The sequence below is a fragment of the Dyella halodurans genome, assembly GCF_026283925.1.
Classification (GTDB): domain Bacteria; phylum Pseudomonadota; class Gammaproteobacteria; order Xanthomonadales; family Rhodanobacteraceae; genus Dyella; species Dyella halodurans.
Genome location: NZ_JAPDPF010000001.1, coordinates 286945 through 515879, shown reverse-complemented (window position 1 = coordinate 515879; position 228935 = coordinate 286945). Strand labels below are relative to the sequence as shown.

203 protein-coding genes and 3 tRNA genes are annotated in these 228935 nt (G+C 64.0%); 87 read left to right on the top strand and 119 right to left on the bottom strand.

Annotated elements, in window-relative coordinates:
* Nucleotides 1-696 precede the first annotated feature (696 nt).
* Both OUZ49_RS02285 and OUZ49_RS02280 read right to left on the bottom strand, forming a co-directional pair.
* Nucleotides 697-2079 carry an amino acid permease gene (locus tag OUZ49_RS02285; protein ID WP_266148313.1) on the bottom strand — a complete coding sequence of 461 codons (1383 nt, stop codon included), beginning with the start codon at nt 2077-2079 and terminating at the stop codon, nt 697-699.
* Between the two features lie 29 nt (nt 2080-2108).
* The gene (locus OUZ49_RS02280; RefSeq protein WP_266148312.1) at nt 2109-2762 is read right to left on the bottom strand and encodes a rhomboid family intramembrane serine protease; all 654 of its coding nucleotides are present in this window, start codon (nt 2760-2762) and stop codon (nt 2109-2111) included.
* A 206-nt stretch (nt 2763-2968) separates the two neighbouring features.
* On the opposite strand from OUZ49_RS02280, the gene OUZ49_RS02275 reads away from it, so the two are divergent.
* Nucleotides 2969-3610: a Rossmann-fold NAD(P)-binding domain-containing protein gene (locus tag OUZ49_RS02275; protein ID WP_266148311.1), complete on the top strand. Its 642-nt coding sequence runs from the start codon at nt 2969-2971 to the stop codon at nt 3608-3610.
* 78 nt (nt 3611-3688) lie between these two features.
* Here the strand turns inward: OUZ49_RS02275 and OUZ49_RS02270 are convergent, their stop codons facing one another.
* From OUZ49_RS02270 to OUZ49_RS02260, 3 genes are all read right to left on the bottom strand, one after another.
* Complete coding sequence (locus OUZ49_RS02270) at nt 3689-4420, bottom strand: C40 family peptidase (RefSeq protein ID WP_266148310.1); 732 nt, start codon at nt 4418-4420, stop codon at nt 3689-3691.
* 242 nt (nt 4421-4662) lie between these two features.
* On the bottom strand, nt 4663-5382 hold the full coding sequence (locus OUZ49_RS02265; protein ID WP_266148309.1) for a YggS family pyridoxal phosphate-dependent enzyme: 720 nt from the start codon (nt 5380-5382) through the stop codon (nt 4663-4665).
* Between the two features lie 106 nt (nt 5383-5488).
* Nucleotides 5489-6913, bottom strand: coding sequence for a M20 family metallopeptidase (locus OUZ49_RS02260; RefSeq protein ID WP_266148308.1), 1425 nt, complete (start codon nt 6911-6913; stop codon nt 5489-5491).
* Nucleotides 6914-7131: 218 nt separating this feature from the next.
* Between OUZ49_RS02260 and OUZ49_RS02255 the strand changes: the two genes are divergently transcribed.
* The 4 genes from OUZ49_RS02255 (at nt 7132) to OUZ49_RS02240 (ending at nt 9170) form a co-directional block, all read left to right on the top strand.
* Nucleotides 7132-7473: a ComEA family DNA-binding protein gene (locus OUZ49_RS02255; protein WP_266148307.1), complete on the top strand. Its 342-nt coding sequence runs from the start codon at nt 7132-7134 to the stop codon at nt 7471-7473.
* A 106-nt stretch (nt 7474-7579) separates the two neighbouring features.
* On the top strand, nt 7580-8059 hold the full coding sequence (locus OUZ49_RS02250) for an SET domain-containing protein-lysine N-methyltransferase (protein WP_266148306.1): 480 nt from the start codon (nt 7580-7582) through the stop codon (nt 8057-8059).
* A 5-nt stretch (nt 8060-8064) separates the two neighbouring features.
* Nucleotides 8065-8604, top strand: a complete 540-nt coding sequence (locus OUZ49_RS02245) for a GNAT family N-acetyltransferase (protein ID WP_266148305.1) — start codon at nt 8065-8067, stop codon at nt 8602-8604.
* Nucleotides 8601-9170, top strand: coding sequence for a HutD/Ves family protein (locus OUZ49_RS02240; RefSeq protein WP_266148304.1), 570 nt, complete (start codon nt 8601-8603; stop codon nt 9168-9170). The genes OUZ49_RS02245 and OUZ49_RS02240 overlap by 4 nt, the downstream gene beginning before the upstream one ends.
* A gap of 84 nt (nt 9171-9254) precedes the next feature.
* Here OUZ49_RS02240 and OUZ49_RS02235 read toward each other — a convergent pair whose 3' ends face one another.
* Genes OUZ49_RS02235 through OUZ49_RS02215 form a run of 5 tightly spaced genes read right to left on the bottom strand, consistent with a single transcriptional unit; the run spans nt 9255 to nt 13933 of the window.
* On the bottom strand, nt 9255-10901 hold the full coding sequence (locus OUZ49_RS02235; protein ID WP_266148303.1) for a sulfite reductase subunit alpha: 1647 nt from the start codon (nt 10899-10901) through the stop codon (nt 9255-9257).
* Complete coding sequence (locus tag OUZ49_RS02230) at nt 10898-11890, bottom strand: FAD:protein FMN transferase (protein WP_266148302.1); 993 nt, start codon at nt 11888-11890, stop codon at nt 10898-10900. Before OUZ49_RS02230 ends, OUZ49_RS02235 begins: the two co-directional genes overlap by 4 nt.
* 22 nt (nt 11891-11912) lie before the next feature.
* Nucleotides 11913-12725 carry a DUF4198 domain-containing protein gene (locus OUZ49_RS02225; RefSeq protein ID WP_266148301.1) on the bottom strand — a complete coding sequence of 271 codons (813 nt, stop codon included), beginning with the start codon at nt 12723-12725 and terminating at the stop codon, nt 11913-11915.
* A 21-nt stretch (nt 12726-12746) separates the two neighbouring features.
* Nucleotides 12747-13262, bottom strand: a complete 516-nt coding sequence (locus OUZ49_RS02220) for a DUF2271 domain-containing protein (RefSeq protein WP_266148300.1) — start codon at nt 13260-13262, stop codon at nt 12747-12749.
* A gap of 11 nt (nt 13263-13273) precedes the next feature.
* On the bottom strand, nt 13274-13933 hold the full coding sequence (locus OUZ49_RS02215; RefSeq protein WP_266148299.1) for a PepSY-associated TM helix domain-containing protein: 660 nt from the start codon (nt 13931-13933) through the stop codon (nt 13274-13276).
* 225 nt (nt 13934-14158) lie between these two features.
* Here OUZ49_RS02215 and OUZ49_RS02210 point away from each other — a divergent pair, with 225 nt between their 5' ends.
* Together OUZ49_RS02210 and OUZ49_RS02205 are read left to right on the top strand one after the other, a co-directional pair.
* Nucleotides 14159-14848 (top strand): response regulator, encoded by a 690-nt coding sequence (locus OUZ49_RS02210; RefSeq protein WP_266148298.1) that lies wholly within the window; start codon nt 14159-14161, stop codon nt 14846-14848.
* Between the two features lie 41 nt (nt 14849-14889).
* A complete protein-coding gene (locus OUZ49_RS02205; protein ID WP_266148634.1) occupies nt 14890-16302 on the top strand; it encodes a sensor histidine kinase in 1413 nt (470 codons plus the stop codon).
* A gap of 218 nt (nt 16303-16520) precedes the next feature.
* On the opposite strand, the gene OUZ49_RS02200 is transcribed toward OUZ49_RS02205, so the two are convergent.
* Both OUZ49_RS02200 and OUZ49_RS02195 read right to left on the bottom strand, forming a co-directional pair.
* Nucleotides 16521-17930 carry an aspartate aminotransferase family protein gene (locus OUZ49_RS02200; protein WP_266148297.1) on the bottom strand — a complete coding sequence of 470 codons (1410 nt, stop codon included), beginning with the start codon at nt 17928-17930 and terminating at the stop codon, nt 16521-16523.
* Nucleotides 17931-17976: 46 nt separating this feature from the next.
* On the bottom strand, nt 17977-18681 hold the full coding sequence (locus OUZ49_RS02195; protein ID WP_266148296.1) for an MtnX-like HAD-IB family phosphatase: 705 nt from the start codon (nt 18679-18681) through the stop codon (nt 17977-17979).
* Nucleotides 18682-19064: 383 nt separating this feature from the next.
* Between OUZ49_RS02195 and OUZ49_RS02190 the strand changes: the two genes are divergently transcribed.
* From OUZ49_RS02190 to OUZ49_RS02170, 5 genes are read left to right on the top strand one after another with little or no spacing between them, the layout of a single operon-like run.
* Nucleotides 19065-20474 (top strand): TolC family protein, encoded by a 1410-nt coding sequence (locus OUZ49_RS02190; RefSeq protein WP_266148294.1) that lies wholly within the window; start codon nt 19065-19067, stop codon nt 20472-20474.
* A complete protein-coding gene (locus OUZ49_RS02185; protein WP_266148293.1) occupies nt 20474-21607 on the top strand; it encodes an ABC transporter permease in 1134 nt (377 codons plus the stop codon). The genes OUZ49_RS02190 and OUZ49_RS02185 overlap by 1 nt, the downstream gene beginning before the upstream one ends.
* Nucleotides 21608-21610: 3 nt before the next feature.
* Nucleotides 21611-22369 carry an ABC transporter ATP-binding protein gene (locus OUZ49_RS02180; RefSeq protein ID WP_266148292.1) on the top strand — a complete coding sequence of 253 codons (759 nt, stop codon included), beginning with the start codon at nt 21611-21613 and terminating at the stop codon, nt 22367-22369.
* Nucleotides 22366-23301: an efflux RND transporter periplasmic adaptor subunit gene (locus OUZ49_RS02175; RefSeq protein WP_266148291.1), complete on the top strand. Its 936-nt coding sequence runs from the start codon at nt 22366-22368 to the stop codon at nt 23299-23301. The genes OUZ49_RS02180 and OUZ49_RS02175 overlap by 4 nt, the downstream gene beginning before the upstream one ends.
* A gap of 28 nt (nt 23302-23329) precedes the next feature.
* On the top strand, nt 23330-24139 hold the full coding sequence (locus tag OUZ49_RS02170; protein WP_266148290.1) for a MipA/OmpV family protein: 810 nt from the start codon (nt 23330-23332) through the stop codon (nt 24137-24139).
* A 47-nt stretch (nt 24140-24186) separates the two neighbouring features.
* On the opposite strand, the gene OUZ49_RS02165 is transcribed toward OUZ49_RS02170, so the two are convergent.
* From OUZ49_RS02165 to OUZ49_RS02150, 4 genes are all read right to left on the bottom strand, one after another.
* Nucleotides 24187-24507: a non-heme iron oxygenase ferredoxin subunit gene (locus tag OUZ49_RS02165; RefSeq protein ID WP_266148289.1), complete on the bottom strand. Its 321-nt coding sequence runs from the start codon at nt 24505-24507 to the stop codon at nt 24187-24189.
* A complete protein-coding gene (locus tag OUZ49_RS02160; protein ID WP_266148288.1) occupies nt 24504-25052 on the bottom strand; it encodes a GNAT family N-acetyltransferase in 549 nt (182 codons plus the stop codon). The genes OUZ49_RS02165 and OUZ49_RS02160 overlap by 4 nt, the downstream gene beginning before the upstream one ends.
* Nucleotides 25053-25125: 73 nt before the next feature.
* Nucleotides 25126-26133: a beta-propeller fold lactonase family protein gene (locus OUZ49_RS02155; protein ID WP_266148287.1), complete on the bottom strand. Its 1008-nt coding sequence runs from the start codon at nt 26131-26133 to the stop codon at nt 25126-25128.
* 28 nt (nt 26134-26161) lie between these two features.
* Nucleotides 26162-28990, bottom strand: coding sequence for a TonB-dependent receptor (locus OUZ49_RS02150; RefSeq protein WP_266148286.1), 2829 nt, complete (start codon nt 28988-28990; stop codon nt 26162-26164).
* A 199-nt stretch (nt 28991-29189) separates the two neighbouring features.
* Between OUZ49_RS02150 and OUZ49_RS02145 the strand changes: the two genes are divergently transcribed.
* The 3 genes from OUZ49_RS02145 to OUZ49_RS02135 all read left to right on the top strand — a co-directional run bounded on the left by OUZ49_RS02145 (nt 29190) and on the right by OUZ49_RS02135 (nt 33386).
* The gene (locus tag OUZ49_RS02145; RefSeq protein WP_266148285.1) at nt 29190-29867 is read left to right on the top strand and encodes a winged helix-turn-helix domain-containing protein; all 678 of its coding nucleotides are present in this window, start codon (nt 29190-29192) and stop codon (nt 29865-29867) included.
* On the top strand, nt 29770-31236 hold the full coding sequence (locus OUZ49_RS02140; protein WP_266148284.1) for a sensor histidine kinase: 1467 nt from the start codon (nt 29770-29772) through the stop codon (nt 31234-31236). Before OUZ49_RS02145 ends, OUZ49_RS02140 begins: the two co-directional genes overlap by 98 nt.
* A gap of 113 nt (nt 31237-31349) precedes the next feature.
* Complete coding sequence (locus tag OUZ49_RS02135; RefSeq protein ID WP_266148283.1) at nt 31350-33386, top strand: M13 family metallopeptidase; 2037 nt, start codon at nt 31350-31352, stop codon at nt 33384-33386.
* A gap of 62 nt (nt 33387-33448) precedes the next feature.
* Here OUZ49_RS02135 and OUZ49_RS02130 read toward each other — a convergent pair whose 3' ends face one another.
* Nucleotides 33449-34840: a pyridoxal phosphate-dependent decarboxylase family protein gene (locus OUZ49_RS02130; protein WP_266148282.1), complete on the bottom strand. Its 1392-nt coding sequence runs from the start codon at nt 34838-34840 to the stop codon at nt 33449-33451.
* Between the two features lie 165 nt (nt 34841-35005).
* Here OUZ49_RS02130 and OUZ49_RS02125 point away from each other — a divergent pair, with 165 nt between their 5' ends.
* Entirely contained in the window at nt 35006-35326 is a 321-nt protein-coding gene (locus tag OUZ49_RS02125) for a putative hemolysin (protein WP_266148281.1), read from the top strand.
* A 79-nt stretch (nt 35327-35405) separates the two neighbouring features.
* Here OUZ49_RS02125 and OUZ49_RS02120 read toward each other — a convergent pair whose 3' ends face one another.
* The 6 genes from OUZ49_RS02120 to OUZ49_RS02095 all read right to left on the bottom strand — a co-directional run bounded on the left by OUZ49_RS02120 (nt 35406) and on the right by OUZ49_RS02095 (nt 41412).
* Nucleotides 35406-36653 carry a cysteine desulfurase gene (locus OUZ49_RS02120; protein ID WP_266148280.1) on the bottom strand — a complete coding sequence of 416 codons (1248 nt, stop codon included), beginning with the start codon at nt 36651-36653 and terminating at the stop codon, nt 35406-35408.
* Between the two features lie 62 nt (nt 36654-36715).
* Entirely contained in the window at nt 36716-38035 is a 1320-nt protein-coding gene (gene sufD / locus OUZ49_RS02115; protein WP_266148279.1) for a Fe-S cluster assembly protein SufD, read from the bottom strand.
* The gene (gene sufC, locus OUZ49_RS02110; RefSeq protein WP_266148278.1) at nt 38032-38802 is read right to left on the bottom strand and encodes a Fe-S cluster assembly ATPase SufC; all 771 of its coding nucleotides are present in this window, start codon (nt 38800-38802) and stop codon (nt 38032-38034) included. The genes sufD and sufC overlap by 4 nt, the downstream gene beginning before the upstream one ends.
* Nucleotides 38803-38820: 18 nt before the next feature.
* Nucleotides 38821-39459, bottom strand: a complete 639-nt coding sequence (locus OUZ49_RS02105) for a class I SAM-dependent methyltransferase (protein ID WP_266148276.1) — start codon at nt 39457-39459, stop codon at nt 38821-38823.
* The gene (sufB, locus tag OUZ49_RS02100; protein ID WP_266148275.1) at nt 39456-40934 is read right to left on the bottom strand and encodes a Fe-S cluster assembly protein SufB; all 1479 of its coding nucleotides are present in this window, start codon (nt 40932-40934) and stop codon (nt 39456-39458) included. Before sufB ends, OUZ49_RS02105 begins: the two co-directional genes overlap by 4 nt.
* Nucleotides 40935-40977: 43 nt before the next feature.
* Nucleotides 40978-41412: an SUF system Fe-S cluster assembly regulator gene (locus OUZ49_RS02095; RefSeq protein ID WP_266148274.1), complete on the bottom strand. Its 435-nt coding sequence runs from the start codon at nt 41410-41412 to the stop codon at nt 40978-40980.
* Between the two features lie 339 nt (nt 41413-41751).
* Here OUZ49_RS02095 and OUZ49_RS02090 point away from each other — a divergent pair, with 339 nt between their 5' ends.
* From OUZ49_RS02090 to OUZ49_RS02065, 6 genes are all read left to right on the top strand, one after another.
* Nucleotides 41752-42090 carry a P-II family nitrogen regulator gene (locus OUZ49_RS02090; RefSeq protein WP_266148633.1) on the top strand — a complete coding sequence of 113 codons (339 nt, stop codon included), beginning with the start codon at nt 41752-41754 and terminating at the stop codon, nt 42088-42090.
* Nucleotides 42080-43420, top strand: coding sequence for an ammonium transporter (locus OUZ49_RS02085; protein WP_266148273.1), 1341 nt, complete (start codon nt 42080-42082; stop codon nt 43418-43420). The genes OUZ49_RS02090 and OUZ49_RS02085 overlap by 11 nt, the downstream gene beginning before the upstream one ends.
* A gap of 203 nt (nt 43421-43623) precedes the next feature.
* Nucleotides 43624-44637, top strand: a complete 1014-nt coding sequence (locus tag OUZ49_RS02080; protein ID WP_266148272.1) for an aminoglycoside phosphotransferase family protein — start codon at nt 43624-43626, stop codon at nt 44635-44637.
* Nucleotides 44634-45308: an N-acetylmuramate alpha-1-phosphate uridylyltransferase MurU gene (murU, locus tag OUZ49_RS02075; RefSeq protein ID WP_266148271.1), complete on the top strand. Its 675-nt coding sequence runs from the start codon at nt 44634-44636 to the stop codon at nt 45306-45308. Before OUZ49_RS02080 ends, murU begins: the two co-directional genes overlap by 4 nt.
* Nucleotides 45309-45481: 173 nt before the next feature.
* Complete coding sequence (locus tag OUZ49_RS02070) at nt 45482-46597, top strand: sterol desaturase family protein (RefSeq protein WP_266148270.1); 1116 nt, start codon at nt 45482-45484, stop codon at nt 46595-46597.
* 441 nt (nt 46598-47038) lie between these two features.
* On the top strand, nt 47039-48121 hold the full coding sequence (locus tag OUZ49_RS02065; protein ID WP_266148269.1) for a radical SAM protein: 1083 nt from the start codon (nt 47039-47041) through the stop codon (nt 48119-48121).
* A gap of 106 nt (nt 48122-48227) precedes the next feature.
* Here OUZ49_RS02065 and OUZ49_RS02060 read toward each other — a convergent pair whose 3' ends face one another.
* From OUZ49_RS02060 to OUZ49_RS02010, 11 genes are all read right to left on the bottom strand, one after another.
* Nucleotides 48228-51143, bottom strand: coding sequence for a TonB-dependent receptor plug domain-containing protein (locus OUZ49_RS02060; RefSeq protein WP_266148268.1), 2916 nt, complete (start codon nt 51141-51143; stop codon nt 48228-48230).
* A gap of 757 nt (nt 51144-51900) precedes the next feature.
* A complete protein-coding gene (secF, locus tag OUZ49_RS02055; RefSeq protein ID WP_266148267.1) occupies nt 51901-52857 on the bottom strand; it encodes a protein translocase subunit SecF in 957 nt (318 codons plus the stop codon).
* A 16-nt stretch (nt 52858-52873) separates the two neighbouring features.
* Entirely contained in the window at nt 52874-54745 is a 1872-nt protein-coding gene (gene secD, locus OUZ49_RS02050) for a protein translocase subunit SecD (RefSeq protein ID WP_266148266.1), read from the bottom strand.
* Nucleotides 54746-54838: 93 nt separating this feature from the next.
* The gene (gene yajC / locus OUZ49_RS02045) at nt 54839-55180 is read right to left on the bottom strand and encodes a preprotein translocase subunit YajC (protein WP_266148265.1); all 342 of its coding nucleotides are present in this window, start codon (nt 55178-55180) and stop codon (nt 54839-54841) included.
* Between the two features lie 244 nt (nt 55181-55424).
* Nucleotides 55425-56552: a tRNA guanosine(34) transglycosylase Tgt gene (gene tgt / locus OUZ49_RS02040; RefSeq protein WP_266148264.1), complete on the bottom strand. Its 1128-nt coding sequence runs from the start codon at nt 56550-56552 to the stop codon at nt 55425-55427.
* Nucleotides 56553-56879: 327 nt separating this feature from the next.
* Nucleotides 56880-57911, bottom strand: coding sequence for a tRNA preQ1(34) S-adenosylmethionine ribosyltransferase-isomerase QueA (queA, locus tag OUZ49_RS02035; protein WP_266148263.1), 1032 nt, complete (start codon nt 57909-57911; stop codon nt 56880-56882).
* A gap of 126 nt (nt 57912-58037) precedes the next feature.
* Complete coding sequence (locus OUZ49_RS02030; RefSeq protein WP_266148261.1) at nt 58038-59261, bottom strand: DUF3142 domain-containing protein; 1224 nt, start codon at nt 59259-59261, stop codon at nt 58038-58040.
* Nucleotides 59262-59593: 332 nt separating this feature from the next.
* Nucleotides 59594-60196 (bottom strand): response regulator transcription factor, encoded by a 603-nt coding sequence (locus OUZ49_RS02025; RefSeq protein WP_266148260.1) that lies wholly within the window; start codon nt 60194-60196, stop codon nt 59594-59596.
* Between the two features lie 193 nt (nt 60197-60389).
* On the bottom strand, nt 60390-61598 hold the full coding sequence (locus tag OUZ49_RS02020) for a sensor histidine kinase (protein ID WP_266148258.1): 1209 nt from the start codon (nt 61596-61598) through the stop codon (nt 60390-60392).
* A 45-nt stretch (nt 61599-61643) separates the two neighbouring features.
* Complete coding sequence (locus OUZ49_RS02015; protein WP_266148257.1) at nt 61644-62441, bottom strand: ABC transporter permease; 798 nt, start codon at nt 62439-62441, stop codon at nt 61644-61646.
* Nucleotides 62441-63355, bottom strand: a complete 915-nt coding sequence (locus tag OUZ49_RS02010; RefSeq protein WP_266148256.1) for an ABC transporter ATP-binding protein — start codon at nt 63353-63355, stop codon at nt 62441-62443. Before OUZ49_RS02010 ends, OUZ49_RS02015 begins: the two co-directional genes overlap by 1 nt.
* A gap of 284 nt (nt 63356-63639) precedes the next feature.
* Here OUZ49_RS02010 and OUZ49_RS02005 point away from each other — a divergent pair, with 284 nt between their 5' ends.
* From OUZ49_RS02005 to OUZ49_RS01985, 5 genes are all read left to right on the top strand, one after another.
* Nucleotides 63640-65142: an aminotransferase class III-fold pyridoxal phosphate-dependent enzyme gene (locus tag OUZ49_RS02005; protein ID WP_266148255.1), complete on the top strand. Its 1503-nt coding sequence runs from the start codon at nt 63640-63642 to the stop codon at nt 65140-65142.
* A 158-nt stretch (nt 65143-65300) separates the two neighbouring features.
* Nucleotides 65301-65654, top strand: coding sequence for a PsiF family protein (locus tag OUZ49_RS02000; RefSeq protein ID WP_266148254.1), 354 nt, complete (start codon nt 65301-65303; stop codon nt 65652-65654).
* 102 nt (nt 65655-65756) lie between these two features.
* Nucleotides 65757-66398 carry a uracil phosphoribosyltransferase gene (upp, locus tag OUZ49_RS01995; RefSeq protein ID WP_266148253.1) on the top strand — a complete coding sequence of 214 codons (642 nt, stop codon included), beginning with the start codon at nt 65757-65759 and terminating at the stop codon, nt 66396-66398.
* Nucleotides 66399-66646: 248 nt separating this feature from the next.
* The gene (locus tag OUZ49_RS01990; protein ID WP_266148252.1) at nt 66647-68293 is read left to right on the top strand and encodes a methyl-accepting chemotaxis protein; all 1647 of its coding nucleotides are present in this window, start codon (nt 66647-66649) and stop codon (nt 68291-68293) included.
* Nucleotides 68294-68345: 52 nt separating this feature from the next.
* Nucleotides 68346-70112: an EAL domain-containing protein gene (locus OUZ49_RS01985; RefSeq protein ID WP_266148251.1), complete on the top strand. Its 1767-nt coding sequence runs from the start codon at nt 68346-68348 to the stop codon at nt 70110-70112.
* A gap of 60 nt (nt 70113-70172) precedes the next feature.
* On the opposite strand, the gene pip is transcribed toward OUZ49_RS01985, so the two are convergent.
* The 3 genes from pip to OUZ49_RS01970 all read right to left on the bottom strand — a co-directional run bounded on the left by pip (nt 70173) and on the right by OUZ49_RS01970 (nt 73799).
* Entirely contained in the window at nt 70173-71129 is a 957-nt protein-coding gene (gene pip / locus OUZ49_RS01980) for a prolyl aminopeptidase (protein WP_266148250.1), read from the bottom strand.
* Between the two features lie 112 nt (nt 71130-71241).
* Complete coding sequence (locus OUZ49_RS01975) at nt 71242-72273, bottom strand: YncE family protein (protein WP_266148249.1); 1032 nt, start codon at nt 72271-72273, stop codon at nt 71242-71244.
* Between the two features lie 143 nt (nt 72274-72416).
* Nucleotides 72417-73799, bottom strand: coding sequence for an FAD-binding oxidoreductase (locus OUZ49_RS01970; protein WP_266148248.1), 1383 nt, complete (start codon nt 73797-73799; stop codon nt 72417-72419).
* A 123-nt stretch (nt 73800-73922) separates the two neighbouring features.
* Between OUZ49_RS01970 and serA the strand changes: the two genes are divergently transcribed.
* A complete protein-coding gene (gene serA / locus OUZ49_RS01965; protein WP_266148632.1) occupies nt 73923-75155 on the top strand; it encodes a phosphoglycerate dehydrogenase in 1233 nt (410 codons plus the stop codon).
* 66 nt (nt 75156-75221) lie between these two features.
* Here serA and OUZ49_RS01960 read toward each other — a convergent pair.
* From OUZ49_RS01960 to thrS, 9 genes are all read right to left on the bottom strand, one after another.
* A tRNA-Pro gene (locus OUZ49_RS01960) sits at nt 75222-75298 on the bottom strand.
* A gap of 70 nt (nt 75299-75368) precedes the next feature.
* Complete coding sequence (locus OUZ49_RS01955) at nt 75369-75725, bottom strand: MerR family transcriptional regulator (RefSeq protein WP_019467383.1); 357 nt, start codon at nt 75723-75725, stop codon at nt 75369-75371.
* Complete coding sequence (gene ihfA, locus OUZ49_RS01950; protein ID WP_114823863.1) at nt 75706-76005, bottom strand: integration host factor subunit alpha; 300 nt, start codon at nt 76003-76005, stop codon at nt 75706-75708. Before ihfA ends, OUZ49_RS01955 begins: the two co-directional genes overlap by 20 nt.
* Before the next feature lies 1 nt (nt 76006).
* Nucleotides 76007-78418, bottom strand: coding sequence for a phenylalanine--tRNA ligase subunit beta (gene pheT, locus OUZ49_RS01945; protein ID WP_266148245.1), 2412 nt, complete (start codon nt 78416-78418; stop codon nt 76007-76009).
* A 21-nt stretch (nt 78419-78439) separates the two neighbouring features.
* Nucleotides 78440-79435: a phenylalanine--tRNA ligase subunit alpha gene (pheS, locus tag OUZ49_RS01940; protein WP_266148244.1), complete on the bottom strand. Its 996-nt coding sequence runs from the start codon at nt 79433-79435 to the stop codon at nt 78440-78442.
* A gap of 126 nt (nt 79436-79561) precedes the next feature.
* A complete protein-coding gene (rplT, locus tag OUZ49_RS01935) occupies nt 79562-79921 on the bottom strand; it encodes a 50S ribosomal protein L20 (protein ID WP_017463630.1) in 360 nt (119 codons plus the stop codon).
* Between the two features lie 16 nt (nt 79922-79937).
* The gene (rpmI, locus tag OUZ49_RS01930) at nt 79938-80135 is read right to left on the bottom strand and encodes a 50S ribosomal protein L35 (RefSeq protein ID WP_038615747.1); all 198 of its coding nucleotides are present in this window, start codon (nt 80133-80135) and stop codon (nt 79938-79940) included.
* Nucleotides 80136-80468: 333 nt separating this feature from the next.
* On the bottom strand, nt 80469-80996 hold the full coding sequence (gene infC, locus OUZ49_RS01925) for a translation initiation factor IF-3 (RefSeq protein WP_323134909.1): 528 nt from the start codon (nt 80994-80996) through the stop codon (nt 80469-80471).
* 45 nt (nt 80997-81041) lie between these two features.
* A complete protein-coding gene (thrS, locus tag OUZ49_RS01920; protein WP_266148239.1) occupies nt 81042-82943 on the bottom strand; it encodes a threonine--tRNA ligase in 1902 nt (633 codons plus the stop codon).
* A 409-nt stretch (nt 82944-83352) separates the two neighbouring features.
* Here thrS and OUZ49_RS01915 point away from each other — a divergent pair, with 409 nt between their 5' ends.
* Complete coding sequence (locus OUZ49_RS01915; protein WP_266148237.1) at nt 83353-84366, top strand: NAD-dependent epimerase; 1014 nt, start codon at nt 83353-83355, stop codon at nt 84364-84366.
* Between the two features lie 162 nt (nt 84367-84528).
* Here OUZ49_RS01915 and OUZ49_RS01910 read toward each other — a convergent pair whose 3' ends face one another.
* The 4 genes from OUZ49_RS01910 to uvrB all read right to left on the bottom strand — a co-directional run bounded on the left by OUZ49_RS01910 (nt 84529) and on the right by uvrB (nt 88197).
* The gene (locus OUZ49_RS01910) at nt 84529-84978 is read right to left on the bottom strand and encodes a CopD family protein (RefSeq protein WP_266148235.1); all 450 of its coding nucleotides are present in this window, start codon (nt 84976-84978) and stop codon (nt 84529-84531) included.
* Nucleotides 84979-85105: 127 nt separating this feature from the next.
* Nucleotides 85106-85669, bottom strand: coding sequence for an OmpA/MotB family protein (locus OUZ49_RS01905; protein WP_266148234.1), 564 nt, complete (start codon nt 85667-85669; stop codon nt 85106-85108).
* A gap of 351 nt (nt 85670-86020) precedes the next feature.
* Nucleotides 86021-86095, bottom strand: a tRNA-Val gene (locus tag OUZ49_RS01900).
* Nucleotides 86096-86178: 83 nt separating this feature from the next.
* Nucleotides 86179-88197, bottom strand: a complete 2019-nt coding sequence (gene uvrB / locus OUZ49_RS01895; protein ID WP_266148233.1) for an excinuclease ABC subunit UvrB — start codon at nt 88195-88197, stop codon at nt 86179-86181.
* Nucleotides 88198-88357: 160 nt separating this feature from the next.
* Here uvrB and OUZ49_RS01890 point away from each other — a divergent pair, with 160 nt between their 5' ends.
* Entirely contained in the window at nt 88358-88912 is a 555-nt protein-coding gene (locus tag OUZ49_RS01890) for a GspH/FimT family pseudopilin (RefSeq protein ID WP_266148630.1), read from the top strand.
* Between the two features lie 73 nt (nt 88913-88985).
* Here OUZ49_RS01890 and OUZ49_RS01885 read toward each other — a convergent pair.
* Nucleotides 88986-89062, bottom strand: a tRNA-Asn gene (locus tag OUZ49_RS01885).
* A gap of 66 nt (nt 89063-89128) precedes the next feature.
* Entirely contained in the window at nt 89129-90532 is a 1404-nt protein-coding gene (ppnN, locus tag OUZ49_RS01880; RefSeq protein WP_380005143.1) for a nucleotide 5'-monophosphate nucleosidase PpnN, read from the bottom strand.
* 187 nt (nt 90533-90719) lie between these two features.
* Between ppnN and OUZ49_RS01875 the strand changes: the two genes are divergently transcribed.
* Nucleotides 90720-91094, top strand: a complete 375-nt coding sequence (locus tag OUZ49_RS01875; protein WP_266148231.1) for a DUF2784 domain-containing protein — start codon at nt 90720-90722, stop codon at nt 91092-91094.
* Nucleotides 91095-91214: 120 nt separating this feature from the next.
* Here the strand turns inward: OUZ49_RS01875 and OUZ49_RS01870 are convergent, their stop codons facing one another.
* From OUZ49_RS01870 to grxD, 6 genes are all read right to left on the bottom strand, one after another.
* On the bottom strand, nt 91215-94523 hold the full coding sequence (locus OUZ49_RS01870) for a TonB-dependent receptor (protein WP_266148230.1): 3309 nt from the start codon (nt 94521-94523) through the stop codon (nt 91215-91217).
* A gap of 418 nt (nt 94524-94941) precedes the next feature.
* A complete protein-coding gene (locus tag OUZ49_RS01865; protein WP_266148228.1) occupies nt 94942-97365 on the bottom strand; it encodes a TonB-dependent receptor in 2424 nt (807 codons plus the stop codon).
* Nucleotides 97366-97838: 473 nt separating this feature from the next.
* On the bottom strand, nt 97839-99548 hold the full coding sequence (gene olsF, locus OUZ49_RS01860) for a bifunctional ornithine lipid synthase OlsF (protein ID WP_266148227.1): 1710 nt from the start codon (nt 99546-99548) through the stop codon (nt 97839-97841).
* Between the two features lie 100 nt (nt 99549-99648).
* Nucleotides 99649-100248 (bottom strand): YhgN family NAAT transporter, encoded by a 600-nt coding sequence (locus tag OUZ49_RS01855; RefSeq protein ID WP_266148629.1) that lies wholly within the window; start codon nt 100246-100248, stop codon nt 99649-99651.
* A gap of 36 nt (nt 100249-100284) precedes the next feature.
* On the bottom strand, nt 100285-101055 hold the full coding sequence (locus OUZ49_RS01850) for an SDR family NAD(P)-dependent oxidoreductase (RefSeq protein ID WP_266148226.1): 771 nt from the start codon (nt 101053-101055) through the stop codon (nt 100285-100287).
* Entirely contained in the window at nt 101055-101378 is a 324-nt protein-coding gene (grxD, locus tag OUZ49_RS01845) for a Grx4 family monothiol glutaredoxin (protein WP_266148225.1), read from the bottom strand. The genes OUZ49_RS01850 and grxD overlap by 1 nt, the downstream gene beginning before the upstream one ends.
* A gap of 116 nt (nt 101379-101494) precedes the next feature.
* Here grxD and sodB point away from each other — a divergent pair, with 116 nt between their 5' ends.
* Nucleotides 101495-102073 carry a superoxide dismutase [Fe] gene (sodB, locus tag OUZ49_RS01840; protein WP_266148224.1) on the top strand — a complete coding sequence of 193 codons (579 nt, stop codon included), beginning with the start codon at nt 101495-101497 and terminating at the stop codon, nt 102071-102073.
* Nucleotides 102074-102144: 71 nt separating this feature from the next.
* Here the strand turns inward: sodB and OUZ49_RS01835 are convergent, their stop codons facing one another.
* Complete coding sequence (locus OUZ49_RS01835; RefSeq protein WP_266148223.1) at nt 102145-103299, bottom strand: 5-(carboxyamino)imidazole ribonucleotide synthase; 1155 nt, start codon at nt 103297-103299, stop codon at nt 102145-102147.
* Nucleotides 103296-103799: a 5-(carboxyamino)imidazole ribonucleotide mutase gene (purE, locus tag OUZ49_RS01830; protein WP_266148222.1), complete on the bottom strand. Its 504-nt coding sequence runs from the start codon at nt 103797-103799 to the stop codon at nt 103296-103298. The genes OUZ49_RS01835 and purE overlap by 4 nt, the downstream gene beginning before the upstream one ends.
* Before the next feature lie 63 nt (nt 103800-103862).
* Here purE and OUZ49_RS01825 point away from each other — a divergent pair, with 63 nt between their 5' ends.
* The 4 genes from OUZ49_RS01825 (at nt 103863) to OUZ49_RS01810 (ending at nt 107930) form a co-directional block, all read left to right on the top strand.
* Nucleotides 103863-104135, top strand: a complete 273-nt coding sequence (locus OUZ49_RS01825; protein WP_266148221.1) for a Trm112 family protein — start codon at nt 103863-103865, stop codon at nt 104133-104135.
* A 163-nt stretch (nt 104136-104298) separates the two neighbouring features.
* The gene (locus tag OUZ49_RS01820; protein ID WP_266148219.1) at nt 104299-106590 is read left to right on the top strand and encodes a DUF1631 domain-containing protein; all 2292 of its coding nucleotides are present in this window, start codon (nt 104299-104301) and stop codon (nt 106588-106590) included.
* A complete protein-coding gene (nadC, locus tag OUZ49_RS01815) occupies nt 106587-107441 on the top strand; it encodes a carboxylating nicotinate-nucleotide diphosphorylase (protein WP_266148217.1) in 855 nt (284 codons plus the stop codon). Before OUZ49_RS01820 ends, nadC begins: the two co-directional genes overlap by 4 nt.
* A gap of 81 nt (nt 107442-107522) precedes the next feature.
* Nucleotides 107523-107930: a DUF3301 domain-containing protein gene (locus OUZ49_RS01810; protein ID WP_266148216.1), complete on the top strand. Its 408-nt coding sequence runs from the start codon at nt 107523-107525 to the stop codon at nt 107928-107930.
* Nucleotides 107931-107948: 18 nt separating this feature from the next.
* Here OUZ49_RS01810 and OUZ49_RS01805 read toward each other — a convergent pair whose 3' ends face one another.
* The 5 genes from OUZ49_RS01805 to petA form a co-directional block, all read right to left on the bottom strand.
* Complete coding sequence (locus tag OUZ49_RS01805) at nt 107949-108401, bottom strand: ClpXP protease specificity-enhancing factor (protein ID WP_266148214.1); 453 nt, start codon at nt 108399-108401, stop codon at nt 107949-107951.
* 184 nt (nt 108402-108585) lie between these two features.
* Nucleotides 108586-109209: a glutathione S-transferase N-terminal domain-containing protein gene (locus OUZ49_RS01800; protein WP_266148213.1), complete on the bottom strand. Its 624-nt coding sequence runs from the start codon at nt 109207-109209 to the stop codon at nt 108586-108588.
* A 74-nt stretch (nt 109210-109283) separates the two neighbouring features.
* A complete protein-coding gene (locus OUZ49_RS01795) occupies nt 109284-110033 on the bottom strand; it encodes a cytochrome c1 (RefSeq protein ID WP_380004941.1) in 750 nt (249 codons plus the stop codon).
* Nucleotides 110026-111327: a cytochrome b gene (locus OUZ49_RS01790; RefSeq protein ID WP_266148211.1), complete on the bottom strand. Its 1302-nt coding sequence runs from the start codon at nt 111325-111327 to the stop codon at nt 110026-110028. Before OUZ49_RS01790 ends, OUZ49_RS01795 begins: the two co-directional genes overlap by 8 nt.
* Complete coding sequence (petA, locus tag OUZ49_RS01785; protein WP_266148210.1) at nt 111327-111932, bottom strand: ubiquinol-cytochrome c reductase iron-sulfur subunit; 606 nt, start codon at nt 111930-111932, stop codon at nt 111327-111329. Before petA ends, OUZ49_RS01790 begins: the two co-directional genes overlap by 1 nt.
* A 359-nt stretch (nt 111933-112291) precedes the next feature.
* Between petA and OUZ49_RS01780 the strand changes: the two genes are divergently transcribed.
* Entirely contained in the window at nt 112292-113476 is a 1185-nt protein-coding gene (locus tag OUZ49_RS01780) for a S1C family serine protease (protein WP_266148209.1), read from the top strand.
* Nucleotides 113477-113491: 15 nt separating this feature from the next.
* Here OUZ49_RS01780 and OUZ49_RS01775 read toward each other — a convergent pair whose 3' ends face one another.
* Nucleotides 113492-114589 (bottom strand): lytic transglycosylase domain-containing protein, encoded by a 1098-nt coding sequence (locus tag OUZ49_RS01775; RefSeq protein WP_323134895.1) that lies wholly within the window; start codon nt 114587-114589, stop codon nt 113492-113494.
* Nucleotides 114590-114962: 373 nt separating this feature from the next.
* Here OUZ49_RS01775 and miaB point away from each other — a divergent pair, with 373 nt between their 5' ends.
* From miaB to OUZ49_RS01745, 6 genes are all read left to right on the top strand, one after another.
* Complete coding sequence (gene miaB / locus OUZ49_RS01770) at nt 114963-116315, top strand: tRNA (N6-isopentenyl adenosine(37)-C2)-methylthiotransferase MiaB (protein ID WP_266148208.1); 1353 nt, start codon at nt 114963-114965, stop codon at nt 116313-116315.
* Complete coding sequence (locus OUZ49_RS01765; RefSeq protein WP_266148206.1) at nt 116312-116806, top strand: GNAT family N-acetyltransferase; 495 nt, start codon at nt 116312-116314, stop codon at nt 116804-116806. Before miaB ends, OUZ49_RS01765 begins: the two co-directional genes overlap by 4 nt.
* A 12-nt stretch (nt 116807-116818) precedes the next feature.
* A complete protein-coding gene (locus tag OUZ49_RS01760) occupies nt 116819-117805 on the top strand; it encodes a PhoH family protein (protein WP_266148205.1) in 987 nt (328 codons plus the stop codon).
* A complete protein-coding gene (ybeY, locus tag OUZ49_RS01755) occupies nt 117802-118269 on the top strand; it encodes an rRNA maturation RNase YbeY (RefSeq protein ID WP_266148203.1) in 468 nt (155 codons plus the stop codon). Before OUZ49_RS01760 ends, ybeY begins: the two co-directional genes overlap by 4 nt.
* A gap of 230 nt (nt 118270-118499) precedes the next feature.
* Nucleotides 118500-119348 (top strand): CorC family transporter, encoded by an 849-nt coding sequence (locus OUZ49_RS01750; protein ID WP_266148201.1) that lies wholly within the window; start codon nt 118500-118502, stop codon nt 119346-119348.
* Nucleotides 119349-119383: 35 nt separating this feature from the next.
* Nucleotides 119384-120625, top strand: a complete 1242-nt coding sequence (locus OUZ49_RS01745) for a lipoprotein N-acyltransferase Lnb domain-containing protein (RefSeq protein ID WP_266148199.1) — start codon at nt 119384-119386, stop codon at nt 120623-120625.
* A gap of 235 nt (nt 120626-120860) precedes the next feature.
* Here OUZ49_RS01745 and OUZ49_RS01740 read toward each other — a convergent pair whose 3' ends face one another.
* Nucleotides 120861-121676, bottom strand: coding sequence for a polysaccharide deacetylase family protein (locus tag OUZ49_RS01740; protein WP_266148198.1), 816 nt, complete (start codon nt 121674-121676; stop codon nt 120861-120863).
* 618 nt (nt 121677-122294) lie between these two features.
* On the opposite strand from OUZ49_RS01740, the gene corA reads away from it, so the two are divergent.
* Entirely contained in the window at nt 122295-123311 is a 1017-nt protein-coding gene (gene corA, locus OUZ49_RS01735) for a magnesium/cobalt transporter CorA (protein ID WP_266148626.1), read from the top strand.
* A 55-nt stretch (nt 123312-123366) separates the two neighbouring features.
* On the opposite strand, the gene OUZ49_RS01730 is transcribed toward corA, so the two are convergent.
* Entirely contained in the window at nt 123367-125445 is a 2079-nt protein-coding gene (locus tag OUZ49_RS01730; protein WP_266148196.1) for a S9 family peptidase, read from the bottom strand.
* 459 nt (nt 125446-125904) lie between these two features.
* On the opposite strand from OUZ49_RS01730, the gene OUZ49_RS01725 reads away from it, so the two are divergent.
* The 5 genes from OUZ49_RS01725 to OUZ49_RS01705 all read left to right on the top strand — a co-directional run bounded on the left by OUZ49_RS01725 (nt 125905) and on the right by OUZ49_RS01705 (nt 132583).
* A complete protein-coding gene (locus OUZ49_RS01725; protein WP_266148625.1) occupies nt 125905-126285 on the top strand; it encodes a pilin in 381 nt (126 codons plus the stop codon).
* 339 nt (nt 126286-126624) lie between these two features.
* Complete coding sequence (locus OUZ49_RS01720; protein WP_266148195.1) at nt 126625-127065, top strand: pilin; 441 nt, start codon at nt 126625-126627, stop codon at nt 127063-127065.
* A gap of 125 nt (nt 127066-127190) precedes the next feature.
* Nucleotides 127191-129152 carry a tetratricopeptide repeat protein gene (locus OUZ49_RS01715; protein WP_266148194.1) on the top strand — a complete coding sequence of 654 codons (1962 nt, stop codon included), beginning with the start codon at nt 127191-127193 and terminating at the stop codon, nt 129150-129152.
* Nucleotides 129153-129527: 375 nt separating this feature from the next.
* On the top strand, nt 129528-131573 hold the full coding sequence (locus OUZ49_RS01710; RefSeq protein WP_266148193.1) for a hypothetical protein: 2046 nt from the start codon (nt 129528-129530) through the stop codon (nt 131571-131573).
* A 44-nt stretch (nt 131574-131617) separates the two neighbouring features.
* A complete protein-coding gene (locus tag OUZ49_RS01705) occupies nt 131618-132583 on the top strand; it encodes a lysylphosphatidylglycerol synthase domain-containing protein (RefSeq protein WP_266148192.1) in 966 nt (321 codons plus the stop codon).
* Between the two features lie 29 nt (nt 132584-132612).
* On the opposite strand, the gene OUZ49_RS01700 is transcribed toward OUZ49_RS01705, so the two are convergent.
* From OUZ49_RS01700 to OUZ49_RS01675, 6 genes are all read right to left on the bottom strand, one after another.
* Nucleotides 132613-133134: an acyltransferase gene (locus tag OUZ49_RS01700; protein ID WP_266148191.1), complete on the bottom strand. Its 522-nt coding sequence runs from the start codon at nt 133132-133134 to the stop codon at nt 132613-132615.
* Between the two features lie 56 nt (nt 133135-133190).
* Nucleotides 133191-133946: a class I SAM-dependent methyltransferase gene (locus tag OUZ49_RS01695; RefSeq protein WP_266148190.1), complete on the bottom strand. Its 756-nt coding sequence runs from the start codon at nt 133944-133946 to the stop codon at nt 133191-133193.
* Nucleotides 133943-134896, bottom strand: coding sequence for a glycosyltransferase (locus OUZ49_RS01690; RefSeq protein ID WP_266148189.1), 954 nt, complete (start codon nt 134894-134896; stop codon nt 133943-133945). Before OUZ49_RS01690 ends, OUZ49_RS01695 begins: the two co-directional genes overlap by 4 nt.
* A 203-nt stretch (nt 134897-135099) precedes the next feature.
* Nucleotides 135100-135759 carry a class I SAM-dependent methyltransferase gene (locus OUZ49_RS01685; RefSeq protein ID WP_266148188.1) on the bottom strand — a complete coding sequence of 220 codons (660 nt, stop codon included), beginning with the start codon at nt 135757-135759 and terminating at the stop codon, nt 135100-135102.
* 41 nt (nt 135760-135800) lie between these two features.
* Nucleotides 135801-136661: a glycosyltransferase family 2 protein gene (locus OUZ49_RS01680; RefSeq protein ID WP_266148187.1), complete on the bottom strand. Its 861-nt coding sequence runs from the start codon at nt 136659-136661 to the stop codon at nt 135801-135803.
* Nucleotides 136662-136811: 150 nt separating this feature from the next.
* Nucleotides 136812-137984, bottom strand: coding sequence for a DegT/DnrJ/EryC1/StrS family aminotransferase (locus OUZ49_RS01675; RefSeq protein WP_266148186.1), 1173 nt, complete (start codon nt 137982-137984; stop codon nt 136812-136814).
* A gap of 232 nt (nt 137985-138216) precedes the next feature.
* Here OUZ49_RS01675 and pilB point away from each other — a divergent pair, with 232 nt between their 5' ends.
* The 4 genes from pilB to coaE all read left to right on the top strand — a co-directional run bounded on the left by pilB (nt 138217) and on the right by coaE (nt 142895).
* Nucleotides 138217-139938, top strand: coding sequence for a type IV-A pilus assembly ATPase PilB (gene pilB / locus OUZ49_RS01670; RefSeq protein WP_266148185.1), 1722 nt, complete (start codon nt 138217-138219; stop codon nt 139936-139938).
* Between the two features lie 145 nt (nt 139939-140083).
* Nucleotides 140084-141352 carry a type II secretion system F family protein gene (locus tag OUZ49_RS01665; protein ID WP_323134893.1) on the top strand — a complete coding sequence of 423 codons (1269 nt, stop codon included), beginning with the start codon at nt 140084-140086 and terminating at the stop codon, nt 141350-141352.
* 65 nt (nt 141353-141417) lie between these two features.
* Nucleotides 141418-142275, top strand: a complete 858-nt coding sequence (locus OUZ49_RS01660; RefSeq protein WP_266148184.1) for a prepilin peptidase — start codon at nt 141418-141420, stop codon at nt 142273-142275.
* Entirely contained in the window at nt 142272-142895 is a 624-nt protein-coding gene (coaE, locus tag OUZ49_RS01655) for a dephospho-CoA kinase (protein WP_266148183.1), read from the top strand. Before OUZ49_RS01660 ends, coaE begins: the two co-directional genes overlap by 4 nt.
* 7 nt (nt 142896-142902) lie before the next feature.
* Here the strand turns inward: coaE and OUZ49_RS01650 are convergent, their stop codons facing one another.
* The 4 genes from OUZ49_RS01650 to lgt all read right to left on the bottom strand — a co-directional run bounded on the left by OUZ49_RS01650 (nt 142903) and on the right by lgt (nt 146107).
* A complete protein-coding gene (locus OUZ49_RS01650) occupies nt 142903-143847 on the bottom strand; it encodes a Nudix family hydrolase (protein WP_266148182.1) in 945 nt (314 codons plus the stop codon).
* Nucleotides 143848-143877: 30 nt separating this feature from the next.
* Entirely contained in the window at nt 143878-144366 is a 489-nt protein-coding gene (locus tag OUZ49_RS01645; protein WP_266148181.1) for a dihydrofolate reductase, read from the bottom strand.
* Between the two features lie 111 nt (nt 144367-144477).
* The gene (locus OUZ49_RS01640) at nt 144478-145272 is read right to left on the bottom strand and encodes a thymidylate synthase (protein WP_266148180.1); all 795 of its coding nucleotides are present in this window, start codon (nt 145270-145272) and stop codon (nt 144478-144480) included.
* 4 nt (nt 145273-145276) lie between these two features.
* Nucleotides 145277-146107 (bottom strand): prolipoprotein diacylglyceryl transferase, encoded by an 831-nt coding sequence (gene lgt, locus OUZ49_RS01635; protein WP_266148178.1) that lies wholly within the window; start codon nt 146105-146107, stop codon nt 145277-145279.
* A 355-nt stretch (nt 146108-146462) separates the two neighbouring features.
* Between lgt and OUZ49_RS01630 the strand changes: the two genes are divergently transcribed.
* Nucleotides 146463-149348 (top strand): TonB-dependent receptor plug domain-containing protein, encoded by a 2886-nt coding sequence (locus OUZ49_RS01630; RefSeq protein ID WP_266148176.1) that lies wholly within the window; start codon nt 146463-146465, stop codon nt 149346-149348.
* A 163-nt stretch (nt 149349-149511) separates the two neighbouring features.
* Here the strand turns inward: OUZ49_RS01630 and OUZ49_RS01625 are convergent, their stop codons facing one another.
* The 4 genes from OUZ49_RS01625 to OUZ49_RS01610 all read right to left on the bottom strand — a co-directional run bounded on the left by OUZ49_RS01625 (nt 149512) and on the right by OUZ49_RS01610 (nt 152082).
* Entirely contained in the window at nt 149512-150015 is a 504-nt protein-coding gene (locus tag OUZ49_RS01625; protein ID WP_266148174.1) for a TPM domain-containing protein, read from the bottom strand.
* Nucleotide 150016: 1 nt separating this feature from the next.
* Nucleotides 150017-150901: a TPM domain-containing protein gene (locus tag OUZ49_RS01620; RefSeq protein WP_266148173.1), complete on the bottom strand. Its 885-nt coding sequence runs from the start codon at nt 150899-150901 to the stop codon at nt 150017-150019.
* Between the two features lies 1 nt (nt 150902).
* Entirely contained in the window at nt 150903-151523 is a 621-nt protein-coding gene (locus OUZ49_RS01615) for a LemA family protein (protein WP_266148172.1), read from the bottom strand.
* Between the two features lie 184 nt (nt 151524-151707).
* Nucleotides 151708-152082: a diacylglycerol kinase gene (locus OUZ49_RS01610; protein ID WP_266148171.1), complete on the bottom strand. Its 375-nt coding sequence runs from the start codon at nt 152080-152082 to the stop codon at nt 151708-151710.
* A gap of 247 nt (nt 152083-152329) precedes the next feature.
* On the opposite strand from OUZ49_RS01610, the gene OUZ49_RS01605 reads away from it, so the two are divergent.
* The 3 genes from OUZ49_RS01605 (at nt 152330) to OUZ49_RS01595 (ending at nt 155920) form a co-directional block, all read left to right on the top strand.
* Nucleotides 152330-153862 (top strand): peptide MFS transporter, encoded by a 1533-nt coding sequence (locus tag OUZ49_RS01605; RefSeq protein ID WP_266148170.1) that lies wholly within the window; start codon nt 152330-152332, stop codon nt 153860-153862.
* A gap of 115 nt (nt 153863-153977) precedes the next feature.
* The gene (locus tag OUZ49_RS01600) at nt 153978-155255 is read left to right on the top strand and encodes an ATP-binding protein (RefSeq protein ID WP_266148169.1); all 1278 of its coding nucleotides are present in this window, start codon (nt 153978-153980) and stop codon (nt 155253-155255) included.
* Nucleotides 155256-155356: 101 nt separating this feature from the next.
* Nucleotides 155357-155920, top strand: coding sequence for a response regulator transcription factor (locus OUZ49_RS01595; protein ID WP_266148168.1), 564 nt, complete (start codon nt 155357-155359; stop codon nt 155918-155920).
* A gap of 45 nt (nt 155921-155965) precedes the next feature.
* Here the strand turns inward: OUZ49_RS01595 and OUZ49_RS01590 are convergent, their stop codons facing one another.
* The 3 genes from OUZ49_RS01590 to OUZ49_RS01580 form a co-directional block, all read right to left on the bottom strand.
* The gene (locus OUZ49_RS01590) at nt 155966-156961 is read right to left on the bottom strand and encodes an isoaspartyl peptidase/L-asparaginase family protein (RefSeq protein WP_266148167.1); all 996 of its coding nucleotides are present in this window, start codon (nt 156959-156961) and stop codon (nt 155966-155968) included.
* Between the two features lie 119 nt (nt 156962-157080).
* The gene (locus OUZ49_RS01585; protein ID WP_266148166.1) at nt 157081-158391 is read right to left on the bottom strand and encodes a M56 family metallopeptidase; all 1311 of its coding nucleotides are present in this window, start codon (nt 158389-158391) and stop codon (nt 157081-157083) included.
* Nucleotides 158378-158749 (bottom strand): BlaI/MecI/CopY family transcriptional regulator, encoded by a 372-nt coding sequence (locus OUZ49_RS01580; protein ID WP_266148165.1) that lies wholly within the window; start codon nt 158747-158749, stop codon nt 158378-158380. The genes OUZ49_RS01585 and OUZ49_RS01580 overlap by 14 nt, the downstream gene beginning before the upstream one ends.
* Before the next feature lie 211 nt (nt 158750-158960).
* Here OUZ49_RS01580 and OUZ49_RS20900 point away from each other — a divergent pair, with 211 nt between their 5' ends.
* Nucleotides 158961-160319, top strand: coding sequence for a 3-oxoacid CoA-transferase (locus OUZ49_RS20900; RefSeq protein WP_323134892.1), 1359 nt, complete (start codon nt 158961-158963; stop codon nt 160317-160319).
* 50 nt (nt 160320-160369) lie between these two features.
* Here OUZ49_RS20900 and OUZ49_RS01565 read toward each other — a convergent pair whose 3' ends face one another.
* From OUZ49_RS01565 to OUZ49_RS01555, 3 genes are all read right to left on the bottom strand, one after another.
* The gene (locus tag OUZ49_RS01565; RefSeq protein WP_266148164.1) at nt 160370-161350 is read right to left on the bottom strand and encodes a sensor histidine kinase; all 981 of its coding nucleotides are present in this window, start codon (nt 161348-161350) and stop codon (nt 160370-160372) included.
* A 21-nt stretch (nt 161351-161371) separates the two neighbouring features.
* Complete coding sequence (locus tag OUZ49_RS01560; protein WP_266148162.1) at nt 161372-162103, bottom strand: response regulator transcription factor; 732 nt, start codon at nt 162101-162103, stop codon at nt 161372-161374.
* Between the two features lie 111 nt (nt 162104-162214).
* On the bottom strand, nt 162215-162856 hold the full coding sequence (locus OUZ49_RS01555; protein ID WP_266148161.1) for an arylesterase: 642 nt from the start codon (nt 162854-162856) through the stop codon (nt 162215-162217).
* Between OUZ49_RS01555 and OUZ49_RS01550 the strand changes: the two genes are divergently transcribed.
* The 3 genes from OUZ49_RS01550 to OUZ49_RS01540 all read left to right on the top strand — a co-directional run bounded on the left by OUZ49_RS01550 (nt 162855) and on the right by OUZ49_RS01540 (nt 167290).
* Nucleotides 162855-163580 carry an ABC transporter ATP-binding protein gene (locus tag OUZ49_RS01550; RefSeq protein ID WP_266148159.1) on the top strand — a complete coding sequence of 242 codons (726 nt, stop codon included), beginning with the start codon at nt 162855-162857 and terminating at the stop codon, nt 163578-163580. The two genes, OUZ49_RS01555 and OUZ49_RS01550, sit on opposite strands and share 2 nt — an antisense overlap.
* A gap of 31 nt (nt 163581-163611) precedes the next feature.
* Complete coding sequence (locus OUZ49_RS01545; protein ID WP_266148158.1) at nt 163612-166095, top strand: ABC transporter permease; 2484 nt, start codon at nt 163612-163614, stop codon at nt 166093-166095.
* 73 nt (nt 166096-166168) lie between these two features.
* Complete coding sequence (locus tag OUZ49_RS01540; RefSeq protein WP_266148157.1) at nt 166169-167290, top strand: SLC13 family permease; 1122 nt, start codon at nt 166169-166171, stop codon at nt 167288-167290.
* A gap of 8 nt (nt 167291-167298) precedes the next feature.
* On the opposite strand, the gene OUZ49_RS01535 is transcribed toward OUZ49_RS01540, so the two are convergent.
* Nucleotides 167299-168069 carry a DUF4097 family beta strand repeat-containing protein gene (locus OUZ49_RS01535; RefSeq protein ID WP_266148156.1) on the bottom strand — a complete coding sequence of 257 codons (771 nt, stop codon included), beginning with the start codon at nt 168067-168069 and terminating at the stop codon, nt 167299-167301.
* 143 nt (nt 168070-168212) lie between these two features.
* On the opposite strand from OUZ49_RS01535, the gene OUZ49_RS01530 reads away from it, so the two are divergent.
* A complete protein-coding gene (locus OUZ49_RS01530; RefSeq protein WP_266148155.1) occupies nt 168213-168767 on the top strand; it encodes a hypothetical protein in 555 nt (184 codons plus the stop codon).
* A gap of 932 nt (nt 168768-169699) precedes the next feature.
* On the opposite strand, the gene mazG is transcribed toward OUZ49_RS01530, so the two are convergent.
* From mazG to gspN, 5 genes are read right to left on the bottom strand one after another with little or no spacing between them, the layout of a single operon-like run.
* Entirely contained in the window at nt 169700-170512 is an 813-nt protein-coding gene (gene mazG / locus OUZ49_RS01525; RefSeq protein WP_266148153.1) for a nucleoside triphosphate pyrophosphohydrolase, read from the bottom strand.
* Nucleotides 170509-171336 carry a 3'(2'),5'-bisphosphate nucleotidase CysQ gene (gene cysQ, locus OUZ49_RS01520; RefSeq protein ID WP_266148151.1) on the bottom strand — a complete coding sequence of 276 codons (828 nt, stop codon included), beginning with the start codon at nt 171334-171336 and terminating at the stop codon, nt 170509-170511. Before cysQ ends, mazG begins: the two co-directional genes overlap by 4 nt.
* Entirely contained in the window at nt 171333-171890 is a 558-nt protein-coding gene (nudE, locus tag OUZ49_RS01515) for an ADP compounds hydrolase NudE (protein ID WP_266148149.1), read from the bottom strand. Before nudE ends, cysQ begins: the two co-directional genes overlap by 4 nt.
* A 9-nt stretch (nt 171891-171899) precedes the next feature.
* Nucleotides 171900-172688 (bottom strand): inositol monophosphatase family protein, encoded by a 789-nt coding sequence (locus OUZ49_RS01510; protein WP_266148148.1) that lies wholly within the window; start codon nt 172686-172688, stop codon nt 171900-171902.
* Entirely contained in the window at nt 172685-173470 is a 786-nt protein-coding gene (gene gspN, locus OUZ49_RS01505) for a type II secretion system protein N (RefSeq protein ID WP_266148147.1), read from the bottom strand. The genes OUZ49_RS01510 and gspN overlap by 4 nt, the downstream gene beginning before the upstream one ends.
* A 62-nt stretch (nt 173471-173532) precedes the next feature.
* Between gspN and OUZ49_RS01500 the strand changes: the two genes are divergently transcribed.
* Nucleotides 173533-174894: an adenosylmethionine--8-amino-7-oxononanoate transaminase gene (locus tag OUZ49_RS01500; protein WP_266148145.1), complete on the top strand. Its 1362-nt coding sequence runs from the start codon at nt 173533-173535 to the stop codon at nt 174892-174894.
* A 26-nt stretch (nt 174895-174920) separates the two neighbouring features.
* Here the strand turns inward: OUZ49_RS01500 and OUZ49_RS01495 are convergent, their stop codons facing one another.
* A complete protein-coding gene (locus tag OUZ49_RS01495) occupies nt 174921-175289 on the bottom strand; it encodes a hypothetical protein (protein ID WP_266148144.1) in 369 nt (122 codons plus the stop codon).
* Between the two features lie 172 nt (nt 175290-175461).
* On the opposite strand from OUZ49_RS01495, the gene OUZ49_RS01490 reads away from it, so the two are divergent.
* Nucleotides 175462-176196 carry a 16S rRNA (uracil(1498)-N(3))-methyltransferase gene (locus OUZ49_RS01490; protein WP_266148143.1) on the top strand — a complete coding sequence of 245 codons (735 nt, stop codon included), beginning with the start codon at nt 175462-175464 and terminating at the stop codon, nt 176194-176196.
* Nucleotides 176197-176216: 20 nt separating this feature from the next.
* Here OUZ49_RS01490 and OUZ49_RS01485 read toward each other — a convergent pair whose 3' ends face one another.
* The 7 genes from OUZ49_RS01485 to pilG form a co-directional block, all read right to left on the bottom strand.
* On the bottom strand, nt 176217-176693 hold the full coding sequence (locus OUZ49_RS01485; RefSeq protein ID WP_266148139.1) for a chemotaxis protein CheW: 477 nt from the start codon (nt 176691-176693) through the stop codon (nt 176217-176219).
* Entirely contained in the window at nt 176690-178378 is a 1689-nt protein-coding gene (locus tag OUZ49_RS01480) for a chemotaxis protein CheB (RefSeq protein WP_266148138.1), read from the bottom strand. The genes OUZ49_RS01485 and OUZ49_RS01480 overlap by 4 nt, the downstream gene beginning before the upstream one ends.
* The gene (locus tag OUZ49_RS01475) at nt 178371-184484 is read right to left on the bottom strand and encodes an Hpt domain-containing protein (RefSeq protein WP_266148137.1); all 6114 of its coding nucleotides are present in this window, start codon (nt 184482-184484) and stop codon (nt 178371-178373) included. The genes OUZ49_RS01480 and OUZ49_RS01475 overlap by 8 nt, the downstream gene beginning before the upstream one ends.
* 74 nt (nt 184485-184558) lie before the next feature.
* Complete coding sequence (locus OUZ49_RS01470) at nt 184559-186589, bottom strand: methyl-accepting chemotaxis protein (protein ID WP_266148135.1); 2031 nt, start codon at nt 186587-186589, stop codon at nt 184559-184561.
* A gap of 113 nt (nt 186590-186702) precedes the next feature.
* Nucleotides 186703-187245: a chemotaxis protein CheW gene (locus OUZ49_RS01465; protein WP_266148134.1), complete on the bottom strand. Its 543-nt coding sequence runs from the start codon at nt 187243-187245 to the stop codon at nt 186703-186705.
* A 7-nt stretch (nt 187246-187252) separates the two neighbouring features.
* Entirely contained in the window at nt 187253-187624 is a 372-nt protein-coding gene (locus OUZ49_RS01460) for a response regulator (protein WP_266148133.1), read from the bottom strand.
* Between the two features lie 31 nt (nt 187625-187655).
* Entirely contained in the window at nt 187656-188012 is a 357-nt protein-coding gene (gene pilG, locus OUZ49_RS01455; RefSeq protein WP_114238650.1) for a twitching motility response regulator PilG, read from the bottom strand.
* A 552-nt stretch (nt 188013-188564) separates the two neighbouring features.
* On the opposite strand from pilG, the gene gshB reads away from it, so the two are divergent.
* The 6 genes from gshB (at nt 188565) to OUZ49_RS01425 (ending at nt 194365) form a co-directional block, all read left to right on the top strand.
* Nucleotides 188565-189542 carry a glutathione synthase gene (gene gshB, locus OUZ49_RS01450; protein WP_266148132.1) on the top strand — a complete coding sequence of 326 codons (978 nt, stop codon included), beginning with the start codon at nt 188565-188567 and terminating at the stop codon, nt 189540-189542.
* Nucleotides 189539-190405: an energy transducer TonB gene (locus OUZ49_RS01445; RefSeq protein ID WP_266148131.1), complete on the top strand. Its 867-nt coding sequence runs from the start codon at nt 189539-189541 to the stop codon at nt 190403-190405. The genes gshB and OUZ49_RS01445 overlap by 4 nt, the downstream gene beginning before the upstream one ends.
* 102 nt (nt 190406-190507) lie before the next feature.
* Nucleotides 190508-191083 carry a YqgE/AlgH family protein gene (locus tag OUZ49_RS01440; RefSeq protein ID WP_266148130.1) on the top strand — a complete coding sequence of 192 codons (576 nt, stop codon included), beginning with the start codon at nt 190508-190510 and terminating at the stop codon, nt 191081-191083.
* Nucleotides 191080-191517 (top strand): Holliday junction resolvase RuvX, encoded by a 438-nt coding sequence (gene ruvX, locus OUZ49_RS01435; RefSeq protein ID WP_266148129.1) that lies wholly within the window; start codon nt 191080-191082, stop codon nt 191515-191517. The genes OUZ49_RS01440 and ruvX overlap by 4 nt, the downstream gene beginning before the upstream one ends.
* A gap of 27 nt (nt 191518-191544) precedes the next feature.
* The gene (locus tag OUZ49_RS01430) at nt 191545-192471 is read left to right on the top strand and encodes an aspartate carbamoyltransferase catalytic subunit (RefSeq protein WP_266148128.1); all 927 of its coding nucleotides are present in this window, start codon (nt 191545-191547) and stop codon (nt 192469-192471) included.
* A 130-nt stretch (nt 192472-192601) separates the two neighbouring features.
* A complete protein-coding gene (locus tag OUZ49_RS01425) occupies nt 192602-194365 on the top strand; it encodes a hypothetical protein (RefSeq protein ID WP_266148126.1) in 1764 nt (587 codons plus the stop codon).
* A 97-nt stretch (nt 194366-194462) separates the two neighbouring features.
* On the opposite strand, the gene OUZ49_RS01420 is transcribed toward OUZ49_RS01425, so the two are convergent.
* Together OUZ49_RS01420 and OUZ49_RS01415 are read right to left on the bottom strand one after the other, a co-directional pair.
* Complete coding sequence (locus tag OUZ49_RS01420; protein WP_266148125.1) at nt 194463-195206, bottom strand: MHYT domain-containing protein; 744 nt, start codon at nt 195204-195206, stop codon at nt 194463-194465.
* A gap of 19 nt (nt 195207-195225) precedes the next feature.
* A complete protein-coding gene (locus OUZ49_RS01415) occupies nt 195226-195954 on the bottom strand; it encodes a hypothetical protein (RefSeq protein WP_266148124.1) in 729 nt (242 codons plus the stop codon).
* Nucleotides 195955-196401: 447 nt separating this feature from the next.
* On the opposite strand from OUZ49_RS01415, the gene OUZ49_RS01410 reads away from it, so the two are divergent.
* Nucleotides 196402-196767 carry a BON domain-containing protein gene (locus tag OUZ49_RS01410; RefSeq protein WP_266148123.1) on the top strand — a complete coding sequence of 122 codons (366 nt, stop codon included), beginning with the start codon at nt 196402-196404 and terminating at the stop codon, nt 196765-196767.
* Nucleotides 196768-196854: 87 nt separating this feature from the next.
* Here OUZ49_RS01410 and OUZ49_RS01405 read toward each other — a convergent pair whose 3' ends face one another.
* Together OUZ49_RS01405 and OUZ49_RS01400 are read right to left on the bottom strand one after the other, a co-directional pair.
* Nucleotides 196855-198021, bottom strand: a complete 1167-nt coding sequence (locus OUZ49_RS01405; RefSeq protein WP_266148122.1) for a PilT/PilU family type 4a pilus ATPase — start codon at nt 198019-198021, stop codon at nt 196855-196857.
* A 38-nt stretch (nt 198022-198059) separates the two neighbouring features.
* Complete coding sequence (locus OUZ49_RS01400; protein ID WP_266148121.1) at nt 198060-199097, bottom strand: type IV pilus twitching motility protein PilT; 1038 nt, start codon at nt 199095-199097, stop codon at nt 198060-198062.
* A gap of 306 nt (nt 199098-199403) precedes the next feature.
* Between OUZ49_RS01400 and proC the strand changes: the two genes are divergently transcribed.
* From proC to OUZ49_RS01385, 3 genes are all read left to right on the top strand, one after another.
* Nucleotides 199404-200228: a pyrroline-5-carboxylate reductase gene (gene proC / locus OUZ49_RS01395; protein WP_266148120.1), complete on the top strand. Its 825-nt coding sequence runs from the start codon at nt 199404-199406 to the stop codon at nt 200226-200228.
* Nucleotides 200225-200800 (top strand): YggT family protein, encoded by a 576-nt coding sequence (locus tag OUZ49_RS01390; RefSeq protein ID WP_266148119.1) that lies wholly within the window; start codon nt 200225-200227, stop codon nt 200798-200800. Before proC ends, OUZ49_RS01390 begins: the two co-directional genes overlap by 4 nt.
* 72 nt (nt 200801-200872) lie before the next feature.
* Nucleotides 200873-202963, top strand: coding sequence for a M13 family metallopeptidase (locus OUZ49_RS01385; protein ID WP_266148118.1), 2091 nt, complete (start codon nt 200873-200875; stop codon nt 202961-202963).
* A 147-nt stretch (nt 202964-203110) separates the two neighbouring features.
* Here OUZ49_RS01385 and OUZ49_RS01380 read toward each other — a convergent pair whose 3' ends face one another.
* From OUZ49_RS01380 to pdxH, 3 genes are read right to left on the bottom strand one after another with little or no spacing between them, the layout of a single operon-like run.
* The gene (locus tag OUZ49_RS01380; protein ID WP_266148621.1) at nt 203111-203917 is read right to left on the bottom strand and encodes a cobalamin-binding protein; all 807 of its coding nucleotides are present in this window, start codon (nt 203915-203917) and stop codon (nt 203111-203113) included.
* 34 nt (nt 203918-203951) lie between these two features.
* Entirely contained in the window at nt 203952-204389 is a 438-nt protein-coding gene (locus tag OUZ49_RS01375) for a secondary thiamine-phosphate synthase enzyme YjbQ (RefSeq protein ID WP_266148117.1), read from the bottom strand.
* Between the two features lie 31 nt (nt 204390-204420).
* Nucleotides 204421-205008 (bottom strand): pyridoxamine 5'-phosphate oxidase, encoded by a 588-nt coding sequence (gene pdxH / locus OUZ49_RS01370; RefSeq protein WP_266148116.1) that lies wholly within the window; start codon nt 205006-205008, stop codon nt 204421-204423.
* A 40-nt stretch (nt 205009-205048) separates the two neighbouring features.
* Between pdxH and OUZ49_RS01365 the strand changes: the two genes are divergently transcribed.
* Nucleotides 205049-205879, top strand: coding sequence for a kinase (locus OUZ49_RS01365; RefSeq protein ID WP_266148115.1), 831 nt, complete (start codon nt 205049-205051; stop codon nt 205877-205879).
* A 13-nt stretch (nt 205880-205892) separates the two neighbouring features.
* Here the strand turns inward: OUZ49_RS01365 and OUZ49_RS01360 are convergent, their stop codons facing one another.
* Both OUZ49_RS01360 and OUZ49_RS01355 read right to left on the bottom strand, forming a co-directional pair.
* Nucleotides 205893-206066, bottom strand: coding sequence for a heavy metal-binding domain-containing protein (locus OUZ49_RS01360; RefSeq protein ID WP_266148114.1), 174 nt, complete (start codon nt 206064-206066; stop codon nt 205893-205895).
* 109 nt (nt 206067-206175) lie between these two features.
* Complete coding sequence (locus OUZ49_RS01355) at nt 206176-207015, bottom strand: SDR family oxidoreductase (protein WP_266148113.1); 840 nt, start codon at nt 207013-207015, stop codon at nt 206176-206178.
* 58 nt (nt 207016-207073) lie between these two features.
* Between OUZ49_RS01355 and OUZ49_RS01350 the strand changes: the two genes are divergently transcribed.
* The 5 genes from OUZ49_RS01350 (at nt 207074) to OUZ49_RS01330 (ending at nt 213262) form a co-directional block, all read left to right on the top strand.
* A complete protein-coding gene (locus tag OUZ49_RS01350; protein ID WP_266148112.1) occupies nt 207074-207613 on the top strand; it encodes a shikimate kinase in 540 nt (179 codons plus the stop codon).
* On the top strand, nt 207610-208713 hold the full coding sequence (aroB, locus tag OUZ49_RS01345) for a 3-dehydroquinate synthase (RefSeq protein WP_266148111.1): 1104 nt from the start codon (nt 207610-207612) through the stop codon (nt 208711-208713). The genes OUZ49_RS01350 and aroB overlap by 4 nt, the downstream gene beginning before the upstream one ends.
* Nucleotides 208714-208806: 93 nt before the next feature.
* Entirely contained in the window at nt 208807-209067 is a 261-nt protein-coding gene (locus OUZ49_RS01340) for a WGR domain-containing protein (protein WP_266148110.1), read from the top strand.
* Between the two features lies 1 nt (nt 209068).
* A complete protein-coding gene (hemE, locus tag OUZ49_RS01335) occupies nt 209069-210136 on the top strand; it encodes a uroporphyrinogen decarboxylase (protein WP_266148109.1) in 1068 nt (355 codons plus the stop codon).
* Nucleotides 210137-210415: 279 nt separating this feature from the next.
* The gene (locus OUZ49_RS01330; protein WP_266148108.1) at nt 210416-213262 is read left to right on the top strand and encodes a valine--tRNA ligase; all 2847 of its coding nucleotides are present in this window, start codon (nt 210416-210418) and stop codon (nt 213260-213262) included.
* A gap of 212 nt (nt 213263-213474) precedes the next feature.
* Here OUZ49_RS01330 and OUZ49_RS01325 read toward each other — a convergent pair whose 3' ends face one another.
* The 4 genes from OUZ49_RS01325 to pssA form a co-directional block, all read right to left on the bottom strand.
* The gene (locus tag OUZ49_RS01325; protein ID WP_266148107.1) at nt 213475-214524 is read right to left on the bottom strand and encodes a TraB/GumN family protein; all 1050 of its coding nucleotides are present in this window, start codon (nt 214522-214524) and stop codon (nt 213475-213477) included.
* A gap of 424 nt (nt 214525-214948) precedes the next feature.
* A complete protein-coding gene (gene rimI / locus OUZ49_RS01320; RefSeq protein ID WP_266148106.1) occupies nt 214949-215419 on the bottom strand; it encodes a ribosomal protein S18-alanine N-acetyltransferase in 471 nt (156 codons plus the stop codon).
* Nucleotides 215420-215425: 6 nt separating this feature from the next.
* Nucleotides 215426-215902, bottom strand: a complete 477-nt coding sequence (locus OUZ49_RS01315; RefSeq protein WP_266148105.1) for a hypothetical protein — start codon at nt 215900-215902, stop codon at nt 215426-215428.
* 2 nt (nt 215903-215904) lie between these two features.
* Nucleotides 215905-216675 carry a CDP-diacylglycerol--serine O-phosphatidyltransferase gene (gene pssA, locus OUZ49_RS01310; RefSeq protein ID WP_266148104.1) on the bottom strand — a complete coding sequence of 257 codons (771 nt, stop codon included), beginning with the start codon at nt 216673-216675 and terminating at the stop codon, nt 215905-215907.
* Nucleotides 216676-216781: 106 nt separating this feature from the next.
* Between pssA and OUZ49_RS01305 the strand changes: the two genes are divergently transcribed.
* The 3 genes from OUZ49_RS01305 (at nt 216782) to OUZ49_RS01295 (ending at nt 219632) form a co-directional block, all read left to right on the top strand.
* Entirely contained in the window at nt 216782-217207 is a 426-nt protein-coding gene (locus OUZ49_RS01305; RefSeq protein WP_266148103.1) for a DUF4124 domain-containing protein, read from the top strand.
* A 118-nt stretch (nt 217208-217325) separates the two neighbouring features.
* The gene (locus OUZ49_RS01300) at nt 217326-219023 is read left to right on the top strand and encodes a proline--tRNA ligase (protein WP_266148101.1); all 1698 of its coding nucleotides are present in this window, start codon (nt 217326-217328) and stop codon (nt 219021-219023) included.
* A 285-nt stretch (nt 219024-219308) separates the two neighbouring features.
* Nucleotides 219309-219632 carry an H-NS histone family protein gene (locus OUZ49_RS01295; protein WP_266148100.1) on the top strand — a complete coding sequence of 108 codons (324 nt, stop codon included), beginning with the start codon at nt 219309-219311 and terminating at the stop codon, nt 219630-219632.
* Between the two features lie 65 nt (nt 219633-219697).
* On the opposite strand, the gene OUZ49_RS01290 is transcribed toward OUZ49_RS01295, so the two are convergent.
* Nucleotides 219698-220972, bottom strand: coding sequence for a threonine/serine exporter family protein (locus OUZ49_RS01290; RefSeq protein WP_266148099.1), 1275 nt, complete (start codon nt 220970-220972; stop codon nt 219698-219700).
* A 63-nt stretch (nt 220973-221035) separates the two neighbouring features.
* Between OUZ49_RS01290 and OUZ49_RS01285 the strand changes: the two genes are divergently transcribed.
* Nucleotides 221036-221329: a hypothetical protein gene (locus OUZ49_RS01285; protein ID WP_266148098.1), complete on the top strand. Its 294-nt coding sequence runs from the start codon at nt 221036-221038 to the stop codon at nt 221327-221329.
* On the opposite strand, the gene OUZ49_RS01280 is transcribed toward OUZ49_RS01285, so the two are convergent.
* Nucleotides 221323-223182, bottom strand: coding sequence for a hypothetical protein (locus tag OUZ49_RS01280; RefSeq protein WP_266148097.1), 1860 nt, complete (start codon nt 223180-223182; stop codon nt 221323-221325). The genes OUZ49_RS01285 and OUZ49_RS01280 overlap by 7 nt on opposite strands.
* Before the next feature lie 134 nt (nt 223183-223316).
* Entirely contained in the window at nt 223317-224402 is a 1086-nt protein-coding gene (locus tag OUZ49_RS01275; protein ID WP_266148096.1) for a hypothetical protein, read from the bottom strand.
* A 218-nt stretch (nt 224403-224620) separates the two neighbouring features.
* Here OUZ49_RS01275 and fusA point away from each other — a divergent pair, with 218 nt between their 5' ends.
* Together fusA and OUZ49_RS01265 are read left to right on the top strand one after the other, a co-directional pair.
* Nucleotides 224621-226660, top strand: a complete 2040-nt coding sequence (fusA, locus tag OUZ49_RS01270; RefSeq protein ID WP_266148095.1) for an elongation factor G — start codon at nt 224621-224623, stop codon at nt 226658-226660.
* A 137-nt stretch (nt 226661-226797) separates the two neighbouring features.
* Nucleotides 226798-227301: a GreA/GreB family elongation factor gene (locus OUZ49_RS01265; RefSeq protein WP_266148094.1), complete on the top strand. Its 504-nt coding sequence runs from the start codon at nt 226798-226800 to the stop codon at nt 227299-227301.
* A 463-nt stretch (nt 227302-227764) separates the two neighbouring features.
* Here OUZ49_RS01265 and OUZ49_RS01260 read toward each other — a convergent pair whose 3' ends face one another.
* Nucleotides 227765-228232, bottom strand: coding sequence for an SET domain-containing protein (locus OUZ49_RS01260; protein WP_266148092.1), 468 nt, complete (start codon nt 228230-228232; stop codon nt 227765-227767).
* A 204-nt stretch (nt 228233-228436) separates the two neighbouring features.
* Between OUZ49_RS01260 and OUZ49_RS01255 the strand changes: the two genes are divergently transcribed.
* Nucleotides 228437-228919 (top strand): hypothetical protein, encoded by a 483-nt coding sequence (locus OUZ49_RS01255; protein ID WP_266148091.1) that lies wholly within the window; start codon nt 228437-228439, stop codon nt 228917-228919.
* The last annotated feature ends 16 nt before the right edge of the window (nt 228920-228935 follow it).

Below are 228935 nucleotides of genomic sequence, written 5' to 3'. Positions count from 1 at the left end.
GGCAGCCGAGTCACTTTTCTTTGCTGGCCCAAAGAAAAGTAACCCAAAGAAATGGCCTCTAGAGCTGGTAGCACTCCGTTGGATAGAAGCGTTGGAAGGTCGAGGCGAGCAAATGGCGGGCGGCCCACGGCCGCTACACAGCGGCTACACCGCAACGCGCCAACGCGGTGAGGACTTAAGGCAGGCCTGGCAGACGGTCGAAACGCTTGCGGTATCCCGATGTTCAGTGGTCCGCGACACCACCCATGCTTTAAGCCCTCTTCGCCTCGGCGCGTTGCGGTGTAGCCGCTGTGTAGCGGCCATGGGCCGCCACTTATCCGGCTGGCCACGCCCGTCAGGCTCGCATCCAACGTAATGCTATGAGCTCTTCAGGCCATTTTCTTTGGGTTACTTTTCTTTTGGGCCAGCAAAAGAAAAGTGACCCGGACCGCGGCAGCGGTTCGGAACGCCCGCTGCGTAAGCGGCACCCTAGCGGCCACGCTTAGTTGTCGCCGTGTCGCGAGCACCCGCCCCTCATCCCAACCTTCTCCCCGAAGGGGAGAAGGAGCACAAGCCGTCGGCAGGCAGTCGAAACGCCCGCTGCGTAAGCGGCACCCTTGCGGCCACGCTCAATTGTCGCGGTGTCGCGAGCACCCACCCCTCATCCCAACCTTCTCCCCGGTGGGGAGAAGGAGCCGAAGCGCGCGGCTAGCCACCTTAAGCCGCCGCCAACATCGCCTCACGCACGCGCATGCGCTGCTTCACACCAAACAGCGCGTAGGCCACGGTCAACAGCGCAATCCACGCAGCGCCCACATAAAGAGCCACGCGAGTATCGGGACTGTAGCCAAGCATGAACAAGACGAAGCCCAGGAAGGCCACGCAGACCACACTGCTTATCGGCCACGCACGCAAGCGAAACGCGCCCAGCGGAGCCCCCTCGGCGACCTGGCGGCGACGAAAACTGAAATGCGCCAGCATCACCATCGTCCACGTCCACACCGTGTTGAACGACAGGATCGACATCATGATGCCGAACACCTTGGCCGGCAGCAGATAGTTCAGCAGCACGGCGAACAGGAGCACCGCCAACGTCGCCAGGATCGCGCGCAGCGGCACACCCTGCGCACTGACCTTGCCCAGCGCCGCCGGGGCCTGCCCCTTGCCAGCCAGGCTGTAGAGCATGCGACTGCCGCTGAAGGTGGTGCAGTTGAAGCCGGACAGCGCCGCCGTGATGACCACGAAGTTGATCAGCCCCGCCGCCTGCGGAATGCCAAGCTTGGCGAAGGTGGTGACGAACGGGCTGCCCTGCGTGCCGAGGCCCGTCCAGGGATAGATCGCCATGATCACGAACAACGCGCCCACATAGAAGATCAGGATGCGCCACAGCACCGAGTTCACCGCGCGCGGGATCGTGCGTTCAGGCTGCGCGGCTTCGCCCGCTGCAATGCCCACGGTTTCCACACCGCCGAACGAGAACACCACCACGGGCAGCGCCAGCACCATGCCGGTCAGGCCGTGCGGGAACCAGCCGCCGTGCGACCACAGGTTGGACAGGCCCTTTGGCTGGCCGCCATTGCCCCAGCCCAGGAAGATCATCGACAGGCCGCCGGCGATCATCGCCAGCACGGTCAACACCTTGATCAGGGTGAACCAGAATTCCATTTCGCCATAAATCCTGACGGTGAGCAGGTTCAGGCCACCAATGGTGAGCACGCTGCCCAACACCCAGATCCAGCGCGGCCAGTCGGGGAACCATGCGTGCATGTACGTGCCAACCGCGGTGGCCTCGGCCATGCCGACGCCCACCATCAGCAGCCAATAGTTCCAGCCGGTGACATAGCCCGCGAATGAGCCCAGGTATCGCTGCGCATACACGCTGAACGAACCGGCCACCGGGTCGTGCACGGTCATCTCGCCCAGCGCACGCATGATGATGAAGATCATCACCCCGCCGAACAGGTAAGCGAACAGGACCGATGGCCCGGCCAGGGTGATGGCATCGGCCGAGCCGAGGAACAGGCCGGCGCCAATGGCCATGCCAAGCGCCATGAAGGTGATATGGCGCGGCGTAAGCCGGCGCTGGAGGTGCTGCGTCATGAGTGGCCGAACAGATGTAAGGCGAGCGATCAGCGCCAGAGGCGGCGCTGCGGCTTGATCGGCAGCTTGCCGCGCCAGTACTGGATCAGCACCAGGCCACCGAGCATGCCACCCAGGTGGGCGAAGTGCGCCACGCCGGCCTGGGTGCCGGTCACGCCCAGCAGCAGTTCGACCAGCGCGTAGCCGGTAACGAACAGCCACGCAGGCATCGGGATCGGCAGGAACATCAGCATGACCTTCTCGTGCGGATACATCATGCCGAACGCCAGCAGCAGGCCGAAGATGGCACCGGACGCACCCAAGGTGGGATAGAAGCCGCCGGTGAACCACTGCACCACCGCGAGCTGGGCCAGCGCCGCCACGATCAGGCAGACGAAGTAATACAGGAGGAAGTTGCGCGTGCCGAACAGGCGCTCGATCTGCCCGCCAAACATGTACAGCGCGAACATGTTGAACAGCAGATGGGTCCAGCCGCCGTGCATGAAGGCATAGGTCACCACCTGCCAGACTCGGAAACCGACCGACACGATGCTGCCGTCGCCGGCCTGGGCTACCTGGTCCGCACCCCAGGGCCACAGCGCAAAGTGCACCAGCAGGGTCTCGCCCATCACTTGCTGCAACAGGAACACCGCCACGTTGGCGATCAGCAGGTTGCGTGTAACGGGGGGAAGATCGAAGGGCATGCGGGGTGATTCCAGGCTACAAACTACGCAAGCGTACCCGTACAGGCACGACACCGCCACGGAGGCAGCGCTGGTGACCACACGGAAACTTTGCACAGGCGCTGGTCGATCGTCGCAAGATGGTGAGGCCCGGCTTGCCTGGGCAAGCACCCCAGTGACGTTCCACCCACCCACTGCCAAGGCCTGACCAACCATAGAATGGCTGCATGACGGAATCGCCACGCCAAGTTCTGCTTGCGGGTGCCACTGGCCTTACGGGCCGGCTGCTTCTGTCATTGCTGTTGGACGATCCCGGCGTTGCCCATGTGCTTGCGCCGACGCGGCACGCGCTCCCCGCACACCCCAAGCTGGAAAACCAGGTTGGCATGGTCAGCCACCTGATCACCCAGCTGCATGGCCCGATCGATACCGTGTTCTGCTGCCTGGGCACGACGATTCGCCAGGCCGGCTCGCGCGAGGCCTTCCGCATGGTCGACTACGACTGGCCGCTGGCGCTGGGCAGGCACGGCCTTGCGATGGGCGCAGGCCATTATCTGGCGATCAGCGCGCTGGGCGCCGATCCCTCCTCGAAGATTTTCTACAACCGCACCAAGGGTGAACTCGAGCTCGGCCTGCAGAAACAGAACTGGCCCCGCCTGACCATCGTGCGCCCGTCACTGCTGCTGGGAGCGCGTCGCGAGTTTCGGCTGGGTGAAGTCCTCGCCTCCCCGTTCTCGCGGGTACTGCCGGGGCGCTTGCGCGGTATCGAGGCCGCTACCGTGGCCCGCGCGCTATGGCGTCTGGCGAGCACGCCCGGCAACGGTGTGCGCATCGTCGAATCGGACGAACTGCGCGAGCTCGGCCGCTAGGGCCTAGGCAACCCCGTTGTTGCGCGTATAAAAAAAGGCCGCCTGTAAGGCGGCCTTTGACTGGCGGAGATCCACAAATCAGCTGCTGCGGGCCAAGGCGTCCGGGCGCTTGGCGCCGGCGAAACGCTTGGACCAGTACGACTCGTCCAGGCTGTCCACGCGCACGGTCTTGCCGCGCGAGGGCGAATGGATGAACTGGCCATTGGCGATGTAGATGCCGACATGCGAAATACGGCCCTGGCCACGGCTGCCTGCCGTGCGGAAGAACACCAGGTCACCCGGCTTCATGTCGCCGCGATTGACCTTCAGGCCAGCGAGGAACTGCGAGGCCGAGTTGGTCGGCAGTTCCAGGCCCACGGCGTGGGCAAACACATAGCGGACGAAACCGCTGCAATCGAAACCGGTGGAGGGATCGCGGCCGCCGCGCACGTAGCGAATGTCACGCAGCGTCATGGCCAGACTGATCAGGGTCTTGCGGAGGCCAGACGTTTCGCCGGCCAGCGAAGCCACCGCGTTGTTGGCCACGCCGGTGCCCGGCATGCCATCGGCGTCCAGATCGTCGTCTTCGGCGCCCCAGCCAGCCGCGGTGCCCTTGGACACCGGTGCCGCGATGCTCGCCTTGGCGGGAACGACGGACTGAGCCAGTCCAGCTGCCGGCGCAAACACCGCCAGCTGGCCCATGAGATTCGGCGTGATGTTCATTGCGGCCGGCGCACTGGCCTGACCAGCAAGAGGTTCAGCAAACAGCGGTAGGGACGCGAACAGTGCACAAGCCAGCGCAGCAGCAGTCAAAAATTGCTTGGTTGGCATATGGGAAAAATCCCTCTGCAGTTCGTGAGTCAGACCGTCGGCGGGGCCGCCGGCCGTGATGGAGACGTGAACTTAGCAGGGGGAATCTGGTCGTATGTTGGATCGGGGTTAACTGAACTCCGTCGTTGCGAAATTTGTCAGGGTTCAGGCGTAGCCATCAACACATTGATTTAGAACAATAAAGTCACTGTGACTGGTGATTTTTTGATCAATTAGTGAACTATTTATTTGATACAGACCTGTTACTGAGCTGTGACAGGATGCCGCTGACCAAAGATCGCCGAGCCAATGCGGACCTCGGTCGCCCCCTCCGCGATGGCGAGCGGAAAATCCCCACTCATGCCCATGGAAAGTCTAGGTAAATCATGGCCTTGGGCCTTGGCCTGGGCACGTAATTGATGCAATTGACGGAAACAGGCGCGCACCGCAGCCGGGTCGACCGATTGCACCGCCAGGGTCATCAAGCCGCGCACGCGCAGGCTGTCGTAGGCAGCCAGGGCGTCCAGGAAGGCCGGCAGTTGCGCCGGCGGCAGGCCATGCTTGCTCTCTTCCGGCGAGGTTTTCACCTCGATCAACACGTCGAGCGTCCGACCTTCCAGCTGCAGTCGCCGATGCAGGGCCTCAGCCAGTTCCAGTCGGTCCAGCGATTGCACCTCGCTGGCCAGCCGCGCCACGTCTTTGGCCTTGTTGGTCTGCAGATGGCCGATGACCACCCACTCGATCGCACAATCGGCCAACGCCTCGGCCTTGCTGCGGATTTCCTGCACCTTGTTCTCGCCAAAGCGCGTCATCCCCAGCGCCATGGCGGCTCGCACCACGTCGGGACCGAAGGTCTTGCTCACCGGCAAGATGGAAACCTCGGCGGGATCGCGACCGGCGGCGCGGCAGGCCGCATCGACCCGCTCGCGTATAGCCGTCCAGTGGGCGGCAAGATAGGTGTAATCGTTCGGAGCTTCGTTCATCGTTGGCATTCCCCGTGTTTCCCTGCCTGCGCCAACCAGCACGAAACCACCCATGGCCACGAAGGCGCGCCGCCCCGGCTTCCGCCGGAGCGACACTCAGGCGGGCTTAGCCCTTGGCGCCTTGTTCGTAGTGACGCGCAACGACATCGGCGACCACCATCGACACCTTCTTGCCGGTCGGGATGTGCAGGAACTCGTTCGGGCCATGCGCATTGGAGTGGGGGCCAAGCACGCCGGTGATGAGGAACTGCGCCTTGGGGAATTTCTCGCCCAGCATGCCCATGAACGGAATGCTGCCACCCTCGCCCATGTACGCCGCCGGCGTGCCGAAATAATTCTGCGATGCCGTGGCGACGGCCTGCTCCAGCCATGGCGACAGCTGCGGCGCATTCCAGCCGCTGCCGTCCTTCTCCAGCTTGAAGCTGACCTTGGCGCCGTAGGGCGGATCCTTCTCCAGCAGCTCCTTCACAAACTGGCCGGCCTTGGCACCCGACAGCGTCGGCGGCACGCGCAGGCTCAGCTTCACCGAGGTCTTCGGACGCAGCACGTTGCCGGCGCTTTCCAGCGGCGGCATGCCGTCGACGCCGGTCACCGCCAGCTGCGGACGCCAGGTGCGGTTGAGCACCAGCTCGGTCAGGTCCTCGGTCACCGGGTGCATGCCGTCCACGAACGGGAACTTGTCGTATACCGCCGTGCCCAGCACCTCGGCGGAACGCCTGGCCTGCTCGATGCGCTGTGCCGGGATCTCGACGTAGAGCTCCTTGGGCTTGATCGTGCCGGTCTGCGGATCCTCGAGGCGGCTAAGCAGTTCGCGCAGGATGCGGAAGCTGGACGGCACCACGCCGGAGGCATCGCCCGAATGCACGCCCTCCTCCAGCACCTGCACGGTCAGTTCGCCGCCGGTCATGCCGCGCAGCGAGGTGGTCAGCCACAGCTGGTCGTAGTTGCCGCAGCCCGAATCCAGGCACACCACCAGGGACGGATTGCCGATGCGATCAGCAAGGTGATCCACGTAGAACGGCAGGTCATAGCTGCCCGATTCCTCGCAGGCTTCGATCATGATCACGCAGCGCGCGTGCTGCACGCCCTGTTCGCGCAGCGCCAGCAGCGCCGCCAGCGAACCGAAGATCGCATAACCGTCGTCGGCGCCGCCGCGCCCATACAGCTTGTCGCCCTTGAGCACCGGCGTCCACGGACCCAGGCCCTCGGCCCAGCCGGTCATCTCTGGCTGCTTGTCCAGATGGCCGTACAGCACCACGGTGTCCTCACCGGTGCCAGGCACTTCGATATAGATCAGCGGCGTACGGCCGTCCAAACGCACGACTTCCAGGGTGGCGCCGGGCAGGGCGGCCAGCTTGCCGCGGGCCCAGTTCTCCATCAGCTTGACGGCGGCATCCATGTGGCCGTGTTCAACCCACTTGGGATCGAACATCGGCGACTTGTTGGGAATACGGATGTACTCGACCAGCTGCGGCACGATCTCGTCATCCCACAGTCCGCTGACAAAACGGTTGAGGCGAGCGGTATCCATGGGCGACTCCTGCAGCGTGGGGAAAGGCGGAATTGTATCAGCGCGGACGCGAAGCTCGCCGCAGCCCACAGCCTGCCCTGCTTCCCACCGACACACGGGTCGTCCCGGCCCTCACCCGGATCTGACCTGCGGACCGACTGTCACAAGCCCGCCGGCGGATCAGAGTCATGCCGCGGCACATATGGATGCCGCCATCACCTCAAACAGGGAGATCTACCATGTACCAGAAGATTGCAGCCCTGCTCCTCATCCTCGCGTTCGCGCTGCCAGCGCTTGCTGCCACCCCGGTCAACATCAACAAGGCGGACGCGCCCACCATCGCCAAGTCGCTGGACGGCATCGGCCTCTCCAAGGCGGAGAAGATCGTTGCCTGGCGCGATGAGCACGGCCCCTTCAAGAGTGTGGACGAGTTGTCGCAGGTCAAAGGCATCGGCCCGGCGACGCTGGAACGCAACCGTGAGGCGATTCTGCTTGGCGACAGCTCCGGTGCGGCCACGGCAGTCAACAAGCCGGCACCGGCCAAGGCAAAACCGAAGGCCAGCAAGGCCTCTGACGAATAATCAAACCCATCAGCCACTTGCGTACACAAAACAGGCAACCGGCCAGCGCTGGCGACGCTGGCCGGTTGCGCTACACTCGCCCGCCTCGCCATCGGCCTAGGCCACCATGATCGTTCCGCGTTACCGCATCGCGGCTTCTGCCATCGCAGGGGCTGGCAAGGGTTTGTTCCTGGACCAGGACGTCGTAGCCGGGCAGATCGTCACTGCGCCCGATGCCATCGACCGCACGTATTCCTATGCCGAGCTGAGCGGATCGCCCGCCTTGGCCGAGCAGCTCTACGCCAGCGCCCGCTGGTTCGAAGACCGCTATACCGTTTCACCGGATTGGCCGGACGAGTGCTTCATCAACCACAGCTTCACGCCCACCGGGCTGTGGCATCTCGGTTTCGTCTTCGCTCTGCGCGATTTGCCCGCCGGCACCGAAATCACCGTGGACTACCGCCACCTGCTGCCGCCCGGCGAGGAGGAGGTCTTTGTGGACACCGCGACGGGCCGGAAAATCGTCGGCCTGCCGTGGCTCGAAAGCCTGACCCTGAGCACGCACGCCCTGGCCAACCTGCTGAATGGCATCCGTATTGCTAGCTGACACTCATGATCGACATACCCGTCCTTGAAACCGCGCGCCTGCGCCTGACCGCTCTCGGCGAACGCCATTTCGAAAACTACGCCGCCATGCTGGCCGACCCGGGCAGTACGCGCTGGGTGGGCGATGGCCAGCCGCTGGACCGTCCCAATGCCTGGCGCTCGCTGGCCATGCTGATCGGGCATTGGCAGCTGCGCGGCTACGGCATGTGGGCGCTTGAGCTCAAGGACACCGGCGAGTTCGTCGGACGTGCCGGCCTGATGCAGCCGGAGGGCTGGCCCGATCTGGAACTGGGCTGGATGCTGCGGCCCGAGTTCCGTCACCACGGTTATGCCACCGAGGCGGGCAACGCGATTCTCGACTTCGCCTGGCACATGCTCAATGCACAGCGCGTCATCAGCCTGGTGCGCATCGGCAACGACGCCTCGGACCGCGTCGCCGAGCGCCTGGGCGGCGAACATATCGATGACATGGATTTCTTCGGTACGAACAACCACGTGTTCGCCTATTACCCGCCGTATCCCGAGCAACGCCGCGCCTGCGCATGAGCGTGCTTCGCCCTGTCGCCGTCGATGACTTGCGCCGGCAACCCTGGGCCAACGGGGCCGGCGTTACCACCGAAATCGCCTGCGGCCCGCAACAGGAGGCTTGGCAATGGCGTCTCAGCATTGCTGACATTGAGAACCCTGCATCGTTTTCGACATTTGCCGACGCACGACGGCAGTTTGTGCCGCTGGACGCCCCTGTCGAGCTGACCTTTGATGATGGCCGCACGCAATTCCTGAACCGATTCGACCTCGCCAAATTCAACGGCGACGACGCGCCACGCGCGGGATTGCCCGAGGGCGCCACGCGGGCTTTCAACCTGATGCTGCGCGGCGATGTTCAGGGTGAGCTGATCGCCCGCCCGCTGCATGGCGCCATGGTGCTGCTGGCACCCAAGGGCTGGCACTGGTTCGTGCTGCTGCTCGCCGGCCATGCCAAGGTGATCGCCGACCACCGATCGCACGAGCTCGAGCCCAACGATATGCTGTGGATCGACCCGATTCCGGCGCACCCCGTGCGCATCGAGGGCGGCGGCGAAATCGTACTGGCCAGGCTACCGACGGATTGATCCATCGTCCGCGATGTGGGCGATGAGGCAAGGCGCTTCACACGTACGGCCGGCTCCCTGCGCAACACGGCGCCGCGGAAGCATTCAGTACACGTCGCGCCGATAGCGGCCGTCTTCGCGCAAGCACTCCAGCTCGACCGCGCCCAGCACATCGCGCAGCACGGCGTCCACGCCGGGCGCCATGCCGACAAGGCTGCCGCACACGTAGATGGCTGCGCCTTCGCGCACCCATTGCTGCAGGTCGTCGGCCGCGGCGCGTAGCCGATCCTGCACGTAGGTGGGCGTTGCCTCATCGCGTGACCAGGCAAGATCAAGCCGCGCGAGTAGACCATCGCGCAGCCACTGCTCGATCTCGTCACGATGGTAGAAGTCACGCCTCGTCTGCCGCTCGCCGAACAGCAGCCAGTTGCGTGCATGACCCGCGTCGATCCGAGCCTTGAGCAGGGCGCGCAAGCCGGCCAGGCCGGTGCCGTTGCCGACAAGCACCAGCGGGCGCCCGTCATCCGGCGCGTGGAATCCCGGGTTGCTGCGAATGCGTAGCGCGACCTCGGCGCCGATCGCCACATGCTCGGTAAGCCAGCCTGAGCCCAGCCCAGCCTTGCCATCTGCACGCGCCATGCGACGCACCAGCAGATGCAGCGAACCATCCGCGGGCAAGGACGCAATCGAATACTCGCGATGCGGCAGCTCCTGCAAAGCGACTACAACCTCGGCGGGCGTACGGCCGCTCACTTCATCAAGCGATGGCAAATGGCTTCCACCCAGCCACTCCCGCAAACATGCACGACGCCCGCCATGTTCGACCAGCACATCACCATCCAAAAGCGCGGCTGCCAGCCAGCGCGCCACGTCGTCCGGCGCGTGACGTGGCCCCAATTCGACCAGATCACCGGCCTGCCACGTTGCCTCTCCGTCCAGCGGGCGAAACGCGAGATGGAAGCACGGGCCGCCCAGGCTTCCGGGATTGAGCAGGCGTCGCTCGATCAATTGCCAGCGCTGGTAATCAGGACGCTCCCAGTCAGGTGATTCGGTAATCCCGGACAACAACGACAAGTGGTGCTGCCAATGACGCAAGGCAGCGGGCTCGCTGTTGTCCACCTCGACGGCATCAAACAGCGCGTGCGCAGCACTCTGCTGCAACCAGTGCTGAAGCTGCCGTCCAAAACCACAGAATTCGTCGTAGTCGCGATCACCAAGCGCCAGCAACCCATAGTGCAACTGACCGAGTGGTAACGGTGCGCGCATGCAGTGGCTAACAAAGCGTGCGGCGCTATCGGGCGCATCGCCTTCGCCGGTGGTGCTGACGACGAACAGCACGCGCGTGGCCTGCATCAAGGCCTCGCCATCGAGAGCACCCAATTCAATCAGGCTCACCGTCATGCCTGCCACGTGCAGACTCTGCGCCGTCTGTCGGGCTAAGTGCTCGGCCGTCCCGGTCTGGCTGGCGAAGGCCACCAGCACAACGTCTCCCTGCGGCGCGCTGGATGACGGCATCGGCAGCAGCTGGCCGCGCGTCGCCCGACGACGAGACCAGCCCGTCCATGCAGTGAATCCCACCCAGGCCGCCAAAGCCGCGATCGCCAGAATCCAGCGCTCCGCACCAGGATCCCGCCATTTCCATGCGCCGGCATGCCATGCAAGCAGGCCACCGGCAAGCACGAGCAGCAGCGCGACCAGCGCGACGTTGCCCCATGCCTTGCCTTCGATCGACAGCGTCGGCGATCGATTCACGAACGCAGCGCCTCGGCAAACGCAGGCGAAAGGCGTTCTTCCATGCCGTCCTTTCCATGCAGCAGGAACAACACCGCCAGTCCGCGTTCGCGTGCGTAAGGCAGCCCCTGATCCGGACCCAGCACGGTCATCAAGGTACCCAACGGATCGGCTTGTATCGCGTCGCGCGCGATCACGCTCACCGACGCCACGACGTGCGGCACCGGTTGTCCCGTGCGTGGATCGATATGGTGCGAGTACGATCGGCCACCCGCTTCGAACTGCCTGCGATAGTCACCCGAGGTGGCAATGGCGCGACCACTCAGGGTCACGACCTGGCTGAGCTGATCCATGTTCTCGACGGCGCCAACCGCCGCACCCGGACGTTCGACACCGATGCGCCAGGGCGAACCGTCCGGCTTGCTACCGTGGCCCTTCAGTTCGCCGCCGACTTCCACCAGCCAAGCCCCGACGCCGACGCTATCGAGATAGCGTCCGACCAGATCGACGCCGTAACCCTTGGCCACGGAAGAAAGGTCCAGATAAATCCCGCCGGGTTGATACAGGCTACGCGTAGCGGCGTCGAGCTTGAGCTTCCACCAGCCGATGCGCTCCCGCGCCACCGCGACCGCTTCATCCGCAGGCGGCTCATGGCGCGATGCGTCCGGACCGAAGCCCCACAGGTTCACCAGCGGCCCCACGGTCGGGTCATACGCGCCGCCGCTGTCGCGCGCCATCGCCAGCGCGTGCGCAACAACCTCGAAACACTCGGCAGGCATGGCATGCCAGGTACCGGCCGGCGCAGCATTGAAGCAGGACAACGCCGACTGCGGCTTGTACGTACTCATCTGGCCGTCGACCAGGTCGAGCGTTGCCTGGATACCGTCACGCCAAGATCGCAGCGACAGCTCAACCGGCAATACCGCGCGCACCGACCAGGTGGTGCCCATGGTCTCGCCCTGCAATGACTGCACGACGAGGTCCCTCGATGGCGGCGTTCCGGTCAGCATGACGTGATCACGCGTGCGCGCATTACTGCGGCAGCACTTCCAGGGTGGCGGAGTACGACAGCCGGCGTTGCTTGGCCTGCTTGACGCTGGTCTTGTCGTCCTGCGTGCTCGCGTTGACCCAGTACATGCCCGCATGCGGCCACTTCAGGCTGAACTTGCCATCCTTGTCGGTGGTGCTGTCGATATCTTCTTGCGCGTTGCGATAGCGCGTTTCGCCGGCAATCGCGGTGACCTTGAGGCCGGCCACCGGCTTGCCGTCCAGCAACAGCTGGAAGGTGGCGGGCTCGGCCGCCATCAGGTCGGTGAACTGGGTGACTGGCACCAGCTCCAGTCCCTTGCCTTCGGGCTTCAGCGCAAGGCCGCCCGGCTTGCCGTTGCTGACGAAGGTCTCCACGCGATTGATCGACTCGGCGACATCGACGTTCTTGGCCCCGGCAGGAATCTCCTTGGCCAGGTTCGCCGCATCGCCGCGCCAGCGCTTCTTCTCGCCGTTGAGTTCGTAGCTGGCGAACAGTCCGCTGTTGATCGCGGCGATCCGGTAGGTGCCCTTTTCGGTCAGGTGCACATCGAACACGCTGCGATACTGTCCGGTGACGGCGTTTTCCGGTTTGGCCGTCTGGCCGTCCGGCGTGGTGACCGTCACGCGATCAAGGGCCACGGGCATGTGGTCGGGGTAGAACAGGTCATTGGACACGGCCGCATCCACGGTCACCCAGGGATCGGCGCCGGAGACATTGGTTGCCGACGGCACCATCCACATCTTGTGCGCCTGCGCGGCGATCGGCAGGGTCAGGGCCAGGGCCAGGACGCTCCACTTCAACGATTGCTTGTTCATCATGTTCTCCTTGGGGCCTGCTTAAGGGGCCAGATCGAGCTTCACCGCGCCAAGTTCGCTGTTGCCCTGGGCGGCGAGCTGTTGCGGCGCAGTGGCCGGCCACACAAAGGGCACGCGCACGACTTCGCGGCCGCCGACTTCGCGCGCGGCTTCCACCACCAGCTCGTACTTGCCGGCCGGCAGGTCGCCAAGCGGCGCCTTGCCGTCGTGGAAGCCCAGCTTCTGCTGCCCTGCCGGACGCGTGGCACCCGAGACGCCATCCACCGGCAGCTGCAGGTCGCGGCCACCGCGGCGCCACCACTGGCGCAATTCCGGCAGCCATTTGGTGCCGGCGCCCTCCTTCGATGCCTGCTGCGCGTACCACACGGCCAACTGCGCGGCGACGCTATGGTCTTCGCGTTCGATCCATACGGCCGCATACGGCCGGTGATACTCGGCCACGTCGAGTTGCGGAATCTGCACCGTGACATGGAGGTCGGCCGCCACCGTGGGTGCAGCGAGCAGCAGGGCGGGCATGGAGAACAACAATCGACGCATGGGTAGTCCCGTCAATGGATGAAGATCAGGGCCAACAGCAGCGGCAGCACCAGACCGAAGGCCACCAGCGGCCAGGTGGCGCCACGCTGCGCGGCGTGCATTTTCAACAGCAGCAAACCGGTGACCGAAAAGGTCACGCAGGCCAACGCAAACACGTCGATGAACCAGGCCCAGGCCGCGCCGGCATGGCGGCCCTTGTGCAGGTCGTTGAGATAGGCGATGACGCCGCGCGTGCTGCGCTCGTACTCCACCTTGCCGCTGGCGCGATCGATGCTCAACCAGGCGTCGCCGCCCGGGCGCGGCATCGATACATAGATCTCGTCGGACGACCAATCAGCGACGCGACCAGCCACGTCGATGCCCAGTGCGCCATCGATCCAGTCGGCGACGCCGTCGGGCAAGGCAACGCCCTTGCGTTCGTCGTTTCCGGAGACGGCGCGCAGCAAGGGCCCGGGCAGCTCGCCGTGGCGGTGCACGGTCTGGGTTTTCGCTTCGATCTGCCCCGCATGATTGAGCGTGACGCCGGTGACCGCGAACAACAGCATGGCGACCAGGCACAGCGCCGAGCTGATCCAATGCCATTGATGCAGCTGCTTGAGCCAGAAGGCCCGGGTTGAACCGCCACGGCTCGATCCCATCTTGCTGCCGTGCGCGCGTGCCGCTGATTCCATGCCTGCCTTCTTGCCTGTTGGATCGCCCGGACGCATATCGGGCCATACAACGATGGCGCGCCAACTGTCCTAGCATCGGGTCAGGGCGCTAAGCTGCCGTCCTAGGCGGCGCTTGCCCCGACATTGGGCCGGCATGTTGCCACAAATGAGAATCACTCGCAATTGGATCCCCTTCACCGCCATGCCAACCTTTCCCCTGGCCGACCGCCCCCACCGGTACCCTCCATGCGCATCTTGATTGCCGAGGACGATCCCTCCATTGCCGCCGGCGTCAGCGCTTCGCTGCGCCAGGGTGGCCATGCGGTGGATTGCGTCACGGATGGCGCCAAGGCCGATGCGGCCTTGCGCGACACGCCTTACGACCTGCTCATCCTGGATCTCGGACTGCCCAATCTGGACGGCGCCGACGTGCTTCAGCGACTGCGCAAGCGCGGCACCGGCCTGCCGGTACTGGTGATCACCGCGCGCGAAGGCCTGCGCGAACGCGTACGCGTCCTTGATCTCGGTGCCGACGATTACCTGGTGAAGCCGTTCGCGCTGGCCGAGTTCGAAGCGCGTGTGCGCGCCCTGCTGCGACGCTATACCGCACAAGGCGCTCCGGAGCTGACCATCGGCCAGCTCCGGCTGGATCTGCCCGGCCATCGCGCGTGGATCGGTGACGCCCCCTTGGAGCTCACGGCGCGCGAGTTTGGCCTGCTTGAAGCCCTGGCTGCACGTCCGGACCGCGTCACCAGCCGCGCACAACTGGTCGAAGCCTTGTGCAGCTGGGACGAGGAACTGACCGACAACGGGCTGGATATCGCCATCTATCGCCTGCGTCGCAAGCTCGCCGACTCCGGCACCCAGGTGCGCACCATCCGCGGCCTCGGTTATCTGCTGGAAGAAGCGAAGGAAGACAAGGAAAGCAAGGCATGAGCGAGCCGGGTCTCGAACCAGCAAGGCCATGGCTGTATCGCATGGTCGAATCGGAAGACCGTCCGAGCCTGCGCCGTCGCCTGCTGTCCTCCCTGCTCGTTCCGCTGATGCTGTTGCTGGTGATCGAGAGCCTGATCACCTATAGCGGCGCGCTGATCTATTCCAACCACGTGCACGATCGCGACCTCGCCGACGATGCGATGACGCTGGCGCAAATGCTCAGCCAGGAGGACCTCGGCGGACAGATCTCGCCGCAGGCGCGCTTCCTGCTCGAATACGCGCCGGAAGGTCATAACTATTTCAACGTCAGCAGCAAGAAGCACGGCTTGCTGGCCGGCAGCCAGGACCTGCAATCGGCCGCACTTTCCGCGGCCACGCTGGACGGTGAACCGGCGCTCTTCACCACCGCGCTGAAGCGTCGCCAGTTGCGCGCCGCCACGGTGCGTATTCCGAACCTGCGCGATCCGAGCGATCAGCTCACGGTCACCATGGCCGAAACGTTTCATGACCGCCACCAGCGCGCGCGCGAAATCCTGCTGCTGAGCATTCCGGCGCAGGCGCTGCTGATCGCCGGCGTGTTCTTCCTGGTGTTGTATGGCGTACGCGTTGGCCTTCGCCAGCTCGATCCGCTCACCGCGCGCCTGGCGGCACGCGAGCACGATCTGGCGCCGATTGGCGACGCCGACGTGCCGGTGGAAATCCTTCCGCTCACCCGCACCATCGACGGACTGTTCGCGCGCCAGCGGCGCATGCTGGCCCTGCAGGAACGCTTCATTGCCGACGCCGCACATCAGCTGAAGACGCCGTTGGCCGGGCTGCGCGTGCATGTCGAACGCGCCCAGGTGGATCCGAGCAAGGACACCGTCAGCGATGCCTTGCAGCACATCCAGCGCCTGACCCAGCGCGCCAGTCGCACCTCGAGCCAGCTACTTGCGTTGACCCGCGCGCAGTCGCCCGAACTGAGCGAAGACGGCTCCGAATGCCTGCTCGATCTCGCCCAGCTCGTGCCCGAACTGCTGGGCATGCGCGTGCACGAGGCGATCGCGGCAGGCGTGGACCTGGGTTACGAAGGAGAGCCGGGGCCCATCTGGATCGACGGCGACCGCCTCTCGCTGCAGGAAATGCTGGACAACCTGATCGACAACAGCTTGCGCTATGCCGGCCGCAACAGCCTCGTGACCGTCGGCGTGTCGGTCGTTTCCGGCTGCCCCTGCCTCAGCGTGGAAGACAACGGCCCAGGTGTGCCACCGGCCTTCCTGGACCGCCTGGGCGAGCGCTTCTTCCGCGTGCCCGGCATGACCGAGGAAGGCACGGGCCTGGGCCTGGCCATCGTGCAGCGCATTGCCGAACGGCATCACGCGCAGGTGCGATATCTCGCCGGCAGCAGCGGCGGCCTGCGCGTGGAAATCATGTTTCCGACGGCGCGCACGTCCAAGTCCTTGCTCAGCGACTGAATGCAGGAGCGCACCCAGTGCGCGATCGGCGTTGCGGCTACGGCGTTGCGGCTACGCAGGCTCTCTCGCACTGGGTGCGCTCCTACGCGCCCTTTTGTGGGCTACAAAAAAATACGGCGACGCATCAGCGTCGCCGTTGTCACACATCCCCTGCATGGGAATAACACGAGACAAACCACTCAACAGCAGCGGCGGGGCCTGAGCCCCGCCGCTGTGCCTTACATCGCTTTCTTGGCCTTGGTCAGCAGCTGGTCGAGCAGCGCGATGGCCAGGTCGATCTCTTCATGGGTGATGTCCAGCGATGGCGCGAACGTGATCACGTTCTTGTACCAGCCGCCCACGTCGAGCACGAGGCCGATCTTCTTGCCGTTGTGCTGCAGGTCGCCGGCCAGGCCGATGTCGACCATCTTGTCCAGCAGGGCCTTGTTCGGCGTGAAGCCGTCGTCGGTGCAGATCTCGGCGCGCAGCGCCAGACCCAGGCCGTCGACGTCGCCGATTTCCTTGTGGCGCTTCTGCAGGTCCTTCAGCGCGTCGAGGAAGTGGGCGCCCTTCTCGGCCACGGTCTTCTCGTAGTTCAGCTCGTAACCCATCTTGATCACTTCCAGACCCAGCGAGGTGCCCAGCGGGTTGGAGTTGAACGTGCTGTGGGTGGAGCCCGGCGGGAAGATGGTCGGGTTGATCAGCTCTTCGCGCGCCCACAGGCCGGACAGCGGATTCAGGCCATTGGTCAGCGCCTTGCCGAACACGACCACGTCCGGCGTCACGCCGAAGTGCTCGATCGACCACAGCTTGCCGGTACGCCAGAAGCCCATCTGGATTTCATCGACGACCATCAGGATGCCGTACTTGTCCAGCACCTTCTTCAGGTCCTTGAAGAAGTTCTTCGGCGGGATGACGTAGCCGCCGGTGCCCTGGATCGGCTCGACGTAGAAAGCGGCGTATTCGGCCTGGTTGACCTTGGGGTCCCACACGCCGTTGTATTCCGTCTCGAACAGGCGCTCGAACTGGCGCACGCAGGCGTCGGAATACTCTTCCGGCGTCATGCCCTTCGGGCGGCGGAACGGATACGGGAACGGGATGAACATCGCGCGCTCGCCGAAGTGGCCGAAGCGACGACGGTAGCGGTAGCTGGAGGTGATCGACGACGCACCCAGGGTACGGCCGTGATAGCCGCCCTCGAAGGCGAACATCAGGCTCTTGCCGTTGCTGTAGTTGCGCACCAGCTTCAGCGAATCCTCGACCGCCTGCGCGCCACCCACGTTGAAGTGGACGCGGCCCTTCAGGCCGAACTTCTGCTGCGCGTCGACCGCGATGGTCTTGGCCAGCTCGATGCGGGTCTGGTGCAGGTACTGGCTGGCGACCTGCGGCAGCACGTCGATCTGGCGCTTCAGCGTGTCGTTGAGGCGCTTGTTGCCGTAGCCGAAGTTGACCGCGGAGTACCACATCTGCAGGTCGAGGAACGGCACGCCGGCGGTGTCGTACATCCAGCTGCCTTCGCCGTGGCGGAAGATCTTCGGCGGGTCGACGTAATGCACGGTATCGCCAAACGAGCTCCACTGGGCCTCGTCAGCCAGCAGCTGCTCGTCGGGAATCACGACGCCAGCGGCGTTCTTGTCAAAAGCGTTCATCAGAGAAATCCTGAATCGTTCAAAAGGGGTGATCAGGGGGATCTGATCAGAGAGAGGCAACGGCGAGCGCAGGCTCAACCGGTGCATGCTCGGCGAGCAGGCTGCCATCGAGCAGGCGCGGCAACAGCTCCAGCGCGTCCTCGAAACCGGTGATCGGCACGTACGGGATGCCGGCAGCGCGGCAATGCTCGATCAAACGGTGCTTGGCAAACACGAAATCGACGCGGTCGGCGGCGCAGAAGTCCGAGGCGCCGTCACCGATCAGCAAGGTCTTGGTGCCGCTCTTGCTGGCCTGGGCGGCCACGGCGCACTTGCAGGTGCCGCTGCGGCAGCCATCGGCCTGGAACGGCGAGGTCAGCTGCCACTGGCGCGGCGGCGTCGCCGGGGCCAGGTGATTGGCGGCCAGCGGCAGATCGTCCAGGCCATAACGACCGAGGATCTTGTGGATGGCGTAGTCGAGGCCGTCGCTCACCACCCGGATCGGCGTGGACAGCTCGCGGGCCTGCTTCACGAACGCCGGGAACGCGTGATCAATCCACAACGAGGAGAGGTGCTTGTCGAGTGCTTCGCGGGTCATGTCCAGCAGGGCAACCTGTCCGGTCATGCACTCACGCGAGCCGATGCGACCGGCGCGCCAGTCCTGCTCCAGGGTTTCCCAGCCGGGCCGGCCGAAACGGTCAAGCAACGAGTCGATGACGTCCTCGACGGAGATGGTGCCGTCGAAGTCGCAGAGAATGGTCCAACCAGTCACGTAAAGCTCCGCATTGCAGAATGGGGACACGATAGGTACCCACCCCTTTCGGCCTCCTTTCTTTCCGAAAGATTCTGCGCGGAGTGCCAGGTACGGCCGTTCCGGAACGTAGCCAAAACCGGCTGTTCATTTCCACAAAGCCACTCCTAAGCGTCCTCAAGTATGCTTACTCATTTACGATCGAGCCCAGCGCACCACCGATATTCACAGTGAATGGCCCCAGGCAGCTGTTGTTCTCCCTCGACGTGGAACCTCGTGACCGTATCGGGATCAGAAGGAACATCAGTGGTTTAGCTGGCGGTCACAAAACGGACTCCACCACCTGAATTTTCGGGAATTTCGTGCTTCAGCGTCGATATAAACCGCTAACGTCGATCCAAGGAATGGCGACCCGCGGCCGCCGCCTCGTCCTGGCGCCGAGGCTGCTGGCATGGGGCCTGGTGCTGCTGGCCGGCTGCTCGGTGGCACCGCTGCCCCAGCTCAAGCCCCCCGTCCCCGAAACCTGGCGCAATGCGCCGAACGGCGTCGCTCCGCCCACGGCCGACCTGCACGGTTGGTGGCAGGCCCTGGGCGACCCCGAGTTGAATGCGCTGATCGATCGCGCCCTGCAGGGCAATCTCGACGTGGCGCAGGCCGCCGAGCGCATGCGCGCGGCTCGCCTGTTGAATCGCCACGCCCGCGATGGCTACCTGCCCTCCCTGCACGGGCGCACCAACGACGTGATCGACCCCGACACCACGGCCTCGTATTTCGTGGTCGGCTTCGACGCGCTATGGGAACTGCCCTTGTTCGGCGCCTGGCAAAGCACGGGCCGCCTTTCGCAGGGGCAGCTCGACGGCGCCAGCGCCGCGCTGCGCGGCGCCCAGGTTTCGTTGGTGGCCGAAGTCAGCCGGCGCTGGATCGAGCTGCGTTCTGCCCAGCGGCAGGCCCAACTGCTGACGGCCATCCGCGACGCCCAGCAGGAAAAGCTGCGGCTGCTGCAGGTCCGCGAACAACTGAAGCTGGTGCCGCCGCTGGAAGTGGCCCGGGCCCAGGCCGAACTGGCGCGCGCCGAGGCGGCGCTGGCCGACCCGCAGCAGGTGATCAACAGCAGCGCCCAGCAATTGGCGGTGCTGGTGGGTCAGAACGAACCCGATCCGCAATGGCTGCAACCTGGTGCCCAGCCACAACTGGGCGAGTGGCAGCTGACCACGGCACCGGCCGACATGCTGCGAGCACGGCCGGAGATCCAGAGTGCCGAGGCCGAGGTATTGCGCGCCGCCGGCGAGCTGGGTATGAGCCGGGCCGATATCTATCCGCATGTCGGCCTGGGCGCCTCGCTGCAATGGTCGTCCAATATCGCCAGCAATTACCGGGTACATACCGGCGAAGCCATCTTCTCGTATGGCCCGATCATCGATATCCCGCTGTTCGACTGGGGCCAGCGCGTGGCCAATGCCCACGCCAAGGACCACGAGCTGCGTGCCGCCGTGCTGGCCTATCGCCAGGCCGTGTTGCAGGGCGTGGCAGAGGCGGAAACCGCCATGGGTGACCTGGAGCAGCTGCGCAGTCGCGAGACGGCGTCGCAACAAGCCGCCCAGGCCGTACAAACCAGTATGGCCGCGCTACGCAAGCGCGCGGAACTGAACCTGGGCAGCAACCTCGACGTGCAGGACGGTCTTATTGAAGGTCATCGCGCGGAACTCGAGGTCGTCGGTGCCGTGGCGGCGCGCGACCTGGCCTATGTCGCCCTGTACAAGGCGCTTGGAGGTGCCTCCATGCCCACCCCTGCCCTGCCACCGAGTGCCGACTGATGGTGTCACTCGCTCGCAAGACCCTGGTCTACGAATGGCGCCGCTTCCTGCCCGCCATCGTCGCGGTGGGCTTCGCCGGCCTGCTGCAGTTGCTGCAGGCGGCGCTGGTGCTGGGCATCTTCGGCAGCGCCAGCGTGTACATCACCGGCTCGTCGGCGGACTTGTGGGCTGGCTATCCGGGCACGCAAAGCGTCAATCTCGGGCGCTCCATCGACGCTGGCGTGGAAATGCGCCTGCGCATGGACCCGGCCGTGACCGCGGTGGAGCCCTTTCACTGGGTCGACGCGGACTGGCGTGGCCCGAGTGATACCGGCGGCGTGTCGGTCTTCGTCTCCGGCATCAACGCGCGCCCCGATGGCATGCTATTCGCGCATGCCCTGCCGCCCGCCTTGCGTGCGCGACTCAACGAGCCGGATGCGGTGATCGTGGATCGCGCGGACCTGGACAGCCTGGGCGTGCGCGTCGGTGATAGTGCGGTCATCAATGGCCATCGCGTGCGCGTGGTCGGTGTCAGCAACGGGCTGCGCGCACTGGGCGGCGTGAACGTGGTGGCCTCGCTGGCCACGGCGTCGGAGCTGGATACCGATCCGTCCAACGTCAATCGAATGACCTATTTCGTGGCCCAGCTGCGCGATCCCGCCGCCGCTGCGGAGGTCGCCGAGCGGCTGCGCGGCAATCGCGCGTTCGGCAAATACGACGTGTGGACCGCACAGGATTTTGCTCGCCGTTCGCAGCTGTACTGGATGTTCGACACCGGCGCGGGCGCGGGCGTGCTGTTCCTGGCCGGCATCGTGTTCCTGGTCGGCGCGGTGATCACCAGCCAGACCCTGGTCGCCGCCGTGATCGGCTCGATTCGCGAATACGCCACCCTCAATGCCCTCGGCGTCGGCGTGGGCGAGCTGCGCAAGGTCGTGATGGAACAGGCGTTCTGGGTCGGCGCCATCGGGCTGGTCGGTAGTACGGTGCTCGGTGGCATTGCCCTGGTGCTCGCACGCACCCGCAGCGTGCCGGTGGCGCTCGACCCCTGGACGGCACTCGCCTGCCTGGTGGTCGGCATGGGGTTGGCCATCGTGTCGGGCCTGGCGGCCATGCGTAGTCTGCACCGCGCCGACCCGGCGACGTTGTTGAGGTAAGTCATGAATCAGCCGTCGCCTTCACCCGCGCCCTCCATTTCGTTGCAGGCGCGCAATGTCAGCAAGTCATTCACCTCGGGGGCTGTCCGCGCCACCGTGCTGCACGACCTCACCCTGGACATGCGCGCCGGCGAGCTGACTCTCATCTCCGGCCCCTCCGGCTGCGGCAAGAGCACGCTGTTGGCGATACTGAGTGGATTGCAGGGCACGGACAGCGGCCATGTGATAGCGCTCGGCCAGGATCTGAGTGTGCTGGACAAGCGCGCGCTCGAACGCTTTCGCCTGCACCACACCGGCTTCGTGTTCCAGGGCTTCAACCTGTTCCCGGCGCTCAATGCGCTGGAGCAGGTGGAGCTGCCGCTGAGTTATCTCGGCCTCACCCCCGTGGAAGCGCGCCGCCGCGCCAGGGCTTCGCTGGAAGAAGTGGGCCTCGGACCGCGCATGGGCCTGCGCCCATCGGAGCTCTCGGGTGGCGAAAAGCAACGCGTGGCGATTGCGCGCGCGCTGGCCAAGGAGCCGGACCTGCTGTTCGCCGACGAACCCACCAGTGCGCTCGACTCGGCGAACGGCCAGATCATCATCGACATCCTGCATCGCATCGCACGCACGCATGGCACCACCGTGTTGTGCGTCAGCCATGATCCGCGCCTGGTCGGCCATGCGGATCGCGTGCTGGGAATGGAGGATGGCCGTATCCTTAGCGACCGTGTGCCGTCACCCCTATCGACGCCGACGCCAGGCATCGAGGAACCTTCAGCATGAGTTTGCGCCCGTTTTCCCCGTTGCTTGCCTTGGCCCTGGCCACGTCGCTGCTTGCCGCCTGCTCGCACGACAACAATGGCAAGGCCAGCACCCAGGCAAGCGCCCCCGCTTTTGCGGCGGTCGCGCGCGGGCGCGTCGACATCGAAGGTGGCCTGCTCCGGCTCAGCATGCCGCGCGAGGGCGTGGTGGCCGAGATCAAGGTGCACGAGGGTGACCACGTGCATAAGGGCCAGGTGCTGGCCATGCTCGATACCAAGCCAGCCCAGCTGGCGGTGAGCGCCGCCGAGGCCGAGCAGCAGCAGGCGATTGCGCAAGGCAAGTTGCTCGAGACCCGCGTCAAGGCCGCCCAGCAACGCGCCGAACGCCTCGCGGCCGCCGCCGCGGCCGGCGCTGGCGATGGCCAGAGCGCCGATGACGCACGCGAAGCAGCGCAACAACTGCAGGGCGAGCTGGACAGCGCCCGCGCGAACGCGGCGATGGCCGCGCACAAGACCGAAGCCGCTCGCTACGAACTGGCGCAGCGCAGCCTGACCGCCCCGGTCGATGCGCAGATCGTTGAGCGCCTGATCCAGCCCGGCGCCGCCGTGTCGCCGCAAACCGGCCCTGCTTTTGTGCTGCTGCCCGAGGGCGCCCGCATCGTGCGCGCCGAGCTCAATGAATCCTTTGTCGGCACCGTGCATGAGGGCATGCGCGCCCAGGTCGTCGACGACAGCGGCAGCGGCGCGCCCACGTTGACGGCACGTGTACAGCGTGTGGGTACAGTATTCGGACCAAGCGCGCTGGAGGAGGATCCGCTGATCCGGGCAAATACCCGCACGGTGCAGTGCGTGCTCGTATTCGACCAACCACCACCGGCCTCGCTGCGCATTGGGCAACGAGTCATCGTTCAGTTCGAAGGTGACGCCAGCCCCTCGGGCAAGTCCGGCTCCTGACGCTCTGCCAGCTCCCTAGCGTGTTCTTATGACTTTGTACGGACGCAAGCGCCCGACCGCTCCGCTATTCATGTCGCTGCTCGTCGCGCTGGCACTGATGATGGGCACGTCAACCAGTGCCCATGCGGATGACCCGTTGGAAGGCCCCACCATCCTGCTTGGCGGCGGCATCCAGCGCATGCCCGCCTGGCTGGGCGCCGACCACCAGCGCAATCAACCAGTCCCCTTCATCTATGCCGAGCTCCCCTGGCATATCACGCTGTCCACCACCGACGGCCTCACCGTCGACTTCATTCACGACAGCAAATGGCACGGCGGCCTGTACGGCAACTATCAGTGGGGGCGCGATCGTGATGAGCTCGGCCCCCAGCTCGAAGGCATCGTCGACTCGCTGCCAGCCCGACTCAACCTGGGCGGATATCTCGAATATCACTTCACCGTGCAGTTCGATGTGGGCACGAACGTAAGCCATGACACCAATGGTGCCGGCGCGTACTACACCTTGTATGCCGACTACGACCTGCCCGCCATCGGCTACCTGATGCACAGCGTGGAATTGCAATGGCAGGGCATGAATGGCCCGGCCATGCGACGCTTTTTCGGACTCACGCCGCAACAGGCGCAACAGCTTGGCGTGAATCCATGGAGCCCGGGCGCGGGCAGTCAGCAGATTGCATTGGAATACAGCGCGTACATGCCGACCAGCCTGCATACCGGCTTCGCGCTCCTGCTCGATTACACGCGCCTGCTTGACCAGGCCGCCGATAGCCCGCTGGTACGCCACTTCGGCAACGCGAATCAGCTCACGACGACGCTGGCCTTTTCGTACCGCTTCTGAAATCGCCGCGCCCGGCCTGTCCAGGCGAGCTATCGCCTGGGCCGTCTTCAGCGATCGTCGCGCGTCCAGATCTGTCCATCGACCTCGTGCACGGGGAAGCTGGCGATCGGCTCGTAGGCGGGCGGACAGGTGACGGCTCCCGTGCGCAGGTCGAATCGCGCGCCATGGCGCGGGCATTCCACTTCGAATCCGTGCACTTCGCCACCGGCGAGATCACCACCATCGTGGCTGCAGACGTCCTCGACGGCGTAGAGATCGCCGTCGATGTTGTAGACGGCAATGGCAGTATCGCCGTCCCACACCACCTTGAATTCACCGGGCAGCAATTCGCTGCGCGTCCCTACGAAAATCCAGTCGGCGAGATTCATGCCGCCACCTCGCTCAACGACTTGCTCATGCAGACGAAGCGCAAGTCCTCGCGGCGCGGAATGCCGAAGCGTTCCTGGCCGTAGGGAAACGGCTTGAATTCGCCAGTAAGCCGATAGCCACGGCGCTCGTACCAGGCGATCAACTCGGCGCGTTGCTCGATCACCGTCATGTGCATGACGATCGCGCGCCATTCGTCGCGCGCGATCCGTTCCGCCTCGGCCAGCAGTGTGCGGCCAAGGCCCGCCGTCTGCAGTTCGGGACTGACCGCGAACATGCCGAAATAACCGGCATCGCCCTGATGCTCGATATGACAGCAGGCGACCAGCGCGTCCGCTCGGTCCATCAGCAAGACAAGGCTGCCGGGGCGGCCGATCAATTCGGCCACACTCTCCTCATCGGTGCGACGACCATCGAGCAGATGGGTTTCGGTCGTCCAGCCACGTTGGCCGGATTCGCCGCGATAAGCGGATTCGACCAGACCGACCACGGAGCTGACATCAGCCGGGACGGCCACACGGAATGAATTCAGGAAGGACTGGGACATCGGCAAATGATAATGCCTGTTCTCTTTCCCGTCATGGCGGCGCACTCCACGGTGCGCCGCCCGACAAGCTGGCTTAGTGGCCCGCGACCGGAGTCACCACCAGCACGCCAAACCCCTGCACCGGCTTGCCTTTGGCGGCGGCGTCCGCGGCGGCCAGGTAGACGGTGTGGCTCTGCGAATCCAGCGCCAGCGTGCGCGCGCTGGGCTTCGTCGGCAGGTTGCCGACCACGTGATAATGATCCGCCCCATCCTGGGCCACGACGCTCAAGCTGCCCTCCCCGCTCGAGCCGAGCACCAGCTTGCGCTGCGCGTCGAAGACGACCGCATCGGGGTCCTTTCCAATCGGTAGCTTGGCTACCAGATGGCCGCTGTCCGCATCCGTCACGATCATCCAGCCGTTGGCACAAACCGAGAAGAGCCGGCGGTTCGCGGCATCGAAAGCCAGCCCAGTCGGCCCATCGCAAGGAGCGAGCGGCGAGACCTTCACCACCTTGCCGGTGGCGAGATCCACGTGCGCCAGCGCGTTCTTGTCTTCCAGGTTGAGGAACAACTGGCCCTTGCCATCGGCCACCGCAAACTCCGGGCGACCCGGCACGGCGATGGTGCCCAGCTCTTTGCCGGCCTTGGCGTCAATCACGCTGACGTTGTTGCTGTGCCCGTTCATGGTGAGCAAGTGACCGGAAGCCTCGTCGAACACGATGGCGTCCGGATCCTTGCCGCTGAGGGCAATCTGTCCTGCGATCTTCAGCGTCCGGGTATCGACCACCGACACGTTGTCACCATGGCCGTTGCTCACGTAGGCGCGATGTTCGGCGGGCAGCAGCGCCACCCCATGCGCGTGCTGCATGCCGGCCACTTCGCCAAGCAGCTTACCGGTGGCCGCATCGACCACCATGATCCGGTTATCGCGAGCGATGTAGAGCCGGCCCGTGGACGAATCCAGCGTTAGGTAATCCCAGCCGCCGTCACCACCAAGCGCATAGCGACCGGTCACCGCGTAGGGCATGTCGGCCGATGAAGCCGCGATCGCGGGCTGCGCCACGGCAGAGCCAAGCAGCAGGCATAGAAGCAGTTTTTTCATGACTTAGTCTCGATGTTTGGTGGATAGATCAGAGCTTGAAGCGGACGCCGGCGGTGTAGGTCTGGCCATAGAACTCGCGCTGGATCGGTCGATCGGCACCCGGGCCTTCCGTGAACTTCAGTCGCGTATCGGTCAGATTCTTGGCGTTGAAGAACACCGACCACTGGTCATCGATGACATAGCTCGCGCCGAGATCCAGTGAGAACCGGGCCTGCGACCAGATATCCGTCGCGGCCGAACTGCCAACACCAAAGATGTTCTTGCTGACGTAATACGCACCGAGGTTCACGTTCAGGTCGCCAAGGTCGTAGAAGAACGACAGGTTGCCGGTGTTGCGTGACGTCGACGGCAATTGGATATGCTCGCCGGGACGGATCTCGCCACTCGAGTCGACATAGGTGTAGTTGGTGCCCATGCCGAAACCGGCCAGCCAACCCGGCAGCATGGTGAACTTCTGCTGATAGTTCAGTTCGATGCCGCGGGCGTACGCGCTGTTGAGATTGCCAAAGGTGAACACCTTGGCCGCACTGGTAAAGCCGGCGAACAGGCCATTGTTCGGGAACGCCACACCCACCTCTTCCTTGTTGATGATGTAGTTGCTCAGTTCCTTGTCGAACAATCCCACCGAGGCGATGCCACCATCGTTGAGGTAGTACTCCAAGGAGAGGTCGAAGTTGTCGCTGGTGGTCGGCTTGAGGTTTGGATTGCCCTGGGTCACGTTGTCCGCGGCCGGATCGATCAGGGTCGACGGCGTGACCTGGTTGAAACCGGGGCGAGCGATCGTCTTGGAATAGACCGCACGGCCGATGAGGCTCTCGTCCAGCTCGTAGCGCAACTGCACGGTGGGGAAGAAGTTGTTGTAGCTGTTCTTCACGGCGATCGGCGTCGCACCGGCAAACGCACCCGTGGTCGGATCGATCAGTATCTGGTTGCCGCCGTAGGTCGCCAAGGTCCGCTCCCAGCGGACACCAGTCAGGATGCCGAGCTTGTCGACCGGCGTGAACTGGTACTGGGTATAGAGCGCGTAGACGTCTTCCTTGCCGTTGGATGCACCCTGCGCCGCGGCCTGCGCATCGGCAAGCGGATCCGACTCAGGGAACAAGCCGGGATTGGATACGAAAAAGTTGCGCAGCTGCTCGACGTTGAGGTTGGGACCGTTCTGATAGTGACCGTTATAGAAGGTAATCGGGCTACCGGTTATGAACTGCGTCATCGGTAACGCTGGCGCGTTGGCGCTAAAGCTGGTGATCGATTCATTGCGATCTCGTTGGCGGGCGCTCACACCAAACTTGACGTTCTCATCGCTGCCCTCGAAGAGGCTCGTGGGAATCGTGACATTGAACGCTCCCGTGTGTTCCTGGTCGTGGGAGTACTGGGTGCTGTTCTGCATGCCGGCGAAGGTATACGCCGACGGGTCGATCGGATTGCCGTTGAGCGCATTGAAGCGCGGATAGCGCGGGTCGCTGATGTTGTCGTACGCGACCGTGAACGTATTCGGATTGGAAAACGTACTGTTGTAGTCAAACGGCTTGTCGTAAGTACCCCAGGTCGAGGCCAGCAGATAGTCGATCTTGAAGTCCTGGAAATGGTTCTCGCCGCCGATGGTCGCTACGCGCGTATCGATGGTTTCCTTCTCGTCGCGCAGGGTCTTGTCGAAGGTGACATTCGGATCGATGAAACCATTCGGGTTGGACGGATCGATCGTCACCGAGCCGGTGCCGCCACCAAACATGTTGTAGGTAAGGCGTTGTCGATGCACCGATTCCGTATAACCCGCGTCGAAGTAACGCGCATACCAGCGATTGTCTTCATCGGGCTGGTAATCCAGCTCGCCGCCGTAGCCAAGTCGTCGACGGTTGTATTGGTAGTAACGCTGCTCGAAGTCGTTCATGACCTTGTCGGGCGTACCGTTGGCCTGATCGTCGGCGTAAGAGCCCTCGATATCGTCGACGCCACGTTTGTCTTCGTAATAGGCCACGGTGCCGATGAAGCTGAAGGCATTGTTCGCGCCAAAACGACCGCCGCCGCTAACCATATAGTCCTGAATGCCGGTGCTGCGCAGGCTCTCATAGCCGGTGCCCACTTCAACCTCCAGGAAGCGGTCCTTGCCCGGCGGTACCTGCTTGGGCGTAATCTCGATCGTGCCGCCAAGGGCTTCGGCGTCCTGATCGGGCGTATTGGTCTTGGTCACGGTGATGGCGCCGATCAATCCGGTGGGGATCGAATCGAATGCCACGGCGCGTCCGCCACCCATGGGCGAAGCCACGTTGGTGGGCGGCAGGCGAACGCCGCCAAAGGTGGCGCCATTGAGATCGGCGTCAAGGCCGCGGATATTCACGAAGCGCCCTTCGCCGGTATCGCTTTCCAGCGAAATTCCGGGAAGGCGACGCACCGCCTCACCCGCATTGACGTCCGGCAGCTTGCGGATTTCCGTGGCCGGCTGCACGTTGATCAGATTGGGAGCGTCCTGCTGAATGCCGCGCGCCACGTCCAGCGGCGTGGTCTGTGCCGTCACCCTCAAGCCCTGCAGGGTCTTGGTGCTTCCACCAAGCTCCACGTCCTGCTCGATCGCCTGACCAGCGTTGAGGCTGACCTTCTGCTGCACGGCCGACTGGCCCGTCGCATTGACGACCAAGGTGTAGTCGCCCGGCTCGACATTACCGATCTCGAACTCCCCAGCGCTCCCCGTGGTCACGCTGCGACCCAGTTCACTGAGCGACACGCTGGCGCCGGCCACCGGATGGTGATCGTTCTCAACAACGCCCTTGAGGGTGGCGGGGGCCGCCGCATGGACCATGGTTGCCCCCGTGAGCGTTACAACGCCCACGAGAATGCTGCCTGCATATTTCCGTGCCATGAATGAATCCTTCGGTGAATGAACGCCTGGACGGCTGCGCACCGACGGATGGCCTATCGGCGCGCGCTGTCATCCAACCGAAACTAGACAAGTGCTATGACCAATTGGATGCGGGGAACTTACCGATCCGTAAGGAAGCTCCGCATAGCCAACCAACTCACAGAAACTGCTGCAGCCAATCGAACCCGGAACACCCTTCATGAGAATTCTGATTGTGGAAGATGATCGAGAGACCGCCTCGAACATCACCGCCGGACTGCGTGCCAATGCCACCCTCATCGACAACGCGATGGATGGCTACACTGGCCTGACCATGGCCGCGCGCGACGCATACGACCTGCTCATCGTCGATCGCATGCTTCCCAAGCTCGACGGCTTGTCGATGGTGCGCGAACTGCGCAACGCCGGGCACGAAGTCCCCGTCTTGATGGTGTCCGCACTCGGCGAAGTGGATGCACGCGTCGAAGGCCTGGAAGCCGGTGCCGATGACTATCTCGCCAAGCCGTTTGCGATGATCGAGCTGCGTGCCCGCTTTGCCGCGCTGTCACGTCGCTCCCATGCGCTCGACAAGGCCACGCTCCTGCGCGTGGCGGATCTGGAACTGAACCGGGTGTCGCACGAGGTTCGGCGTGGCAACAAGCTGATCGACCTGCAGCCGCGCGAGTTTCGCCTGCTGGAATATCTGATGGCCCACAGCGGTCGCGTGGTGACACGCAACATGTTGCTGGAGCACGTCTGGGAGTTTCATTTCGATCCCCAGACCAGCGTGATCGAGACGCATGTCAGCCGCCTCCGAGCGAAGATCGACCGGGGCTTTCATCAGGAACTGCTGCACACCGTACGCGGTGCGGGATATTGCCTCCGTGTTTCGGACTAGTTTGTGGAAAACGGCGGCATTTCGCACCGCGCTGATCCAGGCGCTGCTGTTCGCGTTGGTACTGGTCGCACTGTTGGGTAGCGCCTGGTGGGTCGTAAGCGACTATGCCGAGGCCCAATTGCGCGCCGAGATCAACACCGAGATGGCCAGCCTGCTCCAGGCGGGCTCGGATGGCACGCTGCGAGAGCAGATCAATCAACGCATCGCGGTCATGCCGTTAGGACCCAGGTACTACCTGCTCACCGACGCCTCGGGGCGAAGTATCGCGGGCAACCTCAGCTACCGGCCGTCCAGCGTGGGCTGGCACACCGTGACTTTGCAAGGCGCGCTCGGTGAAGACAACAGCGATGCGGATAGCGTGAACCTCTATGCGGCTCGCCTGACCGACGGACGCTGGGTCATCGCCGGTAGCGACAACCGCAGTGTGGTCGAACTCAGTGAGCTGATGATTGGGCGCTTTCTGGTGATCGGCATACCGGCCATCCTGCTGGTACTGCTGATTGGCGGCATCGGCGGCCTGCTCTATCTCCGCCGAATCGACAAGCTGGGCGCCATGGCAGAACAAGCACTGGAAGAAGAGTCGACCCTGATTATTTCCAGCTCCGACAACGGAGACGAGTTCGACCGGCTGGCGACTCGGCTGAACCGGATGCTCCGCCGCACACGCGGGCTGATGGATGGCATGCGGCAAGTTTCCAACGATGTCGCCCATGATCTGCGCACGCCCTTGACGCGTATGCGCCAGCGCTTGGAGGTCTGCCTGGAGCGCCGCGATGACGAGGTGCAACTGAGAGAAGGCATGCAACAATCGATCGCCGAGATCGATCATCTGTTGTCGATTTTTCGCGCGATCCTTCGCATTGCCAGTGTCGAATCGCGGCATCGCCGATCGGACTTCGAAACCGTGGCTTTGTCCGCCGTCTTCGAAACCATCGCAGAAACCTATCGCCCCGTCGCCGAAGATCTAGGTCAGCATTTCGACGCGACTATTCAGCCTGACCTGCATGTGCACGGTGACCGTGCCCTACTGACGCAAGTGCTGGCAAACCTGATCGAGAACGCGCTCCATCACACACCCGCCGGTTCGCGCATCCAACTCGATCTCCTCGCTACGGCGGACGGCATGGTGGGGCGCGTGAGGGACTCTGGGCACGGGATTCCAGCCGAAGCACGTAGCCGGGTACTGCGGCGCTTCGTACGCCTGGACAGCAGCCGCGCCACACCCGGCAGTGGCCTTGGCCTTGCCCTGGTCGCCGCCGTTGCCGACCTGCATGGCATACGCCTGGCCTTGGGCGACGCAGCTCCGGGGCTCCTGGTCGAGCTGGTTTTCCCGGCATCGGAACAAGCACCCGCCCTTCACCGTGCATGACCTTCGACACTGTGCCATCAGGCACGGCGTTATCTAGCCTGAGGAATAGCGCTGAAGCCGCCCCTTATGGAGGGGTCCGGCCATCTCGGCACCGTTTTGAAATGGGAGAGAGCATGAAGAATCGCATGGTGAAACCGCTGGCGCTCGCCGTTGGCATGGCCTTCTGTAGCGGCGTATGGGCTGCACCGTCGGGCGGCTTCGACATCAAGGAGCTGGATAGCGCCAAGGACGTGTGCAACGACTTCAACGGCTTCGTCAATGCGAAATGGCTCGCCGCCAACCCGATCCCCGCCGACCGCACGCGCTGGGGCTCGTTCGATGCGCTGCGTGAGGCCAGCCTCAACGCCCAGCACGCCATCGTCGAGAAGGCCGCCAAGGATGCCGCCCAGGCCACGCCGGGCTCGATCGAACAGAAGATCGGCTACCTGTATGCGTCCGGCATGGACGAGGCCGCCATCGAGAAGGCTGGCTTCGAGCCGATCAAGCCGGAGCTGGCACGCATTGCCGGCCTTAAGAACAGCAGCGATATCGCCGCTTATATCCGCGACAGCTACGCCCAGGGCAACCCGGTGGCATTCCGCTTCTACGGCAACCCGGACTTCAAGGATTCCAGCAAGCAGATCGCCTACGCCGGCCAGGGCGGCCTGGGGCTGCCGACCGCCGATTACTACAGCAAGCCCGACTTCGAGAAGATCCGCACGGCTTATGTCGCACACATCGCACGCACGCTCGAGCTGACCGGGGTCAGCAGCGACGACGCGCAGAAGCAGGCCAAGGTCGTGATGGCGCTGGAGACTCGCCTGGCGGCTGCCTCCCTGGTGCCCACCGAACTGCGCCAGCCGGAGAATCGTTACCACTACGTCAGCATCGCCGACGCGGACAAGGTCACGCCGCATTTCGATTGGGCGGCCTTCTTCAAGGCGCAGAACGCCGATGTCGCTAGCGGCTTCTCGCTGTCGCAGCCGAAGTTCTTCGCCGAGTTCGACAAGATGCTGGGCGATGTATCTGTCGCCGACTGGCAGGCCTATCTGCGCTTCCATGCCATCGACAACGCCGCACCGTACCTGTCCACGCCGTTCCAGCAGGAAGACTTCGCCTTCAACGCGCAGACCCTCAACGGCCAGAAGGAAATGAAGTCGCGCTGGAAGCGCACGCTCGACACCGTCGAAGGCGGCATGGGCATGGCGCTGGGCCAGCTCTACGTCGCGCAGACGTTCTCGCCGGAATCGAAGCAGCGCGCGCAGGAACTGGTCAACAATCTGCGCGCCGCCTACAAGGCGCGCATCGAGAAGCTGGAGTGGATGAGCGATGCCACCAAGCAGAAGGCGCTGGAGAAGTGGGCCACGTTCACGCCCAAGATCGGCTACCCCGACAAGTGGCGCGACTGGTCCGGCCTGCAGATCCAGCAGGGCAACTACTTCGCCAACGTCGAGGCCGCGGAGAAATTCAACTACGACTACATGGTGGCGAAGATCGGCAAGCCGGTGGACCGCACCGAATGGGGCATGACGCCACAGACGGTGAACGCGTACTACAACGCGCAAAAGAACGAGATCGTGTTCCCGGCGGCGATCCTGCAGCCGCCGTTCTTCGACGCGAAGGTGGACGATGCGCTCAACTACGGCGGCATCGGCGCCGTCATCGGCCACGAAATGGGCCACGGTTACGACGACCAGGGCAGCAAGTTCGACGCCCAGGGCAACAATGTGAACTGGTGGACCGACGCCGACCGCGCCGCGTTCAACGAGCGCACCGACCGGCTCGCCGCGCAGTTCGACAGCTATGAGGCCTTGCCCGGCAAGTTCGTCAACGGCAAGTTGACCATGGGCGAGAACATCGGCGACCTGGGCGGCCTCAACGCTTCCTATGATGCGCTGCAGATGGCGCTGGCGAAGAACCCCGCCGAAGCGAAGAAGAAGATCGACGGCTACACGCAGGAACAGCGCTTCTTCCTGAACTGGGGTCGCGTATGGCGTGGCAATATCCGGCCGGAAGCGCAGCTGACCCTGCTCAATACCGATCCGCACGCGCCGTCGCAGTTCCGTGCCATCGGCGCACCGTCCAACATGCCCGCGTTCGCCCAGGCGTTCCAGTGCAAGGCCGGCGACAAGATGGTCCGCTCCGGCGACAAGCAGGTGAAGATCTGGTAACGGCGTCTGCGTTGCTGTTGCAGTAAACCAAAGCGCCGCGACTCGATCGCAGCGCTTTCTTTTTATCGGGACACCAGCCGCTGCAAGGCGGCGAAGGCGAGATCGATGTCGTGCTTGGTCGTCCGCCAGTTGCAGATCGCTGCGCGCAGTATCGGCTCGCCATGCAGTACCGAGGGAGACAGATAAGCGGTGCCATCCCGGTGCATCGCCCTCTGCAAGGCCGCAACGGCTTGTGCGTCAGCACCCACCGGCGCGAAGCAAACCACATTGAGCCGCACCGGCGCCGCCAAGCGGAACCGCGTATCGGCGGCAATCAACTCACTCAGATAGAGCGCAGCCTCGCAATTGCGCTCCACCACGTCCGCATAACCCTCGCGACCATACGCCAGCAGGCCCATCCACAGCGGCAGCGCGCGGAAGCGCCGCGAGTTCTCCGGCGTCAGATGAAGAAAGTGATCGGGCAACGGCTCCGGTGCTGGCAGGTAGGCGGAGTGGTTCTGGAATACTTCGACCTGCAAAGGCAAATGCGCGGTGTAGGCCACGGCACAGTCGTACGGGACATTGAGCCACTTGTGTGCATCGACCGTCACGGAATCCGCCGCCTCGATGCCAGCCATCAAGGCACGACGCGGCTCGGAGGCTCCGGCCACGCCACCGAAGGCAGCATCCACATGCAGCCAGAAGCGATGGCGCTGCTTGAGCCTGGCGATCGCCGCCAGATCATCGAAATCCACCGTATTCACCGTGCCGGCGCTGGCCACCACGATGCTCGGCTGGTCGCCACGCTCGCGCAGCCGCTGTTCAAGCACGCTTACGTCGAAGGCTTCGCGCCCCGGCAAGGGCGGCAACGTGTGCACGGCATTGCGGCCAAGGCCGGCCATGCTCAATGCCTTCAGCGTGCTGGAGTGTGCACTGCCGGCAAACACGGGAATGGCCGGCAATCCCTGCACGCCATCCGCGGCAATGTCGCGGTCATAGTGATGACCCACCCACTGTCGGGCGAGCGCCATGCCCACATAGTTCGCCATGGTCGCCCCCGTCACGCAGGCGCCCGTCCATGCGGCGGGCCAACCCAGCAACTGGCGCAGCATGTCGACCGCCTGCAGCTCGATGGTCGAAGCACAGGTATCGCCATTGCGTTGGGTGTTCTGGTCGTAGGTGCTTACCAACCAGTCGGCCGCCAACGACGCCGGCGTACCGCCACCCGTGACGAAGCCGAAATAACGCGGCCCAGGGCTGCCCGACAGCAACGCCGCGTAATCACGCTCGAAGCGTTGCAGCACGGCAGAGGCGCCCTCGCCGCGCACCGGCAGGTCGATAGCCGGCAAATCAGGCGGAAGCGTGGCGGCCGCAGGACGCTGATCAAGCGTCTCCAGATAGGCGCCGGCCATGCTACGTGCCTGATCAAGAATGGCATCGAAGCTCGCGAGATCATCCTCAAGACGGTGGTACATCGAACCTCCCTGGGCGGTTGGGTTGTCGTCGTCGCCGCACACATGCTGCCGACATTCGACACGGTATATCTGGCCTGGACGTCATCAGGCTTTCATGGTGGCCGCGTTCATCGCCGCTCGCATGAAGGCCGCGCCACGGAATGACTCGGCTCCCCGGGAGTGCACATGAAGTCCTCCATAGCTGCAGCACTCATGCTCGCCCTCGCCGCCTGCAACTCACCGCAGGCACCGCCACCGGCCGCGACACCCACCCCCGGCATCGCCAGCACAGCACCCAGGCCACGCATCGGCATACCCAATCCAGCCTCGGTCAATTGCACCGAACAGGGCGGGCGGGTGAACCTGCGTCGCGATACAGCGGGCAATCTCTACGGCGTCTGCCTGTTTCCCGACGGCCGCGAATGCGAAGAATGGGCGCTGTTTCGTGACCACCAATGCATCGCCCCGCCTCAGCCAGCCACCGCATCGAGCCCTGCACGACCCTGAGCGATACTTTGTCGCCGCGTAAACGCCTTGGTCGAAAGCGGCCATCAGGCCGCTCCAACGGTCCGCGTGCGACAGGGCTTTACATCAACAGCTTGCGCACCTTCAGCAACGCGGTGACGAACGCGTCGATCTCTTCGCGCGTGTTGTAGAACGCGAGTGACGCGCGCAGCGTGGCGGGCACGCCGTAAAACTGCATCAAGGGATGGGCGCAGTGATGACCGGAGCGTACGGCCACGCCTTGCAGGTCGAGCAGGGTGGCCATGTCCGTTGCCTGCGCGCCTTCGATCAGGAACGAAATGACCGGCTCCTTCTCCTTTGCCTCGCCGAACAGGCGCAGGCCGGGAATCTCGCGCAGTCGCTCGGTGGCGTAGGCAAGCAGCTGCTGCTCCCAGGCATGAATCGCCTCGAAGCCGATCGACTCGTAATAGTCGATGGCCGCGCCCAGGCCCACGAAGCCGGCAATATTCGGTGTGCCGGCCTCGAACTTGTGCGGCGGCTCGGCAAAAGTGGTGCCATCGAAGCGCACTTCGCGGATCATCTCGCCACCGCCGAAGAATGGCGGCATGGCTTCGAGATGTTCCTTGCGCGCCCACAACGCGCCGGTGCCGGTGGGCGACAGCATCTTGTGGCCGGTAAACGCGTAGAAATCACAACCCAGCGCCTGCACGTCCACCGGACGATGCGGCACGGCCTGCGAGCCATCCACCAGCAGCGGGATGCCGCGCTTGCGGCATTCCCTGGCGATCTCGCGCACCGGGTTGACCGTACCCAACACGTTCGATACATGCGTGACGCAAGCCAGTTTCACGTCAGGCGTCAGCATCTCCATGTACTTCTCGACGATCAGCTCGCCACGCTCATTGATGGGCGCCGGCTTCACCGTCGCACCGCTGCGCTGGGCCACCAGCTGCCAGGGCACGATATTGGCGTGATGCTCCATCACCGTGGTGAGAATCGCGTCACCGGCCTTCAGCCGGGGCAGTGCATAGCTATAGGCGACCAGGTTCATCGACTGCGTGGTGCCCGAGGTGAGCACCAGCTCGTTGCGCGAGGTGGCATTGATGAAGCGCGCCAGCTTGTCGCGCGCGCCCTCATAGGCCGCCGTCGCTTCTTCGCCCAGCAGATGCACGGCACGCGACACGTTGGCGTTGTGCTCACGATAGTGGGTGTTTACCGCCTCGATCACGCTTACCGGCTTCTGGCTGGTATTGGCGTTGTCGAAATAGATCAGCGGCTTGTCGTGCACGGTGCGCGACAACAAGGGGAAGTCCGCGCGGATGCGCTGCACATCGAAAACCGTAGGGAGATGTTTGGACTGTGCGTTCATCGTGGTCGTTTCGCCTTGTCGCTCGCGGTGATGCCAACATCACCGCATGCCGGAGGTGTGACTCAAGCGGACGGCAGGTGCGCCATCAGCTGCTGATAAAGGTGCTCGCGCAGATTTTCATCGGGCAGCGAGTCGAACACCGCCCGGCAGAACGCCGCCGTCAGCATCGAGCGCGCCTCGGTCAGCGGAATGCCACGCGAGCGCAGGTAGAACAGCGAACGCTCGTCGAGCTGGCCGACAGTAGCGCCATGCGCCGCTTTCACCTCGTCCGCGTAGATTTCCAGCTCAGGCTTGGTATCGATCTCGGCCTGGCCGGAGAGCAACAGATTTTTGCTGCTAAGGCTGGCATCGCTGCCGTCGGCTCCCTGGGCGACCACGATCGCACCGCGGATCACGCCACGCGAACGCCCGTCGGCCACGCCACGCCATACCGACTCCGACGCCGTGTTGAGCGCCTGATGACGGATCGCCATCTGCGTATCGATATGCTGACGCCCCTGCAGCACGAATACGCCACGCGTATCCAGGCGGGACTGATCGCCCGCCAGCGTCGCATGAAGATCATGCCGAACCAGCGAGCCACCCAACTCCAGCACGTAAAGCATGGCCTGCGCCTGCGCATCCAATTGCACGCTGTTGTGGCGCACCAGGGTGCTGCCCTCGGCGGCATCCTGCAGCGTCACATGGCGCAACTGCGCACCCTTGCGCAGCACGATATCCATGACCTGGGTACCCAGGTGCTGATGGGCAGCGGTCGCCAAGTGATGTTCGACCACGGCAAGCTCGGCTCCTTCGCCTAGTTCGATGACATGCCTGACGTGCCAGGCCAGGTCACCTTCGGCGGGCGCACCAACAAACACCAGCTGGACGGGTTGCGCGATCTTCACGCCAGCCGCCACTTGCAGCACCACGCCATCGCCGGCCAGGGCCGCGTTGAGGCGCGCGAACACATCGCCACCTTCGCGGTAATGCCGCGACAGCGCGAAGCGCAGTGGCTCTGCGTCGCCCTGCAGGGCCTGCGAGAGCGGCCGCAGGTTCAGCCCGGCCGGAAGGGTCTCGAGGCGGGAAAGGTCCGCACGGAATACGCCATTGACGAAGACCAGGGCCGGCCCATCCACGCCGGGCAGCGCAAGCGCAGCCGCGTCGACGTCGCGCGAGGAGGCCTGTGCGTCGCCTGGCGCAAACCGTCGCTGGCCCAAGGCACGCAACGCGGTGTATTTCCAGGCCTCCATCCGCGTGTCCGGCAAGCCGGCCGCGGCAAAGGCTTCGAGATTCTCGCGACGCGCCGCATCCAGCCAGCCGATGTTGCTGCCGGGCAAGCGTGCCTGCGCCGCCGCTTCCAGCAGCGACTCGACGAAAGGCATGCGTTGCGGCTCGCTCATGCGGACGCTCCCGTCAGCGCGGGATCCTTGTCGGTGACCCAGGCGTAGCCATGCTCTTCCAGCTTGAGCGCCAGCGTCTTGTCACCGCTCTCCACGATGCGGCCATCGGCCAGCACGTGGACGAAGTCCGGCTCGATATAGTCGAGCAGGCGCTGGTAATGCGTGATCAGCAGGAAGCCACGCTCGGTCGAACGCAACGCGTTCACGCCCTGCGCGACCTGCTTGAGGGCATCGATATCCAGGCCCGAATCGGTCTCGTCGAGGATCGCCAGCTGCGGCTCCAGCACGGCCATCTGGAAGATCTCGTTGCGCTTCTTCTCGCCGCCGGAGAAACCTTCATTCACCGCGCGGTGCAGTAGTTCGTCGGAGATCTGCATGATCTTCAGCTTCTCGCGCACCAGCTTGAGGAACTGCATGGAATCCAGTTCCTTCTCGCCGCGCCGCTTGCGCTGCGCATTGAGGGCGGCACGCAGGAAATAGGTGTTGTTCACGCCGGGAATTTCCACCGGATACTGGAACGCCAGGAACACGCCGGCAGCGGCACGTTCTTCAGGTTCCAGCGCGAGCAGGTCGATGCCATTGAAGCTCACCGAGCCCGCGGTCACTTCGTAACCGTCGCGGCCCGACAGCACGTTTCCCAGGGTGGACTTGCCGGCGCCGTTCGGCCCCATGATCGCGTGTACCTCGCCCGGGTTCACGGTCAGCGTGAGTCCCTTGAGGATGTCCTTGCCCTCGACGCGGGCGTGCAGGTTTTCGATCTTCAGCATGTTTCGTACTCGCTCATGTCAGGTGCTCGCGCCGTCGTGTTGACGCCGCAGCACCACATAGGTGAAGGCTTGCTCGTGGCCCGACGGCGTGCGATGCACGTCGCGCCCATGGGTAACTTGCGTGAATGCCGGTGCGAAGGCGGCCGCCAACGTGATCGCGTCGTAACGAGCGACCAGCATGCCGCTGCAACGCTCCGGACCATCGGTGGCAAAGGTACCAACCACCAGATGGCCACCAGGCTTCACCGCGCGCGCCGCCGCATCGACGTAGCGCGACTGCTCGGCCGCCTCGGTGAGAAAATGGAAAACCGCCCGGTCATGCCAGAGTGCGTAACGGGCAGCGGGCAACTCGACCGCAGTCACGTCACCCGCGATCCAGCGTACCGATGCCGCCTGTGTACCCAGCCGCTGCTTCGCCTCGGCCATCGCGACGGCGGAAAGGTCAAGCACGCTGACATCGACAAAGCCGCGCTGCAGCAGGTCGTCAACCAGGGTGGAACGACCGCCGCCGACATCCAGCACGGCTTGATCGCGCGGAAGATCCAGCGCATCGATCAGCTGCAGGGAGGCGTCCAGACGCGGGCGAAACCAGCTGGTCTGCTCCTCGCCTTTCTCGCGGTACACCGTGTCCCAGTGCGTTTGCAGCGACGTACTCATCCCACCGCGCCTTCCAGCGACACTTCCAGCAGCTTCTTCGCTTCCACCGCGAATTCCATCGGCAGTTCGCGGAACACCTGCTTGCAGAAGCCGTCGACGATCATCGACACGGCATCTTCCTCGCCGATGCCGCGACTGCGGCAATAGAACAACTGGTCGTCGGAAATCTTGGAAGTGGTGGCCTCGTGCTCGACGATGGCCGTGGGGTTCTTCACTTCCATATACGGGAAGGTGTGCGCGCCGCATTTCTTGCCGATCAGCAACGAATCGCACTGGGTGTAGTTGCGTGCGCCTTCGGCGCCCTTCTCCACCTTCACCAGGCCACGATAGCTGTTGCTGCTGCGGCCAGCGCTGATGCCCTTGGAGACGATCTTGGACTTGGTGCCCTTGCCGATATGGATCATCTTGGTGCCGGTATCGGCCTGCTGATGATGATGGGTGAGCGCCACCGAGTAGAACTCGCCGACCGAACGGTCGCCGCGCAGCACGCAGCTGGGGTACTTCCAGGTAATCGCCGAACCGGTTTCCACCTGGGTCCAGGAGATCTTGGAGTCGTCGCCGCGGCAATCGCCGCGCTTGGTCACGAAGTTGTAGATGCCGCCAACGCCGTTCTCGTCGCCCGGATACCAGTTCTGCACCGTCGAATACTTGATCTGCGCTTTTTCGAGCGCGACCAGTTCCACCACGGCGGCGTGCAGCTGGTTCTCGTCGCGCATCGGCGCGGTGCAGCCTTCGAGGTAGGACACATAGGCGCCCTCTTCCGCCACGATCAGGGTGCGCTCGAACTGTCCGGTATTGATCGCATTGATGCGGAAGTAGGTGCTTAGCTCCATCGGGCAGCGCACGCCCTTGGGAATGAACACGAACGAGCCATCGGAGAACACGGCCGAATTCAAGGCGGCGAAATAGTTGTCGCCGGTCGGCACCACGCTGCCCAGATACTTCTGCACCAGGTCGCCGTGCTCGCGAATCGCTTCGCTCATCGAGCAGAAGATCACGCCAGCCTCGGCCAGCTCCTTGCGGAAGGTGGTGCCCACGGAGACCGAGTCGAACACCGCATCCACCGCCACGCCAGCGAGCTTGGCCCGTTCGTGCAAGGGCACGCCGAGCTTTTCGTAGGTTTCCAGCAGCTTCGGATCGACTTCGTCCAGCGACTTCGGGCCCTGCTTGGGCGCGGCGTAGTAGCTGATGGCCTGATAGTCGATCGGACTGAGATTGAGCTTGGCCCAGTCCGGCGTCGGCATGGTGAGCCAGTGGCGGTACGCCTTGAGGCGCCACTCGGTCATCCACTCCGGCTCCTGCTTGAGCGCGGACAGCTGGCGGATGATGTCTTCGGACAGGCCCGGCGGCAGGCTGTCGGTTTCGATGTCGGTGACGAAGCCGGCCTCGTAGCGACGGCCCAGCGCCTCGGCAACTTCCGCGTTGTCGCGAAGCGTGGTGGAGGTGTCGCTGCGTTCGGAGGTTTCGGTGGTCATGGTCATCTTCGTGTCGTCGTGGGCGGTCGAGGGACGATCGGGGTCAGCCGATCAGGTTCGCGTCGATACGACGACTAGGTGGTTTGAGCATGTCGGAGAGGCTGACGGCGCGCAGGGCGTTATCCACGACGCTGTTCACGTGCTGCCAGTTGCTGCGCACGCCGCATAGCGATTCGCGGTCGCACTGACCGACGGCCACGCTGCATTCGGTCATGCCGAGGGGGCCTTCCAGCGCTTCGACGATCTGCGCCAGGGTGATTTCGCCGGCCGGTCGCGCCAGCCGGTAACCGCCGTTGACGCCGCGGAAGGATTCGACCAGCCCGGCATGCCCCAGCAGCTTCAGCAGCTTGCTTACGGTGGGCAGCTCCAGGCGCGTCTCATCGGCGATCTGCGCCGTGCTGAGCACGTCGTCAGGATGGGCGGCGATGCAGGTCATCACCACCGTGGCGTAGTCGGTGAGGCGGCTGACGCGAAGCATGGGGAAGCGGCCAGGACTGCGTGAATCGGGACCAAAATGGTACTGATTAACGACTTGCCAGTCAAACCGTGGCGCTGCACCAAAAGCGGGCGATGACTTATAGACCTGCCCTGTTTTCGGGCAACGATGGCCGCCCTTTTTACGCGGCGCAAACACCCCCTCACCGTCATCCCCGCGAAAGCGGGGATCCAGTGCCTCTGCAAGTCACTGAAGGCGCTGGATTCCCGCTTTCGCGGGAATGACGGAACGGGAGGCGGTGACGGCTCCCACAGCCCCAAATCCCTCATGGCACGCATCGTGCTGCACCGCCACATAGCAACGTCATGGGGAGCTCTGGGGATGAAGTGGATAACGGCCATCATCAAACCGTTCACGCTGGACGATGTGCGCCAGGCGTTGACCGAGGCGGGAGTGACGGGCATGACCGTCACGGAGGTCAAGGGGTTTGGCCGACAGCACGGGCATACCGAGCTGTATCGCGGAGCGGAATACGTGGTGGATTTCCTGCCCAAGCTCAAGCTTGAGGTGGCGGTCTCCGACGAACAGCTCGAACGCGCCGTCGAGGCGATCAGCGGCGCCGCCCGCACCGGCAAGATCGGCGACGGCAAGATCTTCGTCAGCGACCTGGAACAGGCCATCCGCATTCGCACCCAGGAGGTCGACGTCGATGCGCTTTGATGGAAAAGCTTTGAAGCGGCGCCTGACGCTTGGCCTGATCACCCTCGCCGCTTCTTCACCCGCGTGGGCACAGGCAGCCGCCCCCACGCGTATCGACAGCGGCGACACCGCCTGGATGCTGACCGCCACCGCCCTCGTGCTGTTGATGACCATCCCCGGGCTGGCGCTGTTCTACGGCGGCATGGTGCGCGCCAAGAATCTGCTGTCGATCCTGATGCAATGCTTTGCCATCACCGCCCTGGTGTCGGTACTGTGGATGCTTTACGGCTATTCGCTCGCCTTCAGCACGGAGGGCATGCAGGCCGGCGTCAGCAACCTGCATTCCTTCATCGGCGGGCTGGACCGCATCTTCCTCGCCGGGCTCAAGCCGGATTCGCGCTACCAGACCGTGCCGGAAAGCGTGTTCGTGATGTTCCAGCTGACCTTCGCGATCATCACGCCGGCCCTGATCATCGGCGCCTTCGCCGAACGCATGAAGTTCAGCGCGCTGCTGTGGTTCAGCGGACTGTGGCTCACCATCGTCTATCTGCCGGTGGCACACATGGTGTGGAGCGGCCCCGGCTCGCTGTTGGGCGACCTGGGCGTGCTCGATTTTGCCGGCGGCACGGTGGTGCATATCAATGCCGGTATCGCCGGCCTGATCGCCTGCCTGGTGATCGGCAAGCGTCGCGGCTATCCGCATGTGCCAATGCCGCCGCATAACCTCGGCTATACCGTGATGGGAGCCAGCCTGCTGTGGCTGGGCTGGTTCGGCTTCAATGCCGGTTCGGCGGTGGCGGCCAACGGCAGCGCCGGCATGGCCATGCTGGCGACGCAGATCGCCACGGCCGCCGCCGCGCTCGGCTGGCTGGGTGCCGAGTGGATCGCGCATGGCCGCCCCAGCGTGCTGGGCATTGTCTCGGGTGCCGTCGCCGGCCTGGTCGCGATGACGCCGGCTGCTGGCACCGCGGGTCCGGGCGGCGCCCTGGTGCTGGGACTGCTGGCGGGCGTCATCTGCTTCTTCACCGCCACGCGGCTCAAGCACAAGCTCGGCTACGACGACTCGCTCGACGTGTTCGGCGTGCACGCCGTGGCCGGCATCGTCGGCGCCCTGCTCACCGGCCCGCTGGCCTCGCCCAAGCTCGGCGGCTTCGGCACGGTGGAATCGTTATGGGGACAGCTGTGGATTCAGGCCAAGGGCGTGGGTTTTACGGTGGCATGGAGCGCGGTACTCAGCTTGCTCATCCTCAAGCTGATCGACTGGACGCTGGGCCTGCGTGTGGATGAAGAGCAGGAACAGATCGGCCTGGATTTGGCGCTGCACGAAGAGAAGGCCTACAACCTCTCCTGATCCCTGCTCCCTCTCCCCTTCGGGGAGAGGGCTGGGGTGAGGGGCCAATCTAGCGACCATCCGCCAACCAACCAAATGTAGGAGCGCACCCTGTGCGCGAAAAACCAACGGAGCGGCCATGCCGTGATCGCGCACAGGGTGCGCTCCTACAGTTAAGGCGTAGCACCCATTAAGCTGCGCGGCATCACCACTAGCAGCACACCATGACCACCGCCCCCGATCGCGCCGCCGCCCGCCTGGCCTGGACCCGCTCCACCCTCGGCGACGCCTCACTCACCCTCGAGCCCGCCTCCGCCGACGCCAGCTTCCGCAGCTATTGGCGCACGCACCATGCAGGCACCAGCTGGATCGTGATGGACTCGCCGCCGGCGCAGGAAGATCCGCGCCCGTGGCTGGCCATGAACGCGCGCCTCGCCGCCGCCGGCCTGCACGTACCGGCCGTGCATGCGCATGACCTGGAGCAGGGCTTCCTGCTGATCGAGGATCTCGGCACGCGCCTGTACCTGCCGGCATTGAACGAAGATAGTGCAGACCGGCTCTACGGCGATGCCATGGATGCGCTGCTGCACATGCAGTCGCGCATGGACTACAGCGACCTGCCACCGTTCGACCATGCCCTGCTGGTGCGCGGACTGGAAGTGATGCCGGAGTGGTTTCTCGGCCGCCATCTCGGCCACACGCCGGAGTGCGACGAGTGGGATGTGCTGGAAGCCGCGTTCGACGTGGTGATCCGCAATGCGCTGCAACAGCCCCGCTGCTTCGTGCATCGCGACTTCCACAGCCGCAACCTGCTGATCGTCGACGACAACAACCCGGGCATCATCGACTTCCAGGGCGCCTTGGCCGGCCCGATCACGTATGACCTCGCGTCCTTGTTGCGCGATGCCTACATCACCTGGCCGCGCGCCAGAGTCGAAGGCTGGGTGGAGTCCTACCGCTTGCGTCTGCTGGCTGCCGGCATGATCGCCAACGACGTCGACAGCCAACGCTTCCTGCGCTGGTTCGATCTCACCGGCCTGCATCGCCATATCCGCGTCCTCGGACAGTTCTATCGGCTGTGGTATCGCGACGGCAAGCCTGGCTACCTGGCTGACGTGCCGACGGTTTATCACTACGTGGTGTCGGTGGCGCGCAGCTATCCGGAGCTGGCCAATTTCGTCGCCTTGCTTGAACGTCATGTGCAAGGCCGCGACCTGACCCAGGTGGCCGCCGCATGAGGCACGCACTGATCTTTGCGGCCGGCCTGGGCGAGCGCATGCGCCCGCTCACCGATCACACGCCCAAGCCGCTACTGCCGGTTGGCGGCAAACCGCTGATCGAGTGGCATCTGGAAAAGCTCGCCGCCATCGACGTGCATTACGTGGTGATCAACACCTCGCACCTGGCCGAACAGTTTCCCGACACGCTGGGCGATGGCTCGCGCTGGGGCCTGCGTATCCGCTACGCGTACGAAGGACCGACGCCGCTGGAAACCGGCGGCGGCATGCTCAATGCGCTGAGCCTGCTGGGCCCCGAGCCCTTCATCGCCCTCAGCGCCGACATCTACAGCGACTACGACTATGGCGCCCTGCCCCTGCAACCCGCGGGTCTCGCGCATCTGGTGATGGTGCCGAACCCCGACTGGCACGCGTCCGGAGACTTCGTGCTGCACCGGGATGGCCTTCTGGGCGAGGACGGCGCGGGCGAGCGGCTCACCTTCGGCAACATTGGCGTGTATCGGCCGGAATTCCTGCACGGGCACGCGCCCGGTCGCTTCAAGCTGCTGCCGCTTTACCAGCAGGCCATGGGCGCAGGCCAGCTTGGCGGCGAGCGCTACGATGGGTTCTGGCGCAACCTGGGCAACCCGGCCCAGTTGGCGGAACTGGACACGCGACTACGCGCCAGCTGAGCTAAAGGTCGGCGACGCAAAATCCTGCCGGCTGGATGCCAGCGGCCGCCGCCGGTATCCTAAACCACCCGGTACAGTAGAGCGCCGGAGCGGCGCGACCGTCAGCCTCCGTCGGTCACGCGAAAGACTCCCGCCTGCCTGCCCCGCCCGCTCCCGCGCAAGGTGTTTGAACGATGTCCGAACTGTGGTCCCACTTGGTTAGCTGGTTTGCCAGCCATGTCGTGCTCCCCGTGCTGCAGTTCCTGCATCTGCAAGACCTCGCCGGCAATGCGAACGACATCTCGGGCGCGCTGCTGGTCGCCACGCTCCAGCTTTGCATCATCGGCTTCATCTTCCGCCCGCTGGAAAGCGTGTTTCCCGCGGAAAAATGGACCGACCGCAAGCTCACCCGGGCGGATTTCCAGTACACGCTGATGATGCTGATCGGCATCTTCCCTGTTTTCAGCTACCTGGTGCTTTCGCCGATCGCCAACTTCTTCGGCGGCGCGGACACCGGCCCCAGCGACCCCAGCGCCTCGCCGCTGGCGCTCACCCACTGGGTGCCGGCACTGAAAGACCATCCGTGGTTGCTGTTCTTCTGCTACTACCTCGTCTACGACTTCGTGTACTACTGGATGCATCGCATGCAGCACGCGCTGCCCTGGTGGTGGGCGCTGCACAGCATGCATCACAGCACGCGCCAGATGAGCTGCTGGACCAATGACCGCGGCAGCCCGATCGACGGCTTCCTGCAATCGATGATCCTCGCCGTCGTCGGCATCGTGATTGGCGTGGAGCCGGAACAGTTCGCCTGGCTGGTGCTGGTGGGCGAACTGGTGCAGAACCTCTCGCATACCAATGTGCGCCTGGGCTTCGGTCCGGTCTTCGATCGCATCTTCGTGGCGCCCAAGTTCCATCGCCTGCACCACATGCTGGTCGACCCGACCCGGCCGAAGCTGCACAACTGCAACTTCGGCCAGGTGCTCTCGATCTGGGACGTGCTGTTCGGCACGGCGCTGTACGGTGAACCGCCGCGCCCCACCGGCGTGGGCGACCCGATGGTCGACGACGACAACAACCACAACCTTATCGGCCTGCACTGGAATGCGATCAAGCGCTTCTGGGGTGCCGTGCTCCGTCCGGCCGGCTGGAAACTCGGCGAAGTGGCCTTCGGCCCCGACTACCGGCCAATCCCGGTCGACCAGCTCGACCTGCACGCACTGGGACATCACGTGCTGCAGCCGGCCCACGCACCGCACGAAGCGGACAGCACGAGCACGACGGTCCGCGAACGCGCCGAAACGGCCTGAGCCCGTATCACCCGCAGTCCTGTTTTCCCCTGAGAAAGTTCACTTAGTGGGGACAGGGGCATCACAACATGTCGCTGCATCGAACCAGCGCGATGAGTTCGCGCTGGCGGCATTGTGGCTGGCGTTGCAAGTCGGCTCGGGCAAGCCTGCACTCGCCGCCACCTACACCTGACCTTCACATTTCGCATGTAGCAATGGCCCTAGCATGCCCCTTGCCGCTGGCCACGCATCGACTCAGGCCGAACAGCCGCCAGCGGCATGGACGCAATCCAGCATCACCGTGAAGCGTACGTGCCCCCTTGTTCGGGCAGAACGCGTGGCCAGACCAACGGGGTTTCCATGGATACAAAAGTGCGGAACGCGGCAGAGCATGATCCTCGGACTGCCGACCGTGGTGCACCTCCTCCCCCCAATGCCTTGCCCGCGGTCTGCGACGTTTCGGTGACGAACGTATGCAACGCCGCCTGCGACTTCTGTGGATTCTCGCGCGACAAGAAGCTGGCTGGGCCGCGACGCTATCTGGCGCCAGACGATTTTGAGCGGGCGCTGCCGATCCTGCGCAAGCGCCGGATTCGCTACATGACGCTCCAGGGTGGTGAGCCGCTGGTCCACCCGCAAATCGAATCGCTGGTCGCCTCGGCCACCAAGGCCGGCATGCAATGCGGCCTGATCACCAACGGCTGGTTCCTTTCCCGGCACATCGAGCAGCTGGCCGCCGCGGGTCTCAAGCGCCTGCTGGTGTCGATCGATAGCGCCAACATGGGCGAGCACGAGCACAACCGCGGCCTGCAGGGCCTCGAGGCGCGCATTGCCGACGGCATTGCGCGGGCGCGCAGCTTCGGCATCCCGGTGTGCGCCTCGGTCACCGTGAGCCGCCTGGTCAATTACGAGGCGTTGCCGGAGACACTCACGCGGCTTGGCTTCGATTCCGTCTCGTTTTCCTACCCAAGGCGCGAGGCGTTCGGCTCCTCCTCGCTCGTCTACGATGAAACCTCGACGCTAGTCGACCTCAGCGCGGAAGAAATTCTCGACGCGCTGGAGCAAATCGCGCGCATGAAAAAGCGTTTCCGCGTGATGGATCCGAAAGCCGCGCTCGCCGAGGTCGCCCGCTTCGTGCGCGGCGAACAGCAACTGATTCCCTGCGTGGGCGGCAGCAAGTATTTCTATCTCGACTGGAACCTCGATATCTGGCGCTGCGAGGCCTGGTCCGAGCCCATGGGTTCGGTCTTCGACCTCGACCGCTTCCCCGATCAGCGCGAACCCTGCAACGCCTGCATGATGTCGTGCTACCGGCACGCCAGCGTGCTGATGCACGGTGCCATGGCCCTGGCCGACTCGGCCCAGGCGCTGGGCCGGGGCGACTTCCGCTCGGCCGTCAGCTCACTTTTCCAGCGCGGCGTCGCGACATCCCTGTGGGCGCTGGCGAACGAGGAGTTGCCAAGCATGAGCGCCAACGCTCTCACCAAGCGAAGCGCCGAATTCCGCGCATCGTCGAAAAGCGAATTGAAGCCTGATCATCCGTGACCAAGCTCTCCCTTGCAGTGCGAACAGAGGACGGCCCCCGAGTCTCGAGCTAAGCGAACAAATCCGTCGCGTGCACTCGAGACACGCGACGGATGCTGTTTCCTAGTTAAAATCGCTGTGTGTACTTCAGATAGTAGAAGCGGCCAATATCGAAGCCCCCGTAGTACGCGAACGAGCTAGCCGGTTTCGTATACAAGATGGGGCCCTGCTTATCGAACACGTTGTTCGCGCCCACCGAGATAATGCCCTTCCACGGCATGTTCCAGCGAAACTGCACATCATTGAACGTAGTGGTGGCAACGTGGCGCATCGGCTGAGCGCCGTTAAAAGCATCGACGTGGTTGGGATCGTTGCACTCGGTCATGTACGAGCACTTTTCCGCCAGACCAGAGTAGTAGCGCATCGTCCAAGTGGCGCCGAAAATTCCGCGCGTCCAGTCGAGGGTCAAATTGGAGCGCACACGGAAATTGACGCCTGCGCTATTGGCGATGCCATTGAACGGCTGCACCTTGGTCGCCGGATTGTCGTCCGCCTTGATGTCCAGGTAATCGATATAAGTAGTGTTCCATCGCGCGGCGAACTGACCCACCGACGCAATGGAGAAGCGGTAGTTCACGCCGAAATCGTAACCTTCGGTTTTCTGCCAGCCCTTGTTGGTCAAGCCGTAGTACATACTGGTAATGACGCCGGTGGACGGATCGCGATGAAAACCGGTGCAACGCGAGGCGATGCCGCCGGAATAGCAATCGTCCAGGATGTTCTGCACCGAGTCCGTGGCGATGACGTTCTTGATGTCAATCTTGTACCAGTCCAAGGAGACATCGAGACCTTCCACGTAATGGGGGTTGTAGATCAGGCCTAGCGTGCGAGTAGTGGCCGTTTCGGGTGTCAGGTTGGCGTTGGAGCCGTTGGTGAACTGGTAACCCGTCTGACAGGGATACGTCGTACATAGCACGCCACCCTGACCCAGCTGCCGGAAATTCGCAGCCAGCGCCGGCTGGCCACCGAAACCAGCGCCGCAACGTGCAGCCACCGGCGCGTTGCCCGCCGCCGAACCACGCTTGGCATCGCAGGGATCGGTGTAGTACGAGAAACTGCCGCCGGTGCCGCCATACAGATCCGAGATCGTCGGAGCGCGGAAGCCCTGCGCCCAGCTGCCACGGACCAGCAGTTCATCGAACGGCTTCCACTTGAATCCAAACTTGCTGTTGGTAGTACTGCCGAAATTGTCGTAGTCGGAATAGCGCGTGGCGATATTGACGGACAGCTCGCGAGCCATCGTCATGTCCCTCAGGAGAGGCGCGTCCAGCTCCAGGTAAGCCTCATTGACACGATATTTGCCCGAGGTCGTGGTTGCAGGTAAACCCGAACTCAGTCCGGCCTGCCTGAAGGCGTCGGGCACGAAGCGGCCCTCCTCTTCGCGATGCTCCACGCCCGCAGCGAGACCCAAGTCACCGGCCGGCAGTGAAAACAGGGTGCCCGCCATGTTGGCTGAATAGTCGACCGTCGTGGTCTTGCCAGTGTCGTGATACTCGGGGAACAGAAAAGCTTGAAGGTCTGCATTCGCCAGTGAGCCTGCGCCTGCCTGGCCGTATGGCAATAGTGGATTCCAGGGCACACAGCCAATGATCTCGTTACCCACGCCGGGCTTGCCACAATGCACTTTGCCGTCGGCGCCAAGAAAAGATGGACCCAGCGCATTTTCGGCGGCGACGAGGTTAAAGTCGCCGTGATTCGTCTTGAGCATGTTGTTGCGGTTCGTCATCGCACCGACGTCCCAGTTCCAGGTGCGACCACCCAGATCGAAATAGCCCTCGAAGCCCGCCGTCCAGCGATAGGTTTCCAGCTCGCTGTCGGTGGTGCGAGGCACTTCCCAGCCGCGTCGGCCAAAGTTGAGGTCCTTGCCCAACGGATTGAAATAACTGTCTCCTGACAACGGGGTATCGAACGCTCGGGACTGATACGGATAGCCAGCAATCTGCTGCAAAGTGATGCGTTTGTTGTAGAGGAAGTCCGTCTTGAACGCGATGTTGTCGCCGAGGTTGTATTTGCCGGCGACGAACAGCGAGGTTTTCTCCAGGCCTGTTTGCAACATCATCTGCTGATTACTGTTGGCGTACTCGTCCAGCGTCAACGAGTGGTAGTTGGCGAACTTGCGGGGGTCGCTACCCGGCGTCAGCGTGCAGTTCGGGTAGCTCTTGGTCGTCGGGTTGTAAGGACCGCATGGCGCGTTAACGATGTAGCCGTACTGGCTGATAGCACTCCAGCCATCGGTCGGCCCCGGATGATTCGGCCCAGACGGGAAGGCACTGAATTCGCGGTCCTTGGCCCACACCGGGTCTTCCTTCTGATATTGCGCGCTCACCATGATCGATCCGCGCTCGTTGGCAGTACCCAACGTAAAATCATAGCTCTGCTTCTTGCCGTCGCCCTGCTCATACTCGCCCACGTAGGCCTTGGCTTCGGCACCGGTGAAGTTGCTACGGGTGATCACGTTCACCACGCCCGCGATGGCATCTGAGCCATAGATCGATGAGGCGCCGTCCTTCAGCACCTCAATGCGTTCGATGCTCGACACGGGAATCTGACCGAGATCCTGCAGACCGGTCGTATTGGCCCCCAAGCGCTTGCCATTGACCAGGATCAGGGTGCGCTCAGGCCCAAGGTTTCGCAGGTCGACGTAATACCCGCCCACATCTTCGCCCGAAGAAAGCGCACTGGCGCGGCTGATCGGCGGCGAACCGACTTCGGTCAGGTTCTGCAAGATGTCGGCGACCGAAGTGAAGCCCTGATTATCGATTTGCGTGCGGTCTATAACCACCACCGGCTGGGAGGTTTCCACGTCCACGCGCGGGATGCGCGAACCGGTGACCGTGACTGTTTCCAGCCTCTTGGCATGTTCTGGATTGGTCTGACTTCCACTGTCCTGTGCGAACGCCGCACCAGACAGGCTAAGGAAAATCGCGCTTACCAGCGCAGAGCGTCGCAACTCACCGCCGCGACTCAACGTCCGATATCTCATCACTCTCTCTCCCCGTAGCAGCCCAAAGTCCTGGGCAAGAAAGCGAGGCCGACCTTCAGATGCGTCGGCCGCGCTATGACTGGCCGGATGGGCTGGATGCCCAGCACTCCCTGGCCAGGAAACCTGTGTGGACGTCGCGTCCCTCGACTGCCGGGCAGTCGTCTCCCAGGACGTCACGCAGGAACGGGGAAGACCATAAAGTGATTTCTTACGATTCTTGGGCGGAAAATTAAGGCCACGCTGCATGCGCACGCGCTATTCGGCAAACGCCTACGACTACGCGATGTGCCTTAGGCGCACGGCGGTTTCTGCGGACGTGGTGACTTCGTGTTCGCTTACAGACGAAGAAACCAAAGGCGTGACGACTCGCGCCCCTGCTAACCGGGTCGACAAGCGCAACGTGGGACGAGGCAAAAGAAGGCCCCCATGGAGGGGGCCAAAGAGTCACCGATACGTCGGTGAATTTGAGGGTGCCCGGCAAGCATTGCTCAGGAACGAGAACGCAACGCGAGCGGATGGGAGTAGAACAAAGCGCCATCACCTAGAGCATCAGGCGAAGCCCATAGAGGGTGTGGCGTAATCCCGGCTGCAAAAGTAAGCCTGGCGAACGTGGCCGCTTCGCGCACGTGCGCACCAGCCGGCTGCCAACGGCAATGCCCTGCGTTCATGCGAACCGAATGGATGCCCAAACGGGCGCCGGTCAAAAAAAACGGCCCGGGAAACCCGGGCCGTTTGCTTCAACAGAGTCGCGTGGCGCTTATGGGCGGCGCGCGAGTTCCGGGTTTTCCTTGGTCTTCGGCATCAGGTCCTGCTTGGACACGCCGAGCCACAACAGGATCGGGCTGGCGACGAAGATCGACGACAGCGTGCCGACCAGGATGCCGATCAGCATGGTGATGGCGAAGCCGTGCACCACCGGACCACCGATGAAGTACAGCGCGGCCATGGTGATGGCCGTGAACAGCGCGGTGATGATGGTTCGCGACAGCGTGTTATTGATCGAGCGATTGAGGATCTCCTCCGGCTCGGCCTTGCGCGAGGAACGGAACAGTTCGCGCACGCGGTCGAATACCACCACCTTGTCGTTGATGGAGTAACCGATCACCGCCAGTACCGAGGCAAGCACGGTGAGGTCGAATTCGCGCTGCACCAGGGCGAACACGCCCACGGTGATCAGCGCATCATGGAACTCGGTGAGGATCGCGGCCACGGCGAAACGCCACTCGAAGCGGATGCCCAGATAGACGCCGATGCCGAGCACCACCACGATCGCCGCGACGATGCCGTCGCTGCGCAGCTCGTCACCTACCTGCGAGCTGACATAGTTTCGACTCTTCACCACGGCATCCGCACGCGTCGCCTGCAAGGCGGCCGTGGTCACCGCGGCCACCTTGTCCAGGTTGACCTTGCCGGCCTCGTCCTTCATCGCCGCCGTCGGCTGAAAGCGGATCGAGACCTCGCGCGTACCGCCCAGGCTGGCGACCAGCGAGTGCTCGATGCCGGCCTTGTCCAGCGCCGCCTGTACGTCCGTCGTGACCACCGGTTGCTGGTAATCGACCACCAGCGCGACACCGCCCGTGAAGTCGAGGCCGTAGTTGAGGCCCTTCCCCACGATGAGTCCAATGGAGGCAAGGATCAGCAGCAGGGCGATGCCGACGCTGAACTTCCGCATGCCGAGGAAGTTGATATTGCTGTTGTGGTTGAAGATTTCCATCTGTGTTCGTTCCTCTTCAGACCGACAGCGTCTTGAGCTTGCGGTGGCCGTGGATAAGCGCGGTGATGGCGTGCGTCACGGTGACCGAGGTGAACATCGAGGTCAGGATACCGATCAGCAGGGTCACACCGAAGCCCTTGATCGGGCCCGAGCCCATCGTGGTCAAGGCCAGCGCCGCGATAAGGTGGGTGACGTTGGCGTCGAGAATGGTCGCCCACGCCTTGTCGTAACCGGCGCGGATGGCCGCATGCGGCGTAGAGCCGTTGCGCAACTCTTCTCGTATGCGTTCGCAGATCAGCACGTTCGCATCGATGGCCATACCCAGCGTCAACACGATACCGGCGACGCCCGGCATGGTCAGCGTGACACCGACGGCGGACATCACCGCCACCAGGATCACCAGGTTGAAGAACAGCGCTATATCGGCCACCAGGCCGAACAGCTTGTAGTAGATCGCGGCGGCCAGCAGCACCAGGGCCAGACCGATCATCACGGCCCGGAAGCCCTTCTGGATGTTTTCCTGGCCGAGGCTGGCGCCAATCACTTGCTCTTCGATGATATCGACCGGAGCGGCCAGCGAGCCGCCCTTCAGCAGCAAGGCCAGCTCGGAGGCTTCCTTGGGGCTGCGCAGGCCGGTGGTCTGGAAGTTCTTGCCGAACACGCCCTGGATGGTGGCGTAGTTGATCACCTCTTCGGTGATCTTCGGCGTGCGCACTTCCTTGCCATCGACGATCTTGGTGTCGACCACGCGCTCCACATACACCACGCCCATCGGCTTGCCGACGTTGCCGGTGGTGAAGTCCAGCATCTTCTTGGCGCCGGCCGCGTTCAGCGTCACCGACACTGCCGGCGTGCCGCTCGTCTGGTCGAACGAGGACGAGGCATCCGCCAACTGGTCGCCGGTGACGATGACGTTCTTGCTCAGCAGGTAAGGCTGACCCTCGCGATTCTTGTAAAGACGCGCGTCCGGCGGAATGATGCCGCTGCGCACGGCGTCGATGGCCTGTTGCGGCGTGCCGTAACCGGCGCGGTATTCCAGCGTGGCGGTGGCGCCGATCAGCTTCTTGGCCTCGGCGGTGTCCTGCACGCCGGCCAACTCGACCACGATGCGGCTGTCGCCCTGCTGCTGAATGATCGGCTCGGACACGCCCAGCGCATTGATACGGTTGCGCAAGGTGCCCAGGTTCTGGCGGATGGTGTTGAGCGACAGTTCGCGCAACTTGTCCGGACGCACCACGGCGTTAAGCACGAAGCGGTCGCCGGTGGCCAGGCCGTCCTGCAGGGTGAGGTCGGGGTATTCGGCCGCGATGGCGTTGGTGGCGGCCGTGCGGTCCTCGGCGGACTTCAGCACGATGGACACGCCCTGGCCGCGCACGGCATTGCGGGTCACCGACTCGTAACGGATGTTCTTCTCGCGCAGCAGGCTGCGAATGTCATCGGCGTAGCGGGTTTCCTGCTTGTCGATCACGTCGTTCTGATCGACCTGCATCAGGAAGTGCACGCCGCCCTGCAGGTCCAGGCCCAGCGGCATCGGCTTGGCGCCGATCGCGGTAAGCCAGCCCGGCACGGTGGACTTGAGGTTGAACGCGACTGTGAAGTCGTCGCCCAAGGCCGCCTTGATGACGTCAGCGCCGGCGCGCTGCACGTCGGCATTGACGAAGCTCGCCAGCAGGTGGTCGCCCTTGATCTCGACACCCGTGGTGGCGATGTTCTGCTGCTTCAGGGCATCGCTGACCTTCTGCTCGAGCGCCTGGTCGACCGTGCCGTTGCGGTTCGCCGTGATCTGCACGGCAGGCACCGGCAGGAACGCGTTCGGCAGCGCATAAACAATACCGAGCACCAATACGATGGCGACCAGCGCATATTTCCAGCGTGGAAAATCACTCATGCCTTGAATCCGTCAAAGCCGCGGCACGAAGGGCCGCGGCGGTAGCTATGCGTCATGTTGTGGCCGGCGCCCCTCCGCCCCGGCCGTCGTCCCTCAGGACGACTTCAGCGTGCCCTTGGGCAGCACCTGTTGTACGGCGCCCTTCTGCAGCTTGATCTTCACATTCGGGGCGATTTCGACCGTGATGAAGCTCTCACCCACCTCATCCACGCGGCCGGCAATGCCGCCATTGGTGACCACTTCGTCACCCTTGGACAGCGCCGACACCATGTTGCGGTGTTCCTTCTGGCGCTTCATCTGCGGACGGATCATCAGGAAATAGAAGACCACGAACAACAGAATCAGCGGCAGGAACGTCATCAGCGGATTCGCGGCCGGAGCGGCACCGGCAGCCGGAGCCGCCTGAGCGATCACGAAGGACATCGGAAGATTCATCAGCTTGTCTCGCAAGTAGTGGTACCAACAGGGATTTCTGCCAGCACCCGATAAAAGATCGTGGATTATGCCACGCGCCCCTGGACCCTGCATGCGCCGCAAGGCCCTCCCGCCACTGGTTCTGGCGGCGGGGAGGACGGTTTCCAAGGGGCTGGACCGTGGAAGGCTGGCGTTGGTTCCTGGGCAAACCCCCTTTCCCTCATCCCGACGGCTCCCGACCGCCGAGCTGGAAAGGGGGGCAGCCTCAGGCGATCACGGCACCCTGTCGACGGGCATAGAACGCCGCCACGAAGTCGTTCAGACGACCCGCGGCAATCGCCTCGCGCAGCCCGGCCATCAATCGCTGGTAGTGCCGCAGGTTGTGCATGGTGGCCAGCTGGCTGCCGAGGATCTCGTTGCAGCGGTCAAGATGTCGCAGGTAGGCCCGGCTGAAGCCGTTGCTGCAGGCGTAGCAGTCGCAGCCTTCCTCGATCACCCGGGTGTCCTGGGCGTACTTGGCGTTGCGGATGCGCAAGGTGCCCTCGGCGACGAACAGGAAGCCGTTGCGGGCATTGCGGGTCGGCATCACGCAGTCGAACATGTCGATGCCGCGATGCACCGCCTCCACCAGGTCCTCCGGCCGCCCCACCCCCATCAGGTAGCGCGGTTTGTCTTGCGGCAGCAGCGGCACGGTGAAGTCCAGCGTGTGGTTGCGCTCCGCTTCCGGCTCGCCCACGGCGAGGCCGCCCACGGCGTAGCCGTCAAAGCCGATCTGGACCAGGCCCTCGGCGGAACGGCGACGCAGGTTCTCGTACACGCTGCCCTGCACGATGCCGAACAAAGCATTCGGATTCTTCTGGTCATCGAATGCCCGCCGCGAACGCTCGGCCCAGCGCAGGCTCAGATCCATCGAAGTGGATGCCACCTTCTCGGTGGCCGGATACGGCGTGCACTCGTCGAAAATCATCGCGATATCCGAATCCAGCACCTTCTGGATCCGCATCGACTCTTCCGGCGACAGGAACACCTTGGAACCGTCGACCGGCGAGGCGAACGCCACACCCTCTTCCGTGATCTTGCGCTTGTGCGCCAGCGAGAACACCTGGAAGCCGCCCGAATCGGTCAGGATCGGCTTGTCCCAGCCGATGAACTTGTGCAGGCCGCCAAACTGCTCCACCACCTCCAGCCCCGGTCGCAGGAACAAGTGGAAGGTGTTGCCCAGGATGATCTCGGCGCCGATCTCGCGGATGTCCCGCGGCGTCATCGCCTTCACCGAACCATACGTACCTACCGGCATGAAGGCCGGTGTCTCCACCGTGCCGCGGTCAAACGTGAGGCGGCCGCGCCGGGCCGACCCGTCGGTGGCCTGAAGTTCGAAAGTCATGGAAGTCATTGGGGGGATTATCGCGTGTTCGGGGGATTCGTGCTTTTGGGGCGCTTTGGGGCTTTGCCTCATTAGCTCGTCATCCCTGCGAACGCAGGGATCCAGCGACTTTCGCCTTGGCTCAGGGTTTCGGCGACCTGGTTCACCGGCGGCGGCGCCAGCTCAAAAGGCCAAAGGCACTGGATCCCTGCTTTCGCAGGGATGACGGTGAGGGGGTATATGAGGGTGAGGGCTGCAGGACGGCTTACGGCGAGGGTTAGACAGGCGTTCCGCGCGCGCCACCGTAACCAGCCCTTCGGCCGTCGAAGGCCACTGGCATGACTAGCCAGGCGCGAACTAGCCGCCCGGCGGCAGTATCAACATCGCGTCGCCGTATGAGAAAAACCGGTACCGCTGCTCCACCGCATGGCGATACGAGCCCAGCATGAAATCACGCCCTGCCAACGCGGAAACCAGCATCAACAGGGTCGACTGCGGCAAATGAAAATTGGTGAGCAGGCCGTCGATGCTGGTGAAGCGATAGCCCGGGAAGATGAAGATCTGCGTTTCGCCGGCGAAAGGCTGAAGCTCGCCATCGCGGCTCGCGCTTTCAAGCGCTCGAACCACGGTGGTACCCACAGCAATCACCCGGCCACCTGCAGCACGCGTGCGGCGAATCTGCTCCACCAGGCTGGCACCCACATTCAGCCATTCTCGGTGCATCTGGTGATCCTTGATGTCGTCCGCGCGGATCGGCTGGAACGTACCGGCCCCCACATGCAAGGTGACATAGCCAAACTGGATGCCGCGTTCGCGCAGTAGCGACAGCATGGCCTCATCGAAATGCAGGCCTGCGGTAGGTGCAGCGACGGCACCGGGCTCGCGCGCGAACACCGTCTGATAACGTTCCAGATCGCTATCGTCGGCGTGCCGCTCGATGTACGGCGGCAGCGGCATTTCGCCGAGCCGGAGCAACAAGCGCTCAAGCGGATCGGGCGATTCGAAGCGCAGCCGGAAGAAAGCCCCGTCGCGACCCAGCACCACGGCATGACTGCCATCCGCCAGCTCGATGCGGCCACCTTCCTTCGGCTTTTTGCTGACACCCAATTGCACCGTGGCTTCGTGCGTGCCGGTGACACGCTCGATCAGGATCTCGACCGCGCCGCCGGTTTCCTTGCGCCCATGCAGCCGCGCCGGCAACACGCGCGTGTCGTTGAACACGAGCAGGTCGCCTTCGCGCAGGAATGCAGGCAGCTCGCGGAACAGGCGGTCCTGGCGCGTCTGTGCTTCCACATCGAGCACCAACAGGCGACTGGCCGAGCGCTCGGCCAGTGGCGCCTGGGCGATCAGCTCGGGCGGCAGTTCAAAATCGAAATCGGTCTTCTTCACGGCGGGGCTTGTGCGTCGAATAGGACATTATCGCGCAAAATCCGCTTTGGACGGCCACGCCCGGCCGCGGACCGTAGGCTGGTGGCGCATCCACCACGCCAGATCGCAGGTGCCGCGACGCATCGCTTACTCGATATGGAGCGCCGCCGTACCACGCCCGCAACGCAACCAGCCGATGTTCAGCTGATGGCCCGCGCGCAGCAGGCCGCCCTGCGTACGCTGCAGAAACAGGCCGCGAGCCGTGCGCAGCAAGGTGTAACCGTTGATGCCGTCGGCGGTGTCGCAGGCGGCATTCACCCGCACCAGCAAGGGTAATGACACATCGGCATTGCCCGTATTGATCAAGACCAGATCCTGCAAGGCGCTACCGCCCTTGGAGCGTGCCACGCCCAGCAGCGACGCCTTCAGCGGTAGCCGGGCCAGCACCGCGCGCCAGGTAGCCAGGCTCCAGGCCCGGCGGTCGTCGTCCGTGGGCAGACGGAACCAGGCAATGCCCGCCAGACCACGTGGCGCGTCAGACTCCATCGCGGCCACGAACCGCTGCATCGCCTGCGGATCGGCGAACAGCTCGCTGGCACTCGCACCGGCCACCCAGGTCGACTGCTCACTCTCGATGGTGGTGATTCGCCCCTGCTCGTCCACGCTCCCGCGCATGCCGTAAGTCGGCAAGGCCACGCGCCACGGCTTGTGCGTGCGACTGGCGAAGTCGGCCATCGAGGCGCGGGCCGTCGAAGGATTGAACAGACCTGCCCGTGGCGACTGCACGGCATGCACCTGTAGAACGGCCTCGTCTGCCTGTGCCAGCACGCCGTCCAATGCCGTACTGCCCAACCAGGAAGGCGATGCCGTAATCGACAGGCGCTCGCCCGGTTTCATGCGGGCACGCAACGCAGCCAGAAACTCCGCGTAGGCTGGCAACCGCTCGGTAGCGCAATCGCAATCAATCTCCACCCCGGCAAGCGTCAAGCCATGCCCACGCCAGGCATCCAGCAGGGGCTGAATCTCGGCGAGCAGCGTGGCGTCGTCCCATGGCGCAAGCTGTGCTTCGATGCGCACAACGGAAACGACGGGCTTGCCGGTGGCTGCAAGCGCCACCCAGTCGGGCGAGAACGTCCGCCAGTTTCCTTGCTCGTCCAGCTGGCCGGCGAGCACCCGCCACTCCGTCACCACATCGTTGCTTTGACGAACAGCCTGGGTCAGCGATGGCGTCCATTGCCGTTGCCAAACATAGGCATCGTTGGAAAGCGCGACCTTGCGACCGGAACAGGCCGCGAGGGCAGCAGCGAACACGACCACGCCCGCCAGGGACCAGGGCAGACGGCAAAGCAGGCGTGTGATCCGTGATGACAAAGCTGTGCTCGCGCAGACCAGCTGTCGCCCATTGCAACGCAATGCAAGCCGCCTGGCTACTGCAGGGATGCTCTGATCTATTCAATGAGGGTGGCATGATGTCCAGAAAGTTCGCGGGGTGCGGGGCGGGGCGCAGCGCAGGCTGGCTGCCTGGGCAAGCCGCGCACCGCGGCCTGCGGGCTTTCTGGACATCACCCGAAGGGCCGGTTCTGTCTGCCCGCAGCTGCGCGCCGCGCCGACTCGACAGGCAGCCTGCCTGCCGTCGCCGACGCAGCACACACCTGCGGGCAGACAGAACCGGTGACACCCTCATTGAATGGATCAGAGCATCCCTAAAGCCAGCCTTTCTGGCGGGCAAGACGGTACGCCTCGATCCGGTTGCTTGCGCCCAGCTTGCCGATGGCCTCGGAAAGGTAGTTGCGCACCGTGCCATGCGAGAGATTGAGCTGGCTGGCGATATCGTTGGCCGATTGTCCTTCCCCCGCCAGGCGCAGCACCTGGCGCTCGCGGTCGTTGAGCGGGTCGGCTTCCGACCAGGCCTCCAGCGCCAGTTGCGGGTCGATGGCGCGGCCGCCCCGATGCACCATGCGCAACGCCTCGGCCAGGTTCTCCGCCGGTGCGTCCTTCAGCAGATAGCCGGACACACCGGCGTCCAGCGCGCGACGCAGGAAGCCCGGGCGCGCGAACGTGGTCACGATGACCACCTTGATCGGCAGTTCATGGCGCTGGATGCGCTGCGCCAGCTCCAGTCCGGTCAAGCCAGGCATCTCAATATCGGTAACCAGGACGTCGGGCTTAAGGCGCTGTACTTCGCGCCACGCCGCCTCGCCATCGGCCGCCGAGCCCAGTACCTCGATATCCGTCTCGAGATTGAGCAGGGCCGACAGCGCGCCACGCACCATCGCCTGATCTTCGGCCAACAAGACACGGATCATGCGCTGCGCCTTGTGCGCGCCGCGCCCGCAACGCGGCCGGCGTCCAGCCCATGGGTGGAGAAGACGCCCTTGGCGTGGTCGCTCGTCTGCATAGCGGTCGTGCCCCTGTCACTTGAAGTTATCGTGCTTACTGTTACGGCGTTGACGCGCGCAAGACGCGGCAGCCGGGCCGTGCACGATTTACACATCGTCGTCATACGGCACGTCGCTCCAAAGGTGGCAGCGGCGTCGTATCCGCCGCGTTGTCTTCGGCGCCTTCGCCGTCCCATGGATTCGCGCGGATGCGCAACGGCACATGAATATGCAGACGCGTTCCGTGACCCGGCGGCGAATCAACCTCCAGCGAACCGCCCAACGCGCAGACCCGCTCGCGCATGCCGTTAAGCCCGTTGCCGCTGCTGCTGACACCGCCGCGACCGTTATCCTCAACACACAGACGCAAGACGCGGTCCACCACGGCAATCGACACGCGCGCACGCGTGGCCCCGGCATGCCGCGCAATATTGGTGACCGCCTCGCGCAGGATCAGCGCCAGACCACGCTCCACATCGACCGGCAACGACGGCGGCAGCACATCGCTGTCCAGGGCGACCGCGGAAGATTCCAGCAGCAGGCGTGCCGACGCCAGCTCGGCCGCAAGATCGGTGGCGCGTATGCCGCTCACCGCGGCGCGCACTTCGGCCAGCGCATGGCGGGCGACCTTTTCCGCCTCCTCCATTTCGCGTCGCGCGGCTTCGCTGTCGCGATCGAACAATTTGCGCGATAGCTCCAGCTTCAAGGTGATGAGTGACAGGGTATGCCCAAGCAGGTCGTGCAGGTCGCGACCGATGCGTTCGCGCTCGGCCGTGGCGGCCAGGCGACGTACCTCATCATGCGAGAGGCGCAGCTCGGCGTCCTTGCTGCTGCTGATGCGCTCGGCGTTGATAACCAGACCGATCGTGAACGTCGTCAGCGGAATCCACACCACGGCCTGCCACGGGTAGTGGCATAACCAGGCCTCCAACAGGCAGACGATGTTGAGCCCGAGCAGGACCACCATGTAGGTGCGCAGGCTCAGGCGGCTGCCCTGCAGCATCACGCAGCCATACACGAAATAGCTCAGCGCACTGGGGTACCAGGGCATCAAGCCAAGTCCCATCGCCACCAGCATCAAGGCGTACCGATAGTTGACCCGCCTCGATGACACAAAGCATTTGAAGTACAGCAGCAGGAAGACCGGATAGCTGATCAGGGTCAGCACGACCCAGCGCGTGGTGAATCCGTCGAACAACGGAGTGACGAAGACCCACAGGGACCACAGCAAGTGCACCGCATTGGTCCAGGGCGATTTGCCCTGGCGCATGGCGTGGGCCACCGGCGAATCCGGTGCGGGGGTCAACCAGGCGCGTATCGTCTGGCGCATTTCATCCACTCCCCGTGGTGTCTGCCTCTGGGGCTGCATGCTACTTCAACCGTGGCGCCGCAGGCGCCGCGCCGCCAGCAGCAGAAAGACTGCCGCATAAGCACCCAGTACGAGCACATGCGGCCAGGCGCTGGCCGCCCGCGACAGACCCATGGCGGCAAGGGCGAGTGCCTGCAGATGCGCGCTGGGCCATATCGGCGCGATGTGCTGCAACGTGGCCGGCAACATCGACAGGGGAACCCACAGGCCGGAGAGGAAGGACATCGGCAGGTAGATCAGGTTGAGCACGCCCGGCGCGCCCTGCCCCTTCACCAGCGTCCCGATAAACATGCCCATCGCGCAGAACGGCAAGACGCCAAGCATCCCGGTCAAAAGCAGCTGGCCCGCCTGCCCTGGGGCCACGCTCACCTGCGCCAGGCCCATGGCCAGGGCCAGCAGCAGCATGACGACCGCCCCCGCCGCCAGCATCGCCATCAGCATCTTGCCCAGCAGGTACGCGCCTGGCGGCATCGGCAGGGCGCGCTTGAGCGTGAGCAGACCGTTGTCGCGCTCGATCGCCAATGACACGCCAAAACCGAACAGGCCTGGACTCATCACGCCAAACACGCTGTAGCTGGCAAGCAGGTAGCGCGCGATGTCGGCGTGCCCACCGCGATTCATCACGATGCCAAACAGCAGGTAGAACATGGTGGGAAACAAGGTCACCGGCAACAGGAAGCCCGGCGCCCGCAGATAGCGCAGGCACTCACTGCGTGCTTCGGCGACATAGGCTGCAAGCAGGCGGCGCCATGGCATCTCGCCGGCGTCGATCAAGCCGGTGGAACCTGCATCAACGGTAGCCATCACGCGGCCTCCTGCGTCGTGGTCGTTTCGCGGGTGAGTTCGGTAAACGCCTCGGCCAGGCCAGCGCGCCGCACTTCCAGCTCGGTCACGGCGGGATCGGCATCCAGCAGGCGGCGCAGCAGGTTTTCCGGTGCGTCGGTGCAAATTTGCAGATAGCGTTGCTCGCGCTCGACCGAGGCCACGTTTGCCCAACGCGCCACGGCCACTTCATCCAGGTCCGTAATGCACCGAATGCGCGTCAGCGACACGCGCGAGCGCAACGCATCCACGCTGCCTTCGCTGATGACGCGCCCTTTGGCCAGCACGACGACGCGTTGCGCCAGCGCTTCGGCTTCCTCGAGATAATGCGTGGTCAACACCACGGCACAACCTTCGGCCACCAGACCGCGTATGGCCGTCCATAACCTCTGCCGCGCCTCGATATCCATGCCAACCGTCGGTTCATCGAGGAACAGCAACTCAGGTCGTCCGCATAAGGCCATCGCGAACTGCACGCGACGTTGTTGCCCGCCGGACAGTTTGGCGTAAGGCCTCAACAGAAGGTCGGTGATGCCAGCCAGGTTCGCGCAATCATCCAACGTGCGCGGCGACGGGTAATAACTCATGGTGAGCCGCAACAACTCACCCACACGCAAGGTCTGTGGCAGCGAGGCCGATTGCAGCATCACCCCGACCCGTCGGCGTGCACGCAGGCTTTGCGGCTCTTCACCGAATAGTTCGACACGCCCGGCATCAGCGCGGATCAAGCCCAGCAACAAGCCTATTGCGGTGCTCTTGCCGGCACCGTTGGGACCCAGCAAGGCCAGTAGTTCGCCGCGATGCAGCATGAGGTCCAGGCCATCCAGCGCCGTTAAGGAACCGTAATTCTTGACCGCTCCAACCAGGCTGGCGACGGCTGTGGCGTGCTGTTTCATGGGCCCTCCTCCTTGCCCGCCATGCTAGGCGCGACAAGGGTTTGCACGCAGTCGCCAGCGTCAGCCGAGCGAGGTGACAAGCGTCACACGGGGTACCGGAGGCGACTGGGCCGCGTTATGCTCAGGTGGCGGTTGCATTGCCACATCCCCGATGAAACGCAGTGCGACAAAGCCTTTGCAGGCTCGGGCAACGCCGCAGATTCATGCGTTCCCACATGCATTCACAGACGCGTCGGCGTGCATGCCAGCGGGACGGCAAGCACGTCGACTTTGAGGAGGTACCCATGGGTGTTATCAATCAGCTGCGCGAACTGCGCGAATTCGGCGGCGCTCCGCAGACCACCGGTTTGGACGACGCCACCATCGAGCGTTTCGCGGCCAGCCATCCACAGCTGGTACAGGCGATCGACGAGGCCGTCGCGCGCCATCGCGAACTGCGTGCCGAGCTGGGTGACTTCCTCAAGCTGGACGAAGCCGAACAGATCACCAAGACGCAGGCCGAGTTCGTCAATTTCTATCCCGACGACGCCATCAATCACTACCTGCCGGCAGCCGCACGCGGCCCCTGGGTGATCAGCCTCAAGGGTGCAGTGATCCACGACAACGGCGGTTACGGCATGCTCGGCCTGGGCCACAACCACGCGGCCGTCGACGCCGCGCTGGCGCGTCCCCAGGTGATGGCCAACGTGATGACGCCGAGCGTCTCGCAGATGCAGTTCACCCGCGCCATGGATCGCGAGCTGGGCCGCAACCGTGGCAGCAATCCGTATACGCGCTACCTGTGCCTCAACTCCGGTTCGGAGTCGGTGGGCCTGGCCTGCCGTATCGCGGACGTCAATGCCAAGTTGATGACCGATCCCGGTGCGCGTCATGCTGGCCGTACGATCAAGCGCCTGGCGGTAAAGGGGGCGTTCCACGGCCGTACCGACAAACCGGCGCTGTACTCCGATTCCACCCGCAAGACCTATCTGCAGCACCTCGCCAGCTACCGCAATGAAGACACGCTGCTGACCATCCAGCCATACGACATCGCGCAGCTCGAGGCGGTGTTTGCCGATGCGGACAAGCATGGCTGGTTCATCGAAGCGATGTTCCTGGAGCCGGTGATGGGCGAAGGCGATCCGGGTCGTGCCGTGACGCCCGAGTTCTACCAGAAGGCGCGCGCGCTCACCGAAGCACACGGCTCGCTGCTGCTGGTCGACTCCATCCAGGCCGGTCTGCGTGCCCACGGCGTGCTTTCGCTGACCGATTATCCGGGCTTCGAAAAGCTGACCCCGCCCGACATGGAGACCTTCTCCAAGGCACTCAACGCCGGCCAATATCCGCTGTCGGTGCTGGCCGTGAGCGAGCGCACCGCCAACCTGTACCGCAAGGGCATCTACGGCAACACCATGACGGCCAACCCGCGTGCGCTGGACGTGGCCCTTGCCACGCTCGGCGAGATGTCCGACGAGGTACGGCGCAACATCAGCGAACGTGGCCGTGAATTCGTCGACAAGCTCAACCTGCTGAAGAACGAACTCGGCGGTCTCATCACCAAGGTCCAGGGTACCGGCCTGTTGTTCTCCTGCGAGCTGTCACCGGAGTTCAAGTGCTACGGCGCGGACTCCATCGAGGAATACATGCGCGTGCGCGGCGTGGGCGTGATCCATGGCGGTACCAATTCACTGCGCTTCACCCCGCACTTCCTGGTGACCAGTGCCGAGGTGGACCTGGTGATCGCGCACGTGCGCCAGGCCTTGCTGCAAGGTCCGCGCAAGCTCAAGACCGAGGCCGAGGCGGCCTGAGCTGCCCACCCTGATTGACCTGCGGCGCGGCTGAACTCCAGCGCGCCGCAGGATGAATCGCCGCCGTACACTCCCTTGCGACGCCCCTCCCGCTGGAAGTAGCAGCAGGCATAGACTTGCGTCACCGGCACTCGCCGGTCTTCCAGGAGGGTATTCGCATGTCTTCGCGTATAAGCCTGATGGTCGCCAGCCTCGCGCTGGCCTTTGCCGCTTCCACTGCCGTTGCCGCACCGCAGGCTGCCGCCGGCAGCGCACCCGCCAAGAACTCGCAGCAGCAGCGCATGACCGACTGCAACAAGCAAGCGACAGGCAAGACCGGCGACGAGCGCAAAGCCTTCATGAGCAGTTGCCTCAAGGGCGAAAGCCCGGCCGCTCCCGCCGCCAAGCAGACGCAGCAGGAGAAGATGAAGGCGTGTAACGCCGATCCGCAGGCCAAGTCGCTCAAGGGCGACGCCCGCAAGCAGTTCATGAGCACCTGCCTCAAGGGCGACGCTGCCCCTGCGGCGCATTGATGCAGCCGTAGACGACGAAGGTGCCGGCCCAGGCCGGCACCTTTTTTGTGCGCGGCAGCGGGCGTAGGCCACAATCGCGCCAGCCCCCTGGGACACTCCCCCATGAAAATCGTCGAAGTCCGCCACCCCCTCATCCAGCACAAGCTCGGCCTGATGCGCCGTGCCGGCAGCAGTACCAAGGAGTTTCGGGAGCTCGCGTCCGAGGTGGCGGCCCTGCTCACTTACGAGGCCACCAAGGATCTGGAAACGATTGAGCAGGTCATCGAGGGCTGGGCCGGGCCGTTGACCGTGCATCGGATCAAGGGCAAAAAGATCACCATCGTGCCGATCCTGCGTGCAGGGCTGGGCATGCTGCCCGGTGTGCTCGACCTGATCCCGGCGGCGAAGGTCAGCGTGGTCGGCCTGCAGCGCGACGAGGAAACACTCAAGCCGATCACCTATTACGAAAAGCTCACCGGCCGCATGGATGAGCGCATAGCCCTGATCGTCGACCCCATGCTGGCCACCGCCGGCACCCTGGTCGCCACCGTCGACATGCTCAAGGCGGCCGGCTGCAAACGCATCAAGGGACTGTTCCTGGTGGCCGCTCCCGAAGGACTGAAGCGCATCGAAGCCGCCCATCCCGATATTGAGATCTATACGGCCGCGATTGACGAACGCTTGAACGAGCACGGCTACATCCTGCCCGGCCTCGGCGATGCGGGTGACAAGATCTTCGGCACCAAGCAGCTGCCCACCGCGTAAGCGCAGCGCCTCCGCGATACACCACACAGCCCCGCCTGGCCGCAGCGGGGCTTTTCATTTTTTTGGGAATGAGGAATGCAGCACGAAAGTCATCGGGGCGACATCTTGCCATGCCATCTTGCATGCACTGTTCCGCCCACCAGAACAACAATAAATGATTGATTCTGCAAGATTAAATTGCACTTTTAGCTAAAGTAACTGCGTGGTGAGCCGATAGCTCTTGCAGTCTTCTCACCTCCAGACATCCCATGCTCAAGCTGACCAAGTGGATTCCCATGCTGACGCTGCGCAAGCGTCTATTGCTGCGCCTGCTCTCCATCCTCGGATTGCTCGCGCTGACGTGCGCCGCAGGCATCGTGCAGCTGCGTCGCGCCGATACGCGCATCGAGGGGCTGGTGCAAGGTTCGCTCAGTCCGGTCGCCGACGTCGGCCGCGTGCAGAACGACTACAACAGCAGCCTGCAGGCCTTGGTGCATGCGGTGTTGTCCCAACTACCCTCTGCCGTCGACGATGCGCATACCCGCATTCACGCCGACCGCGTCGATGCGGAGCGTCATTGGAAGCAGCTGCTTACCAGCGAGCTGGCGCAGGAACAGGCCCAGACGTTGAAGCTGACCGAGGTGCATCGTGCCGAGGCCGATCGCGCCATCGACGAAACGCTGACCCTGCTCGATGCCGGCCAGTTCGACATCGGCGCGCTGAAACTCAGCACGGAAGTCCAACCGGCCTACGAACCACTGCAAAGCGACTTCGCCAACCTGTTCCAGGCCGCACTGGCCAAGGGCAATAGCCAGGTGCAGACGCAACGCCAGGCCGATCGCCAAGGCATGACCCTGCTGTTTGCCCTGCTCGTCATGGCCCTGCTTTCCACCATCGTGCTCGATGGCACCCTGATGCGTAGCCTGATGAAGCGCCTGAACCTGGCTACCGACATTGCGCAGCGCATTGCCGCCGGCACGCTCGGCGAACCCTTCGACGTCGGCCTGCATGACGAACTGGGCAAGCTGCTGCGGGCCCTGGCCTCGATGGACGAACAGCTCACGCGCGTGTTGACGCAGGTGCGCGCCAGCGCACATTCGGTGGACGAGCGCGCGCATCGCCTGTCGCGTGACAACCAGGCGTTGAGCCAGCGCACTCAGGCGCAAGCGGCCAGCCTGGAACAGACCACCGCCTCGATGGAACACATGGCGAGCAAGGCCATACAAGGCGCCGACCACGCCGATGGCGCTGCACATGCGGCACGCGAGGCGCTGATGCATGTGGAACAGGGACGTCGTGTGGCCGGCGAAGCACTGGGCTCCATGCACGCCATTCAGCAAGCCAGCCGTGGCATTACCGAGATCGTCGACCTGGTCGACAGCATCGCCTTCCAGACCAACTTGCTCTCGCTCAATGCTGCCATCGAGGCGGCGCAGGCCGGCGAGCGCGGCCGCGGCTTCGCCGTCGTGGCTAACGAAGTGCGCTTGCTCGCGCGGCGCTGCGTCGAGGCGGGCAAGGATATCCGCCGCCTGGTCAACAACAGCACCGAAGCCGTCGACGTGGCGCGGTCACATGTCGCGCTTTCCGGCGAGGCGCTGAACGGCATCGTGGAAAGCATGGCGCGTGTATCGGGCCTGGTTTCGCAGATTTCCGCTGCCAGCCAGGCGCAGGTCACCGGCGTCGCCCAGGTCAATCGCAGCGTGCTCGACATGGACCAGGTCACGCAGGCGAACGCCGGCCTGGTCGACGACATCAATATGACGGGCCGCGCACTCAGTACGGACGCCGAGGCCTTGATGCGCCAGGTGGCCTTCTTCCGACTTCCCGATGCCGTGGAAGGTTCCCATGAGCCGGCGCATGAGGCGCCGCCCCCACCCGCATTGAAGCGCTCCTATCAGGTCTCTGCGGCGGCCTGAGTCCAAGCCATGCATGTCAGCCATTCCTCTTCGCCCTAACTCCCGACACCACATGCTCGAGCGCGCACTCGCGGCAGGAAGTCTTACTCCGGTATTCCAGCCGCTGGTGCGCCTCGACACCTTGGAAGTCGTCGCGCACGAGGGACTCAGTCGTTGCGCCTTCATGCCTGGCAACTTCTCCATCCTCGATCTGCTGGATCTTGCGCGCATGGAGGGGCGACTGGCGGACATCGAGCTGCACGCGGCGCGCACGATTTGCCGCACCTTCGCCACTCACCCCGGGGATGGCCGCATCCTGGTCAACCTCAGCGCCCAGGCGATCCTGCACGATGCCTCGCGCCCCGACGAGGTGTTGTTCGCCCTTACCGGTAGCGGCATGGACCCGGCGCGCATCACCATCGAAGTGACTGAACGCGACGTCGTGGAAAGCCCTGCCCGCCTGGCGCATGCCTTGGGTTATCTGCGTGCGCATGGCATGCGTATTGCGCTCGACGATTTCGGCAATGGCCACTCCAGCTTCGAGATGTGGAACGAGATCCATCCGGACGTCGTCAAGATCGACCGCTACCTCATCCATGGCCTGTCACGCAGCGCGGGACGGTTGGCCATCGTGCGCGCGCTCTGCCAGGTCGCCGAAACGCTGGGCACCGACCTGGTCGCCGAGGGCGTGGAGGATCCCGCCGATCTGCGCCTGCTGCGCGAACTCGGCATCCCCTACGCACAGGGCTTCCTGATCGGCAAACCCATCGCCGAGCCGGTGAGCGAGGCCAGCGACGAAGCGCAAAGGATTCTGCGCATGCCTTCCGTGACGGTGCCGCCCCGGCCACGTGGCCCGGTGACACAGCGCCCGACCCAGGTGCGTCACCTGCTGATGGAGGCACCATCGGTGCATCCGCGACAGACCAACGACGAGGTGATGGCGCTGTTTGTGGTCCACCCGGAGCTGCACGCCGTGGCCGTGGTGAAGGACGGCCATCCCATTGGCCTGATCAACCGTCGCCTGGTCAACGAACGCATGGCGCAACCTTTTGCCCGCGAGCTGCTGGCGCGCAAATCGTGTACGGCTCTGATGAATGCGGCACCGCTGGTGTGCGATGAGCACCGCAGCCTGGAAAGCCTCGCCGACGTCCTGCGCGGTGAGGATCAACGCTATCTGAGCGACGGCTTCATCGTCACCAGCGATGGCCAGTACCGCGGGCTCGGCACCGGCGAAGCCCTGGTGCGGCGCGTGAGCGAGCTGCGCATCGACGCCGCCAGGCATGCCAATCCCTTGACGTTTCTGCCCGGCAATATCCCCACCACCGAACATCTGGAGCGGCTGCTCGGCGGTAGCGAGCGCTTCGTGGTCGTGCATGTGGACTTGACGGACTTCAAGCCCTTCAATGATCACTACGGCTACTCGCGTGGCGACGAGATGATCCGGCTGCTGTCGAGCCTGCTCAGTGAGCATGTCGATCCCGCGCTCGACTTCGTGGGACATATCGGCGGCGACGATTTCGTGGTGCTGTTCCAGAGTGAGGATTGGGCGGCGCGCTGCCACTGCGTCATCGAGGCCTTCAACTCGCGCTCGCCCCACCTGTTCGACGAGGTCGACATAGTGCGCGGCGGACTGCGCGGCAAGGATCGTCGCGGCATGCCGCAGTTCTTTCCGTTCACCACGGTGGTCATGGGCGCAGTGCAGCTGTCGCCGCCGCTGCCACAGCGCGCGCAGTCCATCGCAGCCTTTGCTGCACGCGCCAAGCGGCAGGCGAAACGCTCAAACGTGGGCCTGCATGTGCTCGCGCGCGTGACGCCACCGTTGGCTGCGGCGGCGCCGTAAGCAATCACCCCCGACCGTCTCCGCTCGAGGCTGGCAGGGCAAACCAGGCGGCTTGCCGCATCAGCGGCCGAAACGATCCGTGGCCTCGACCAGCGCCGAGATATTGCCGGGCTCGAACGCCGAATGGCCGGCGTCCTGCACGATGCGCAGGTCCGCTTCCGGCCAGGCGCGATGCAGGTCCCATGCACTACGCATCGGGCACACCACGTCGTAGCGGCCCTGCACGATCACCGCGGGAATCTTGCGTATGCGATCGACATTGCGCAGCAGCTGGTCATCGTGCTCGAAGAAGCCGCCGTGCACGAAGTAATGGCATTCGATGCGCGCAAAGGCCAGCGCAAATTCGTCTTCGCCACTGGACTCGATATGCGAGGTGTCCTGCCACAGGTAGCTGGTGGCGCCCTCCCAGACCGACCAGGCTCGCGCTGCGTTCACTCGCACCTGGGGGTCGGTGCTGATCAGGCGGCGATGATACGCACTCATCAGGTCGCCCCGCTCAGCCTCCGGAATCGCATGCAGGAAGGACTCCCACGCGTCCGGATAAAGCGCATCACAACCCTTCTGGTAGAACCATTCCAGCTCCCAGCGGCGCAGCATGAAGATGCCGCGCAGGACCAGTTCGGTCACGCGATCGGGATGGGTCTGTGCATAGGCGAGCGCCAGCGTCGAACCCCATGAACCGCCGAACACCTGCCAGCGATCGATGCCGAGATGCGAGCGGACGCGCTCGATATCGTTGACCAGATGCCAAGTGGTGTTGTCGGTCAGCTCGGCGTGTGGCGTGGACTTGCCGCAGCCACGCTGGTCGAACAGCACGATGCGGTAGACCGCCGGATCGAAAAAGCGGCGACATTTCGGATTCGTGCCACCACCGGGTCCGCCGTGCAGAAACACCACCGGCTTGCCGTTCGGATTGCCGCTCTGCTCGTAATACAGCGTATGCAGATCCGACACCTTGAGCATGCCGCTGTCGTACGGCTCGATCTCGGGATACAGCGAACGAAGTGCCTGCGGCATGCTCAATCTCCTCGGTAAAACGGGGACGGCGGATTAGGCTAGCACGCCACCGGCACCACGGAACCGGTGCCGGTGGCGTGCGCCCGTCGTCCTCTTGCCGAAGACGCGGGACTTACGGGCTGCCCACCGTCAACACAGTGAAGCTTTCCGGAACCATTGCCGGCTTGCCGCCACCCGGGGCGGCAGGCGCCGCGAACTGGGCCGCCGACAGGTACAGGCGGTGCAGCTTCGGATCGAGCGTGAGCGTGCGTGCGCTGGGCTGGGTCGGAATGGTCGCGGTCACGCTGTAGTGGTCCGCATCGTCCTGGTGCACCGCGGTGATGGTGCCGCTCTCGCCGTTGGAGCTAAAGACGGTCGAGGTGCCGCGGTCGAACACCACGGCGTCCGGACCCTCCCCGATCGGCACGATGGCGACCACACGCCCACTGCGCGCATCGACCACGGCCATCTGCTGGTTGTCGCAGACCGAGAACAGGCGATGCTTCTTGGTGTCGATGGCCAGACCGCTGGGCGACTGGCATGAACCCAGCGGCCAGCTGGCGAGCACGGTATTGGTCTTGGTGTCGATCTGCACCAGCTCGGCGCGATCTTCAATGTTCACGTAGACGTGCCCTGACTCATCGGTCGCCGCGAACTCGGGCTTGCCGGCCAGCGGAATCGTGCCGACCACCGTATTGCTCTTGGTATCGATCACGCTGACCGAATTGCTCTTGCCGTTGAAGGTGAGCACATGCTTCGAAGCGGGATCGTAGAGGATGGCATCGGGCTTCTCGCCCGTGCCGGTCACCGTGGCCACGGTGGCCAGCGTGTCCAGGTCGAACACGGTCACCGAGGCGTTCTTGCCATTGCTGGTGTAACCGCGCTTCAGGTCCTGGGCGATGGCCACGCCATGCACGCCCTGGGTGTCGGGAATCGCGGCATAAAGCTTGTTCTTGTCCACGTCGACCACCAGCACGCGATCGCCGCGGGTGACGAAAAGGTGCCGGCGGACGGCGTCGAAATTCAGATAATCCCAGCCGCCGGGGCCGCCGAGCTGCAGGCGCGACAACACTTGGAAATCGGCGGGCTTTGGCGCAGCCACGGCGTGGGAGGCGCAGAACACAAACAGTGTCGCGGCCAGCGCGCTGCGGAGATGTCGTTGCATGATCAGACCCATCGGCGGTGAAGTTCCCATAGCATGCTACGAAGGGCTTAGGGCTGGCTTAGTGCCAGTTCAAAGTCTCGGCAAGCAAGCTTCCGGAAAGGGCTGTAATTGCGACTTCTCGCACACTGTTATCCCAGCACCCCTCAACTGAACAGCTTGCCCGGATTAAGAATGCCGTTCGGGTCAAACACCTGCCGCACCCCGCGCATCAGCGCAATTTCCGCCTCGCTGCGCGTGCTTCCCAGGTAGGCCCGCTTGACCAGGCCAATGCCGTGCTCGGCGGAGATGCTGCCGCCGTGGCGCTGCAAGGTCTCCGCCAGCAGCTTGGTGACGTGCTCGCACTGGGCAATGAAATCCGCGTCGGACAAATCCGCCGGGCGCAGCACGTTGATGTGCAGGTTGCCATCGCCGATGTGACCAAACCACACCACCTCGAAGTGCGGGTATTCGCGCCCCAGCAGGCCCTGGATCTCATGCAGGAAGGCCGGCAATGCGCTGATGCGCAGCGAGATGTCGTTCTTGTACGGACGATGCGGCGCCAGGCTTTCGGTAATGCCTTCGCGCAGACGCCATAGCGCTGCCGCCTGGGCGTCGCTCTGGGCGATCACGCCATCGCTGATCCAGCCACGCTCCATGCCCAGTTCGAAGGCGGCCAACGCGGCGTCCTGGGCCGCTTCGTCGGCATCGAATTCCGTGACCACGTAGTAAGGGTGATCGCCCTCGATGGCGCGCTGCGCACCATGCGCCAGCACATGACTCAGCGCGACATCGGTAAAGAACTCGAAGGCCTGCAGCGACAGGCGTGCACGGAACAGCGCGAACACCTCCATCAAGGCTTCCATGTTCGGCAAGGCCAGCAGCATCACTTGCGACGGCGGCGGCGGGTCGGTCAGTCGCAAGGTCGCTTCGACCACCACGCCCAGCGTGCCCTCCGACCCGATCAGCAGTTGCCGCAGGTCATAGCCGCTGGAATTCTTGATCAGGCCGCGATTGAGCTGCAGCAGTTCGCCATTGCCGGCCACCACGGTCAGCCCGGCGATCCACTCGCGCGTATTGCCGTAACGGATCACGCGGATGCCGCCGGCATTGGTGGCGATATTGCCGCCGATCGAGCATGAACCGCGCGCGGCGAAATCCACCGGATAAACCAGGCCATGCTCCCGCGCCGCCTCGTGGACGGCATGCAGGGTCATGCCGGCCTGCACACTGAGGGTGCGATCGACCGCGTCGAAGGCGAGCACCCGATTCATCCGTTCCAGGCTCAGCACCAGCTCGCCGTTGGCCGCCACGGCGCCGCCAGACAGGCCGGTTCGGCCACCCGATGGCACCACCGCCACGCCGTGCTCGTTGGCCCAGCGCACGATGGCCTGCACCTCGGCCACCTCGGCCGGCAAGGCGATGGCCAGCGGGGCGGGTGTCCAGCGACGGGTCCAGTCGCGGCCGTAGTGCTCGAGATCGGACGGGTCGGTCAGCAGTCGCAGGTGGGGCAGTCGATCGGCAAGATCGGCCAGGCGGGCGTCGGTCATGGAAGGTTCCTGGGTAACCCGCCCAGCCTGCCAGCGCCGGCGCGCATCGTCCAGTGTTGCGATGCCGCAAATCTGTCACAAGGTCTGGCATAGTGAAGGGGTTCCCTCTTGCGCAACGACCCAATGAAGACCTCGTTCCCGAAACAAGACATCAAGGTGCTCCTGCTGGAAGGCGTCAGCCGCAGCGCCGTGGAAAGCTTCCGCCGCGCCGGCTACAGCCAGATCGAATTCCATGAAAAGGCATTGCCGGAAGCCGAACTGAAGGCGCGCATTGCGGACGCCCATATCGTGGGCATCCGCTCGCGCACCCACCTCACCGACGAGGTGCTGCAGCAGGCTAAACGGCTGATCGCCGTGGGCTGCTTCTGCATCGGCACCAACCAGGTGGACCTGGGTGCCGCGCGCCGGCTGGGCGTGCCAGTGTTCAACGCGCCCTACTCCAACACGCGCAGCGTGGCCGAGCTGGTGATCGCCGAAGCCATCATGCTGTTGCGCGGCATCCCACAGAAGAACGCACTATGCCATCGCGGCGGCTGGACCAAGTCCGCCGCCGGCAGCTTCGAGGCGCGCGACAAGGTGCTGGGCATCGTCGGCTACGGCCATATCGGCACCCAGGTCGGCGTGCTGGCCGAAAGCCTGGGCATGCGCGTGATCTTCCACGACATCGAATCCAAGCTGTCGCTGGGCAATGCCCGGGCCGCCGACAGCATGGAAGACCTGCTCGAGCGCGCCGACGTGGTCACCCTGCATGTACCCGAGACCCCGGCGACCCGCATGATGATCGGCCCGGCCGAACTGGCGCGCATGCGCCAGGGCTCGTTGCTGATCAACGCATCGCGCGGCACGGTGGTGGATATCGATGCGCTGGCCGCCTCGCTGCGCTCCGGCCATCTGTTCGGCGCCGCCGTCGACGTCTTCCCGGTGGAACCCAAGGGCAACGACGACGCCTTCGTCTCGCCCCTGGTCGGCATGGACAACGTGATCCTGACGCCGCACATCGGCGGCAGCACGCTGGAAGCCCAGGACAATATCGGCATCGAGGTGGCGAGCAAGCTGGTGCGCTACAGCGACAACGGCTCGACGCTGTCGGCGGTGAACTTCCCCGAGGTCTCGCTGCCCGAACACCCGCACAGCCGCCGCCTGCTGCACATCCATCGCAACGTGCCGGGCACGCTCTCGCGCATCAACGAACTGTTCTCCAGCGGCAATATCAATATCGACGCCCAGTTCCTTCAGACCGATAGCGAAGTCGGCTATGTGGTGATCGATGTGGCTGCCGACGAGAAGCAGTCGGGCGTGCTGAAGGACCAACTCGCGGCCATTCCCGGCACGCTGCGCAGTCGCGTGCTGTACTGAGAAACGCACGCTCGAGGCAAACAAAAACGGCGCCCAAGGGCGCCGTTCTGTTATCTGTTGCCGAATTGGTCGGGACGGCGGGATTCGAACCCACGACCCTCTGCCCCCCAGGCAGATGCGCTACCAGGCTGCGCTACGCCCCGACGATACGGCAAGTCGGTGAGTCTACCAGCTCAGCGGGTAGCACCGAAAGTCATTGAAGTACGAAAGTGCTCAGCGACGCAGCAAAGCCAGCACTTCTTCCAGCTCCATGCGCACCTGGCGCACGATCTGGTGGGAGATGCTCGACTCCATGCGTGCCTGCGGACCTTCCAGACGGGCACGCGCACCGGTGATGGTGAAGCCTTCGTCGTAGAGCAGGCCACGGATCTGCCGAATCATCAGCACGTCGTGACGCTGGTAATAACGACGGTTGCCGCGGCGCTTGACCGGATTGAGCGCGGGAAATTCCTGCTCCCAGTAGCGCAGCACGTGGGGCTTCACGCCGCACAGTTCGCTGACCTCACCGATGGTGAAGTAGCGCTTTGCCGGAATGGCCGGAAGTTCGGTGTTATTCCCTTGATCCAGCATAGCCCTCGACTCGCACCTTGAGTTTCTGACCCGGTCGGAACGTCACCACGCGGCGTGCGGAAATGGGAATTTCCTCACCCGTCTTGGGATTACGTCCCGGTCGCTGGTTCTTCTGTCGCAGGTCGAAATTGCCGAAACCGGACAGCTTGACCTGTTCACCCTTTTCCAACGCTTCGCGGACCACTTCAAAATAAGCGTCCACGAATTCCTTTGCCTCACGCTTGTTGAGGCCCACTTCGAGAAAAAGGCGCTCTGCCATCTCCGCTTTGGTCAGCGCCATTTCACCCTCGCAATCTTGCCTTGCATGCCATCTCCAACGCTGCGACCGCTTCACGTACATAACGGTCCGCGTCGTCGTCAGTAAGCGTGCGTGAAGCGTCCTGTAAAATCAAGCCCATAGCGAGACTCTTTCGGCCTGCTTCGACCCCCTTGCCGCTGTAACGGTCGAACAGGCGCAGCTCCCTGAGCTGCTCGCCAAGGGTGGTCCGGATGACCTGTTCAATTTGTGACCAGCTGACCGCTTCCGGCAGGTCCATGGCGATATCACGCCGAACCGAGGGGAAGCGGGCTACCGGCTGGGCCCTGGGCAGGCGACGGGCCAGCACCGGGTCCAGGGCCAGTTCCAGCACGTGGACGTCGGCACCCAGGTCCAGGGCCTTGGCCAGCTGGGGATGCAGCGCCCCCAGGTAACCGGCGGTCACGCCGTCGCGGGTCACGCGGGCGCCGCGCCCCGGGTGCAGCCAGCCAGGCAAGCCGTCCGCGTGGACGGCCCAGCGCTGCGGCTCGCCACCCCAGGCGATCAGGGCATCGAGATCGCCCTTGAGGTCATGGAAGTCCAGGGTGCGGGTCGCCTCACCCCACTGCTCGGCCTGGGCCGTACCGCAGGCCACCATGGCCAGGGATGGCGTTTCCGTCGGCGCCTCCTTGGCGGCGGCTGCCGCCGGTGCGATCCCGAAGGTGCGGCCCAGCTCGAACAGGCGCACGCGTTCCTGCTGGCGCGCGCGATTGTGCGACAAGGCCGCGACCAGCCCCGGCAACAGCGAGGGACGCATCACCGCCAGGTCGGCCGACAGCGGGTTGGCCAGTGCCACCAGCTGCTCGGTCATGCCCCAGCGCTGCAACACCTCGTTGCCGACAAAGGCGAGGTTGACGGCTTCGTAGTAGCCGCGCGCCGCCAACTGCTCGCGCACGGCCAATTCGTTGAGGCGCGCCTCCGGTTCGGCGGCGAGCGTCAGCGCGCCGGCCGGCGTATGCGTCGGGATGTTTTCGTAGCCATGGATGCGCGCGACCTCTTCGATCAGGTCCTCTTCGCGCTCGATGTCGAAGCGGCGGCTGGGCGCGGTGACGCGCCAGCCATCGGCCAACGCCTCCACCTGCATGCCGAGCGCCGTGAAGATGCGCACGACTTCGTCATCCGCGACGGTCAGGCCGAGCACGCGCGCCAGCCGCGCACGGCGCAGCAGGATCGGTTCGGGCGAGCTCAGGTGCTGCGGCAGCGTGACGTCCAGCAGGGGGCCAGCCACGCCGCCGGCGATATCGAGGATCAGTCGCGTGGCGTATTCGACCGCAATGCCCGGCAGCTGCGGGTCGACGCCACGCTCGAAGCGATGGGCGGCGTCCGTATGCATGCCCAGCTTGCGGCTGCGGCCGATGATGGCCGAGGGAATCCAGTGCGCGGCCTCCAGGAACACGTTGCGCGTGACGTCGGTAACACGCGTGTCGGCGCCACCCATGATGCCGCCGAGCGCAACCGCACGCGCGCCCTTGCCGCCGCGGCTGTCGGAGACCACCAGGAAATCATCGTCCAGCTCGACCGTGCGGCCGTCCAGCAAGGCGAGCGACTCGCCCGCGCGCGCCGGGCGCACGACGATCTCTCCCTCCAACGTATCCTTGTCGAACGCGTGCATGGGCTGGCCGAGTTCCAGCATGACGTATTGGGTGACGTCGACCAGGAAGCTGATCGGACGCAGGCCGCTGCGACGCAGGCGCTCGGCCATCCACACCGGCGTTTCCACCGTGGCATCGACGTTGTCGATGACGCGACCGGCAAAGCGCGGCACGCGCGCACCCGCCTCGAGCACCACCTTTAGCGTGGCATCGCTCTGCGCAGGCACCGGCGTGGCGTCCAGCGGAATGACCTCGCCGCCCAGCGCCGCGGCGACATCGAACGCGATGCCACGCACGCTGAAGCAATCGGCGCGGTTAGGCGTCAGCTTGATCTCGATGGTGGCGTCCGGCAGGCCGAGGTAGGTCGCCAGCGGCATGCCGATCGTTGCATCGGCAGGCAGCTCGAGCAGGCCCGAAGCATCCGGATCGACGCCCAGCTCCTTGGCCGAGCACAGCATGCCGGACGACTCGACGCCGCGCAGCTTGGCTGCCTTGATCGCGATGCCGCCCGGCAGCACCGCGCCCACCGTGGCCAGCGGAGCGACCAGGCCGGCGCGCGCATTGGGCGCGCCGCAGACGATCTGCACGGTGCCGCTGCCGGTATCCACCTGGCAGACCTGCAGGCGATCGGCCTCGGGGTGCTTCTGCGCGCTGACTATGCGCGCCACGACGACGCCGTCCAGCGCGTTGCCCAGCGCCGTGACGTCCTCGACCTCCAGGCCGATCGCCGTCAGCGTCGCAGCGAGTTCATCGCGCGATGCGCGGGTCGGCACATGGTGGCGCAACCAGTTTTCGGAGAATTTCATGCGTGTCGGTCCCTGCTTCGATTACGCGAACTGCTTGAGGAAGCGCAGGTCGTTCTCGAAGAACGCGCGCAGATCGGAAACGCCGTAGCGCAGCATCGCGAAGCGCTCCACGCCCAGGCCGAAGGCGAAGCCGGTGTAACGCTCCGGATCGATGCCGCAATTGCGCAGCACGTTCGGATGCACCATGCCGCAGCCCAGCACCTCGAGCCAGCGCGTGCTGCCGTCCTCGGCATCCCAACGGATGTCCACTTCGGCCGAGGGCTCGGTGAAGGGGAAGTAGCTGGGACGGAAACGCATCTCGAAGTCGCGCTCGAAGAACGCGCGGATGAATTCGGCCAGGGTGCCCTTCAGGTCGGCGAAGCTGGAGGTTTCATCGACCAGCAGGCCTTCGATCTGATGGAACATTGGCGAATGGGTCTGATCCGAATCGCTGCGATAGACCTTGCCCGGCGCAATAATGCGGATCGGCGGCTGGCGTCCCTGCATCGAACGCACCTGCACCGGCGAGGTATGCGTGCGCAACAGGCGGCCATCGCCGAAATAAAAGGTGTCGTGCATGGCGCGCGCCGGATGGTGCGGCGGGAAATTCAGCGCCTCGAAGTTGTGCCAGTCGTCCTCGATCTCAGGACCGTCGGCGCGCTGGTAACCGAGGCGCGAGAAGATCGCCGAGATGCGCTCGAGCGCACGCGTGATCGGATGGATGCCACCGCGCTCGCCGTTGCGGCCAGGCAGCGTGATGTCGAGGGTTTCGGAGGCCAGGCGACGATCCAGCTCGGCCTGCTCCAGCACCTGCTTGCGCGCGGCCAGGGCATCGGCGAGGCGATCCTTGACGCGATTGACCTCGGCGCCGCGCGCCTTGCGCTCATCGGGTGCCAGGGCGCCGAGCGCCTTGAGGGCAGCGGTCACAATGCCGCTCTTGCCAAGCAGGCTCACGCGCAGCGCGTCGAGCGCTTCGAGCGTGTCGGCCTGGTCGATATCGGCCAGCGCCTGTGCGACGCGGCTATCCAGATCGTCCATCGATGAGGTTCCGGCTAGGAGCCTGCCTTGGCAGGCCTGGGGTCCACCAACAAAAACGGGGAGGAGGCGTTTGGCCTCCTCCCCGCTTGATCACATCATATCGTCAGGGCGCAGGGCGCCAGACGATCAAGCGGCCAGACTGGCCTTCGCCTTCTCTGCGATCGCACCAAATGCCTTGATGTCGTGCACGGCAATGTCAGCCAGGACCTTGCGGTCGACCGTGATGCCGGCCTTGGCCAGGCCATTGATCAGGCGGCTGTACGACAGACCGAACTGACGGGCAGCGGCATTGATACGCACGATCCACAGGGCGCGGAACTGACGCTTGCGCTGCTTGCGGCCGATATAGGCGTACTGACCAGCCTTGATGACGGCCTGGTTGGCAACGCGGAAGACCTTGCGACGGGCATTGTAGTAACCCTTCGCACGGCCAATGATCTTCTTGTGACGACGACGGGCGGTAACGCCACGCTTTACACGAGCCATGGTTTATCTCCTCGCCTTACAAGTACGGCAACATGCGTGCTACACCCTTGGTGTCGCAAGCCTTGACGTGGTTGGTCGCACGCAGACCGCGCTTACGCTTGGTCGACTTCTTGGTCAGGATGTGCGACTTGAAGGCGTGACCGGCCTTGAACTTGCCCGATGCGGTCTTGCGAAAACGCTTCGCGGCCGCCCGGTTGGTCTTGATCTTGGGCATCGTAATGCTCCTTGAGGGGGGATTGAGACCCCGGTTTCTGACTGATCTGGCGGCAACCCAGAAGGCTGCTCTTTCCGTCCTGCCACGATCGGTTCACGACCCGTCCGTATGGGTCGAACCGGCGATTATACGGAGGAAGTCAGGGTAACGCCAGTCTTTGGCTCCCTCTCCCCTCCGGGGAGAGGGTTGGGGTGAGGGGCCGGGCTGGCCTCGGTGCTGGATAGGGCAAGAGACTGAGTAGCAACGCTTTCGCGAGCATCCGCCCCTCACCTCGGTCCTCTCCCCGGAGGGGAGAGGAAGAAAAAAGGCGGCCCTCAGGCCGCCTTTTCTGGATTACTGCTTCTTCTTCGGCCCGATCATCATGACCATCTGACGGCCTTCCAGGCGCGGGAAGGACTCCACCACGCCGTTCTCGCCCACGTCTTCCTGGATCTTCTTGGCCAGGTTCTGGCCCAGGTCCTGGTGGGACATTTCGCGACCGCGGAAGCGGATGGTGACCTTGACCTTGTCGCCTTCCTCGAGGAAGCGAAGCATGTTGCGCAGCTTGATCTGGTAGTCGCCCACGTCCGTGACCGGACGGAACTTCACTTCCTTGATTTCAACCTGCTTTTGCTTCTTCTTGGCCGCCTGGGCCTTCTTCTGGGCTTCGAACTTGAACTTGCCGTAATCCATGATGCGGCAGACCGGCGGATCGCCGTTCGGCTGGATCTCGACCAGATCCATCCCCGCTTCCTGGGCCAGTGCCAGTGCCTCATCGCGGGTGAGAATGCCGAGCTGTTCCGCATCGGCGCCGATCACACGTACGCGCGGAACGCGGATTTCGTGGTTACGGCGATTGCCCTTAGTGTCGGTGGTAGCGATACCACTATCCTCCAGAAGAGTTCATATCAAAGGCCGGACCACCGCTTAGCGGCTGGTCTCGGCTTCCAGGCGTTCGACGAAGGCTGCCAGCGGCATGCTGCCGAGATCCTCGCCCGAACGTGTACGCACGGAAACAGCCCCTGAGTCCTTCTCGCGATCTCCGACCACCAGTAGGTAAGGGACTTTCTGCATCGTATGTTCGCGGATTTTATAGCCGACCTTCTCATTGCGCAAATCGGCCTGTACGCGGAAACCTTTATCGACAAGGGTTTGCGTTACCTCGCGGACATAGTCGGCCTGGGCATCCGTGATGCTGAACACCGCCGCCTGCACCGGCGCCAACCAGGTTGGCAGCAGGCCGGCGTAGTGCTCGATCAGGATGCCGATAAAGCGCTCCATCGAGCCGACGATGGCACGATGCAGCATCACCGGGTGACGGCGTTGTGAATTCTCGTCGACGTATTCGGCGCCCAAGCGCTCGGGCATCATGAAGTCCACCTGCATGGTGCCGACCTGCCAGGCACGGCCGATGGAGTCCTTCATGTGGTACTCGATCTTGGGACCGTAGAAGGCGCCCTCACCCGGCAGCTCTTCCCAGCTCACGCCCGCGGAGGCCAGCGCGGCACGCAAGGCGTTCTCGGCGCGATCCCACACGTCGTCGCTGCCGATGCGCTTGTCCGGGCGCAAGGCGATCTTCAGCGCGATGTCCTCGAAGCCGAAGTCACCGTAGACCTTCATGGCCTGCTGGTGGAACGCCGTCACTTCCGGCTCGATCTGCGCTTCCGTGCAGAAGATATGGCCATCGTCCTGGGTGAAGGCACGCACGCGCATGATGCCGTGCAGCGCACCCGAGGGCTCGTTGCGATGGCAGGCGCCGAACTCGCCGTAGCGGATCGGCAGCTCGCGGTAGCTGTGCAGGTCGGTATTGAAGATCTGCACGTGGCCAGGGCAATTCATCGGCTTCAGCGCGAACGTGTGCTTCTCCGACTCGGTGAAGAACATGTTCTCCTGGTAGTTGTCCCAGTGGCCGGACTTCTTCCACAGCGACACGTCCAGCACCTGGGGGCAGCGCACTTCCTGGTAGCCGCTCTGGCGATACACGCGGCGCATGTACTGCTCCACCTGCTGCCAGATGGCCCAGCCGTTCGGGTGCCAGAACACCATGCCCGGACCCTCTTCCTGCTGGTGGAACAGGTCGAGGACCTTGCCGATCTTGCGATGGTCGCGCTTCTCGGCCTCTTCCAGCTGATGCAGATGGGCCTTGAGGTCCTTGTCGTTTAGCCACGCCGTACCGTAGATGCGCGTCAGCATCGCGTTGTTGGAGTCGCCGCGCCAATAGGCTCCGGCCACCTTCATCAGCTTGAACGCGCGCAGCTTGCCGGTGTTCGGCACGTGCGGGCCGCGGCAGAGGTCGGTGAATTCACCTTGCGTGTAGAGCGAAAGCTCTTCGTTCGCCGAAATGCTCTCGATGATCTCGGCCTTGTACTCCTCGCCTAGGCCACGGAAGAACGTCACCGCGTCGTCGCGCGACTTCACGCTGCGCGTCACCGGCAGGCCTTCCTTGACGATCTTTTCCATCTCCGCCTCGATCTTCACCAGATCGTCGGGCGTAAACGGGCGCTCATAGGCGAAGTCGTAGAAGAAACCGTTATCGATCACCGGGCCGATGGTGACCTGTGCGCCGGGATACAGGCGCTGCACGGCCTGCGCCAGCAGATGCGCGGTGGAGTGGCGCAGGATTTCCAGCGCTTCCGGGCTCTTCTCGGTGACGATCTCGAGGCTGGCGTTGTGCTCGATGGGGAAACTGGCGTCGACCAGCTTGCCATCCACCTTGCCGGCCAGCGTGGCCTTGGCCAGGCCGGCACCGATCGAGGCGGCGACATCCTGCACCGTCACCGGATGGTCAAAAGGGCGTTTGCTGCCGTCGGGTAGCGTGATCTCAATCATGTCAGTACCTGATACGCACGCTCCAAACGGAACGTGCCTTTAGTTAAGTGTCCGGCCACGGATGGCCGGTCTTTCTTTGCCTGCCTGGACGGCAGGCAACTCATCACACGTCCGGCCAAGGATGGCCGGTTTGTCTTTGCCCGCCTGGATGGCGGGCACAAATTCAAACCATAAAAAAAGGGCGCCACGCGCCCTTCCTGAGTACAAGGCGTGGCGTGGTCAGCGTTGGAAGTTCGTAGTTGCCATGTCGCACACTCGGCCGGCGTGATGAGCGCGGGCCACCTTGTCTCCGTGGGTTTCCGTCGGAACGCTAGTTTAGCCCACTATGCGCTGTCAATTCAGCAGGGCGCCGCAAGGCAAGCGCCCGCCCCGGCGATAGAATGCGCCGATCATTCCCAAGGGTTTTCCGATGCGCATCCTTGTCACCGGCACGGCCGGATTCATTGGCGCCGCCCTGACCGAGCGCCTGCTGGCACGCGGCAACGAGGTCTACGGCATCGACAACCACAACGATTACTACGATCCCGCGCTGAAAGAGGCGCGCCTCGCGCGCTTCGCCGAGCACCCGAATTACACCCATCGGCGCGCCGACCTGGCCGACGCGGATGCCGTCAACGACGCTTTTACCGCTTTCCGCCCCCAGCGCGTGGTGAACCTCGCCGCCCAAGCCGGCGTGCGCTATTCGCTGAAAAACCCCCAAGCCTACGTGCAGAGCAACCTGGTGGGTTTCGTGAACATCCTGGAAGCCTGTCGGCACGGCAAGATCGAGCATCTGGTGTATGCATCGTCCAGCTCGGTCTATGGCGCCAATCGCAAGCTGCCGTTCGCCGTCGAGGACCCGGTCGACCACCCGGTGAGCCTGTACGCCGCCAGCAAGAAAGCGAATGAACTGATGGCGCACACCTACAGCCATCTATACGACCTGCCCACCACCGGACTGCGCTTTTTCACGGTCTACGGCCCGTGGGGACGACCGGACATGTCGCCCATGCTGTTCGCCGATCGCATCAGTCGTGGCGAGCCGATCGACGTCTTCAACTACGGCCATCACAGCCGCGATTTCACCTATATCGACGACATCGTCGAGGGGGTGATCCGCACGCTGGATCATCCCGCCCTGCTCGACCCGGCGTACGACGCGCTTGCGCCAAGCCCTGGGACTTCCAGCGCACCCTACCGGGTCTACAACATAGGCAACGATCAACCCGTACAGTTGCTGCGCTTCATCGAGCTGATGGAGCAGCAGCTCGGACGCAGCGTGGAAAAGCGCCTGCTGCCGATGCAAGCGGGCGACGTGCCCGATACCTGGGCCGATGTCTCTGCCCTGAGGCGCGATGTGAATTACGCCCCGAACACCTCGATCGAGGAAGGGGTGGCGCGTTTCGTGGCGTGGTATCGGGAATATCACCAGGTGGAGAGCTAGAAACCTCCCGCACCCACACATCGCCTCCGATTCCCTCACCGTCATCCCAGCGAAAGCTGGGATCCAGTGACTTTCAGCTCCAGATTCCTGGGATACCCGATAAAGGCGCTGGATCCCAGCCTTCGCTGGGATGACGGTGAGGCATGGCCGATGGCGACGCCCTCAAAACGGCTTGGCGATCACCAGGAAAACCACCCCCAGCAGCAGCAAAACCGGCAGCTCGTTCATGACCCGCAGCGTCCTGGACGACGGCAGCGCACCGCCCCGCTCACTGCGCTTGAGCAGGCGACCGGTCCAGATGAAATAGGCCAGCAGCAGCGCCACCAGGCTCAGCTTGGCGTCGAGCCAGTGCAGCGATGCCGTGACGTTGGGCAGCACGCCCGGGAACACCCGCCACCCCAGCCATAGGGTCAGGCCAAACAGGAAAGCCAAGCCGAACATGTTGTGCCCGAAGCGGTACAGGCGACGCCCCATCAACACCAGCCGCGCGCGCACGGCAGGCTCGTCGCCGGCCTCGGCGATATTCACCAGGATGCGCGGCAGGTAGAACACCGTGGCCATCCAGGCGATGACAAACACCACGTGGAAACTCTTGATCCACAAATACGTCATGCACGGCTCCTTCGACAGAAACAAAAAAACGGCGCGAACCCTAAGGTCGCGCCGTGTCGTCGGAGCCAATCCTAGGGGTCAGGGTACCGTCCTTGCGAAAGTGTACCCTGCCCCGCGTTTCGCCAGCTCAGCCACCCGGAGTCGCGATGGTGAGTTCCACGCGGCGATTCTGCGCCTTGCCTTCCGGCGTATCGTTGGACGCCACCGGATTTTCCTCGCCGAAGCCGTGAGCCGAGACCATGTCGGGCCTGACACCTTGCGAGATCATGAACTGCATGACGTTGTCAGCCCGTTTTTGCGACAGGACGAGATTGGTCGGAACGCCCTGGGCGGCCAGTGCCGCACCGATCGGTGTGCTGTCCGTGTAACCGTTGACCATAATCTTGTTGCGCTGATGCGGTGCCAGGATCTGGGCTATCTTGGCAATGCTGGTCTTGGCCTGAGCCGACATTTCCCAACCGCCCGAGGGGAACAGCAACTGGCTGTTGACCGAAACCTTGATCGCGTTCTGCATCCGCTCGATATGCATTTCGCGCGAATTGATCTCGGTACCCATTTGTTGGTTGAGCTGCTGGTACTGCGCCTCGAGCTCAGCGTTCTTTTGCTGCGACTCATCATATTTCTGCTGCGACACGCAGCCCGCCATAAGCAGCGCTGCACCTAATACGCACACTGTCGAAAATTTCGTCATTGGGCTTCCCCTCTCAACGAGAAGTGGTGCGGTTGCGATATTGGCCCCTGAACATGTGCCTTTCTTGCCAACGATCTTGGCCGACATCCCGTGAACAAAACAAAAAGAAAACGCCGGGAGGGGGAAGCTGGCTGTTCAGGTAGTCCCTGCCCCGGGGCGAGCTGGAGGCCGGCGGATGGTCGGGGAACCCCAGGGCTGTCGCGAAGGTCGCGGCGCGCCGATCCGATTGACGTCCGGCCCGGGCGGGCAATGAATCGGGGGCTCGCCCCGTGCACCTGCGCAAGACGCAAACAAAAAGAGGAACCCTCTCGGATTCCTCTCTTAGCCCCATTCGATCAATGGGTTACGAATTGGTGGGCGGTACAAGGATCGAACTTGTGACCCCTACCATGTCAAGGTAGTGCTCTACCGCTGAGCTAACCGCCCGGTTCTCGAACGGCGTACCGTGCGAGCCGCGCAGTATACGTGAGCGATATCGGCTCGACAACCACCCCCATCAAAGCAATAGCTCAGCGCAGGGCGCGCTCGCGCAACTGGTGAATCTGGTCGCGCAGCCGGGCCGCGTCTTCGAACTCCAGGTTCTCGGCATGCTTGTACATCTGCGCCTCCAGCTTCTTGATCATCACCGAGGCCTGGTCGGCGCTGAGTGCGGCGTAGTCGGCCCCCTGTTCAGCCACCGCGCGGCGCTCGCCACGGCTGCCGCGGCTACGGCTGCCACCCTCGCTGCGCGCACCCTCCATGATGTCGGCGATGCGGCGCACCACCGATTGCGGCGTGATGCCGTGCGTTTCGTTATAAGCCTGCTGTTTCTCGCGACGACGGGCGGTCTCGTCTATCGCCGCCTGCATCGAGCGGGTGATCGCATCGGCATACAGGATCGCCTTGCCACGCAGATTGCGCGCGGCACGGCCAATGGTCTGGATCAGCGAGCCGGTAGAGCGCAGGAAACCCTCCTTGTCGGCATCGAGGATCGCCACCAGGGATACCTCGGGCATATCCAGGCCCTCACGCAACAGGTTGATGCCGACCAGCACGTCGAACTCGCCCAGACGCAGGTCGCGAATGATTTCCACGCGCTCGACCGTTTCGATATCCGAATGCAGGTAACGCACCTTGACGCCATGCTCGCCCAGGTACTCGGTGAGGTTCTCGGCCATGCGCTTGGTCAGCGTAGTCACCAGCACGCGATCGCCCATGGCCACGCGCTTGTGCACCTCGCCAAGCAAGTCGTCGACCTGGGTGCGCACGGGCCGCACTTCCACTTCCGGGTCGATCAGGCCGGTCGGGCGCACCACCAGCTCAACGATGGCATCGCCTGATTTTTGCAGCTCGTAGTCGCGTGGCGTCGCCGACACATAGATGGAGCGCGGCGCACGCTGCTCCCACTCCTCGAAGCGCAACGGCCGGTTATCCATCGCCGATGGCAGGCGGAAACCGAACTCCACCAGGGTCTCCTTGCGCGAGCGGTCGCCCTTGTACATGGCGCCCAGCTGCGGAATGGTGACATGCGATTCATCCACCACCAGCAAGGCATCCGCCGGGAGGTAATCGAACAGGGTCGGCGGTGGCTCGCCCGCACTGCGCCGCGTCAGGTGGCGCGAGTAGTTCTCGATGCCCTGGCAGTAACCGACCTCGGCCATCATCTCCAGGTCGAAGCGCGTACGCTGGTCGAGGCGCTGCGCCTCGACCAGCTTGTTGTCCTTGTAGAGTTGCTCCAGCCGTTCCTTCAACTCGACCTTGATGGTCTCGATCGCGTTGAGCACGCTTTCCCGCGTGCTCGCGTAATGCGTGCGCGGGTAGACCGTATAGCGCGGCACCTTGCGGATGGTTTCGCCGGTCAGCGGATCGAACAACGACATGTTTTCCACTTCGCCGTCGAACAGCTCGATGCGTAGCGCCTCGGTCTCCGATTCGGCCGGGAACACATCGATCACCTCACCACGCACGCGATAGGTGCCGCGGCGCAGCTCCAGCTCGTTGCGCGTGTACTGCAGCTCGGTGAGCTGGCGAATCAAGGCACGCTGGTCGATGTGCTCGCCGCGCGCGAGAATCAGGCGCAACGAAAGATAGTCTTCCGGGTCGCCCAGGCCGTAGATGGCCGATACCGTCGCCACGATCAACGAGTCCTTGCGCGACAACAATGCCTTGGTCGCCGCCAGGCGCATCTGCTCGATATGCTCGTTGATCGACGCATCCTTCTCGATGAAGGTGTCCGATGCGACCACATATGCTTCGGGCTGGTAATAGTCGTAATAGCTGACGAAGTACTCCACCGCGTTGTGCGGAAAGAATTCCTTGAATTCGCCGTACAGCTGCGCCGCCAGCGTCTTGTTCGGCGCCAGCACGATGGTCGGCCGCTGCACTTGCTCGATCACGTTCGCAATGGTGAAGGTCTTGCCCGAGCCAGTGACGCCCAGCAACGTCTGCGCCGCGAGACCTGCCTCGAAGCCCTCGGCCAATGAACGGATAGCCGTCGGCTGGTCTCCCGATGGCTTGTAAGGCGATACGAGTTCAAAGCGGTCAGTCATGGCGGTCTACATGAGGTCGCAGGGGGACATTTTAAATTGCCCCTGCTGACAGTGCCTGTCAGCAGGCTATGACCGCCGGCACGCTGGAGCGACGACTCCGATCGATTATCGCGACGCAGTAGCCTGTCCTACCCGGCAGCGCAGGAAGCGAGGCTTGAACATGCGACAGGGACAGGCCAGCCCTCGGTACCAGCGAGGATTCACCCTGATCGAGCAGATCGTGGCCGGGCTTATCGTCGCCATGCTCGCCTGCATGGCCGCGCCCGCCTTGGGTGCCCTGCTGAGTCGCAGCCGACTGCAAGCGGCACAGCTGGACCTGATCTCGGCCCTCAATCACGCGCGAGCGCTGGCGGCGACAACCGGGCGCCGGACCATGCTGTGCCCCTCCCGCGACGGCCTGCAGTGTGCCGACGAGGTGCACTGGGAAGGAGGTTGGCTCATTGGTCATTACCGGACCAGCCAGACCGACCAGATCGACGGCAAACCGCTGCTCACAGGCCCGGGCCACCCGACACTCACCATCCTGAGCACCAGCGGACGCCGACGGGTACGCTTCCAGAACGACGGCAGCGCGGTTGGCAGCAACGTCACTTTCACGCTATGCGTGCGTGGGAGAACGGGCGGCACACTTAGCGTTGTGGTCTCCGACGCAGGTCGCATCAAGAGCCCCAAGACCAAGCCCGACCAGGCCAGCCGTTGCACAAACGGGGACTAGACGCCAGCCTCGCCCACGTTGTCGATCTCGCAAAAAAACAAGGCCCCGCACCGCTGCAAGGCCTTGTCAAATATGGCGCCCGAAGCTGGACTCGAACCAGCGACCCCCTGATTAACAGTCAAGTGCTCTAACCAGCTGAGCTATTCGGGCGGGGTGAGCTGGATAGTTTGTATATCCAGCCCTGGGCTGTCAAGACTTTCGGTGCAATTTCAGTGCTTAGTGGGCCGGCTCGCTGGTAAGTACCCGGTAGCACGGCACATAGGCGCTGCCACCCGGCAGCTTCATGCGGTGCTGGGCGACGAAGGCCTTAAGCAGCTCGTCGAGCGTGCGCATGATCGCACTGTCGCCGTCGATCTCGAACGGACCGTGCTGCTCGATGGCCAGCACGCCCTCTTCCTTCACATTGCCGGCGACGATGCCGGAAAAGGCACGGCGCAAGTCCGCCGCGAGCTCGTGACGCGGACGATCGCGATGGATCGCGAGCGCGCGCATGGCTTCGTGGGTCGGGCGGAACGGCAGCTGGAACGCGTAGGGAATATTCAAGGTCCAGTTGAAGAAGAACGCATCCTTGGTGTCCAGGCGGTGATTGCGCACTTTGTCGATGCCGCGAACCATGGCGCGGGCCACGGCGGCCGGATCATCGACAATGATCTGGTAATGCTGCGCGACGCTGTCGCCCAGGGTCAGCCGCAGGAAGCGGTCGATCTGCTCGAAGTAGGCCGCCGAGTTCTTCGGGCCGGTAAGGATCAAGGGGAACGGCACGCCGGCATTGTCCGGATGCAACAGGATGCCCAGCAGGTAGAGAATTTCCTCGGCCGTGCCGACGCCGCCAGGGAACACGATGATGCCGTGCCCCATGCGCACGAACGCCTCGAGGCGCTTCTCGATGTCCGGCATGATCACCAGATGATTCACGATCGGATTGGGCGATTCGGCCGCGATGATGCCGGGTTCGGTAATGCCGATATAGCGGTTGTTGCGACGACGCTGCTTGGCATGGGCGATGGTGGCGCCCTTCATCGGCCCCTTCATCGCGCCCGGGCCGCAACCGGTGCAGATATCCAGGGCACGCAGGCCAAGCTGATAGCCGACCTGCTTGGTGTATTCGTATTCTTCGCGCGAGATCGAATGACCGCCCCAGCACACGACGAGATTGGGATCGATCTGCGGCTTGAGAATCCGCGCATTGCGCAGGATCTCGAACACGACGTGGGTCAGGCCCACGCTGTCGTCCAGGTCGAAATTGCCCTGCTCCATCTGCGTCGACACATAGACGATGTCACGCACCACGGCGACGAGCAGCTCGTTGATACCACGGATGATCTGGCCGTCGACAAAAGCCTGGGCCGGCGCGTGCGTCAGCTCGATCTTGATGCCACGATCCTGCTGCAGCACCTGGATGTCGAAGTCGGGAAACTGCTCGAGGATGGTGCGTGGATCGTCGCTCATGCTGCCCGAGGTCAGCACCGCCAGCGCGCAGCGGCGCAGCAAGGCGTGCAGGCCCGAACCGCTGGCGTCACGCAGACGCGCGACTTCGTTGCGGGAAAGGATATCCAGGCCACCGGCGGGCGAAATGCGCGCGCTCACGGTGGCGGCTCGACCGGCCTTGCCGGCTTTCATCTCATTCATTGAAGCAATCTCCTAGCCGCGCCTTCACGGCTCGTACGTCCGCACGGAACATGGCGGACCGTCTAGCTTCCCGCGCCAGGCATGCCAGGGTCAAGCCAGCAAGTGTCGCCGCCATGGCCTTATGCAAGGGGCTTGTCGAATAATCTGCTGCAGATCGCCCTGGAACTGGGAGGATGCCGTGGCCCGGCTGGCCGATACCGTACTTGTGGTGCACGCGCTGCTCGTGCTGTTCATCGTCGGCGGATTCGTGGCGATATGGGTCGGTGCGGGCGTCGGCTGGCCGTGGATCCGCGAGCGGACCTTTCGCGTCGTCCATCTTTGCGCCATTGGCGTGGTGGCCGCACTGCCCCTGCTGGGCATCGCCTGCCCGTTGACGGAGCTGGAGAGTTGGCTGCGTACCGGCAGCACCGGGACAGAAGGCTTCCTGCAGCATTGGGTGAGCCGCTTGCTGTATTACGACTTGCCGGCCTGGGTGTTCACGCTCGGCTATGCGCTCTTCGCCTTACTCGTGCTGCTGACCTGGTTCCTGGTTCCACCACGGCGACGCCAGTAGACGGTTTGGCGATTGCCGTATCCGTCACGTCGCGCCAGAGCCACGCGGCCTCGCGCAATCCTGTTAAAGGATGCGGAAGTCTTGGCGCCCCGCCAGGAAGCGCCAAGACCGCCCCAGGCCTTAAAACGCGTACTTCAACGTCAGCAAGACCGACCAGCGCTGGGCCAGGTCGTCGTTGTTGTTGATATAGGTCGGCACCGGCAGCGGCTGGTAGCCATTGCCCTGGTTGTAGGTCGTGCAGGACGCCTTGCCGCCGCAATCGATGTTGTAGATGTACTTGCCGGTGGTCGGATCAACGCCGGCGTAGTCCGCCAGTGCACGCCCACCCGGGAAGTTCACGCGCTTCTCGATGCCCCAATGCTTGTTGAGCATATTGGTGAAGTTGTACACGTCGAAGCGGATGATGCCCTTGTTGCCCTTGAAGATGCCCGGAATCTCCTGGCTGAAGCTCAGGTCGATCTGGTTGATCCAGCCGGCGCGGTCACCGTTGCGCTTGGCCACCTGGCCCTGGTGATCCTTCAGGTAGTCGTTCTTCTGGATGTAGTCCCAGAACTGCTGGATCAGCTTCGGATCGGTATCCTTGCGGAACACGACTTCACCCGGACGTGGGATATAGACCAGGTCGTTGGTGTAGCCGTCGCCATTGGCGTCATTGCCGAAGGTCCAGCTGTACGGGGCAGCCGAGTGGCCGTCGTAGAAGATGCTGGCGCTGGTGGTGTAGTCACCCCAGAAGCGATGCTGCCAGTTCAGTGAGGCGATCACGCGGCGTGGCACCGAGTAATTCGACGTGCTGGCGACGTTCTCGTTCGAGTTGTAGACGTAGTTGTTGCCGTAGTTCGAGTTCGCCACCGACGACGTGCCCGGGTTCACTTCAGTCGCACGGCTCCAGGTGAAACCGACCATGCCCGACCACTCGTCCGAGAACGGCTTTCGCAGCGCCAAGGCGATGCTGTCCGCGCTGCCCTTGCTGGTATTGGCAAGATTGATCATCTGGCCCGAGAACGCCGAGTTTGCATTCGCGCGCGGACCGGGCTTCGTCGTCGCCGGATCCGTCAGTGCCCCGTAGTAGGAAACGCGACCATCCGGCAGCACCTTGGTCGGCGCGCCAAGGTTGATGTTCTGGAACCAGATCGCATCCCGCTGGTCGATATGCAACCAGTCCGCGGACGCAACCAATCCGTACCAGGGCAGTTCGCGATCGATGCCGAGACTGAGCTTCCACGCGGTAGGGATATGCCAATCCGGCGAGATGGTGTTGACCGTCATCACGCCCGAGCCGCCCGGACCGTTGTTCTGGTTATGCGGATCCGGACTGAACGCCGGCAAGTTGGTATTGCACGGCAGCGACTGGGTCGGGCCACAGTTGTACTGGGTCTGGGTCATGCCCGAGTTGGAGAAGATATTGCCCAGCCACACGCCCGGCTGGTTGGTCACGAACAGGCCCGCGCCGCCGCGCAACTGGGTCATCAGCTCGGTGTTGAACGCGTAGTTGAACGACATGCGCGGCTGCACCACGCGGTTGCCGTTGATGGTGGTCTGATTGGTGCGGCCGAAGCCGCCAGTGGCGGCGCCCTTTGCATTCACGCCCGGCGCAGCGGCGAATGTCGGGTTGTAGATCGGCTTGTCGTCCATCAACGGAATATCGACGCGCACGCCGTACTGCAACGACAGGTTGTTGGTGACCTGCCAGGTGTCCTGCAGGAACACGCCCCACTGGTTGAGGTTGTAGCGTGCAGCCACATCATTCAGGCCCAGGCCGTCGGCCGGACGGTTGTAGCGGTACTGGTAGTAGTTGCCGGCCGCGAAGTTGTCCAGGCCCGTGGTGCCCTTGGGTCCCGGCACTTCCTCAAACACGTAGCTGCCGAAATAGTTCTGCAGGAACAGGTTGTAGTACTGGTCCTTTTCGAAATCGATACCGCCCTTCACGGTGTGGTCGCCGAGGAACAGCGAGCCGGCCCAGGCCGCGTTGAAGGTCTTTACCTGCAGCACGTTGGCCTGGCTGGAGTACTCCGTGCCGAATTCCACCGCCGGGCCGCCATACACCCCCGGATACACCGTGATGTCGGGCATCGCCACGCCGTTGTACGGGCCACGGTTCTGGTCGAACTTGGCGTACGACACGGTGGTGTCGGTGGAGAAGATATCCGACCAGTCATCGTAGAAATGCAGCGCGTAGCTCTTGTTGTCGACGTCGGTCTTGTACCAGCCGCTGGACAACACCAGCTTGGTCTGGCTGCCGGTGATAATCGGCTTGTTTTCCTTGGTCTTGCTATAGGTGAAACTGGCGCGATGGTTGTCGGCGATGTTCCAGTCGATCTTGCCCAGATAGCGCTTGTCGACCAGGTTGGAATTGCCGCCGCCCACCGAACCCAGGTCGGTCAGGCCGTACTTCGCGGCGATATCGCGCACCTGCTGCACTTGCGCATTGGTCAGGCCCTTGATCGGCGTGGCCGCGCCGGAATCCTGCGGGCCGTAGGGGCTGCCCGAACCGACCTGCTCGCTCTTCTCCACCGAGGCAAAGAAGAACAGCTTGTCCTTGATGAGGGGACCGCCGAACGTGGCGCCACCCGTCCACTGGCGATTGAAGCCGGCGTATTCCTTGCCGATCTCGTTGTCGCCGATCATGTCGGTGTTCTGGAACGCGTAGTACACCGAGCCGTGGAAGTCGTTGGTACCGCTCTTGGTGACGGCGTTGATATTGGCGCCGAGGCCGCGCCGGGTGGCGACGTCGTAGTTCGCCGTCGAGATGTTGTATTCCTCGATGGTGTCCTGCGAGATCGGCGTGCCCAGCGTCGGCAGGCCATTCGCGTTCAGGCCGAACGGGTCGTTTGCGCTGACCGAGTCGACGGTGATGTTGTTGTAGCGGCTGTTCTGGCCGACGGCCGAGATTTCGCCACGCGCACGGTCGGTGATGGTGATGCGCGGATCGAGGCGCACGATGTTCTGGATCGAGCGGCCCGGCGTCGGCGTCGCTTCGATTTCACGACGCGAGACATTCGTCGACAGCCCCTTGTTGTCCGGGGTGAAGGTCTGCGACAGCGTGTTCGCCGAGACGGTGACGCCGTCCAGGTTCTGCGCGGCAGCGTGCGCCGCACCCATGGTCAGGTTGACCGCGGTGTCCTGGGCCAGCTGCAGGTAGACATTGTCCTGCTCGGCCTCGGTACCGTCCTTGCTGACCTTCACATCGAACGGACCGCCCACGCGCAGACCCTGGGCGGCATAACGGCCGCTGGCGTCGGTGGTGGTGGTCTTGGTGGTGCCCGTCGGCGCGTGCACGATCTGCACCGTGGCGCCGGCAATCGGCTGGCCAGCGGCGTCCAGCACGCGGCCACTGATCGAGGAGGAGGTGTCCTGTGCGAGGACCGGCGCCGCGACAAGCAGCGTCGCGATCGCCATCGGCAGCAATTTCGTGCGCAAAGCGTGGTTCATCGAGATTCAACCCTAGAGAGATTCGCAAGAAGGCATGGGATCAGCGCAGAGGAGTCCCATGCCCCTCCACCACCGTCTTAAGTGGCTGATCTCCTAACGTTAATTGACCGTCCCAGGGCGCTCGGAATGGTCACCGGCCCAGGCCCAGTACGACGAATGTAAGCGCATAATATTACAAATACGTAACTTCTTGAGGCTATCCGCACATTTCTTACGCCTGAGTGCCGCCAATTTTCGTAAGATTTAACCCCTGGACCCACAGCCTCATCCGGGGGCGCCTGGGGCCGGAATGGACGCGGGAGGGAAGCCGCAGATCGACCAGGGCACGGCCGCGAATGGGCGCGAAACGCGTTTCGCGAGCACAAAAAAAGCCGGCCCCTGACGGGGCCGGCTTTGACGCGATGGTTTGCGCTACGGCTTAGTTGAACGAGGTACCGAAGGTCACCATGAACGCACGCGGCTGCAGCAGGCCGTAAGTCGGCGAGCTGGCGTAGAGCGAGCCGCTCGCCACGGCGAGGAACTGCGCCGAGCTGACGTACGAGAACGCCTTGCGATCGGTGAGGTTCAGCACATTCAACTTCACGTACGGGTTCTTCAGCAGCTCCCAGCTGTTGAAGCGGTAGCCCGCGCTCAGGTTGAACGTGGTGAAGCCACCCACGCGCTCGGTGTTCATGTAGTCGCCGTACAGCGAGCTGGTGACGCGCGCCTGCAGGTTGGCCCACAGATGGCTGCCGTCGTCATAACCCAGGCTGACGTTGCCGATGTTGCGGGCGGTGTCCGGCATGGTCTTGCCGTCGGTCGGATAGATGCCGTCGCCACTGCCGCCGTCGATCGAACCGACGATCTGCGCCTTGGTGTAGGTGTACGACGTGTAGGCCGTCCAGTCCTTCGCGATCTTGTAGCTCAGCTCACCGCTGAAGCCGTCCATGTGCATGCGGTGGATCGAGGTGTAGTAGGTGTAGCCCGTCGCTTCGTCGTACGCGCTTTCCTGCTTGTTGTTGTAGTTGCTGTGGTAGACGTCGAGGCTGGCCGACAGTGCGTCGCCGTAGAAACGGTAGCCGAGGTCGGTGTTCCATGCCGTTTCAGGCGCGTTGGCCTGCTTCTGGTTGTCCAGCGTGTTCAGCAGCAGCACGGTGTTCGGCGGCGCACGGAAGGTCTTGCCGGTGCCGATGAAGAACTGGTTGCGCTCGTCGAGCTGGAACTTGATGCCCGCCGTCGGCAGGAACTTGTTCCAGTTCTTGTCCACGTCGGTGAAGTTCTGGAGCTTGCCGAACGAGCCCGGCGCGACCGAGCCCGGGTATTCCCACACGTAGCCGCTGCGGTTCGTCCACAGGTAGCTCACGCCGCCAGTGAAGGTCCACTGGTCGTTCGGGGTCCAGTTGTCGGTGACGAAGCCCTTCTTGATCTCGGTGGTGGTGTACTCGTCATACACCTTCTGCGGCAGGCCGCTGACCGGGAACGTGATGAAAGCGGAGTTGCCCCACGGATCGGCCGGATTGCCGGCGCTATCGACCTGGCCGTAGACGTCGGCCTGGCTCTTGCGCGAACGCTCGTACCACACGCCGTACTCGAGGCTGTTGTTGAGGCCGAAGTCCTGGTTGAACTTGGCGATCACGCCCGGGCGATAGGTGGTGGCCGCCGAGTAGGAATAGACCACACCCTTGGTGTTGTTGATGACCTTGCCGTCACCGTTGACGTCCTGGTCTGCATAGCCGAAGCGATCGGCCTGCAGGGTGCTCTCGGTCACCGTCGCACCCGCACCGCCACCGCCATTGCCGTACCAGAAGTACGGCACCACGGACAGGCGCAGGCTGTCGGCCAACTTGAATTCGCCATCCATGCTGAACAGGTAGCTGCGGAACGGGTTGGTGCGCAGACCGTAGTAGTAGGTGTTGTTGGCGATGGCGGCGGCGGACGAGCCCGGCATCCAGGTCTGCGTGTAGTCGTAGTCGTAACCGTTCTGGGCCACCTGGGCCTTGGTCAGCGAACGGTAGTTGATGTTGTTCTCGCGGTTGTACTGCAGCGACGCGCTGATGGAATTGTCGTCGTTGATGGTCCAGATCGACTTGCCGTCGACCTTGGTCACGTCCATGTCACCCGAACCGCGCCACTTGTCGGCGCTGTTGGTGGAATAGGACAGCCACGAACGGACCGGACCGGTGTCACCCGTATTGAGGCGAAGAAAGGTGCGGCGGTAGTCGTTGTTACCCCAGCTCTGTGTGAAATCGAGGCCGGCCGTATGCGTCGGGTCGATCGTGGCCCAACCGATGTGACCACCGCTGGCGCCGGAGTCAGGCATGTCGATATCCGGAATGCCTTGCAGCACGGTGATATCGCCCATGTTCTCGGTGTCGCCGTATTCCGTCGCATAAACCGAGTAGCTGCCCGAGTCGGTGATCGGCGCGCCGTTGAGCGTCATGCCGATGTCCGAGGAGTCGAAGCCGCGGATGCTGTAATGGCCGTTGGCCAGGCCGGTGACGTCGTCCGTCGCGGAATTCACGCCTGGGATGGTGGCGATCATCTGGGTGAAGTTCGCGCCCGGCGAGGCCTGGATGATGGCGTCGCGGGTGATCGTGGACACCGACTTCGGCGCGGTCTGCACCGACATCAGGCCACCGCCCAGCGACAGCGTCTGCGCCTGCACGGACACGGTGTTCAGCTGCTGCACGCGCTTGGTGTCGTTGGACGTCGTCGTATTGGACGTGCTCGACGCGCTGCGCTGCGTCGTCGCAGCGGCGGCGGCGGCCTGGTCAGTCTGATTTGCTGCGTCCTGCGCCCAGCTCGAACCGGCGGCCATGCAAAACGCGACGGCGATCGCCATGGAAAGGTGGTTTCGTTTCATTGGGTAGTTCCTGAATCTCAATGGTTGATTTAATTGGCAAAAAGCGAAGCGGCCGGCCGCCGTGGAAATGGCCAGCAAACGTTTCAGGGATGAGGGGTGTTCGGCCCGACAGGGAATCTTTCGATCATTCGAAAGAGCGTGCGCAAGCATGGGTGCTTAAACGCAATTTCATGCCGATTAACGTAATTTTAAACGTTTCCTCCGGGCCAAAAAAAGCCCGATCGGAGAAGATCGGGCAACTACTTGGAAAACAGCCAGACGACGTTGCCCCATGCAGCGAAACACCCCTTGCGCATGGGTCAACTCCATAAGGTTGGCATAAGTATTTTACAGTAAATTTACCGATCGCTCACAAGTCTCACCGAGTTCACTCGGTTGATCGAAACTTCAAGCGACTCGCGCAAGCTCCGCCATGGCCACACAGCGGCATCCTTGCGCCCTTGGCGCAAGGATGCACGACGCAGTGGTGAGGATTACTTGCCTAGGTAGCGGGCGCGTTTTGCCGGCTTGAGCGTGGCCAGATCGAGCATCACCAGGCCGTCTACGCAGCCGGAAAAGCCCGGGTCCTCGCCGAAGGCGAGGAATTGCACGCCTGCCGGCTCCACCAGATCCACGTACTGGCGGTACAGCACCGGCAGGCTGACACCGAGCGCATCGAGATGATGCTTGAGCATGCCCAGACCGGCCGCGGGATCGAGGCCTTCAAGCGCGCCGCGGACCAGATCGATAACGGCAGGCGAGACTTCGAACGGTTGCCGCGCCGAGGCCAGGCCCGGTGCGCCGAAGTAATGCTGATGAGCCGCGGCGATCCATTCGCGCGCCTCCAGCGGCAGGCTCACCGACATGCTGACGGGGCCGAACAGGTAGCGCAGCTCCGGATGGCGCTGCAGATACAGGCCGATGCCCTGCCACAGCTGGTCCAGCGCGCGCGAGCGCCAGTAAGCGGGTGCGATAAAGCTGCGGCCCAACTCCAGGCCTTGGGCCAGGCGCGATTCAAGCGCCGGTGAATAATTGAACAGGCTCGACGTATACAGGCTTTCCATGCCGCGTTCGGCGATCAGCCGGCCGCCATGGCCAAAGCGATAGGAGCCGACGATGCGCAGCGCCTTGGGATCCCACAACACGAGGTGCTCGTAGTGCGGGTCATAAATGTCGAGATCGCGCCGCGCCCCCGTGCCCTCGCCTACCTTGCGGAACGTGAGCTCGCGCAGGCGTCCAATCTCGCGCAGCACCACGCTGTCGGCGGCACCCTTGAACAGCAGCGCCTGCTTGCCGTCGTTGAGATCGGCCAGCTTCTCGGCATGCGCCTGCAATTCGGCGGCCACGCGGTCGATCGGCTCCGGATGAGCCAGCGGCGCCTGTCCACCAAAGATCTGTCCGCGGTGACGGCCCACGCGATAAACGTGGCGACGCATCAACTTCGCCGCGCGCTTGGCGGAACCGCCACTGCGCTGCTCCAGTTCGTCGGCTGCGACCAGGGCGCCCACGCTGAAACCAATGCGCCGGCTCACCGGGGAGATCGCCTCGCGCGGCAGCATGGCGGTGCTGAGCGGCTTGGCCAGCATCGAAAGGCCGTAGAACATGGCTGAATTGCGTGCCGCCACGTGGATCGGTAGTACCGGCACCCGGCTATGCAAAGCCAATCGCGCAAAGCCGTCGGCCCAGCGCCCGTCGCTCACGCCTGAGGGACGCACGCGCGAAACTTCGCCCGCGGGAAACACGATCAGCGCCTCGCCATTTTCCAGCGCGCGATAGATGGCGCGCATACGCGAAGCCGCGCCCTTGCCGAACACATCGACGGGCAGCATCAGCTTGTGCAGTTGCGGGATGGACGACAGCCAGTCGTTCGCCAGGATGCGTACGTCGCTGCGCACCGAGCCGACCAGCTGCAGCAGGGTCAGCGCATCCATCATGCCCTGCGGGTGATTGGCGACGATCAGTACGCCGCCTTCGACCGGAATGTTCTCGCGCTCGCGCGGGTTGACGAAGTAGCTGACGCCGAGCAGCTCGAGCGCACGCTCGACCCAGTCAAACCCTTCGGTGCCCTCGAGCGCCTCCAGGGTCCGATTGAAACCGTCCTGATCGGCCAAGCGGCCCAGCATGCCGGCGACCGGCCGGCGTATCAGAGGGTGTTGCGCCAACCATGGCAGACGTTCGGTGAGGGTCTGTTCAACACTGAGCATGACCGCCTCCTTGGGAATACCCCGAATGCTGGTGGCGAATTATGACAGCAAGGTGATCGCACAGGGGCGAAAAAAGTTACGCAGGGGATCGCCCTACGTCTCAAACGGCCAGATGGAGGTACGCCGCCACGCCACTGAGGAACATCTGCACCGACAAGGCAATCAGCAACATGCCCATCACACGCTCGAGCGCGGTGAGCACACTCTCGCCCAGCCAACGGAACAAATAGGTAGAGAACAGCAGGATCACCGCCGTCGCCAGCCACGCTCCCAGCAGGGCGATGGCCCAGTCGGCCGTACGACCAGGCTGGGTGTTGGTGAGCAGCAGCAGCGCCGCCATGGCGGAAGGCCCGGCCACGCCAGGAATGGCCATCGGCACGATAAAAGGCTCGCCTTCGCCAGGTTTGCCGAAGATGCCGCCGCCATCCGCCGGCGGAAACACCATGCGGATGCCGATCAGGAACAACACGATGCCGCCGGCGATGCTGATCGACTCCTGCTTCAGCTGCAGCACCTTGAGGATGTGCTGGCCACCGACCAGGAAACCCAGCAAGACGCCCAATGCAATCAGCAATTCGCGCACCATCACGTGACGGCGGCGCTTGGGTGCCACATCCTTGAGCAGACTGAGGAAGATCGGGATATTGCCCAGCGGATCCATGATCAGGAACAACAGGATCGCCGCCGACAGCGTGGTCATCTGCGCTTCCATGTCAGACCTGTCCCTGTCGCACGATCATGCCGGCGGACGCAGGTCGAGCGCCGCGCCGCGTGCTGCCCCGCCCTGCGCGCCAAGCAGATAGACCACGGCAGCAGCGGTCGCATCCGGCAGCGGCTGGATCGTGGTGTCTTCACCGAAATACGCTGCACGACGCAGGGTGGTGCGCATCGGCGCCGGCAGCAGCGCATGGGCGCGCAGCGATGTCTGCTCGGTTTCCTGGTGCAGGATTTCGACATAACGCTCCAGCGCCGCCTTGGAAACGCCGTAAGCGCCCCAGTGGGCGCGCTGCATCAGCGCGGGGTCGTCCAGCACCAGCACGACGGCGCTATCTTGCGCCTGCGTCAGCAAGGGCATGCAGGCCTGGGTCAGCGCGAACGGCGCGGACACGTTGACGTGCATCGCACGCAACCAGTCATCCGGCTTGTGCACGGCAAGCGGCGTCAAGCCATTGAAGCTCGCCGCGGCATGGACGATACCGTCGAGCCGCCCAAAATCGCGCTCAAGGCCGTCGGCCAGCGCCTCGTAATCGCGTGGCGTGGCGACTTCCATATCGAGCGGATGAATGACCGGCTCGGTCAGTCCCTCGCTGACCATGGCGTCATAGAGCTGCTCCAGCTGACGCTTGCGGCGACCGGTGATCACCACCGTCGCGCCGGCTCGCGCCGCGGCACGCGCCACGGCGGCGCCGAGGCCACCATAGGCGCCGGTGACCAGGATCACGCGACCAGCCAGTGCATCCGCAGTGGACGTCCAAGCCTGCGGCAGGCGTACCAGCTGCAAGGCCATCAGTGCTGCACTCCGGCCACGTCGGCCGCCATGCGCGCGAGTTCTCCGGAGACCTTCAGGTCCTCGACGATATCGCAGCCACCGATCAGCTCGCCCTGGATGAACAGCTGCGGAAACGTCGGCCAGTTGGCGTAGTGCGGCAGTGCGGCGCGCACTTCCGGATCGGCCAGCACGTTCACGGCATGGAAGTCCGCGCCAGCCGCTTGCAGCGCCTGCACGGCGCGGCTGGAGAACCCGCACATAGGGAACTGCGGCGTACCCTTCATGAAGAGCACGATGGCGTGATCGGCCAGCACGGCCTTGATTCGCTCGTTAACGTCCATAGTCTTGGGTTCATCATTACAATGCGTATAGATCGGTAGTGTATCAGCCGTGTATCGGTGGCCGCCTGGCCATGTCGATCCGGCCCTTTCCTTAGCCAACGCCCAGGAGCCAACTCATGGCGATCGAACTCCCCGCCCTGCCCTACGAAAAGAACGCGCTCGAACCGCATATCTCGGCCGAGACGCTGGAATATCACTACGGCAAGCATCACCAGGCCTACGTGACCAACCTCAATAACCTCGTCAAGGGCACTGAGTTCGAAAGCGCCTCGCTGGAAGACATCATCAAGAAGTCCTCCGGTGGCGTGTTCAACAATGCAGCCCAGATCTGGAACCACACGTTCTACTGGCACTCGCTGAGCCCGACCGGCGGCAAGGAGCCGACCGGCAAGCTCGCTGACGCCATCACCAAGGCGTTCGGCTCGGTGGAGAAGTTCAAGGAAGAGTTCACCAAGTCGGCTGTCGGCAATTTCGGCTCGGGCTGGACCTGGCTGGTGCAGCGTGCGGACGGCTCGCTGGGCATCGTGAACACCTCCAACGCGGCCACGCCGATCACCGGTAGCGACAAGCCGCTGTTGACCTGCGACGTGTGGGAACACGCTTACTACATTGACTACCGCAACGCCCGTCCGAAGTACATCGAGGCGTTCTGGAACCTGGTCAACTGGGACTTTGCCGCGAAGAACCTGGCCTGATAGCAACCGGCCGGCGCTACTCGCGTAAAAAAAACGGAGCCGGCAACGGCTCCGTTTTTTATGGGCTACGCTCAGCCCAGTTCACGTACGGCCGGATCGGCCTGCTGATCGCGATGCAGCGCATGCGCGATGCCAGCGAGTCGTTCGACCAGTTGTTGCGCGTTGGCCGCACATACCGTGGCATGCCCTACCTTGCGGCCCGTACGCGGCTCCTTGCCGTAGTCGTGCCAGTGCGCATCCACAGCCTCAAGCACCGGTGCTGCATCAGGCAGTTCGCCGATCCAGTTGAACATCGCCGACAGGCCGCGCGCCGAGGTATCGCCCAACGGCAGGCCCAGCACGGCGCGCACATGGTTCTCGAACTGGCTGGTGAGCGCGCCCTCGATCGTCCAGTGACCCGAGTTGTGCACGCGCGGCGCCATCTCGTTGCCTAGCAGCTGGCCATCCTTGACGAACAGCTCCAGCGCAAACACGCCGACGTATTCAAGCTTCTCCGCCAGCGTGCGCGCGAGTCCGGTGGCACGCGCCTGCAACGACGCGATATCCGGCGCCGGCGCGAGGCTCAACGAGAGCACGCCGTCGGTATGCCAGTTCTGGGTCAACGGCCAGGTCCGGAAATCGCCATCGCGACCACGTACCGCGATCACCGAGAGCTCGCGATCGAACGGCACGAAAGCTTCGAGGATGAGGCCATGCGCCGTTGCCTGCGCACCCAGGGCTGCCCAGGCGGCATCGGCATCCGCCAACGTCTTGATGCGGAACTGCCCCTTGCCGTCGTAGCCCAGCCGCCGGGTTTTCAGGATCGCCGGCGCGCCGATCATCGCCAGCGCCTGGTCCAGCTCGGCGCGGGTGTCGATCGCCTTGAACGCAGGTGTCGGCAGTCCGCACTCATGGAACAGGGTCTTTTCGGCCAGGCGGTCCTGCGCCACCGCCAGGGCACGCGGCGCCGGGAACACCGACACCTTCTGCGCCAGCCAGTGCGCGGTTTCCGCCGGCACGTTCTCGAAATCGAAGGTGACCACGTCGACCCGGGCGGCAAAGCGCTCCAAGGCCTCGTAGTCGGTCCAGTCGGCTACCACCAGCGGCGCCACCTGACCGGCACAGGCGTCGGCGGAGCTGTCCACGACCAGGCTTTTCACGCCCAGCGGGGCTGCCGCAAGCGCCAGCATGCGGGCGAGCTGACCGCCACCCAGAATGCCTACCACCGGTTGACGGCGAGCAGTCACGAACGCGGGTCCGGGTGATCCAGCACAGTCTGGGTCTGGCGGGCACGGTAGTTGTCCAGCGCCGTGGCCAAGGACGGGTCGTGCAGGGCCAGCACCGAGGCCGCCAACAGGCCTGCATTCACCGCACCGGCGCGGCCGATGGCCAGCGTTCCGACCGGGATACCCGCAGGCATTTGCGCGATCGACAACAGGGAATCCATGCCATTGAGCGCCTTGGATTGCACCGGCACGCCGAATACCGGCAAGCGCGTCTTAGCCGACAGCATGCCCGGCAGATGAGCGGCTCCGCCGGCACCGGCAATGATCACCTGGATGCCGCGACCGACCGCTTGCTCGGCGTACTGGAACAGCAGGTCTGGCGTGCGGTGCGCGGATACCACCCGTACTTCATGCGCCACGCCCAGCTCGACCAGCACGCTGGCCGCGTGCTCCATGGTCTCCCAGTCAGAGCGGGAGCCCATCACAACGCCTACGCGCGGCGGGAGAGAAGTCGAAGTCATGACCCAAGCCATCCAAAAGGGGTTATTGTACGAGCTTTCCGCGCTCCGACACGACCCCGCCCCATGGACAAACGCCTGCTCGACATCCTGTGCTGCCCGGTCAGCAAAGTTCCGGTCCGCCCCCTCAACCGGGCTGAACTCGAAGCCTTGAACAGCGCCATCGGCAGCAGCCAGGTCGAAAGCGTGGCGGGCGTCGCCGTCCGCGAAGCCGTGCCCGAGGGCCTGATCACCACCGATCGCAAGGTCATCTACCGGGTCGAGGACGGCATCCCCGTGATGCTCCCCGAGGAAGGCATCGGTACGACCCAGCTGCGGGACTTCCCGGCCGCCGCCTGAGCCTCTGGCCAGACTTTTCGGCCGGCGTAAATACCTGCCGCTGACGACCGCGTCACAGCCCGACCACACGGGGCATGACAGCGTGCCCGGCTTTCCCTTATTGTAGGCCAGCGTATTGTCGCGATGGGCTGATTGAACATCGGCATCACTTAGGGGTGTGGCGATGAAAGACGCCAGTGAACCATCCAATATCGTCAGCCTGAGCCAGCGCCTGGACCCATCCAGCGAGCGCGGAGGCGCCCTCTTGAACAACGTCCGGGACGTCGCGGGCCGTCGCCTGCAGATCTTGATCAACGGCATGTTCGAGCATGTCGACGATGCGCTGTTCGACCTGGCCGAGAAGGCCGAGAACAACGCCGCACAGATGCATTACTTCGACGGCATGCGCGAAGTGCGCAAGCGCCGTCCGATCGTCGAACGCAGTTTCCTGACCCAGGTCTCGCGGGACCTCAGCGACTTCTCCTCGAACTACCGCAGCAACTCGACCACGGGCAGCAGCTCGCCGCTCCCGATCGGGTCGGTGGAATTGTCGCTGGTGGCCGACAACGAACTGGAAGAATCGCTCGCCATCACCAGCATGATCGGCAAGAACGAGACGCGCCTGACGCGCGACCTGTTTGCCGTGAACCAGCGCCTGTCGGTGATCTACGGTGGCATCCAGATCGACGACAGCAGCAACCCGGTCGGTCCTTCCGCGCTGTCCCAGGCGTTCCGCCAGGCGATGCGCGAGCTCAGCGCCGAGATGCGCGTCAAGCTCATCATCTACAAGCTGTTCGACCGCTACGTGCTGGCTTCGCTGGACGAGCTGTATCAGGAAATCAACGCCGAACTGATCAAGGCCGGCGTGCTGCCGCAGCTGCGTCATGAAGTCACTCGTGGCGGCGCAGCGCGCGCCGGCGGCAACGCTACGCCGGCCGCAGCGGATGCCGCTGCCGGCGCGGGGCAGGCCGAAGGCGCCTTCCTTTCCGAGGACGAAGGCGTCGCGTCCAGCGAATTGCTGCAGACCTTGCGCACCCTGTTCAGCGCGCGCCGCAGCGGTCCCGAAGCGACCCACCTGCCGGCCGGCGCGCTGCAAATGCCCAGCGCCAACGAGCTGATCGGCGCGCTCAGCGTATTGCAGAGCCAGGCTGCCATCAGCCAACAAATGCCCTTGCGCTCCAGCGATGCCATCGAGCTGGCCGGCGAAGTGCAGCATCTCAAGGAGCATCTGCTCGCCCAGATCGGCTCGCTGCGTGGCGAACGCCCCAGCCAGGTCTCGACGATCGATGAGGACACCATCGACCTCGTCGGCATGCTGTTCGAGTTCATTCTCGAAGACCGCAACCTGCCGACCGAGATGCAGGTACTGCTGGCGCGCCTGCAGATTCCTTACCTCAAGGCCGCCATCCTCGACCGCAAGCTGTTCGCGCACCGGCAGCATCCGGCGCGTCGCCTGCTCGACAACCTGGCCGACGCCGCCAAGGGCTGGTCGGCGGAGTCGGATCGCGACCATCGCCTGCACGACAAGGTTAAATCCATCGTCGATCGCCTGCTGCAGGACTTCGACGACGACCTGACCATCTTCGAGCGCCTGTGCACCGAGCTGCAGGAATTCCAGGACATCAGCCGGCGTCGTGCCGAACTGGCGGAGCAGCGCGTCGCCGAGTCCACCCGCGGCCGCGAGAAGCTGGAGCAGGCGCGTCGCCGCGCCGCCCGCGAGATCCTCAGCCGCATCGGCGAGCACGCCTTGCCGCCGCTGATCCACGGCATCCTCACCCGCGCCTGGGCCAACTACCTGGTGCTGACCATCCTGCGCCAGGGTGAAGAGTCCTCCGAGTTCCGCGACGCGGTGCGCTTCACCAACGACTTCATCGACAGCACCAAGCCGGCCCGTACGCTCGACGAGCGTCGCGCGCTGCGCCAAATGCTGCCGGGCATCGAGCGCGCCCTGCGCCGTGGGCTGGCCAATGTCGCGTTCCAGGAAAGCGACATCGACCGCCTGCTGGCCCAACTGCACACCTATTACCGCCATCAGCTCGGCGAGCCCGTGCCGGAGGCCGAGGTGCACGCGGTGGAAGAATCCACCACGTTGCCGATCCCCGAGAGCATCCAGCCGATCGCCGAAAGCGAAGCCGAGCTGGCCAGGTCCGAACCCGAGGCCGAAGCCGCCCTCGATACGCCGGAGATGCTGCTGGTCTCCGAGCTCAAGCCCGGTACCTGGCTGGAGTTCGTGACCGGTCCGGAGACCATCGAACGCGCCAAGCTTTCGTGGATCAGCCCGATGAGCGGACGCTATTTGTTCGTGAACCGCCGTGGCCTCAAAGTGGCCGACCACGCCCCGCAGGAACTTGCCGCGGCGCTGGCGGCGGGTACGGCACGGGTGCTCGACTCCACCGCTCTGTTTGACCGCGCCCTGGACGCCATCGTCGGCCGTCTAAGCCAGCCTGCCACGGCGACCGCCAGCGATACCGAATGACCTCACTCTCGCTTGCTCCACCCTCACCCGAGCTGATCCGCGCGGACGTCGAGCGCTGCTTTGCCGAAGACATCGGCACCGGCGATGCCACGGCCGACCTGCTCCCTGCCGATGCGCAGGCCAGCGCCACGCTGACCTGCCGCGAAGAGGCGGTAATGGCGGGCATCGACTGGTTCAATGCCTGCTTCCGCCAGCTCGATCCCCAGGTGACGATCGACTGGGCCCTGCGTGATGGCGAGCGCGCCCAGGCGGGCGCGGTGATTTGCCGGATTCGCGGCAACGCGCGCGCGCTGGTAAGCGCCGAGCGTTCGGCACTCAACTTCCTGCAGCTGCTCTCCGGTACCGCGACCATCACGGCCGCCTATGTCGCCGCCGTGGCCGGCACCGGCGTGCGCGTGCTGGACACCCGCAAGACCGTGCCTGGACTGCGCCTGGCGCAGAAATACGCCGTGTTATGTGGCGGAGGCCACAATCACCGGATCGGCCTCTACGACGCCATCCTGGTGAAGGAAAACCACATCATCGCGGCCGGCGGCATCGACCGGGCAGCCAAGGCCGCGCGCCAACGGCATCCGTCCCTGCTGCTGGAAATCGAGGTCGAAAACCTGGGTGAGCTGCAGCAGGCGCTGGAAGCAGGCGCCGATCGCATCATGCTGGACAACTTCACCCTGCCCTTGATGCGCGAAGCGGTCGCCATCGCGAAAGGCCGTGCCGACCTGGAAATCTCCGGCAATGTGGATCTTTCGACCATTGGCGACTTTGCGCGCACCGGCGTGGACTTCATCTCGGTGGGTGCGTTGACCAAGCACGTGCGCGCAGTCGATCTTTCGTTGCGACTGCAACTGGATTGATCCGCTGGCGGTCTCCTGCATGGCTGGCGGAAAACCATCGCAACCCTTGCAAGCCGTCGATCGAGACTACACTCTCGCTGCATGAGCGAACTTTCGGACCTGCTTCTGCTGGTACTGCTGCTGGCCGTGATCGGGCTGTGGCTGAAGCTTAGCCGTGCCCGTGAACAGGCGACCCAGGAAGGCCGCCAGCAATGCCAGCAACATGGCCTGCAATTGCTCGATGAAAGCGTAGGCCTGCGTGGCATGCGCATGCGGCGCGTCCATGGTCGCTGGCTGCTCGAACGTTGCTACACGTTCGAAGTGAGCATCGATGGCGACGATCGCGAACCGGGCAGACTATGGATGATCGGTCAAACGCTTACCGGCGTGAGCCTGCCCACCATCCAAAGCCATCTACCGGGCCTGAGTGCAGAGCACCTGCCACCGACACCAGCGGACAACGTGGTGCCGCTGCGCCCTCGTTTGCACAAGGACAGCCGCCTGCACTGAGGCGGCTACGCGCTTCGATCACTTGACCACGCGAAGGAACGGCGCATTGCGCTTGGGTTTGTCGCCCGCGTCATCGGATTCGGGCGTTGGCGGCGTGTCGTCCGGATCGGGGCTACCGGGGGGCGGCGTGTCGCCACCCTCATCGGCCGGGAACATCATGCCCTGCCCGTTCTCCTGCGCGTACAGCGCCAGCACGGCCGAAATGGGGATGTGAATGTTGTGGCTGACGCCCGAGAAGCGGGCCTGGAAGCTGATCCAGTCGTTGCCCAGATCGAGGTTGGCGACGGCGCGCATCGCCAGGTTCAGCACCACCTGCCCGTTCTTCACCACCTGCGGCGGCACCCGCACACCCTCGCGCGCCGCATCCACCAGCACGTAGGGGGTGAGATTGTTGTCGCTGATCCAATCGTAGATAGCCCGCAACAGGTACGGACGATTGGGGGTCATCGGCGGGAGCTTGTCGTCGGTCATGCGTTGCCTATGGATGGCCGGCCCATGGCGGAATCGCCACAGCTTGCCAGGGAGATCGGAGGAGTTTAAGCCAACTCGGGGCCAGATGAAGGGAAATCTGCCAAGAGACGTGCGCACCGGCCATTTCCCGCCGGCTGCAAACCGGACGGCGCCGTGCCGGAACCCCGCGAAAGCCAGGCGGCAATCAGGGGCGCATGGCCTTTTCTTCGGCGGTCAGGCTGCGCGCATAGCCTTGGCTGGCAAACAAGCGCTCACCATAGTCGAGGATAGGCTTGCCTTCGCGCCCCAGATCCACGCTCAACCAGGGCAGGCGCCACACCACGGGCGCCACCAGGCAGTCCGCGAGGCTCATTTCAGGGTTGAGGAAGAATCTTGATGCCTTGAACAGGGGCAGCGAGCCCAGCAGGTGCTCGCGCAAGCGCCTGCGGGCGGTGTCGGCGGGCCGCCCTCCGGCCCGGATGGCGTCGATCTCGGGCAGCCAGTCCAGCTCGATGCGCACCGCGGCAAGGCGCAGCCTGGCCCTGGACAGCGGGTCGATAGGCATCAAGGGCGGGTGCGGGTAGCGCTCGTCGAGGTATTCGCAGACGACAGCCGTGTCGTAGAGCGTGAGGTCGCGGTCGACCAGGGTCGGCGTCGTGCCGTAGGGGTTGAGGTCAAGCAGGTCTTCCGGCGGCTTGGCCGGGTCCACCAGGACCCGCTCGTAGGTGACGCCCTTGGCGGCGAGCACCAGCCGCGTGCGGTGGCATTGAATGCCGTCCGCGGTGGTGTAGAGGGTGAGTGCGGTACGCGAACGAGCACTTTGAACCATGCGCGATCTCCCCATCGACGTTAAGCGGGTACGGCGGCTCTAGGCCGCCGTACCTCAGGCTATGGAGCAACGTCTTAGTGCACGTCCTTCCAATATTCCTTCTTTAACAGATATGTCAGGAAAGTGAAGCCCGCCAGGAACAGCAGCACCCAGATGCCGTAACGCTGACGCTGCAGCGCGGCCGGCTCGGAAACGTACTCGAGGAAGGTGGTCAGGTCACGCGTGGCCTGCTGGAACTGGGCCGGCGTGAGCTTGCCCGGCTGGGTCAATTCGAGCTTCTCCACTTCCTCGCCGCCGCTCTTCATCACCGCCGTCTGCAAGCCCTGCAGCTCCCACAGCGGATTTGGCATGGAGGCGTTCGGGAACACCGTGTTGTTCCAGCCCACCGGGCGGGACGGGTCCAGGTAGAAGGAGTTGAGGTAGGCGTAGACCCAGTCGGCGGTCTTGGCGCGCACTTCCAGCGAGAGGTCCGGCGGTGCCTTGCCGAAGAACTGCTGGGCCGAATCCTCCGGCATGTGCGAGATCACCGTGTCGCCGAACTTGGCGCCGGTGAAGTTGAGGTTGTTCATCACGTCCTGTTCGGACAGGCCAAGATCCTCGGCGATACGCGAGTAACGCGCGTACTTCAGCGAGTGGCAGCCGACGCAGTAGTTGAAGAACAGCTTGGCGCCACGCTGCAACGAGGCCTGGTCGCGGACATTGGTGCCGGCCGAGGGCAGGCCGCCCTCTTCCGAGGCCATGGCCGAGGTGGTGCCGACCAGCAGGCCGAGCGCAAGTGCGAACGAGGAGATCGTTTTCTTCATCGAGGACGGTCGCTTAATCATGGTCAAACACCACCCGCTCCGGCACCGGCTTGGTCTTTTCCCAGCCCAGATGCGTGTAGCACCAAAGGAACACGAAGTACCCGAAGTAGATGGCCGTCATCACGCGACCGAACGTGTTCTCCCAGAACGTCGCGTCCGAGGGGACCCATTCGACGAGCTTCTCGCCGACCACGCCCGCGCCCACCAGGGCCAGGCCGATGAAGGAACCCGCAAACGACATCAGCGCCACCTTGAAGCCCGTGCCGCGATAGCGGATCGAGCGCACCTTGCCGGCATCGATCCACGGCAGCAGGAACAGCAGGGCAATCGCGCCGAACATGCCCAGCACACCCCAGAAGGCCGTGCCGAAGAATGACGGGATCATGCGCAGGATCGCGTAGAACGGGGTGAAGTACCAGGACGGCTTGATGTGGGTCGGCGTCACCAGGTTGTTGGCCGGGATGAAGTTGTCATGCTCCAGGAACCAGCCGCCCACGGTGGGCGAGAAGAAGATGATGAACGCCGCGATCATCATGAAGAAGCCCACCGCCACCAGGTCGTGCACGGTGTAGTACGGATGGAACGGAATGCCATCGGCCGGCTTGTTCGGGTCCCAGCGGTTGCCCTTGGGCCCCTTCTTGATCTCGACGCCATCCGGGTTGTTCGAACCCACTTCGTGCAGCGCGAAGATGTGCAGCACCACCAGCAACAGCAGCACCAGCGGCAGCGCGATCACATGCAGCGCGAAGAAGCGGTTCAGCGTGGCGTCCGCCGGCAGGTAGTCACCCATGATCCATTCGACCAGAGTGCCGCCGATGACCGGCACGGTGCCGAACAGCGAGATGATCACCTTGGCGCCCCAGAACGACATGTTGCCCCACGGCAGCACGTAGCCCATGAAGGCCTCGGCCATCAGCGCCAGGAACACCAGCATGCCCAGCAGCCACACCAGCTCGCGCGGCTTCTGGTACGAGCCGTACATCAGGCCGCGGAACATGTGCAGGAACACCACCACGAAGAACAGCGAGGCGCCGGTGGAGTGCATGTAGCGGATCAGCCAGCCCCACTCCACGTCACGCATGATGTACTCGACCGAGTTGAAGGCTTCCGCCGCACTCGTCTTGTAGTTCATGGTGAGGAAGATGCCGGTGATGATCTGGTTGGCAAACACCAGGATCGCCAACACGCCGAAGTAGTACCAGAAGTTGAAGTTTTTCGGCGCGTAATACTCGGTCATGTGCTTGCGATACACCGGCATCAGGCCCGGTGCGCGCTCATTGACCCAATCGCCCATGCGCGTGAATACGTTGGCCATTAGCCGGCCTCCTTCGGATCCACGCCAATCTGGATGTGCGTGTCGTCGACGAAATGGTACGGCGGTACCAGCAGGTTCTTCGGTGCCGGCACGCCCTGGTATACGCGACCCGCCATGTCATAGCGCGACTTGTGGCAGGGGCAGTAGAAGCCGCCCTTCCATTCCGGATCGAACGGTTCGGGCTTCATCGTGGGGACGAAGTCGGGCACGCAACCCAGGTGGGTGCAAAGGCCAACCAGCACCAGCCATTCCGGCTTGATGGAGCGGCTTTCGTTTTGCGCGTAAGCGGGCTGCTGCTCGGCGGAGCCGCTGTTCGACTTGGCGTCGACGAGGCGGGCGTCCTGGCTGGGCAGCGCATCTAGCTGGGCCTGGGTGCGGTTCACCACGAACACCGGCAGACCACGCCATGGGTAAGTCACCTTCTGGCCCGACTCGATCTTGCCGATGTCGACCGTCACTGGTGCGCCCGCGGACTTGGCCCGCGCACTGGGCTCCCACGACTTAATGAAGGGCACGACTGCCGCAACGACTCCTACTCCACCAACCACGGCCGTGGTTGCTGTGAGGAAACGGCGGCGGCCGTGATCGACGACTTCGTTCGCCATCAGGCTCTCCGGAACTTACATGCCATTGAGACGCGGAACTGGAGTTCCACAGGTACTTGCCAAGCGAGTCATCCTGTTCCGCAGCAAGCATCGCATGCCGATAGAACCCCCTACCCGGAGGCAGGCACGCATGGTGTTCGCGAGGGCCAGTGTAGCGGTTTGCACACGGCCTTCGTCTTCGGTCACCCTGCGTCCCCCCTGTTTCCGGAACGACCCGCTTCGCAAGTGCCAGCAGAATCTGGCTCCCACAAAAAACGCGTTAGTGTAGCGTCAGGGCCTGACTCGTACAATCAAACCGCCGGGTCTGTCGCTTCCACGCCCCCCCCATCCTAACGCCTTGCCACGAAACGCATAACGACATGAAACATGCCGCAGGCACACTCGCCTTCATCGCCCGCTTCGTCGTGATCGGGCTCGCGGCTGCGTTCGTGATCAGCTTGATCTGGCCCGGTGTTGGCCATCGCCTGCGCGCGCGTTTCGGCTTGAGTCCGGCCGACGTCGCGACCTCCGCCTCCGCGCCAGCCGAACGAATCGCCGGCCCGGCGTCCTATGCAGATGCGGTAAAGCGCGCCGCCCCGTCCGTGGTGAACATCTATGCCAACAAGATGGTCACCGAGCAGGCCGTGCAGATGTATACCGACCCGGTGCTGCAACGCCTGTTCGGCGGCCGGCCGGCAGGCCCCGCCTACAAGCGGCGCGAACAAAGCCTGGGCTCGGGCGTCATCGTCAGCAGCAAGGGCTACGTGCTCACCAATAACCATGTGATCGCCAACGCCGACGACATCCAGGTGCTGCTTTACGACGGCCGCGTCGCCAAGGCCAAGGTGGTAGGCGCCGACGTGGAGACCGATCTGGCGGTGCTGAAGATCGATGCCAGCAACCTGCCGGTCATCCATATCGCCGACCACCAGCCCGTGCGCACGGGCGATGTCGTGCTGGCCATCGGCAACCCCCTGGGCCTCAACCAAACGGTGACCATGGGCATCGTCAGCGCCATCGGGCGCCAGCTGAGCAGCGCCAGCCCGGAGGACTTCATCCAGACCGACGCCGCCATCAACTTGGGCAATTCCGGTGGCGCCCTGGTCAATTCCGAGGGCGAGCTGGTCGGCATCAACACCTTGTTGATCGGCAAGGCGGCCAATGCCGAGGGCATCGGCTTCGCCATTCCGGTCAGCAGCGCCAAGAAGGTGCTCGACCAGATCATCGACACCGGTCATGTGGTTCGGGGATGGATGGGCGCGGACTACACCTTTGTCCCGATCGCCGCCGACAGTGGACTGCCTGCCGCCGCACGCGGCGCCCAGGTCACCGACATCTATCCCGGCGGCCCTGCCGCCCAGGCCGGCATCCAGCCGCACGACATCCTGCTGCGCATCGGCTCGGACGATATCGCCGACCCGGCCGACCTGCGTCGGCATGAGGCAGCGCTCAAGCCGGGCAGCAAGGTCGAGGTATCGGGGCTGCGCAACGGCTCGCCGTTCCATGCGGAAGTGATCCTGGCGCAGCGACCGCCGCTGACGCCCACCGCGTCACTCGATGGCTGAGGTCGCGAGCAGGCTCTAGGTACCGGCAACTACCGGCGTGCGTCCTGCCGGCGGCCGAACGGCCAGACCGTAGCGTTTGCGCAAGGTGCCGACACGGTCCACATAAACCTGCGTTTCGGCATACGGCGGCACGCCGTTATAGCGCTGCACGGCTGCGGGGCCGGCATTGTAGGCCGCCGCTGCCAGCCGCTCGTTGCCGCTGAACGTGCGCAGCAGCAGACCCAGATAGCGCGCGCCGCCGCGGATGTTCTGCGCCGTGTCGAATGCATCGCGCACGCCCATGTCGAGCGCCGTGCCAGGCATCAGCTGCATCAGGCCCTGGGCGCCCTTGAGCGACATCGCCCGCGGATTGAACGCGCTTTCGGCATGGATGATGGCGCGCAGAAAGGCCTCATCCACGCCGGATTCCTGGCTGGCCAGCTGGATCACGTCGGCATACGCCGTCGTGTTGAGCGCCACCGAGTCCCAGCGGATGTTCGAGTGCAGATTGCAGGCCACGCAGGTCGCGATGTAGCTGAACAACATGGTCACCGCATGGTCCTGCTGCCCGGCAGGACGCATATTGGTGTATTCCACGCTGCCATCGCGGCGAATCACGCGATAGACCGCGCCACGCAGCACCCGGTCGCCGCCAGCGGAGACGTCGGCCACCGGCGTGGCGGGTGCGGAGGCGCTGGCAGCCGGACTGGCATCGGCATAGCTCCATTGCCCCGGCTTGCCGGTGGGCGCCGCAGGGAGCGGCAGGCGAGCGCTCGTTTCGACCGTGCCCTCGACCTGGGTCAGTGACGTCACCACCGGTTTGGCGACCCCACCCTCGGGTACAACTTGGGCCGTGGTCTCGACGGAACCTTGCACGCCGGCCAGCGACGCGGGCGGCGCCTTGGGCCGCGCTTTGGCACGCACCGGATCGGGCGAGCCGCCAATACGACTGCAATCGTGGTAACCGGCCGTACTGCTGCTGAAGACGACTTCGCCCGAAGCGCCGGTGCAGCGGTACAGGGCACCGGCATCGGCGCGAGCCGCAAATCCGAGCAGGCCGGCGGCCAGCAGGCAAGCTGCGACGATCCACCGCAGGGCCGGGCGCGCCACCGCCAGGGCGAACCGTCCGCTCACGCGCCGCCCGACAGGCATCGCGACGGCCGCCCCGGAGCCGACCTGGCCTCGCAGCCCGCCCCTTGGGTTACCGCGGTTACCCAGCCACGCACCAACATAGATCCCCCTTCCCTACTCCCCTGCGCGCCGCTTCGGCCGGCGACAGGCCTAGTCGGCAGTGTGCCTCCACGCCCGCCTCGCGCCAAGCGCGACACGGCCAATTCGTGCGGCGGGACAAACTTATGGGACCGGGCGCGGCGTCCGAGCCAGCCACTGGACGCGCAAGTGCTTGATCCGGCTCGGGCGTTCAGCTGGCGGGCGTCCACACGGGCGCGTAAACTACGCGGTTCGGCGGCCGCTCCTGCGGCCCAGTAGAGTGACGGTACCGAAGCCCATGACCGGCAAGCTTTTCATCAAAACCCACGGCTGCCAGATGAACGAGTACGACTCGGCCAAGATGGCCGACGTGCTCAAGGCCTCGCATGGCCTGGAATTGACCCAGGACGAGTCCGAGGCGGATGTCATCCTGATCAATACCTGCTCGATCCGCGAGAAGGCCCAGGAAAAGGTGTTCAGCCAGCTGGGCCGCTGGAAGGAACACAAGCAGGGCGGCAAGCCGGTGCTGATTGGCGTGGGCGGCTGCGTGGCTTCGCAGGAAGGCCAGGACATCATCAAGCGCGCGCCGTATGTCGACCTGGTCTTCGGCCCGCAGACCCTGCACCGCCTGCCGGAGCTGATCGAGGCGCAGCGCGCCAGCGGCAAGCCCCAGGTCGACATCAGCTTCCCGGAGATCGAGAAGTTCGACCGCCTGCCCGAGCCGCGTGCGGAAGGCCCGACGGCCTTCGTCTCCATCATGGAAGGTTGCTCCAAGTACTGCTCCTACTGCGTGGTGCCGTATACCCGCGGCGAAGAGATCAGCCGCCCATTCGACGACGTGATCGTCGAGGTGGCGCAACTGGCCGCGCAGGGCGTGCGCGAAGTGAACCTGTTGGGCCAGAACGTCAATGCGTATCGCGGCCCTACCCATGACGGCGGCATCGCCGATCTGGCCGTACTGATCCACGCCATCGCGCAGATCGAAGGCATCGGCCGCATCCGCTTCACCACCTCCCATCCGCTGGAGTTCTCCGACTCGCTGATCGAGGCCTACGCCAACGTGCCGCAGCTGGCGAACTTCCTGCATCTTCCCGTGCAGGCCGGTTCCGACCGCATCCTCACCGCGATGAAGCGTGGTTACACGGCGCTGGAGTTCAAGCAGAAGATCCGCAAGCTGCGCGCGGTGCGCCCGGACATCTGCGTCTCTTCGGACTTCATCGTCGGCTTCCCCGGAGAGACGGACGACGATTTCGAGAAGACCATGAAGCTGATCGACGACATCGGTTTCGACCAGAGCTTCTCCTTCATCTTCTCCTCGCGCCCGGGCACGCCCGCCGCCAACCTGGCGGACGACACGTCGTCGGAAGTGAAGCACGCGCGCCTTGCCCGGCTGCAGGCCACGCTCAACGAAAACGCCCGCAAGATCAACGAGGCGATGGTCGGCACGGTGCAGCGGGTACTGGTGGAAAAGCCGAGCCGCAAGGACCCCAACGAGTTGAGCGGTCGCACCGAGAACATGCGCTATGTGAATTTCGCTGGCAGCGCACGCATGATCGGCCAGTTCGTCGACGTGGTAATTACCGAGGCGATGAGCAATTCGCTGCGCGGTCGGGTGAAACTCGCCGACGACACCATCGCCCTGGCATCGTGACCGCGCCGATCTCGGTTCGTGAAATCGGCGCAGACGAATTTGCGCTGGTGTGGCCGCTGTTCCGCAGCATCGTCGCAGCCGGCGATACCTACAGCTACCCGCCGGACCTGAGCTTCGAACAGGCGCGCGACTGGTGGACCACGCCACCCAGCCAGTGCTTTGTCGCCGAACGTGGCCGCCTGGTGCTCGGCTGTTACATGCTCAAGCCGAACCAGCCCGGCCTCGGCGATCACGTCGCCAATGCCGGGTATATGGTGTCACCCGCCGCGCGCGGCCAGGGCGTGGCCTCGGCCATGTGCGAACATTCGATGGCGCAAGCCCGGGACGCCGGCTTTACCGCCATGCAGTTCAACTTTGTGGTCTCCACCAACACCGCCGCGGTGCGCTTATGGCAGCGCCACGGCTTCCGCATCGTCGGACAGGTGCCGGGCGCTTTTCGCCACGTAAAGCATGGCCCGACTGACGTCTACGTGATGCACCGACATCTGTAACGCACACTTCCTATGACCAACGGCCTCAATCAACGCGATTTCTCCCTCGATCCGGAAGACAACGCCAGGCTGGCGAATCTCTGCGGTCCGTTCGACGAACACCTGCGCCAGATCGAATTGCGCCTGGGCGTGGAGATCGACCATCGCGGCAACCTGTTCCAGGTGATCGGCGAAAGCGATGCGGCGCGCGCCACCGAGAAGGTGATGCGCGCGCTCTACGACACCACCGAGCGTGAGTCGCTCAACGGCGCCAAGATTAACCTGCACCTGGCCGAGTCCGGTATCGACGCGATCATCAACGATGCCGCCGAGAGCGCGCAGGAAGTGAACATCAAGGTGAAGCGCGGCGTCATCAAGGGACGCGGCCCGAACCAGGCGCGTTACCTGCACGCCATCACCACCCACGACATCAGCTTCGGCGTCGGCCCGGCCGGTACCGGCAAGACCTATCTTGCGGTGGCCAGCGCGGTCGAGGCGCTGGAAGCGAATCGCGTGCAGCGCCTGTTGCTGGTACGCCCGGCGGTGGAGGCCGGCGAGAAGCTGGGCTTCCTCCCCGGCGACCTCAGCCAGAAGGTCGACCCGTACCTGCGCCCGCTGTACGACGCCTTGTACGAGATGCTCGGCTTCGAAAAAGTGGCCAAGCTGATCGAGCGCAACGTGATCGAGATCGCGCCGCTTGCCTATATGCGTGGCCGCACGCTGAATGACTCCTACGTGATTCTCGACGAAGCGCAGAACACCACGGTCGAGCAGATGAAGATGTTCCTCACGCGCATCGGCTTTGGCTCGGTGGCGGTGATCACCGGCGACGTCAGCCAGATCGACCTGCCGCGCAACGTGCGCTCGGGCCTGCGCCACGCGATTGAAGTGCTGCGCGGCGTGGACGGCATCAGCTTCACGTTCTTCACCTCGCGCGACGTGGTGCGCCACCCGTTGGTGGCGAAGATCGTGCGCGCGTACGAAGCGTTCGAGCAGGCGTCCGAGGATCAGTCCAAATGAGCAGCCCGACACTGACGATTGCCGTCGGCTACGCGGCGCCGCGGCTGGGCGTGCCGGCGCCAGCCAGCTTTCGGCGCTGGGCGGAGGCCGCTCTTCGCGGCGCCAAGCGCCGCAAGGCCACCGAGCTATCCATTCGCATCGTCGACACCGACGAAGGCCGCACGCTCAATCGCGAGTATCGCGGCAAGGACTACGCCACCAACGTGCTGTCCTTCCCGGTCGAACTGCCACCCGGCGTCACCCTGCCCTTGATCGGCGACCTGGCCATCTGCGCCCCCGTGGTGGCCCGCGAGGCCGCCGAACAGGGCAAGGCCGCCCGCGACCACTGGGCCCATATGACGGTCCACGGCGTGCTGCACCTGCTGGGCTACGACCACATCGAGGACGCCGAGGCCGAGGCGATGGAAGCGCTGGAGACTCGCATCCTGGCCGGGCTGGGCATTGCGGACCCCTACGAAGGCTAGGCTTGTCTTCCTCTCCCCTGTGGGGAGAGGACCGAGGTGAAGGGCGGGTGCTCGCGGGAAAGTCCCAACAAGGCCCGTCAAAAACGAGCCTCACCGCAAGATTGGCCCCTCACCCTACCCTCTCCCCCAAGGGGAGAGGGAATGGCGCTCCGCGCCAGCACTCTGAATCGTCACGAATTTTCCGCTAGACTGGCGTTTCCGCCCGACCATGGGCTGCATTCGCAAGAGTAATGAACGAGGACCCTGGCAGTACCAGCGGCCCGGCTCACCGCAAGTGGTGGGATCGACTGGGCCATATGTTTTCCGGCGAACCGCGCAACCGCAAGGAGCTCATCGAGGAGCTGCGCGCCGCCCAGGCCAACGGCCTGATGTCCAACGACACCCTGACCATGGTCGAGGGTGCGATCAAGGTTACCGAGCTGAGCGTGGACGATGCCATGGTCCCGCGCACCCAGATCGTGATGCTGTCCGCCGAGGCTCCGTTGCGCGAGATCCTCGACACCGTGGTGGAATCGGGCCACTCCCGCTTCCCCGTGCACGGTGAAGACAAGGACGACATCCTTGGCATCCTGCTCGCCAAGGACCTGCTGAAGTTCGTCGGCAATGGCGACCACTTCGACATCGGCAGCGTGCTGCGCCCTGCCGTGCTGATTCCCGAATCGATGCGCCTTAACGTGCTGCTGGCGGAGTTTCGCCACACGCGCAACCACATGGCACTGGTGGTGGACGAATACGGCGGCGTCGCCGGCCTCATCACCATCGAGGACGTGCTCGAACAGATCGTCGGCGAAATCGATGACGAGCACGACGACGAGGAAGAGCCCACGCTCATGCACGAGCAGTCCGGCGGTGGCTGGATCGTCAGCGCACTGACGCCGATTGCCGACTTCAACGAGCAGACCGGCGCCAGTTTCTCCGACGAGGAATTCGATACCGTGGGCGGCATGTGCACGTCGGAGTTCGGCCACCTGCCCGAAGTAGGCGAGGAGATCGCCATCGGCGACTATCTGTTCCATGTCACCGAAGCAGACGACCGGCGCGTGCAGGCGTTCCGCGTTGTCCGGCGCCCGGAGGCGTGAACGTGCGTTCATTGGCCAGGATGCCGGCATCGACCATGCCCCAAGCACTTCATCGATTCCTGGCCAGCGCAGTGTTATTGCTGTGCTGCCTGCTCGGCTGGCCGTCCCAGGCGTGGGCGGGTGTCGCCGATGCACCGGGCAGCCAGCTCGAAGTGTCGCTGATCACCTACGGTCCCGGCGAGACCTACTGGGAACGCTTCGGCCACGACGCCATCGAACTGCGCGATAGCGTCAGCGGCGAAGCCGTCAGCTTCAACTATGGCGTGTTCGACTTCGACGAGCGGGGCTTCCTGCTCAACTTCGCGCGCGGCCGCATGAACTATCTGATGGACGCCGCACCCTCCGATGTCGACCAGCACTACTACGTCGACGTGGGCCGCTCGGTAACGCGCCAGAGACTCGCGTTCACGCCCGCACAAGCGGCGGATTTGCGCGACTTCCTGCTGTGGAACCTGCGCCCGGAAAACGTGCGCTACCGCTACGACTATTACGCCGACAACTGCGCCACCCGCGTGCGCGACGCCCTGGACAAGGCCCTGGGCGGCGCATTGAGAGAACAACTCAAGGCGCGTGCCGGCAGCATGACCTTCCGCCAGCAAACCGCACGGCTGATGAGCCAGCAGGCGTGGCTGATGCTGATCCTCGACCTCGGCCTTGGTCCCTACGCGGATCAACCGCTCAACGCCTGGCAGGAGAGCTTCCTGCCGATGGTGTTGCAGACCAGCCTGCGCCAGGTGAAGGTCCCCGACGGCCAGGGCGGCATGCGCCCCTTGGTGATGGACGAACAAGTGATGTCGCCGAACCGGCTCATCCCGCCACCTGACAGCGCGCCGGATCTGCGCCTGCCTCTGGCGCTGGCCGGCCTGGTCTTCGCAGCGCTGCTGGTGCTGGCCCGCTACTACGCGCCGACCGTGTATGCGCTACTCGGCTCGCTCTATCTGGTGCTTGCCGGCTTCGTGGGCTTCGCCTTGCTCGTGCTGTGGACACTCACCACGCATCACTCCGCATGGGCCAACGCCAATCTGCTGCTGTTCAACCCACTCGCATTCCTGCTGCTGCGGGCCGTGTGGCGCTCACGTCGTGGCGTAGCCGCATCCCGATTTGTCGATGGCCTGATCGTGCTGCAGTTGCTGGCCGTGCTCGCCGCCATCCTGATGCACCTGCTACCCGGCGTCGTACAGCAGAATCAGCCATGGCTGCTGTTTGCCCTGCCGTGCTGGTTTGCGTTGGCGTGGTGCCTGCGCTGGCATCGCCCAGCACAGATCGGCGGGCACTAAGCCCGCTGTCTTTGCGCTATCTCAAACGGCGGCAACTCATTTGTACGCGCATCCGATGACGAAGTCCTGTCGACCCACGGATGAAAGCGTTCGACCTGCACGACCGGGCGATTGAAGGACGCTAGGCACGCGCACCAACACACCATGATCGAGACCTACGGCGACTCGCCTTTTGTTGTGATGCCAACTCTCCAATCGGCCTGATCAGAGCATCGATCAACGGGCCGACCAGGCTTCACCTGCCCCTTTCTGAAGGAAGGACGAATACGTATCCCTGTTTTTCCAGCCGAGTCAGGATTTCATCGAGCGCGCGTTCCGTCACCTTTCTTTCGTGCATGAGAAGAATTGACATATCGGTCGCTTCATCCAGGCTGCGTTGCACAATCACCTCGGGCTCGCGCAGTTTGTAGTCATCGCTGCTTGCATTCCAGAAGATCGGGTGCGCCCCGGCGGCTTCCGCTATGTGCTCCACCTCTGGCGACGAATTCCCAAACGGAGGACGGAAGTAATACGGGCGGTGCCCCGTGACGCTGGCGATTCGTGAGCTGCAAGCATCTATTTGATGAAATACCTGATCCGAGGGGAGATCGCGCAGGTGCAAATGGTCGAGACTGTGATTGCCAATCGTGTGCCCCTCGCTTTCAATGCGGTGGAGAACGGGGCTGGTTTTCTCATTGATCCTGTTGCAAACGAGAAAGAACATAGCGTGAGCGTGATGCTTGCGAAGAATGGCCAGGAAGCGCTCATCCATGCCGTCGCCCGTCGGGCCATCATCGAATGTCAAAACGACGAACTTGCGACCGTGCAACCAGTCGCTCAAGAGATGCCATTCCTGGTACGAGGGTGCGCTAACACCGAGCAGGTCCTCGCCAAGCACGAACTGACTTGGGACCGGTGTCAGCCACGCGGCGATGGCGAGCATGCCCAGCGCCATTCCCGTCAGCGCGACGATGCGCAGCACCGCACGGCAAGCGTCCATCCATGTGAGGGATTTCATCCAACCGCTGACGCGATGGCGAGCCTTGTCGGCATTACCCAGGTTGGGAGCCATGAGAGGGCTGGCGACTACGGCGGAAGTATCAGACCCAATCATCAGCGTCCCTTAGCTCGGCGAGGTTCCACGAGTGGGACGCACGAATTGTGCCAGCACGCAAGTAATCACTCCGCGGCTAACGCGTAGCTCGCGCAATCACTGATAACGTCCATTGGCAGCGACGCATAAGCATCCCATGTGACCATCGGATGCCGAAAGCAGTGATTGTCATCGGAAAATTTGTCATTTGCTGACGCGGCGCGGCAGTGTGATCTCGATCGTAATTTTCACGCAAGGCACGCGCGCCTCTGGGTTCAGGAAGGCTTTGTTGTCATTACGGGGCACTTCAAAAAACGTCCCAGCGAGCCGTGGCCTCATACCCTCTTTCTCGAGAATGGGCTTGCAGGATCATGAATTCGATTGCCGACCAAGCGTCTCCGATCGAGCGTGACTGGCTAGGCGATCCGGTGCACCCGCCGCCTGGCGTCACACGGCAAAATCGACTTTGGTTGCTCTTCGACCTGCCGTGCCGACTGACGCTGGCGCAGCGCCTGCGAAGACACTGCGCAGCCCGGATCAGCGGGCGCTAAGCCCGCTGTCGTTGCCCTGTCTCAGACGGCGGCGCATCATTTGAGCATGCATCTGACCCAGCCGCCCTCCCCCAAACCATCGACGCCCTCGTCCATGGTCGTCAATTGCGTCGCCTATCGCTTCAATGGCCAGCGTCTTGGCGACATCAGTCTTGACGACATCAGTGAGGTACTGAAGCAGCCCGACACGTTTGTGTGGGTGGGCTTGCTCGAGCCAGACGGGCCGCTGCTCGACAAGTTGCAGGAAGAATTTGATCTGCACGACCTGGCGATCGAAGACGCCCAGCACGCCCACCAGCGCACCAAGATCGAGGCCTATGGCGATTCGCTTTTCGTCGTGGTGCAGACGGCCCAACTGGTAAGCGGTCACCTCGCCTTCGGCGAAACCCATGTATTTATGGGTGCACGCTATCTGGTCACCGTGCGCCACGGTGCCTCGCTTTCCTATGCCCCGGCGCGCCGCAACTGCGAGAACTCTCCAGAACTGCTCGCGCTAGGCCCCAGCTACGGTCTGTATGGCGTGCTCGACTTCATCGTCGACAACCTGTTGCCGATCGTGAAGGACTTTCGCGAGGAACTGCACGAACTGGAAAAGGACATCTTTTCCGACACGTTCAAGCGCAGCACGATCAGGCGGCTGTATGATATGCAACACGACCTGATGACGCTCCGGCTTGCCGTGGCGCCAATGCAGGACATCATCAGCCAACTCGTTCGCCTGCATCCGCAATTGATCCCGGACGAACTTCGCGCGTATTTTCGCGACGTCTACGATCATGTGTTCCGTGTCAACGAATCCATCAGCGCCATGCGCGAAATGCTCGCCGCGGCCATCAACGTCAACCTCTCGCTGGTGACGTTCGGTCAGAACGAAGTGATGAAGCGACTCGCCGGTTACGCCGCCATGCTAGCCGCGCCAACCTTGATCACCAGCTGGTATGGCATGAATTTCGTGCACATGCCTGAGCTCAACAAGCCGTGGGCATATCCAGTGATCATTACCGTGGTCGGCACGCTCGTGGGCAGCATCTATGTCTTCCTAAAGCGGGCGAAGTGGTTGTAGAGCCCTCTCTCGCAACCTCCCCCCGCGATGCAGGGGGAGGGGCGAAGCGATTCAATTAATGAGACGCCGGTGCATCCTTGGCCGTCCATTGCTTCAACCACGCGTTCACCGTCTCGTGCCACTGAACGCTGTTCTGCGGCTTCAGTACCCAGTGGTTCTCGTCCGGGAAATGCAGTAACTGGCTAGGAATGCCGCGGCGCTGCAGCGCCGTAAACGCACCCAGGCCCTGTGTATCAGGGATGCGGAAGTCCTTCGCGGAATGGACTACCAGCATCGGCACGCGCCAATCCTTGACGTGGTTGACCGGGTTGAACTTCTCGTAGTTCTCCGGATGCTCGAATTGGGTGCCGCTGTTCTCGCGCTCTTCGAACCACACCTCCTCGGTGTCGTAGTACATGGCGCGTGCATCGAACACGCCGTCGTGATCGACCAGGCACTTCCACGGCTCGTTCCACACGCCAGCCATCCAATAGATCATATAGCCGCCGTAGCTGGCACCCAGTGCGCAGGCGCGGTCGCCGTCGAGGAAGCTGTATTTGGCGAGCGCGGCCTTCCAGCCGGCCTTGAGATCTTCCAGCGGCTTGCCACCCCAGTCACCCGAAATGGAATCGGTGAAGGCTTTGCCGTAACCAGTCGAACCATGGAAGTTGATGGTGACCACGGCGAAGCCCTGGCCCGCGTAGGTCTGCGGATTCCAGCGATAGCTCCAGCCGTTGCTCATGGCGCCTTGCGGACCACCATGGACAATGAAGGCCACCGGGTACTTCTTGCCGGGCTTGTAGTCGGCCGGCTTCACCACGTAGCCCTGCACCGTCTCGTTGTTCCAGCCCTTGAAGGTGAAGAACTCCGGCTCACCCATCTTCGCGTTCTTGAGGCGCTCCGCGTTGTAGTGCGTCACCTGCTTGAGGCCTTGGCCTTGAAGGTCGGCCAGGTAGAGGTCGGCGGAGCGCTTGAGGTCATCGCGCTGAATCAGCAGACGCGACTTGCCCAGCGAATAGCCACCCACGTCACCATCGGTGACGACCGTGCTGACCTTGCCGGTGGCGACGTCGACGGCGAACAGCGGGTGCTGGCCGTTATCGTCAGCGGTGGTGTAAAGCGTCTTGCCGTCGCTGGAAATCTGCAGGCCACCGGCGGAGCGATCCCAGTTCGGCGCCACCTCGCGTCTCTGGCCAGTGGCCAGATCCAGCGCCATGATGCCAAAACGATCCGATTCGGACACGGGCGTCTTCATCGCCAGGTAGTACAGCGTCTTGCCGTCTGGCGACGGCACCGGAGCAGCATCCCAGGCCTGATTGGCCGCGGTGAGATTGCGGGGCGCAGCCGAGCCATCGGCCGGCACGCTGTAGACATCGAAGTTGGTCGACCACGGCTCGGTCTTGCCGGCAATGCGCGCGTCGAAGTACACCGTCTTGCCATCCGGCGAGAAGCTGAACTCACCCTCGTCGCCGAACGGCTTGCTCGGCACGTCGCCGTCGATGCCGCGGGTCAACAACACCGGCTGCTCGTTGGCATTGTCCAGGTCGGTAATGAAGAGCTGTGCGCGACGACCGTCGGCCCAGGTATCCCAGTGACGGACGAACAGCTTGTCGTAGACCGTGCCCGACGCCTTGTCCGCGGCACGGACGTCCAGTCGCTCCTTGGTGCAGGCCAGGTCGGCGCAGTCGGTAAACACACCCAGCGTGATCAATGCCTTCTTGCCATCTGGCGACAGCTTGTAGCCATCAACGTCGATAGGCACATGGGTGACCTGCACGGCATTCGTATCAGTCGCCCTGCCAAACGGGTGACGCCACAGCTGCGCCACGCCATCCTGCGGCGCCACGTAATAGATTGCGCTGCCATCCGGTGCCCAGCGCGGCGACGAGGCCTTATCGACCAGCTTGACCGGCTGGCCATTCTTTTCGAGGTCGAGCAGGTAGATCGAAGTGACGCCCTTGTTCGCCGCATAGTCGGTGGCGCGCACGGTATAGAGCGCGTAACGGCCATCCGGTGACAGCTGCGGATCTGCTACGCGGTCCATCATCACCAGGTCGCGGATATTGAATGGGTGCGGGCCGTGGCTCTCGACCTCGGCCGCCACCGCAGAACTGCCGGCCAGCGCGAAGGCCAGCGCGAAAAACAAGGGTTTCATCGAATGGTTTCCCTGGGTGCTACGAAAGCCCTGACGGTAAGTGGCGGCGGCCCGCGGCGCAAGCGCGCACCACCACATTTACCTCTCCCGCTGTGCGTGGGGGGCTGCGAGGAGGGGGAGGCTCTTCGGTAAGTCCAACCACCCCTTCCCTAACTCTCCCTCTGCTACTCCAGGGAGCCCCCCCCCTTCGAGGCGCGCAGGGGAGCGAGATAAAGCACCGCTCTATTCGCATGGATCGCGCTGCTGGCAGAGATGATGAAGCGATGTAGGCGAAGACTGAAGTCACCGGAACACGTGATGGGCATCACGGATTCCCGCAACGACATGCGGCCTCGCAACATTTTGCGACCCGATATCCGATCTTGGTACAGAACCTGCTGAGCCTTGCCCCGACAAACTCAGGGGGAGTCTGCCGTGTCCCGCCCGCATTCAAGCGCCGGCTTTACGCTTATCGAATTGATGATCGTCGTGGCGATCATTGCCATCCTGGCTGCCATAGCCCTTCCGCAATATCAGACCTATGTCGCACGGTCTCAAACGACGGCGGCACTGGCTGAGATCAGTCCTGGGCGCACCGCTTACGAAACGCTTATCAACCAGGGCGTCACGACGGGTAGCACCTTTGCCAATGTCAACAACTTGGGGCTTGACGCAAGCACACCACGTTGCAGCGCTATCTCGTCGACAGTAACACCTGTTGGAGCGGGCAATATCAAATGCCAACTAACTGGCAGTACGCCAGTTCAAGGAAAAACCATCGAACTGGACCGCAATACGTCGGGCCAGTGGTCCTGCAGTTCGACCGTTGACCCGAAGTATCTCCCGTCCAGCTGTCCCTGACGCGAAAGCGACGTCGCAAGGTGACGAAAAATGTCACGACCTGACCATGAATGTCGGCCGGGCGACTCAATTACCACAGCCGACGCGATCCGTTACTCAATACCAGCAAGACAATTACCCACCCGGCTTGTTGCTTAGTGCCAACACCTGCACAATCCAGCCACCTGCCTACGGGCAGGGACCTGCCGGAAGCAGTGGTGGCATACAAGATGCTGCTATCTGCCACGAGTTTCCTGGTCGTTCCACGGCAATTGTGGGGGACCGGATCCGCCTAGGGGGTACGGGACCGGGGCTCAGGGGCACAATCCAAGGTTAGCTAACCAAAACAGAGGAACCACCATGAAGAACGTACAGAAGGGCTTTACCCTGATCGAACTGATGATCGTGGTTGCGATCATCGCGATCTTGGCCGCCATCGCCATCCCGCAGTACCAGACCTATGTGGTCCGCTCGCAGGTCAGCCGCGTGATGGGTGAAGCAGGCGACATGAAGGTCGTGGTTGAAGACTGCTTGAACAATGGCGCCACGGGCCAGATCACCACCACGCCAAATGCGACCGTACCCAGCTGCGTCCTGACGGCCTCCTCTTCCGACCTGATGAACGGTGGTCTGCCTGTCGTCAATGCGGCCGCCGCCAACTCCACGATCGTTGCCACGTTCGGCAACCATGCCAATGCTGCGCTGGGTACGACGAACACCCTGACCTGGACCCGCAATTCCAGCGGCAGCTGGACCTGCACCAGCACGGCCCCCACGAAGTACCGCCCGGCTAGCTGCTAAGCGACTTGTACTAAGCGGACATCCGCTATTAGCCAAGGGCCGCCATATGGCGGCCCTTGTCTTTTATTCCCCGCTGACCTTTCCACGTGAATTCAACGCCTATGGCCACAGCAACTCGTCCTCGCTTGCAGCTGACCCTAGTCGTACTGGGCCTGTTGATCCTGGTCACGCTGGCATTTTGGCCAGCGCTCAACGGAGGCTTTATCTTCGACGACTACCCGATCTTCGCCGAAAATTCCACCGTCCATGTTACGGGCTGGCACTGGCAGGAGTGGCATCGGGTATGGGCATGGTCACGTAGCAACATCGAACGACCCATCGCCATGTTGAGCTATGCGCTCAACTATGCACTCGGCGGCAGTACCAGGAGCTTCAAAGCCACTAACTTGGCACTGCATCTGTTCAACGCTCTATTGTTGATGCAGCTGGCACGCCGCCTGCTGTTTGCTGGCTGGGTGCAGGTAAACGGCGTTGATGCACGGCGCCATCGCTGGATCATCAGTTGCTGGGCGATCGTCCTTGCAACACTGTGGGCCATACATCCGCTGCAGGTTTCCACCGTCATGTACACGGTGCAGCGAATGGAACTGCTCGGCTTCGCGTTTGTGCTGCTCGCGCTGCTCGCCTACTGGCGTGCACGCCAGCGCCAGATGGAGGGACAACGCGCCTGGCCGTGGCTCGGCTTGTGCTGTGCGCTAACCGTGATTGGCTACTACGCCAAAGAGACCGCGGTGCTAGTGCCAGGCTATGCACTGCTGCTGGAGCTAACACTGCTGCATTTTGCAGCGCACAAGTCCGCCAGCAGGCGCGCCTGGAAAATCACGTACCTAGCCGGATGCTCCATAGCCGCTCTGATTTTTACGTTTTATCTGCTGCCGCACTACGCCACGGATTCGGCCTATGCGGCGCGCGACTACAACGCCTGGCAACGCGAACTGACCCAGTTGCGCGTGCTCCCGCTGTACCTCGGCTGGATCTTACTGCCGCTGCCTAACCTGCTGCATTTCTACTACGACAACTACCCCATATCGCGGGATCTGCTTCATCCCATCACCACACTGTTCGGCGGCCTTCTACTGCTGGGCCTTGCCGTCTTTGCTGTCGCCTTGCGGAAGCGCCGCCCTCTGTTGGCTCTCGGCATTGGCTGGTTCTTTGTAGCCCAGACCCTGACCAGCGCACCGATTCCTTTGGAGCTCGTATTCGAACATCGCAATTACCCGGCTCTGTTCGGCATCGTTCTAGCGGTCGCCGACCTGCTTTGGCTCATCACGCGTCGCGTCGATCCGCGCATTGCGACTCTGATAGCCGGCATCCTTATTGCGAACTTTGGCTTGCTGACGTTTATCCGCTCTTCGATCTGGGGCGATCGATTGCTCCTGACCCAGACCCTGGCTGATGATAATCCGGGCTCGGCACGTGCCGCCTACGACCTCGCCCGGCGCTACATGTTCATGGCAGGCAACAACCCTGATTCCCCGTTTTATTCGCTCAGCATCAAGGAACTGAGGCGGGCTGCAACTTTGCCCAGCGCATCGCCAATGGCAGAAGAAGCCTTGCTGCTTATCAACGCAGATCATCACGATCAGCCTGATGTCTCAACGCTCTGGAGCAGCTTCCTGGACAAGTTGCAAAATCGGCCCTTGGGCCCGGAGGCATATCTCGCCCTGGACAAATTGACGACGGAACGGCTCAGCGGAAAGACGGGCATCGACATACACCAACTGGCGCGAGCCTACGAGATCACGATCAAACGCAATCCCGCGCGAATCACTCTGCACTCTTCGTATGCTGAACTCGCTGGTGCCGAACTACACGATCCAGATCTGGCCATCCAGCAGTGGCGACAAGCGCTGCGGCTTGAGAAGGACTTAGCCGGTTACTCCAAACAACTTGCTGGCTATCTTTTGGAAAACCACCGGGGACAGGAGGCGCTAGCGGTTATCGCCGAGGCCCGGAAGCTGCAGCCGATGCTAAGTAACGATCCCATCTTGATGGCCATGCAGAGCCAGGCGGAAAAAATGCTGTCCCAAGAGGGCGCCACAGCACTGCCGCAGCAAAGCCAGGGCTTAACCGACGGACTGCGTTAGAGAGGGGTGGCACAGGGCGTTACCCCAGTCGCTCTCTATAGCCAAATGGCTGGTCACCCAGGAGGCGGCTCTATACAGCGAAGCTGGCCATCCGGCGGCTTTGGCGTCCCAAAGCGGCACTGGATCCCGGCCGTCGCTAGGATGAAGGCAATGCGTTTGCCCGGATAACACTTTGGGATACCCAGTTCCCATCCGCCCGCCCGAGATCGACGAGCACCCTCGCTCTAGCAGGCGCGCAAATCCACTTTTTGCGCCGCGCCTACTCGAACTTACGGGTAGACCAAGCCACCGAACGCGGTAAGCTGCCGCGATCTCAACCGATACCGATTTGACACCTTGGCGCCCGATTCCTCGTCATACCGCTGGGGCAGGTGCTTGCTCGCACTGGTCCTGCTCGTAACCACCCTGGTCTATTGGCCGGGCCTTCATGGTGGCTGGCTGTTTGACGATTACCCAAACATCGTCGACAACAGGGGCGTCCAACCTGACCATGCCAGCGTCTCCTCGTTGATCAGTGCCGCGCTTTCGTCGCCATCGAGCGAGCTCAAGCGGCCGATCGCCTCGCTGAGCTTTGCGGCCAATTTTCTCTTGAGCGGTCTCGATCCATTCTGGATGAAGCTTACGAATCTGCTCATCCACCTCATCAACGGCGTGCTCGTGTTCACCCTGGTTCGCGCGCTATTGCAATGCGCTGGACGCGCCTCAAGGGTTGAAAGTCCCCGACTGAAAGGGCTGTCGCGAGACCCGCCGGCGGAACGGGGCTGCGCTGAACCAAGCTCGCGATCCACGATATTGGCTCTTTCGATCACGGCGGCCTGGCTGCTGCTCCCGATAAATCTCACGGCAATTCTCTATGTCGTCCAGCGAATGGAAAGTCTGGCCAACCTTTTCGTCCTGATAGGACTAATTGGCTACGTCCATGGCCGTCGTCGCATGCTTCGCGGTACGGATAGCCAGCGGCTCTCTCGAGGATTCCTGCTTTGTCTGGCCAGCCTCACGCTGCCTACCGCCATTGGTACGATGGCCAAGGAAACGGCGGTCATGCTGCCGCTTTATGCCGTACTAGTGGAGTGGTACCTGTTCGACTTCCGAAGCTGCGCGAGTGACCCGGCATCCGGTCCGAGCGGGATGAGGGACTACCGCATTGTCACGTTGTTCCTCGTGACCCTGGTGCTGCCCATGCTGATTGGTCTGGGCTATTTGTTCCCCAGTCTGCTGCAGCCGAAGGCTTGGTCGACCCGCGACTTCACCATGCCGACGCGACTGCTTAGCGAAGCGCGCGTGGTGATCGACTATATCCACTGGACCATAATCCCCACGCCACGAGGGCTATCGTTCTATCACGACGACTTTGATGTTTCAGCAGGACTGCTGACGCCCTGGACCACGATCGCGAGCATGGCCTGCCTAATTGCACTTATCGTTACGGCAATCTGGCTTCGGCGTCGACATCCTGTCCCGGCATTGGGAATCTCACTCTTTTTCGCCAGCCATCTTTTGACGGGCACGATCCTGCCGCTGGAACTGATCTACGAGCATCGCAATTACTTCGCCAGCCTCGGCGTCCTGTTAGCAGTCGTACCCATTCTGATGCCGCGCTCGATCTTGCCTTTAGGACCGAAGGCCACGGTCGCCGGAGGCCCGGACGCCACAGCGCCGGGGCACCTCGTGGCGCGGATTCGTCACCGGTTTTATTTGATTCCCCTGTTATTGCTAATGGCGTGGTGGACCTGGCTGACAGCCATGACAGCTTACGCGTGGGCGGATCCGCTGCGCCTAGCCAGGGAACTGGCGACTCGAGCACCGGAATCACCCCGCGCCCAATATGAGCTTGGCCGAACTTACATCATCTATTCAGACTACGACTCTAAGTCTCTATTTACGCACCTTGCCTATGCGCCACTGGAGCGGGCGGCCAACCTCCCTAAGTCATCCATCCTTCCGCAGCAGGCTCTGATCTTTATGAATGCGAGGATGCATTTGCCCATCAAAGACATATGGTGGGTAACCATGATCGCCAAATTGAAATCAGAAAAGCCTGGGGTACAGGACGAGAGTTCACTGATTGCTCTGATGCACTGCATGCGCGATGGACAGTGCGATCTTCCCAGGGACCGCATGGCCGCCGCCTTCGAAGCGGCCATGTCACATGACTCGCCAAGCGCTCGCCTGATGGCCGCCTATGGGGACTACGCGTGGAATATCCTAGGGAACAAGTCGCTGGGAGAAAGTCTTATGGCGGCAGCCGTCGCCGCCGAACCTAAAGAACCGGCGTATCGGATAACATGGATCCGCATGCTTGTCGCGATGAACCGAAAAGTTGAAGCTGAAAGTCAGCTGGCCCGACTAAGGCAGCTCAATGTTGCCGGGCGCTTGCAAGTTGACGTGATTGAGCTGCAGGAGCTGATCGATTTGCACTGAATCAGATCGTTTGCGATCTGCCTTGACGAAATAAGCGAGCTGACTTGAGCAGAGTTGAAAGTGCATCCGGGGGCATCGCGGCACGATGGCGTTGGAACCGTCTGGTAAAGCTCGCGCTCACTGGCGGAGCTTTCGTAGCGCTCGCGATCGCCGCATGGCGATTTCGCGAGGCCATCACAAATGTGATTTCGTCAACCAATCCCTGGCTCCTGGGCCTATCAACCGTTATAGCGTTATTGGCAAACTATCTCACCGGGTTTCCGTTCCATCGCTTCTTGAGCCAAGCCGGAATCGAATCGTCACCTGCTAGAGCCTGCTATTTGCAACTGGTTGCCCAAGTTGCGAAATACATCCCGGGAAATATCTGGAGCGCGGTTTTACAGGCACAGTTGATTGGCAGCGGTCGAATAGGTGCACTATTTCTCGCCGGAATAGATGTCAGCATTTTTTTCATGATGACCGTCACATCGACGGGCCTCGGCTTACTCATCTACTGCCAAAGCCCGGCGCTTGGCTGGGCAGTCGCCTTATGTGGATGGTTGCTTTCGGCAAGCATAGCTTCGTCTGCCTGGCTGATTCGCCTTATCGATCGCCTGGCCTGCCTGCTTGGAAAGCAATTGCACGCACCGGCCATATCATCCAGTACTCGTGAAATCGCGCGATTGTTCGCTTGGGCATCCATCCATTCCGTGACGATGCTACTGTCCATCTTCTGCATGCTTATTGCGACCACGCCCTATCGCCACGCTGATCTGATCATAAGCGTAGCAAGCATCTGTCTCGCGTGGGTTGCCGGAACCATAGCCATCTTCGTGCCAAGCGGATTGGGCGTGAGGGAGGTGGCATTCGTCTATCTCGCCAGCAAATTTGGGGTTTCGGCTGACATCAAACTACTCGGCGCCATCTCCATCGTTGCACGCGTGACGCAGACTCTTCCTGACATCCTCGCTGCAGGTGTCGTCGGGGTCGTAGAACTTTCCAGCTCCCTGAGAAGACGAAGGCCTGAATAGAAATATCCGAGGCTGCCGAATCTTCGAACTCAAGGCACATCCACAGACCGAATCCGCCTTGCGGGCACTCCTACATAGACGCCCTTGCTCGAGAGGTCGGCCTTCACCAGCGTCATTGCACCCACCACCACGAAGTCCCCGATGGTCGCACCTGATATGACGGTCGAGCCCACCCCTATCCAGGAGTAGGTGCCAACTTGTGTCGTGTAGGCTTTCTTCGGGAAAGTCGCGAGCAATGGCGATTTGTGGTACGCACCTGGGTCATCATGCGTGATGATTTGCACACGTGGTGACAGCGTCACCCCCTTGCCCAGGAGGACAGCCCCCTCAAGATCGATCAAACAACCAGGGCCAACATAAACGTCATCATCGAGCCTCAGGTTTGAAAAGCCCATTCGCAGATTTATGAATTGGCATTCGGCCACGCGAACGTTTCGGCCGACGCTCGCACCAAACATTCTAAGCAAGGCTGCTCGGAGCTTCGGCGAAATGCACCATCGAAGCAGCTTCTCGATCACCAAGAAAACCGCGTGACGTAGTTTCTCCAGCATCGGTGATGCCCTCACAAGATCAAGCTTTGGCACGAACGGTAAGCAAGTTTCGCCGCTTAGCGGCGCTTACGAAGAATCCAGATGTACCCCGGAAAGCACCAATAAGCCACCTGCACAAAGATCCTTCCGGCGATCACCTTGAGCCGCGACTTGATCATATAACGGGCACGGAAGCGATCCGGATCGTCGACAATCTTCGCCGTGTAATCATCAACCAGGAATCGCTCGGTCAATTTGCGCAACCCGGAAAGCGTGAAATGACGCTCGTGGTAGAAGCGCCCCCGTCCGAGCAACCGAAGATATCGATGCGCCCAACTAACCGGGATGATCGACAAGAAAGGCAATTTGTAGTGCTGTTCCATGACGCAAAGCCGATTGGTGGCCGCGAAGTAGCACACTCCACCAGTGGCCAGTACACGATATATTTCGTCCATCATCTTTGCAGGATTGGGTACGTGCTCATAAACCTGGGAGCAAATAACTACGTCCATGCTGGCGTCAGGAAAATCCAACGCCATAGCGTCACCGACCTTAAAGGTTGTGTTCGGCTTCGAGCATCGCTGAGCAGCCAGCGTTATCGCGTGCACATCAATGTCGATTCCCGTCACCTCCCTCGCCCTGCTCGACAATACCTCATCGATTATGCCGGTCGAGCACCCTACGTTAAGTACTCTTGCCTTGGCCAATTTCTCTGGACCAAGAGCGTCTTCAAGCACTGCCAGCATAGTGATCGCCTTGCGCTGACGCCCCTCCAGTGCGTGCATGGCTGGGTTACCGATGGAGAAACCATGTTGATACTCACGCTGTGTCATACAGCACCCCTCGACGGACTGTCGACCAAGCCAAATCGACGGCAAAGATCATCAACGTCGATCGAGAACCTCCGTGCACATTCAAGCATCGAGGCCCTTAATTGGTCTGGGGACATGGAGAGCGCCCCTTCGACAGCTTGCGCGAAGGCAGGAGCGCTTATGGCATTCGCCAGGACTCCAACGCCATATTCTGAAATCAACCCCGGCAGGTCGCCAACCGGCATCGAAACTACGGGCAACTGCATCTTCATCGCGTCAGAGAAGACGACAGGTATGCTTTCCACTCGCGAGGGTAGAAGCAGAAAATCGGCGTTACCGAGTGCATCTTCGGCGGCCTCACGTCCTAGAAATCCACTTAGCCTTACGGGACGCCCCTTGCGCAGAAGGTCATCAACGCGACAGCGAACCAACTCCTCCAACGGACCGCCGCCAGCTATATGCACCTCCGAGATGCGAGCCCAGGCGCCGTCGTCCAATAGCGTGAGCGCTTCCAACAACAGGTCTATGCCTTTATTGACATGCCAGCGCCCCAGAAAAAGAAATCTGAAAGGCGGCGAAGATGCCAGCGGCTGAGCGCGCAGCTTGTTCAGGCGCCGCGCACTTGGAAGAAAGGCAAAAGGATGCCCACTAATCTGCTCCGCATCGTCACCAAGACGTAAGCCATCTGCAAACCTGAATGAAGCCCCGCCAATTACATGCTTCAAGACCGTTCGAATGCCGGGTATGCGTCCCAGCGACCAAATGTCGCTACCAAGCGCCCATAATGAATAGGGAACGCCGAACCGCCGCGACACCCCCATGGCCGCCCAGCCCGAGGGGAGCACCCAAAACGCCAGAACATGCCCCACCCGTCCATCGCTATTGGCGGCAAATGTCTCTGCACGCATGGCCGCAAGTGTTTTCACAATGGCGGGCCAATCTGTTAGGCGCGAAGGTGACAGAAGCGACAAGGGGCGCCCACTTGAAGCAAATCGCCGAACCTGCACTCCTTCAATTGCATCACTTGGCCCAGATCGCCCCCCTGGAGCTACGACTCGGACAGGCACTCGCTTGGCAAAATCTGAAGCAATGTCCGCGACGAATGCGCCCGCCGCCTCACTTCCATCCCCCGCTTGGGGATAGGAGGTCGTAACAATCAGTAGTGTGTCGCGAATCAAGGCTTTCGAACCTCCACTTCGTAGCCCACGGCCATACGCCCCCAGTCAGGCCAAATGCGACAACCAAGCGATGCAATCAAGTTAATTAGCAAAACGATCACGGCCGCCAGAGGTAGCAAAACAATCCGCAAAACGCCCCGGCGCTCATACACACCGCCAGACACGGCTAAGCATGCCAATAGTCCTGCCGTCCGGATGGCATGTCCTGAACGTTGCAACGTGATCACTTCAAATCCTGCACGCTCCACATCCCTGCGCAAGCCAAATTCCGTGTATCGCTGGAAGTCGAAGGGCGCATCATGAAGCGGATACAAAAAGGGCATCGATATCCAAGCGCGCCCACCTGGCTTGAGAACCCGAAAGATCTCGAAGAAGACTACAGAGGGCCTAGGCACATGCTCCATGACTTCAAAACAGCATACGCCGTCAAAACTGTCGTCTAGGAATGGGATGGATGCAGCATCCGCAAAAACCTCAGGGCGCGCGTGGTAAAGATCGCGTCCTGTCGCTGGATAATCGAGAGCGATGTACTTGGCCTGATCTTTGATCCATGCTCGAAGCCATTGGTCGGCGGCACCCACGTCCAAGATCCGGCCATCAAACTCGGTAACGCCAGGTGGTGGTCGCCTTGTACCGAGAAGCCACTGAGGGTGCATGGGCAGCCTCCTCAGCCATGATTGCCACAATCGAGGCCGACTCATGGTTTATGAGGGCGAATGTAAGTAAGAGAGGTGATTTGCTCTGATACCAATCCAATCAGGAACACGATGACTGATGCGCTCCATAGCAGAGTGCTCATGTTCGTCAAGCGTCCGTCGTGAACGTACGTCCATGCGTAGTTGGAGCTTCCCAAAAGAAAGAAAATCAAACTCGCAGGGACGAATAATTTCAACGGCGAATATAGCGTCGCAATCTTGAAGATGATAAGGAGAAAGCGAATGCCATCGCGCAAAGGCTTGATATGACTCTTGCCCACCCTCTGCCCAGCTTTGATAGGCACATAAGCCACCGGATAAGCGCTGCGAAAAAACGCCATGGTGCTAGTTGTGGGGTACGAAAATCCGTTGGGAAGCAGGTGCAGGAACTCACGAAACTTGTCCGCTCGAACAGCGCGGTAACCCGACGTCAGATCGGCGATAACATGGCCAGTCATTCGCGTCGCGAGCCAGTTGTAGATCGTATTGGCTACACCACGTCCCACGCCGGCCTGGCTACCCCAGTCACGCGCGCCGACCACCATGTCATAACCATGGTTCAGCTTTTCGAGCAATCGCTCGATGTCGGCAGGATCATGCTGACCGTCACCATCCATGAAAACGAGGACGTCGCCGCTGGCCGCCCTCGCGCCGCGCTTGATGGCGGCACCGTTGCCCATCGAGTAAGGTGAAGACAGGCACCGCACTTCATGGGCGGCGCAAATTTCACACGTATCGTCGGTGGAACCATCGTCCACCACGATGATTTCCGCTTCCGGCTGGATAGCACATAGACGCGGAAGCAAAGCCTTCAGGGCTGCCCCTTCATTTTTGGCGGGCAGGATGATGCTGAGACGGTTCAAGAGAGATCCCCCGGACATGAACGGCCATCATAACCTGATCAAACCCACGCGGCTGAGGCGGAATTGGCGCTTGCCGGGCGCAGATCCCTGACGCATGCCACTTATGGCATCCATTTTTAGATAGGCGCTGCAAAGCTTCAAATCGGCCTTTTAACGATGGAGCACCGATCGCACTGCCTCGACCACTCTCTCAGCATCCTCGGCGGACATGGCTGGCGACAGCGGTAAACTGACGGTCTGACGTCCGAGTCGCATGGCGTTGGGCCACTGTTCCGGGCGCCAACCAAAGCGTTGCTGGTAATACGGATGTTCTGGCACGGATAAATAGTGCACGCCAGTACCGATACGCGCCGTATTCATGGCTTCAAGGAAGTCGTCCCTACTGATGCCGCTGCGGGATTCGTCAATCATCACGGTGTAAAGGTGATACCCATGGCGCGTGTCGGCTTCGGGCGCGGCCGGCAAGCCGATCGGCAATTCGGCAAAAGCATCATCGTAATGCCGCCACAGCCCCCTTCTGCGCTGCCAGTTCTGCTCGACCCGCGCCAGCTGATGGATACCGATAGCCGCCTGCAGATCCATCATGTTGTACTTAAATCCGCATTCCACGACCTGATAGTGCCGGTACCCCTTATCGCTGAAGCGATGCCAGGCGTCCTTGCTCATGCCATGTAGCGCCAGGATGCGAGCACGTGCAACATGCTCGTCATCCCGCCCCAGAATCATCCCACCCTCCCCTGTCACTACGTTCTTGGTCACGTAGAAGCTGTAGCAGCCAAAGTCGCCAAACGTGCCGGCCGGGCGCCCTCGAAATTCTGTCTCGATCGCGTGGGCGCAATCTTCAATGACCATCAGGCCGTGTTTGTCGGCAATTGCCATGATGCGATCCATAGCGCAAGGCCGACCTGCGAAATGCACCGGCAGGATGGCCCTAGTTCGGGGCGTAATCGCCGCCTCGATTGCATCCGGGTCGATGTTTTGGGTCAGCGGATTCACGTCGGCGAGAACGGGTGTAAGTCCGGCATGCAAAATGGCATTCACCGTGGCACAGAAGGTCAATGGCGTGGTAATGACCTCGCTGCCTGGCTCCAGACCAGCAGCCACCATGCTCACGTGTAGCGCCGCCGTACAGGAATTGACCGCCGCCACTTGGGACGGACGGACCCGGCGCCAACTGGCAAAGTCCCGTTCAAACTGGGCTACCCGCGGCCCCGTGCCCAACCATCCTGAGCGAAGACAGGCTTCCACCTCGGCAATCTCTGCCTCCTCAATACGTGGAGCGCCGAAGACTAGGAACGGAAGTTGCGAATCGGCTGTGGACACGAGCTAAGGCCTTTTAAGTGGGAACGGCCTTTCTATCTCAACGCCATGGCAACGTCCATGCCTTTCAGGCTGGTCGGGCACGCCTGTTGCATGCCATTTCTATGGCCATTTGCCGACCTGGGATTTGTGCGCGCCGTCACCCCGGATGCCACTCCCCCCCCTCGCGGCGAGTGACCTACCCGCTCAACTGGGGTAAATTCCCACTCAATCAGGGGGCTGAGTCAGTATTGCTATGTCAACGCTAATGCAACCGTCGCTCGCAGGCCTCTCCGGCATGGCGCGGAGGCTGGTATCGGAAGATGTGCTGCCTGAAGCCGACGTGCGCAAGGCAGTGGCTGACTCGATCCAGCACAAGACCGGCTTCGCCGCCTGGCTGCTGGATCACAGCCTGGTCGACAGCGCCCGCCTCACCCGCATCGCTTCCGACGAATTCGGTATGCCGATGATGGACGTGAGCACCCTGGTGCCGGCCAATATGCCCTTGAACCTGATCAGCGAGGCGCTGATCAACAAACATCATGCCCTGCCCCTGTTCAAGCGCGGCAAGCGCCTGTTCGTGGGCATCGCCGACCCCATGCAGTCGCATGCGCTGGACGAGATCAAGTTCCACTCCAACTGCATGGTGGAACCGATCCTGGTGGAGCGCGGACAACTGCTGCGCACCATCGAGACCGTGCTCAACGCCATGAGCAACAGCGTCCCCGACATGGGCGGCGGCGATCTTGACGACCTGGCCCTGGAGGGTGGCGACGAAGAGGCCGAGTCTACCGGCATCGATGCGAACTCGAACGACGATGCGCCGGTGGTGAAGTTCGTCAACAAGATCCTGGTGGACGCAATCAAGCGCGGCGCTTCGGATATCCACTTCGAGCCGTTCGAAACCCAGTACCGCGTACGCCTGCGCATGGACGGCATGCTGCGCGCCGTGGCCAGCCCCCCCATGAAGCTGGCCTCGCGTATTTCGTCGCGCATCAAGGTGATGTCCGGCCTGGACATCGCCGAGCGTCGCGTGCCGCAGGACGGCCGCATCAAGCTGAACCTGTCCAAGAGCCGCGCGGTGGACTTCCGCGTCAGCACCCTGCCGACCCTGTTTGGCGAAAAGATCGTGCTGCGCATCCTGGACGGGTCCGCCGCCAAGCTCGGCATCGACGTGCTGGGCTATGAAGACGTGCAGAAACAGCTGTATCTGGATGCCATCCATAAGCCCTACGGCATGGTGCTGGTCACCGGCCCTACCGGCTCGGGCAAAACCGTGTCCCTGTATACGGCGCTGAATATCCTCAATACGGCCGAGCGCAATATCTCGACCGTCGAGGACCCGGTGGAAATCCGCGTCGAGGGCATCAATCAGGTCCAGCAGAACGTCAAGCGCGGCATGACCTTCGCCGCTGCGCTGCGCTCGTTCTTGCGCCAGGACCCGGACGTGATCATGGTCGGCGAAATCCGCGACCTGGAGACCGCCGAGATCGCCATCAAGGCGGCACAGACCGGTCACATGGTGCTGTCCACCCTGCATACCAACGACGCCCCGCAGACCATTTCGCGTCTGATGAACATGGGCATTCCGCCCTATAGCATCACCTCGTCGGTGACCCTGGTCATCGCCCAGCGACTGGCGCGCCGCCTGCACGACTGCAAGAAGCCCATGGACCTGCCGCCACAGGCGCTGCTGGCAGCCGGATTCACCCAGGAAGATATCGACGACGGCCTGACCTTGTATGAAGCCGTCGGCTGCGACAGCTGCAACGAGGGCTATAAAGGCCGCGTCGGCATCTACCAGGTGATGCCCATGGTAGAGGACATCCAAAAGATCATTTTGCAGGGGGGCAACGCGCTGCAGATCGCCGAGGTGGCCCGCAAGGCCGGGGTGAACGACCTGCGCGCTTCGGCCCTGTTGAAGGCGAAGAAGGGCGTCACCAGCCTCGCCGAGATCGACCGCGTCACCAAGGATTGAGGCCTGGCACGGCCAAACGGCGTCATAAGTCGCACTCAAGGTGCGTCCGGCGCCACGAATTGTTCCAGGCAAATGGCTTAAGCTGACGAAATTCTGGCTGTCGTCTGCTTGAGGCGACCCGACCGTACCAGCAGGGGGAATCACAATGGCCACGGCCACCGCCGCTAACAAGAATGCCGGTTCGCTGGGCGCACAGCGCGCCGAGATGAGCAAGCTGACCATGTACGACTGGGTCGCGCTGGACAAGCGCGGCAAGCGCATGAAGGGCGAGATGTCGGCGAAGAATGCGTCGCTCATCAAGGCCGAATTGCGCCGCCAGGGCATGAATCCGCAGACCGTGCGCGAACGCGGCAAGCCGCTTTTCGGCGCCAACGGCAGCACGGTCAAGCCACGCGACGTGGCCATCTTCAGCCGCCAGATCGCCACCATGATGGCCTCGGGCGTACCGATGGTGCAGTCCTTCGAGATCATCGCCGACGGCCAGAAGAATGTCCGCTTCAAGAACATCCTGACCGATGTGAAGCAAGGCATCGAGGGCGGATCAGCCCTGCATGAGGCGCTGGGGAAGTATCCCGTTCAGTTCGACGAGCTCTACCGCAACCTGGTTCACGCCGGCGAGACGTCGGGCGTGCTGGACACCGTGCTCGACACGGTGGCGACTTATAAGGAGCGCACGGAAGCAATCAAGGCCAAGATCAAGAAGGCGCTGTTCTACCCGGTGATGGTGCTGGCCGTGGCGCTGCTGGTCTGCACCATCATGTTGCTGTTCGTGGTTCCCGTGTTTGCGCAGACTTTCAAGGATGCCGGCGCCGACCTGCCCGCCCCGACCCTGGTCGTGGTCAAAGCCTCGGAGTTCATGAAGTCCTATTGGTGGGCGCTGCTTTTTGGCATCGCCGGTAGCATCACCGCCATCGTCATGGCCAAGAAGCGCTCGGTGAAGTTCGCCCACTTTCTCGACCGCGTAATGCTCAAGTTGCCGGTGATGGGCAACATCCTTCGACAGTCCGCGATTGCCCGATTCGCGCGCACCCTGGGCGTCACCTTCCGTGCCGGCGTGCCACTGGTGGAAGCCATGGATGCCGTAGCCGGCGCTACCGGCAGCATCGTCTATGGCGAAGCGGTCAAGCAGATGCGAGACGACGTCGCGGTGGGCCACCAGTTGCAGCTCGCCATGCGCCAGACCGGCGTATTCCCCAACATGGTGGTGCAGATGACCGCCATCGGCGAAGAATCCGGCGCACTCGACCATATGTTGTTCAAGGTGGCCGAGTTCTACGAGGAAGAGGTGAACAACGCCGTCGATACCCTCTCCACCCTGCTCGAACCGCTGATCATGGTGATCCTGGGCGGCCTCGTCGGTGGCATGGTGGTGGCGCTCTACCTGCCCATCTTCAAGCTCGCAGGCACGGTGTAATCTGCTGTTCTCCAAGCCCCTCTCCCGTTGGGAGGGGGGCTTTTTTATAGCCTTTGGAATTGCGCATGCTCGATCTTCCTTTGTGGGCCTGGATCCTCACCAGCGGCGTACTCGGCCTGCTGGTCGGCAGTTTTCTCAACGTCGTGATCCTGCGCCTGCCGGAACGCATGAAGGCCGAATGGCGGCTGGATGCACTCGACACGCTAGGGGTCGAGTCCGAGGACAAGCCGTTGCCTCCAGGCATCGTGCGCGAGCCATCGCACTGCCCGCACTGCCTTCATCGCCTCTCCGCGCTGGACAATATCCCGCTGTTTGGCTGGCTGCTGCTGCGCGGGCGTTGCCGTTACTGCAAGGCCGCTATCTCCATCCAGTACCCGTTGGTCGAGCTGCTGAGCGGCGTGCTTAGCGCAGTGATCGTATGGAAATTCGGTCCGACCTGGCCCGCCCTCGCCGGCCTGGTGTTCACCTGGATACTGATCGCCCTCGCCGGCATCGACTTTCGCACCCAATACCTGCCCGACCAGCTCAACTACCCACTGCTGTGGCTGGGCCTGCTGCTCGCCGTGTTGCCGATGTTCGTCACGCCGGCCTCGGCGATCATCGGCGCGGCCATCGGCTACCTGAGCCTGTGGAGCGTGTACTGGCTGTTCAAGCTGCTGACCGGCAAGGAAGGCATGGGTTATGGCGACTTCAAGCTGCTTGCCGCGCTTGGCGCCTGGATGGGGCCCAGCGCCCTGTTGCCGGTGATCCTGCTCTCGTCGCTGATCGGGGCGCTGATCGGCGGTACGCTGATCCTGATGCGCAAGCATGGCCGGGAGATTCCCATGCCATTCGGCCCCTTCATTGCCGCTGCCGGCTGGGTCTGGTTCGTCGCGGGGGACTGGTTGCTGCTCAGCTACATGCAGCTGACCGGGCTGCGATGAGTGGCCAGCGCCACAGCTTCGTCGTCGCCCTGACCGGGGGTGTTGCCGCCGGCAAGAGCGCCGTGTCGCAGCGCTTCGAAACCCTGGGCATCCAGGTCTACGATGCCGACGTAGCCGCGCGTGAGGTCATCGCCCCCGGCACCGGCGGACTGCAGGCCGTCATCGATCGATTTGGCGATCAGGTGCTCGACGCCCGCGGCCAGCTGGACCGCGCCGCCATGCGCCAGCGCGTCTTTGGCGACGACGTGGCGCGACGCGCGCTCGAGGCCATCATCCACCCGCGCGTCCGTGCCTGGCTGCACGAGCACGCCCACGCGGATCGCGGTCCCTACTGCCTGCTCGCCATTCCGCTGCTGGCGGAAAACATGGACCACTACCGCTGGGTGGATCGGGTGCTGGTGGTCGACGCGCCCGAGGCGCTACAGCTGGACCGGCTGGTACGACGTGACGGCATCGATGAGGCCTTGGCGCGACGCATGATCGAGCGTCAGGCCAGCCGCACGGAGCGGCTGACGCTGGCCCACGACGTCATCGAAAACCACGGCGACGAAGCGGAGCTGGACCGGGCCGTGTCGCAACTGCACACGCGCTACCTGGCCCTGGCGGCAGCCGCGCGTTGATCGAGCCTCACCAGAAGCCGCGGATTCCGGCCACGCCCTGCCCTCCCGCCCGTCGCGCCACCTCGGCATCGGCAGCCGTCATGCCGCCGAGCGCATAGACCGGCACGGCAGCGGCTTCGACCATCGACTGGAACACCGGCCAACCCAGAGGTGTCGCTGCGGGGTGCGTGGCCGTCGATGACACCGGCGAGAGCGTCGCGAAATCGGCCCACGCTGAAGCCCGCGCGAGCTCGGTCTGGTCGTGGCAGCTGGCCCCGACCAACTGCTCCCAGGGCAACGGCCGCTCGTGCAGCGACGTTAGCTGCAAAGCCTTGAGCTGCACGCCGACCCCGTGCCCCAGCGCGAGCGCTCCCGCCACGTCACCGCTCAAGAGCAGCTGTGCGCCACGCTCTCGCGCCACCGGCAGCACCGCCGCCGCCAGTTCGCGCACTTGTTCCGGCGCCCATAGCGGAAAACGCAGCAAAACCAGGCGCAAGCCATGTTCGATGGCCTCCAGCAGAAGCAGCCGCCATGCCTCGAACGCCTCGACGGATACGTCAGCCGGCGTGATCGGATAGCGCGCCGGCAGCTGCAGTGCCCGCAGAATGGGCCGATCGGCTGGCGACAGCATGGCCAGATCGACGGCCGCGGGGTCGCGCCATTGCAGCGCCTGCCCGTCCAACGACATCGGCTCACCTTGCCAACTGCGCACCACGCGCGCGTCAAGCAGCAAGGACCGATCGCCGTAGCGCCACGGCACGCGGATCAGTGGCTCACCGACCTCGGCCTCGATACCCAGCTCTTCGCGCAATTCGCGGACGAGTCCAGCGACCGCTGTCTCGTCCGCATCCAGCTTGCCACCGGGAAATTCCCACAGCCCCGCCAGGTGCTTGCCGGGCGGCCGCTGCGCCAGCAATACATGACCGCGGGCATCCAGCAGAACGCCGGCCATTACATGCATGGCTCGGGTCATCTCGGGGAGGCCATGGGCGAGTGGCCCGGGTCAGTCGTTGCGAATGTACTCGACCATGTCGAAGTCGTAGGCGTGGTCGGCATCCTTCTTGTGATGCACGCGCGAGACCTCGCTCCAGTCGCTGAAATGCACGCCCGGGAAGAAGGTGTCGGCACCATCGACCGCGGCGTTGACCCAGGTGAGGTAGAGGCGCTTGGCCTGCGGCAAGGCCGCCGAATACACCTCGCCACCGCCAATCACCATCAGTCCCGTGCCACTGGCGCGGGCGAGGCCTTCGGCGAGGGAGCGCACCGTGATCTGGCCGGGAAACGGGGCCTCGTGCTTGCGGCTCAGCACCAGGTTCGTGCGGTCCGGCAAGGCCCGTCCGACGGCAACAGCCGTGTTGTAGCCCATCAGCACGTACTTGCCGAGGGTCAGCTCCTTGAACCAGCGCAGGTCGTCCGGCAAATGCCAGGGGAGCTGCCCTTTGCGGCCGATGGCGAAGTTCTCATCCAGAGCGGCAATCAACGAAATAGCCATGAAAATCCTTGAGTCATCGACGGTTGAAGCAGCCCGCGGCGGCCGGCCACGGGCGCCGCGGCGACCGATTTTAGCAGGATGCGTTGACGCATCCACAGGTGGTTCGGCGCTTTACACCGCCACCGGCGCCCTGATAGCCGGGTGCGGCTCATAACCGGTAATGGCGATGTCCTCGAAACGGAAGTCGAACAGCGAGCGCACCTCCGGGTTGAGCTCCAGCCTCGGCAAGGGGCGCGGCTCACGCGACAGCTGCAGGCGCGCCTGCTCGAGGTGGTTGTTGTACAGGTGCGCGTCGCCCAGCGTGTGCACGAAGTCGCCCACGCCCAGACCGCACACCTGCGCGATCATGTGGGTCAGCAGCGCGTAGCTGGCGATGTTGAACGGCACGCCCAGGAAGATGTCGCCGGAACGCTGATAAAGCTGGCAGCTGAGCTTGCCGTCGGCCACGTAGAACTGAAACAGCGCGTGGCACGGCATCAGCGCCATCTTCGGCAGCTCGCCCACGTTCCAGGCGCTCACCACCAGGCGGCGCGAATCGGGATTGCGCTTGATCTCGTCCACCACCCAGCGGATTTGATCGACCACGCCACCGTCAGCGGTCGGCCAGGCGCGCCACTGCTTACCGTAGACCGGCCCAAGCTCGCCCTGGGCATCGGCCCATTCGTCCCAGATGCTGACGCCGTGTTCCTTCAGGTAGGCCGTATTGGTGTCGCCGCGCAGGAACCAGATCAGCTCGTGGATGATCGATTTCAGATGCAGTTTCTTGGTCGTGACCAGCGGAAAACCCTGCGCGAGGTCGAAGCGCATCTGCCAGCCGAACACGCTGCGCGTGCCGGTGCCGGTGCGATCGCCCTTCTCGGTGCCGTGGTCGAGCACATGCTGCAGCAAATCCAGATAGGCACGCATGCGCTTACTCCTTGCCCGGCAGCGAAACGGCGTAAAGCCGCAAGGTTGGCGCCTTGCGCGACATCACGATGAGCACGACGCCAACCACGATCAACGGCAGCGACTGGATCTGCCCCATGGTCAGCCAGCCCCAGGCCAGGTAGCCAAGCTGCGGATCGGGCACGCGCACAAACTCCACCGCAAAGCGGAAGCAACCGTACATCAGCGCGAACAGGCCCGAAATCAGGTAACGCGGCCGGGGTTTCATCGATATCAGGAACAGTACGCTGAACATCACGACGCCCTCCAGCAGCATCTCGTAGAGCTGCGAGGGATGGCGCGGCAGACGGTCTGGCGCATTCGGGAAAATCATCGCCCAGGGCACGTCCGACGGCTTGCCCCACAGCTCGCCATTGATGAAGTTGCCCAAGCGGCCCAGGCCCAGGCCGATCGGCACGATCGGCGCCACGAAGTCGATGGTGTCGAAGAAATGCACGCCGTGGCGACGGGACCACCACCAGCCGGCCGCCAGCACGCCGAGCAAGCCGCCGTGGAAGCTCATGCCGCCGTCCCAGACACGGAACAGCGCCAGCGGATCGGTCCAGATCCAGTGGATGTCGGCGTAGAACAGCATGTACCAGACGCGTCCGCCGACGATGACGCCCATCATCGCGTAAAACACCAGGTCGCCCACGGCATCGCGGGTCACCGGCAAGCGTCCCTTGCCGCGCCGGTACTCGGCCAGCAACCAGGCACCGAGGAAGCCGCACAGGTACATCAGGCCATACCAGTGGATCTGAAGCGGACCCAGATGAAAGGCCACAGGGTCGAAGGCAACGGTATAGGGCTGCGTCATGGGCAAACGGGGCGGCGTAAAAGCGCCAGTGTAGCGGGCACTGCCCGGTAAGAGTGCGCTCCTTCCACGGCTTTCCGGATGGGAGGCTGACGGCAGATCGCGGGCTCGCTGTCGAGTCCCGAGGGTCATGGCCAGAGAAAAACTGATAACAAAAATAGCTATCACCTGAACGTGACGGTCGTCTTGCACCTACACGTCACTTTGTTTTAACGTCGGGATTACATCGCCCGTCCCCCAAGCACGGCGATGCCGCGGCGCGCAGATCCTTCCCCAGGGTGCTACGCGCCATCCCCATATCCAGCTGCCCAGCGCTCGCGCGCTGGCTGATGGCTATTTTTTGTTCGGAGTTTCAACAATGAAGCAAAAGACACTGCTGGCTACTGCCATCGCCGCAGCACTCGTGCTGCAGACGTGGTCGGTTGCCGCACAGGATGCTGCCGCCGCGCAAACCGACCAGTCGTCGGCCAAGAGCCTTGAGACCGTTACCGTTACCGGCTCGCGCATCCGCAGCGTTGACGTGGAAACGTCCCAGCCGATCTTCACCATGGATCGTGCCGCCATCCAGGCCACCGGCCTGACCAACGTCAGCGACATCCTGGCCCGCATGCCGTCGGCCGGCACTCCGGACATCACCCCGCAGGACACGCTGTCTTCGGGCACGGATGTCGGCGGTCAGTACGTGAATATCCGCAACCTCGGCTCGCAGCGCACCCTGGTGCTGGTCAACGGTCGTCGCTGGAGCACCAGCCTCAGCGGCCTGACCGACCTGTCGACCATCCCGGTCTCGATGATCGAGCGCATCGAAGTGCTCAAGGACGGCGCCTCGTCCATCTATGGCTCCGACGCCATCGGCGGCGTGGTCAACATCATCACCAAGGAAAAGTTCGACGGCGCTGAAGCCAACGTCTACTACGGCCAGAACGGCGAGGGCGACGGCCAGACCCAGAACTACAACTTCACCTGGGGCCACAGCACCGAGAAGAACTCGATCATCGCCGGTATTGCCTACCAGAACACCGATCCGATGTGGAACGACTCGCGTAGCGAAACCACCTACGCCCAGGGTCCGCGCCATCCGGACGCCGGCTGGAGCGGCACTGGCCCGTACGGCCGCATCATCGATCCGAACACCGGCGCCCAGTACGTGATCAATCACGGCGCCACCGACAGCAGCAACCTGGCCAACTACCATCCGTTCGATGGCAGCAGCAACGCCGACCTGTACAACTCGCAGAAGGACATGACCTTCCGCGCCGGCTCGAAGCTGAAGAACCTGTTCCTGCAGGACCGCTACAAGCTGACCGACAACATCACCCTGCATGGCATGGCCAGCTACAGCACGCGTGACACCTCCAGCCAGCTGGCGGGTTACCCGTTCTCGACCGGCACCACCGGTGTCGAGATCAGCGGCGACAATGCCTACAACCCGTTCCCGGGCCAGGACCTGTCGTTCTATCGCCGCACCGCTGAAATGCCGCGCGTCACCTGGAACAACTCCAGGCTCGCCCATATCGACCTGGGCGTCGAGGGTTACTTCCAGTTCCTCGGCCACGACTGGAACTGGGATGCGGGCTACACGTACTCGCAGAACAAGATCCGCGTTCGCAGCACCGGCAACATCTACCTGCCGAATGCCACCGCGGCGCTTGGCCCGACCACCACGATCGACGGTCAGCTCGCCTGCGCCAGCGCCGCCGATCGCGCGGCCGGTTGCGTGCCGTGGAACATCCTGGCCGGCCCGGGCGCCACGCCGCAGTCGGTGTGGAACTACGTGAACCACGTTGGCACCGATCGCCAGACCAGCTCGACCGACGACTACACCGCCAACGTGTCCGGCGGCCTGTTCGACCTGCCGGGCGGCACCGTGAGCCTGGCCGTGGGTGTCGAGCACCGTGGCGAGAAGGGCAACTTCCGTCCGGACGCCGCCGACTCGGCCGGCCTGACGACCAACCTCGCCAGCGCCCCGACCAGCGGCGCGTACAACACCAACGAAGCCTACGTCGAGCTTGACGTGCCGCTGCTGCGCGACCTGCCGGGTGCGCAGGAGTTCGGCATCAACGTCGCCAGCCGCTACTCGCACTACAGCAACTTCGGCAGCACCACCAACAACAAGTACAGCTTCCGCTACCGTCCGTTCGCGGACCTGCTGGTTCGCGGTACCTGGGCCGAGGGCTTCCGTGCTCCGACCATCGACGACCTCTACGGTGGCACCGGCCAGAGCTTCGAAACCTTCCTGGATCCGTGCGATTCGAAGTTCGGCGCCGCCGCCAGCAACGCCGCCGTTGCCCAGCGCTGTGCCGCCTCGGGCGTGCCGGCCGGCTACCGCCAGGTCAACAGCACCACGGGCGCGCCGATCACCAACAACAACGGCAGCCAGACCCCGGTGGCGTTCCTGTCGGGCTCCAACCCGAACCTGCAGCCGGAACAGTCGATCACCCGCACGCTGGGCCTGGTCTACAGCCCGCATCAGGTGGAAGGCCTCGACTTCACGGTCGATTACTACAACATCTACGTGAAGAACATCATCTCGTCGGTCGACGCGCAGAGCATCCTGAACTATTGCTATGTGCAGAACGACCCGAGCTTCTGCAGCCGCTTCACCCGCAGCGCCAGCGCTGACGCGTCGACCGGTCTCGCCGTGGGCTCGGTCAACAACCTCAACGAGAGCCTAGCCAACCTGGGCACGCTGAAAACCGAAGGCTACGACATCGGTATTCACTACCGCCTGCCGGAAACCGCCATCGGTACCTTCCGCATCGCCTCGGACAGCACCTATCTGACCAAGTACGAAACCGTCAGCGGTCCGGGCGCCATCCCGGTGACGCCGGTCGGCTTCATGAATGGTGAGGATGGTCTGTACCGTCTGCGCTCCAACCTGCAGGTGGACTGGAACTACAAGCAGTTCGGCGCCAGCTGGACGGTCCGCTACTACTCGGGCCTGAAGGATTCTTGCTACAGCAACGATCCGAACGACCTGATCGAGTGCAGCTCGCCGAACTACACCAACCCCTGGTGGGGTACCTATGGCATGAGCCAGAAGGGTTCGGTGGCGTTCAACGACGCGCAGTTCCGCTACACCGCTCCGTGGAAGGGCACCTTCACCGTGGGTGTGAACAACATCTTCAACAAGAAGGGTCCGTTCTACTACTCGGTCACCACCACGGGTACCGGCAGCGCGCCGTACAACCCGGCGTTCGACATCGACCGTTACTGGTACGTGTCGTACAACCAGAAGTTCTAAGCTCGAACGAGCCGGACTTCCGGAAAGGGCGGGCCTTCGGGCCCGCCCTTTTTTTGTGCCACGGGAGGAAGCGAGACGCTGCTCGACATCGGGAAGATCAGCAGCGGGGCACTGCGATCACAAGCCCCGCGTGCGGCACGACGCCAGCCGGACCGTGCTTCGCTCAGAGCAGAATGGGCCGATCCGGCAGCTCGTCCGGTTGCGCTTTGTCATTGCCTGGAAAGTGCCGCTTGAGCAGTGCGTGTGCCTCGGCAATGCCTTCCAGGGCACCTTCCCGCCAGGCGCCACGCGCAAAGCAGGCACGCATGCGATCGCGTATCGCATCCCATTCGCCCTGGCTGACGGCGGCGGCGATGCCGCGATCGGCAATGATCACGATGTGGTGCTCGGCCATCAACACGTAAAACAGCACGCCGCTGTTGTGCTCGGTGTCCCAGACATGCAACTGGGCGAATACCTGACGCGCGCGCCGGTAGGCGTCCTGGCCTTCAAGCACGGCAAGCGGCGCGAGGCGCGTCTCGATGGCGAAGCAGATTTCGCCGCGGTGCTCGCGCTCGCCGCCGGCAATCGCGTGAGTCATTTCATCCAGCACGGTCTTGGGAAAGCGATGCCGTAGCTGGAACCAGCCATCGAACAGGTTCATCAGCAGACGTTGGGCACGCGCCATATCACCAGCTCCCTGACGAACCACCACCACCGAAACTGCCGCCGCCACCACTGAAGCCACCACCGCCACTTCCGCCGCCGAAGCCGCCACCACCGCCCCAGCCGCCAAAACCGCCGCCACCGAAGCCGCCCCAGCCACCGCCGCCAATCGAGCGACCGGCTCCGGCCGGCAACAGCATCAGCACGCCACCAATCAGTGCACCCATGATGCCGGCGCCCACCGAGGCCGCGAGCAGCCACAGCAGGCCGCCGATGATCAACGCGCCCAGGGGTGTGCGAACCCACACGGCGGAGCGCCCGAAGATGCCGCGCAGGAAGAAAGCGCCAAATACGCCGAGCAGCAGCACATTGCCGAAGTTGAAGCCATGCCGCTCGCGATTGGCGCTTTCCACCGGTGGCGGCAACGCCTCGCCGTTGACCAGCTGGGTCAAGGCGCCGAGGGCATCGTTGATGCCGCCGTAGTAATCGTTGACGCGGAATTTCGGTGCGATGTACTCGCGGATGATGCGCGCCGTGGCCGCATCCGGTATCGCCCCTTCCAGTCCATAGCCCACTTCCATGCGCACGCGGCGATCGTTCTTGGCCACCAGCAGCAGCAAGCCGTCATCGGTGCCCTTGCGGCCGATCTTGTTGGCCTCCGCCACCGCCAAGGAATATTCGGCGATGTCCTGCGGCTGGGTGGTGGGCACCATCAGCACCACCAGCTGCGCCCCCTTGCTCTTTTCCAGGGCCACCAGCTGGGCGTCGAGCTGGTCGACCTGTTGCGCGCTCAAGGTCCCGGTGAGATCGGTGACGTGCCGGGTGAGCCGGGGAGCCTGCTCCTGGGCATACAGCAAAGCCGGCAACAGCCATGCCATCGCCAGCACCAGCAGCAGACGCCGCCACATATCAGTGTGCCGAGGCGGCGGGGGCCGGCGTGCTGCCGCCAAAATCGACGGTCGGTGCCGTAGAGATGGCCTTCTCGTTCTCCACCGTGAAGTTCGGCTTCACCTGGTAGCCGAAGACCTTGGCGGTGAGATTGTTCGGGAACGTGCGGATCATCGAGTTGTACGTCTGCACCGCCTGCACGTAGCGGTTGCGCGCCACGGTAATGCGATTCTCGGTGCCTTCCAGCTGCGCTTGCAGGTTCTGGAACAAACCATCGGCCTTGAGCTGCGGGTAGTTCTCGCTGACCACCATCAGCCGCGACAGCGCGCTGGAAAGCTCTCCCTGCGCCTGCTGGAACTGCTGCAGTTTCTGCGGATCGTTCAGCGCATCGGGCGACAGCTGCATGGTGCCCACCCTGGCGCGCGCCCTGGTCACCTCGGTCAGCACCTTTTCTTCGTGCTGGGCATAGCCTTTCACCGTATTGACCAGGTTGGGCACCAGATCCGCACGGCGCTGATACTGGTTGATCACCTCGGACCAGGCTGCCTTGACCGCCTCGTCCTGCCGCTGGATGGCGTTGTAGCCGCAACCTGAAAGGCCAGCCACGACCAACAGCAACGCAAGGGCACGAAGTAGTTTCATGAGTCTGCTCCCGTCCGGTGGAGCCACCATTGCAGCACCCCACCGCCAGCGGCGCAACGTACGCCCCCTTTGTAGGAGCGCACCCAGTGCGCGATCCGGGCGCCACGGAGTCCCAGCTACGTAGGCATTTCGCGCACTGGGTGCGCTCCTACATCAGGCCGTGAACATCAGGGCACGAAGCGCGTCAGGGCAGCCAGCGCGGGGCCAGGATCAGGCCCCAGCTCAAGGCGGTCAGCATCAGCAGCAGGAACACCGCGGCCGAGCCCATGTCCTTGGCGCGACCGGCCAGTTCGTGAAACTCCGGGCTGACCTTGTCCACCACGGCTTCGACGGCGGAATTCAGCAGTTCGGCGGAAAGCACCAGGATCGGCGACAGGACCAGCGCGATCTTCTCCAGCGGGCCATTGCCCAGCCACAGCCCCAGCGGCACCAGCACCACAGCCAGGCACACTTCCATGCGGAACGAGGCTTCATGGCGCCAGCCCGCCTGCAGGCCCTTCATTGACCACTTGAGGGCATTCCAGATCTGCCTGGGCCCGCGAAAACCGGTTGCGGCCATGATGAACGTCGTTCCTTTAGAGAATGCGGCTTGCGGCGGCGCCTTGCCCGTGCCCGCAGACGGCGGACACAAGGCGGGAATAATGCCGCAGCCGGCCTTGAGGCGCCAGATCGCAGATTCCTGCGTGCGGCAGTGCAACGTCGCCTGAATGACAGATGGGTTACCCTCCCGCACTTTGTGACCCGGTTCCGGGTTGCACGAGCCGACCGCCCTGCGGTCGTTGTATGAACCGTGTACGGACAATTGAATGGCAACCCAGAATCCACCGGTCTCCCAGACCCGCTCCTTCAGCACTGTCTTCCTGATCGAGATGTGGGAGCGCTTCGGCTTCTATGGCATGCAGGTGTTGATGGTCACCTACATGATGAAGAAGCTCGGCTTCATCGACAGCAAGGCCAACCTGGTGTGGGGCGCGGCCGCCGCGCTGATCTATGCAACCCCCGCGATCGGCGGCTGGGTAGGTGACAAGCTGATCGGCACGCGCCGCACCATGGTCACCGGCGCCGCGGTGCTGACGCTGGGCTACTCCATGTTGTGGATTCCCTCCAACAATCCCACCCTGTTGTACTGCGCGCTCGGCGTGATCATCGTCGGTAACGGCTTCTTCAAGCCCAACGCCGGCAACCTGGTGCGCAAGATCTACGAAGGCGATGACGTTCGCATCGACAGCGCGTTCACCATCTACTACATGGCGGTGAACATCGGCTCCATGGTCTCCATGACCGCGACGCCGTTGATCCGCAATTATGTAGGCGAGCGTTTCGGCGATGCGATGGGCTGGCACACAGCCTTCGGCGCCTGCGCGGTGGGCCTGCTGCTCGGCCTGATCAACTACTCGCTGATGCGTCGCACCTTGGCGCACATCGGCTCTCCCGCCGACGAGAAGCCGGTCAAGCCGGCGCTCGCGTTCGCCCTGCTCGGCGCCTCGCTGGCAATGGTGTTCATCGCGGCCTTCATCCTGCAGAGCCTGCTCGCGGCCAAGATCTGCGTATACCTGGCGGGCCTGGTGATCCTGGGCATCTTCGTGCACCTGATCCGCAGCAGCGAGAAGAGCGAGCGCGCCGGCCTGATCGCCGCGCTGGTGCTGACCGTGCAGACGATCTTCTTTTTCATCTTCTACGCGCAGATGGCGACCTCGCTGAACCTGTTCGCGCAGAACAACGTCAACCTATCGTTCGATGTGTTCGGCGTGCACCTGTTCAACTGGATTCCGGAGCAGTACCAGAACCTCAATGCGATCTGGATCGTGATCCTCAGCCCGGTGCTGGTGCTGATCTACAACTCGCTGGGTCGCCTCGGCAAGGATCCGTCGGTCGCGTTCAAGTTTGCCCTGGGCTTTGGCGCCGTGGCGGTGGGCTTCTTCATGTACGGCATCGGCGCCATGAGCGCGGTCGCCGGCCAGGTATCGTCCTGGACCATGGTGTGGGGTTATGGGTTCTACTCGCTGGGCGAGCTGCTGGTCAGCGGCCTGGGCCTGGCCATGATTGCCCGCTACGTGCCTGCGCGCATGGGCGGCTTCATGATGGGCGGCTACTACGTCGCCGTGGGCATCTCGCAGTATCTCGGCAGCGTGGTGGCCAACCTGGCCAGCATGCCGGAGAACATCAAGGACCCGGTCGAGTCGCTGAACATCTACATCAGCCTGTTCAACAAGCTCGGTTTCGTCGGCATTGCCTGCACGGTCATCGCCGTGGTCATGCTGCCGCTGATGAACCGCCTCTCGCGCAGTCACGCCGAGGCGCATACGCCGCTGCCGGCGGTGCACAGCGAAGAAGTGTAAGTCGCCTTGCGCCCCTCTCTCTGCGGGGAGAGGGGCCGTGATGGCATGGCGAGCATGGCCCCGCCCGCTTCCTCCGCCCACGGGCAGAAGCAGCAAAACGGCTAGTATCTGCGTGATGAAACGTCCCACCTTGCAACAACGCATCGGCCCACGTGCACTCGCCCGCAGTCTGGCCTGGCTGCGCATTTGCGCAATCGCCGGGCAGAGCGCCGCCGTCCTGGTCTGCGCGCTATGGATGAAGCTGGATATCCCGCTACTGCCCTTGATGGTGGGTATCGGCTTGCTTGCCGTGTTTGCCGTCTTCGCCGCCTGGCGACTGACCCAGCCCTGGCCGATCCGGCAATGGGAAACCATTCTGCACGTCGCGGTCGACACCTTGGTGCTCGGCTATCTGCTGTATTTCACCGGCGGCGCCAGCAATCCGTTCATTACCCTGCTGCTCATGCCAATCGCGCTAAGCGCCGCGGCCCTGCCCGTGGGCGCGGTGTTCATGGTGGCAGGACTCGCCGGCATCGCCTACCTCGTGCTGCTGTTCTGCTATGTGCCCTTGCCTGCGCCGATGCACGGGACCACACCGGGAGGCTTCTCGCTGCACGTGGTGGGCATGGGCGTGAATTTCGTGATCACCGCCCTCTTGCTGGGCTTCTTCATCAATCGCTTGGCGCGCGCGGTGCGCTTGCAGCAGATGGAAGTGCAGCGCGTGCGGGAGCGCGCCCTGCGTGACGAAGGCATTCTCGCCATCGCCACCCAAGCGGCCGGCGCGGCCCACGAACTCAATACACCGCTATCGACCATGCGTACGTTGCTGCCGGAACTGCGCCGCGAGCATGCCGGCGATGCGCTATTGGGCGAGGATCTCGCCCTGCTGGAGGGTCAGGTAGACCGTTGCCGCACGATACTTCGCGAAATGGTGGCCTTCGGCAAAGCCCAGCTCTCACAGGAGTCCGAGCTGCTCACGCTCACCCATTTCATCCATGGATGCCAGGAACGTTTCCAGTTACTGCGTCCCGAGGCCGACCTGCAATTGACGGTGGACGAGGAGGCGAAACATATCGTGCTGCGCACCCCGCCGGGCCTGCGCCACGCCCTGCTCAACCTGCTCAACAACGCAGCCGACGCCTCGGCGCTGAACCAGTCACAAGTCGTTGCGCTCACCGTGCATCGCGACGGCGGCTGGCTTGAGTTGATCGTGAGCGACCATGGCCCAGGCTTCACCCCCACCGGCGAACTGGCCGTGCTCGGCCAATCTCACAAGAAGACGGGACTAGGCATAGGCCTGGCCTTGGCCGAAGCCACCGCTGAGCGGCTCGAAGGTGAATTGACTACAAACAACACCGAGAACGGAGCACAAATGTGTCTCCGTTTGCCTCTATCCGTGATCGCCACGTCCTGAAAACTGCGGCAGATAGCCACAGGGGCGGATGATCACAGGTGCATGCGCTGTCGCATCCGGCAACAATGGGCACCTGCGGCCATGGGCCGATGGAGCATCCGATGAGCGACCAACAGCTATTGATCATTGACGACGACGCCACGTTTGCCCGCGTCCTGGCACGCGCACTGGGATCGCGCGGATTTGAGGTGATCACGGCCAGCAACGCGGACGAAGCGCGCGCCCTCACCCGGCGTCATCAGCCGCGCTACTGCGTGCTCGACCTGAAACTCGGCGACGAGAACGGCCTGCGCCTGATTCCCGAGCTGCAGGCCCTGGTGCCGGAAATCCGTGTCCTCCTGCTAACCGGCTATGCCTCCATCGCCACCGCAGTGGAAGCGATCAAGCGCGGCGCCCACGACTATCTGTCCAAGCCGGTCGATGCCGATGCCGTGGTACGCGCCTTGCTCGACGGCGACACCAGCACCGGCGACGACGAACTGGTCGACGCGCCGGAAGCGCCGCTGGCCCTGCGCCGGCTCGAGTGGGAGCACATCCAGCGCGTGCTGACCGAATGCGACGGCAATATTTCCGAAACCGCCCGTCGGCTCGGCATGCATCGGCGCACCCTGCAGCGGAAGCTCAGCAAGCATCCGGTGCGCGAACGCCCGGACAGCGACGACTGAGCTGGCGGGCCGTGGATGGCGGCCCGGCGGCGCAGCCGCCATGCATCAAGGTTGCGCAGAAGAATCAGCTGCCGCGGGTAGCGGCTCACCAGTGCCGTCGTTCTCGTCGCCATAAAGCGCCACATGGGCCACGCCATCGGCACCGATCCAGCCGCGATACATGCCATCGGTATTGAACGGCATCGATACATTGCCGTCGGCGTCGAGCGCGATCGCACCGCCGTTGCCGCCCATCGACGGAATTTCCTGGTTGATCACTTCGGCCGCCGCCCGCCTCAGCGGCACACGCATCTGGGTCACGCGCATGCAGATCTCGTGCGCCGCCACGGTGCGGATGTAGTACTCGCCCCAGCCGGTGGCCGACACCGCGCAACCTGAGTTCGCATAAGTGCCTGCGCCGATGATGGGCGAGTCGCCGACACGTCCCCAGCGCTTGTCGTTCATGCCACCCGTCGATGTGCCTGCGGCGAGGTGCCCCTGCGCATCCAGCGCCACGGCACCCACGGTACCGAAGTGTTTGGCCGTCTCGACGTCTGAATGCCTGGCGTGCTCGGCATCTTCCTTCAGTGCCTTCTGCAGCTGTTGCCAGCGCTCTTCGGTGCGAAAGTACGCGGGGTCGACCAGCTCGATGCCGACCTGCTTGGCAAACTCCTCCGCGCCGTCGCCGATCAGCATCACGTGCGATGACTTTTCCATCACCGCACGTGCCAGCAGGATCGGATTCTTCACGCGCTGAACGCCCGCCACGGAGCCGGCATCCAGCGTCGAGCCATCCATGATCGCGGCGTCCAGCTCGTTCTTCCCGTCATGCGTGAACACCGAGCCCTTGCCGGCGTTGAAGTTCGGATCGTCCTCCAGCACCGTGATCGCCGCGCTGACCGCGTCCACCGCGGTCTTGCCGGCCTTCAGCTGGGCATAGCCGTTCTGCAGTGCCTGGGTGAGCGCGGCTCGCACGGCCTTTTCCCTGGCTGGGCTCATCTCGCGCTTGATCACCCCGGCTCCGCCGTGGATGACCAGAACAGGTGTGGCCGCGTGGCTCATGGAGGAGATCCCCAACGCCACAATCGCGGCGACAAGACGGCTGGACTTCACTGACGGTACTCCCCAAGGCTTTGGCCGCGAGTATATCCAGCAGTCAGCCCATGCTCAGCCGTATGGCTTCAGCAGCCGACGCCTGGCGTGAGCTCGATTTTGATCGTCCCGTCGTGAAGTTTCTCGAGGTGATTACCATCGACCACCTCGCCGAACACGATCGTCGCCAATTGCCCAGGCATCGTTCGAACAATTGGCTGACCCGACATGCTGCGGATATTGCCCGGACTGTACTCGAAACGGGTGTCGACCTTGGTGCGGATCTCAAGCTCGCCCTTTTCCGCCGGCACCACCGTAAATTGACCCGCCCAGGTTGACTTGTCACCGTCACTACCATTCAGGCTCACCGACTCGCCCGGCTTAAGACATTGGGAGAGATGATTCGATGCTGGGCGGCCTCCCAGCGCCACGTCTATTTTCAACATGTAGCTACTCGATGAGCCGTTGCCGGAGCCCTTCGCCCCCGTGGGGGTCGCGGCATAAACCATCCCAACCATCAACATCGCCGCCGTCGCGATGGCACCGACTCCTGCAAGACGATTGGCGATAGCGGACTTCATGGGCTTCAGCATGGCGATACGCTCCGTAATGGGATGACGAGGTGACCAACGACAACCCACAGGCAAGCTGAAAAGCGTCGCCTGGGTCTTCAACATGGCCTGCGCATACTGGCGCCGCTGGTAACGATGATTCCTGAGCACCGCGGCATCGCAGGCGAGTTCCTGATCGAGTCGGAACGCGCCATGGGCCCACCAGGCGAGCGGATGGAACCAGCACGCGATCAGCAAGATCTGGGCACACAAAGACCAGCAGCCATCACGCCGTTCGGCATGGGCGATCTCGTGCGCAAGAATCAGGGCGCGCTCAGTGGCGTCGTAGCGCTGTTCAAAATCGAGCGGTAGCACGATGCGTGGTTTCCACGCTCCCACCAGGGCCGGCCCGACATCCGCATGGGCAGCGCGCCATACGGGCCAACGTGCATCGACGCCCGACACGAGGGCTGCGCCCAGCAGCCTGCGCTGGAAACGCCATTGCGCCGTAATCGCCCAGCATGTCCCCAGCACGATGCCTGCGAGCCACCACACCAGAACGATGCTTTGCCAACGGATGCCGGACAGCGCCTGCGTCGATTGTGCGATCGCCGTTCCCGTCGAGGCGATGGTCCACACCAACGGCGACAAGGGCGAAACGGCCGTGCCCGCCGCATGCGGGAGCTGGCTCGCCAACATCGCCAGCGGCGCCAACAGCCATAGCTGGAAGGATCGTTCCGCGCCCAGCCAGCGGCGGCATACGCGCCGCAACAGCATGACGGCCAGCCATGCCATGGTTGTTGCCAACAGCAAACGCCAGGCCTGTTCGGCCAGCTCAGGGCTGATCATCGTCAAGCTCCTCCAGCAGTTTCCTGAGCTCGGCAATGTCCTTGCGGCTCAGCTTGCGTTGCTCTGAAAAGTGCGCCACCAACGGCGCCACGCGTCCGCCGAACAGGCGATCGAGCAGACCCTTGCTCTCCTGCGACACGTATTGCTCGCGCGCGAGTTTGGGGGCGTACAGATATCGGCGGCCATCGCGCTCGGCTTTGACCGCCTTTTTCTTCAGCAATCGGTTGAGCAGGGACTTGACCGTGCCTTCCTGCCAATCCTGTTGCGGGCCGACTTCGGCCAGGATCTCCTCGGCACTGCGCGGCGCGGAGCGCCACAGCACCTCCATGATAATTGCTTCGGCTTCGCTGATGCCCATGGGCCACCGTTTACGTGTGTAAGCGCAATGAATGTTTACATGCGTAAACAAAAGCCGTCAAGCCCTCCCCGGCCATGCAGCAACAGCCGCCTGCCGCCCCCTCCCGCGGCCTGGCAGGGCCATTCCCCGGCCTTGCGAGCCTACACGGCATGAGCGGCCATCATTCCGTCGTATCCTAGGCAACTGGCACTCCCTGCAAGAAGGCATCGCAATGGACAAGGTTTATGCAAGCGCGACGCAGGCCCTGGACGGCTTGCTGTTCGACAACATGACCATCGCCGCCGGCGGCTTCGGCCTGTGCGGCATTCCCGAGAACCTCATCGCCGCGCTGCTCGCCGCGGGTACCAAGGGACTCACCATCGTCGGCAACAATGCCGGCGTCGACGACTTCGGTATGGGGCCGCTGCTCAAGACCCGCCAGGTCAAGCGCGTCTTTGCCTCCTACGTGGGCGAGAACAAGGAATTCGAACGCCAGGTGCTGGCCGGTGAACTGGAACTGCATCTGGTGCCGCAAGGCACGCTGGCCGAGAAGCTGCGCGCCGGCGGCGCGGGCATTCCCGGCTTCTACACGCGCACCGCCTTCGGCACCAAGTTGGCCGAGGGCAAGGAAACCAAGGTGTTCGACGGCAAGGAATACGTGCTGGAAGAAGCCATTCACGCCGATGTGTCCATCGTGAAGGCGTGGAAGGGCGATCGCCTGGGCAACCTGGTGTTCCGCAAGACGGCGCGCAACTTCAACCCGATGATCGCTACCTGCGGCAAGATCTGCGTGGCCGAGGTGGAGGAACTGGTCGAAGTGGGCGAACTCGCCCCCGACAACATCCATGTGCCGGGCATCTACGTCGACCGCATCATCAAGGGGCCGTCCTACGAGAAGCGCATCGAGTTCCGCACCGTCGCCGGCGCCAATACCGGCAAGGAAAGTCCGATCCGCACCGCCATGGCGCAACGCGCCGCGAGGGAGCTGCAGGACGGCTTCTACGTGAACCTCGGCATCGGCATTCCCACCCTGGTCGCCAACTACATCCCGCCGGGCATGGACGTCACCTTGCAGTCGGAAAACGGCCTGCTGGGTATCGGCCCGTTCCCGTCGGACGACAAGGTGGATCCGGACCTGATCAACGCCGGCAAGCAGACCATCACCGAACTGCCCGGTTCCAGTTTCTTCTCCAGCGCGGACTCGTTCGCGATGATCCGCGGCGGCCATATCGACCTGTCGATCCTGGGCGGCCTGGAAGTCTCCTGCACCGGCGACCTGGCGAACTGGATGGTGCCAGGCAAGATGGTGAAGGGCCCGGGTGGCGCCATGGATCTGGTCAGCGGCGTGCGCCGTGTGGTCGTGCTGATGGAGCACACCGCAAAGGACGGCTCGCCCAAGATCAAGGACAACTGCGACCTGCCGATCACCGGCAAGCAAGTGGTCGACCTGATTATTACCGACCTGTGCGTGTTCGCTGTCGAGAAGGGCAAGGGACTCACCCTGCTCGAGCTGCAGGACGGCGTGACGCTGGACGACGTGAAGGCGAAGACGGGCTGTGCGTTTGCCGTCAGCGCGAGCCTGCAGCGGTAACTGGATGATCGCTGCGCCCGCCTCACCATGGGGCGGGCCTGCCCGGCCGACTAGGTCACCGGCGATGATTCAGGAAAACGGATGCGCGCGATGTGTCGACGACCTTCGCGCGTCTGCAGCTCCAATGGCCAGTGGAAGCGCTCGCTGATGCGCTGCGCGATCGCCAGCTCGAAGCCGTGGCGATCCGCCGAGGTCGGCGCGGGCGCCTCGCCCCGGTGCGTCACCGTCACCACGCCCGGCATCACGGTGACGACCACCGTGCCGCCCTCCGCCTGCTGACAGGCGTTTCGGATCAACTGCCAGCACAGCACGGCAAACACGCGCGGCGAACCATGCAGGGCGAATCGCGCCGGTTCTTCCAGCTCCAGCGTGATGGGCCGCCCTTCCAGCATTTCCAGCACATCGGGCAGTTCGTCGCGCAGCACGTCGTTGACCACGAAGTCCTCTTCGGTAAGACCGTTGTCGGATTCGCGCGCGAGGATCAGCAAGGCCTCGACCAGCGCCTCCATCTCGCGCGTTGAGCGCTTGATGCGTTGCACCGAGCGCTGCCCGAACTCGCCCAACATGGGGTCATCGGCCAGCATGTCGGCGGACATCTTGATCACCGTGAGCGGGCTGCGCAGCTCATGGCTGGCATCGCGGGTAAAGTTGCGCTCGCGCTGGTTGTAGCCAGCAATGCGGTTGGCGAAGCCATACAGACTGCTTGCCAAGGTCGCCACATCGGCGTCCGTGCGTTCCGGCAGTTGATCGGCTTGCCAGCTGCCGAGGTCGGGCGATTGTTCGTCCCAGTCGCTCACGGCCTGCGCCAGGCGACTTACCGGTGCCCATTGGCGACGGGCGGCCAACCATGCCAGCGAACTGATGATGACGATCAGCACCAACACGGCGCTCGCTGGCGCCACGTCATAGATGCCCATCAGGCACACGATCACGATGGCCAGCCATTGCAGGCCAAAGATAATCGCCAAGCGACGATAGAACAGGCCGCGGTGAAACACCCCCGCGGGCTGCGAACGGTCCCTGCTAACCATGGCTAACTCATACGGGCGGTATCATGCCGGCTGCGAGGCAGAAGCCACCTCCGATTCAAGATCGGCAAGGCGATAACCGGCGGAATGGATAGTGTGCAGCAGAGGGCGTTCGAAGGGCTTGTCGATCACCCGGCGCAGGTTATACAGGTGCGAGCGCAGGGTGTCCGAATCGGGCAAGGTATCGCCCCAGATTTCCCGCTCGATGTCGCGCCGGCTGACCACCCGCGGCGATTCGCGCATGAGTATTGCCAACAGCTTCAGTCCAATCGGCGAGACGGTGAGTTCATGTCCACCGCGCACCAGGCGCAGCGTCGCCGTGTCGAGCGTCATGTCGCCAACGGTGAGGATTTCCGTGGACACCTGGCGACGATCACGGCGAATCAGTGCACGCAGCCGTGCTTCCAGCTCGCGCACCTCGAACGGCTTGACCAGATAGTCGTCCGCGCCGGCCTCCAGCCCCACCAGCTTGTCTTCCAGCGTGTCGCGGGCGGTAAGCATCAATACCGGCGTGGATTTCTTGGCATCACGACGCAGCTTGCGGCACACGTCCAGGCCGTCCAGACCCGGCAACATCAAGTCGAGCACGACCACGTCGTAGCTGTTGGAGACGGCCAGATGCAGCCCGCTGACACCATCGGCGGCATAGTCCACCGAGTAGCCGCGGCGCTCGAGAAACTCGCCGACCATTTCCGCGATCTGGCGGTTGTCTTCCACCAGCAGAATCAATCCGGATTGTTCGTCGCGTGAGCTCATCCTTACCTCCTGAAGCAGACTTCACAAAGGTGAACAGCTAACGATTCGCATCGTGAGGGCCACGTGAAATTCACGACCTGGCCTCAGCATTTGTTGTGATGGTGTGCACGTCTAGTGCAAGAGAGGTTCCAACTCCTTCCACACGTTGTCCAGTATTTTCGGCTGGGCCGAGGCCACCGGGTGCAGGCCGTCCTCCTGCATCAACTCGGGCCGGGTGGCCACGCCCTCGAGCAGAAAGGGCACCAGGGCGACCTTTTTGTCCCTGGACAGGTCGGCATAGACATCGCGCAGGCCGTCGCGATATTGCGGCCCATAGTTCACCGGCAGCTCGATACCCAGCAACAGAACCTTCGCGCCGGACTGCTGGGCGCTGTCGATCATCGCGGCAAGATTGTCGCGCAAGGCCGCCAGCGGCAGGCCCCGCAAGCCGTCGTTGGCGCCCAGCTCGATCACCAGCACAGCCGGGTGGACCTTCTCGAGCAGCCCCGGCAGGCGATCCCGCCCGCTCAGCGAAGTTTTGCCACTGATGCTGGCATTGACCACGGCCCAGCTCGGCTCCATCTTGGTTAGACGGTCGCCCAGCAAATGTACCCAGCCGGACTCGACCGGGATGTTGTGCGCGGCCGACAGCGAGTCGCCCAACACCAGCACGGTTTTCGGCGGGGCCGCATCAACGGTGCCGACGGCACCCAGCAGTACGAGGGCACACAAAGCCCGCCCCAGGAAAGCTGGCCAGCAAAGGAAACGACGCATGAGTGGCAATGCCTCCGCTTTCACCAAAGATGTCCTTCTGGACGTGGTCGATGTTAGCAAGTCGGTACAGGGCCCCGAGGGGCGCCTGGACATCCTCACGGGAGTCTCGCTTCAGGTGCGTGAAGGTGAAAGCTTCGCCATCGTCGGCGCCTCCGGCTCCGGCAAGACCACCTTGCTCGGCCTGCTCGCCGGCCTCGACACGCCCACCAGCGGACATATCGCGCTGAACGGCCACGCCCTCGAACTGCTCGACGAGGAAGCCCGTGCCGACCTGCGCCGACGCATGGTGGGCTTCGTCTTCCAGTCGTTCCACCTGCTGCCGGCCCTCACCGCCGAGGAAAACGTGATGTTGCCGCTGGAGCTGGAAGGCCGCGACGACGCCCGCGCCCGTGCCCGCGAAGCGCTCGAGGCGGTCGAGCTGACCCCGCGGCGGCGGCACTATCCGGCCCAGCTCTCCGGTGGCGAGCAGCAGCGCGTGGCGATTGCACGTGCGTTCGTGCATGGCCCGCGCCTGCTGTTTGCGGACGAACCCACGGGCAACCTGGACCAGCGCACCGGGCACCATGTCAGCGACCTGATGTTCGCGCTCAATCACGATCACCGCACCACCCTGATCCTGGTGACGCATGACCCCAGACTCGCGGCGCGCTGCACCCGTCAGGTGGAGCTGGACAACGGCCGTGTCGTCACGCCCTCGCGTTCTTCGGCGGCGGTGACGCCATGATCAGCCTTGCCCACGCAACGGGTGTGCGCCCATGAAGCTGCTCGCCTTGTCACTGCGCAGCCTTCGTCGCGAATGGCACTTGCCTGAGCTGCGCACGCTCGGCGCCTCCCTGGTGCTGGCCGTGGTGGCGCTGGGCGTGGTCGCCACCCTGGCGACGCGGATGGAACGCGGCGTGCTGGCCAGCGCGGCCGAGCTGATTGGCGGCGACCTGGGCATCAGTTCCCCGCAGGCCTTGCCCGCCGACTACGCCGCCCAGGCGACCCGGCGCGGGCTCGCCGTCACCACCGGCGCGGGCTTTCCCAGCGTGGCCTTTGCCCATGGGCAAAGCCAGCTGCTGGATGTGCAGGCTACCGACGGTGCCTACCCTCTGCGCGGCACACTGGAGTTGCTCGATGCCCATGGGCGCAGCAGCAGCGGCCACGGACCGCCGCCCGGTGCGGTCTATCTGGATCATCGCGCGCTGGTCCAGCTGAACCTCAAGCTCGGCGACGCCGTGCAACTGGGTGGCCGTGAGTTGCGCGTCGAGGCCGAGCTGGTACGCCAGCCTGATGGTGGCGAACTGGTGGCGCTGGCGCCCCGCGCGTTGATGAATGTCAGCGACGCCGAACAGGCCGGCCTGCTTGGCGTGGGCAGTCGCGCACGGCACCGCGTACTGGTCGCCGGCCAGCCCTCCGCCGTGCGGGACTGGCGCGACTGGGTGCAAGCGCAGCACATGCCCCAGGGCGCCCAGCTGATCACGCCCGAACAAACCCAGGAGCGCATGCGCAGCGCCTTCGATCGCGCCAGCGCCTTCCTGCGGCTGACCGCATTGCTCTCGGCCCTGTTGGCAGGTGTAGCCATAGCGCTCGCCGCGCAGCGCTACGCGCGCCGCAAGACCAACGAAGTGGCGCTATTGCGCGCACTGGGCACGCCACGTCGCCAGGTACTGGGCTTGCTGGTTGGCACGCTGGGCCTGCTCGCCGTGCCGGCGGTGCTGCTCGGCGCCTTGATCGCTCTCGGACTGGCGCAAATCACCTGGAGCTTTGCCAGCCAGATGTTCACAACGGTGCCGACCTCGATGCCGATCGGGCCTGCGTGCGCCGCTGCCGTGATCGGACTCGCCGTGCTGGCCGGCTTCGCCCTGCCGCCGCTCACGCGATTGGCCGAGGTGCCGCCGGTCGCGGTTTTTCGAGAAAGCGCCGCACGGCGCGTGCGACGCTTCGATGCGCTCTACCTGGTACCCGCCTTGGTGGCCTTGTTGCTGATCTGGAGCCAGAGCGGCTCGGCCAAGCTGGCAGGGGTTCTCGCGGTCAGCCTGCTTGGCGTGGCCGTGGTCGCGGCCCTGCTTTCGGCCCTGCTGCTGTGGATCGCACGACGCGTTGCGCCGGGCGCGCACCCCGCCCTGCGGCTTGGCCTGGCCGCGCTGGCGCGCCGCCGCGGCATGAGCCTGCTGCAAGCCACGGCCCTGAGTCTCGGCCTGGTGGCCCTGCTCCTGCTGGCCGTCGTCGCCCCCGCCTTGCTGGAAGGCTGGCGCCGCGAGCTGCCGGCCGATACGCCGAACTGGTTCGTGCTCAATCTGCAGGACGACCAGCGTCCCGACTTCGAGCAGGCGTTGGCGCAGATGGGTGGACAAAAGCTTAATATGGCGCCGCTGGCGGTGGGCAAGCTCACGGCCATCAACGGCCGGCCGATCGACCAGCTCAAGTTCAAGGACGAGCGCGCCAAGGAATGGGCCGATCGCCAGCTGCGCCTGTCGTGGGCCGGCGACTTGCCACCCAGCAATCGGGTGGTGGCTGGCCGCTGGGCGGGCGAGCATCCCGCCCAGGCCGAAGTGTCGATCGACACCATGTGGCGCGACATGTTTGCGCTGAAGGTCGGCGACACCATGAGCTTCAACGTAGGCGAAGACAATCTGGACGCGAAGGTGGGCAGCATCCGCCAGGTCGACTGGAGTTCGTTCCGCGTCAACTTCTTTCTGGTGCTCGATCCTGCCCACGCCAACAGCTTGCCGCACACCTGGATCGCCAGTTTCTACCTGGCGCGCGGCCATGCCGAGGCCTTGGCGCAGCTGTCGCGCGACTTCAGCAACCTCAGCCTGATCGACGTGGACGCGATGCTCGATCGCGTACGCGAGATCGTCAACCAGGTCAGCGGCGCCGTGCGCTGGGTGCTCGGCTTCAGCCTGCTCGCGGGCGCGCTGGTGCTTGCGGCCGCACTCGCGGCCAGCGCGCAGGAACGTCGCCATGAAGCGGCCCTGCTGCGCACGCTGGGTGCCCGTCGCTCGCAATTGCGCGCCGCCGCGGCCTGCGAGTTTGCCCTGCTTGGCCTGGTGGCAGGGCTTACCGCCGCCTTCGGCGCCGCCGGCACCGGGCTATGGCTTGGACACGCGATCTTCCACATCGACAACTTCGTGCCGCCACTGGGCTCACTGCTGCTCGCCGCACTCGCGGCGGCCATCGTGGTGATGCTGCTGGGACTCGCTGGCACGCGGCGCGTCAGCCATACATCGCCCATGCGCTTGTTGCGGGAGAGCTGAGCATCTGCTCGACTGATGATCCACTGCAGGGAATCTCCCACATGACATGCTCTCCTCGGCGGACCACGTCGGCATGAGCGCGCTGCAACGCGGCATCAAGCGCCTTGCCCAGGAGCGCCTGCTACTCAGCTTTGCGCTGTTGGCGCTGGTGCTGGCTGTCGCCGATCCGCGCCCTTTCGCCGACTATCATCGTTGGCTGCAACTCCCCACCTTGGGCGGCCTGCTGGGCCTGCTGATCTGCATCCAGGGCATCCGCGACAGCGGCCTGGTGCAGCACGCCGCCGCGGTCCTGGTGGAACGGGCGCATTCGCTGCGCGGGTTGGCCTTGCTGCTGGTGAGTACCACGGCGCTGCTGTCGATGGTGCTCACCAACGATGTCAGCTTGTTCCTGATCGTGCCGCTGACGCTGGCGATCGGTCGCATCTCCAACCTGCCGGTGATGCGCACGGTGGTATTGGAAGCACTGGCAGTGAATGCCGGCTCGACCCTCAGCCCGATCGGCAACCCGCAGAATCTCCTGCTCTGGCAGTTCGGCCAGCTCAGCTTTCTGCAATTCAGCCAGGCCATGCTGCCCGCGTTCGTCATCATGTTCGTCCTGGTCGCCCTACTCGCGCTGGCGTGGATGCCACGAGGGCGGGTGGAGCTGCACGCCGACCAGGTCGATGGGCACGCCGTCTCCACGTCACAGGCGGTGCTTTCCGTCGGCGCACTCATCAGCATGGTGTTGATGATGGAACACGGCCATGCCGTGCTTGGCGCAGTGCTTCTGCTGGTTCCCTTTGCACTGCTGGAGCGCAGCACGCTGGCGCGCGTGGACTGGCTGCTGCTGGTCACCTTCGCCGCGATCTTTCTCGGCCTGGGTCATTTTGCCGAGCTGGGCATGGTGCGCCACGCGCTGGATGGCCTGAATCTGGATAACCCGCTGACGCTATACGCAAGCGGCATCGTCGCCTCGCAGCTGATCAGCAACGTGCCGGCCACGGTTTTGCTGCTTGGCCACGCGCCGGATGCGGCAGCGCTGGCCGTGGCGGTGAATGTGGGTGGCTTTGGACTGGCGATGGGCTCGATGGCCAACCTGATCGCCTTGCGCCTGGCGAAACAGCCGCATGGTGGACGGCTGTTCCACCAGGTATCGATACCTTTTCTGCTGGTATGCGCACCCCTGGTCTATCTGGCGTACCGCTGGCTGGGTTGAGCGCCCCGTCAGTCTTCGCGCGGCACGCTGACCTTGCCCTGTACGCCGCTGTGGATCACGTCGCCACTGCCTTTGGCGCCAAGACTGAAATCGCCATGCACGTCCCTGACCTTCAGGTCGCCCGAGCCTAGGGTTTCGGCCCGCACATTGCCGCCCACCCCGGACAGGACCACATCGCCTGAACCGACAGCGCCCACGCGCGCATCACCCTTGATGCCTTCGGCCTTCAGGTCACCCGAGCCCATCGCGCCCAGGTCGAGACTGCCGATATCGCGCGCGTCCACATCGCCCGACCCCACGCTGGTGCTGAAAGGACCACTGATCTTGCTGACATGCAGATCGCCCGAACCCACCTGGCTCTCCAGGCGCTGCAGTCCCGTCACCCATGCATCGCCCGAACCCACGTTGAGCACGACGGGCATTTGCGCCGGCAATTGCAGGTTCACGTCGAGGTTTCGATAAGAGCTTCCGAACAGGCTGATCATCACGTGGCTCTTGCCGCCGCCGATGTCGACGATCAGACGGTCACCCTCGCGTCGCTGGGTCACCACCAGGTCCTCCAGCAGCTTGGGCTCCGACGCACAGGCACGCCCGGTCAACTCGCCCGTCTTGGCGCTGTCGCTGCCGCTGAGGTGCAGGTCGTGGCTGTGCAGATCGATCTGCACCGAATGGATGCCACTGAGGTCCAGCGAAAGATTGCGCGGCGCCTCGTATTTGCAGTCGTTGGCGTGTACTGCCAGCGGTGCGATGAGAAGGGCAGCAAGGAAAAGTCGGCGCATGTAGAACTCCTCGTAGTCGGACCCTTATGGGATGTGCGGCGCGAGCAGAAGGTTGAAGCGCGATCACCATGACTTCCGTCATGGTCAACCGCTTACGCCCAAGACACGTTTGTCATCAAAACCCATCGTGGAGACTCGACACCATGCAGCGCAAGACCCTGCTCGCTTCCGCCCTGGCCATGCTCATTGCGGGCTCCGCATCCTACGTCGTCGCCCAGGACGCCGCGCCAAGCGCGCCGCCCGCCCCCGCGCAGAAGGCTCGCCCGCCGGCACCGCCGAAAGGGCCGTCGATGGGCGACAACGGCCCGCGCGGCTCCCGGGGCGGCCCCGACTTTGACGGTCCCGGCTTTGGTGGCCCTGGCTTTGGCGGTCCCGGCTCGGCGGTCATCTCCGACCTGCACGAACTGGAACGCCTCTACATGATGACGGGGCGCGCGAAGGAACTGCCTGCGTTGTACAACGACGTACTCGCCAAGTCGCAGGATCCTGTGGTGCGCACCTATGTCTATCACCACCTGGCCCGCGCCCAGATGGCGCCGAGCAACCCGGACCAGGCCATCGCCACGCTGCGCAAGAGCCTCGATGAAAACCTGGCCAACGCAGCGAAGCAGCGCGCCGAATTCGAAAAAATGCGCAGCGAATGGCAGGAACGTCACGCCACCGCCAAGCCAGGTCCGGCGCCCGCGCCAAAGCCATAACTACAATAAGAACCTGACGCTGCCGTGATCGGCCGCGTCCCATCCTGAGGCACGGGAACCCCAGAACCCGTGCCTCCTTTTTTTCTCGCCGACGCCAGCGCGTGACGCGACAACTGGGCGTTATCGCCGGGGTGCCGCTTACGACCGAAGGAAGTCCCTGTGGGATGCAGCGGGCGTCTCGATCGCCCGCCCGAGCGCCGGGCTTCTTGCTCCTTCTCCCCTTCGGGGAGAAGGCTGGGATGAGGGGCGGGTGCTCGCGATCACGCGACAACTAAGCGTGGCGGCAAGGGTGCCGCTTACGCAGCGGGCGTTTCGACTGCCTGCCGGCAGCCGAGTCACTTTTCTTTTGCTGGCCCAAAAGAAAAGTAACCCAAAGAAAATGGCCTCAAGAGCTCATAGCATTGCGTGGGATACGAGCCTGACGGCCGTGGCCAGCCAGATAGGTGGCGGCCCACGGCCGCTACACAGTGGCTACACCGCAACGCGCCATAGCGCAGAGGGCTTAAAGCGTGGGTGGTGTCGTGGCCCTCAGAACATCGGGATGCCGCAAGCGTTTCGACCGTCGGCCAGGCCTGCCTTAAGTCCTCACCGCGTTGGCGCGTTGCTGTGTAGCCGCTGTGTAGCGGCCGTGGGCCGGCAGCCATTTGCTCGCCCAGACCTTCCAACGCTTCTATCCAACGGAGTGCTACCAGCTCTAGAGGCCATTCCTTTGGGTTACTTTTCTTTGGGCCAGCAAAGAAAAGTGACTCGGCTGCCGGCAGGCAGTCGAAACGCCCGCTGCGTAAGCGGCACGCTGGCGATATCGCTTGGTTTTAGCGTCATCGCGAGCACCCACCCCTCGTCCCAGCCTTCCTTCCCACAGGGACTACCTTCAGGTCACCCACAGGGGAGAAGGAGAGTGGGTTGACCAAAGACCTCGAAAAGGCTGGCGCTTAGCCCGCAACCTCGTCTCGCTTGGCCTGCTGCCAGAGCGCTTCCTGTTCCGCCAGATCCTGCTGCGCCAGCGATCGCCCCTGCTCGAGCGCCAACTGCTCCATGCTGCGAAAACGTCGTTCGAACTTCGCATTGGCATGCCGCATGGCCTGCGAAAAATCGACGCGGGCATGCCGCGCCAGATTCACCATCACAAACAAGACGTCGCCGATCTCGTCCTGCAAGCGCCGGACATCGCGCCCGTCGGCGAATTCAGCGCGGACCTCTTCGACCTCTTCGAGCAGCTTGTCGATGACGGGCTGCTCATCCGGCCAATCGAAGCCGACGCGCGCGGCACGCTCCTGCAGCTTCAGCGCACGCTTCCATTCCGGCAGCCCGCGCGAGACACCGGCCAGCGCACTGTCATCGTGTTGCTCGCCCTTGGCCGCCCGTTCGGCTGCCTTGATGGCATCCCAGGCCTGGGTCTGCGCCTCGACGTTCGCGTAATTTTCATCGCCGAACACATGCGGATGGCGGCGCACCATCTTGTCGCTGATGGCATGCGCGACATCGGCGAAATCGAACAGCCCGGCCTCCTTGGCCATCTGGGCGTGGAAGACCACCTGCAGCAGCAGGTCGCCCAGCTCATCTCGCAGATCGTGCCAGTCCTTGCGGTCGATGGCGTCGGCGACCTCGTAGGCCTCTTCGATGGTGTACGGCGCGATGGTGGCGAAACTCTGCTGCACGTCCCACGGGCAGCCACGCTGCGGATCGCGCAGACGGGCCATGATGGCGAGCAGGTCATCGAGGCTGTGGCGCGGGTCCCCGCTCATGAGGCTTCCAGGTCCGCGGCCAGCAGGCGTGCCTTCCAGTCGATGGAGGCGTCACCGACGGCGATGAACTCGGGGTTGATCAGCGAATCGCCACGGTTGTAGCGCAGCGGCTCGCCGCCGAGGTCGAGCACGGCGCCGCCCGCCTCCTCGAGCACGGCCTGCGCGGCCGCCGTGTCCCATTCGCTGGTCGCCCCACGGCGTAGATAGACGTCCGCCGCGCCACGCGCCACGAGGCAGAACTTCAACGACGATCCCAGCGGCATGGAGCTGTAGTCATCCCCGATCAGCTGCGGCAACAACGCGGCGCCCGCACCGCCATGCGAACGACTGCCCGCCACGGTCGGCGGCTGCGCCATGGCACGCGTACCGATGCGTCGCCAGGCCGCATGCGCATCGCCCTGCATCCAGGCGCCCTGCCCGCGCGCGGCGGCATACAGCTCGCCGGTCACCGGTGCCAGTACTACGCCAAGCACAGGTTGATGATCGTCGATCAGGGCAATGTTGACGGTGAACTCGCCGTTGCGCTTGATGAACTCGCGCGTGCCATCGAGCGGATCGACGAGCCAGTAGCGACGCCACTCGCGTCGCTGCAGCCACGGCAGGGTGCGGGCCTCTTCCGAGATCACCGGGAGCGCCGGGTCGAGCCGGGCCAGGCCCGCCATGATGACCTGCTGCGCAGCGAGGTCAGCCGCCGTCACCGGTGATTGATCGTCCTTGCGATGCACTTCGAAGTCATTGCGGTAGACCTGCAGGATCGCTTCGGCGGCATCGCGGGCGATTGCCGAAACCTGCTGCAGGAGGGCAGAAGAAGGGGGGTGGCTCATGTCGGTTGGAATCGGCCTGCAAGGTATTCGCGAGCCATGAACAGGGCGGCGATGGAGCGCCCTTCCGTGACATCGTCTCGTGCTATCAAGATGTGCAGGTCCGCCAGTTTCCACGGCACCACTTCGAGTTCTTCCGGCTCGTCGCCTTCCAGGCGCTCCGGATAAAGATCCTGCGCCAGTACCACGTGCGCCATATGCGTCATGTAGGAAGGCGACAGCGACAGGTTGTGCAGGATCTTCAACTTGCGTGCGCCAAAGCCGATTTCTTCCTTCAGCTCACGATCGGCGCCCTGCTCGGCGGTTTCGTCGCGATCGAGGCGCCCTTTCGGAAGGCTCAATTCATAGCGTCCCACGCCCGCGCCGTACTCGCGCACCAGCAAGACGGTTTCATCATCCAGCATCGGCACGATGATGACGGCACCCAGGCCGCCACCCTTCAAGCGCTCATAGACTCGACGCTCGCCGTTGGAGAACTCAAGATCGAGCTGCTCGACGTGCAGGAAACTGCTGTCGTGCACGTCCCGGGTGGCATGGATGATCGGAGGCTTGCGCATCGGGCCATTCTATCGCTTGAGCGCCTGGCGCAAGCGCGCCAGTGCTAGTTGATGGAGCGCAGGCGTACCGGCGAGCACGCTGCGTGAATCCAGTGTCAACGCCTGGCCATCCAGGTCCGTGAAGACGCCGCCCGCCTCGCGCACGATCACCGCCAGGGCGGCGACGTCGAGGATGCTCACGTCCGACTCCAGCACCAGGTCCAGCCCACCACGCGCCAGCAGGTGGTAGTGGCAGAAATCGCCATAGCCGCGAATGCGGTTGCTGTCGCGAATCAAGGCACCCAACTCGGCCCAGCGCGCATCGGCGGTGAGCGACTTCACGTTGCCGGTGGAAATGGACGCCTGCGCCAACTCCGTCGTGGCAGCGACCCGCACGCGTTCGCCTTCGAACCAGCTGCCGGCGCCCTTGCTGGCCCACATGGTCTCGCCATAGATCGGGGCGCTGGACACACCGAGCACCAGTTCGCCGTGGTGCATCAGCGCGATCTGGGTGGAAAAAAACGGCGTGCGCCGCACGAAACTCTTGGTGCCATCGAGCGGATCGACCATCCAGAGCAGCTCATGGACGCCGTCGTCACGACCGAACTCCTCGCCGTAGACAGCCGCCTCGGGCAAGGCTTGCTGCAACACCTTGCGGATCGCCAGCTCGGCCTCGCGATCGGCCACGGTCACCGGGGTGTCATCACTCTTCAGCTCAACCTCGACGCCGCGTTTCCAGTAATGCCGCAAGACCTCAGCGGCGGCCTGCGCGGCCTCGCGCGCGGCGTCCAGTGCCTGCGACAGATTCAATCCACTCATCGTGCCCCCTCCGGTATGGCGGCCGCGAGACCGCCACTGTAATTGATATGCGTCTTGCCACCGGCGTCGGTGGGACCCAGCCCGTTCAACCACCGCTGCAGTGCGGGATTCGGGCCGCGTGCTGCTGCGGTCGCCGAAAAGCGGCGGGCCAACGGACTGAGCTGATACTCGCCATCGATGCGCAGTGGACCGCTGCCATCGTCCTGCACGCGCCCGGCCAGCACACCGCCGCTGCCCTGCACGCTGATCAGCAGATTGCCAAGCGAGAGGTTGCCGTTACGCGGCGTCAGCAAGCTTGCCTCGTCCCAGCGCAGCTTGCCATCCAGTTCCTGCGGCCAGCCGCCATGTAGCTGCACGCGGCTTGCCGCGAGCCGCACCACACCGCGCGGCTGTCCCATCGGCAACGCGATGATCGGACCGAACAGCCCCATGTCGGCTCGCAAATGGACGTCCATCCAGGTCGCCTCGCCGACGCCTTGCCCTTCCATGCGTCCGGAGAAATCCAGCCGCGTACCGTGAAGATTCAGCTGTAAGCGAGTGTCACCCAGCAAGGCGCGCCGGGACAGTTGCCAGTCCACTTGACCGAGGTCCTCGCCCTTGGCGGAAAGCACCTGTCCCGCCCGCCCATCCCAGAGCAGGCCGCTGACCTGTTGCAGCCGCACGCCGGGCAGCCGCGTGGCGAGCACGGGCAAGGCCCAACTGGCGGGCAGGAACCACAGCAGTCCAAAACCGATCAAGGCCACGGCCATCAGGCCGATCAATGCAGCTCGCCAACGCTTCAAACCGACTCCCGCAGTGCTTGCAAGACTTGAGTAGGTACGCTCCAAACCCCGATCATAGCCGGATGAACACGTCCCCCGCTGTCGACGCCCTGGTGCGCCGCGACCTGAGCCACCTGTGGCATCCCTGTACCCAGATGCACGATCACGAAACGGTACCCATGGTGCCCATCGCCCGCGGTGACGGCGCCTGGCTGATCGGCACCGACGGCCGCCGCTATCTGGACGGCATCAGTTCGTGGTGGACCAATATCTTCGGCCACGCCAACCCGCGGCTCGCCGCTGCGCTCGCCGACCAGGCGCGCACGCTGGAACACGTGATCTTCGCCGGCTTCACGCATGAGCCTGCCGTGGCGCTGGCCGAGGCCTTGGTGCGCGTGACCCCACCGGGCCTGGAACGCGTGTTCTATGCCGATAATGGCTCGGCAGCGATCGAAGTGGCGCTGAAAATGAGCTTCCACTATTGGCTCAATCAGGGCCATGGCGAGAAGACACGCTTTATCGCGCTGACTGGGAGCTACCACGGAGAAACGCTGGGCGCGCTGTCGGTCAGCGACGTGGCGCTGTATCGCAAGACCTATGCGCCGTTGCTGCTGACACCCATCCTCGCGCCGTCACCGGATGCCTACGAGGCCGAACCCGGAGAAAGCGCTGCCGAAGTGGCCCGGCGGCGGCTCGGCGAGCTCCGGCAGCTGCTTGAGCGACACGCGCACGAGGTCTGTGCGGTCATCGTCGAACCGCTGGTGCAATGCGCGGGCGGCATGCGCATGTATCACCCCGACTACCTGACCGGCCTGCGCGCGCTGTGCGACGAGTTCAAGGTGCATTTCATTGCGGACGAAATCGCCGTCGGCTTTGGTCGCACCGGCACCCTGTTCGCTTGCGAGCAGGCGCAGGTAACGCCTGATTTCATGTGCCTGTCCAAGGGCCTCACCGGCGGTTTCCTGCCGTTGTCGGCGGTACTCACCACCGCGGCAGTCTATGAAGCGTTCTACGCCGAATACAGCGCCGGCAAGGCCTTCCTGCATTCACACAGCTATACCGGCAACCCGCTGGCCTGCCGCGTGGCGCTGGAAACTCTGAACATCTTCCATGACGAACCTGTGCTGGCGCGCAACCGCGAGCTGGCGGTCCATCTGGCCGCCAGGCTGGCCCCATTGAGGGATCACCCGCATGTAGCGGACGTGCGCCAGACCGGCATGATCGCTGCCGTCGAATTGGTGGCAGACAAAGCCGCCCGACGCCCATTCACGCCCGGCGAACGACGCGGCTTGCGTGTGTATCTACACGGTCTGGAGCATGGCGCCCTGCTGCGCCCACTTGGCGACATCATCTACTTCATGCCGCCCTACGTGGTGACGACGCAGGAACTCGACCACCTGGTCGACGTGGCGATGCGCGGGATTGATATCGCCGTGGCGGGCTGAGCGCCTCGCCACGGCATGGGCCCGCGTCAGTGTCCTCGCACCGTGATACTCGGGTCGAGCATCTGCAGCGCCGGCCCTAAGGTGGGCTGGCCGGTACGATCGATATCGTCCCTGCTGTAACTACGGCCCGGTGCCAACGTGAGGCAAGTCCCGGGTTTGGCCGGAATCAGGCTGCCCGTGGTCTGCAGGCAATTGCGGTCGCCCGGTTTGAGTATCGGCCGCTGCGCGGCGGCCGGGGTGGCCGCGTTGCCCTGCGTGTCAGCAACGCTCTGCATGGAGGCGGCGTTGGCAGCCTGTGACGCCGTCTCCTGTGCATGAACCGCCGTGGCGGCACCCAGGACAACCAGCGAGGCGACAAGGACACGGTTGATAAGAGCATGGGTGGCTCGGAACATGGTCTCCACCTCCTTAAAGGTATGGGACGATCAAGTACATGCTGCTCCTGCGTGGCCAGCCACACAAGGCGGCGCCACCAGCGCCTCGCACCCGTTCAGGTTTCGCCTGGCAGGGCGCTTGAGCCAGTCCCTGGTCCGTTATGCTGGCGACTTCCTCCTACCGAAACGTTTCATGCGCACTATTCGCATACATGTGGATCAACCGTTGACTGTGGGCGGTGACCTGGCCCTGCCGGAGCAGGCTGGCGAACATGTTGCACGCGTGTTGAGACTGGCCGCTGGTGATGGAATCACGCTGTTCAACGGCGATGGCAGCGACTACCCCGCGGAAATCCTGACCGTCGGCAAGCGCGAAGTGACTGTCCAGATACAGTCCTCGCGTGCCCTGGACAACGAGTCCCCGCTACGGCTGACCTTGGCGCAAGGGGTGGCTCGCGGCGAGAAGATGGACCTGATCGTGCAGAAGGCCACGGAACTGGGCGTCGCCCGCATCGTGCCGCTGCTAACCGAACGCTCGGAAGTAAAGCTGGACGCGGCCCGCGCGGAAAAGCGCCTGGCGCATTGGCGCGCCGTGGCCGCCAGTGCCTGCGAACAATCGGGTCGCGCCCGCGTGCCTGAGGTGGCGCCGGCGATCGCGCTCGGCGCCTGGCTGCGGGGACTCCCCGACGATGGCGCGCTGCATCTTGCCCTGCTGCCTGAGGGCACCCAGCAAGCAGGCGCGCTCCGCTTCACGCCGACCGGCGGCGTGCTGGTGGTGGGGCCGGAAGGTGGTTTAGGTGGTCGCGATGTCGCGTCGCTGACCGAGGCGGGCTTCCATGGCCTGCGCCTGGGCCCGCGCATCCTGCGCACGGAGACTGCCGGGCTTGCCGCCTTGGCAGCCTTGCAGGCGCTACACGGCGACCTGTAGTCGCCCTGCAGCGCCAATGATCAGCTCGCTAGCGCGAGCAGATCGATCAGTTCGGCTTCAATGCCTTCAAGATCCGGGATGACGGCGACGTCGTCACGGACCAGCACCTGCGCCCGCACTCCTGGCGGCAATGGCGCGCCATCGTGCGTAGGGATGATCAGCTCGGCATTGAGCGTCGTCAGGCGCGGAAAGCCTTGCGTGATGACCGCCACGAACGGCAGGTCGGCATGACCGCCCAGGGCCTTGAGCACGGCCACGCGCACGGCCTGCTCGGTATCACCCTCGCTCACTCCGGCGAGCTTGGTGAACGACAGCAGCGGCACGCGCCAGCCACGCCATGCAATACGACCCAGCAACCAGGGCGGCGCACCTTCGACCGGCTCGGAAGCGGGCAAGGTGATGACTTCGGCCACGGTGGCATTGGGCAGCAGCAAACGCAGGTTGCCCACAGGCACTAGGACACAACGGATTTCGCGAGGTAGCGGTAGCTCACTCATCGCCGGTTCTCCATGGACATCTCCTCGATCAGGCGCGCCGCCAGGTCAGCGGGCGTGCCGGAATAGCTGTTAAGGCGCTCGGCTTCGATACCGTGCACCATATCGGCGAAATGCCCTTCGGATGACGCTTCCACCCAGACCCGACCACCACGGTCATGAATGGCCTGACAGCCGCCCACGGCATCGTTCGCCTGGCCGGCAAATACAATCGCTTGCGCATTGCGGCCGAACACATTGGCCACCATCGTGAAGCTGGCATCGATCAAGGAGCTCTGCACGGCGTGTGCGTCCAGTGGCTGCAGCTCAATGCGACCGTCGCGATACACGCGCGCCTGCTGGTCCGCCGGCACGACCAGCACTTCGCCCGTGCGCGCACGCCCGCCATGCGCCGCCACGCGTACGGGCAACCGGCTGCGCGCGGCCAACAGCTCAGCCTGGTCGTCCGCCGACTTGCCATCCAGGTGCTGCACATGCAGCACGGTCATGCGCAGGTCGGACGGCAGCAGTGACAGGAAGGTGCACACGGCTTCGGTACTGTCGGATGCCGCGCCAAGTACCAGCATGCGGCCAATCGCCGTATCGAGGTCGGAGAGCAGCATTTCATGGCCGCCCTCGTAAGCCTTGGGCGCAATGGCTTCTTCCATCGATACCAATTCCAGGCTCAGGCCAAGCTCGATGGTCGACTCTTCATGGCTGCCCCCTTCCGGCGCCAGGAAATCAGCAGCGCTGAGCTTTTCGATACCAAATTCCGACGGCTGGGGAGGTGCCTGCTCGATCGCCGGCTCATCCTCCACCAAGGCCCAGCTCGAGGCCGCTGTCATGAGCGGCTCGCGGGCTGTTTCGGTGGCTGCGGCCGTCACCGTGACGACCGGCGGCACAAACGAGTCGTCCAGTGGCGCAAGGGTCAAGTGATCGAGCTGGAAGGACGGCATTGCCACGACGGCGGCCTCTTTCGCCACCGGCTCGGACTCGACCGGTGCCGGGCCCTGGGTCATCAAGGCGTCGACGCCGAAATGCCCGTCATGCAGCGGGGGAAGCTCATCCTCCGCGGTGAATTTCAGTCCCGCGCCAAATTCCTCGGCCTCGGTCGTGCCATCGTCGGCCGCCAGCAACGCCTCGAGCTCGGCCGCCAGGCTCTCGGACACGGCAGCCGCATTGCTGCTCGCCATCGCCACCGGTTCATGGGAATACGCCGGCGTAGCCGTCTCGACGGGAGAGTCCGTGGCATCGCCCGCAGAGAACATGGGCGTCGCCCCGGATACGCACGGGGCCTCGTCGCCCAACGCCACGTGGGCACTTTCCGCTACCGCGTGCACGACTGGCGCATCCGGTGGGCGCGGTGGGTCGAGATCACCCTGCGCCAGGACCTTCACGGCGAGGTGGCGGGCCCAACGGGCACGGTCCCAACCATCCAGCGCGCGACTCGCTTGCGCGTCGTTGAACACGACACGCGGCCGATCGCCGTCGATCACGTCATAAAGCCGATCGAGGTCTTGTTCGGCGTCGTCATCCAGGTTCACCACCAGGACTTCGGCGCCGGTGTTGTCCAGCATCGCGCGACTGAGCGTGGAAAGCGCCCCTTCGTGGACGATCCGGGCCCCACGCTCATGCAGCGCATCGCGCAACTGACTGCCCAGTTCCCGGTCATCGAACAGCAAGGCGACTGCGGTGGCCGATTCAGGCATTGAACGACTCCGTAGTCCGCTGCTCGAGCACTTCACCAATCTGCATCAGCAGTTCGGCCTCTTGATATGGCTTGCCGAGGTAGCGGTCCACGCCAATGTCGAAGGCGCGCTGGCGATGTTTGTCGCCGGTACGCGAGGTGATCATGATGATCGGCACATCGCGGAAACGCGGATCGGCCTTCATGTGCGTGGCCAGCTCGTAACCGTCCATGCGCGGCATCTCGATGTCGAGCAGCATCAGGTCCGGCACGCGCTCGTGCAGGCGCTCGATGGCGTCGACACCGTCCTTGGCCGTGCTGACTTCGTATTCGTGGCGCTCCAGCACGCGGCTGGTGACCTTGCGCATGGTGATCGAGTCATCCACCACCATCACCAGCGGACGCACGCGCTCCTCTTCCACCACCGGCGCCTGCACCGCGCTGAGCCCCTCTTCCAGGCGCTGCTGGCGGCGTGCCACGCCATGACGGACCAGCGGTGCGAGATCAAGAATGATCAACACCGAGCCGTCGCCCATGATGGTGGCGCCGAGGATGCCAGGGACCGAGCTGATCTGCGGGCCCACCGACTTCACCACGATTTCGCGCGAGCCGATCACGGCGTCGATGCGAATGGCGGCGCGCAGGTCGCCAGAGCGGGTCAACAGCAACGGCAACTGCTCTTCGTCGCCGGTGTAACCGCTCACGATGCCAAGCAGTTCGGACAGGTCGTGGATGCTGTAGTCGTCTCCCGCATACGGGAACGACGGCTCCGCTTCGGCCAGGCGCTCCGTGAGTTCGGCAGGACTGATGCGCGCCACGCCCTGCACCGAGGTCATCGGGATGGCGAAGTTGGATTCGCCAATGCGCACCAGGATCGCTTGCGTGACGGCCAGGGTGAACGGGAGGCGCAGCACGAAGGTGGAGCCTTCGCCCGCCTTCGATTCGATCGACAGCGAACCGCCGAGCTGCTTGATCTCGTTCGCCACCACGTCCATGCCCACGCCGCGGCCGGCCAGCTGGGTGATCTTGCTTGCGGTGGAGAAGCCAGGCTGCGTGATAAGCGCCAGCAGCTGATCGTCACTGAGCTTGGCGTCGGCACGCACCAGGCCACGCTCGACGCCACGCTTGCGAATCGCGTCGCGATCCAGGCCGCGGCCGTCGTCGCTGACGCGCACGACCACTTCGGTCGCCTCACGCGCCACGCGGATGCGCACGGCGCCTTCGGCCGGCTTGCCTGCCTTGCGCCGTTCGGCCGGCGACTCGAGGCCGTGGGCCACGGCGTTGCGCAACATGTGCTCGAACGGCGCCTTGATGCGGTCGAGCAGGTTGCGATCCATTTCGCCATGTGCGCCTTCCACATAGAGCTGCGCGCTCTTGCCCTCTTCCTGGGCTGCCTGACGCAGCGTGCGGCGGAGGTTGGGCACCATCGTGTCGAACGGCAGCATGCGCGTGCGCAGCAAGCCGTCCTGCAGCTCGGAGCTGACGCGCGACTGCTGGATCAGCAGCGTCTCGGCCTGGCGCGTCAGGTCGTCGAGCATGCCCTGGATGGACACAAGGTCGGACACCGACTCGGCCAGTGCGCGCGAGTACTGCTGCAACTGCGAGAAACGATCGAGTTCGAGCGGATCGAAGACCGACAAACCGCCTTCACGATGCTCGCGTTGGAAACGCGCGATGATCTGCGCTTCCGTTTCGATCTCGAGCATGCGCAGCTGGCTGCGCAAGCGCTGCACGGTCTGGTCGAGCTCCACCAGGTTGAAGCGATAGCCCGCCACCTGCTGTTCCAGGCGCGAACGGTAGATCGCCACCTCGCCGGCGTGATTGACCAGCGTATCGAGCAGTTCGGCGCGTACGCGGATCTGTTCCTGCGGCGTACTGGCAGTCTCTTCGCGCTCTTCGGGCAACAGTTCGGGCAGCTTCGTGCGATCGGGGAATGGCAACACCGTCGCGCTGCTCTGCTCGACCGCCGCGGGCTCGATGGCAACCGCCGCGGCCGTCGCTGCTTCGCCGCTCGCGCCGCCAGCCATGGCCACGAAACGATCGATCATGGCTTGCGGGTAGGCGACCGAATGGCCCTGCGAGACGCGCTGAACGATTTGATGCAGCTGGTCGAAGCCCGCTTCCAGGGCCGCGATCAGGTCACCGATATGAGCCGACTCGGCGTGCAGCGGTTTCTCCAGCGCCGTTTCGATGGCGTGGGTGAGATCGCCCACCGGTACCAGCCCGGCAATACGCGCGCCGCCCTTGAGGGTGTGCAGGTCGCGTTGCAGTTCGGCCACATGCTCGATCGTGCTGGGCTCCGCGCGCCACTCGGCGAGGACGCCGTCCGAATGATCGAGCAGCTCGCGCGCTTCCTCGATGAAGATTTCCAGCAGGTCGGGATCGATCTGGCTGGGCACGAGCAGGTTGTCGCCGGAAGCTTCGGCCTCCTCCGCCGGAGCAGCGTGGAGATGCTCTACCTCGGCGACGGGCTCCTGCTCGTTCACAGGCGAGCTGATGATTTCCGGCGTCTCGACGGCGTCGACCCATGCCTGGATGGGCTCGATCGGCGTTTCGTCGATGGGTGCCGGCGCGGCCACCTGGGCGGTGACGTCGTCCAGCGGCGCAACGTCTTCTGCGGCCACCACATCGTCGAGACCGACCGCTTCGGCCGTCTCGATCGTGGCAGCGCCAACCGGCGCGTCTTCGAGCTCGAACGCCAGCGCCATCTCGTCAGCCGAAGTCAGCGAGACGTGAGCATCACCGGCCTGGTCGATGCTCGGCGCTTCGTCCGCAGCCGCCTCGTCCAGCAAGTCCGCGTAGGCCTTGGCGAAATCGTCCTCGTCGGCAGAGACGAGTGACGTCGCGTCAGCGATGATTGCCGTCGTGGGCGTCGCGTGCTCGGCGAGGGGCAGATGAGCATCAAGATCGAACTCGCCGAGGGCGGCCATCAATTCGTCGGCATACGCATCGCTCGAGGACTCATCCGCAGCGACGGCATGGGCATGGCCTGCCGTTCCCGACACGCCGGACAACGCCTCGTCCAGCGAGGCGGCGAGCAGGTCTTCGCGCTCGCCATCGTTGGCCGGTCCGTCCGTCTCGACCAGATCGTCGGCGTGCGGCTCGAACAGCACGTGGGCAACCTGGGGCTCCGGCTGGCTGTCACGCAACTCGGCAATGCGCTGGATCAGTGCATCGATATTCGGCAACTGCGGCGACGGCGCATCGAACTGCCCCATCACCTGATCGACGGCATCGGCGCTGCGGCCCAGCAGGTGCACGCCCTCGGCCGACAGCGGCCGGCCTGCGGCGCGCAAGCGCTTGAGCAGGCTTTCCAGCGGCGACAGCAGCTGGGTCAGCAACGGGATGTCGACCATCGCGATGGCACCGTGCAGGGTATGCACGGCACGCAGCAGGCTGTCGTCGACGCGGAGTTCGCCGTCGACGCGGTTGATCGTCGTGCGGATGGCCGCGAGGTACTGCGCGACTTCGCTGCGCAGGATCTCCAGCAACACCGGATCGATCGGCGGCATGACCGGGGCTTCGATCGTGTCCGCGAAGTGCTCGATCGGCGTGCTCGGTGCGGTCTCGACATCGGCAAGGCTGGCGGTCGGCACGGCGGCGACATCAACACGCGGCACACGGCGGCGCACGACGCGGCGCACGCTCTCCGTGGCGGCAGGGGCGATGTCGGCGAGGCGCGCTTCCTGCTGGCCGGCGGCAAGCCGCTCGGCGATCTCCATGATGGCGTTGATCGGTGCCGTCGGCGCCCCTTCGCCCAACAGCGCAAGGCGCAATTGCGGCAAGGCATCGATGGCGCTGCTCACCACTTCCTGCACGCCCTCGTTGGCCGGGATCGAATGATCCAGCACACGATTGAGCATGTTTTCCACCTTCCAGGCGAACTCACCCAGCATGGTGGCGCCGACCAGTCGGCCGGAACCCTTCAAGGTATGGAAGGAGCGGCGGATCGGCGTGAGTGCATCCAGCTGCGCCGTATCGGCCAGCCACGTCTGGCGTGCGGCATGCAGGCTGTCGATTTCTTCCTGCATCTCCTCCAGGAAGATGTCGCGGATGTCGTCGTCGATGCCCGCCGTACTGGACTGAAAGCCCGCTTCAGCCTGCGACGCACCGGCTACCGGCACCTGCTCGAAGATCTCTTCCTCGATCTCGATCCATTCGTCATCGCCGCCCTGCACGACTTCCTGCGGACCAAGATGTTCGGTGTCCGCCAGGCGCATTCCGGTGATTTCGTGTTCCAGCGCCGGCGGCGTTTCACTGCGGCCGATGATCAGCCCCGACAGGTCATCGCCATGGGCGAGGCTGACGGTTTCCGAGAGCTCCGGCTGATTGGCCAGCGCTGCTGCAAGCGCGGCATCGGCCGCCTTGGCGACGTGCTCCGGCGCCTCATCCAGTTCATCCAGCACCACCGCGCGCGCGGCCGGCGGCGGCCAATAGCCCAGCGTGCCCAGACTGTGTTCGGCGACGTCGAGGATGTGTTCCAGGCCGCCGCGATGCTCGCGCGCGGCCTCGAGGTAATACTCCAGTGCGGCTAGTGCGTCGGCGAGATGGTCCATCTGCGCCGTGCTGGGCACGCGCCGATCGGCCAGCAACTCGTTGCCGACGAAACGGCCGATGCCTTCGGCCAGTTCGGCGGGACGTGGCGCAGACAGCATGCGCATGGCTCCCGCCACTTCCTCCATCAGCGCGCCCACGTCGGCCAGCTGCCTGGACTGCCAGCCTGACTCGACGTAAGCGACGATCGCTTCCTTCACCTTGCCGGTATTGGCGGTGGCCTCGTGCATCAAGGTCGCCAGAATATGGCGCGCCTCACTGCGCGGCAGCATCGCCGTGGCGCCCTCAGGCGCACTTTCTTCTTCGGCGCCGAGGCTTTCGATGTGATCGTCGAGCGACGCTTCCACATAGAGCAGCGCGCCGGCGACATCGAGCAACAGCTCTTCGTCGGGCGCGCGTACGCGGTTGGCGATTTCGTCCAGCACGCGACGCTGCTCATTGACCACGCGTCGCGGCACGGCCAGGGCCAGCATGCCCAGGGTGTCACCCACGCGGTCCAGCACTTCGGTCTGGCTGGCCAGCTGCGCGGGATCCGCGTCGGTCTGGCGCAGGAACAGATCCAGCGACTCCTTCACCCGCAGCAAGTCGTCCTTCAGCGCACGCGCCACGGAATCGAGCAAGGCACGGTTGTGGCCGGACATGGAGCCGCGAGCGTGCTCCACCTCGCTCGCCTCGGGCAGCAGGGCATCGAGCGAATAAGTCTGGCGCAACAACTCCATGCGCGGACTGCCCGGCTTGATCTGGCCAGTCACGTACAGCAGTTTGCGCGCCAATTCATCCGCATCACCGCCGCGCAGGCTGACTTCACCATGCTCCACCAGCTGGCGAATGCTGCGATCGACCTTGCCGATCAGTTGGCGTACGTCGCTCGCCTGGTTCTTGAGCACGCCCTGCTGCACGCCCTCAAGAACACCGGCCGCGATCCACCACAGGCGACGCCCCGGCACGCTATGGCAGCGCGCCGTGATGGCATCCAGGGTCTGGATCATGCCGGTCAACTGCTGGTCATTGCCCTGCCCGCGGAACCAGGTCAACAACTGCTGCTGGAAGCGCAGGCGCAGGGCCGCGACTTCGCTGCGCTGACGCTCGGTGGCGAGGTCGTGAGCCGGGGCCGGCGCCTGGTGCGGCAGCACGACGTCGAGGTTGGGCGTGAACAGTGCCGATTCGTGCAGCGCCTGCTGACCGCGACTGGAGCGCAGGTCATTGAGCAGCGGCAGCAGTACCACTGGTACGTCACGGTGGCCGCCAGACAAACGCTCGAGATAGTCCGGCAGCTGCATGAGGCCACGCATCAGGGCCGCATAGGCGTCCTCGCGGTCGGCGACATGGTCTTCAAGCAGCGAGATGGTCAGTGTCTCCATCTCCTCGGCAACCATCGCGGCGCCGTAGAGCTCGACCATACGCAGCGTGCCTTGCACCTGATGCAGGCTGTCGGCACATGAACGCATGGCAGCCCGGTCGCTCGGGTTGTCGACGTAGGACTCCAACGCCTCGCGGGCGAGCGCCAGCGTCTCGTCGAGCTCTGGCTTGACCCACTGCAGGGTGGTGAAATCGATGTGATCTTGAAGTCTCATGCGCCCCTCACTGCGGCCACGTAACGCTTTGTCACGCAACCGTCGAGGTTGCCCCCTGTGAAAATCGTTTTGTGTCAGCCCGGCAGCTTGAAGTGCGCCACCGAGCGCCGCAGATCACTCGCCAGCTGGGCCAGGTAACCGATCGAATCGGCCGTCTGGCTCGCGCCCTGCGAGGTCTGCGAGGTAATTTCCTGGATCGCATTCATCGACACCGAAATGTCCGACGCCGCGGTGGACTGCTGGCGGGCGGCGGTGGAGATGTTTTGAATCAGGGCGGACAAATCGTGCGACACGCGCTCGATGTCACCCAGCGCACTGCCGGCGTCCTCCGCCAGTCGGGCACCGGCCACCACTTCCGCGGTGGTCTGTTCCATCGAGTTCACCGCTTCGTTGGTATCGGACTGAATGGTCTGCACCAGCGTTTCGATTCGCTTCGTCGCGCTGGCGGAACGTTCTGCCAGGCGCTGCACTTCGTCCGCCACCACCGCGAAACCGCGACCCGCCTCACCGGCCGAGGCCGCCTGGATGGCCGCATTGAGTGCGAGGATGTTGGTCTGCTCGGCAATGTCGTTGATCAGTTCCACGATCGAGCCGATCTCCTGCGACGACTCGCCCAGGCGCTTGATGCGCTTGGAGGTTTCCTGGATCTGGTCGCGGATCGAGTCCATGCCCGAGATCGTCTCGCGCACCACTTCGGCGCCGCGCGAGGCGATTTTCACCGAGCGCTCGGCCACGTCGGCCGATTCGGCGGAATCCTTCGACACGGTATCCATCAGGCTGGCGATCTGGTTGATCGCCGTGGTCGCCGTGCTGATCCGCTGTGCCTGGTGCTGCGCCGACTCGGCCAGATGGCGTGCCGTGGTCTGCGTCTCCTGGGCCGACGAGGACACCTGCTCGGAGGTCTCGTTGATCGTGGTCACCAGGGTGCGCAACTCGTCGATGGCGTAGTTCACCGAGTCGGCGATGGCGCCCGTGATGTCCTCGGTGACCGTGGTCTTGACCGTCAGGTCACCTTCGGCGAGCGAGCCCATCTCGTCCAGCAGGCGCATGATGGCCTCCTGGTTGCGCTGGTTGAGCTCGGCGCTTTCCTGGAAGCGGCGGCGCTGGTCGGTCACGAGCTGGACCACCAGCACGACGATGAAGGCGACCGCGCCGATGGCACCGAGCACGCCCCACCACACGTTAGGGAACAAACGACGCAGCGGCAGCTTGCCGACCTGGTCGGACAATTCATTGGCGCGCAACAGCACGTTCTGCGAATCCAGCGAGGCCTGGTTGCCTGCTCGCTTCACGTCGCCGAGGTTGCCGGCAGCGCCGACCAGCTTGCCGACCGGATCCTGCAGGTTGTCCCACTGGGCCTGCATGTCGGTAAGAATCTTGCGCGCATTGGCATCGCCCATCGAGCGCACGCCGACTTCGGCGTTGCCTTCGAGCAGGCCCTTGAGCACCGAACCGTAGAGCTGGCCGTCGCGCGCCAGGCCGTCTGCGGCAGGCTGGGAACCTTCGCCACCCTGCAGCACCTCTTGCACGCGGCGGGTCATACGGTCGGCCAGCACCATCTGGCGTGCCGAGGTATAGGTCTGCTCGGCGCTACCGCCGCGCTGCTGCAGGATGTTTACCACCTGCTCCATGCTGGAGTTGAGCAGCGGCAGGTCACGCGACAGCGTTGCCGCGCGCTGGGCCGAATCGAGCACCAGGGCCTTGTTGGAGAGGATCTTGCCGATATCGGCATCGAGCTGTCCCCAGGCATTGGTCAACGCACCCACGGCACGACCGGCGGGGGTCGCGTTGTTGTCGGCATAGGCCTGCATGCCGCTCTTCGGGTCGCCCTTGTTCAGGTGCTGCACCGCCGAATCGATGGCGTTGCGGCTGGTTTCCAGCTCCTTGAACGAGTCGACGTTACCGTCGGCCGCTTCGAGCGCATATTTGGCCGTCTGCTGCGACAACACTTGGATCTGCGTGGTCAGGGCAATGGCCTGCCGATCCTCGCTGTTCCTGATGTTGAGCATGACGAAATCGACACCCGCGAATCCAATCGCGATGACCAGCGCAATGATGAGGCCGGTATAGCCCCGCTCCTTGCCAACGCCCCCTGTAGTGCTCATTTCGTTCACCTCGCCCGTCTACCCCCGCCACCCTTGCTGGCGGAGGCTGGGTTCATCGCCCTGATTCCGGCCACGACTGGCGCCGGTCCTACCCTTGGTTCAACTATCGCCCGTCAAGCCGCTGCGGCTTGGCGGAAATCAGGCGCGCGCACCAGTTTGCCCATGCTGAACACGGCCAACCGTGGCTCGCCCACGCGATCTTCCACGAATCGCGCCAGGCGCGGATCGTCTTCTTGTTCGGCCGTGCGACGCTGCTCGGCATCCACCGTGCGCTGGCCGAAAACCTCGTCGACCATCAACGCCACGTTGCCGCCACTCTGTCGTACCACCAGCAGGCGCGTGCGCTCGGTCTGGATGGTGCGCTCGCCGAACAGGAAGCGCGCGAGATCGATGACCGGCACCAGGTTGCCGCGCACATTGGCCACGCCAAGCAACCAGGCCTGCGTACCGGGTACCGGCGTCAACACCGGCACGGCCAGCAGTTCGCTGATTTCATCGATGCCGCTGACGAACAAACGACTGCCGGCACGGTAGCCGATGCCACGCCAGAGGCCCGGGGCCTCCAGCTTCTCCGGCGTATCGGAGGCATGAACCAGCGAAAGTCGTTCGTAGCGGGCCAGGATTTCGAAGGGCGAGAGCGTGGCAGTCTGGCTCATCGTCACCTCAGGCAGCGTTCGGCAGCAGATCGTTGATGCACGCGAGGAGATCCTTTTCGTTCACCGGCTTGGTGATGAAGGCACGCGCACCCTGGCGCAGCCCCCACACGCGATCGGTCTCCATCGATTTGGTGGTGATCATGACGATCGGGACGTTGGACGTCACCGGGTCGCGGGTAAGCGTGCGGGTGGCCTGGAAGCCGTTCATGCCGGGCATGATGACGTCCATGATGACCAGGTCGGGCAACTGCGCACGCACGCGCTCGATGCCTTCCTCGGCACTGCCAACGGAATCGACCCGATAACCCGCGCGCTCAAGCAGGGTAGTGAACACGCGCACGTCGGTCGGCGAGTCGTCGATAATGAGAATATTGGCCACAGGTCCCCCTCAGACCCTGTAGTCGCCGGTCTTACACCGTGCTGACATGTCGATGGATAGCACCAAGCAGCTCGTCACGAGTGAATGGCTTGGTGAGATATTGTTCGGCGCCGACGATGCGGCCACGTGCTTTGTCAAACAAGCCGTCCTTCGAGCTGAGCATGATGACCGGCGTGCCGCGGAACTGCGGATTGTTCTTGATCAGCGCGCAGGTCTGATACCCGTCGAGGCGCGGCATCATGATGTCGACGAAGATGATGGCGGGCTTCTGGTCAGAGATTTTGGCCAGCGCCTCGAAACCGTCCACGGCGGTCAGCACGTCGCAACCTTCTTTTTTGAGCAAGGTTTCGGCGGTCCGGCGGATGGTTTTCGAGTCATCGATAACCATGACCTTGAGGCCGGCCAGGCCATTTCCATTTATGTTCAAGTTCACAACACCCCCCTGCGACCCGCCCCAGGCTCAGGTAAAACGTGCGGCCGTCGGCAACTGGCTGCCAGCCCCACGTGGACAAAAGAATTCAGTAAAGCTTCTTATGACTAACTGACCCACTTTACTTCGCCGGCAGGCATCCGTTGTTGCTGTTTACCGCCTGCCTGACTTGACGTCAAGCTGAAATCTCACATGGAGAGCGCCACGTCATTGATTTAGGCCTTCAGCCAGCGAATCGTCACGATGCTGGGCTGCATCGTGACCATGGGCTGCTGGCCTGGTCAAGCGGCTGACTGACCTGTCCATGCACCTCTCCTGCCTCATCAGGCGACGACCAGACCGCCTACCCGCCCCACCGGCATCCGCTGGCGGACCGGGCGACCACCAGCCGGGTCGGGCGAGTTGGCCGGGGAAGTCATCAGATGACCGCGTCTCGACATACACTCCCACGCTCTTTCCCGGTCAGCGCCGGGACAGATCGTGACGACGCTCTACTACCGGAGAATGACGATGACCCTTTCGGTCGCCGTGCTGATGGACCCGATCGGCTCCATCAAGATCGCCAAGGACACCACCTTCGCCATGTTGCTGGAGGCCCAGCGGCGGGGGCATCGCCTGTTCTACCTGGAACAGGGCGACCTGGCCTTGCGGGACGGCCAGCCCTGGGCACGCCTGGCCGCCCTGTCCGTGCGGGACGATGCCGCCGGCTGGTTCATGCTGGAAGAACCGCGCTGGCGTGACCTGCGTGAGATCGACCTGCTGCTGATGCGCAAGGACCCGCCAGTCGATGCGCAGTTCATCTACGACACCATGGTGGCGGAACAGGCCGAGCGTGCCGGCGTGACCGTGGTCAACCGCCCCCAGGCACTGCGGGACTGCAACGAGAAGCTGTTCGCCATGCACTTCCCGCAATGCATGGCGCCCACCCTGGTGTCCCGCGACGCCGCCGAACTGCGCGCCTTCGTGGCCGCGCACGGTGAGGTCGTGCTCAAACCGCTGGACGGCATGGGCGGCCGCGGTATCTTCCGGGTCAACGCCGGGGACACCAACCTCAACTCCATGCTCGAGACCTTGATTGCGGCCGGACCGCATGGCGAGCACCGCCAGTTCACCATGGCCCAGAAGTACATTCCTGAAATTACCTCCGGGGACAAGCGCATCCTGGTCATCGACGGCGAGCCGGTGCCTTACGCACTGGCGCGCATTCCCCAGGGCAACGAGTTCCGCGGCAACCTGGCGGCCGGGGGCCGCGGGGTTGGCGTGCCGCTGAGCGAGCGGGATCGCTGGATCGTGTCCCAGGTGGCGCCGGAACTGCGTCGCCGCGGCCTGTTGTTCGTGGGCCTGGACGTGATTGGCGACTACCTCACCGAGATCAACGTCACATCGCCGACCTGTGCCCGCGAACTGGACGCGCAGTTCGGGCTTAATATTGCCGGCCAGTTGTTCGACGTCATCGAACGCACTCGAATCGGAAACCGCGCCGCGTGAGCCAACCTGCTGTCCGCACTGGCGCCGACATGATCGGCGCCACCCTGCTCTTCTCGCTGTTGCTGCATGGCGTGCTGCTGCTCGGCATCACGTTCAACTACGTCAAAGCCAAGCCCAGCCTGCCGACCCTGGACGTCACCCTGGTGGACGTGGCCAACCGCGACGCCCCCGACAAGGCCGATTTCCTGGCCCAGGCCAATAACTCCGGCGGCGGCGAGAGCGACAAGGCCGCCCGCCCCTCGCAGCTGGTTTCCGGGCCGACCCCCAAGGCCAACCCCGGGGTCGCGCCCCAGCCGGTGGAGGCCAGCGCGCCGCGGCCGCAGGAGGCCACCGAGGACAAGTTGCTGACCACCACCGGCGACAGCCACTACACCGTCAGCACCGACAGCGCCAAGCTGGAACACACGCCCCAGGACCTGCCCGAGTCGCCTAGCGAGGTGAAGCGGCGGCAGGAGATGGCGCAGCTGGCCGCCGAGGTGCGCGATCGCAGCGAGCAGTACGCCAAGCGTCCGAAAAAGAAGTTCATCTCGGCCAACACCAAGGAATACGCCTATGCGGCCTATATGCGCGGCTGGGTCGACCGGGTGGAGCGCGTCGGCAATCTGAACTATCCGAACGAGGCCCGTCGCCGCGGCCTGCACGGCGACGTGTTGATGACCGTGACGCTCAACCGCGACGGCTCGGTCAAGGGCATCGAGGTGGTGAGCAGTTCGGGGCAGCAGCTGCTGGACGCCGCCGCCCAACGCATCGTGCGCCTGGCAGCCCCGTTCCCCTCGCTGCCCGTGGACAAAGACCACATCGACGAACTGAACATCACGCGCACCTGGCAGTTCATGCCGAACGACATTCTGCGCAGCCGCTGACACCACCGCTCACGGCGTGTTTACACCACGCTGCGGAAGCCTTGGCCGCAGCGGATGCAATCGCGCTATGGGGCAGGCGCGAACAGGTTCTACAATGCGCCCATGACCGTTTCCCAGTCTCAGCCCCAATCGCTCGCCGGCCACTTCCTGATCGCCATGCCCAGCCTGGCCGAGCCGCCGTTTTCGCGCGGCGTGGCCTTTATCTGCCAGCACGATGAGGACGGCGCCGTGGGGCTGCTGGTGAACCAGCTGTCCGAATATCGCCTGGGGGATGTGCTCTCGCAGATGAAGCTCGAGTGCAACGACCTGGAACTGGCCGACGCCCCGGTGCTAATCGGTGGCCCGGTGCAGCAGGAGCGCGGCTTTGTCCTGCACCGCGAACCCGGGCACTGGGAATCGAGCTATCGCATCAATGCCGAATGGTCGGTCACCACCTCGCGCGACATCCTGGTCGCCATGGCCAATGGTGAAGGCCCGCGCCTGGCCGTGATGGCCCTGGGCTACGCCGGCTGGAGCGCCGGCCAGCTGGAGCAGGAGCTCAAGGACAACACCTGGCTCACCGTCGAGGCCAGCGAGCGCGTGGTATTCCACACCCCGCTGGAGGAGCGCTGGAGCGCCGCTGCCGGCCTGGTCGGGGTGGACCCGCTGGCGTTGCCCGGCTACGCGGGACACGCATGAGCTGTGTGTTTGGTTTCGATGTCGGCAGCCGCCTGCTTGGGGTTGCGGTCGGCAATCGATTCACCGGCAGTGCGCGCGGCCTGGCCGCCATCCCGGTACGCGACGGCGATCCCGACTGGCAGAAGCTCGACGCCCTGCGCCGGGAATGGCTGCCGGAAACCCTGGTGGTCGGCCTGCCGTTGACGCTCGACGGCGGCGAGCAGCCGGCCAGCCGCAACGCGCGCCGCCTTGCCGAGAAGCTCGGCCAACGCTACGGCCTGCCCATCGAACTCACCGACGAGCGCCACAGCTCGCAGGAAGCAGCGCAGCGCTTTGCCAGCGCACGCGCCGCCGGACTGAAGAAGCGCCGCGACGCCGCCACCATCGATGCTGAAGCCGCTGCCGTCATCCTGGAACGCTGGCTGGCTTCGCCGCCGGCAGCCACCGACCGCTGACCCCCACCTTTCGACGACACTGCCGCCATGAGCCAACGCCTGCGCCATCTCACCACGCTGGAAAACCTGCCACGCGCCACCATCGAGCGCCTGCTCGACCGCGCAGAGACCATGCGCGACGGCTGCGCCCACGGCACCCGCAAGCTCGACATGCTGAGCGGACGCACCATCCTCAACCTGTTCTTCGAACCGTCGACGCGCACGCGCACCTCGTTCGAGCTGGCGGCGCGCCGGCTCGGTGCCGACGTGATCAACTTCGACATCAGCTTCTCCTCCACCAGCAAGGGCGAGGCGCTGTTCGATACCTTGCACACGCTGGAGGCCATGCACCTGGATGCCATCGTGGTGCGCCACAAGCAGTCGGGCACGCCCGAAGAGCTCGTGCGCCACGCCATGAGCGGCGTCTCGGTAATTAACGCCGGCGATGGCAATCGGGCACACCCCACGCAGGGCCTGCTTGATGTGCTGACCATCCGCCAGCACCGCCCCGATTTCGAGCGCCTCACCGTAACGATCTGCGGCGACGTGAAGCACTCCCGCGTGGCGCGTTCGGACGTGCATGCACTCACCGCCCTGGGCACCAAGGAAATTCGCCTGTGCGCGCCGCGCGGCCTGCTGCCCGAGGCGGCGGAATTCCCCGGCTGCGTGCTCACCGACGATTTCGACGCCGCCATCGAAGGCGCGGACGTGGTGATAATGTTGCGCCTGCAAAAAGAGCGCATGGCCGCCACCGACCTGCCCGACGAAGCGGCGTACTTCGCCCGTTACGGCCTCGACAATCGCCGCCTCGAGCGTGCCGCCAAGGCCGCCCTTGTGATGCACCCGGGCCCGCTCAACCGTGGCATCGAGATCGCCTCGGAAGTGGCCGATGGCCCGCAGTCGCGCATCCTCGAGCAGGTCGGCAATGGCGTCTTCGTGCGCATGGCGGTCCTGGCCGAAGTCCTGGGTCGCTGACGCCGGGTCGTCCAAGCGCCAGCCAGCTAGCCCCCCCACGGCGCCCGCCTGGCCGTGGTGCACCGCGCCAGGACTGGATTCCGGGCATAATGCGCGGCGCGATAACACACCTCCATTTAAGGGAATAAACATGCGATCGACGACGCGCTTTGTGGCGCTGGGTTTCGCCGGCGTACTTCTGGCTGCGTGCCATCACAAGGACAAGGACGCCCCGCTAGCTTTTGTGCCGGCCGATACGCCCTACGTGGTGGCCAACCTCGACGTCCTCGACGACGACACCCGCAAGGCCCTGCTGGCGCAGACCAATGCGCAGCTCCCCTCGCAGCTGGTGCAGCTGAAGTCCGCCGCGGACGACATGGCCGAAAAGGACCCCGATACCGCGCGCCTGCTGAAGGCCGTGATTGCCGAGCTGGACGGCAAGACGATCGAGCAGTTCGCGCAGAACGCGGGCCTCAACATCAAGGGTCGCTCGGCCTTCTACGGCCTGGGCCTGTCGCCGGTGGTCCGTTTCGAGCTGACCGACCCCAAGGCGTTCGACGCCTTTGTCGGACGCCTGGAAAGCGCCTATGGCAAGCCGTTCGACACGGCCACCGTGGGTAGCCAGAGCTACCGCAAGCACGTATCGACGGAAACCGGCACCCAGGTCGTCATCGCCGTGGTCGGCAAGCAGGCGGTTGCCGCGCTGCTGCCGACCGATGCACCCGAAGCCACGCTGCGCCTGGCGCTCGGCCTGGATCGCCCGTCCAAGAACCTGCAGGACGATGGTCGCCTGGAGAAGCTGGCCAAGGCCAAGGATTACCAGCCGTGGGCGATTGGCCAGCTCGACCTGGTACGCCTGCTGCCGCTGGCCGCCGGCGGCAAGGACCCGATGTTCAACGCCCTGCGCAAGGCCCGCGCCGCAGCCGAATCGGCCAAGACGGGCGAGCCGGTGGCCAACCAGCTGCAAATCGCGCCGAGCTGTGAAGCGGAAGCCTCGCGCATCGCCGCTCGCGTGCCTTCGGTGAGCTTTGGCTATACCAAGCTCGACGAAAAGCACCAGAACCTGCGCTGGGACGTCGCGCTGGCCGATGACATCACCAAGGCTTTCTCCGGTCTCAAGGTGGAACTGCCGGGGCTGGGCGCTGCGGGCACTGCACCGTTCGATGTCAGCCTGGCGCTGCCGGTGGCCCAGATGCGGGTGTTCTGGAGTGCCCAGGCCGACGCGGTGGCCGCCAAGCCGTTCACCTGCCAGTCGCTGACCGACCTCAACGAGGGCTTCGTGAAGATCGGCACGCTGTCGCAGCAGGCCGCGGTGCCGCCGGTCGGTGACCTGCTTGGCCTGCGCGTGGCGCTGGACAGCTTCGAAGCGGGCAATGTGGAGGGCATCCCCAAGTTCAGTGGCCGCGTCCTTATCGGCACTTCGAACCCGACAGCACTGCTGGCGATGAGCCAGATGGTGGCGTCCGGCCTCGCCCAGCTCAAGCTCACCACGGACGGCAAGCCGGTGGCATTGCCGCCTGAAGTGACGGCCCCGCTGGGTGAGCCGGTGTGGGCGGCGATGGGTCCCAAGGCACTCGCCCTGGCCATTGGCGCGGGCGAAGACAGCAAGCTGGGTGAAATGCTTAACGCCCCCACGGGCGATGCCGGCCGCTTCGGCCGCCTGCAACTCAGTGGCGATATGTACGTCGCCTGGGTCAAGGCCATGGCACAAAGGGCCGACCATGTCGCCCAGCTCACGACGTCGGCCGATCACGATGATCCGGCGGCCGCGGCATCGGCGAAGGCCGCAGCCGAGCGCTCCAAGGCGCAGTTTGAGTCGATGCAGGCACAGGCGGCGCGCATCAAGTCGGTAGCGGCCGAAGTCCACATGGACAGCGATGGCCTGGTCATCACCAACCAGAACGAACTGAAGTAAGCCCGCGACAGCGGTCGTGATCACCAAGGGGCGCTGCGGCGCCCCTTGGTCGTTGCAACAGGCTCACCGACGCCCGCGCCAGGACTGGTCAGCGGCCCTAGATGGAAAGCACCGACCGCCGATACTGGCGCACGATGCTGATCCCCAGGGCAAGCACCAGCATCGCCATCACGATGATGGCGATCACCCCGCCCAGATGATCGCCCCGCACGCCCTGCTCAAATCCGGCCGGCAAGGTGCCGCCCTGATTGAACGTCGCCGCGGCCATGCCGGTGTAGTGCATGCCGCAGACGGCGATCCCCATGACCAGGGCGCTGCCCAGCATCTGCAGTCTTCCGCGCAGATTGAAGGCCAGCCACAACGCAGCCATCGAGGCGACGATAGCGATCACCACCGACAACGCGACCAGGCGCATGTCGTACGTCACCTGCGTCGACATCAGCATGGCAGCCATGCCGAGATAGTGCATGCCCGCCACGCCGAGCCCCATGACCGTGCCGGCCGCCAGCAGGTTGCTCCAGCGAAAGACCAGGCTGCCTGCGATCGCCAGTCCCAGCGAAGACACCACCACCGCGAGCAGCACCGAGATAGCCGTCAGCACGACGTCATAGGTCGCCTGCGCACCCATGCTGCACGCGAGCATGGCGACGAAATGCATGGCCCAGATGGCGCCGCCGCCCATGGCCGTACCCGCAGCGAGAATCGAGCCCCAGCGCTGTCCCGGCGTACGCGCCAAGGGAATGCCCAGCGCGAACTGCAGCGCGGTGAAGGAGCCGAGCACGGCCACCACGTAAGAAAGCCCCACCAGCAGATAGTTGTAGTGCTGCTGCATGTCCTGCATGAAATCCCCCTGGAATCGATCAAGCCGTCAATTCGAAGACGCACTCCTGCGCACCGTGGCAATGGCAGCTGACCTCGTTGGCGCTCGGCTCACCCATGGCCAGCGCGTCGGCCAGTAGTCCCTCGATAAAGCCACAGAAAAACCGCCCACCCGACAGGCCACCGGGCTGGCATAGCGGACAGCCGCGCACATGCAATTGTTCACCGCGCAATTCCACCGCCACCAACTCGCGCAATGCCGGCACCACGATGCGCTTGAGCGCGTCGGCCGGCGCGAGTCGCGCGCCCAGCGCGAAATGCCGCCGAAACACCCAGGCGCCCGCACGCCGACCCGCAAGATGCAGGGACGCCTCTCGCGCCTCGGCGGTCACCGCATACTCGAGATTGATCAGCCACGGGAAGATCCGTGGATAGTCCTTCGCCAAGCTTGGCAGCATGCGTTCGACCCGCGCCACATCGGCGCCCGATGGCATGCCCAGGCCATAGGCCATGGATGGCGCCCAGGCCACCACGGGCGCATCGGCGGCCTCTTGCGGTACTGGCGGGCCATGCTTCTCGGCCGTCCCCCAGGACGATTCGAAGTGCAGCACGCGAGGATGCGCGCCCAAGGCAACTTCCAGCGCCGAACGCGATGTTTCGGGACCACGCAGCACCATCGTCAGGCCGGCTCCACGCTCATCCGGCGAAAGCCGCTGGCGCACCAAGACGTGGCCATGCTCGCTGACCACGCGACCCAACTCGATGAGCAACCCTTCTCGTCGTTCGGATATCACCCGAACTTCCAACTCGGCCATGATCCCCCCCGAAATCAAGCCTTGCGACACCATGTTTTCGCACCGCAATGTGCCGGATGCGCGGAGGTTTCACAAGCCATCTCGCGCTCGGCACGCGTGACTTTCCAACCGCGTCACGGCGAGGCACACGCACAAGTTTGCGAACGTCATGCTGACGACAGCTACGGCCAGAAAAGTCGCCCGCCCATGTGCTGCGCATCACATTACCTGCACGCATTCCTGCGAACGCGACAGCAACGTCACGCACACGCTTTCTTCGCAACGGTGATCGCGCACTGAACCGATCCGGGCATCAGCCGAGTCTGGTTCACGTTGACGCTGCTTGGATAGGTGCCACGGATGCCGCCACCTGCGGCAGACGTCTGTCTCAAGGGCAGCGCTTCCCCACTACAGGAGATTTCCATGCGCACCAACAACGTGATTCGCCAGTCGCTGATTGCCGCCGGCCTGATCGCCGCCTTCGCAGTCGTGCCATTCGCGCAGGTTGCCGCACAGGATGCAGCCATGCAGAAGTCGTCCGACAATCAGACCGTGCCCGACAAGACGGCGGATGCCTGGATCACCACCAAGGTCAAGTCCGAACTGGCGACGACCAAGGGCGTCAGCAGCACCGATCTCTCCGTGACCACCATGGACGGCGTCGTCACCGTGACCGGCACGGCGACCAGTGCGGTGGAGAAAACCAAGGTCGAGCACGTCGCTCGCAAGGTGAAGGGCGTGAAGAGCGTCGATACCAGTGGCCTGACGGTCAGCGATACCGCCAAGTAAGCCCTCGCACGCCGTCGCTGGCGGTCGCCCAAACCAAGAAGGAGCCTTCAAGGCTCCTTCTTTTTGGCTGTCAGGTGGTGATCGACGTCAGCGGCGCAACAGGCCGCCGCCAAAGTTCTGCGAGTCCTTGGTCTCTTCCAGCTCCACGCCATCGAGGCCCTGCGACAAGGTATGCGCATCGCCGCCTTGCGCGAGCTTGATGCGCAGGCGCACTTCGTTGGAGCTGTCGGCGTGGCGCAGAGCGTCCTCGTAGGAGATCTCGCCGGCGTGATAAAGCTCGACCAGGCTCTGGTCGAAGGTCTTCATGCCCAGGTTGGTGGATTCCTTCATCACTTCCTTGAGCTTGTGGATCTCGCCTTGGCGGATGTAGTCCTGTACCAGCGGCGTGCCCAGCAGCACTTCCACGGCGACGCGGCGCGCCTTGCCGTCCGGCGTCGGGATCAGCTGCTGCGCGACCACGCCCTTGAGGTTGAGCGACAAGTCCATGAACAGCTGCGAGCGGCGGTCTTCCGGGAAGAAGTGCAGGATGCGGTCCATCGCCTGGTTCGCGTTGTTCGCATGCAGCGTGCACAGGCACAGGTGGCCGGTCTCGGAGAAGTTGATCGCGTGTTCCATCGTTTCGCGCGTACGCACTTCGCCGATCATGATGACGTCGGGCGCCTGGCGCAGCGTGTTCTTCAGCGCGTTGTCCCAGCTGTCGGTATCGATGCCCAGCTCGCGCTGCGTGATGATGCAGCCCTCGTGTTTGTGCACGTACTCGATCGGGTCCTCGATGGTGATGATGTGACCGGTCGAGTTCGCGTTGCGGTAACCGATCATCGACGCCAGCGACGTGGACTTACCGGTACCGGTACCGCCCACGAAGATGATGATGCCGCGCTTGGTCATGGCCAGCTGCTTGATCACCGGCGGCAGGCTCAGCTCTTCGATGGTGGGGATCTTCGACTCGATCCGGCGCAGCACCATGCCCACGCAGTTGCGCTGGTAGAAGCACGACACGCGGAAGCGGCCCACGCCCTGCGCCGAGATCGCGAACTGGCACTCGTGGGTCTTTTCGAACTCCTCGCGTTGCGACGGCGTCATCACGTTGAGCACCATGTCGCGCGATTGCTGCTGCGACAACGGGCTCTGCGTGATCGGCACGATGCGACCCTGCACCTTCATGGAGGGCGCGACACCGGCCGTGATGAACAGGTCCGATGCCTTCTTGTGCACCATCAGCTTCAGGAACGAGGTGAAATCAAAATCACTCATGGCACGGACCCTCTGGATTCAACACGACGACCAACCGCTTACTTGAAGATGTCCTTGTTGCGGGCATAGCCCATCGCCTGCTGGCGAGTGACCTGGCCGCGCTTGACCAGGTCCTGCAGGTTCTGGTCCAGCGTCTGCATGCCGTACTGCTGGCCGGTCTGGATGGACGAGTACATCTGCGCCACCTTGTCCTCGCGGATCAGGTTACGGATGGCGGGAATGCCGACCATGATCTCGTGCGCCGCAATACGGCCGCCGCCCACCTTCTTCAGCAGCGACTGCGAGATCACCGCGCGCAGCGATTCGGACAGCATCGAGCGCACCATCGGCTTTTCGCCGGCCGGGAACACGTCGATGATGCGGTCGATGGTCTTGGCCGCCGAACTGGTATGCAGGGTGCCGAACACCAGGTGGCCGGTTTCCGCGGCGGTCAGCGCCAAACGGATGGTTTCCAGGTCGCGCAACTCGCCGACGAGCACGTAGTCCGGGTCTTCGCGAAGGGCGGAGCGCAGCGCCTCGTTGAAGCCATGCGTGTCGCGGTGGACTTCGCGCTGGTTGACCAGGCACTTCTGTGAGGTGTGCACGAATTCGATCGGGTCCTCGATGGTGAGGATGTGGCCGTATTCGTTCTTGTTGATGTGGTCGACCATCGCCGCCAGCGTGGTCGACTTGCCCGAGCCGGTCGGCCCGGTCACCAGGATCAGGCCCTGCGGCTGCTCGATCAGGTCGCGGAACACCGGCGGCGCGCCGAGATCCTCCAGCGTGAGCACTTCCGAGGGAATGGTACGGAACACCGCGCCGGCGCCACGGTTCTGGTTGAACGCGTTGACGCGGAAGCGGGCCAGGCCCGGAATCTCGAACGAGAAGTCGACCTCGAGGAATTCCTCATAGTCGCGGCGCTGCTTGTCCGACATGATGTCGTAGATCAGCGAGTGCACCTGCTTGTGCTCCAGCGCCGGAATATTGATGCGGCGGACGTCGCCGTCCACGCGGATCATCGGCGGCAGGCCGGCGGACAAGTGCAAGTCCGAGGCCTTGTTCTTCACCGAGAAGGCAAGCAGTTCGGCGATATCCATCTGGCGTTCCCCTCAACCCAATCATCTGGATGACACTGCGGCAAGGCCGCACGGCCGGGGGTATCCATGGACGCGGCGCCACCGCGCAAGCGCGCAGACGCCGTCCGAACGGTTCAAACCCGGTTCCCCATGCAGCGGGCCGATACTACTCGCGCGATGGCCCGGCCCACCAGCCTTTCATTCGCTCTACCACCGAAAGCGGGGACGTGGTTTGCAGAAGTCCGGCCCGGCCGCCTCGCGCTTCCGCCACGGGACGAGCCGAGGCGCCGTCTTGTAAGGTAGGCGCCGGATTGGCGAGGAACCTGCATGACACGTATTGCATTCATCGGTGGCGGCAACATGGCGCGCAGCCTGATCGGCGGCCTGCTCAAGACCGGCATCCCGGCCTCCTCCATCAGCGTGGCCGAGCCGCGGGCCGAGGCGCGCCAGGAACTGGGGCGGGACTTTGGCGTGGCCTGCTATGGCGAGAACCGCCTGGCCGCCGCCGAGGCGAATGTGCTGATCCTGGCGGTGAAGCCGCAGATCATGCCGGCGGTCCATGCCGAGCTGCTGGACACCTTGCATCGCCAGCGGCCGCTGCTGATCTCGATCGCCGCCGGCGTACGCATCGACCAGCTGGAGCGTTGGTTTGGCCATACCCTGCCCATCGTGCGCTGCATGCCCAACACGCCGGCGCTGATCGGCGCGGGCGCCACCGGGCTTTGCGCCAACCGGCGGGTCAGCCCGGAACAGCGTGCCCAGGCCCAGCACATCATGGATGCGGTTGGCCTCACCCGCTGGCTCGACGACGAGGCGCAGATGGATACCGTCACCGCCATCGCCGGCTCCAGCCCGGCCTACTTCTTCGCCCTGGTGGAAGCCCTGGAAGATGCCGCCTTTGCGCAGGGCATGTCGCGCGACGTGGCCCGCGACCTCGCCGCCCAGGCCTGCCTGGGTGCCGGCCGCATGCTCACCGAAAGCGGCGAGGACCCGGGCGTACTGCGCCAGCGCGTCACCTCGCCCCGTGGCACCACCCAAGCGGCGCTGGAAAGTTTTGCCGCCGACCACTTCCATGCCATCGTTGCCCGCGCCGTGGCCGCTGCCACGCGCCGCGGGGGCGAGCTGGCCGCTGCCCTGGACGACACCCCGTGAGCTACCTGGTCAACGCCCTTTCCTTCCTGCTCGAACTGGCCTTTGGCGCCGCCGCGGCCCTGTTCGCCCTGCGCCTGTTGGCGGAAGCCAGTCGCGCGGACTTCCACAACCCGCTCAGCCAGTTCGTCTATCGCACCACCAATCCGATCCTGGCGCCGATCCGCAAGCTGCTGCCGAATTGGCGCCGCATCAATATCGCCGCCTTGCTGCTGATCTGGCTGCTGATGCTGCTCAAGCGGGTGCTCCTGTTTGCCCTGCTCGGCGCATTTCCGCATGTACTTGGCCTGGTGGTGTTGTCGATCGCCGACACGCTCGATTTCATCCTGATGTTCTACGTGGTGCTGATCTTCATCTGGTCGCTGATGAGCCTGTTCCAGGTCGAGCGCTACCACCCGGTATACCGCCTGGCCGGCAGCCTGGTCGATCCGCTGCTGCGCCCGCTGCGCGGCAGGCTGGTGGCCGGCGGCCTCGACTTCGCGCCGTGGGCCGTGATGATCATGCTGATCCTGGCGCGCCTGCTGCTGGTGTCGCCACTGGCCGACCTTGGCGCCCGTCTGGCGATCGGGCTCTAGCATCTCCTCTCAATGTCGCGGGCCACGTCGACGGCGTACGGCCCGTTCCTCCCTACTATGGAAGGTCCAAGCATGAAATTGACTTCGCACTCCTTGCGTTTGTGTGCCCTCGCCCTGGGCATCGCTGCCGCGTGGCTACCCACCGCCCAGGCTGCCGACAGCACCACGAAAGCCGCAGCGGCTGCTGCCCCTGCCGCGCTGAAAGGCGACGTGGTGGCGGCGAATATCGATGCATCGGTGAAGCCTGGCGACGACTTTTTCGAGTTCGCCAACGGCACCTGGCTGAAGAACAACCCTATCCCGGCGCAGGAATCGATGTGGGGCATCGGCCAGGTGGTGCAGGACGACCTATACCTCAAGCTGCGCAAGATCAGCGAAGCCGCGGCGGCGCAAAAGAACGCCGCGATCGGCAGCGACGAGCAGAAAGTGGGCGATTTCTGGACCACGGCAATGGACCAGGCCCTGGCCGACAAACTCGGCCTCACTCCGCTGAAAAGTGACCTTGCCCGCATCGATGCGGTACATGACCTGCAGTCCGCACTCGACGAAGCCTTCGCGTTGCAGCCACTAGGTGTGGATGCCTTCTTCGATTTCGGTGTGTCGCAGGACGAAAAGCACAGCGACGTGATGGCCGTGCATCTCGAGCAAGGTGGCCTGGGCCTGCCGGAGCGCGACTACTACTTCAACCAGGAGCCGGGTGTCGCGAAAGCACGCGCCGCCTACGTGGAACACCTGCAGCGCATGTTCCGCCTGCTCGGTGCGGATGATGCCGCCGCGCGCAACAGCGCCACCCAGGTAATGGCGTTCGAGACTGCGCTTGCCAAAGTGTCGCGCCCACTGGCCGACCTGCGCGATCCGGAGAAGAACTACAACAAGCTGGCCCCTGCCGACTTCACCGGCAAGTTCACCCCGGCGATCGCCTGGGGCGCGCGCCTGAAGGCCTGGAAGCTGTCGCCGGAGACGGTCATCGTCGGCCAGCCGGAATTCTTCGGCGGCCTGCAGGCCCTGCTCGCCAGGACGCCGGCACCCGTGCTGCGCGACTACCTGCGCGTCCATCTGGCCGATACCTATGCCGCCTACCTGAGCCAGGACTTCGACAACGAGCACTTCGATTTCTACAACCGCGTGCTGTCGGGCCAGAAGGAGCAGAAGCCGCGCTGGAAGCGCACTCTTCGTGCCGAAAACACCGCCATGGGCATGATTCTTGGCCGCATCTACGTGAAGGACTATTTTTCCGAGAGCAGCAAGCAGCGCTACAACGCCATGGTGGAATCGATCCGCACGGCGTATGGCGAACGCATCGACCGGCTCGACTGGATGAGCCCGGCGACCAAGGCCAAGGCGCACGAGAAGCTGGCAGCCGTGACCAGGAAGGTTGGCTACCCCGACAAGTGGAAGGATTATTCCGCGCTCAGCATCGGCCGCGAGTCATTTGCGCAGAACATGATGAATGCCAGCCACTGGGCCTTCAACGACATGGTGTCGAAGTTCGGCAAGCCGGTCGATCGCAATGAGTGGGAGATGTACCCGCAGACCTATAACGCGTACTACAACCCGTCCAACAACGAGATCGTGCTGCCTGCCGCGCAATTCATCATCCCCGGCTATGCGGACAACGAGATCGATGATGCCGTGGTCTACGGCTATGTCGCCGCCTCCACCATCGGCCATGAAATCACCCACGGCTTCGACGACCAGGGCCGTCAGTTCGACGCCGCCGGCAACCTGAAGGACTGGTGGACCAAGCAGGACGCGACCCGCTTCAACCAGCGCGCCGCCGTCATGGTCAAGCAGTTCAATGCGTTCGAGCCGCTGCCCGGCCTGCACATCAATGGCGAGGCCAGCCTGGGCGAAAACATCGCCGACTTCGGCGGCCTGATGATCGGCATCGACGCGTTCAAGAAGACCGAGCAATTCAAGAAGGGCGAAAAGATCGCCGGCTATACGCCGATGCAGCGATTCTTCCTCGGTTATGCGCTGTCATGGCTGTCGCAGGAGCGCGAGGACCTGCTGCGGCAGGCCCTGCTCAGCGACGTGCATGCACCGGCCAAGTGGCGCGTCAACGGACCCCTGTCGAATATCCCGGAGTTCTACGAAGCGTTCGACGTGAAGCAGGGCCAGCCGATGTGGCGGCCGGAAGCGCAACGCGTCCGCATCTGGTGATGCACCGCCTTCTCCCTTTCCCCTCCGGGGAGAGGGCCGGGGTGAGGGGCCAATCTTGCGGGAACGCACCGTCGAAGCGCGCTTCTTTTCGACGCTGAGGCAAGCACCACCCCTCACCTCAATCCTCTCCCCAAAGGGGAGAGGAAGTTATGCTGCCTGCCGCTTCGCCCACTCCGCAAAAATCGCATGCATCGCGCTCAAGCCATCAAACAACGCCGCTGGCCCCGGCTGCAAAATGATCGGTGACTTGATCTCATAAAGATCGCCATTGCGAACGGCCGGAATGGCATCCCAGCCGTCACGCGCCGCGACGCGCTCCGGACGGAAGCGCTTTCCGCACCACGAGCCAAGAATGATGTCCGGTGCCTGCCGCACCACCTCGCCCTGATCGCCCAGGATGCGATGCTTGGCCAGCGACTCTCCCGCCATCTGCGGAAACACATCGTCGCCGCCTGCGAGGCGAATCAGCTCGGCCACCCAGCGGATGCCGGTAATCAGCGGATCGTCCCATTCCTCGAAGTACACCCTCGGACGTCGCTTGAACTGCGACGCGGCAGCCTGCACCTGCGCGATGTGCCGCTCTGCCTGCTGCGCATAGGCCTCGGCCTTATCGCCCGCGCCCACCATGGCGCCGAGACGCCGGATATAGGCCAGGATGCCGTCCACACTGCGGTGATTGCTGATCCACACTTCCACGCCGGCCTTGATCAGGTCGCGCGCGATATCGGCCTGGATATCGGAGAAGCCGATCGCCAGGTCCGGTTTCAACTTGAGGATTTCGTCGATCTTGGCGCTGGTGAAGGCCGAGACCTTCGGTTTCTCCTTGCGCGCCCGCGGCGGCCGCACGGTAAAGCCGGAAATACCGACGATGCGGTGTTCCTCGCCGAGTGCGTAAAGCACTTCGGTCGGCTCCTCGGTCATGCAGACGATGCGCTGAGGGTAAGGATCGGCCATGCCCTGGCCGTTGCTGCCATGTTCGGTCACGCGTTCAATGTCCCAGCACGGTCACCGTGATCTTGCGCTGATGCGGATCAAGGCGGTGTTCCCATAGGTAAATGCCCTGCCACGTGCCCAGCTGCAGCTTGCCCGCATGCACGGGCACCACCAGGCTGACACCGGTGAGGATGGCTCGCACGTGCGCCGGCATATCGTCCGGCCCTTCCTCGTCGTGGCGGAAGATGGCATCGCCATCGGGCACGGCGCGTGCCAGCCAGCGTTCCAGATCATCGCGTACGGTCGGGTCGGCGTTCTCACTGATCAACAGCGAGCAACTGGTGTGCAGGCTGAAGATGTTGGCAACGCCCGTGTGCACGCCACTGGCGGTCACCACGTCGCCAATCCTGTCGGTGATCTCGGTGAAGCCGCGGCCGCGGGAGTGCACGACAAAGCCATTCTGGGCAACGTGGTCAGCGGGCGCTGCGCGCATGCTCATGCCTCCGAATGGCTAGTGGGTACGCTCAAGGATAGAGCAGACGATGCGTCCAGGTCTGGCCGTGGCGGCTCCAGCGCACGCGGTCGTGCAACCGGAACTCCGCGCCGTACCAGAATTCCACCATGTCCGGCTCCACCACGTAGCCACCCCAGTGCGGGGGACGCGGCACGTCGCGGCCTTCGAATTCGTGCTCGTAGCGCTTGAAGCGCTGCTCGAAGGTGTCGCGATCGGGCAGCGTCTGCGACTGCAGCGAGGCCCAGGCGCCGATCTGGCTGGCGCGCGGGCGGGAGGCGAAGTAGGCATCCGACTCCTCCGCCAGCAACTTGCGCGCCACGCCTTCGACCCGCACCTGCACCACTTCGCGCAGTTGCTTCCAGTGGAAGCACAGGGCCACCTGGGCATGCGCCTCGAGCTGGCTGCCCTTGTCGCTCTCGTAGTTGGTATAAAAACGGAAGCCGCGTTCGTCGGCCCCCTTGAGCAGCACGATGCGCGAACTCACCCGTCCGGCCGCATCGACCGTCGCCAAATTCATGGCCGTAGGCTCGGGATCGCCTCCCGCCGCGGCCTCGTCCAACAGTTGCAGGAAGGTGTCAAGGATCTCTGGTTTCAACATGGGGTCTTGAATCGTGGCCGCAGCGCGCCATCATGGCCGAATGTCACCAGATGCTAGCACGCAGAATTCGACCCTGGCGGGACACCTGCTCGACCAGTACGCCGGTCGCATCGCCCGCGCCCGCCGCCCTTACCTGCTGGGCCTATCCGGCCTGCAGGGCAGCGGCAAGAGCACGCTCGCCCGGGAAATGAAGCTCCAGGCGGAATCTCGCGGCTGGCCGACGGAAGTGCTCTCGCTGGACGATTTCTACTACTCGCGCAGCGAACGGGAGCTGCTGGCGCAGCAGATCCATCCGCTGCTGCGAACCCGGGGCGTGCCCGGCACGCACGAGATCGAGCTGCTGCTGTCGGTGCTGGCCGCCTTGCCCCAGGCGTCGGAAAAATTGCCGGTGGACTACCCCCGCTTCGACAAGGGGCGTGACACGCGTGCCCCCCCTTCGCGCTGGCCACGCGTCACCCGGTCGCCGAAGCTGGTGATCCTGGAAGGCTGGGCACTGGGCGTGCGCCCGCAGATCCAGGCCGCGCTGGAAGAACCAGTCAACAGCCTGGAGCGCGACGAAGACCCGGATGGCCGCTGGCGCCATTGGGTCAACAAGCAGCTGCGTGGCTACCAGCCGCTATGGCGCAAGCTGGACGCCCTGATCGTGCTGCAGGCGCCGAACTGGGAAGTGGTGCGCCAGTGGCGCAGCGAGCAGGAAGAGGAATTGCTGGCGCGCCATGCCCCCTTGGCCATGGACGCCGAGACGATGCTGCGCTTCCTCGCCCATTTCGAACGCCTGAGCCGGCACGCCCTGGCCACCCTGCCCGCCTTGGCGGATACCTCGGTGGAATACGACGCCAATCGCCATGTGCTGGCGCTCAACCATAGTTGACCAGATCCATGGGTCAGCCTAGTGGCTTCACCATCACGGCCGTGCCATCGGCGAGCACATCGGTGACACCTTCGACCGCATCGCTGGCCTCATAACGCGTCGCGACGACCGCATGGGCACCGTGCTCGGCGGCGTGGCGCAGCATCAGCTCGAAGGTCTCTCCACGGGTGTGCCCCCACAACGCCATATGGACGAGATGTAGCCACCCAACTGGTGCTGGAACCACTATACGTCGGCGAAACCGGTCGTCCGGCTTCCGGAGGCCCGAAGTCAGGCGGATTCTGGACAGCCGGGATCTACCCCACGCCGCTCAGCAAGGCAGCATACCCCTCGCGCGCATCGGGCCAGCGCGGCACGAAACCGCTGGAGCGAAGGCGCGCATTGCTGAGGCGCTTGCTGCCTACGCCAGCCGGTGCCGCACCCTCACCAGGAAGAGCCACGCCCGCCGCCCGCGCCAGGTGGTCGTAAAGCACGGCAAGCGGCAGCGGCGTGTCATCGACTCCGAGGTAGAGCGACATCGGCTCAGGCAAGCTCAGGAGATGCACGATGGCCGCCGCGGCATCGTCAACGTGGATACGATTGGCCCAGTGCGGCAGCTCGCGCGGCACCCGCACCGCGCCACCACGCAGGCGCTCGATGAGTTCGAGACGGCCCGGGCCATACAAGCCGGCCAGACGCAGCACGATCGGCAATACCGGCTGCGCCGCCAACCATTGCTCGGCCTCGAGCAACACCTTGCCATTGAAGCTCGGTGGATCTGGCGGCGTCTGCTCGTCCACCCATCCATCGCCATGATCGCCGTAAACCGCGCTGGATGACACGAACAGCACGCGCTCGAGCGTGTTGGAATCGAGTGCGGCAAGCAGATGGCGCAAGCCATCGACGAAGACCGCACGATAAGCGGCCGGGTCGCGTGCATCAGGCGTCGGCAAGTAGACCAGCTGGGTGATCCCATCGGGCAAGTCGCGCAAGGTCCCGGGCTGGGTAAGGTCACCCTGCAGCCAGTGGATGCCGCTGCTTTCAGGCGGCGCGTTCCGGCGGCGCAAGGCCCATACCTGGTCGCCGCGCGCCAGCAATTGCTCCGCCACGCGCAGGCCAACATCGCCGCAACCGGCAATCAGTACACGCCCGCTCAAGTGGGCCACCGCGTTGGCGCGACCCGTTTTGCGGTCCCGCGCCTGCTAGCATTTGCGCATGAATCCATCGTGCAACCTGTTTATCGTCGGACCGACCGGCGCCGGGAAGACGTCCATCGGACGTCGGCTGGCCGAGCATTATGGTCTGAACTTCGTCGATCTCGACCAGGAAATCGAACGCCAGTGTGGCGTACCGGTGAGCACCGTGTTCGAGATCGAGGGCGAGGTCGGCTTCCGCCAGCGCGAAAGCCAGCTGCTCGAGGAATGCAGCCGTCGGCGCGGCGTCGTATTGGCTACGGGCGCGGGCGCCGTGCTGGATCCGGCGAACCGCCGCCTGCTGGCCGAACGCGGCTACGTGCTGTGGCTGCAAGCCACGCTCGAACTGCAACTGGAACGCCTCGCGCAGGATCGCCAGCGCCCCCTGCTCGCCGGCGGCGATCGCGCCACGCGGCTGCAAGCGATGGCGCAACAGCGCACGCCTCTCTATCAGGAAATCGCCGACCTGGTGATTCCTGGCGTACACGAACAGGTACATGCTGCGAGCGCGCGCAGCATTCTTTTGATCGATCAATCCTGGCAGCGTCAGCAGGCCGCATGAGCACACACATCGACACCCATCCCCGCACCATCGACGTCGCGCTGGGTACGCGCAGTTATCCCGTCTGGATAGGCCCGGGCCTGCTGGCTGACCATGCGCGCTGGCGGACCGCCTTGCGCGGGCGCCATGCGCTGGTGATCAGCAATACCACGGTGGCGCCGCTCTATCTCGATCGCGTGGCCGAGGGACTGGATGGCCTGCATTGGTCATCGTTCCAGCTTGACGACGGCGAGACGCACAAGACGTTCGCGAATGTCGGCCGCGCACTGGAAGCACTGGCCCAGCTGGGCGCCACGCGCGATGCCTGCGTGGTTGCGCTAGGCGGCGGCGTGGTGGGCGATCTGGCCGGCTTCAGCGCCGCCTGCTGGATGCGCGGCATCGACTTCATCCAGATGCCGACCACCTTGCTCGCCATGGTCGACTCCTCGGTGGGCGGCAAGACCGGCGTCAATCTTCCCGCCGGCAAGAACCTGGTCGGCGCCTTCCACCAGCCACGCGCCGTGGTGGCCGACACCAGCACGCTGGCGACACTGCCCGATCGCGAATATCGCGCCGGTCTCGCCGAGGTGGTGAAAGGCGCTGCGATCGGCGACCCGACGTTCTTCGCCTGGCTGGAACAGCATGCCGCCGCCTTGAGTGCGCGCGATGAAGCGCCACTCATTGAAGCCATTGCGCGCAAGGTCAGCTACAAGGCCGGGGTGGTGGCGCGCGACGAAACCGAACAGGGCGAGCGGGCCCTGCTCAATCTCGGTCACACCTTTGGCCATGCGCTGGAAACCGCCGGCAAATACAGCCTGCTGTTGCATGGTGAAGGCGTCGCCATCGGCATGCTGCTGGCAGCCCAGCTGTCGGAGCGACTGGGCCTGAGCGAAGCCGCGGACAGCGCGCGCCTGCACCGCCTGCTCGCCGCCGTTGGACTGCCCACGGCGATTCCGGTGGGCCTGGATCCGCAGCAGCTGCTGGCGTTGATGCGGCTGGACAAGAAGAACCTCGCCGGCACGCTGCGCCTGATCCTGTGGCGCGGCATTGGTCGCGCGGAGATCGTCGGCGGCGTCGACGAAAAAGCGGTACTCGCCGTGCTGGAAGCAGCCTGCCGCTGAGCCCTGCGACCACGCCGCGCTCGCTACCGGGCGCGGCGCCTTCTAGAATGCGGCTTCCGTGGCACGCTGCCTGCCTATTCGACATCGGTATCCATGCGCCTTTACCTGCAAGCCATGCCCGCCAGCACCGAGGCACCGCGCTATGTCCAGATCGCGCTGGAACAAGACCTGCTGGGTGGCTGGACGCTGTATCGCGAAACCGGTGTCCAGGGCGGCAAGGCCACGCTCAAGCGCGAGCAGTTCCTCGAACGCGACGACGCCATCGCCGCCTTCGAGAAGGCGCGCGACGCCCAGCTCAAACGCGGCTTCCGCGTGATGTTCAGCCAGGGGCTGGAAGGCCCGTACGGACACTGAAATGACTGAAGTTCTGAAGAACGACCGCTTCCTGCGCGCCCTGCGCCGGGAGGCCACCGACACGACGCCGATCTGGGTCATGCGCCAGGCCGGTCGCTACCTGCCCGAATACCGCGCCACCCGCGCCCGCGCCGGCAGCTTCATGGCGCTGGCGCAGAATCCGGAACTGGCCTGCGAAGTGACGTTGCAGCCGCTGGAGCGCTTCGAGCTGGATGCGGCCATCCTGTTTTCGGACATCCTCACCATCCCCGACGCGATGGGCCTGGGCCTGAGCTTCGCCCAGGGCGAGGGTCCGCAGTTCGCGCACCCGGTGCGCAGCAAGGCCGATATCGACAAGCTCAGCGTGCCGGATATGGAAGGCGAGCTGCGCTATGTGATGGACGCCGTGCGCTTGATCCGCCGCGAGCTGCATGGCCGCGTGCCGCTGATCGGCTTCTCCGGCAGCCCGTGGACGCTGGCCTGCTACATGGTCGAGGGCCACGGTTCGCGCGATTTCGCCACGCTGAAGGCGATGTGCTGGAACGAGCCGGCCCTGGCCCACCAGCTGCTCGACACGCTGGCTCAGTCCGTCGCCGCTTATCTGATCGCCCAGGCCGCCGCTGGCGCCCAGGCGCTGATGGTGTTCGACACCTGGGGCGGCCTACTCGGCCCGGCCGCGTTCCGCGAATTCTCGCTGCGCTACATGGCCCGGGTGATGGAGGTGCTGAAGGCCGATCCGCACAGCCGCGAGCTACCCGTAATCCTGTTCTCCAAGGGCGCCGGCCAGCACCTGTCCCACCTGGCCGACACCGGCTGCGCCGGCCTGGGCGTGGACTGGACCATGGACCTGGCCGACGCCCGCCAGGCCGTCGCCGGCCGCGTGGCCCTGCAGGGCAACCTCGACCCCGCCGTGCTGCGCGCCAGCCCGGAGATCATCCGCCGCGAGGCGCGCCGGGTGCTGGACAGCTACGGCAACCACCCCGGCCACGTCTTCAACCTCGGCCACGGCATCACCCCGGAAGTGGATCCCGAGCACGTCAAGGTGCTGGTGGATGAAGTCCATGCCTACGGCCGCCAGCTACGCGGCTAACCCGCTTGACTCCCTCTCCCCTGCGGGCGACCCGAAGGTAGTCCCTGTGGGAGAGAGGGCTGGGGTGAGGGGGCGGGTGCTCGCGACAGCCTCTCTACTAGTCACAGAGCCGGCGCGAGCGCAAACGGCCCGGCAAGCCCCGCCCCCTCATCCCAACCTTCTCCCCAAAGGGGAGAAGGAGAAGAGCGCTTTTTGGCACCTCAAGCCCCCCACCCGTACAATCGACTCTTTGACGCCTATCCCCACGCGCCGAACCCGGCGCGCAATCGCGAGCCCCCGATGGAAAAGAGTTTCGAGCCCAGCCAGATCGAGTCGACGTGGTATGCCCGCTGGGAAGCCAGTGGCGACTTCAAGCCCTCCGGTCATGGCGAGCCGTACTGCATCCTGCTGCCGCCGCCGAACGTCACCGGCACGCTGCACATGGGCCATGCGTTCCAGCAAACCGTGATGGACATGCTGGTGCGCTACCAGCGCATGCGTGGCATGAACACGCTGTGGCAGGTCGGCACCGACCACGCCGGCATCGCCACGCAGAAGATCGTGGAAAACCAGCTCGCCACGAGCGACCAGACGCGTCATGACCTGGGTCGCGAAGCGTTCGTCGAGCGCGTGTGGAAGTGGAAGGAAGAATCCGGCTCCACCATCACCAACCAGATGCGCCGCATCGGCGCCGCCGCCGACTGGTCGCGCGAGCGTTTCACCATGGACGAGGGACTCTCGGCCGCGGTGCGCAAGGTGTTCGTGGAGTGGTATCGCGCGGGCCTGATCTACCGCGGCAACCGCCTGGTCAACTGGGATCCGCTGCTGGGCACGGCCGTGTCCGACCTGGAAGTGAACAACGTGGAGCGCGACGGCCATATGTGGTCGATCCGCTATCCCAGCAGCGACGGCAGCACCAGCCTGGTGGTCGCCACCACGCGTCCGGAGACCATGCTCGGCGACGTCGCCGTGGCGGTGCATCCGGAAGACGAGCGCTATGCACAGCTGATCGGCAAGACGCTGACCTTGCCGCTGAGCGGCCGCGAAATCCCGGTGATCGGCGACGACTACGTCGATCGCGAATTCGGCACCGGCTGCGTGAAGATCACGCCGGCCCACGACTTCAACGACTACGCCATCGGCCAGCGCCACCACCTCGCACCGATCAGCATTTTCACGCTCGACGCCAAGGTCAACGAGAACGCGCCTGCCAGGTACCAGGGCCTGGATCGCTTCGAGGCGCGCAAGCGCGTGCTGGCCGATCTGGAAGCCGAAGGCCTGCTGGTCGAAACCAAGCCGCACAAGTTGCAGGTGCCGGTGAGCCAGCGTTCCGACGCGGTGATCGAGCCGATGCTCACCGACCAGTGGTTCCTCGATCTCACCACCGACGAACTGCCCGAAGGTCGCGCCAAGCCGGCGGGAACTATCGGCGGGCGCAAGGCGATTACCGAGCCCGCGCTCGACGCGGTGCGTTCGGGCGAGATCAAGTTCGTGCCGGAAAACTGGAGCACCACCTATACGCAGTGGCTGGACAACATCCAGGACTGGTGCATCAGCCGCCAGCTTTGGTGGGGCCATCGCATCCCGGCGTGGTACGACGAGGCCGGCAACATCTTCGTGGGCGAGGATGAAGCCGATGCCCGCGCGCATGCCGGCGTCGCTCCGGTCGGCGCCCTGCGCCAGGACGACGACGTGCTCGACACCTGGTTCAGCTCGGCGCTGTGGCCGTTCTCCACGCTCGGCTGGCCGGCCAATGGCCCGGTGAAGAACGAGCGCGGCGAGATCGTGGCCGACTGGCAGCACGACAAGATCTTCCTGCCCAGCGCGGTGCTGGTCACCGGCTTCGACATCATCTTCTTCTGGGTCGCCCGCATGGTGATGGCGACCAAGTACTTCACCGGCCTGGTGCCATTCCGCGAGGTCTATATCAACGCCATCGTGCGTGATGCGGAAGGCCAGAAGATGTCCAAGTCCAAGGGCAATACGCTGGACCCGCTGGACCTGATCGACGGCATCGAGCTGGAGCCGCTGGTGGAGAAGTCCACCAAGTCGCTGCTGATCCCGCAGGTGCGCGAGAAGGTGGAAAAGCGCATCCGCAAGGATTACCCGAACGGCATTCCCGCCATCGGCACCGATGCGCTGCGCTTCACCTTCGCAGCGCTGGCCAGCTATAGCCGCACCATCAATTTCGACATCAAGCGCGCGGAAGGCTACAAGGCGTTCTGCAACAAGCTGTGGAACGCCGCGCGCTTCGTGCTGATGAACCTGCCCGAAGGCCAGCTGCCGGCTCCCGCCGGCGCACCGGCGACGGAAGCGGAGCGCTGGATCCTGACCCGCCTCAAGCAGACTTTGCTCGACGTGGAGCAGCATTTCGCCAGCTACCGCTTCGACCTGCTGGCGCAGGCGCTGTACGAGTTCACCTGGAACGAGTTCTGCGACTGGTTCCTGGAGCTGTCCAAGCCGGCATTGAATGGCGACGACGCACGCGCGGCTGCCTCCACCCGCCACACCCTGGTCGTGGTGCTGGAAACCGTGCTGCGCGCGCTGCATCCAATCGTGCCCTTCATCAGCGAGGAAATCTGGCAGTCGGTCGCACCGAAGCTCGGCCTCAGCGAAGGCGGCCTGATGCAGCGTCCGTGGCCGCGCGCCGACGAGATCGTGGCGGACGAAGCCGCCACCGCTGAAATCGAATGGTTCAAAAACGTGCTGAGCGGCATCCGTCGCATCCGCGCCGAAATGAATATCGCGCCAGGCAAGACCATCCCCCTGCTGTTCGCCGACGGCGATGCAACGGATCGCGCTCGCGCCGCGAAGTTTGCGGCCCAGATTAGCTTCCTCGCCCGCGTCGACGCGCCGCAGTGGATCGAGCCTGGTGCAGACGAACCGGCGGCCGCCGCGGCCGTGGTCGGCTCGCTGCGCGTGCTGATTCCGCTGGCCGGCCTGATCGACCTCGGCGCCGAGAAAACCCGCCTGGCCAAGGAAATCGCCCGCATCGAGGGCGAGATCAAGAAGTGCGAAGGCAAGCTCGGCAACGCCAACTTCGTGGCGAACGCGCCAGCCGAGGTCGTGACTCAGGAGCGCCAGCGCATCGCCGACTGGGGCGTCCAGCTCAATGCGCTGCGCGAGCAGGCGCAGAAGCTGGGCTGAGCGGCTTTGCTCCCTCTCCCCTTTGGGGAGAGGGCTGGGGTGAGGGGCCAATCTTGCCTCGAGGCTAACTTGGAGCCGGCGTCTTAGCCGCTCTTCCCCGTGCCCCCGCCCTCTACCCCCTTTTTGGGCCTCATCCCAACCTTCTCCCGAAAGGGGAGAAGGAGCCAAGGGCTAGGCCGGCGCCAAATCCAACGCCAGGCACCCTTGTGAACTCATTGACCGGCATTCGATTCAGTGAGGGATTCCGGCGACTCGACCGTATAGCCGCGACTCTCCAGCGCCTTGAGGTAGCCATTGCCGGCCACCATCAAGTCCATGGGTAGCAAGGCCACCGATTGGGGGGCCTCCTTCAGCGCGGCCTCCGCGGCCTTGACCCATGCCTGTTGGATTTGATTGGATATATCGGTCATACCTATGGTTTTTGCGAAGCTCGTGCTGCCGATGGCGGACAGACATGCGTCCTGCTGTCTGGCAGACAGCACTTTGCTCAGCGTCTGTAGGTCACCAGTCGCCCATGCGTTCGCCCGTTCGGTCGCCTGCAAAAAGTCCTGGTCTATCGCGTCGAGTATGCCGCGGAGGCACTGCTGATCATCGATGGACGCCTTCTTGAACTGCCTTGCCGCTTGGTTCGGGTTATCCAGCATCAAGACATAGAGTGTGTCCGTGACCGCTACCTTGCTTCGTTTTGCGGCGGCATAGACGACCCGCTCTACCGTTCGGTTGTCGGTAAGACCCGATTGACTGAGCGCCGCGCTATACAGCTTTTTTCCCGCAAATGACGGCCGCAGACGATCGACACTCCCGTTGTTCTGAAGGTACTTGTTCTTTTGGACGAGCCAACGGTTATACAGCTCGGGCGGGAGCGCCTGTTGCAGCGTCTGGCCATCGGGGAGCTTCTCCAGGCCCATCATCGAAGGGATGAGGGACAACCGGCCCCACAGACCTACGTTCGCACCGATACCCATCCCCGGCGGCTTGAGCACTTGCTGGGACGAGGCAATCAGCTGCTCGACCTTGGAGGACTCCCACTGCATGTCTTTCGGCAGCGGAGACGTGATGCCAAGCACCCACATGACGTGACCGTCCCTGCTGACTTTCCAAAGCGCGGGACCGGGCAGAACGCCGGAAACCACGACAGGCGCCAACGTGACGGCGGTGCCTGGTGAAGGGCGTTGCGGAGCCGTCTGCGCGAATGTGCCGAGGGTGGCCAACATGGCCAAGGGGAGTACTGCAAAGCTGCGAAAGCGACTTGCTGTCTGCATGGGCTTCCCTACAAGCTTACGGAACCTGACGCGGCGCGATTAACCTTGCTGGAAGTCCGGGCTACGTTGCCCTGGATGAAGACATCACGGCGCGCGCGTATTCATCCTGACCATGCGAAGCGCTTGAATCCGCGCATCACTCGGGGAACGCGAGATGGCCAACGTTACGTCACCTGGTTCATGTGGGGGTACCCATGTAACGCCTGCATTATCTGTAGGGTTTTACCCAACCGGCTGTCGGCAATGATTCAGGTCATGGCCTTTCGTTGGCCAAGATGCCAGCCGGCCGGACGGGTACGCATGAGACGGTCGCCGACGGTGGAAGCCGCTGCCAAATCGCAAGCTATCGCGTCTATTTCCACGGCTCGGCGATGAGACCGTCTACGCATCTTGATGCGTGCCCGGTAAGAGGAGGGAGACGGAGTTACGCCGGCGACAAATCCAACGCCATCACAATGGCGTCCTCGCGCCCCTGCCTGGCCGGGTAGTACTTGGGTCGGCGACCGATTTCGCCAAAGCCCATCGATTCATAGAGCTTCTGCGCAATCGGATTGGACGGCCGAACTTCGAGGAACACGCGCGTAGCGCCGTTCCAGCGGGCGATATCGAGCAGTCGTCGCATCAGCAGCCGACCCAGGCCTAGCCCGCGGTGCCCGGGACCCACGCACACGTTTAGCACATGGGCTTCGCCTGCGGCGACGGACAGCACCCCGTAACCCCCTGCCTCGCCGTCGACCCACATCACCCAGCAGGGATGACCGGCCTTCAGACAGTCGCTGAAAATGCCCTGTGACCACGGGAAGTCGTAGGACGCGGCCTCCATCGCTGCGACGAGGGGCAGGTCTTCGCGCCGCATGGCGCGGATCTCGACATGGGGACGGGCCACCGCGACCATGCTCGATCACTCCATGGGTGCGGCCAGGGCACGCCGCAGGCTGCGCAGCGCGTTCCACAGGCGACGCTTGCCGGCCGCCGAGGCCAGGATGCCGGCCGGTTCGTCGGCCAGCACGATATGCGCCCGGCTCAGCGTCGCGGCAGGCAGCTCACGACCCAGCGCATGCGCCTGTGCTTCGCCAAACACCAGATAGGCGCGAGCCTCCGGCGCTGCAGGCAACTGGCCCTTGCTCACTTCGATGCGTGGCGCGCGCGCCACGGTCGCACCACTGGTCATCAAGGCGCGCCCGAGCAGATCCAGTTCGCGCTGCGAGCATCCCGCCGGCAACAGCACCACGCATTCGCCCGACGATACGGCGGCGGGCGTCACCTCGGCGGTTGCAGTAACGATTTCGGGCGGCAGGCGACGCACCCACGGCGTCACACCCAGGGCACGCAGCACGCGCGCACGGTGGGCCGAGGAGACCGGTGCCAGCGCGGCCATGCTCAAGCCGCCCCGCGACGCCGGCGGCGGGTCGCCCGACCCCACAGGGTCATGACCGGCCCGGACAGCAGGTACAGCGTGAACACCACGAACAGCACCCGCGGCGGATCCACGAAGAACGGCACCAGGATCAGCACGCCGATGATGATCCACAGGAACGGCACGCGATCGCCCATCGGCAGCGACTTGAAGCTGTAGTAGCGGAAGCGGCTCACCATCAGCAGGCCGACCACCACGGCCATCACCATGGTGACGAAACACACCTCTTCGCCGAGGATGCCGAACTTGTCCATGCTCCAGACAAAGGACATGCACACCGCAGCCGCAGCCGGACTGGCCAGGCCCTGGAAATAGCGCTTGTCGATCACCGCCACCTGGGTATTGAAGCGAGCCAGGCGCAAGGCGGCGCAAGCGGCGTAGATGAAGGCGGCGGCCCAACCGATCTTGCCCCAGGTCGGACCGAAGTCCCTCAGCGTGGACAGCGACCACGTGTACATGACCAGGGCCGGCGCCAAGCCGAAGCTGACCAGATCGGACAGCGAGTCGTATTGCACGCCGAACTCGGTCTGCGTGCCGGTCAGGCGGGCCACCCGGCCGTCCATGCCGTCCAGCAATGCGGCCACGAACACGGCAATGGCGGCCGAGCTGAAGTCGCCACCGATGCTTACGACGATCGCGTAGAAGCCGGCGAACATGGCGCCAGTGGTGAACAGGTTCGGCAGCAGGTAAATGCCCCTATGACGCGGGGGGCGGACTGGCGTACTGTCGCTCATGAATCAATCCGTGACGGAATGCGCGCAGTGTAAACCATCCGCCGCTTGAGTCCGGTCGAAGGGGGTTGTTAACTTGTGCACCTTGTCCAAAGCCTTGGAGAACCCGATGCGCCGCCTGCTGATCGCCGCCGCGTTACTGCTCGTTGCGCCCCTGGTTGCCGCCCAGGCCTATAAGTGGACGGACGCCAGCGGCACCGTGCATTACTCCGACGCTCCCCCGCCGCAGGGCACCAACTACAAGAAGGTCACCACCACGGGTACGGTGGAACCGTTGGCTCAGCCCGCGCCTAAGGCCAACCCGGAGGGTGAGGGTGAATCGAGCGCGAAGCCTTCGACCCAGCCCGTAGCCGATACCCCGGAGAACCGGGCCAAGCTGTGCACCTCGCTGAAAAGCAACCTTGAGACCCTCAAGGGCAGCGCCCCCGTGGTCATGGACGAGGGCGGCCAGCAGAAGGTGATGAGCGCCGACCAGCGCAAACAGCAGCAAGCCAGTTCCGAGGCCCAGTACCAGCAGTACTGCTCGGGCGGCTGAGCCAGCCAACGATTCCCGGAAATTCGGGCCCTCGACACCATTCGAGTGGCCCGAATCCGCTGAGTCGGCATCGCGGATCGCTATAATCGGCCTCTTTTAACCCGCCGGATCCGCTCGCATGCGCCTTAGCCAGTTCCACTTGGCCACCGTCAAGGAAGTCCCCGCCGACGCCGAAATCGCCAGCCACCGGCTGATGCTGCGTGCCGGCATGATCCGCAAGCTCGCCTCCGGCCTGTACACCTGGTCGCCGCTGGGCCTGCGCGTACTGCGCAAGGTGGAACAGGTCGTGCGCGAGGAAATGAACCGCGCCGGCGCCATCGAGATGCTGATGCCTTCCGTGCAGCCCAGGGAGCTGTGGGAAGAAACCGGCCGCTGGGAGAAATTCGGCGGCCAGTTGCTGAAGATCAAGGATCGCAAGGAGCAGGAGTTCTGCTACGGCCCCACGCACGAGGAAGTCATCACCGACTTCGCGCGCAACGAGCTGAAAAGCTACAAGCAGCTGCCGCTCAACTTCTATCAGATCCAGACCAAGTTCCGCGACGAGATCCGTCCGCGCTTCGGCGTGATGCGCGCGCGCGAGTTCCTGATGAAGGACGCCTACTCCTTCCATCTCACGCCTGATTCGCTGGCCGAAACCTACGACGTGATGTACCAGGCCTACTCGCGCATCTTCACCCGCCTGGGCCTGAAGTTCCGCGCCGTGCAGGCCGACACCGGCGCCATCGGCGGCAACGCCAGCCATGAGTTCCAGGTCCTGGCCGACTCGGGCGAAGACGCCATCGCGTTTTCCGACGGCTCCGACTACGCGGCCAATATCGAAAAGGCCGAGGCGCTGGCGCCGGCCATCGAGCGCCCCGCCCCGACGGCCGCCCTGCAGCGCGTGGACACGCCCACGCAGAAAACCATCGACGAAGTGGCTGCGTTCCTCAAGGTTTCGCCGCAGCAGTGCGTGAAGACCATCCTGGTGCGCGGCGGCGAAGGGCTGGTCGCACTGTGCGTGCGTGGCGACCATGAGGTCAACGAAGTTAAGGCCGGCAACCTGGCCGAACTGCCGGGTGCGTCGGAACTGGCCAGCGAGGAAGAGATCCTTGCACTGACCGGCACCCGCCCTGGCTTCCTCGGCCCCGTCGGCCTGCCCGCCTCGGTGCCGGTCATCGTCGATCGCAGCGCCGCCGTGCTCGCCGATTTCGTCTGCGGCGGCAATCAGGATGGCACCCATTACACCGGCGCCAACTGGGACCGCGATGCGCGCATCACGCGCGTCGAGGACATCCGCAAGGTGGTCGAAGGTGACGCCTCGCCGGATGGCCACGGCAACCTGCGGATCGCGCGCGGCATCGAAGTGGGCCACGTCTTCCAGCTCGGCCAGAAGTACGCCGAGGCACTCAGGGCCACCGTGCTGGACGAAAACGGCAAGGCCCAAGTCATGTACATGGGCTGCTACGGCATTGGCGTCAGCCGTATCGTCGCCGCGGCGATCGAGCAGCGCCACGATGACGCCGGCATGATCTGGCCCGAAGCCATGGCGCCGTGGCGCATTGCCGTGTGCGTGATCAATCCCAAGAACTCGCCGGACATCACCCAGGCCGCTGATGCGCTTTATAAGCAGCTGAATGAGCGCGGCATTGAAGCCGTGCTGGACGACCGTGGCCTTCGCCCCGGCGCGATGTTCGCCGACATGGAATTAATCGGTATTCCCCATCGCGTCGTTATCAGCGAACGCGGCATGGCCGCCGGCACGCTGGAATACCGCGCGCGCGATGCCGCGGAAAGCCGCGCCATTACGCAGGACGAGCTGCTCTCCCTGCTGGGCTAAGCCAACCGCTACAAGATCCATGAAAACGGCCGCCATTCGCGGCCGTTTTTATTTACGTCAGCGTCGGCCACCGGCCATGGTGAACTTTCTTGAATACCCGAAATCCATGTATTTCTCCATTCAATGCAGATTCATTGCTAATGGGGCCAGTAAAAATGGTTTCGCCGATTGACCGCGCTTTGCAATTGCAATGCACATGTTGGAGAATCAAAAATCATTCGAAGACGCATCGTCCCATATCGGCGATGCCCATTTATCGCCAATACTCACCGCCGGGAGTTGCTCATGGCAGTTGATATCAAGAATCTCAATCACAATCAGCTCAATGAGCTGATCAGCAAGGCTCAGCTGCGCCAGAATGAACTGCGCAAGGAAAAGGTCGCCAAGCTGCGTGAAAAGATTCACGCGCTGATCAAGGCCGAGGGCTACGCATTCGAGGATATCTTCGGCACCGGCCGCGCCAAGACCCGTCGCAGTGGTGGCACGGTGGCGCCAAAATACCGCAATCCCGCCGATCCGGAGCAGACCTGGTCCGGCCGCGGCAAGCGTCCGCGCTGGTTCAATGACGCGCTGAAGGCTGGCAAGAAGGAAAAGGACCTGGCGATCTGATTGCCGCACTTCACCGATTATGAAAACGCCGGCCTTGCGCCGGCGTTTTTTATTCCGCCTGCAATTCAGAGCGAGCGGCGCGGAGCAATCAGGAGATCTCCAAACAACAACCCCGCCACCAGTGCAATCAACAAGGTGATCAACAACATCGTCGTATCCATGCCCAGGCTGGTGTCACGTTCCAGCAAATAGGACGCGCTGCGGTAGCCGACACTGCCTGGCACCAGCAAGATAATCCCGGGTTCTCGTATGACCGCGCCCGGGCGATGCACGAAGCGCGCATACAGGTTGGCCAGACTGCTCAGCGTCAGGCCACCTAGGAATACGCCAAACGGCGCCGCGGGGATATTTCCCGCAAACGCACCGCCCCAGCGCGTCACCAGATAACCGAGCACCACCGCCGCCATCACTACCAGCCAGTCGCGTCGCGCTGCGCGAAACGAAATGGCAAACGCAAAGGCGCCCATCAACAGGGCCGGGTAATCCGTCCACGGCGGCAGTGGCGGCAAGGCATAGTCGCGTCCCACCACACCGAGCGCGCTGCACAGCTGGGTGCCTGCCACGGTACCGAAGGTCAGCTTGATCAGCGTCGCAATGGCTCCGCCCATGCGCGCCACACCGGCCACCAGGTGCTGGCTGGAAATCTCGCGCACGGCGGTGGTGAGCGCCATGCCTGGCATCAGGACGATCAGGCCAGCCAGGATCACCGACTTGATCGCCAGCGGCACCACGAACTGGCTGACCATGATGGCAATGACGGTGGCCACCATGGCGCTGATCGCCTCGCTCGCCACCGCCAGGCGAGGTCGTGTCGCCGACAGCACGGTAATGACGCCGATAATCAGGCCGATGGACGCCGCCGCCAGCAGATCCGCCCACGAGCTGTGCAGCAGCAAGGCCACCACGGTGGCCGCCGCCAGCCCGTAGCTGGCGATCACGCCGGCCTGTGCGCGGCGCGTATCCGGACGACCCAGTTCCCGCAGCAGCCGAAAACCTTCGCGTAGCTCCATGTCACCGGCAATCACCTTGTCGGCGATGGCGTCGGCATCGCACAGGCGCGCCAGGTTCACGTCACCCGGCGCCAGGCGCATGACCTGGGTGACCTGGGCCACATCCTGCTCGCTCTGCGCCAGATCGGTAAACGAGATGATGATCGCGGTCGGACTGGACCAGACATCGGCAATCAGCCCAAGCCGCTGCGCCGATCCGGCGATGGCCCCCTCGAGGCGTGGCGCCGCCGTGCCGTACTGATGAAGACGGCGCGCCAGCTCCAGCAGGAAGGCAATGCGCGTATTCAGGGGCGCCATGGCAAGCGGGGTGACGACGACGGACGGCGTCATCGCGCGAGGATTCGCATGAAGTGTGCAGGGCTTGGCATGGATAGGTGCGATGTCGGAGTGGCCATGGGCGGATGGTTAGTAAAGCTGATTTGGATGGCCATTGTTAGGCTTGCCGACGCTTTTGCGCAGCGTTTCGCTGCGTCATCCCGGCGGCGCTCGATCGTCGCATGGGGGCGGGCGGAGATCACATCGAAGCAAGTCGACCAGCTCTGCAATCGCCATGCCCCTGCGGCCTTCGCAGAGAAGCACGAGAGGCGGTGGCTAAATGACCTCGCCATTTGGTCGTACCTCGCGGTGACGATGAACAACAACGTGATGCACCTGAATCCCGCCAACCAACCGCCATCGCCTCAGTGAAACTGATCACTCGCGGGCACCCAGGTACTGCCCGCCCGCGCCGGCGCCGGATTCACCGCAGGTGGATCCACTTCGCACCCTGGCGGCAGCGGCCCGCCGCCCACCCGCGCCGCGGCGCACTGCGCGCTGTTGTCCAGCTTGGCCGTGGCGATCACTGGTGCTGCCTGGGTGGCTGCCGGTGCCGGCGTTACCAGCGGATTGCTCGGTGCAAGCTTCATGCGTTGGTAGACGACGTCGTCCACCGGCTTCGGCGGCGGATCGCCATTGCCACAACCGAACAAGGCCATCGGGAACAACGGCATCACCACGCACTCGACGCGCACGCCACGCGGCAAGTGGAAGGTATGCCGCATGGTGGTTTTTTCCACTGCATGGCGCAGCGCCGTATCGATCGAGCTCTCACCCTCCGGCGTCCAGTCCTTCTCGAAACGCGTCGACTCGTAGCCGATGTTGGGCGTGCCATGCGACATGATTTCGGTATTGCCGTGAGGCTTGAGCTGGACATAGGTGCCCGTGGGCCCGCCGGACTCGTTCTGACCTTGCTGCCCTGCTTGTCCCTGGCCATTGCCCTGGCCAGGGGGCACCGACAGATTCAATCCGTTCTTGCCAGCCACGGCGGGTGACTGGTTCACGCCGCTGGGCTGTCCGGGCGTCCCCGCGCTACTGCCCTGTGGCGTGGCGTTGGGTGCACTGCTGGCGCCCTGCTGGCCCGCCGACTTGCTGCTCTCGCTGCTGGCGGTGCTTTCCTGGGCGGCCGCCGCGCTTGGCGATGGCGCTGCCGAGGGTGTCGAGGCGGGAGCCGCGCTTGCCGGGCTCGGTGCGGCGGAGGGTTGCTCAGTGGAGATCTGCGGGCGTTCGATTGCCGGCGTGTTCTCCAGCGCGATCGCTTTGGGCGCGGCCGTCTCAAGGCGCGGCGCCTGCGGTCGTTCCAGGCTCGGCTGCGGGTTCGGCGGCAGCGGGACCGCTTCGAGTTCGGGCTCCGCCACCTGGATGGCGGGCGCCTGGATCTGCGGGCGCTCGCGCGACACCACCGGCGTGACGGTACTGGGCTCAGGTTGCAGGTTGACCGTCGGGGCGGGCTGGGCCGGTATCGGCACGGCCTGCGTCTCCGGCTCAGGCGGCGCAGCGGGCTGCTCCGGCCGTGCCACGGCCGCCACGCTGGGCGGCGTATTTGCCGGCGCCGCCTTCTCCATGGCGACGGTGGGCGCCTCCACCACGGGTGCCGATTGCGGCGGGATCTCGGGTATCGCCAGCGACGCCGGCGGCGGTACCGGCTCGTTGCCTTCCAGTTGCGGCTTGCGCACGGGCTCGGGCTGGAACTTCGGCGGCACCGGCAGCGACACCGGCGGCGTCTCCAGCGCAACCTGCGGCGGCTGGGCCGCCGTCGGCACCGGCTGCAGCTCTTTCGTGGCTGCCGGCTTGGGCACGGTGACCGGCGGCAACGGCGCGGCGGTGATTTCCGGTTTTGGCCCGGTCGGCTTCGCGGCCGTGGCAATCACCGGTATCTCCAGCGCCGGTACGGGTACCGGCGAGATGTCGTTGTTGGTGCGCGTTGCCGGCGTGCTGCGCTTCACCGTGCGCGGCGCGTTCGCGGCGTTTCCGCGATGGATCGGCCCTACCTGCCTGGGTGGCGTGCCACGCACAGGCGGGGGCGGTGGTGGCTCTTCCTGCTTTTTCTCGATCAACCGGACTTGCAGCGCCGTGGTGGATGCTTCGTTGGGCTCTTCCTGCTCATAGGCCGGACCCAGGATCACACCGACCAGAAACACCAGGTGGACGACGAGCGCCCCTACCAGGGCCAGGATGCGCAACCAGCGATCGCGCGGTCGCTCGGCTCGCCGGCGGCGATACACGGCACCGCCCTCCGCCGCTGACTTGGGCGACGGAAGCGACACAGTCAGCCGGGCGGAGGATTCCCTGTCCATGGGGCAAGTGTAGCCGGCGACCCGGGCTATCTGAGAAGCCCCCGCGCATCGCCTGCCAATGGCTATCCGCCGCTCTGCTCCGCCGGGTGTGCTGCGCGTTCACGCAGCTCGGCATCGACGGACCGCGTAGGCGTATCGACGGGGCAGCCCTGCGGCAAAGGTTTGTCGGCACGGTAGATGGCAATGCACTCGTCCACGCTCGGCGGGGGCGGCGTCGACGTGCTCGGGGCCAGCGCACTGGCGGGCGCCATGTTGAGGCGCATGTCGGCACTCTTGGACGACGGCGGGGGCGGCGGATCGCCGCCGCAACCACCCGCCAGCGCAGCAAACGAGATCGCACAGTGGATGCGCACGCCAGGCGCGATGTGGAAGGTCTTCTTCACGGTCGTGCTGTCCACGGCACGCTGCAACGCATCGTCGACGCTGCTGCCGCCGTGGGAGAAGCCCTCCTCGAAGCGCGTCGGCTTGTAGGTGATCGGGCTCGCGTGCTGCATCACCTTGGCATCGCCTTGCGGCATCCGCTGCACGTAGCCAGGTGCCTCGGCAGCAGCGGCACTGCTGGCGGACGGCAACGGCGGCTGTGGCGACGCCTCGTAAGGCTGGGGTGCCGGCGCCGGTGCGGGCGCCGGCGCAGCCGGGGGCATGCTCACGGTCATCGCGCTTTTGGCCGGCGCCTCGTGTACCGGAGGTGGCTTCACGACCTCATGCGGCATGGCGACGATCGGGGCCGGCGGTGGCGGCAGTGCCAGCGGGGCCAGCTCGGTGGTGGGGCGAATGGCGGGGCGCGGGATCAGGCGAACCTGCAGGGCGTGGTCGCGCCGATAAGCCACCGCCGACAGGTTGTGCAGGCGCAGCTCGTGCCAGGTAAGCAGCCCGAACAGGCCATGCAGCAGCAACACCAGGCCCAAGGCCACCCCTTGGCGTCGCCGGTTTGGCGGCGCCTTGCGCCAGCGCAACTGGTGCAACAGTGCGCGGGTGGGGCCATCGAGTGGGGCCAGCCCGCGCTTCAGGGGGTCGGGCGACGTCCAGCGATGATGTTCGACCTGCTCGGTGTGCTCGATGACGAGTCCCTTCCGTCTTGCATAGGAAAAACCGCGCTGCCTGCTTCCTTCAGGCTGCGCGAGGGGGAGACTGATGCTGACAAGCAAGCCGGTGCTTCGGTTCCCTGCCCCGCAGTGCAACTTGACCCCGCGCGGCATTGGCTCAAGGCTATGCAAACGGTTCCCACCACCGTACCCGCCATGACCGCCCCCGCGTCCCGCACGCCTGGACGACCATGACGGCCCGCCATCGTCAGTCGCTTGTGCGGCTTCGTGCGGCGCCCATCGTCGGCACGATCCCGCGCCCTGCAAAGGAGGGTCGCATCGTGTCGTACAACACGGAAAATATCCGCAACATCGCACTCACCGGCCATGCTGGTGCCGGCAAGACCAGCCTGTTCGAGGCCCTGCTGCATGCCGGCGGTGTGATCCAGGCGCAGGGCTCGGTTGAAAAAGGCACCACCCAATCGGATACCGACAGCCAGGAAAAGGCGCGCGGCCACTCCATCGACAGCGCCATCGCCAGCGTTCCCTACGGCGGCAGCCACATCAACCTGATCGATACGGCCGGCTATACGGACTTCCGCGGCCCGACGCTTTCCTCGTTTGCCGCCGCCGAAACCATCGCCGTCGTGGTCAATGCCATCAACGGTATCGAATACGGCACGCGACGCATGCTGGAGCGCGCCGCGCAACGTCGCCTTGCGCGCGTCATCGTCGTCAACAAGATCGATTTCGAAGGCGCCAAGCTCGGCGCGCTGGTCGACGCACTGCGCGAGGAATTCGGCACGCAATGCCTGCCGGTAAACCTGCCATGCCTGGGCGGCAAGCATGTGCTGGATTGCTTCTTCCACGACAAGGGCACCACGGATTTCTCCTCCCTGGCCGAAGCGCACCAGCGCATTCTCGATCAGGTGGTGGAAATCAACGAAGCGGTAATGGGGCACTACCTCGATTCGGGCGAGGGCGACCTCAGCCCGCAGGAACTGCACGACGCTTTCGAACAATGCCTGCGGGAAGGTCACCTGATTCCCATCTGTTTCATCAGCGCGCGCACCGGCGCTGGCGTGAAGGAGTTTCTCGAACTCGCCGAGCGACTGCTGCCCAACCCCGCCGAAGGGAATCCGCCGCCCTTCGTCAATGGTGAAGGCGAACGCATCACGGTCAATGCCGATCCCGCCCAGCACGTGATCGCCGACGTCTTCAAGATCGTCAACGACCCTTTCGTCGGCAAGCTCGGCGTGTTTCGCGTATGGCAGGGCACGATTCGCCGCGACACCCAGTTGTACATTGACGACAACAAGAAGCCGTTCAAAGTTGGGCACCTGTTTCGCCTGCGCGGCAAGACGCATGAAGAGATCGAGCGGGCGATTCCCGGCGATATCGCCGCGATCGCCAAGGTGGAGGAAATCCACTTCGACGCCGTGCTGCACGACTCGCATGACGAAGACAGCATCCGTCTCTCGCCGATGCAGTTCCCGCAGCCGATGTTCGGGCTGGCGCTGGAACCCAAGCACAAGGGGCAGGAGCAGAAGTTGTCGCAAGCACTGGCGCGCCTGTCCGAAGAGGACCCGTGCTTTCGCATGGAACATCACAAGGAACTCAACGAAACCGTGGTGCGCGGCCTGTCCGACCTGCATCTGAAAGTGATGCTCGAACGCATGAAGGAACGCTATGGCGTGGAGGTCACCACCCACCCGCCGCGCATCGCCTATCGCGAAACAATTGCCGGCCACGCGGAAGGCCATCATCGCCACAAGAAGCAGACCGGTGGCGCGGGCCAGTTCGGTGAAGTATTTCTGCGCGTGGAGCCGCTCGACCGTGGCGCCGGCTTCGAGTTTGTCGATGCGGTGAAAGGCGGCGTGATTCCCGGCCAGTTCCTGCCGGCCATCGAGAAAGGCGTGCGCCAGGCGCTGGAAACCGGCGCCGTCGCCGGCTTCCCGATCCAGGACCTGCGCGTGACCGTGTACGACGGCAAGTACCATCCGGTGGACTCCAAGGAAGTGGCCTTCGTCAGTGCGGGAAAGAAGGCGTTCCTCGATGCCGTCGGCAAGGCGCGCCCGATCGTGCTCGAGCCGATCGTGGACGTCGAAGTGGCGATTCCCGAAGCCAGCGTGGGCGATGTGACCGGCGGCCTCGCCGGCAAACGCGCGCGCATCCTTGGCACCGATTCGCTGCGCGGCGGCGAGCTGGTCATCAAGGCCCAGGCACCGCTCGCCGAACTCACCGACTACCCCACCGAGCTGAAGGCCATGACCGGCGGCCGCGGCCGCTACAGCCTGGACCTGAGCCACTACGAGCCGGTGCCGCCACCGGTGCAAAAGCAGCTCACCGAGGCCTGGAAGCCGCACGTGGAAGACGACTGATCCTGAGCGGCTCGATGACGTGCGCGGCAGCAGCCGCGCACGTCGCCGAGACCTGCGTGGCGCTTGATGCGCGGCGGTATCGCCGCCATGTGAATCAACAGAACATGCGCCGGCGCACCCGGCGCCGGAGGCATGAGATGAGCCGCGCCTTTGTGAAGGATGCGGACGAGTCCGTCGGCGAACGCCTGCCGGACATCCCGCTAAGCGAACATCCCAACTACGTGACGCCACGCGGCCTGGAGCAATTGCGTGCGCGCATGATCGACGCGCGCGAGCGCCGCGACGCGCTGCGTGCCAATAGCGACTTGCTGTCGGTACAAGGCGAACTCGCCGCGGTCGAGCGCGACCTGCGCTGGCTTAGCGCGCGCGTAGGCAGCGCCATCGAAGTGGATGTGCCGCAGCAGCCACGCGACCGCGTCGCCTTCGGCGCCGAAGTCATCGTCGACAGCGACGAAGGCCAGGCCCGCTACCGCCTCGTCGGCGAGGACGAAGCCGATGTCGAGCACGGGCTGGTCAGCTATGTGTCGCCGCTGGCCACGGCGCTGTTAGGGGCGCGTGTGGGCGATGAAGTGGTGTGGCATCGGCCGGCGGGTGATCTCACCGTGGAGGTGGTGGGGATTGCGTATCCTGCGGATGGGTGATTGGGCGGCTCCCCCCTCACGCACCGAGTCACCTGCACTTAGTCCTTCTCCACTCCGGGGAGAAGGTTGGGATGAGGGGCCAATCTTGCGATAGCGCGACGACCGAGCCATGTCACCAGCTCATGTTGCGACAAAACGGCAAGCCCATGCTTTAAGCCCTCTCCGCTTCGGCGCGTTGCGGTGTAGCCGCTGTGTGTCGGCCATGGGCCGCCACCTATCCGGCTGGCCTCGCCCGTCAGGCTCGCATCCCACGCAATGCTATGAGCTCTTCAGGCCATTTTCTTTGGGTTACTTTTCTTTTGGGCCAGCAAAAGAAAAGTGACTCGGCTGCCGGCAGGCAGTCGAAACGCCCGCTGCGTAAGCGGCAAGCTGGCGATATCGCTTGGTCATCACGTGATCGCGAGCACCCGCCCCTCATCCCAACCTTCTCCCCAAAGGGGAGAAGGGGCAGAAGCGACAGCGGTCAGCGCTTGGACTTGAGCAAGGTCCCCGTGCACTTCTTCGAGCCGCAGCGGCATTCCCACAACTTCTTCAGGCGCGCCGTATGCGGCACGTCCAGGGTGATGCCGTAGTCGTAGGTCAGCTCTTCGCCCGGCTTGATGTTGCGGATCGCCTCAATCAGCACGCGGTCCTTGCGCGGATCGCCGTTCGCGTTTTCCTCGATCAGGGCCTGGCAGTTCGGATCGCAGCTGTGGTTGATCCAGCGCGCCGTATTGCCCTTGCGGTTGGCGTCGATCAGGTATTCGTCGTTGAGCGTGAACAGGAAGGTGTGGCCGGTCTCGCCGCCATCGCCGTACAGCACGTCGGCTTCGGCGTGGGTCATCAACGTGCCCTTGTACTCAATGACTTCCTCGCCCTTCTTGATCGGGGCGACGGCAAAAACGCCATTGCCATGGATGGGCGAGCGGCGGGCAGCGATACGTCGGGTCATGAGGGCCAAGCGGAGATTGGGGAAGCCGATGATGATGCCTGCTGCAGCGCGCAATGGGAACCTCCCGGCGCACGGCCGACTCCATCATGCGGGGATGACGGTGTTCGCCGCACCATGCAGCGAAATCGAACGTGGACGCCTTGGGCAGGTGACAGACGCCTCAGTCCTCCTGCTAAGATTCAAACAATCGTTTGAGGTGAATCCATGAGACGACTGCTTCGCTGTGTGGCGCTCGGTGTTCTGGTGGCTGGACTGGTGGCCTGCGGGCCGCCACGCAAGAGCGTGTTTCCGCCGACGGTGACGCTCCAGGAAGTGGCCTTGCGGCCGAATGGGCAGTGGCAGCTCACCCTGCGCATCCAGAACAACAGCTATGGCGGCATGGATTTCCGTTCCATCGACGGTGAGCTGAAGGTGGCCGACCTGGTGCCGGTACGCCTGCACACCAGCTTCGACCTGGACATCCCCCCGTTCGCCGCGGATGTCACCCAGATCAACCTGCTCGCCACCCCCGAGATGACCGCCGCGCTCAAGGCCACCGTCAGCAAGGGCAGCGCGGGCAGCCTGGCCTACACCGTCTCTGGCAGCGCCAGCGCCCAGCCGGAGCAGGAAAAGGCGGCGCGCGATTTCAGTTTCCACGGCAACGACTGGCTTTCGCCGGTGCCGGGCATCCCCAATACCTGGCGCTGATCCCTGGCGCCCGCAT

Excerpts from the sequence above, each read along its gene's own strand:
- OUZ49_RS02285 (WP_266148313.1), bottom strand. The coding sequence starts at position 2,079 with ATGACGCAGCACCTCCAGCGCCGGCTTACGCCGCGCCATATCACCTTC.
- OUZ49_RS02280 (WP_266148312.1), bottom strand. The coding sequence starts at position 2,762 with ATGCCCTTCGATCTTCCCCCCGTTACACGCAACCTGCTGATCGCCAAC.
- OUZ49_RS02275 (WP_266148311.1), top strand. The coding sequence starts at position 2,969 with ATGACGGAATCGCCACGCCAAGTTCTGCTTGCGGGTGCCACTGGCCTT.
- OUZ49_RS02270 (WP_266148310.1), bottom strand. The coding sequence starts at position 4,420 with ATGCCAACCAAGCAATTTTTGACTGCTGCTGCGCTGGCTTGTGCACTG.
- OUZ49_RS02265 (WP_266148309.1), bottom strand. The coding sequence starts at position 5,382 with ATGAACGAAGCTCCGAACGATTACACCTATCTTGCCGCCCACTGGACG.
- OUZ49_RS02260 (WP_266148308.1), bottom strand. The coding sequence starts at position 6,913 with ATGGATACCGCTCGCCTCAACCGTTTTGTCAGCGGACTGTGGGATGAC.
- OUZ49_RS02255 (WP_266148307.1), top strand. The coding sequence starts at position 7,132 with ATGTACCAGAAGATTGCAGCCCTGCTCCTCATCCTCGCGTTCGCGCTG.
- OUZ49_RS02250 (WP_266148306.1), top strand. The coding sequence starts at position 7,580 with ATGATCGTTCCGCGTTACCGCATCGCGGCTTCTGCCATCGCAGGGGCT.
- OUZ49_RS02245 (WP_266148305.1), top strand. The coding sequence starts at position 8,065 with ATGATCGACATACCCGTCCTTGAAACCGCGCGCCTGCGCCTGACCGCT.
- OUZ49_RS02240 (WP_266148304.1), top strand. The coding sequence starts at position 8,601 with ATGAGCGTGCTTCGCCCTGTCGCCGTCGATGACTTGCGCCGGCAACCC.
- OUZ49_RS02230 (WP_266148302.1), bottom strand. The coding sequence starts at position 11,890 with ATGCTGACCGGAACGCCGCCATCGAGGGACCTCGTCGTGCAGTCATTG.
- OUZ49_RS02225 (WP_266148301.1), bottom strand. The coding sequence starts at position 12,725 with ATGAACAAGCAATCGTTGAAGTGGAGCGTCCTGGCCCTGGCCCTGACC.
- OUZ49_RS02220 (WP_266148300.1), bottom strand. The coding sequence starts at position 13,262 with ATGCGTCGATTGTTGTTCTCCATGCCCGCCCTGCTGCTCGCTGCACCC.
- OUZ49_RS02215 (WP_266148299.1), bottom strand. The coding sequence starts at position 13,933 with ATGGAATCAGCGGCACGCGCGCACGGCAGCAAGATGGGATCGAGCCGT.
- OUZ49_RS02210 (WP_266148298.1), top strand. The coding sequence starts at position 14,159 with ATGCGCATCTTGATTGCCGAGGACGATCCCTCCATTGCCGCCGGCGTC.
- OUZ49_RS02205 (WP_266148634.1), top strand. The coding sequence starts at position 14,890 with ATGGTCGAATCGGAAGACCGTCCGAGCCTGCGCCGTCGCCTGCTGTCC.
- OUZ49_RS02200 (WP_266148297.1), bottom strand. The coding sequence starts at position 17,930 with ATGAACGCTTTTGACAAGAACGCCGCTGGCGTCGTGATTCCCGACGAG.
- OUZ49_RS02190 (WP_266148294.1), top strand. The coding sequence starts at position 19,065 with ATGGCGACCCGCGGCCGCCGCCTCGTCCTGGCGCCGAGGCTGCTGGCA.
- OUZ49_RS02185 (WP_266148293.1), top strand. The coding sequence starts at position 20,474 with ATGGTGTCACTCGCTCGCAAGACCCTGGTCTACGAATGGCGCCGCTTC.
- OUZ49_RS02180 (WP_266148292.1), top strand. The coding sequence starts at position 21,611 with ATGAATCAGCCGTCGCCTTCACCCGCGCCCTCCATTTCGTTGCAGGCG.
- OUZ49_RS02175 (WP_266148291.1), top strand. The coding sequence starts at position 22,366 with ATGAGTTTGCGCCCGTTTTCCCCGTTGCTTGCCTTGGCCCTGGCCACG.
- OUZ49_RS02170 (WP_266148290.1), top strand. The coding sequence starts at position 23,330 with ATGACTTTGTACGGACGCAAGCGCCCGACCGCTCCGCTATTCATGTCG.
- OUZ49_RS02165 (WP_266148289.1), bottom strand. The coding sequence starts at position 24,507 with ATGAATCTCGCCGACTGGATTTTCGTAGGGACGCGCAGCGAATTGCTG.
- OUZ49_RS02160 (WP_266148288.1), bottom strand. The coding sequence starts at position 25,052 with ATGTCCCAGTCCTTCCTGAATTCATTCCGTGTGGCCGTCCCGGCTGAT.
- OUZ49_RS02155 (WP_266148287.1), bottom strand. The coding sequence starts at position 26,133 with ATGAAAAAACTGCTTCTATGCCTGCTGCTTGGCTCTGCCGTGGCGCAG.
- OUZ49_RS02150 (WP_266148286.1), bottom strand. The coding sequence starts at position 28,990 with ATGGCACGGAAATATGCAGGCAGCATTCTCGTGGGCGTTGTAACGCTC.
- OUZ49_RS02145 (WP_266148285.1), top strand. The coding sequence starts at position 29,190 with ATGAGAATTCTGATTGTGGAAGATGATCGAGAGACCGCCTCGAACATC.
- OUZ49_RS02140 (WP_266148284.1), top strand. The coding sequence starts at position 29,770 with ATGTCAGCCGCCTCCGAGCGAAGATCGACCGGGGCTTTCATCAGGAAC.
- OUZ49_RS02135 (WP_266148283.1), top strand. The coding sequence starts at position 31,350 with ATGAAGAATCGCATGGTGAAACCGCTGGCGCTCGCCGTTGGCATGGCC.
- OUZ49_RS02130 (WP_266148282.1), bottom strand. The coding sequence starts at position 34,840 with ATGTACCACCGTCTTGAGGATGATCTCGCGAGCTTCGATGCCATTCTT.
- OUZ49_RS02125 (WP_266148281.1), top strand. The coding sequence starts at position 35,006 with ATGAAGTCCTCCATAGCTGCAGCACTCATGCTCGCCCTCGCCGCCTGC.
- OUZ49_RS02120 (WP_266148280.1), bottom strand. The coding sequence starts at position 36,653 with ATGAACGCACAGTCCAAACATCTCCCTACGGTTTTCGATGTGCAGCGC.
- sufD (WP_266148279.1), bottom strand. The coding sequence starts at position 38,035 with ATGAGCGAGCCGCAACGCATGCCTTTCGTCGAGTCGCTGCTGGAAGCG.
- sufC (WP_266148278.1), bottom strand. The coding sequence starts at position 38,802 with ATGCTGAAGATCGAAAACCTGCACGCCCGCGTCGAGGGCAAGGACATC.
- OUZ49_RS02105 (WP_266148276.1), bottom strand. The coding sequence starts at position 39,459 with ATGAGTACGTCGCTGCAAACGCACTGGGACACGGTGTACCGCGAGAAA.
- sufB (WP_266148275.1), bottom strand. The coding sequence starts at position 40,934 with ATGACCACCGAAACCTCCGAACGCAGCGACACCTCCACCACGCTTCGC.
- OUZ49_RS02095 (WP_266148274.1), bottom strand. The coding sequence starts at position 41,412 with ATGCTTCGCGTCAGCCGCCTCACCGACTACGCCACGGTGGTGATGACC.
- OUZ49_RS02090 (WP_266148633.1), top strand. The coding sequence starts at position 41,752 with ATGAAGTGGATAACGGCCATCATCAAACCGTTCACGCTGGACGATGTG.
- OUZ49_RS02085 (WP_266148273.1), top strand. The coding sequence starts at position 42,080 with ATGCGCTTTGATGGAAAAGCTTTGAAGCGGCGCCTGACGCTTGGCCTG.
- OUZ49_RS02080 (WP_266148272.1), top strand. The coding sequence starts at position 43,624 with ATGACCACCGCCCCCGATCGCGCCGCCGCCCGCCTGGCCTGGACCCGC.
- murU (WP_266148271.1), top strand. The coding sequence starts at position 44,634 with ATGAGGCACGCACTGATCTTTGCGGCCGGCCTGGGCGAGCGCATGCGC.
- OUZ49_RS02070 (WP_266148270.1), top strand. The coding sequence starts at position 45,482 with ATGTCCGAACTGTGGTCCCACTTGGTTAGCTGGTTTGCCAGCCATGTC.
- OUZ49_RS02060 (WP_266148268.1), bottom strand. The coding sequence starts at position 51,143 with ATGAGATATCGGACGTTGAGTCGCGGCGGTGAGTTGCGACGCTCTGCG.
- secF (WP_266148267.1), bottom strand. The coding sequence starts at position 52,857 with ATGGAAATCTTCAACCACAACAGCAATATCAACTTCCTCGGCATGCGG.
- secD (WP_266148266.1), bottom strand. The coding sequence starts at position 54,745 with ATGAGTGATTTTCCACGCTGGAAATATGCGCTGGTCGCCATCGTATTG.
- yajC (WP_266148265.1), bottom strand. The coding sequence starts at position 55,180 with ATGAATCTTCCGATGTCCTTCGTGATCGCTCAGGCGGCTCCGGCTGCC.
- tgt (WP_266148264.1), bottom strand. The coding sequence starts at position 56,552 with ATGACTTCCATGACTTTCGAACTTCAGGCCACCGACGGGTCGGCCCGG.
- OUZ49_RS02025 (WP_266148260.1), bottom strand. The coding sequence starts at position 60,196 with ATGATCCGTGTCTTGTTGGCCGAAGATCAGGCGATGGTGCGTGGCGCG.
- OUZ49_RS02020 (WP_266148258.1), bottom strand. The coding sequence starts at position 61,598 with ATGCGCCAGACGATACGCGCCTGGTTGACCCCCGCACCGGATTCGCCG.
- OUZ49_RS02015 (WP_266148257.1), bottom strand. The coding sequence starts at position 62,441 with ATGGCTACCGTTGATGCAGGTTCCACCGGCTTGATCGACGCCGGCGAG.
- OUZ49_RS02010 (WP_266148256.1), bottom strand. The coding sequence starts at position 63,355 with ATGAAACAGCACGCCACAGCCGTCGCCAGCCTGGTTGGAGCGGTCAAG.
- OUZ49_RS02005 (WP_266148255.1), top strand. The coding sequence starts at position 63,640 with ATGGGTGTTATCAATCAGCTGCGCGAACTGCGCGAATTCGGCGGCGCT.
- OUZ49_RS02000 (WP_266148254.1), top strand. The coding sequence starts at position 65,301 with ATGTCTTCGCGTATAAGCCTGATGGTCGCCAGCCTCGCGCTGGCCTTT.
- upp (WP_266148253.1), top strand. The coding sequence starts at position 65,757 with ATGAAAATCGTCGAAGTCCGCCACCCCCTCATCCAGCACAAGCTCGGC.
- OUZ49_RS01990 (WP_266148252.1), top strand. The coding sequence starts at position 66,647 with ATGCTCAAGCTGACCAAGTGGATTCCCATGCTGACGCTGCGCAAGCGT.
- OUZ49_RS01985 (WP_266148251.1), top strand. The coding sequence starts at position 68,346 with ATGCTCGAGCGCGCACTCGCGGCAGGAAGTCTTACTCCGGTATTCCAG.
- pip (WP_266148250.1), bottom strand. The coding sequence starts at position 71,129 with ATGCCGCAGGCACTTCGTTCGCTGTATCCCGAGATCGAGCCGTACGAC.
- OUZ49_RS01975 (WP_266148249.1), bottom strand. The coding sequence starts at position 72,273 with ATGCAACGACATCTCCGCAGCGCGCTGGCCGCGACACTGTTTGTGTTC.
- OUZ49_RS01970 (WP_266148248.1), bottom strand. The coding sequence starts at position 73,799 with ATGACCGACGCCCGCCTGGCCGATCTTGCCGATCGACTGCCCCACCTG.
- serA (WP_266148632.1), top strand. The coding sequence starts at position 73,923 with ATGAAGACCTCGTTCCCGAAACAAGACATCAAGGTGCTCCTGCTGGAA.
- OUZ49_RS01955 (WP_019467383.1), bottom strand. The coding sequence starts at position 75,725 with ATGCTGGATCAAGGGAATAACACCGAACTTCCGGCCATTCCGGCAAAG.
- ihfA (WP_114823863.1), bottom strand. The coding sequence starts at position 76,005 with ATGGCGCTGACCAAAGCGGAGATGGCAGAGCGCCTTTTTCTCGAAGTG.
- pheT (WP_266148245.1), bottom strand. The coding sequence starts at position 78,418 with ATGAAATTCTCCGAAAACTGGTTGCGCCACCATGTGCCGACCCGCGCA.
- pheS (WP_266148244.1), bottom strand. The coding sequence starts at position 79,435 with ATGGACGATCTGGATAGCCGCGTCGCACAGGCGCTGGCCGATATCGAC.
- rplT (WP_017463630.1), bottom strand. The coding sequence starts at position 79,921 with ATGGCTCGTGTAAAGCGTGGCGTTACCGCCCGTCGTCGTCACAAGAAG.
- rpmI (WP_038615747.1), bottom strand. The coding sequence starts at position 80,135 with ATGCCCAAGATCAAGACCAACCGGGCGGCCGCGAAGCGTTTTCGCAAG.
- thrS (WP_266148239.1), bottom strand. The coding sequence starts at position 82,943 with ATGATTGAGATCACGCTACCCGACGGCAGCAAACGCCCTTTTGACCAT.
- OUZ49_RS01915 (WP_266148237.1), top strand. The coding sequence starts at position 83,353 with ATGCGCATCCTTGTCACCGGCACGGCCGGATTCATTGGCGCCGCCCTG.
- OUZ49_RS01910 (WP_266148235.1), bottom strand. The coding sequence starts at position 84,978 with ATGACGTATTTGTGGATCAAGAGTTTCCACGTGGTGTTTGTCATCGCC.
- OUZ49_RS01905 (WP_266148234.1), bottom strand. The coding sequence starts at position 85,669 with ATGACGAAATTTTCGACAGTGTGCGTATTAGGTGCAGCGCTGCTTATG.
- uvrB (WP_266148233.1), bottom strand. The coding sequence starts at position 88,197 with ATGACTGACCGCTTTGAACTCGTATCGCCTTACAAGCCATCGGGAGAC.
- OUZ49_RS01890 (WP_266148630.1), top strand. The coding sequence starts at position 88,358 with ATGCGACAGGGACAGGCCAGCCCTCGGTACCAGCGAGGATTCACCCTG.
- ppnN (WP_380005143.1), bottom strand. The coding sequence starts at position 90,532 with ATGAAAGCCGGCAAGGCCGGTCGAGCCGCCACCGTGAGCGCGCGCATT.
- OUZ49_RS01870 (WP_266148230.1), bottom strand. The coding sequence starts at position 94,523 with ATGAACCACGCTTTGCGCACGAAATTGCTGCCGATGGCGATCGCGACG.
- OUZ49_RS01865 (WP_266148228.1), bottom strand. The coding sequence starts at position 97,365 with ATGAAACGAAACCACCTTTCCATGGCGATCGCCGTCGCGTTTTGCATG.
- olsF (WP_266148227.1), bottom strand. The coding sequence starts at position 99,548 with ATGCTCAGTGTTGAACAGACCCTCACCGAACGTCTGCCATGGTTGGCG.
- OUZ49_RS01855 (WP_266148629.1), bottom strand. The coding sequence starts at position 100,248 with ATGACCACGCTGTCGGCGGCGATCCTGTTGTTCCTGATCATGGATCCG.
- OUZ49_RS01850 (WP_266148226.1), bottom strand. The coding sequence starts at position 101,055 with ATGGCCTTGCAGCTGGTACGCCTGCCGCAGGCTTGGACGTCCACTGCG.
- grxD (WP_266148225.1), bottom strand. The coding sequence starts at position 101,378 with ATGGACGTTAACGAGCGAATCAAGGCCGTGCTGGCCGATCACGCCATC.
- sodB (WP_266148224.1), top strand. The coding sequence starts at position 101,495 with ATGGCGATCGAACTCCCCGCCCTGCCCTACGAAAAGAACGCGCTCGAA.
- purE (WP_266148222.1), bottom strand. The coding sequence starts at position 103,799 with ATGACTTCGACTTCTCTCCCGCCGCGCGTAGGCGTTGTGATGGGCTCC.
- OUZ49_RS01825 (WP_266148221.1), top strand. The coding sequence starts at position 103,863 with ATGGACAAACGCCTGCTCGACATCCTGTGCTGCCCGGTCAGCAAAGTT.
- OUZ49_RS01820 (WP_266148219.1), top strand. The coding sequence starts at position 104,299 with ATGAAAGACGCCAGTGAACCATCCAATATCGTCAGCCTGAGCCAGCGC.
- nadC (WP_266148217.1), top strand. The coding sequence starts at position 106,587 with ATGACCTCACTCTCGCTTGCTCCACCCTCACCCGAGCTGATCCGCGCG.
- OUZ49_RS01810 (WP_266148216.1), top strand. The coding sequence starts at position 107,523 with ATGAGCGAACTTTCGGACCTGCTTCTGCTGGTACTGCTGCTGGCCGTG.
- OUZ49_RS01805 (WP_266148214.1), bottom strand. The coding sequence starts at position 108,401 with ATGACCGACGACAAGCTCCCGCCGATGACCCCCAATCGTCCGTACCTG.
- OUZ49_RS01800 (WP_266148213.1), bottom strand. The coding sequence starts at position 109,209 with ATGGTTCAAAGTGCTCGTTCGCGTACCGCACTCACCCTCTACACCACC.
- OUZ49_RS01795 (WP_380004941.1), bottom strand. The coding sequence starts at position 110,033 with ATGATTAAGCGACCGTCCTCGATGAAGAAAACGATCTCCTCGTTCGCA.
- OUZ49_RS01790 (WP_266148211.1), bottom strand. The coding sequence starts at position 111,327 with ATGGCCAACGTATTCACGCGCATGGGCGATTGGGTCAATGAGCGCGCA.
- petA (WP_266148210.1), bottom strand. The coding sequence starts at position 111,932 with ATGGCGAACGAAGTCGTCGATCACGGCCGCCGCCGTTTCCTCACAGCA.
- OUZ49_RS01780 (WP_266148209.1), top strand. The coding sequence starts at position 112,292 with ATGAAACATGCCGCAGGCACACTCGCCTTCATCGCCCGCTTCGTCGTG.
- miaB (WP_266148208.1), top strand. The coding sequence starts at position 114,963 with ATGACCGGCAAGCTTTTCATCAAAACCCACGGCTGCCAGATGAACGAG.
- OUZ49_RS01760 (WP_266148205.1), top strand. The coding sequence starts at position 116,819 with ATGACCAACGGCCTCAATCAACGCGATTTCTCCCTCGATCCGGAAGAC.
- ybeY (WP_266148203.1), top strand. The coding sequence starts at position 117,802 with ATGAGCAGCCCGACACTGACGATTGCCGTCGGCTACGCGGCGCCGCGG.
- OUZ49_RS01750 (WP_266148201.1), top strand. The coding sequence starts at position 118,500 with ATGAACGAGGACCCTGGCAGTACCAGCGGCCCGGCTCACCGCAAGTGG.
- OUZ49_RS01745 (WP_266148199.1), top strand. The coding sequence starts at position 119,384 with ATGCCCCAAGCACTTCATCGATTCCTGGCCAGCGCAGTGTTATTGCTG.
- OUZ49_RS01740 (WP_266148198.1), bottom strand. The coding sequence starts at position 121,676 with ATGGCTCCCAACCTGGGTAATGCCGACAAGGCTCGCCATCGCGTCAGC.
- corA (WP_266148626.1), top strand. The coding sequence starts at position 122,295 with ATGCATCTGACCCAGCCGCCCTCCCCCAAACCATCGACGCCCTCGTCC.
- OUZ49_RS01730 (WP_266148196.1), bottom strand. The coding sequence starts at position 125,445 with ATGAAACCCTTGTTTTTCGCGCTGGCCTTCGCGCTGGCCGGCAGTTCT.
- OUZ49_RS01725 (WP_266148625.1), top strand. The coding sequence starts at position 125,905 with ATGATCGTCGTGGCGATCATTGCCATCCTGGCTGCCATAGCCCTTCCG.
- OUZ49_RS01720 (WP_266148195.1), top strand. The coding sequence starts at position 126,625 with ATGAAGAACGTACAGAAGGGCTTTACCCTGATCGAACTGATGATCGTG.
- OUZ49_RS01700 (WP_266148191.1), bottom strand. The coding sequence starts at position 133,134 with ATGCTGGAGAAACTACGTCACGCGGTTTTCTTGGTGATCGAGAAGCTG.
- OUZ49_RS01695 (WP_266148190.1), bottom strand. The coding sequence starts at position 133,946 with ATGACACAGCGTGAGTATCAACATGGTTTCTCCATCGGTAACCCAGCC.
- OUZ49_RS01685 (WP_266148188.1), bottom strand. The coding sequence starts at position 135,759 with ATGCACCCTCAGTGGCTTCTCGGTACAAGGCGACCACCACCTGGCGTT.
- pilB (WP_266148185.1), top strand. The coding sequence starts at position 138,217 with ATGTCAACGCTAATGCAACCGTCGCTCGCAGGCCTCTCCGGCATGGCG.
- OUZ49_RS01665 (WP_323134893.1), top strand. The coding sequence starts at position 140,084 with ATGGCCACGGCCACCGCCGCTAACAAGAATGCCGGTTCGCTGGGCGCA.
- OUZ49_RS01660 (WP_266148184.1), top strand. The coding sequence starts at position 141,418 with ATGCTCGATCTTCCTTTGTGGGCCTGGATCCTCACCAGCGGCGTACTC.
- coaE (WP_266148183.1), top strand. The coding sequence starts at position 142,272 with ATGAGTGGCCAGCGCCACAGCTTCGTCGTCGCCCTGACCGGGGGTGTT.
- OUZ49_RS01650 (WP_266148182.1), bottom strand. The coding sequence starts at position 143,847 with ATGACCCGAGCCATGCATGTAATGGCCGGCGTTCTGCTGGATGCCCGC.
- OUZ49_RS01645 (WP_266148181.1), bottom strand. The coding sequence starts at position 144,366 with ATGGCTATTTCGTTGATTGCCGCTCTGGATGAGAACTTCGCCATCGGC.
- OUZ49_RS01640 (WP_266148180.1), bottom strand. The coding sequence starts at position 145,272 with ATGCGTGCCTATCTGGATTTGCTGCAGCATGTGCTCGACCACGGCACC.
- lgt (WP_266148178.1), bottom strand. The coding sequence starts at position 146,107 with ATGACGCAGCCCTATACCGTTGCCTTCGACCCTGTGGCCTTTCATCTG.
- OUZ49_RS01630 (WP_266148176.1), top strand. The coding sequence starts at position 146,463 with ATGAAGCAAAAGACACTGCTGGCTACTGCCATCGCCGCAGCACTCGTG.
- OUZ49_RS01625 (WP_266148174.1), bottom strand. The coding sequence starts at position 150,015 with ATGGCGCGTGCCCAACGTCTGCTGATGAACCTGTTCGATGGCTGGTTC.
- OUZ49_RS01620 (WP_266148173.1), bottom strand. The coding sequence starts at position 150,901 with ATGTGGCGGCGTCTGCTGCTGGTGCTGGCGATGGCATGGCTGTTGCCG.
- OUZ49_RS01615 (WP_266148172.1), bottom strand. The coding sequence starts at position 151,523 with ATGAAACTACTTCGTGCCCTTGCGTTGCTGTTGGTCGTGGCTGGCCTT.
- OUZ49_RS01610 (WP_266148171.1), bottom strand. The coding sequence starts at position 152,082 with ATGGCCGCAACCGGTTTTCGCGGGCCCAGGCAGATCTGGAATGCCCTC.
- OUZ49_RS01605 (WP_266148170.1), top strand. The coding sequence starts at position 152,330 with ATGGCAACCCAGAATCCACCGGTCTCCCAGACCCGCTCCTTCAGCACT.
- OUZ49_RS01600 (WP_266148169.1), top strand. The coding sequence starts at position 153,978 with ATGAAACGTCCCACCTTGCAACAACGCATCGGCCCACGTGCACTCGCC.
- OUZ49_RS01595 (WP_266148168.1), top strand. The coding sequence starts at position 155,357 with ATGAGCGACCAACAGCTATTGATCATTGACGACGACGCCACGTTTGCC.
- OUZ49_RS01590 (WP_266148167.1), bottom strand. The coding sequence starts at position 156,961 with ATGAGCCACGCGGCCACACCTGTTCTGGTCATCCACGGCGGAGCCGGG.
- OUZ49_RS01585 (WP_266148166.1), bottom strand. The coding sequence starts at position 158,391 with ATGATCAGCCCTGAGCTGGCCGAACAGGCCTGGCGTTTGCTGTTGGCA.
- OUZ49_RS01580 (WP_266148165.1), bottom strand. The coding sequence starts at position 158,749 with ATGGGCATCAGCGAAGCCGAAGCAATTATCATGGAGGTGCTGTGGCGC.
- OUZ49_RS20900 (WP_323134892.1), top strand. The coding sequence starts at position 158,961 with ATGGACAAGGTTTATGCAAGCGCGACGCAGGCCCTGGACGGCTTGCTG.
- OUZ49_RS01565 (WP_266148164.1), bottom strand. The coding sequence starts at position 161,350 with ATGGTTAGCAGGGACCGTTCGCAGCCCGCGGGGGTGTTTCACCGCGGC.
- OUZ49_RS01560 (WP_266148162.1), bottom strand. The coding sequence starts at position 162,103 with ATGAGCTCACGCGACGAACAATCCGGATTGATTCTGCTGGTGGAAGAC.
- OUZ49_RS01550 (WP_266148159.1), top strand. The coding sequence starts at position 162,855 with ATGAGTGGCAATGCCTCCGCTTTCACCAAAGATGTCCTTCTGGACGTG.
- OUZ49_RS01555 (WP_266148161.1), bottom strand. The coding sequence starts at position 162,856 with ATGCGTCGTTTCCTTTGCTGGCCAGCTTTCCTGGGGCGGGCTTTGTGT.
- OUZ49_RS01545 (WP_266148158.1), top strand. The coding sequence starts at position 163,612 with ATGAAGCTGCTCGCCTTGTCACTGCGCAGCCTTCGTCGCGAATGGCAC.
- OUZ49_RS01540 (WP_266148157.1), top strand. The coding sequence starts at position 166,169 with ATGAGCGCGCTGCAACGCGGCATCAAGCGCCTTGCCCAGGAGCGCCTG.
- OUZ49_RS01535 (WP_266148156.1), bottom strand. The coding sequence starts at position 168,069 with ATGCGCCGACTTTTCCTTGCTGCCCTTCTCATCGCACCGCTGGCAGTA.
- OUZ49_RS01530 (WP_266148155.1), top strand. The coding sequence starts at position 168,213 with ATGCAGCGCAAGACCCTGCTCGCTTCCGCCCTGGCCATGCTCATTGCG.
- mazG (WP_266148153.1), bottom strand. The coding sequence starts at position 170,512 with ATGAGCGGGGACCCGCGCCACAGCCTCGATGACCTGCTCGCCATCATG.
- cysQ (WP_266148151.1), bottom strand. The coding sequence starts at position 171,336 with ATGAGCCACCCCCCTTCTTCTGCCCTCCTGCAGCAGGTTTCGGCAATC.
- nudE (WP_266148149.1), bottom strand. The coding sequence starts at position 171,890 with ATGCGCAAGCCTCCGATCATCCATGCCACCCGGGACGTGCACGACAGC.
- OUZ49_RS01510 (WP_266148148.1), bottom strand. The coding sequence starts at position 172,688 with ATGAGTGGATTGAATCTGTCGCAGGCACTGGACGCCGCGCGCGAGGCC.
- OUZ49_RS01500 (WP_266148145.1), top strand. The coding sequence starts at position 173,533 with ATGAACACGTCCCCCGCTGTCGACGCCCTGGTGCGCCGCGACCTGAGC.
- OUZ49_RS01495 (WP_266148144.1), bottom strand. The coding sequence starts at position 175,289 with ATGTTCCGAGCCACCCATGCTCTTATCAACCGTGTCCTTGTCGCCTCG.
- OUZ49_RS01490 (WP_266148143.1), top strand. The coding sequence starts at position 175,462 with ATGCGCACTATTCGCATACATGTGGATCAACCGTTGACTGTGGGCGGT.
- OUZ49_RS01485 (WP_266148139.1), bottom strand. The coding sequence starts at position 176,693 with ATGAGTGAGCTACCGCTACCTCGCGAAATCCGTTGTGTCCTAGTGCCT.
- OUZ49_RS01480 (WP_266148138.1), bottom strand. The coding sequence starts at position 178,378 with ATGCCTGAATCGGCCACCGCAGTCGCCTTGCTGTTCGATGACCGGGAA.
- OUZ49_RS01475 (WP_266148137.1), bottom strand. The coding sequence starts at position 184,484 with ATGAGACTTCAAGATCACATCGATTTCACCACCCTGCAGTGGGTCAAG.
- OUZ49_RS01470 (WP_266148135.1), bottom strand. The coding sequence starts at position 186,589 with ATGAGCACTACAGGGGGCGTTGGCAAGGAGCGGGGCTATACCGGCCTC.
- OUZ49_RS01465 (WP_266148134.1), bottom strand. The coding sequence starts at position 187,245 with ATGAGCCAGACTGCCACGCTCTCGCCCTTCGAAATCCTGGCCCGCTAC.
- pilG (WP_114238650.1), bottom strand. The coding sequence starts at position 188,012 with ATGGTTATCGATGACTCGAAAACCATCCGCCGGACCGCCGAAACCTTG.
- gshB (WP_266148132.1), top strand. The coding sequence starts at position 188,565 with ATGACCCTTTCGGTCGCCGTGCTGATGGACCCGATCGGCTCCATCAAG.
- OUZ49_RS01440 (WP_266148130.1), top strand. The coding sequence starts at position 190,508 with ATGACCGTTTCCCAGTCTCAGCCCCAATCGCTCGCCGGCCACTTCCTG.
- ruvX (WP_266148129.1), top strand. The coding sequence starts at position 191,080 with ATGAGCTGTGTGTTTGGTTTCGATGTCGGCAGCCGCCTGCTTGGGGTT.
- OUZ49_RS01430 (WP_266148128.1), top strand. The coding sequence starts at position 191,545 with ATGAGCCAACGCCTGCGCCATCTCACCACGCTGGAAAACCTGCCACGC.
- OUZ49_RS01425 (WP_266148126.1), top strand. The coding sequence starts at position 192,602 with ATGCGATCGACGACGCGCTTTGTGGCGCTGGGTTTCGCCGGCGTACTT.
- OUZ49_RS01420 (WP_266148125.1), bottom strand. The coding sequence starts at position 195,206 with ATGCAGGACATGCAGCAGCACTACAACTATCTGCTGGTGGGGCTTTCT.
- OUZ49_RS01410 (WP_266148123.1), top strand. The coding sequence starts at position 196,402 with ATGCGCACCAACAACGTGATTCGCCAGTCGCTGATTGCCGCCGGCCTG.
- OUZ49_RS01405 (WP_266148122.1), bottom strand. The coding sequence starts at position 198,021 with ATGAGTGATTTTGATTTCACCTCGTTCCTGAAGCTGATGGTGCACAAG.
- OUZ49_RS01400 (WP_266148121.1), bottom strand. The coding sequence starts at position 199,097 with ATGGATATCGCCGAACTGCTTGCCTTCTCGGTGAAGAACAAGGCCTCG.
- proC (WP_266148120.1), top strand. The coding sequence starts at position 199,404 with ATGACACGTATTGCATTCATCGGTGGCGGCAACATGGCGCGCAGCCTG.
- OUZ49_RS01385 (WP_266148118.1), top strand. The coding sequence starts at position 200,873 with ATGAAATTGACTTCGCACTCCTTGCGTTTGTGTGCCCTCGCCCTGGGC.
- OUZ49_RS01380 (WP_266148621.1), bottom strand. The coding sequence starts at position 203,917 with ATGGCCGATCCTTACCCTCAGCGCATCGTCTGCATGACCGAGGAGCCG.
- OUZ49_RS01375 (WP_266148117.1), bottom strand. The coding sequence starts at position 204,389 with ATGCGCGCAGCGCCCGCTGACCACGTTGCCCAGAATGGCTTTGTCGTG.
- pdxH (WP_266148116.1), bottom strand. The coding sequence starts at position 205,008 with ATGTTGAAACCAGAGATCCTTGACACCTTCCTGCAACTGTTGGACGAG.
- OUZ49_RS01365 (WP_266148115.1), top strand. The coding sequence starts at position 205,049 with ATGTCACCAGATGCTAGCACGCAGAATTCGACCCTGGCGGGACACCTG.
- OUZ49_RS01360 (WP_266148114.1), bottom strand. The coding sequence starts at position 206,066 with ATGGCGTTGTGGGGGCACACCCGTGGAGAGACCTTCGAGCTGATGCTG.
- OUZ49_RS01350 (WP_266148112.1), top strand. The coding sequence starts at position 207,074 with ATGAATCCATCGTGCAACCTGTTTATCGTCGGACCGACCGGCGCCGGG.
- aroB (WP_266148111.1), top strand. The coding sequence starts at position 207,610 with ATGAGCACACACATCGACACCCATCCCCGCACCATCGACGTCGCGCTG.
- OUZ49_RS01340 (WP_266148110.1), top strand. The coding sequence starts at position 208,807 with ATGCGCCTTTACCTGCAAGCCATGCCCGCCAGCACCGAGGCACCGCGC.
- hemE (WP_266148109.1), top strand. The coding sequence starts at position 209,069 with ATGACTGAAGTTCTGAAGAACGACCGCTTCCTGCGCGCCCTGCGCCGG.
- OUZ49_RS01330 (WP_266148108.1), top strand. The coding sequence starts at position 210,416 with ATGGAAAAGAGTTTCGAGCCCAGCCAGATCGAGTCGACGTGGTATGCC.
- OUZ49_RS01325 (WP_266148107.1), bottom strand. The coding sequence starts at position 214,524 with ATGCAGACAGCAAGTCGCTTTCGCAGCTTTGCAGTACTCCCCTTGGCC.
- rimI (WP_266148106.1), bottom strand. The coding sequence starts at position 215,419 with ATGGTCGCGGTGGCCCGTCCCCATGTCGAGATCCGCGCCATGCGGCGC.
- OUZ49_RS01315 (WP_266148105.1), bottom strand. The coding sequence starts at position 215,902 with ATGGCCGCGCTGGCACCGGTCTCCTCGGCCCACCGTGCGCGCGTGCTG.
- pssA (WP_266148104.1), bottom strand. The coding sequence starts at position 216,675 with ATGAGCGACAGTACGCCAGTCCGCCCCCCGCGTCATAGGGGCATTTAC.
- OUZ49_RS01305 (WP_266148103.1), top strand. The coding sequence starts at position 216,782 with ATGCGCCGCCTGCTGATCGCCGCCGCGTTACTGCTCGTTGCGCCCCTG.
- OUZ49_RS01300 (WP_266148101.1), top strand. The coding sequence starts at position 217,326 with ATGCGCCTTAGCCAGTTCCACTTGGCCACCGTCAAGGAAGTCCCCGCC.
- OUZ49_RS01295 (WP_266148100.1), top strand. The coding sequence starts at position 219,309 with ATGGCAGTTGATATCAAGAATCTCAATCACAATCAGCTCAATGAGCTG.
- OUZ49_RS01290 (WP_266148099.1), bottom strand. The coding sequence starts at position 220,972 with ATGACGCCGTCCGTCGTCGTCACCCCGCTTGCCATGGCGCCCCTGAAT.
- OUZ49_RS01285 (WP_266148098.1), top strand. The coding sequence starts at position 221,036 with ATGGGCGGATGGTTAGTAAAGCTGATTTGGATGGCCATTGTTAGGCTT.
- OUZ49_RS01265 (WP_266148094.1), top strand. The coding sequence starts at position 226,798 with ATGAGCCGCGCCTTTGTGAAGGATGCGGACGAGTCCGTCGGCGAACGC.
- OUZ49_RS01260 (WP_266148092.1), bottom strand. The coding sequence starts at position 228,232 with ATGACCCGACGTATCGCTGCCCGCCGCTCGCCCATCCATGGCAATGGC.
- OUZ49_RS01255 (WP_266148091.1), top strand. The coding sequence starts at position 228,437 with ATGAGACGACTGCTTCGCTGTGTGGCGCTCGGTGTTCTGGTGGCTGGA.